Here is a 230,686-nt window from a genome sequence, read left to right on the forward strand (position 1 = left end):
CGCCTCGCCGCCCACACCGCCACGCAGGCGGTGCCCGCGTAACGCACTCCGCGCGGAGCGCGGCCCGGGCCCGGTGGGCTCAGGCCACGCGCGGCGGCGCTCAGCCCAGGCGCCGCACCAGGGCGCGGTACTCGTCCCACAGAGCCTTCGGGGTGTGGTCACCGAAGGTGTTCAGGTGGTCGGGGACGAGCGCGGCCTCGTCGCGCCAGACGTCCTTGTCGACGTCGAGGACGAAGTCCAGCTCGGCCGCGGACAGCCCGAGCCCCTCGGTGTCGAGGTCCGTGCCCCGCGGGACGATGCCGACGGGGGTCTCGACCCCCTCGGCCTCCCCGTTCAGCCGCTGGACGACCCACTTGAGCACGCGGGTGTTCTCACCGAAACCGGGCCAGACGAAGGCACCGTTCTCGTCCTTCTTGAACCAGTTGACGTAGTAGATCTTCGGCAGCTTCGCCGGGTCGGCCCCTTCGCCGACCTGAAGCCAGTGGGCGAAGTAGTCGCCCATGTTGTAGCCGCAGAAGGGCAGCATCGCGAACGGGTCGCGGCGCAGCTCGCCGACCTTGCCCTCCGCGGCTGCGGTCTTCTCGCTGGCCACGTTGGCGCCGAGGAAGACGCCGTGCTGCCAGTCGAAGGACTCGGTCACCAGCGGTACGGCCGTCGCGCGCCGGCCGCCGAAGAGGATGGCGGAGATCGGCACGCCGCGCGGGTCCTCCCACTCGGGGGCGATGATCGGGCACTGCGCGGCGGGGACGGTGAAGCGTGCGTTGGGGTGGGCGGCGGGCGTCGCCGAGTCCGGCGTCCAGTCGTTGCCCTTCCAGTCGGTCAGGTGGGCCGGCTTCTCGTCGGTCATGCCCTCCCACCACACGTCGTCGTCATCGGTGAGCGCGACGTTGGTGAAGACCGCGTTGCCCCACAGCGTCTTCATGGCGTTGGCGTTGGTGTCCTCGCCGGTGCCGGGTGCGACGCCGAAGAAGCCGGCTTCCGGGTTGATGGCGTACAGCCGTCCGTCCTCGCCGAACCGCATCCAGGCGATGTCGTCGCCGATGGTCTCCACGCTCCAGCCCGGGAGCGTCGGCTGGAGCATCGCCAGGTTGGTCTTGCCGCAGGCGGAGGGGAACGCGGCCGCCACATACGTGGCCTCCCCGCGCGGCGGGGTCAGCTTCAGCACCAGCATGTGCTCGGCCAGCCAGCCCTCGTCGCGGGCCATGACGGAGGCGATGCGCAGCGCGTAGCACTTCTTGCCGAGCAGCGCGTTGCCGCCGTATCCGGAGCCGTAGGACCAGATCTCGCGGGCCTCGGGGAAGTGGGAGATGTACTTGGTCGGGTTGCAGGGCCAGGGCACGTCCGACTCGCCGGCGACGAGCGGAGCGCCGACGGTGTGCACGGCCTTCACGAAGAAGCCGTCGTCGCCGAGTTCGTCCAGGACCTGCTGTCCCATGCGCGTCATGGTGCGCATGGAGACCGCCACGTAGGCGGAGTCGGTGATCTCCACGCCGAGTGCGGAGAGCGGGGAGCCGAGCGGGCCCATGCAGAAGGGCACGACGTACATGGTCCTGCCGCGCATGGAGCCCCGGAAGACGCCCTGTTCCCCGGTGAAGATCTCGCGCATCTCGGCGGGGTTCTTCCAGTGGTTCGTCGGACCCGCGTCCTCCTTGCGCTCGGAGCAGATGAAGGTGCGGTCCTCGACCCGGGCGACGTCGGACGGGTCGGAGGCGGCGTAGTAGGAGTTGGGGCGTTTGACCGGGTCGAGTTTCCGGAAGGTTCCCCGCTCGACCAGCTCCCCGCACAGGCGGTCGTATTCGGCCTCGGAGCCGTCGCACCAGACCACGCGCTCCGGCTGGGTCAGTTCGGCGATCCCGTCGACCCAGGAGAGCAACTCCTGGTGGCGGGTGGGGGCGTCCTCCCCGGCGGGGGAGGAGAGGGTTGTGGTGGTGGGAGCCGCAGTACTGCGCGCCACGATCGCTCCAGACAGGTTGAGGGTTTTCTGCTGTCAAGCGCGCCCCTTGGGGGCCGCGACCCGGATGCATTCGTGGCAGTGGGTCTTTCTCGCTCATCCGGTGCCGCTTGTGCTCATCTGATCATGCGGGCGCGCGGGGGTGTCTGTCCAGACGGAGGGTGTGTGTTCGTCGACACCCACGGTCATCACGCCTGTTGTGCGCCCGTACGATGAGCGGTAAAGAGCCCTTCAACCTACGGTCCCGTAGGTCGTGGGTACGATGGCGCGATGACAGACTCCGCGCCCCCGACCCCGGAGCCCGCCACCTCCTCTGCCTCGGCTTCCGCCGGCAGGCTGTCCGCCTCGGCGCACCAAGCGGCACAGCTCATCAAGCCGAAGCTGCGTGGATGGCTGCACCTGGGCATGTTCCCCGCCGTCCTGATCTCCGGCATGTTCCTGACCGCTCTCGGGGACAGCATGCGCGGCCGGATCGCGTGCGCCGTCTACACGTTGACGGCGTGTCTGCTCTTCGGCATCAGCGCGCTCTACCACCGCGGCGACTGGAGCCCCCGGGTCAACGCCGTGCTCCGGCGCCTCGATCACGCCAACATCTTCCTGATCATCGCGGGCACCTACACGCCGCTGACCATCCTGCTGCTGCCCGACGGCAGCCGCGACCTGCTGCTGTGGGGCATCTGGATCGCCGCGGCCCTCGGCATCGCCTTCCGCGTCTTCTGGGTCGGCGCCCCCCGCTGGCTCTACACGCCCTGCTACATCGCCATGGGCTGGGCGGCGGTCTTCTTCCTGCCCGAGTTCATGCGCACGGGCGGCATCGCCGTCCTGGTGTGCGTGATCGTCGGCGGTGTCCTCTACAGCGCAGGCGGCCTCGTGTACGGCATCAAGCGCCCCAACCCCTCACCGCGCTGGTTCGGCTTCCACGAGGTCTTCCACTCCTTCACGCTGGCCGCCTTCGTCGTCCACTACGTGGGCATCTCCCTGGTCGCCTACCAGCACGCGTAGGGCCTGTGGCCAGGCAATCGGTCACGCATAATGGCCGCAGGAGGTGAGCCGTCGTGACGGTGATGGATGACCTGCTCGCACGCGGGGCTGTGCCGGAGGGGTACACGGTCGAGATCTTCGACGGCGAAGTGCTCATGACTCTGCGGAGTCATGAGTCCCGTACGGAGCTGATCCTCACCCCTGCCGCCGTACCGCCCGTCCGGCCAGGACGTCCGTGCGGCGTCCGTCCTCGATGACCGGGCGGCCCGCCACCAGGACGTGCGGGATGCCGGTCGGCAGGGAGCGGGGCTGCTCGAACGTGGAGGTCGCCGCGACCGTGTCCGGGTCGAAGACGACCAGGTCGGCCACGTTGCCCTCCTTGACGGTGCCCCGGTCGGGCAGGCGCAGCCGGGCCGCGGCGCGTCCCGTGAGGTGGGCGACGCACTCCTCCAGCGAGAGGATGCCCAGCTCGCGTACGTACCGGCCCAGGTACTGGGGGAACGTCCCGTAGGCGCGCGGATGCGGCTTGGCGCCCTGGAGGATGCCGTCGCTGCCGCCCGTGTGCACCGGGTGCCGCATGATCGCGCGGACGTTCTCCTCGTGGCCGACGTGCTGGAGGATCGTCGAGCCGAGCCGGTCCTCGATCAGCAGCCGGTGCGCCGTCGTCCACGGCTCCTCGCCGCGCGCCGCCGCCGACTCGGCGACGGTGCGGCCCACATGGCCGGTCAGCTCCGGGCTGCTCACCCCGGAGATCTCGATGCGGTCCCACTCGATCGGCACCCCGTGGCAGCCGTCGGCGCCCTCGACCTCCATCACGTGCCGGATGCGGGCCGTCGTCGCCGGGTCGCGCAGCCGTGCCAGGGTTGCCTCGGGGCCGCCCTCGTTGGCCCAGCTCGGCAGCATCGCGGCGAGCGTCGTGCAGCCGGGGGTGTAGGGGTAGGTGTCCAGCGTGATGTCGGCGCCGTCCGCCACCGCCGCGTCCAGCAGCGCCAGCAGTGCGGGCGCCTTGCCCTTGTTGACGCCGAAGTTCATGGTGGCGTGCGCCAGGTGCAGCGCGCAGCCCGCCTCGCGCGTGAGCGCCACCATCTCGGCGTACGCCTCCAGCGCGCCGGCGCCGTAGGAGCGGTGGTGCGGGCAGTAGTAGCCGTCGTACCGGGCGACGACGCGGCACAGTTCGGTCAGCTCGGCGTCCGAGGCGTACATGCCGGGCGTGTACGTCAGCCCCGACGACATGCCCACGGCGCCCTGTTCCATGCCCTCGGCGACCAGCCGCTTCATCGTGGCCACCTCGTCGGCGGTGGCCGGACGGTCGTCCCACCCGGTCGCCAGCATGCGCACGCTGCCCTGCGGGATCAGGTACGCCGCGTTGATGGCCACGCCCTGCCGGTCGATGCGGTCGAGGTAGCCGCCGACGGTGCGCCAGTCGAAGTCGATGTCGCTGCCGTCACCGTTCCAGCCGGTGATGGCTTCGCGGATCGCGGCGAGCGTCGTGTCGTCCGTCGGCGCGTACGACAGGCCGTCCTGGCCCAGCACCTCGAGGGTGACGCCCTGGGCCGCCTTCGCCGAGTGGTCGGGGTCGCGGAGGATCGCCAGGTCGGAGTGGGCGTGCATGTCGATGAAGCCCGGCGCCAGTGACTGGCCTTCGGCGTCGAGGGTGCGGGTGCCGCTCGGGCGCGGCTCGCCCTCCCGGGCGATGTGGGCGATGCGGCCGTTTTCGATGCCGACGTCGGCTCGGTAGGAGGGGGCGCCGGTGCCGTCGATGACGCGGGCGTCGCGGATGACCAGGTCCATGGGTGGTGCCGTCCCTTTCCGGGTGCGGGCGGGGCTGGGGCTCTTTCAGAAGAAGGTGCGGAGCAGGTCGGTGACCGTGCCATCGGCGTCGACGACCGGGATGACCTGCCACTTGTCGAAGATCGTGCAGGGGTGCGACATCCCGAAACCGATCCACTCACCGACCTCGAGACCGACCCCGTCCTCGACCCGCAGCCAGGCGTGCTGGTCGCTCAGCGAGGTGACGGAGATGCCCTTGGCCGAGCGCAGCGTCCCGTCGAGCCCGCGCACCGCGTGCGCCTCGGGCAGCTCCAGGTCGTGGGCGGCGTCCCGCTTGCCCGCGTTCACGAAGGCCTGCCCGGGCTCCGGCCGGGAGACGACCTGTGTCCACAGGGTGAAAGCGGCCTGGAGGGCGCCCTCATCGGGGTGCCGGTTGAAGGGCGTCAGGTGGCGGTAGTGGCCGTCGTCGTGGGAGACGTAGGCGCCGGAGCGCAGCAGCTTCAGCACGGGCGCCGACATCTCGGGCACCTGGGCGAAGGCCTCGGCGACGGCGTCGAACCAGGCGCTGCCGCCCGCGCTCAGCACGATCTCGTCCAGCCCCTCGAAGCGCCCGGCCTCGTCGAACGCGGTGGCGAGGGCGATCAGCCGCCGCAGCCACTCCCCTACGGCCTCCAGGGTGGCGCCCGGCACCTCGCCCTCGTAGCCGGCGACGCCGACCAGGCGCAGCGTCGCGGTGGCGGCGACCGCGTCGGCGACGGCGGCGCACTCCTCCTCGGTACGCACGCCGGTGCGTGCCCCGGCTCCGGCGCCGAGTTCCACGACGACGTCGACGGGCCGCCGCGCCCCGGCCGCGCGCAGTGCCTCGTCCATGAGGGCGACGCCCTGGACGGAGTCGACGTAGCAGACGAAGCGGAAGGACGGGTCGCCGTCGAGTTCGGCGGCGAGCCAGCGCAGCGCCGACGCGTCCACCAGCTCGTTGGCGAGGAAAATCCGGGGCACGTCGAACGCGCGCGCGACCCGCACCTGGTGGGGCACGGCCAGGGTGATGCCCCAGGCGCCCTGCTCGATCTGGCGGGCGAACAGCTGCGGGGCCATGGAGGTCTTGCCGTGCGGAGCGAAGGCGAGGCCGTGCCGGGACGTGTAGGCGGAGAGCGCGGCGAGGTTGTGGTCCAGGCGCTCCGCCGAGAGCGCGAGCACGGGGGTGGTGAAGCCGCCGGTGAACAGGGAGCGGCGTTCGGCGGCCAGCTCCCCGAGCGTGGTACCCGCGGCCGCCGCGTCCGGAGGCAGGCCCTTGAAGCGGTGGTCGGCGGGCTCGGCCGCCAGCCGGGCGGCGGCGTGGGCGACTGCGGTGTGGCGGGGGCCGGGGGCTGCCATGCGGGACTCCGTGAGAGATACCGTGAAAGGAAGTCGTTGCATATTTTGCAACGTCCATTGCGTATGACGCTTATGGCTGTCTAGCATCCCGCCGAACGGCCGGTCAATGGAACCGGTCACCCGAGCAACCGGCGCAAGACGAGGAGCGGGCCCACCGTGACCACCACCCCCGAGACCGACGTCGTCTGCCTGGGCGAGTCCATGGTCACGTTCCTGCCCTCGCGCCCAGGACCGCTCGCCGACGTGCCCTCGTTCGAGCGGACGATCGGCGGGGCCGAGTCCAACGTCGCCTGCGCGCTGGCCCGCGCCGGACACCGTGCCCGCTGGGTCAGCAGAGTGGGCACGGACGGCTTCGGCGACCACCTGGTCCGCACGATCGCCGCGCACGGGGTGGACACCACGGCCGTCGCACGCGACCCCGAGCGGCCGACCGGCGTCTACTTCCGCACGGACGGCGAACGCGCCACCGGCACCGAGCCCGGCGCCGCCACCGAGCCCGTCACCGGCACCGAGCCCGGCACCGGCACCGAGCCCGTCACCGGCACCGAACCCGGCACCGGGGCCGGGACCGAACCGGCCTCCGGCAGCGAATCCGCCTCCGGCACCGAACCCGTCACCTCGCCCGAGCCCGCGCCGTTCTCCGAAGTGGTCTACTACCGCGCGGGCTCCGCGGCCTCCGCCATGTCCCCGGCCAACGTGCCGCCGCACGCCGCGCGGGCCGGCCACATCCTGCACCTGACCGGCATCACCGCGGCCCTGTCCGCCGACTGCCTGGCCCTGCTGCGGACCCTCACCTCCGCGCGCCCCGCCGCCGCCCCGGGCAGCGAGCCGGGCCCGTTGGTCTCCTTCGACGTCAACTACCGGGTCGGCCTGTGGCGGACGGCGCCCGAGCCGGGCGGGCAGGTGCTGGGCGAGCTCGCCCGGCACAGCGACATCGTGTTCGTCGGCGAGGACGAGGCCGCCGCCGCGTGGGGCGTGACCGGCGGACCCGACGCCGTGCGCGAGGCACTGCCCGAACCCGCCGTACTCGTGGTCAAGCAGGGCAGCGTGGGGGCGACCGCGTTCGTCGGGGAGTCGGCCGGCGTGTTCGCGCCGGCCCTGCGCGTGGACGTCGTCTCGCCCGTCGGCGCGGGTGACGCCTTCGCCGCCGGCTTCCTGGCCGGCACGCTGCGCGGGCTCCCGGTGCGGGAGCGGCTGCGGCACGGGCACCTGAGCGCGGCCGCTGTGCTGACCGCCGCGGGCGACCTGGCCGCGCCGCCGGCCCGCGAGGAGGCCGACCGGCTGGTGGCCCTGGACGACGCCGCCTGGGAGGCGCTGCGGCTGGGCCCGGGCTGGAGCGCCGGGACTCGGCCGCGGACGCTGCCGGACGCGCGCGGCCCCAAGACCGCGGACGACGGAGCGCCCGGCGAGGGACAGCCCGGCGGCGGACAGTCCGACGGCACGCAGGCGGAGGTGGGCGCATGAGTCAGACCGTGGACCGGGCGCTGAGCATCCTGCCGCTGCTCGCCGAGGGCCCCGCCAACCTGGAGCAGGTCGCCTCCCGGCTCGAGGTGCACAAGTCGACGGCGCTGCGGCTGCTGCGGACGCTGCACGAGCACGGCATCGTCTACCGGCAGCCGGACCAGCGCTACCGGCTGGGCGCACGCCTGTTCGCGCTCGCGCAGGAGGCGATGGAGAACCTCGACGTCCGCGAGATCGCGCACCCGCACCTGGCCGAGCTCAACGCCGCCTGCGGGCACACCGTCCACCTCGCGGTCTACGAGGAGGACGAGGTCCTCTACATCGACAAGGTCGAGAGCCGCTACCCGGTGCGGATGTACTCGCGCATCGGCAAGCCTGTGGCGATCACCGTCGCGGCCGTGGCCAAACTGCTGCTGGCCGACCTGCCCGAGCCGGAGCGGCGCGCCGTCGCCGACCGGCTCGACTACCCCCGCTACACGTCCCGTTCGACGCCCGACGCCGCCGCGTTCCTCGCGGAGCTGGCCCGGGTGCGCGAACAGGGCTGGGCCACCGACCTGGGTGGCCACGAGGAGTCCATCAACTGCGTCGGAGCCCCCATCAGGGGCGCCGAGGGGCGCGTGGTGGCGGCCATGTCGGTCTCCGCGCCGAACGTCGTCGTCTCCGCGGACGAACTCCTCTCCCTGCTGCCCCGCGTGCGGCGTACGGCCGAGGCCATCAGCGCCGAGTACGTGGGGCAGCCGATCCTCCCGCAGCCCACGGGCGGGAGACACCCCCATCCGCGACACAAGAGAGCCGCACCATGAGCGAGAAGCTGTCCAAGACCGCACTGACCCCGGCCACCCACACGACGCCGCCTGCGAAGTTCTCGCACGGCGTGCGCAAGGGCAACGTCCTGCAGGTCGCCGGGCAGGTCGGGTTCGGCCCGGCCGTCGAGGGGCAGGCGCCGACGCCCGTCGGGCCCACCCTGCGCGAGCAGACCCTCCAGACCCTCGCCAACGTGGAGGCCATCCTCACCGAGGGCGGCGCCACGTGGGAGGACGCCGTGATGATCCGGGTGTACCTGACGGACACCTCGCACTTCGCGGAGTTCAACGAGATCTACAACGAGTACTTCGCCTCCCTCCAGGAGGCCCCGGCCGCCCGTACGACCGTCTACGTGGGCCTTCCCGCCGGTCTCCTCGTCGAGATCGACACCCTCGCCGTCCTCGGCTGAGGCTTTCTTCCCCTACCCCGCCCCTTCCCGGAATTCCTCAGCCTCCCCCAGCCTCCGGCCGGGAGGTGCCCCCAGGCGATTGAGGACCGGGGGGTCCGGGGGGCGGAGCCCCCCGAGAAACGGTGAAAGGGCGGGGTTGGGGCCTCATCTCAGCACTGAACAACGGAGTTCCCCCATGCTGTTTGCCGCCGCCGAGAAGACGCCGCCCCACACGGGCGGCCTGCTGGCGCTCATACCCGGGACCGGGGGCCTGCTCACCGTGGCGGCCCTCGGGATCATCCTGCTGCTCGTACTGATCATCAAGGTCCGCCTCCAGCCGTTCGTCGCGCTGCTCACCGTTTCCATCGCGGTGGGTCTGGCGGCGGGCCTGTCCGTCACCGAACTCTTCGGTACCGTCCAGAACTCCGACGCCGTCTCGATGATCGAGTCGGGCATGGGCGGCATCCTCGGGCACGTCGCCATCATCATCGGCCTCGGCACCATGCTGGGCGCGATCCTGGAGGTCAGCGGCGGCGCCGAGGCCCTTTCGACGCGGCTGCTGGGCCTGTTCGGGGAGAAGCGCGCCCCGCTGGCCATGGGGCTGACGGGTCTGATCTTCGGCATCCCCGTCTTCTTCGACGTCGGCATCTTCGTGCTGGCGCCCATCGTCTACGCGGCGGCCAAGCGCAGCGGCAAGTCCGTGCTGCTGTACTGCATGCCGATGCTGGCCGGCCTGTCGATGACACACGCGTTCCTGCCCCCGCACCCGGGCCCTGTGGCGGCCGCGGGGCTGCTCAACGTGGACCTGGGCTGGATCATCCTGATGGGCGTCGTCTGCGGTATCCCCGCGGTGCTCGCCGCCTGGGCGTACGCGGCGTGGATCGGCAACCGGGTCTTCGTCGACGTGCCGCAGGACATGCTGGAGGCCGTGGAGGAGTCCAAGCGTGCCGTGGCCAGGGACGTGGGGGAGCGGGGCCAGGAGAAGCCGGTCTCCGTGGGCACGGTCTTCGCCATCATCGGCACCCCGCTGGTGCTGATCCTGGCCGCGACGTTCTCCTCCATCGCCCTCGACCCCTCCACGGGGCGCTCCGTCATCGAGTTCATCGGCCACCCGTTCGTGGCGCTGACGGTGGCGCTGCTGCTGGCCTACTACCTGCTGGGGCTGCGCCGCGGCTGGAGCCGCAAGTCGCTGGAGACGGTCTCCACCGCCTCGCTCAAGCCGGTCGGCAACATCCTGCTGGTCGTCGGCGCGGGCGGCATCTTCGGCGCCGTCCTCCAGGGGTCCGGTGTCGCGCAGGCCCTCGCGGACGTGTTCGGGGACGCGGGACTGCCGGTGATCGTGCTGGCGTACCTGATCTCGCTGGTGCTGCGGGTGGCGCAGGGCTCGGCGACCGTCGCCATCGTCACCACCGCCGGGATCGTGGCGCCGCTGCTGGCGCAGAGCGACCCGTCCCAGGCCCACCTCGCGCTGGTCATCATGGCGATCTCCGCCGGGTCGATCTTCGCCTCGCACGTCAACGACGGCGGGTTCTGGATGGTGGCGAAGTACTTCGGCATCTCCGAGCGGGACACGCTCAAGTCCTGGACGGTGCTGGAGTCGGTGCTCTCGGTCGCCGGGTTCGTGGTGGCCGCGCTGGTGAGCATCTTCGTCTAGCCGCGCACCACCCTCTCCCTCGGCTCCCTCCCCGCTCTTCCTCGGGGCACCCCCGGAATCCGCTCTGCCGATTCCGGGGGTGCTCTTGTGGGGGGAGGCCAACTGGCCCAAGAATGCACGGCGTCAGACCGAACGATCCTTCGGTACCGGAGAGGACCCCCCACCATGAACAGACCTCTCGTCGGCTCTCTCGCCGCCACGTTCCTCGGCGCCGTCGCCCTCACCGGCGTGACCGCCGCACCCGCTGCCGCCGCCCCCACCGCCGGCAGCACCACCCCCGCCACCGCGCAGGCCCCCGCTGCGGCCCCCAAGGCGGCACCCTCCTTCGAGGGCACCGTCGCGCTGAGCAACTGCTCGGGCTCCGTGGTCAAGATGCCGGCCTCGCAGCCGGGCGACCCCGCGCTCGTGCTCTCCAACGGACACTGTCTGGAAGAGGGCATGCCCGAGCCTGGCCAGGTCATCACCGACCAGCCCTCCAACCGCTCCTTCACGCTCCTGAAGGCGGACGGCAGCGACGCGGGCACCGTCAACGCCACCAAGGTCTCGTACGCGACGATGACGGACACCGACGTCTCGCTCTACGAGGTCGGCTCCACCTACCAGGAGATCGAGGACGAGTTCGGCGTCAAGGCCCTCGACGTCGAGGCCTCGCACCCCACCCAGGGCAACGACATCACCGTCGTCTCCGGCTACTGGAAGGAGACGTACGGCTGCGCGATCGACGGCTTCGCCTACCGCCTCAAGGAGGCGGGCTGGACGATGAAGGACTCGATCCGCTACACGGCCGAATGCGACACCAAGGGCGGCACCTCGGGCTCACCCGTGATCGACAACGCCAGCGGCAAGGTCGTCGGCGTCAACAACACGCGGAACGAGAGCGGCGAGGAGTGCACGATGAACAACCCCTGCGAGGTGGACGAGAGCGGCAAGACCACCGTCCGCGAGGGGACCGCCTACGGCCAGCAGACCTACCTCCTCGCGCCGTGCGTGGGCGAAGGGAACAAGATCGACCTCGGCGCCGAGGGCTGCACGCTCCCCAAGCCGTGAACACGCCGTGAGCACCTGGGCGTACGGACCTTGGGGCCGCACCAGTCCTGTCTGTTCCTCTCGGAGAACGACTCGACATACGACTCGGAGAATGAGGAGTACATGAGGAAGCCCCTGGTCAGTACGCTCGCGGCGGCGCTGTTCGGCGCCGCCGCGCTCACGGGCATAGCCACGGCCCCGGCGGCCGCGGCAGCGCACGAGGACACCCCGCCCTCCTTCGAGGGCACCGTCGCACTGAGCAACTGCTCGGGCTCCGTGGTGAAGCTCAAGCACTCACGGCCCGACGACCCGGCGCTCGTCCTGTCCAACGGGCACTGTCTGGAGGAGGGCATGCCCGGCGCGGACGAGGTGATCGTCGACCAGCCCACCAGCCGGGACTTCACCCTGCTGAACGCGGACGGCAGCGACGCCGGAAAGGTCCACTCCGACAAGATCGCCTACGCGACGATGACGGACACCGACATCTCCCTGTACGAGACGGACAGCACGTACAAGGAGATCAAGCGGAAGTACGGCATCGACGCGCTGAAGCTGGACGCGAAGCACCCGCGAAAGGGCCGCGACATCACCGTGGTGTCCGGCTACTGGAAGGAGAAGTTCGGCTGCGCGGTCGACGGTTTCGCCCACCGTCTCAAGGAGGCCGACTGGACCTGGAAGGACTCCATCCGCTACACGATGGAGTGCCAGACCAAGGGCGGCACCTCAGGATCCCCGGTGATCGACGACCGCACCGGCAAGGTCGTGGGCGTCAACAACACCCACAACGAGGACGGGGAGATGTGCACCCTGAACAACCCGTGTGAGGTGAACGAACAGGGCCACGTCGTCATCCGCTACCTCAACGCGTACGGGCAGCAGACGTACCTGATCAACCCCTGCTTCGGCCGGGGCAACCAGCTCGACCTCGACGCGCGCGGCTGCCACCTGCCACAGCCCCAGTCGTAGGGCCTCCCGCACAACGGACGCCCCCGGGGCCGGCGGACCGGCTCCGGGGGCGTCGGCGTGTGCGCGACGTGCGTCGGTCACATGCCGTGCACGTGGGGGCCGACCGTGGACGACCACGCGTTGCCGGCCGCCGCGTCCCACGCCGTCGACCAGGTCATGGCGCCGCGGATGCCGGGCCACTTCTCGTCGGGCGTGAAGCTGCCGCAGCTCGTGCCCTCGGCCAGGCAGTCGAGGGCGTCGTTGACCACGCCGGGCTCCACGTAGCCCGAGCCCGCGGCCTGCGGTGAGGCGGGCGTGCCGATGCCGACCTGCGAGGGGTCGAGCCCGCCCTTGATCTGGACACAGGCCAGTGAGGTGAGGAAGTCGACGGTGCCGGAGGAGTAGACCTTGCCGTCGCAGCCGTTCATGGAACCGCTGTTGTAGTACTGCATGTTGACGACGGTCAGGAAGCTCTTGATGTTGAGCGCCGTCTTGAAGTACTCGTTCTGCGGCGACTGCATGTCGATGGTCTGCGGCGCCATGGTGACCACCACGTCGCTCTTGGCGGCGTGGACCGCCTCCAGCGCCTTGGTCATGTAGGTGGAGTTGAGGCCGTTCTCCAGGTCGATGTCGACGCCGTCGAAGCCGTACTCGTCCATGAGCGAGACGATGCTGTCGGCGAACGCGTCGGCAGAGGCGTCGTCGCTGACGGAGACGGCGCCCTTCTCGCCGCCGACGGACAGGACGACGGACTTGCCCTCGGCCTGCTTGGCGGCGAGGTCGGCCTTGAACTGCTCCTCGGAGTAGCCGAGGTCGGGGTCGAGGGTGAAGTCGACCTGTCCCGCGGTGGTGGTCGCCTCGGCGAAGGCCACGGCGATGATGTCGTACTCGTCCTGCACCTCGGCGAGGGTCTGGACGGTCGCGCCGTTGTCGAAGTTCTGCCAGTACCCGGTGACCGCGTGCGCCGGGACCTGCGAGGCGCCGACGCGGGGGCCGGGACCCGAGGTGGGGGACTCGGCGTGCGCGGCGGCGGGGCCGAGGGCGAGCAGCCCGGCGGCGGCGAGCGCCGAGGTGGTCAGCGCGGCGAGTGCGCGCAGCGACGTGAAGCGTCTGGGACGTGCCACAACTGCCTCCAGTGGGGGGTCTGTGAAGAGGTGGGGAGCGGTGGGGGTGCCCGTGCGCCGTACAACCTGGTCCAGACCAATGCGGTTGTCAAGGTTCCCGGCAACGGCGGACGCTCGCGCAACCCCTTGTGCGGCGCGTCCGCAGAGGGTTACATGCGCCTGCGACCTGCGCGGTCGTCCACCACCCGGCCCGAAGAACCTGCGTACGGCGGAGGCAACGGCATGGCAGGCCACACCACACCCCCGGCGCCCCGCGAGGGGGCCGCACCGCCGGTGCGCAAGCCGAACTGGAAGATGATCGGCCCCGGCATGGTCGTCGCGGCGACCGGCGTCGGCGCCGGAGACCTCGTCTCCACGCTCATCGCCGGCAGCAAGTTCGGCTACACGCTGCTGTGGGCGGCCGTCGTCGGCTGCGTCGTCAAGATCGCCCTCGCCGAGGCCACCGGACGCTGGCACCTGGCCACCGGGCGCACCATCTTCGACGGCTGGCGCAGCCTCGGCGCCTGGACCACCGTCTACTTCGCCGTGTACGTCGTCATCTGGGGCTTCGTCTACGGCGCGACCGCCATGTCCTCCAGCGCGCTGCCGCTCGCCGCGCTCTTCCCCGACGTCATGCCCCTCAAGGTGTGGGCCATCATCACCGGACTGATCGGCCTGGCGTTCGTGTGGACCAACCGCTACGCCGTCGTCGAGAAGATCATGATGGCCTTCGTCGGCGTCATGTTCGTGGTCGTCGTCTACGTCGCCCTGCGCGTCGCCCCCGACCTGCCACGAGCACTGGCCGGACTGGTGCCCGTCCTGCCCTCGGGCTCCATCGTCTACACGCTCGGCCTCGTCGGCGGCGTCGGCGGCACCATCACCATGGCCGCCTACGGCTACTGGATCAACGCCAAGGGCTGGACCGACAGCGGCTGGATGAAGATGATGCGGCTCGACAACCGGGTCGCCTACCTCACCACCGGCGTCTTCGTCATCGCCATGCTGATCGTCGGCGCGGAGCTGCTGCACGCCTCCCAGACCGCCCTCGCCTCAGGCGACCAGGGCCTCCTCGACCTCGACCGGGTGCTGGAGGACCGCTTCGGCGCCTTCACCGCCAACCTCTTCCTGATCGGCTTCTTCGCCGCCTCCTTCTCCTCGCTGGTGGGCGTGTGGCACGGCGTGAGCCTGATGTTCGCCGACTTCGTGGAGAGGCTGCGGGCCGCCCGCGGACAGGACGCCACCGCGGGGGTGGCGCCGCTGGCCCGCGGCGAGCAGGAGCGCTCCTGGCCCTTCCGCGGCTACCTGCTGTGGCTGACGTTCCCGCCGATGACCCTGCTGTGGCTCGACAAACCCTTCGGGCTCGTCATCGCCTACGGCGTCCTCGGCGCGTTCTTCATGCCCTTCCTCGCAGCCACCCTCCTGTGGCTCCTCAACACCGGGCGCACCCCGCGTGAGTGGCGCAACGGGCCGCTCAGCAACGTCCTGCTGGCCGCCTCCTGCGTGCTGTTCGTGGTGCTGTGCGTCCAGGAGCTGAGGGATCTGCCGTGGTGAGACCCCGCGCTGGTTACCCAGCGCCGACGTGACGGTCAGCGGCCGGGCTCCGTGGGGGGGGCTCGCTCTCGAACAGCTGGTCGGCGTCCGTGATCCTGACAGCTCGCTCCAGCCAGGTGTCGAGGACCTCCGGATCGGTGCAGGCGGCCAGGCGGGCGCGCTGGGTTTCGGTGACGGGAATACCGCGCATCTCCAGCAGACGCAGTACGGAGCGCGCCTGGCCTTCGGCTTGGCCTGCAGCCATACCTTCGGCCATACCTTGGGCCTTGCCCTTGAGGAAGGTCTCCTCGACCAGGGTGCCGCGTCCGGGGAAGTAGCTGCCGTTCTTCATGCCTGCTGCTTCCCCACGAACAACTGGTCGGCGTCCGTGATCCTGACAGCTCGCTCCAGCCAGGTGTCGAGGACCTCCGGATCGGTGCAGGCGGCCAGGCGGGCGCGCTGGGTTTCGGTGACGGGGACACCACGCATCTCCAGCAGACGCAGTACGGAGCGCGCCTGGCCCTCGGCTTTGCCTGCAGCCTTACCTTCGGCCATACCTTCAGCCTTACCTTCGGCCTGGCCCTCGGCCTTGCCTTTGAGGAAGGTTTCCTCGACCAGGGTGCCGCGTCCGGGGAAGTAGCTGCCGTTCTTCATGAGCTTTCTCCAGGTCTGCCGGGCCGGGGTGTTGCCGAGGCCGGACTCCATCAGTTCCGAGTAGTAGTTGAGGGATTCGCTGTCGGCCGTGCCGAGGGCGCGTGCCAGGGCATCCAGTATGACGGTGATGTCCGGGCTCTTGCTATGTGTCATCGCCGCGAAGGTGGCCATGGCCAGGTCTTCGGCGGCTTCTTCCGGGTCGACGATCATGGGGACGTTTCCGGGGCCGAGCACCAGCGGACGTACGGTGAGGGGCTTCCAGTCGTCGGGCCCCAGGTGGAAGGGGCCGGCGGCCCACTCGGCGGTGTCCTTGTCCTGGCAGACGACCACCAGCAGGGATGCGCAGTTGTTCTGCGCGGTGAGGAACGAGAGGTAGTAGGCCCAGCTCGCGGCCTTGTCCTGGTCGCGTCGGCTCTGGGCCTCGACGGCGAGCATCACGGGAGGGCCGCCGTCGCGCGGGGTGAGCCGCAGCACGCTGTCCAGACGCCGCTCGATCGGTTTGAGTTCGGTGGCGTCGGGGGTGAGCACCTCGACCAGGGAGTCCTCGGGGAGGGAGACACCCAGCAGTCGGAAGGTGGGGACGAGCAGCGCGGGTCGTTCCTGGAAGATGCGGTGCGCCGTCTCGTGACGGGAAGTGACCATGCGCGGAATGTATGAAGATCGGCTCGGCGTGGCGCGGGAAACGGGTCCTGGTCACCGGATCGTGTGAACGTACGCGCCCGGACTGTCTGTGCCGGTGCTGTGTGTGCGGGGGTGGGTGGTGCGGTTGGGGCCGAGGGTGGGGCGGGTAGGGGTGGGGTCTTGGGGAATGGTTCCCCAGGCGGGGGGCCGTGGCTAGTGTGTGAGGTCGGCAAGGGCCCGACAGCGCGGGTGTCCGGCCTGCGGGAAGGACGGAAGGGGCGGTCCCGAACCGGCTTTCGTGGCAGACCTGGGGGAGGCGGATGTGTCCACGGCGTTAGCGGTCACCAGCCCCGATCACCTGCTCGCGCCGCCCGACCGGCACACGCCGCGCGCGCACGTGCTGACGCCGCCCGGTGAGCAGTCCCTCCAGGCAGCGCTCGACGAGACCCACGCGCTGCTCGAACAGCACGGCTACCTCGTCACCCTCTACCCGGCCTCCCTCCCCACCCCCTTCCTGCACCGGCTGCACACCGTCAGAGCGCTGCTGGACAGCCGCCGCATCGCCCTGCTGCCCGTGCCGCTGCCGCCGCTGGCGACGGGCGTGCTGGTGCGGCAGCTGCGGCAGCTGTCCCTGTGCGACTTCTCGCCCGGGGTGCTGGGCGCTGCCGCGCGGCTGCTGACGCACTACGTGTACGCGGGGGCGGTCCTCGGCTCGGTCGCCAAGCTGGACCGCGTCCCCGTCACCGTCGGCTCGCACGCCCGCTCGTGGCTGCCCGGCAGCCAGTTCGCCGTGCTGGCCTCGCCCACGCCCGAGCTGCTGCGGATCGGCGGTGCGCAGGAGAGCGAACGGGGTCTGACGGGGCCGCAGTTCGCCACCGACATGACCGTCGCCCACGGCAGGCTCGGCTCCGACTGGGCGAGCCGCACGCTGCCGGCGCGCTGGCGGGCCGGCCAGGTCGCCCAGGCGCCGCTGCCCGCGGACTCGCCCGCGTGGTGGGGTACGGACAAGCTGACGGAGTTCGCGGCCGCCATCCCGGACGTCTCCGTGCTCTACCAGCTCGTCGCCTCGGTGCGGCGCGACACCTGCCACGGCTGCGGCCTCGAACTCATCGGCGACCGCTGCGCGTTCTGCGCCACCGCGCTGTCGCCCGCACCGCCCGCTGCGCTCTCGTCTGCGCCCGCCACCCCCTCGCCCACACACACGCCGCCCACACACACGCCGCCCACGCCCGCCACCCATGCGCCCGCGCACGAGCCGCCCGCCCCCGACGCGGCCCCCGCGTCGCCGCCCTCGGGGCCGGGGGTCGCCGGTCGCCACGCGGACGAGCGCCCCGTCGTCGCCGACCCCCGAGGTATCCGTCCATGAACTCACGCCAGCGCCGTGGCGTCCTCCTCCTCGTCCTCTCACTCGTGTGCGCCCTCGCCGCGTTCGCCGGGGTGCTGGCCGTCGTCCGGAACGTGCAGGCCAAGGTCGGTGACGAGGTGACGGCCTACAAGTTGAAGAAGGACGTGCCCGCCTACGAGGCGCTGGAGGCCTCGCAGCTGGAGCGGATATCGATGCCCGAGCGCTGGCTGCCCGTCACCGCCGTCACCGATCTGGGCGACCTCCGCCACAAGATCGCGGTCAACCCGCTCAAGAAGGGGTCGCTGCTCCAGTCGGACATGATGGCCAAGCGGCCCGAACTCGAAGAGGGCCAGCAGGAACTCGCCATCATGATCGACGCCGAGACGGGGGTCGCCGGAAAGATCAACCCGGGCGACCGCGTCAACATCTACGCGACGTTCGAGGGCGAGCAGCGCGAGGGCACAGGGCGCGGCGGTGAGCGGAGCGGGGACGCGTCCGAGTCCCGGCTCCTCGTCAGCCGCGTCAAGGTGATCGACGTGGGCGAGCTGACCCCGCTCGACGACGACGGCGACCGCGACGACCGCACCCGGCGCCGGGAACGCGAGGGCGTGCCGATCACGTTCGCGCTCTCCACCCAGAACGCCCAACGCGTCGCCTACGCCGAGTCGTTCGCCGAGCATGTCCGGCTGGCCCTCATCGCGCCCGGGGACGAGACCCAGGTCCCCGAGGAGGACCGCATCTACACGCTCCCCTCAGACGAGTGAGGCCCCATGGACATCCGCATCCAGCCGGCCGTCAGCGACCCGGACGCAGCCCGCTCGCTGGTCACGCTGGTCAGCCAGCTGCCCGGCAGCGAGCCGCTGCCGCCGGCCGTGGACTCGACCCGGCTCATGGACGTCCTGGCGCGGCAGGCCGAGGAGGCACCGGCCGAACTGCCCGAGGTCGTCCTCGTCCACGAGCTGATCGGCCCGGCCTCCGCGCTGGAGGTGATCGGCCAGGTCGCGCTCCGGTTCCCGGCCGTGGGCGTCGTCCTGGCCACCCAGGACACCAGCCCGCGGCTGTACTCGGCGGCCATGGACGCCGGAGCGCGCGGCGTGGCCGGGCTGCCGCTGGCCTATGACGAGCTGGAGGCCCGGGTCACCGCCGCCGCCACCTGGGCGCGCGGGGTGCGCCGCCACCTCGGCGGCGGCTACGAGCGGGGCCACGGCGTGGACTCGTACGGCTTCGGCGGTGGCGGCGGCACGCTGGTCACCGTCACCGGGGCCAAGGGCGGGGTCGGCACCACACTGACCGCCGTCCAGCTCGCGCTCGCCGCCCGCGCCTCCGGACGCGACACGGCACTGGTGGATCTGGACCTCCAGGCCGGTGACGTCGGCTCCTTCCTCGACGTGCGCTTCCGCCGCTCCGTCGTCGACCTCGCCGGGATCAAGGACCTGTCGCCGCGCGTTCTCCAGGACGCCGTGTACCCGCACGAGACGGGTCTTGGCCTGCTGCTGGCCCCGGCGGAGGGGGAGCGCGGCGAAGAGGTGGACGAGCGGGCCGCCGGGCAGCTGGTGGCCGCGCTGCGCGCCCGCTACGAGGTCGTCGTCGTGGACTGCGGCACCCAGATGCACGCGGGGAACGCCGCCGCGATCGAGTCGGCCGACGCGGCGCTGCTGCTGACCACCCCCGACGTGATCGCGGTACGCGGCGCCACTCGCATGGTCCGGTTGTGGGACCGGCTGCAGATCCGCAAGGCGGAGGAGACGCTGACGGTCGTCAACCGCGTCTCCCGGCACAGCGAGATCCAGCCGCAGCTCGTCGCCCGCATCACCGGCACTCCGGTGGCGCGCACGAGCGTGCCCGCCCACTTCAAGGAACTCCAGTCGGCGCTGGACGCGGGGCGGATGCAGGACCTCGACCCCAAGGGCAGCGTGCGGCAGGCGCTGTGGGGGCTCGCGGGAGAACTCGGGCTCACGGCGCAGAGCAGGGCCCGGACGCAGCCCGCGCGGCTTCCCGCCCCTTCGGGCGGCCGGGCGACGGGCGCGAACCGGCCACGGCACGCGCTGCCGCCGGGCGGCCCGCCGACCGCCGGCCCGGGGCTGGGCTCGGCCGCCGGCCCGGGGCTGGGCCAGGCCGCGGACCGGGGCCAGGATTCGGTCGGTCCGGGTTCGCCGGGCGAGAGCACCGCGCACGCCCCGTCCGATACGGGCGCCGCGGGGTTCCTGCGGCGCCGGATCGCGCCCCGTATCCGGCAGGAGGGCGAGCGGGGTGCGCTGTCCGTCGAGTTCGCCGGGATGGCACCCGTCGTGCTGTTGACACTCGTCCTGCTGTGGCAGTGCGTGCTGATCGGCTACACCTTCACCCTCGCGGGCAACTCCGCCGACGAGGCGGCCCGCGCCGCCACCGCGGCCGCCGCCTACGGCGACCCGCAGGCGGCGTGCGAGTCCGCGGCGCGCGCGCACCTGCCCGCCAAGTGGCGCGAGGGCTCCTCGGTCAGCTGTCGCAGGGGCGGCACGGTGTGGAAGGCGGATGTCGACCTGCGGACGCCGATCCTGTTTCCGGGCGCGGCGGGGCTGCCGTTCACCGTCGGCGGCGAGGCGGGCGCGGCGGAGGAGGGGTGAGGCGGCATGAGACGGCGCGAGCGGCCCCGCGCGGGCGGGGCCTTCGCCGCACCGAGGCGCCGGGGCCCCCGCGGCGTGCGGTCCGACCGGGGTTCCAGCGCCCTGGAGTTCGCCGGGATGCTGCCGCTGCTGCTGTTCGTGGCGATGGCCGCCATCCAGCTGGGCATCGTCGGCTACGCAGTGCAGCAGGCGGGTACGGGGGCCCGGGCGGCGGCCAGGGTGGCCGCGCAGGAGGAGATCGCCGACCGGTACCGGGCGAGCGGGCGTGCGGCCATGTCCGACTGGACGGCGCGCCGCGCCAGTTTCGCCCTGTCGGACGGGGGCGACGAGGTCGAGGTCACCGTCACGGTGACCATCCCGTCGCTGATCCCCGGCGTCGACAGCTTGGGCGAGGCGTCCAGGTCGGCGACGATGCCGAGCGACGGCGACGCGTGAGCGCGGACGACCGAGCCGGTGCGGCAGCCGGGCTCGGAACGAGGATTGCCGGGGTCGGAACGGGGACGGCAGGGCTCGGAACGAGGACAGCCGGGGTCGGCACGGGAACAGCTGGGCCCGGCGCGAGGACAGCCGGGGCCGGCGTGAGGACAGCCGTGGCCGCGGTGCCGGGGGTCGGACACAAGAGCGAGGGGGGACGATGAGTCTGCGGTCCCGGATCACCGCGGCCACCGCGCACCAGGGGCCCGAGGGCGCCGCGGGGGAGGGCGGGGCCTCCGCCGACCCCACCAGCCACCTGGTGGCGAGCTACCGCACCAAGCTGCTGGAGGAGATCGACCTCGCCGAGATGTCGGCGCTGACACCGGCCGAGCGCCGGGCCCGCCTGGAGAGGGTGCTCGGCCACCTCATCAGCCGGGAGGGCCCTGTCCTGGCGACCGGCGACCGCACGCTGCTCATCCGCCGCGTGGTCGACGAGGCGCTCGGTCTCGGGGTGCTGGAGCCGCTGCTGGAGGACGGCTCCATCACCGAGATCATGGTCAACGGGCCCGACCAGATCTTCGTCGAGCGCGGCGGCCGGGTCGAGCAGGTGCCCGTCCGCTTCGCCTCCGACGAGCAGTTGATGCAGACCATCGAACGCATCGTCTCCACCGTCAACCGGCGCGTGGACGAGTCGAACCCCATGGTGGACGCCCGGCTGCCCTCCGGAGAACGGGTCAACGTCATCATCCCGCCCCTGTCGCTGACCGGCGCCACCCTCACCATCCGCAGGTTCCCGCGCGCCTACACGCTCGGCGAACTCATCGGGCTCGGCACCCTGGACGCGCACCTGCTGGCGCTGCTGTCCGGCTTCATCCGGGCCCGCCTCAACGTCATCGTCTCCGGCGGCACGGGCAGCGGCAAGACGACACTCCTCAACGCCCTCTCGGCGCTCATCCCCGAGCGGGAGCGCATCATCACCGTCGAGGACGCCGCCGAACTCCAGCTCCAGCAGGGCCACGTCATCCGGCTGGAGACGCGGCCGCCCAACGTCGAGGGCAGGGGCCAGGTCACCGTCCGCGACCTGGTCCGCAACTCGCTGCGCATGCGGCCCGACCGCATCATCGTCGGCGAGGTGCGCGGCGGCGAGACCCTGGACATGCTCCAGGCCATGTCCACGGGGCACGACGGATCGCTGGCGACCGTGCACGCCAACAGCGCCGAGGACGCGCTGATGCGGTTGCAGACCCTGGCCTCCATGTCGGAGGTCGAGGTGCCGTTCGCGGCGCTGCAGGACCAGATCAACTCCGCCGTCGACGTCATCGTCCAGCTCGCCCGCCTCGCGGACGGCACCCGCAAGGTCGTCGAGATCGCCCTGCTGGCCTCCCACGGGCGCGAGACCTTCCAGCTCGCGACGGTCTCCCGGTTCGCCGCCCGGCCCATGGGCCCGGACGGCCGGGTGCACGGCGGGTTCGCGCACCTGCCGCTGCCGCGCCGCGTCGCCGAGCGGCTCCAGCTGGCGGGCGAGCCGGTGCCCGCGGCGTTCGGCGTCGCCGGCAGCGACGATCAGCTCGCCACCCGGGAGGCCGTGTGATCCCCCCGTACGCGCACGCGGCACCGTCCGCACTCACGCACACGGCACCGCCGCCGTCTCCGGGCTCCGCGCCGTCACCGCCGGGCTCGGCGACGGCGCTGGCGCTGGACGCCGCTGCCCGGTTCGCGCTCGGGGCCGCGCTGGTCGCCTGCGCGCTGGCCGTCGCCGGTGTGGTCACCTACCTCTCCGGACGCGCACGCCGCCGGGCACTGCTCGCACGGCTGGCCGACGGCGAGCACACCGCCGGGGCACTGGCGCCGGGGCCCGGCGGCAGACGGCGCCGCTTCGCCGGGGTCGACCGCCGCGTGCGCGCCACCGGGCCAGGGCGCCGCCTCCAGGCCAAGCTGACCGCCACGGGACTCGACGTGACGCCCGGTGAGTACGTCGTCGCCATGGCCGCGCTCGTCACCGTTTTGTGGATACTGGCCTCCTGGGCGCTGGCGCCGTTCTTCGGGCCGCTGGCGGGACTGATCGGTGTCCTGGCCTCCAACGCCTTCCTCGGGCACCAGCGGCAACGCCGCACCGAACAGTTCATCAACCAACTGCCCGAACTCGCGCGCATCCTCGCCAACGCCACCTCGGCGGGGCTCGCGCTGCGCACCGCCCTCGGCATGGCCGCCGAGGAACTGGAGGCGCCGGCGGGCGACGAGCTGCGGCTGGTGACCGACCAACTCGCGGTCGGCCGCTCCATCGACGACGCGCTCGGCGAACTGGCCGAACGGCTGCCCTCCAGGGAACTCGTCGTCCTCGTCACCACGCTCGTGCTCTCCAACCGCGCGGGCGGCACCATCGTCGCCTCCCTGCGCAACCTCACCACCACACTCGAAGAGCGCAAGGAGACCAGGCGCGAGGTCCGCACCATGCTCGCCGAGGTCAACGCGACCGCCTTCACCATTCCGCTGCTGGGGCTCGGCGCGATGCTGATGATGAACTCGATGATGCCCGGCGCCCTCGCCCGCGTCACCGGCAGCCCCGTGGGGCAGATCGCCATGGTCATCGCCGTCGGCCTGTTCGGGGCCGGGTTCTGGGTGATCCGGCGGCTCGGCAGGATCGAGGTGTGAGGCCGTGATCGCACTCGGACTCGCCGTCCTCGCCGCGCTCGCGGTGTACGGCGCCTTCGCCGGCTGGCGGATGTACCGCGCCGAGACGAAGCTGCCCGCCGATCTGGCCGTCGCCCTGGAGGTCGGCGCCACCCGCACCACCAAGGGCGAGGCCGCCGTCGACCGCCTCGGAATGCGGCTGGCCCCCCTGGTGCTGCGGCTGATGGGGCCCGGGCAGGTCGCCAGGAAGCGCCGCAGAATCGACCAGGCGGGCAACCCCGGCGGACTCACCCTGGAGCGGTACGCGGCGCGCCGCGCCGTCTACGGCCTCTTCGGGCTCCTCATGGCGCTGGTCGGCCTGTCGGCAGGCAGCCTCTTGTTCACCGTGCTGGTGCTGGCGTTCGGCTGGTTCGCGGCCGACCTGGTCATCCGCCAGGCCATCAAGGACCGCCGGCGCGTCATCGAACGCACCCTGCCCGACTTCCTCGACGTCCTCGCCGTCGTCGTCTCCGCCGGACTCGGCTTCCGGCAGGCGCTGGAACGCGTCGCCGACCGCTACGCGGGGCCCTGGGCCGACGAACTGCGCATCACGCTGCGCCAGATGGACATGGGCGTCAGCCGCCGCCAGGCCTTCGACGAGCTGCGCAGACGCAACGCGAGCGACCAGGTCGACCAGTTCGTCACCGCCCTCCAGCAGGGCGAGGAACTGGGCGCCCCCATCGCCGAGACGCTCATCCAGATCGCCACCGACATGCGCCGCACCGACGCGCAGAACGCCCGCCGCAAGGCCGCGAAAACCGTTCCCAAGGCGACCATGTCCACCATCGCCTTCCTGCTCCCCGGCACCCTCATCCTCATCGTGGCGACCTTCATCCTCGGTTCGGACACGGACCTCGGCTCCGTACTGGGGGGCTGAACCATCAACGGGCCCGCTCTGCCGACGTGTTGGGCCGCGCACCCCCGCGGACGGGAGGCCCCTGGCCTCCCGCGCGGCCGGAGCCGCGTGGCAGCCGCCGCTGTGCTTCGCCGCCTTCCCGCACGTCACCGCCGCCCCGCCGATGCGGAGGCCAACGGGTTTCTCGCCACCTCTTCGCCGCCGCAACGAGATGTGGCACAGTCTGCATTCGGGCAGCGACTGTTAGCTACACCGCGCGGGGGTGAGGGAGGGGGGGCGCGCGACGTGACGTCACCGAGCCGCTGCGGCCCCCACCGGGGCCGCCACACGCGGTGGGCGAGCCGGACGGACGCGGGGGCGTGTCCCTGCGGGGACAGCGAGTCGACCACCAACGGAGGAGATCCCGATGTCGAACGCCATCCGCAGGCGTATCCGGACCCGCGTCACCCGCCTGCGCGGGCCCGCCGCGGACCGGGGCGCCAACTCGATCGAGTACGCCGGCATCGTCATCCTGGTCGCCGGCATCATCCTCGCCATCCGGGCGCTGGGGCTGGACTCGATGATCTCCGGGGCGATCGCCAACGCCGTGAGCGCCGTCCTCGGAGGCTGACGGCGCCCGGCGCTGCGGACCGTGGCCAGACGGTCATCCTGTACGGCGCCGTGATCGCGGGGCTGCTCTTCCTCGCCTTCGCCTTCTTCGCCGTCGCCCAGGCCGCGACGGTCCGGAACGGCGGCCAGACCGCAGCCGACGCCGCCGCGCTGGGAGCCGCGCGGGACGACAGGGACCTCCTCTTCGACGGTTTCGTGGACGCGCTGTCCGAGGAGGGGGAGTGGCGGGACTGGCTGGACGCCCTGACCCCGTTGCCGGGTGACGGCTGCGGCGAGGCCGCCCGCTTCGCCGACCGCAACCGCTCGGACCTGGTCACCTGCGACCCCGCGACGCGCGAGGGGGACAGCGGCTACATCGTCGGGGTGGAGACGCGCTTCGACACGGGCGACACCTTCGTTCCCGGCGCCGATCACAAGAAGGCGCACGCCACCGCCACCGCGGTCGTGAAGCCCCGCTGCACGGCCGAGACCGGGACCGGGGGCGGACCCGAGGAAGACGGGGCCGAGGGCGGGCCCGAAGACGGGGCCGCGGACGGTTCCGAAGACGGGGCCGCGGGTGGGTCCGACGACGGTTCCGACGGGGCCGAGGGCGGGGAGATCGAGCTGACCTGCGACGACGAGAACCTCACGATCGACCCCGACGACGAGGACCTCGACGTGGAACCGTCGGACCTCTTCTCGGTGGTGCTGGTCGAATGACGAGCGGACGAGGAATGAGAGCCGGGCACTTGATGAATCTTCGACGCACCACGGGCCTTCGCCGGGGCCTCACCGCGGTGGTCCTGTCGGCCGGCCTGGTGCTGGCGGCGGCGGGCTGCGGCGGGGGAGGCGACGGCGGCGACGACACCAAGGAGCCGCGCCCCTCCAGGTCGGAGGAGGACGGGGGCGGCGGTGACCGTCCTGGCGGAACGGGGAACGGCGAGCCGCTCGCCGAGGTGAGGGGCGGGGACGACATCACCCTCACCATCGCCTCGGCCCGCCGCGAGTCGGGCGGGTTCGTGACGGTGACAGGCAAGGTCACCAACGGAGGCGGGAAGGTCTGGGTCGCCCCCGGGTGGGAGGGCAAGGAGTCCGAAGTCGCCCTGCGCAACAAGCTCTCCGTCGCCGGCGCGAAGCTCGTCGACAAGAAGGGCAAGAAGCGCTATCTCGTGCTCAGGGACACCGAGGGCCGGTGCCTGTGCACGTCCTTCGGGCAGCCGATCCAGGCCGGGAAGTCGAAGACCTGGTACGCCCAGTTCCCCGCGCCGCCCGAGGGCAACGACAAGGTCGAGTTCCAGATCGCCGACATGCCTCCCGCGGGCGTGACCCTCGGTGGGGAGGGGTGAGGATGGGGCTGCGCGGGCCGCGGCTGACCAGGACGCTGGCGTGTTCGTCCGCCACGGCGGCACTCGTGCTGGGTCTGCACGCCCCACAGGCCGGGGCCGACGATCCCACCCCGCACCCGACGCCCTCCATCCCGGACATCGCCACGCAGTACCCCACCGACGACCCCACCACCATCCCCACCGGCCAGGCGCCGTCTCTTCCCGGGGAGAAGGGTCCTGGGGATCCGGGGTTCAGTGAGCCGCCGGACAGCATCGGGGAGGCCGAGGCGCCGGTGGAAGTCGACCCGAAGGCGGAGGGGCTGCGGCTGGCCGACGGGGCGAAGCTGGCGGATCCCAGGGTGCTGGACATCAAGTTCGTGACCGAGGACCTGGGCGGTGAGGAACGCCGCGAGGACAGCACGGTCAAGACGAAGTTCACCCTCCAGGCCGAGGTGCTGTTCCCCAAGGACAGTGCGAAGCTGAACAGCGGAGCGAAGGACCGGATCAAGGCGATCGCCGAGGAGATCGAGAAACAGGACAGCACCGAGGTGAACGTCTTCGGCTTCACCGACGACCTCGGCTCCTACGAACACGGCAAGAAGCTGTCCAAGAAGCGGGCCACCGCCGTACAGACGGAGTTGGCGGCCCGGTTGGGATCCGATGTCAGCTTCCACGTACGCGGCTACAGCGAGGACTACCCCGTCGCCGACAACGGGACGGAGGACGGGCGGAAGAAGAACCGCCGCGTGGAGGTCTCCTTCCCGAAGAAGGACTGAAGGACCCGCCCTTGCGGCCCGGTCCGCGCGGCCTGACGATGAACGGCACCGGCAGCGACGAAGGGACGGTGCGGCGTGGGAAGCGGCAGTGCGGCGACGGACGCCGGTCCGGCGACGGACGCCGGCCCGGCAACGGATGCTGATCCGGTGGCTGACGCCGGTGCGGTGGCGGACGCCGGTCCGGTGACCGGTCGCGCGGGAGGGCGCGCCGGGGGCGTCGGCGGAGGGAGCGCACGTGCACGCCTGCGCGCCTGGTCCGCCGGCTGGACGGCGGGCGCAGCCCACACGCTCGGCGCGGCCCTGCTGATGATCACGGAGTGCGTACGTCAGGACGTGGCGGGACTCGGCGAGAAGGTGCCCCCTGGCGCCGAACTGCCGCACTATGCCGCCGACTTCCGCCACCTTGTCGATGTCTTGGGCGGCCAGTGGTGGTTCAGGGCGGCGGAGGACGTGCGCGACGCCGTCGCTTTCGGCGAACCGCGTGCCGCGCTGTGGGCGGCCGTCTGCGCGGCGCTCGTCGTCCGCGGGAACCCGCAAGGACCGCCTCGCCTCCAGGGCCTGCTGTCCCTCGTGGGCGCCTTCTACTGCGTGGTGGCGGCCGTGGCAGGCCTCCCGTACCTGGCGCTGGCCGGTCCCGCTCTCCCGTTCGCGCTGGTCATCGGCGCGGTGGCGCTGGCGGTGGCGACCCCGGCATGGTGGCGCCGCGCGCTGGGGCGCGAGGGCAGGCGCCCGGAACCGGACGCGCGCCGGTACGAGGGTCCGAAGGGCCGGTACGAGGGCCCGACGGGTCACTCCGTGGCGTCGGCGGCGCACAGCGTCCGGCTGCCGCCGTCGACCTTCCAGGACCAGTAGCGCGGGTGCGTACCGCTGTCGCCTTCCCGGCACGGGTTGGGCCGGTCGTAGACGCCGGTGATGGTCAGCAGCCGGTCGTAACGGCTTCGTCCGCCGTTTCCCCCGTTCCCGTCCTCGCCGCTCCCGGAGTCCCCGCCCGAGGGCGGCTGGGAGGAGCAGGCCGGCGCCGACATCAGCGCGGCCCGCAACCGGCCGCGGTCGGACTCGGCCAGCAGGCACTGGTCGGTGCGGAACTGCCGGGTGACGCACAGCGTCGTCCTGCCGTGCGTCCAGGCGGCGCGCCCGTTGCCGGCGGGACAGGACGTTTCCGGGTCGCCGCCGTGGCCCGCCGTGTGGACGGCGGTCACCCGGGTGAACGCCCGGTCGTCGCCGCACTCCACCCGCGTGGCCTCGGTGGGTGCCGGACGGCTCCAGCCCGACCCGTTGCCGTGCACGGTCAGGCACTGCCCGGCCCGTATCGAACGGAAGTCCGCCGCAAGGGAGTCCGAGTCGCTGCCGGGTCCCGCCGCGGGGCCGGTCGCGCCGGGCGTGCCGCGGGGCGGGGCCGGCAGCGCGCTGCCGGGCGTGGGGCCGAGCCGGGACGGTGACGGGGCGGTGGTCGCGCTGTCGTCGGGGCGCGGCGTGGGGTACGCGGGAACGCTGCTGGCACTGGGTGAGGGGCGGGCCGCGGCGCTGTCGGCGGAGCCGGGCGGGCTGACGACCTTGGGCAGGATCAGCGTCGCGAACAGCGCTGTGGCCAGCAGGAGACGGCGCCGCCCACGGCGGGCGCCCTCCCGCACCTCGGCCGACGTGCCCGGCACTTCGGCTGACGTGTCCGGCGCTTCGTCTGACGTGCCCGACATTTCCGCTGGCGTGTCCCGCGGCGCGGGTGGCCGCTCCTCGCGCCCGCCGCCTGGGTCCGTTCCGCCGTCGTCGGGCTGCTGCTGCCCCGTGCCGCTGTCGGCCCGCCGCTGTGCACCGCTCATACGCCCATGCTTGCGGATCAACGGGTGGGTGACGAGACCCCGTTGCGAACGGGGCGGGATATCGCGCGCTAGGCGGCGCGGAGTCGGAGAGAAGAGATGGCCAAGGCGGCGGCCCTCACGCCGCCTTGACCATCTCGGCGTGGACGGCGCGCTGCCACTGGCCGCGCAGCCTGTCCAGTTCGGCGAGAGCTTCCTTCGACCAGAGGGTGCGGCCGGCGACGAAGCTCCTGATCGCGTCGTTGGCCGCCGTGACGGTGAGCTCCGAGGCAGGCACCTGGCCCGCGTCGGTCTCCCGGAACCGTCCGGGCTCTCCGGGCCCGGTGGAAGTCGATGTCATGCGGACTACAGTACGGCCCCCCACTGACAACGGCAGTTGGTTAACGAGGCGCCCGGGGCGGCCGATTGGCGCTGCGTCGCAGGTGTCGGCGCTGTCCCGCTCCGAGATGCTCCGACCGGGTGTGAGATGAATCGCTCCCGGGAACCTCCGTACGGCGGATCGGCGGGCGGATCGAGCGGCGGTTCGGCAGCCTTTTCGGCGGCCGGCAGCTTTCTCGGCGGGGCCGGCGGCTTTCTCGACGACGAATGGGGCCCGGTCCGGGGGGAGCGGGAAGGGCTCGCCCCGGGGAAGGGGGCTCCGCCGCCGTCGTAAGCTCGCCGTGTGCCGCTGGAGTGGATAGCGATCGTGGCCGCCGCCGTCTACGGTGCCGCGGCCGGTGCCGTGCTGCCGCGCGCGGCCTACCGTCTCTCCGTCGAGCCCGGACAGCCCTGGCGTGACAGCTGCCCGCAAGGACACCCGCTGGGCGGCGGGGTGCGCGCGGTGCTCGGACCCGCCGTCTGCGGCGCCTGCGTGGGGGAGGGGGCACCGCACGAGCCCTACCGGGGTGGGCGCGGGGCTCTCGCGCTGGTCGGCGCCCTGGTGTGCGCCGGACTGGCGGCGGCCGTCGGTGTGCGGCCCGAGCTCGCGGTGTGGCTCCTGTGCGCGCCCCTCGCCCTGCTGCTCGCGGCGGTCGACCTGGCGGTGATGCGCCTCCCCGACCTGCTCACCCTGCCCTTGGCCGCCGGCACCGCCGCACTGCTCGGGCTCGCGGCCCTGCTGCCGGGCGCGGGCGGCAGTTGGCGGCGGGCACTGCTGGGCGGTCTGGTGCTGGCCGGCGCGTTCTTCGCGCTGTTCGTCATCAGTCCGCGCGCGGTGGCCTTCGGCGACGTCAAGCTGGCGCTGTCGGTGGGGGTCGCCCTTGGGTGGTACGGCTGGCCGGTGCTGTTCGCGGGCGCGTTCCTCGGCTTCCTGTTGGCCGCCGGATACGGCGTCGCGCTGGTGCTGACGGGCCGCGCCCGGCGCAGCAGCGCCCTGGCCTTCGGACCCTTCATGGTGCTCGGCGCGGCGGCGGGCGTCGCACTGGGCGGGCTCGCGGTCTGAACCACCGGGCCGGAACGGCAGGGGACGGCAGAGGCGACACGGGACGGCAGAGGCGACACGGGACGGCACAGGGACGACACGGCGACGACACGGAACGGTCTACTGGCCTGTGCGACACGGTCGTTGGTGTGCGGAACATCCCGCCCGAGGGGCTAAGGTGGGAACCCCCCCCTCGGGCCGGTCCGTATCCCCCCACGGACCGGCCCGCTTTTATGCCGTCCGGTGATGTCATTCGGTGATGTCATCCGGGACGGCGGTGCCGGATCAGGAGTTGCTGCTGGCCGCCCAGATGTTGGTGCCCGGCTCGGAGACCGCCAGGTCGTCGATCTCGCGCAGCTCCTCGTCGCTGAGCGGGGCTCCGCGCAGCGCGGCCACGTTGGCCTCCAGCTGGGTCACGGAGCTGGCTCCGATCAGCGCGGAGGTCATCCGCGGATCGCGCAGGACCCAGCGGAGCGCGAGCTGCGCCAGCGACTGGCCGCGGCGCTCGGCGACGGCGTTGAGGCCACGCAGCCGCCGCACGACCTCCTCGGTCAGCAGCCCCGGGTCCAGGGACTTGCCCTGGGAGGCGCGGGATCCCTCGGGAATGCCGTCGAGGTACTTGTCGGTGAGCATGCCCTGGGCGAGCGGTGCGAAGGAGATGCAGCCCATCCCCTCGGCCTCCAGGGTGTCGAGCAGCCCGTCCTCCTCCGTCCAGCGGTTGATCATCGAGTAGGACGGCTGGTGGATCAGCGCGGGCACGCCCATCTCGCGCAGCAGCCGTGCCGCCTCGCGGGTGCGGGCGGCGCTGTAGGAGGAGACGCCCGCGTAGCGGGCCTTGCCCTGCTGGACCGCGGAGGCGAGCGCCCCCATCGTCTCCTCGAGCGGGGTGTCGGGGTCGTAGCGGTGTGAGTAGAAGATGTCGACGTGGTCGAGCCCCATGCGGCCCAGTGAGGCGTCCAGGGAGGAGAGCAGGTACTTGCGCGAGCCCCACTCTCCGTACGGGCCCGGGTGCATGAGGTAGCCCGCCTTGGTGGAGATGACCAGCTCATCGCGGTAGGGGCGGAAGTCCTGGGCGAAGATGCGGCCGAAGTTCAGCTCGGCGGAGCCGGCCGGCGGGCCGTAGTTGTTCGCCAGGTCGAAATGGGTGACACCGAGGTCGAACGCACGGCGCAGAATCGCCCGCTGGGTCGCCAGCGGGCGGTCGTCGCCGAAGTTGTGCCACAGGCCGAGCGAGATCGCCGGCAGTTTCAGCCCCGAACGGCCGGTACGGCGGTACTCCATCGCGTCGTACCTGGCGGGGTCGGCCCGGTACAGGGTGTCCGAGGGGACAGCGGTGGGTGTGGGTGCGGAAAAGGAGGATGAGGTCTGGTGCGTGTGGTGCGTCATATGCCATTTCTTATCACCGCCACCTGACCGGCTCGGTTCGTACGTAAGGGCGAACGGCAGTAAGGTGCTGGAATCCCGATTCGGCACGGAGAGGCTGGCCGTTCCCATGAAGTTGCGCGACCTGGTGTACAAGCTCTATGCGCGCCGGGTGGAGGACCGTCTCGACCACGCACAGGTGCCCAAGCACATCGGCGTCATCCTGGACGGCAACCGTAGGTGGGCGCGCGCCTCCGGGGGAACGACTGAGCAGGGGCACAAGGCCGGGGCCAGCAAGATCCAGGAACTCCTCGGGTGGTGCGACGAGACCGACGTCGAGGTCGTCACCCTGTGGCTGCTGTCCACGGACAACCTCAACCGCCCCGAGGACGAACTGCTCCCGCTCGTCGGCATCATCGAGGACACCGTGCGCGACCTGGCCGCCGACGGGCGCTGGCGCGTGCACCACGTGGGACAGCTCGACCTGCTGCCCGCCAGGACCCAGCGGGTGCTCAAGGAAGCCGAGGAGCAGGCGGGCGAGGTCGACGGGATACTGGTCAACGTGGCCGTCGGATACGGCGGGCGGCAGGAGATCACCGACGCCGTCCGCTCCCTGCTGGCCGACCGCGCCGCGCGCGGGATAAGCCTCGACGCGTGCGCCGAAGAACTCACCGTCGAGGACATCTCCGAGCACCTCTACACCCGGGGCCAGCCCGACCCGGACCTCATCATCCGCACCAGCGGCGAAACCCGGCTCTCCGGCTTCATGCTCTGGCAGAGCGCCCATTCGGAGTACTACTTCGCCGAGGTCCTGTGGCCCGGCTTCCGCAAGGTCGACTTCCTCCGGGCCCTGCGCGACTACGCCGCCCGGCACCGCAGGTACGGCGGCTGAGGCCGCCCGCGCGCCGCGCAGCAAGCGGTCCGCGCGCCGCGGCTGAGAACGGCGCCCCGTCCCAGCGGCCCCGCCGTGCCGCCCGTGCCGCCTGTGCCACCGGCCCGCACCGCCCGCCCGCGCCCACCCGGCCCAACGGTGTCCCCCCCGCCGGGACTCTTCCCCGTGGCGGCTCCTCCCCTCCCTCGCACTCCTCGCCGGGGGGTCCTGCGCGGCGCTGTGCCCTCTCCCGTCCCAGGCGTGCCCCATGTCATTGCATGCTTGACCACTCGGGAGGGAATATTCCTCACGACCGTGCCCTCGCAGGGCCACGGTCGCCGGGAGGCCCGATTGGACACCACGGACGCCCCCGGGCCGCGTGAGGCTCCAGGCCGAGCGGTCGGCACGGGTGCAGGACGCGGCGGGCCGGAGGCCGGCCCGCGTGGTGCGGGCGCTCTCCGGTCTCTTCCCCCGCGACGCCGTCGCTCCCCGACCTCATCCGAGGGGGTACGTCCCACCGTGGTGATCAGCAAGAAGCGCAGCGAGTCCGACCGGCGCACGTACGTCATCGACACCAGCGTGCTGCTGGCGGACCCGGCCGCCATGGACAGGTTCGACGAGCACGAAGTGGTGCTCCCCGTGGTAGTCGTCACCGAGTTGGAGGCCAAGCGCAACCATCCAGAGCTGGGCTACTTCGCCCGGCAGGCCCTCCGCCGGCTCGACGAGTACCGGGTCAGGTACGGCCGGCTCGACGCGCCGATCCCCCTCAGCGACCTGGGCGGAACGCTCCGGGTCGAGCTGAACCACTCCGATCCGTCGGTGCTGCCGGCTGCCTTCTTGAACACGCAGGGCAGGCTCGGAGACAACGATTCGCGCATCCTCGCGGTCGCGCGGAACCTCCAGGCGGAGGGGTACGACGTGACGGTCGTCTCGAAGGACCTGCCGTTGCGCATCAAGGCGTCCTCCGTCGGGCTGCTGGCGGAGGAGTACCGCGCGGAGTTGGCCATCACCGACTCCGGCTGGACGGGCATGGCCGAACTCACCCTTCCGGGTGAAGACGTCGACGAACTGTTCGCGCAGGAAAGCGTGGCGCTGCCGTACGACGCACCGGAGCTTCCCGTCCACACCGGGCTGGTACTCCAGTCGGAGAAGGGCAAGGCGCTCGGCAGGGTGACCGCGGACGGCCGCATCCGGCTGGTGCGCGGCGACCGTGAGGCGTTCGGCATCAAGGGCCGTAGCGCCGAGCAGCGGGTGGCACTGGATCTGCTGCTCGACCCCGAGGTGGGCATCATCTCGATGGGCGGCCGCGCGGGCACGGGCAAGAGCGCGCTGGCCCTGTGCGCCGGTCTTGAGGCGGTGCTGGAGCGCAGGCAGCACAGCAAGGTGATGGTCTTCAGGCCGCTGTACGCGGTGGGGGGCCAGGAGCTGGGCTATCTGCCGGGCACCGAGGCGGAGAAGATGAGCCCGTGGGCGCAGGCCGTCTTCGACACGCTGTCGGCGGTCACCAGCCGTGAGGTCATCGAGGAGGTGGTGGCGCGCGGCATGCTGGAGGTGCTGCCGCTCACGCACATCCGCGGCAGGTCGCTGCACGACGCGTTCGTCATCGTGGACGAGGCGCAGTCGTTGGAGCGGAACGTGCTGCTGACGGTGTTGTCCCGGATCGGTACCGACTCGCGGGTGGTGCTCACCCACGACGTGGCGCAGCGGGACAACCTGCGGGTGGGGCGGTACGACGGTGTCGTCGCCGTCGTCGAGCGGCTGAAGGGGCATCCGCTCTTCTCCCACGTCACGCTGACGCGCTCGGAGCGTTCGCCGATCGCCGCGCTGGTGACCGAGATGCTGGAGGAGGGCCGCGTCTGATCCGTCCACCGGATCGTCCGATCAACCGGACTTCCCCCGGGACGATCAACCGGACATCCGCCAGGACGATCAGACCGTCATCCGTCATCCGTCATCCGTTATCCGCCGTCCGTCAGTACGGCCGACCGGACATCCCTCGTGCCGGTCGGCCGGGCGCTTCGCCGCTGACGAGGGGTCAGTACCGGGCGCTGCGGCGCCTGCCGGCTCAGGCCCTGTGCCCAAAGGGCGAAACAGCCTAGCGGCACGGGGCCTGATTGCGCGCTGTTTTCCGAGACCTCTTCGCCCCAAACACCGTGTGAGCTTTCCCACTCAACGCCGAATTGCTTCCACGCGTCCGGTTCCGGCAAGGTGTGGGTCCTGTCAGGCCCCGCATACGGCACATCCGCACCGCCAACGGTGCGACACCGCACAGCAGTACAGAACTGAACAGCAGTCGCGCCGTATGCCGCCCGAAGAACCACGCGGGCTCTCCCCGAGGGGAGGCCCACCGGGCCCGTGTCTCCCCCGCCCATACAAGGGAGGCCAGTGCCAGGGGCACGATTGCGTCCGCGAGGTCACCCGAGCGGGCATGTTGGAAGGAAACCGTGTGACTGCTCGGATTTCGGTCCGGGGATTCGCCGTGGCGTCCGCCACCGCGGTCACCACCGTCGGCGCCGTCGTCGGGGTCGCCGCAGGCGCCGACCAGGGTCAGGCGTCCGACGCCGAGGCCACCGCAGCGCAGGCGACGCTCCTAGAGGACATACCGGCCGGGTCTCAGGCCCAGGCGCAGACCGCTTCCCTCACGCAGCAGGCCGACGCCGCGTCGGTGGCCTCGGACGCGAAGGCGAAGAAGTCGGCCGAGGAAGCCGCCCGCAAGCAGGCCGCGAAGGACGCTGCGGCCAAGAGGGAGAAGGCCGAGAAGGAGGCCGCAGAGAAGAAGGCCGCCGAGAAGGCCAAGGAGCGGGACAAGATCCAGTCCGCTTCCAGCCGCTCCTCGGAACGCTCCGACTTCCCGCAGAAGTCCTCGTACTCCACGGCCGAGGTCCAGTCGATGGCCAAGCAGATCGTCGGCGGCGGCCAGTACCAGTGCTTCTCCCAGATCGTCACGCGCGAGTCGGGCTGGAACTACCAGGCGACCAACGCCTCCTCCGGCGCCTACGGCCTCGTCCAGGCGCTGCCGGGCTCGAAGATGGCCTCGGCGGGCGCCGACTGGCGGACCAACCCGGCCACCCAGATCAAGTGGGGCCTCAACTACATGAACGACCGGTACGGAAGCCCCTGCGGTGCGTGGGACTTCTGGCAGGCCAACCACTATTACTGAGCCGACCGGCCTCGCAGCTTGCCGGACCGCGTGTCCGGACGTGATGCCCCCCGCGGCGATCCGCCAGGATCGCCCCGGGGGGCATCCGTGTGTGCGCTCCGCGACCGCCGTCGCCGGGTGCGGGCTCCGCAGGGGTCCCGGCCGACCGGCGTCCGGTGCGGAAAGCAACCACCGGCCCGGGTAACGTCGTCCCTCACACGGCGAAGCCACTGGCGAGCGGGGGCGGAGGAAGCGGAATGACGAGCAGAACGGACAGGCTCAGGGCGGCCGTGGGCCGATGGGCCGCGAAGGCCGCCGAGCGGCGCGCCGAGGTGGGGGCTGACGCCGGCTCCGACCGCGGCAGGGGTGACGGGATCGACCACCGGCTGGACAACGTCCAGGCCGGCCGTGCCCAGGCCGAGGCGGAGGCGGGCGGTGATGAGGCGGGGAGCGACTACGTGCCGCCGCCTCCCCAGTACGCGCCCGCCATAGCCGCCAAACCGGAACCGGCCGCCGCCGTGCCGTGGGGAGTGCGGGTCGCCGCCGAGGCGGGGTGGCGCCTGCTGGTGCTCGCCGGTGTCATCTGGGTGCTGATGAAGGTCGTCAGCACCATCAGCCTGGTGATCATCGCGTTCTCCGCCGGTCTGCTCATCACCGCGCTGCTACAGCCCACGGTCGCCCGGCTGCGGCGGATCGGGCTCGGGCGCGGCCTGGCCACGGCCATCACCTTCATCGGCGGGTTCGTCATCATGGGCCTGGTCGGCTGGTTCGTGGTGTGGCAGGTGATGGAGAACCTGGACACCCTCACCGACAAGGTGCAGGCGGGTATCCAGGAGCTGCGCGACTGGGCGCTCAACGGTCCGTTCCACGTCTCCGAGGACCAGATCAACGACATCGCCCAGAACCTCAGCGACTGGGTGGGTGACAACAGCAAGGAGCTGACCTCGGCGGGCATCGAGGGCGTCACCGTCATCGTCGAGTTCCTCTCGGGCGCGCTGCTGACGATGTTCGTGACGCTCTTCCTGCTCTACGACGGCCGCCGCATCTGGGAGTGGACGCTCAAGTTCGTGCCCTCGGCCGCCCGCGAGGGCGTCGCCGGCGCGGGACCCCGGGCCTGGGCGACGCTCACCGGGTACGTGCGCGGCACGGTGATCGTCGCGCTGATCGACGCCATCTTCATCGGCATCGGGCTCTACTTCCTCAACGTGCCGATGGCCGTCCCGCTCGCCGTCTTCATCTTCCTGTTCGCCTTCATCCCGATCGTCGGTGCGGTGGTCTCCGGCGCGCTGGCCGTCGTCGTCGCGCTCGTCACCAACGGTCCGGTCTCCGCCGCGCTGACGCTGGCCGTGGTGCTGGCCGTCCAGCAGATCGAGAGCCACATCCTCCAGCCCTTCATCCTGGGCAGGCTGGTGCGCGTCCACCCGCTCGCCGTCGTCCTCGGCGTGACGGGCGGCAGCCTCATCGCGGGCATCCCCGGCGCGGTCGTGGCCGTGCCGCTGGTCGCCGTCAGCAACACGGTCGTCGGCTACCTGAAGGGGTACGCGCAGGAGCAGACGCTCCGCCGGCTGAGGGAGACCACGGAGCAGCCGGCCGCGGCCGGCGCCCGCGACGACGAGGGTCCTGCCCCCGGCCCCGGTCAGAAGCGGCTGCCGGGGGACGGCGGCGCCTAGCAGCGCGGCGGGCGGGGCCCCTCAGGCCGTCAGGCTGAGGAGGGGCCCCGCCCGCCGTCAGTAGGGGGCCTCCCGCCCGTCCATGAACCGGCGCAGCCGCTCGGTGTCCGTGTCCGTCCACCCCTCGGAGGGCGCGACGGCGGCCCAGGCCTCCACCGAGCCGTTGCCGTACCGGTGGCCGTGCGGTGCGCCGACGCCGTACGAGACGGCCATGTCCACCGTCGTCTGCCAGAAGGTGACCAGCGGGAACCAGTTGACCTCGTCGGTGATGTCGGGACCGAGGGGCTCGCGCAGCCAGCGCGGCGGGTTCAGCGCGAGGCCCGGTGACCACCACACGATCGCGTCCGAGGCGTTCTGCAGGTAGACGACGCGCGGCTGCTCCCAGGAGGAGGCGGGACCGGGGCGCGCGAGGTCCTCCTCGGGCCACTGCGCGAACCGGAAGTGGCGCCCGTCCTCGTACTCGGGCCGCCAGATGGGGCTGCCCGGGTCCCGGTGCGCGGTCAGTTCCCTGCGGAGCGGGGAGAAGTTGGGCGATCCCGCCAGCACCGCGCCGTCGACCTTGGAGAGCATGTCGTCGGGGCCGTCGAACGCGGCCTCGATGCCGTAGGCGCCCAGGGACTCGCCGAAGACGACGAGTTCGGGACGCCGGTCGGCGGGCTGTTGACGCAGGCGCGCGCGCACCGCGTCGACCAGGGCGCGGGTGGCGCGCCCGGCCTCCTCCTTGTCGACGAGGAAGGACGCCCAGCTGGGCAGGTAGGAGTACTGCACGGCCACGATGGCGGTGTCGCCGCCGTGGATGTACTCCAGCGGTTCGGCGTCCGTCGAGTTGACCCAGCCGCGGCCTGTCGTGCCGGCGATGGCGAGCACGCTCCGGTCGAACGCGCCGGTGCGTTCCAGCTCGCGCACCGCCAGCCGGGCGCGTGCGGTGAAGGTGGACGCCGACTCCTGGCCGACGTAGACGCGGATCGGCTGGATCGCCCACCTGCCGGTGACGGAGGTGATCTGCCGCGAGGTCAGGGAGGAGCCCGTGAAGTTGCGGCCCTCGTAGCCCAGCTCGTCCCAGTCGACGAGGGAGGCGGCGCTTCCCGAGACCAGCGGCGTGCGGGGCCGGGTGATGCCGTCCTTGGTGCTCTTGTCGGTGTTCTGCGCCAGATACGCGGCGACGTCGATGACGCCCCGGTCGAAGACGACGTCCCTGGTGCCGAAGACCACGACCATCGCGCTGACCAGGAGGCTCACCCCGATGGCCACCGGGCGCGGCACGAACCGTCCCAGCAGCCTGATCAGTACGCGGGTGCCGAGCCGCACGGTGCGGCCCAGCGCCACCAGCGCGCCGCAGATCGCCAGGGCCACCGCGGCGATCATCAGGGAATGCCAGGTGAGGGTCTCGGGCATCTCCTGGAGCCTGCGCAGCTCCCGCTGCGCGTCGGCGCTCCAGGACAGCGCGGCGATGGTCGCCACGGTGCTGAGCGCGTAGTACGTCAGCCAGGCGCGGGCTCTCAGGCGCGGACGGGGCCGCCGGTTCCCGCGCCCCCGCGAGCGCAGGCGGCGCCACAGGGGGCGCACGGTCAGCCGCACCAGCCACTCCGCGAGCGCGCCGATGCCGTATCCGATGGCGGCCGTTATTCCGCCGATCACCCCTTGCAGCAGCCAGGGCCTGGGCACGAGCGAGGGCGTCAGCGAGAGCCAGAAGAAGAGGGTGGCCCAGCAGATCGCCGGCAGCCCGGGCCAGCGCCGTACGACGAAGGAGGGGTCGGGCGGATCCCAGTAGGGGCGCCGGAGCAGCGCCCGGGCCAGCGCGCGGATCCTGCGCAGGCGCCGCCTGGCGCGCGGGGGCAGGGGGCGGCGCGGCGGGGGTATGCGACGGGGCGGTGCGAGCTGTCTGTCCGCGACCTGCCCCATCGTCCTCTTTCCCGTCTTTTCCGTCTTTCCCGTCCGGTGCGCTCACCGCAGTGCACAGCGCCGACCGTCCAGTATCGGCCGTCCCCGTCAGCGGACGCAGCGGGGGTCGAAGGGGTTGCTCAGCCGGTCGCAGGCCCGCGGGCGGCCTGCGCTTCCGCCAGGGTGCCGGGCCTGGCCGTGCCGCGTACCGGCGCGCACTGGCGGGGAGCGGATCCAGGCGCTAAAGTGATAGCACATTGATAGGGCGTGCCGTGGCGACCGTACGCGCGCCGGAGACCGGAGAGACCGGGGGAGAGCGATGACCACCGACCAGCCGACCGACGCACCCGAGATGCCCGCACCCGAAGTGCGCGAGACGAGCGCCCACAACATCCCGGGCGGGCTCGCCCTGCTCCTGGGACTGATCGGCTTCCTGATCGGCGTCGGTGCCACCGTCCTGGGCGGCGGAATGGCCTCGGACGGCCAGGGGGCCGCGGGCACCACGCTGCTCGTCGTCGGCATCCTGGTGGTGATCGGTTCCGTGTTCGGGATGGCGGGGCTGAACATGGTGGCGCCGGGCGAGGCCCGCGTCGTCCAGCTCTTCGGCCGCTACACCGGCACGATCCGCGCGGACGGTCTGCGCTGGGTCAACCCGCTCACCAGCCGCACCAAGATCTCCACCCGGGTGCGCAACCACGAGACGGCGGTCCTGAAGGTCAACGACGCCTACGGCAACCCGATCGAGCTCGCCGCGGTCGTCGTCTGGCAGGTGCGCGACACCGCGCAGGCCACCTTCTCGGTGGACGACTACGTCGAGTTCGTCTCCACGCAGACCGAGGCGGCGGTCCGCCACATCGCCATCGAGTACCCGTACGACGCACACGACGAGGCCGGGCTCTCGCTGCGCGGCAACGCCGAGGAGATCACCGAGAAGCTGGCCGCCGAACTGACCGCGCGCGTCCGCGCGGCCGGCGTGACCATCGTCGAGTCCCGCTTCACCCACCTCGCCTACGCGCCCGAGATCGCCTCGGCCATGCTCCAGCGGCAGCAGGCGGGCGCCGTCGTCGCCGCCCGGCAGAAGATCGTGGAAGGCGCCTGCGGCATGGTCGAGGACGCGCTGGCCAGGATCACGGCCCAGGACTTCGTGGAGCTGGACGAGGAGCGCAAGGCGAGCATGGTCAGCAACCTGCTGGTCGTGCTGTGCGGCGACCGCTCCCCGCAGCCCGTGATGAACACCGGGTCTCTCTACCAGTGACGGACGACGGCGAGGACACCGCCTCCGGCGGGAGCGCCGCGTCGAGCGGCCCCGCCGCCTCGGACGAGGGGGCCGAGGCGGCGGGGCCCGAGGGCCCGCAGCCCGCGAAGGGGAGGCCGCGGCAGCGCAAACAGGTGCTGCTGCGGCTCGACCCCACGATGCACGACGCACTCGCCCGCTGGGCCGCCGACGAACTGCGCTCCACCAACGCGCAGATCGACTACCTCCTGCGCCGGGCCCTCAAGGAGGCCGGCCGGCTGCCCAGCCAGGCCAGGCCGCACCCCCGCAGGGGCCGGCCGCCCCGCGAGGACTGAGCACCCGAATCCACGAAGCCGTACCGCGCCGGCGCGGTACGGCTCACGGAGGTGCGGAGCGGTCGCTCACGGCAGTGCGGAGCGGCCACTCACGGGAGTTGCGCGGGGTAGTCGGTTCACGGCAGTGCGGGGCGTACGGGAAGCGTCGCCAGCGCGGCGCGCAGGGCGTCCCCGAACGCGTGGAACTCCTCCTCCCGCGCCGCGCCCTCCCGTGTCGCCAGCGCGATGCGCCGCGAGGGCGCCGGATCGGCGAAACGGGCCGTCTGCAACGAGGCGTTGCGCCCGGTCTCCACGCGGACGGCGGTGTGCGGCAGCAGCGTGACGCCCATGCCCCCGGCCACCAGCTGCACCAGGGTGGAGAGCCCGGCCGCGCTGGTGGTCACCCCGGTCGACTCGGTGCGGCCCGCCTCGCGGCAGATGTCGAGTGCCTGATCGCGCAGGCAGTGCCCCTCGTCGAGCAGCAGCAGATCCAGCTCGCGCAGCATCGAGCGCGGCAGATCGCTGCGCCCGGCCGCCGGGTGGTCCCGCGGGGTGACAAGCACGAAGTCCTCGTCGAACAGGGGTATCTCCCGCACCCACGGCGCCGCGAGCGGCACCGCGCACAGCAGCAGGTCGAGCCGGCCCTGCCCGAGCCCCTCCAGCAGCGAGTCGGTCTGCTCCTCGTGGACCTGGAGATCCAGGTCGGGGTAGCGCTTGTGGACGAGGCCGAGCACGGTCGGCAGCAGGTACGGGGCGACCGTGGGGATCACTCCCAGGCGCAGCACGCCGGTGAAGGGAGCCTGCGCCGCCTCCGCCTCCTCCATGAGCTGGCCCATGGCGTGCAGCACGGCGCGTGCGCGCAGGGCCATCCGCTCACCGGCGGGGGAGAGCAGCACCTTTCGGGTGGTCCTTTCCAGCAGTTGCACCCCCAGCGTCTCCTCCAGCGCGGCGACAGCGCCCGAGAGCGCGGGCTGGCTCATGCCGATGGCCGCCGCGGCCTCCCGGAAGTGCAGGTGCTCGGCCACGGCGACGAAAGCCCGCAGCTGGGAGACGCTGGGCTGCCGGTGGCGGACGGTGCGCGACGGCTGCGCGGACGGGGAAGCGGGGGCCGGGTGCACGGGCTGCGCGGGCACGGACTGCGCGGTCGATGCGGTCACTGATAAGTCACTCCAATCAACCACACCAACTGTAGCTATTTCCGCGATCAATGCCGCATGTGGTTAGGTGGTTTCGACCAACCTCCAGGAATGCGCACAAACTGGGCATCCTGGCCGCAAGTGCAAGGAGTGTGTACGTGCTCACCGTCGGTGACAAGTTCCCCGAGTTCGAACTGACTGCCTGCGTCTCCCTGGAGAAGGGCAGCGAGTTCGAGACGATCCACCACAAGACCTACGAGGGCAAGTGGAAAATCGTCTTCGCGTGGCCCAAGGACTTCACCTTCGTCTGCCCGACGGAGATTTCCGCCTTCGGCAAGCTGAACGACGAGTTCGCCGACCGCGACGCCCAGATCCTCGGCTTCTCCGGTGACTCGGAGTTCGTGCACCACGCCTGGCGCAAGGACCACCCGGACCTGACCGACCTGCCCTTCCCGATGATGGCCGACTCCAAGCACGAGCTGATGCGCGCGCTCGGCATCGAGGGCGAGGACGGCTTCGCGCAGCGCGCCGTCTTCATCGTGGACCAGAACAACGAGATCCAGTTCACGATGGTGACCGCGGGCTCGGTCGGCCGTAACCCCAAGGAGGTCCTGCGGGTCCTCGACGCGCTGCAGACCGACGAGCTGTGCCCCTGCAACTGGACCCAGGGCGAGGAGACCCTCGACCCGGTCAAGCTGCTGGCGGGTGAGTGACCGACCATGGCTCTCGATGACCTGAAGCAGGCCCTTCCGGACTACGCGAAGGACCTCAAGCTCAACCTCGGCTCCGTCATAGGCAACTCCGAGCTGCCCAAGCAGCAGCTCTGGGGCACCGTGCTGGCCTGCGCCATCGCATCCCGCTCCGGCATCGTGCTGCGCGCCCTGGAGCCGGAGGCCAAGGAGAACCTGAGCGCGGAGGCCTACACCGCCGCGAAGTCGGCCGCCGCCGTCATGGCGATGAACAACGTCTTCTACCGCACCCGGCACCTGCTGTCGGACCCGGAGTACGGCACGCTCCGCGCCGGGCTGCGGATGAACGTCATCGGCAACCCCGGTGTCGAGAAGACCGACTTCGAGCTGTGGTCGCTCGCCGTCTCCGCGATCAACGGCTGCGGTCAGTGCCTCGACTCGCACGAGCAGGTGCTGCGCAAGGCCGGAGTGGACCGCGAGACGATCCAGGAGGCCTTCAAGATCGCCGCCGTCGTGCAGGCGGTCGGCGTCACCCTGGACGCCGAGGCGGACCTCAGCGCCTGACGGAACCCCGCGCATCGCGCTGTGCTCGGGCAGTCCACGTGGACTGCCCGAGCACAGCGCATGGTGGTGGAAGCGTCACGGTTCCGGTGCTGCCTCAGGCGCGGGCTCCGGGCAGGGGAGTTCGAACCAGACGACCTTGCCCGTGGACAGGCGGGTGGCACCCCAGCGCCGCGCCAGCCGGTTGACCAGGTAGAGACCGCGCCCGCCCTCGTCGGTGGCGCGCGCCTGACGGAGCCGCGGCAACTGCGGCACGTCGTCGCCGACCTCGCAGCGCAGCGTGTCCGTCCGCAGCAGCCGCAGCGTGATGGGACGCTCGGCGTACCGCACCGCGTTCGTGACGATCTCGCTGACCAGCAGCTCGACGGCGTCGGACAGCTCCTCCAGGCCCCAGCGGGCGAGCGCGCGGCGGGCGAGCCGCCTGGCCTGCCGCGCCGTCTGGGCGCGCGGGTCGAGGAACCAGTACGCCACGTCGCTGGGCGCGATCCCGTCGAACCTGGCGGCCAGCAGCGCGATGTCGTCGTCCCGGTCGCCGGGCCCGACGATGTCCAGCACCTCGTCGCACAGCGGCTCCAGCGGGGCGGCCGCGCCGGGCCGGGTCAGCCGCGCGGTGGCGGCCAGCTTCTCGCGCAGGTGCTCGATGCCGGTCCACACGTCGCGCTGCCGCGACTCGACGAGCCCGTCGGTGTAGAGCAGCAGCGTCGCGCCCGCGGGGGCGTCCAGTTCGACGGCCTCGAAGTCGACGCCGCCCACGCCGATCGGCGCCCCGGCCGGTATCCGCAGCACCTCGGCGCGCCCGCCCCGGTGCAGCATGACCGGCGGCGGATGGCCCGCGTTCGCGACGACGATGCGGTGCGCCACCGGGTCGTAGACGGCGTACAGGCAGGTGGCCATGCGGTCGCTGCCCAGCCGCTGCGCCTGCTCGTCCAGGTGGTGCAGCACCTCCTGCGGCGGCAGGTCCAGCCCCGCCAGGGTCTGCGCGGTGGTGCGCAGCTGACCCATGATCGCGGCGGAGGTCATCGAGTGGCCCATCACGTCGCCGACGACCAGTGCCACGCGGGAGCCCGGCAGCGGAATGGCGTCGTACCAGTCGCCGCCGACCCGCGCGGTCTCGGCCGCCGGAAGGTAGCGGCTGGCCAACTGCACCCCGGTGGGCTGCGGCAACTCGTCGGGGAGCATCGTGCGCTGAAGCTCGTCGGCGATGTAGGCCTCGCGCCCGTAGAGGACCGCCTTGTCGACGCCGAGGGCCGTGTGCGTGGCCAACTGCGCCGCGATCAGCAGGTCGTCCGGTTCGAACGCGGGACGGTCGGGGCGGCGGAGGAAGACCGCGGCCCCGATGACTCTGCGGCGGCCGCGCAGCGGAGCCAGGATGGCGCGGTTGCCCGCGGGCACGTCGCGGTCGGGGCCCAGGAGTTCGGGCAGCGCGGCGCTGGCCGCGGGGGAGTCGGCGAAGACGGGGCGTACGCCGCGCAGCACCTCGGCCAGCGGCCCGCCCGGGCGGACCTCGGCCAGTTGCGCCGCGGTCGTGCCGGCCACACCGGCCGCCATGCCGGAGACCATGCCGAAGGCGAGGCCCGCGCCGCCGCCCGCCTGCTGCCCGGCGTGCTCGGCGGCCTCACCCGCGGGGCTCGGCCCGGGGGCGACCGACTGGGCGGCTTGCAGCGCCTGCGCGGTCAGCGGGTCGTCGGGGATGCGGTCGCTGCGCCGCAGCCGCAGGACGAAGGGGCCCGTGGGGCGCTCGTCGCCCACCGGGAGCGGATCGCGCAGGTAGACGAGGATGGCGTCCGAGTACGCGGGCACGCTGGCGCGGCACAGCCCCAGTACCGTCTCGTCCAGGTCGACGCCGCGCGCGATGCGCCGCGTCGCCGCGCCGACGAACCGCAGCCGGTCCCCGCCCCGGCGCTCCCGCTCGGAGCGCTCACTGCCGTCCGGGGCGTCGCCAGGCGCCGGGGCCGGGGCGGTGCCTGCCCTGGCGCCGGCCGCGGGTCCCGCCCCGGCCGCGGGCTGCGGGGCGTGCGGCCGGTCATGCGGCCCCGGCTGCTGCTGGGGTGGCGAGGGGTGCGGCTGGGGCGGCGAGGGGTGCGGCTGGGGTTGCGCGGGGACGGCGTCGCGGCCGCGTGGTGCCGCCGCCTCGTCACCGGGACCCGGGCTGCTGGTGGCGCTGGTGGCGCGGGCGTCACCCGTGCCGCCGCCCGTGGGCTCGTCGGCGGCGTCCCGGCTCGGCGAGCCGGGCGGCTCGGGCGGCGTCGACTCGGCGGTGCTGCTCGCCGCAGGCTTCTCGTGCTCCGTCACGCGTTCGGTTTCCATCCATCCGGGGCTGCGCGTCGGCGCACGCCCAGCGCCAGGTGCCCGCGGTTGTGCGGGCTCGCGGTCTATGGGCGTCGTCGGCAGTGCAGGAAGAGCTGAATCTCGGGTGGTACGTCCGTGCTCGCAGGAGCGTACGCGCGTGCGTCCTCCTCCACGATGTCGAATCCCGCGTCCTGGACCACCCCGCGCAATTCGTCCCGCAGGTAGCCGGATACCCGGATCGCATTGCCCAGGAACGGAATGGCGAAATCGGTCACGTCCGCTTCCACCATTCCCAGGACCAGCGGCCCCTCGTCGCGCAGCTGTCCGTGCAGGGCCCGCAGCGCGAAAGGGATCTCCGCGCGGGGCAGCATCAGCAGCGAGAAGAAGGCGGCCACACCGTCGAACGGGCCCAGACCGGCCGACTCCAGGTCGGCGACGTCCAGTTTGCGGCACTCGCTCTCCGGCACGTTGTCGCGGCACAGCTTCAGCATCGACGACGACAGGTCGAGACCGACGACCTTGTGCCCCGCGTCGGCCAGCTGACGCGCGGTCGGCAACCCCGTGCCGCAGCCCACGTCGAGAACCCTGGAGCCGGGCGCCAGCTGCTGCGACAGCCACGCCGTGCCGGCGATCTGGCCCTCCTTGTGCGGAAACGCCTCGTCGTACCGGTCCCCAATGGCGTCGAAGGCCTCGGACTGACCCGTTCTGTCGATACTCGCGCGGTCAAAACCGTCATATGCCCCGGCACCTGACCCGGCTGTCCCGCTAGCCCCAAGACCCGCAGAGCTGCTCACGGCTGGGCTCCTTCCTGGCTGCCGGTCAAATCCCCGGGGAAGGCGGGAAGTTGTGCGGCGCATTTCGTACGGAGGTTGATCCTACGTTTGCAGTATGGGGGCGTATCAAGGGGCACCGTCAGCCCGGTGCGGGCACACGCCGGACGGCGGCCTGTCCCAGTCCTCGGGCAACGCGGGAACCGGCCATGCCGGGTCAGGACGCCAGCCCTCCCAACCGTCCGCGAACGGGGAGCCCCAGGTCTGCACCGCCTCGACGGCCCGCCGCCCCGCGTCGCGCACCCGCCCGGCCTGCGCGGCCGGCATCAGCCCCGCCCGCTGGGCCTCGGCGAACTCGTCCTCGTCCCGCCACTCCCAGCTCCCGTCCGGCCACACCTCCAGGTCCAGGAAGTGGTCCTCGGAGTCGACACCGCCCGGCCAGCGCAGCCGCGGCTCCTCCAGGTTCACGTAGAAGTTCTTGAACCGCCAGCCACGCTCCCAGAACAGCCACACCGACCACGGCTCGGCAGGCCGCGCCAGCTTGAGCACACCCATGCCGAACCAGGGGGTGAAAGCGGCCCTGCGCGGCTTGGTGTACCGGGTGGCCAGCGGTTCGCGGTGCAACGGGGTACCGTCCGCCAGCTCGGGGCGTACGCACAGCGTGCCCGGAGCCATCCACACCGCCAGCAGCTCGGCGGTGTCCTGCACGACGGTGACGGGGCGGCAGATGTGGAAGTGTGCGGCGCCGTTGGCGCGGTAGCGCCACAGGATGGGGGTCCCCGTGGGCCAGCGCTGCGTCGTCGCCGCCTGTTCCGCTGTCATGACGAGATCTTAGGTGCCCGCCGCACCGACCCGCCGTGAGCTGCGCCGCCGCCCCGCCACACGTGCCGCGGGCCGGGGCCCCTACGCCCCGCGGCACGTGTGGCGGGGCGCCCCGTCCGGGCCGTGTCGCCGTCAGGGATGCGTCATCCGCAGCACGTCCAGCGCCTCGTCCAGCTGCTCCTGCGTCAGCTCGCCCCGCTCGACGTACCCGCTGCGCAGCACGGCCTCACGGATGGTCAGCTCCTCGGCCAGCGCCTTCTTCGCGACCGCCGCCGCTTTCTCGTACCCGATGTACTTGTTCAGCGGCGTGACGACGGAGGGCGACGACTGAGCGTACGTGCGCGCCCGCTCCGCGTTCGCCGTGATCCCGTCGACCGTGCGATCGGCCAGCAGCCGCGAGGCGTTCGCCAGCAACCGCACCGACTCCAGCAGGTTCTTGGCGATGACGGGCAGCATCACGTTCAGCTCGAAGTTGCCCGCTGCACCCGCCGCGGCGACCGTCGCGTCGTTCCCGGTGACCTGCGCCGCGACCATCAGCACCGCCTCCGGGATCACCGGATTGACCTTCCCCGGCATGATCGAGGAACCCGGCTGGAGGTCGGGCAACGCGATCTCCGCCAGCCCCGTCCGGGGCCCGGAGGCCATCCAGCGCAGGTCGTTGCAGATCTTCGTGAGCCCCACCGCGACCGTACGCAGCTGTCCCGAGGTCTCCACCAGGGCGTCCCGCGCGCCCTGCGCCTCGAAGTGGTCCCGCGCCTCCGTCAGCGGCAGCCCCGTGCCGCGCGCGACCTCCTCGATGACGGCGGCCGCGAAACCGGGCGGGGTGTTGATGCCCGTACCCACCGCCGTACCGCCCAGGGGCAATTCCGCCAGCCTGGGCAGGGCGGCGCGCAGCCGCTCCACGCCGTACCGCATCTGCGCCGCGTAGCCCCCGAACTCCTGGCCGAGCGTGACGGGCGTCGCGTCCATCAGGTGCGTCCGCCCCGACTTCACGACCTGCGCGAACTCGCCCGCCTTCGCCTCCAGCGAGCCGGCCAGGTGCTCCAGCGCCGGAACCAGGTCCGCCGTCACCGCGGCCGTGGCGGCGATGTGCAGCGAGGAGGGGAACACGTCGTTGGACGACTGGCTGGCGTTGACGTGGTCGTTCGGGTGGACGGTCACCGGATCGCCGGAGGCGCCGCCTGCGCCGCCCAGGCGTTCGGTGGCCAGCGTCGCCAGCACCTCGTTCATGTTCATGTTCGAGGAGGTGCCCGAGCCGGTCTGGAAGACGTCGACCGGGAAGTGCTCGTCCCAGTCCCCCCGCGCGACCTCCTCAGCGGCCGCACGGACGGCCTCGGCCCGCTCCTCGTCCAGCACCCCGAGCCGCGCGTTCACCACGGCCGCCGCCGCCTTGATCCGGGCCAGCGCCTCGATGTGCGCACGCTCCAGCCGCTGCCCGCTGACGGGAAAGTTCTCCACGGCCCGCTGCGTCTGCGCCCGCCACTTGGCGTGCGCCGGAACCCGCACCTCACCCATCGAGTCGTGTTCGGTCCGGTACTCCGCGCTGTCGGTCATTCGTGCACCTCCCTCACGCACAGCGTTCCGCACGGGTCCCCGCATTCCCGGCACGCCATGCGGGGTCAGCCCCCCGCGGCCCCCTCGCCCCCCGCCGCCTCGAACACCTCTTCGGCGCATCCGGCCGTCACGGCACGGACGAACCAGCGGTTCAACAGCTCGCTGTCCGTACACGAGACGATGCGCTCGCGCTGGGTTTCGGTGAGAGGGATGTGCCGGGTGTCGAGGACCTGCAGCAGTTTCTCGACGTGCGTCTGCACCCGGCCCTGGTCGCGGAAACCCTCGGCGAGCCAGCTGCGGGATTCGAAGAGTCCGGTTCCCATGAGTGTCCTCCACAGAGTGTGCGGTTCGGCCTCCCGCTGTCACCGCGCACACGGCCGCGCCTGCACACGGCAGCCATACGCCCGTACGGGTGGCATCCACCCATATGAGTACCGGAGCCCTCAGCGTCCTCATAACGTCACGGCCATGGTCAACTCGCCGTACGAGGCGCACCATCGCGGGGGCGGACCCGGGGTGTCGGGCCGCCCCCTGGGGCAGGAGCCTGGCTCAGGAGCCCTGGCGTACCGGGATCGAGGTGACGAAGGGCTGTTCGGGGGCCGGGTCGGCGAAGAAGTCGTTGCCCTTGTCGTCCACGACGATGAACGCGGGGAAGTCCTCGACCTCGATCCGCCAGACGGCCTCCATGCCCAGCTCCTCGTACTCCAGGACCTCGACCTTCTTGATGCAGTCCTGGGCGAGCCGGGCCGCGGGGCCGCCGATGGAGCCGAGGTAGAAGCCGCCGTGCGACGCGCACGCGTCGGTGACCTGCTTGCTGCGGTTGCCCTTGGCGAGCATCACCTTCGAGCCGCCCGCCGCCTGGAACTGCTCGACGTAGGCGTCCATGCGTCCGGCCGTGGTCGGTCCGAAGGACCCGGAGGCGTAGCCCTCGGGGGTCTTGGCGGGACCCGCGTAGTAGACGGGGTGGTCCTTGAGGTACTGCGGGATCTCCTCGCCCGCGTCCAGCCGCTCCTTGATCTTCGCGTGCGCGATGTCGCGGGCGACGACGAGCGTGCCCGTCAGCGACAGCCGGGTCTTGACCGGGTGCTTGGTCAGCTCGGCGAGGATCTCGTCCATGGGGCGCATCAGGTCGATCCGCACCGCGTCCAGGTCGGGGCCCGCGCCCTCGGTCAGCTGGGCCGCGGTGGTGTCCGGCAGGAAGCGCGCCGGGTCGGTCTCCAGCTGCTCCAGGAAGACGCCCTCGGCGGTGATCTTCGCCTTGGCCTGCCGGTCGGCCGAGCAGGAGACGGCGATGGCGACGGGGCAGGAGGCGCCGTGCCGCGGCAGCCGCACCACGCGCACGTCGTGGCAGAAGTACTTGCCGCCGAACTGGGCGCCGATGCCGATCTTCTGCGTCAGCTCGAAGACCTTGTCCTCCAGCTCGGTGTCCCGGAAGCCGTGCCCCGAGGGGGAACCCTCGGTGGGCAGCTCGTCCAGGTAGTGCGCGGAGGCGTACTTGGCGGTCTTGAGCGCGTACTCGGCGCTGGTGCCGCCGACGACGATCGCCAGGTGGTACGGCGGGCAGGCCGCGGTGCCCAGCGACCGGATCTTCTCCTCCAGGAACCGCATCATGGAGGCCTCGTTCAGCACCGCCTTCGTCTCCTGGTAGAGGAAGGACTTGTTGGCGCTGCCGCCGCCCTTGGCCATGAACAGGAACTTGTAGGCGTCACCGTCGGTCGCGTACAGCTCGATCTGCGCGGGCAGGTTGGTGCCGGTGTTCTTCTCGTCCCACATGGTCAGCGGCGCCATCTGGGAGTAGCGCAGGTTGAGCTGGGTGTAGGCGTCGTGGATGCCGCGCGAGAGCGCCTCCTCGTCGCCGCCCGCCGTCAGCACCTGCTGGCCGCGCTTGCCCATCACGATGGCGGTGCCGGTGTCCTGGCACATGGGCAGCACGCCGGCCGCCGCGATGTTGGCGTTCTTGAGCAGGTCGAGGGCGACGAAGCGGTCGTTGGCGCTGGCCTCGGGGTCGTCGAGGATGCGGCGCAGCTGCGCGAGGTGTTCGGGTCGCAGGTAGTGCTGGATGTCGTGGACGGCCTCGGCCGCCAGCTTGCGCAGCGCCTCAGGATCCACCGTGAGGAAGGTGCGCCCGTCCGCCTCGAAGGTGCTGACGCCCTCGCTGGTGACCAGGCGGTAGGGCGTGGGGTCCGCACCGGTGGGGAGCAGGTCCGTGTAGGAGAACTCCGGGCTGGCCGGTTGGGAGCTGGCAGACATACTGGGGACTCTTCCTCTCACACTCACGGCCTCCCGCGTGATCGTCGCGGAAGAAGGCCACGGCTCTCGGCGATGGGAGCGCGTCTCACAGCGTAGAACCCGGACGCAAGGAGGCCGTCCGGGGGTAGTCGCGATCTATCGCGTTTGGGTACGCTGCCTGTGTGACTGAAGACTCCTCGCGTCCCTCGCTCGAAAAGCAGCCGGCCTCGCTCGAGAAGCAGCCGGCTGACGGACGCCCGCAGGCCTCCGCCGCTCCGGTCCACGCGCCCGCGGTACGGGACGCCGACGTGCGCGCCTCGGACGCGGACCGCGACCGCGTCGCCGACATCCTCCGCGAGGCCCTCGCCGAGGGCCGGCTGGACGCGCAGGAGCACGGCGAGCGGATCGAGTCCGTCTACGCGGCCAAGACGATGGGTGAACTGGAGCCGCTGGTCGGCGACCTGCCCGCGGGCCGCGGGGCTGCCGCGGGCGCGGCGCACGGAGCCGGCCAGGGCGCCCAGGGCGGGCAGCGCTCGCACGCCTCGGCGTTCGCCAACTACGCGGCTTCGCACACCAGCGCGCCGGGCGCCCACGGGTGGGGACCCAAGGAGAACCTCGTCGCGATCTTCAGCGGCTCCGGGCGCAAGGGGCGCTGGCGGGTCCCCCGCAAGATCAACGCGTTCGCTCTCTTCGGCGGCATCGAGATCGATCTGACCGAGGCGCTGTTCGAGCACCCGCACGTGCAGATCAACGCCACTGCGATCTTCGGTGGAATCGAGATCCGCGTCCCGGAGAACGTCACGCTCCAGCAGAAGGGCGCCGGCGTCTTCGGCGGCTTCGACGTCCATGTCACCGACTCCCCGGATCCGGGAGCCCCCACGGTCCTGGTCGAGGGTGTCGCGATTTTCGGGGGTGTGGAGGCCAAGCCGAAGCGCGGTTCGGCCATCCAGAACCTGCTGGACCGGTTCCGCAAGGAACCGTGACAGCCCCCGGCGTGCGCTGCGGACGGCGCGCGCCGGGGAGCGTGCGCCAGGGCGCGCGTGGGGGGCCACGCAATGCATACCGGCACGTACAGCGGGTAGGGCTCGGGCATCGTCTTTCGTACGGTCTGACTGCGGACCGGCTCCGATGAGCCGGTGGGGGACCCGTGGACTGCCGTGCGCTGCAAGACGGGTGAAGGAGACCGCACCTCCGTCGTCGCGTCAGGAGCAGACCGTGCTGCACACGCCGCATCAGTCCCTGCAGGCCGCCGCCGCCACCGTCCCCGTCCAGCGAACGCCTGAGCGAGATGACCAGGCAGGCCCCTGGCACGGCGACGCCGTCTGCCGCCGGGACGAGGCAGGGCTCTTCTTCGCTCCGTCCAAGGAACCCACGGCCGCCAGGCTCTCCAGGGAACAGGCCGCCAAGCGGGTCTGCGCCCGCTGCCCCGTCCTGGTCGAGTGCCGCGAGCACGCACTGGTGATGCCTGAGCCGTACGGCGTATGGGGCGGTCTGACGGCCGCTGAGCGGCGCGTCGTCCTCTCGCGCCGCCGCCGCGCCAAGACCGCCGCGGCGGCCGAGACCCCTGCCGAGGTGTCCCGCATCGCGTAACCCGCGCCCGCTCCCGCCCCTGCTCGGACCGAGACACCTCCGCCCGCGGAGCCGCCCGCCTGGCGGGCGACCCTGACCGCTGCGACGGGGGCGCCGGCCGCGCGGATGAAAGCCCGTCCTCAGCTCCGCCCCTGCTCCGCCCCTGCTCCGCCGCGACGGTGGCCGACCACGGCGGTGGCCGGCCGCGGCGGTGCGGGTCCGGCGGCCAGGGACGGCCTGCCGCTCCGGGTGTTGTTCCGGCACGCGAGGCTGATTGCGGCGGCCCCGCGCCGGCACCCGGGCGAGGCGTGACGGGGCCCCACGCTCGGAGCCCGTCAGCCCGTCAGCCCGTCAGCCCGTCAGCCCGTCAGCCCGTCAGCCCGTCAGGGCATCAGAGCGCCAGTGCTCAGCGTCCAGCGCTGAGCACTCGGCAGGCGCGGGGCACCCGTGCAGTGGACTCGGCGAGGCGCGGCGCGGCGAGAGGCCGCGCAGCGCTCAGCGGGCGCGGTCGAAGTCGATGGCGCTGTAGGCGCGCAGCTTCGAGAGCCGGTGCACGGATTCGATCTGGCGGATGGTGCCCGACTTGGACCGCATCACCAGGGACTGGGTGTAGGCGCGCTCTGCCCGGTAGTGGACGCCGCGCAGCAGATCGCCGTCGGTGATGCCGGTGGCGACGAAGAAGACGTTCTCCCCCTGCACCAGGTCCTCGGTCAGCAGCACCTTGTCGAGGTCGTGTCCGGCGTCGAGGGCGCGCTGCCTCTCGTCGTCGTCCTTGGGCCACAGCTTGCCCTGTATCGTCCCGCCGAGACACTTGATCGCGCAGGCGGCGATGATGCCCTCGGGGGTGCCGCCCACGCCGAGCAGCAGATCGACGCCGGTCTCCTCGCGCACGGTCATCACGGCGCCGGCGACGTCGCCGTCGGCGATGAACTTGATCCGCGCGCCGGCCTCGCGGATCTCCTGGACCAGGTTCTCGTGCCGGGGGCGGTCGAGCACGACGACGGTGACGTCCTCGACGCCGCAGCCCTTGGCCTTGGCGATCCGCCGGATGTTCACGGCGGGCGGCGCGGTGATGTCCACGAACTCGGCGGCCTCGGGTCCGGTCACCAGCTTGTCCATGTAGAAGACCGCGCTGGGGTCGAACATCGCGCCGCGCTCGGCCACCGCCAGCACCGAGACGGCGTTGCCCATGCCCTTGGCGGTGAGGGTCGTGCCGTCGACGGGGTCGACGGCCACATCGCACTCGGCGCCCGTTCCGTCGCCGACGCGCTCCCCGTTGTAGAGCATCGGCGCCTCGTCCTTCTCGCCTTCACCGATCACCACGACGCCGTTCATGGAGACCGTCGAGACGAGGGTGCGCATGGCCTTGACGGCGGCGCCGTCGGCGCCGTTCTTGTCGCCCTTGCCCACCCAGCGGCCCGAGGCCATGGCCCCCGCCTCGGTGACCCGTACGAGCTCCAGCGCGAGGTTGCGGTCCGGTGCCTCCGGACTGACTTCGAGCTGCGAGGGCAGGTGGTGGTGTTCGGTCATCGGAACACACCTTTCTGTACGGCGACTCTGTACGGCCACTGCGGCGACGTGAGCTGTGCCGATTCGGCGAGGGTGAACAGGATTTTACCGGTCGTCATCTAAGTGAGCAGGAGCGCCCACGGATGAGCGTGGGGGCCCGGTCCCGCCCCTGTCGCGGGCCGCCGACCGGCATAAGGGACGATGGGGGCGTGGCAGCAGACAAGAAGCGCGGAACGCAGACGGCCCGCGACATGGTGATCTCGCTGGCGGTGATCATCCTCGCCGCGTGGGTGATCTACTTGTTCATTCCCCACGACGAGTCCAAGAACCCGGCCAAGACGGTCAGCTACCGGGTGGAGCTGGCGTCCGCACGGCGTGCGGCGCCCTATCCCGTCGCCGCGCCGCAGGGGCTGCCGAAGGACTGGCGCGCGACCTCCGTACGCTACTCCGCCGACGCCCCGACGGGGGCCGCCTGGCATCTGGGCTTCATGACGCCGAACGAGGAGTACGCCGCCGTCGAGCAGAGCGGCGGCAAGAAGCTCGGGCGGTTCGTCGACGAGGTGACCCAGGGCGCGCGGAAGACCGCGAAGAAACAGCGCGTCGCGGGTGAGGAGTGGACGCGCTACTCCGGCACCAAGTACGACGCGCTGGTGCGCACGGCCCAGGACGGCAAGTCGGTGACCGTCGTCACCGGTACAGCGGACTTCCAGCAGTTGGGCCGGCTCGCCGGGGCGCTGGAGGCCAAGTCCCTGGAGGGCTGACCCCACTCGTCCCCCCCCGCAGCCCCCTCTCTGTCCGACCGGTTCCCCGTCCGCTCTCTGTCCGACCGGTTCCCCGGCCGACCGCTTCCCGCCGGGCGTGCGAAAGCCCCCGCGCGAGGGGGTACGCGCGGGGGCGGTCCGTCGACGCGGCTGCCCAGCGGGCCGACACGGCTGTACAGCGGGTCGGCGACTCAGCGGCTCGCCGACCCAGTGGCTCAGCGCTTCACAGGACGGTGACCACGTCGTCGTAGGCGAGGCGGGGCGAGCGCGGGCGGAAGGCGTCGGGGCCCGGCTTGCCGATGTTGACGACCATGAGCACGCGCTGGCGCCCGTCGCCGAAGAACTCCTTGTTGACGCCCTCGGGGTCGAAGCCGGTCATCGGACCCGCGGCCAGACCCGCGGCGCGCACGCCGACGATGAAGTAGCCGGCCTGGAGGGTCGCGTTGAGGGCGCCGGCGGTCTCGCGCGAGGTCTCCTCGGCGAAGACCGCGTCCTTGATGTGCGGGGCGTGCGGGAACAGCTCCGGCAGCCGCTCGTGGAAGTCGAGGTCGTAGGAGAGGACCGCCGTCAGCGGCGCCTTGCGGGTCTTGGGCACGTTGCCCTCGGCCATGTGGGCCAGCAGGCGCTCGCGGCCCTCGGACGAGCGCAGCAGCGTCACCCGCAGGGGCGACTGGTTGAACGCGGTGGGGCCGTACTTGACCAGGTCGTAGATCGCCTGGGTCTGCTCCTCGGTGATCGGCTCGTCCGTGAAGGTGTTGGCCGTGCGGGCCTCACGGAAGAGGAGATCCTGGGCTGCGGGGTCGAGCGCGAGAGCCATGGGGGCGGTGCCTTGCCTTTTCGTGCGGGGTAGGGGTGCACGGTTAAGTGTAACGAGCACTTGTTCAAGCTTGAATAAATGCTGGCCACGGCCCCCGCGGTCACTCCGGCCCCGGATGTAGACACCTTCTTGACGTATTCCGATATGGGAATACGATGGTTGATATGGCACGGGCTGCGACAACGACCGACACGTTCAACGCGGTGGCGGAGCCGCAGCGCCGACGGATACTCGACGTCCTGAGCGAGGGCGAACGGTCCGTCACCGCCCTGGTCGAGGAGTTGGGGTTGTCGCAGCCACAGGTCTCCAAGCACCTGCGCGTCCTGCGGGACGTCGGTGCCGTGCACGTCCGGGAGGACAGCAGGCGGCGGCTCTACCGGCTCAACGCCCAAGCACTGAAGCCGATCCACGACTGGGTCGCACGGTACGAGCGGTTCTGGTCGGAGCGGTTCGACCGGCTGGACACCGTCGTCGAGGACCTCAGACATCAAGAACCCGCCGACGAGCGAACGGAGAACACGCCATGAGCAGCGACCGCACCGCGAACCTGACCCTGCCGGCGGACGACCAGATCCTCATCACCCGGGACTTCGACGCGCCCCGGCGACTGGTCTACCGAGCGTGGACCACACCCGAACTGGTCAAGCGCTGGTGGTGTGGTGAGCGCGGCACGATGGACACGGTCGAGATGGACTTCCGGGTCGGCGGCGCATGGCGGTACGTCATGACAGCCGACGGGGGCTCCGAGGTCGCATTCCATGGCGAGTACCGCGAGATCGTCCCGGAGGAGCGCATCGCCTGGTCCGAGGTCTTCGAGGGAGCACCCGGGATGACCGCCGAGGAGGCGGAAAGGAACGCCGCGGTGAACACCGCCGTCTTCACCGAAAAGGACGGCCGTACGTCGCTGTGGATGCTCACCCAGGTACCGGACCGTGCCGTCCGTGACGCGATCATCCAATCCGGCATGGAAGTCGGCATGCAGGAGCAGATGGCGGCATTGGAGGAGTTGGCGGCGTCGCTGACCGATTAGCCCGCGTCGTCCCCCTCGGCCTCGTCCGCCCCTTCCTCGCCTTCCCCTTCTTCCTCCTCCAGCACCGCGTCCAGCCGGGCCCGCGCGCCGTCCAGCCAGGCGCGGCAGATGCCCGCGAGCTCCTCGCCGCGCTCCCACAGCGCCAGTGACTCCTCCAGCGTCGAGCCGCCCGACTCCAGGCGCTGCACGACCTCGACCAGCTCTGCCCGCGCCTGCTCGTAGCTGAGCGCGTCCGCCGTGGCCAGCTCGGCCTGGGAGGCCGACGCGTCGTCCCGGGACGCTCCGTCCTCGGCCGCCTCGGCAGCCGCGGCACCTTCCGCTTCCGTCGTCATGCAGCCAGCCTATGCGCGCCCTGTGACAGCGACGCCGAAGTCCCCCTCGGCGACCCGGGCCCGCAGCGGTTCGCCCTCGGCCACCTCGGCGGCGTCCCGCACGACCGCTCCGTCCGCGCGCTGGAGCACCGCGTACCCGCGATTGAGCGTCGCCGCGGGGGAGAGGGCCACGACACGGGCGCGGGTGTGCGCCAGCTCGTCCTCCGCACGGGCCAGCCGGTGATCAAGACAGCGGCGGGAGCGGTCGAGCAGCGCCGCCACCTCGTCCTCGCGGGACTCCACCAGCGCGTGCGGATCGGCCATCACCGGGCGGCTCATCACGTCCGCCAGGCCACGCTCCTCCCGCTCCAGCCTCCCGCTCATCACCCGCAGGCCGCGCTCACGAAGCGCCCGCACCCGCTCGTGCTCCTCGCCGACGTCCGGCACGGTGTCCTTCGCCGCGTGCGTGGGCGTCCGCGAGCGCAGGTCGGCCACCAGGTCGAGAAGCGGCGCGTCCGCCTCGTGCCCGATCGCCGAGACCACCGGCGTGCGCGCCGTCGCCACCGCGCGGACCAGGCGCTCGTCGGAGAACGGCAGCAGATCCTCCATACCGCCGCCGCCCCGCGTCACGATGATCACGTCCACGTCCTGCCGGGCGTCCAGCTCGCGCAGCGCCTCGATGATCTGCGGGACCGCGTAGGCGCCCTGCACCGCCGTGTTGCGCACCTCGAAGCGGACGGCGGGCCAGCGCTCCCGCGCCGTGTGCAGCACGTCCCGCTCGGCGTCGGAGGCCCGGCCGGTGATCAGCCCTATCCGCTGCGGCAGGAACGGCAGCCCCTTCTTGCGCTCGGCCGCGAACAGCCCCTCGGCCGCCAGCGCCTTGCGCAGCCGCTCCAGACGGGCCAGCAGCTCACCGACGCCGACCGGACGGATCTCGGCCGCGCGCAGCGACAGCCGCCCCGCCTTCTCGTACCACTCCGGCTTCGCGTGGACGACGACGCGGGTGCCCTCGCTGATGACGTCCTTGACCTGCTCGTAGACCTGACGGAAACAGGTGACGCTCAGTGAGACCTCGCGGGAGGGATCGCGCAGCGTCAGGAAGACCATGCCGGCCCCCGGTCTGGGCGAGAGCTGGATGATCTGGCCCTCCACCCACACGGCCCCCAGCCGGTCGATCCAGCCGCGGATCAGCCGGGAGACCTCGCTGACGGGGATCGGGGACTCGGCGGACGTGGTGAGAGCCATACGAGAAGGCTAGGCCCTGCCACCGACAGCCCCGCCCTGCCCGTACCGGACCGACCCGCCCGTACCGGACCGACCCGCCGGTGCCCGTGTCCGTCCCGCGCCTTCCCCCGCGCCCTGTCAGCCCCCGCCCCCACTCCGGTTCTCCCGGCCGGTCCCGTTCGTCCGGCCCTCCCGGCGGTCACGGGCGCGGAGGACGCACAGCGCGAGCAGCGCCAGGACGAACCAGCCCAGGCCCACCCAGTGGGCCTCCCGGTTGGCGGTGACGATCACGGCGACGACGATGGCGAGCCCCACCAGCGGAACCACCCAGTCCCACACGCCGCGCGCCCGCGGGTCCTCGGCGGTGGGTCCTGACCCGCTCCCGGCGCGGCGTCCGAGCCCGTAGTAGCCCACCACCGACAGGTGCAGCATGCCGAAGGCGAACAGGGCGCCGATGTCGACGATGGAGACCAGCCGGTCCAGGCCGTCGGGGGCGCGCGCCGCCCACACGGCGGCGCACATCGTCAGCACCGCGCTCACCAGCAGCGCTCGCCCCGGCACCCCGGTGCGCGGGCTGACGCTTCCCAGGACGTGCGGCAGCCTGCGGTCCCTGGCCATGGCGTACAGCAGCCGGGAGGCGGCCGCCTGCCCGGCCAGCGCCGCGAAGGCAGCGCCCAGCGCCTTGCTCGCCGCCACCGTCGTCTCCAGCCAGCCGCCGACCGCCGCCTCGGTCGCGTCGTAGAAGGCCGAACCCTGTTTCGCCGGGTCCTCGGCCAGCTGCCGGGAGGAGTCCTCGGACAGCAGCGCGGCCAGGTACGTCTGGGCGACGAAGAGCACCCCCGTGAGCAGCAGGCACCACACCAGCGCCCTGGCCACCGTCGGCGCGGTGCGGCCCTTGCCGCCGGCCGCCTCCTCGGCGAAGTTGGCGATGGCGTCGAAGCCCAGGAAGGAGAGCACCGCCACCGAGACCGCGCTCAGCAGGGCCGTCAGCGAGAACGCCCGGTCCCCGGTGAGCGGGGAGAGCCAGCCGCGCTGCGGGCCGTCCTGGACCAGCACGACGAGCGCGGCGGCCACGAACACCAGCAGCACCAGGATCTCCATGGCGAGCACCAGGAACCCCACGAGGGCCGCGCGGCGTACGCCCGAGAGGTTGAGCGCGGTGGTGATCACGACCGCGATCGCCGTCCAGATCCACTGGTCCACCTCGGGGACCAGCTGCGCCATGGCGATGCCCGAGAAGAGGTAGGCGACGGCCGGGATGAGGAGGTAGTCGAGCATCATCATCCAGCCGGTGACGAAGCCCGCGCCGTCCCCCAGGCCGACGCGCGCGTACGCGTACACCGAGCCGGCCTGCGGCGCCGTGTGGATCATCCGTGCGTACGAGTAGGCGGTGAACGACATGGCCACCGTGGCGACCACGTACACCAAAGGGACGACTCCGTGGCTGCGGGCGTCCAGCGCCCCGTAGATGCCCACCGGCGCCATCGGCGCGATGAACAGCAGCCCGTAGACGATCAGGTCGCGGAGGGTCAGACTGCGCCGCAGGGCACCGTCCGGACGGCCCCCCAGAATTCCCGCGGTGCGTGTGCGAGCTGAAGGCATGGGGCCAGCTTGCCGCAGAACGCCGGCCGCGGCAGCGGAGCGCGCCACCTGCGGCCGCGGACGCGCTCCTCGCACGCCCCCCGAGTGAATCCCCGCACGCCCCGATGTCCTTTTCTCCCCGCCCTTACGATTTTCTCCCCGCCCTTACGATGGAGCCATGACTGGAACGTCCGACCGCAGGGCCGCCGACACACCGGAAGCCACGACAGCCGAACCCGCCGCCGGGGGTCGCCGCCGCGTCCTGCTCGCCGCACCCCGCGGCTACTGCGCCGGCGTCGACCGCGCGGTGATCGCCGTGGAGAAGGCGCTGGAGCAGTACGGCGCTCCGATCTACGTGCGGCACGAGATCGTGCACAACAAGTACGTCGTCCAGACGCTGGAGAAGAAGGGCGCGATCTTCGTCGAGGAGACGGAGGAGGTGCCCGAGGGCGAGATCGTCATCTTCTCCGCACACGGCGTGGCACCGACCGTCCACGACGAGGCCCAGCGCGGCAAGCTGGCCACCATCGACGCCACCTGCCCGCTGGTGACCAAGGTGCACAAGGAAGCCGTGCGCTACGCCAAAGAGGACTACGACATCCTCCTGATCGGCCACGAGGGCCACGAAGAGGTCATCGGCACCAGCGGTGAGGCACCCGACCACATCACGCTGGTCGACGGTCCGGACGACGTGAAGAACGTCGAGGTCCGCGACCCGGAGAAGGTCGTGTGGCTCTCCCAGACCACCCTGTCGGTGGACGAGACGATGGAGACGGTCGACGCCCTCCAGGGCCGCTACCCCAACCTGCTCTCGCCGCCCAGCGACGACATCTGCTACGCCACGCAGAACCGCCAGACCGCCATCAAGCAGGTCGCGGCCGAGGCCGACCTGGTGCTGGTCGTCGGCTCGAAGAACTCCTCCAACTCCGTCCGCCTGGTCGAGACGGCGCTGACGCACGGCGCCAAGGACGGCCACCTCGTCGACAACGCCGAGGAGCTGGACGAGACCTGGCTGGAGGACGTGGAGACCATCGGCCTGTCCTCCGGAGCCTCCGTGCCCGAGGTGCTGGTCGACGGCGTGCTGGAGTGGCTGGCGCAGCGCGGCTGGGACGAGGTGGAGATCGTCAAACCGGTCGACGAACACATGCAGTTCTCGCTCCCCAAGGAGCTGCGGCGCGACCTGCGGTCCGAGGCGTCCGAGAAGCTGCGGGCCTGAGCGCACCGGGGCGGCTCCTGGCGTGCCGCCGGGGCTGTCACCGTGCTGGGGCCGCTGCCGCCGTGCCGGGCAGCGGCCCTCGCGCCGGGCGGCTGCCGTCGCGCCGGGGTCGGTCGCACTGCTGTGCGGGTGGCGTGTGCTGCCGGGTGCGCGCCCTGCGTGCCGGGGCGCTGCCGTCGATCGCACTGCTGTGCGAGGGCCGCGCCGCAGGCCGCGTAGCCCGCTCAGGCGCCCTGGGGCGCCTTGGCGCGCCGCCTCCTGCGGCGCGCCAGGGCGAGCTTCGTCTTCCGTACGAGGACGATCAGCCCGGCGAGCAGCGTGCCCGCGTACAGCCAGACGGCGTGCAGCGCCAGCCCCGTGAAGACGTCCTGGAGCAGCCCGGCGACGCCCTTCCCCGAGCCACCCACCAGGAAGAGCCCGACCGTGTAGGCGAGCGGCATCGCGACCGGTGCCGCGAACAGCTCGGCGGGCCGCACCCACAGCGCCGCGGCGACGCAGACGAGCACGAACGCGCCGCCGTACGCCACGGGTACCCCGCTCGGCAGCAGCCCGGCGAGCGCGCCGAAGGCCGCCATCAGCAGCATGGCGAACACCCCGACGCCCAGCCCCGTCAGCCGGGGTGCGGGCAGCCTGCTCCGCGTGGCGCCCCGCGCCCCGGCGGGCGCACCCTCCCCGGAGGGCGCCGGACGGTGGGCGGACGGGCGGTGCCCCTGCGTCCCACCGCGCCCCGAGGGCGGTGGGGGCGGGGGAGAGGACGACGGCGCGGCGGCCGGGCGGGGCAGGCGCGGCCTGCGCCGGATGCGGACACTTCCGGCCGCGACCTCGCCACCGCCCATGCCGGCGGCGTCGTCGGCCGGCGCGTGGCCCTGACGCGGCTCGTCGCCGTACCGGCGGGGCGGCTCGTACGGCTCGGGGTCCCCGTACAGCTCGTACGGGTCGTGCTGGGTCGGGTGCGCGCTGCGTTGCTCCACCGGGCCACGGTAGGTCGTACGTGCCCGGCCCGGCGGTCATGGACACGCGATATGCGCCACCGCCACCGGACCGGCACGCCCGCGATCCGCCGGGAGGAGGAACACCGGTCGGGGGAGGGCGTCGCGGGGCCTTCCGTAGACTGGGTGGTCGGCCTTCGAGGGCCGCCTGTCCGCCAGCAGACCCCACTATGGAGAACCCCGCGAGGGGCCACGGGAAGTAGTCGCCACGTGTCGCTCACGATCGGAATCGTCGGCCTGCCGAATGTCGGCAAGTCGACCCTGTTCAACGCCCTGACCAAGAACGAGGTGCTGGCGGCCAACTACCCGTTCGCCACCATCGAGCCGAACGTCGGCGTCGTGGGCGTCCCCGACCCCCGCCTCGGCAAGCTCGCCGAGCTCTTCCAGTCGCAGAAGGTCCTGCCCGCCACCGTCGACTTCGTCGACATCGCGGGCATCGTGCGCGGCGCCAGCGAGGGCGAGGGCCTGGGCAACAAGTTCCTGGCGAACATCCGTGAGTCCGACGCCATCTGCCAGGTCATCCGCGCCTTCAAGGACGAGAACGTCGTCCACGTCGACGGCAAGATCTCGCCCAAGAACGACATCGAGACCATCAACACCGAGCTGATCCTCGCCGACCTCCAGACCATCGAGAAGGTCCTGCCCCGCCTGGAGAAGGAAGCGCGGGTCAAGAAGGACAAGCAGCCGCAGGTCAAGGCCGTCCAGGAGGCGAAGGACATCCTGGAGGAGGGCCGCACCCTCTTCTCCGCGGGCATCGCCCAGGGCACCGACCGCGCCGAGCCTCTGCACGAGCTGCACCTGCTGACGACCAAGCCGTTCATCTACGTCTTCAACGTCGACGAGGACGAGCTGACGGACGAGTCCTTCAAGGACGAGCAGCGCGCCCTCGTGGCCCCCGCCGAGGCCGTCTTCCTCAACGCCAAGCTGGAGGCCGACCTCGCCGAGCTCGACGAGGAAGAGGCCCTCGAACTCCTCCAGACCGTCGGCCAGGAAGAGCCCGGCCTGGCCACCCTCGCCCACGTCGGCTTCCGCACCCTCGGCCTCCAGACCTACCTGACGGCCGGCCCGAAGGAAGCCCGCGCCTGGACCATCAAGAAGGGCGCCACAGCCCCCGAGGCCGCCGGCGTCATCCACACCGACTTCCAGCGCGGCTTCATCAAGGCCGAGGTCATCTCCTACGACGACCTCCTCACCACCGGCTCCCCCGCCGACGCCCGCGCCGCCGGCAAGGCCCGCATGGAGGGCAAGGACTACGTGATGCAGGACGGGGATGTGGTGGAGTTCCGCTTCAACGTGTAGGGGCTGACCTACCGCCACGTCGCTGATCTGGCGAACGTGCAGGTCAGAGAGCGCCCGACTCTTCGGGGTCGGGCCCTTTGTTCCCACCCGTGCTGGGATGGCTGGCCTCTCGTCACCTGTCGTCATCCCTGGTCATCCGTACCGTGCTGGGATGGGATTCAGGCGCCCGTGCCGGGTCGTGCACTGTCCGGTGCCTGGCAGCAGGGATGGACATTGGCATCGCCCGACGCTTTCCATGTGGAGGACGAGACAAGTCCGGTCATCGCAGGGCTCTGGAAATATCTGCTGTCCAGTCCGCTGAGGGCGGTGACAGGGATCGAGCGAGCCGACTGGCAACAGGATGCGGCAGTGGAGGTGGCCTGCGCGAGCGGCAACGGCTTCTGCGTCCGCGTGCTCCTGTCGGAACCACCCGACGAACGCCGGGCCGGAGCCGTCCAGAGGATGATCGACCGCATACGGGTCGACACCGTACCGCTCGATCGAGGAAGCGGTGGTGCCGCTTGTCACCTGCGGAGACTACGGATCCCAGCACGCGCGGTGCCGACCCGTCGAGGGCCCGGAGGGGCGGCCGACCGTGGGGGCTCCTGCGGTACTCGACGGAACGCACGTCTCTCCTCGCCAAGGCCGCATGTGACCGTGGCAGTGGCTGGAAAGGCCTCGTTGCCGGTGTAGGGCTGCTTGATGACACTTTCCGGCATGGTGTACAGGTGCCGGGCGGCGACCGAAGACGGAACCCTCTGTAAGAACCGCGTCAAGGGACCGGGCGTCCGCTGTCACCATCACCGCGGGCGCCCTGAAGGACGCGCGGGCCAGCGGACCGCGCCGCGGGCCTCGACGCCGCGACGAGCCACGGCCCCGCGACGTAAGGTTCCGGCCCAGAGACGCGCACCGGTCGTCCGTCCAACGTCCTCTCCCCGTCGTTTGCCCTCGCGCCCGGCGGCAGCCTGGACGCCTCCCGCACCGCCCCCCGAGCAACGGCAGGCGGAAGCCGCCGCAACCTATTGCCTGAGCGTCCTCGGGGACGGCAATCCTGCGGTGATCGCCAGACGAGCCGGCGCGTACGTCTCCGACGAAACCTGGAAGGCGCTGGTCAAGAAGCATCGAAGGAGCGGCTGCGATGACCTTGCCTCGCTGGCCAGAGCGATTCTTCAAGGCAAGGAGCAACTGCACGCAGCGGTTGGACGTGCGGCAGGAGGTCTGCTCGGCCTGTTTCTGCGCCCGCCGATCGCGCGGGTCTTTGCCCAGGAGCTCGCAGCGAGGATCCCATTGCCAGGGGACGCTGAACTGACCGCTGCTGCCCGGGGGTTGCAGATTGCCGGAATCTACGTCTGTCTGACCGGCGAACGTGACCTCGCAGGTTGTGCCTGCCTGAGGGACGTCCTCAGGGTTGAGGGAATGGAGCAGCTCAAGAAGCTCGCCGAGGGGGCGACGGCGGATTGGCTGGAGTTGCCGGGCAGGGTTCCCACTCTCGGTTGAGGGGGCTCAACTCTGACGGGCGTCTTCTGGACGGTGGGCGTGGTTTGAGTTACTGCGGGTTCCAACAGGCATGGAAAATGGGTGAGCTCAGTTATCGTGAGGACCTCCAAAAATGGCAGGGGTCGGGTGCTTCGCACGGCCCAGGCGCTGAAACTTCGGGGCTTTCCCTGGATCCGAACCTGCTGACGCTGGCCGCTTCGGCCGGAACGACGGTCGTGACGTTGCTGGTGACCGAAGGCTGACAGCAGACGAAAGACGGGGTTGTGAGCCTCTGGCGGCGGTTCCACCCGGAGGCCGCCGAAGATGTAGAGCAGGCCCTCGCGACGCTCGCTGCTTGCAGCAGCGGAAAGCGGTGAGGCGGACGCTGCCTTGAACCTGGAGGCCCACTGGCGTCAGCGAGTGGCGGGACTGCTCGCTGGGCACCCGCAGGCGGCGGCCGAGCTCGACGGGTTGCTGATCAGGCTGAACGAGACATCGACCGGCCGGACGATCAACGGCGGCGTACGGATGCAGGCCCGGGTGTCCGGGAACGGTCGCTCCTACCAAGCCGCCGGCGACCAGCAAATCACTGAGCGATGAGTCAACCCATGCCGGGTAGCTTCAACGGAGAGTTCCATAGACGAGCTGTGAGATCTGGGGTGGAGCGTCGGACAAAGCCCACTTGTACCAGCCCGGCGGAAACCAGCAGATCACGCATGTCCATGTGCGCGAGGCATCCTTGATCGCTGGGAAGCGGGAGGACGGGGCTGAGCCCGGTCAGGAAGTTCTTCGGATGGACAACCAGTTGAGCACGCTGGTGCAAGTCCACTCACAGCAGCCGAGTGGCAAGCCCGCTGCAGTGAACTGGCGGTAGAGGCCCGGCGCGCGCGAGCCGAGGGGCGCGCAGAGGCGCTCGCCGAGGTGCAGGAGCAACTGCGGGAGTCCGAACTCCGCGTCATCCAGGCTCAGAGGATGATGAGAAGGCGCAGGATGAGCGCAAGAAGACAGAGGCTCTGCTGATGCAGGCCCAGCAGGAGGCGGCCCGGCGACGACGCGCGGAGGAGCGTCGGCAGGCGGCGGTGCAAGGGGAGGCACTGCCGACACTGACGGGGGAAAGTCGCGCAGAGCAACTGCGCGCTGAAAGTGCTGAGTTCACCGAGATCATGGACGAAGCTGAGGCTCAGCTTGCTTCGCTGCGTGACGAACTGCGTTTCCTGGGCGAAGAAGTAGAGGGGAAGCAGCCGAAGCCAGGATCCGGCGTTGTGGTCGGTGAGGCGGTTCAGCTTCGTCGCCCAGAAGGCGAACGTGTTGTGTCCTCCTCTCGCGGGTCTGGCGCGCGCCGGACCTCAGCTCCCAGAGGAAGTCTCTGCCGAAGACCGCATCCCGGACGAGTACCGAGAAACAACATCGGATCCCGGTTCAGTCCAGGCGCTCGAACCCAGGCCCGGCGCGGCGCGGCCGCATCGTCCTGCATTTGGCGATATGTGCGATCCCAGCGTTCGTTCCGATGCTCGCCGTCACAGCGACCCGGGCTGTATACGCTGCCAAGCCGGAAGCCTGGCAGGCCGTGGCATTCACCACATCGTCTGTAGTCGTTGGAGCCGTGACCTATGCGGTCCTAGAATTCCTGGTTTTCGGGGCATCAGCGGCTAACCTGGACCGGTGCTCGGAGGACTCCGCAACGGCGTTCGGAGCTGAAGAGATCACGCTGGGGGCAATCTGTCTCTTGACCGTCGCCTTCTTTGCTCCGCTCCACTGGCCGGGCCCGGCTGGAGAGTGGGGCCAGTGGATCGCGGCACTCGCGGGGTTCGGCGGATAGGGCACGAGCACGGAGCAGCTCGCAGAGCGTGGCTCAGCGTGCGCTCCGTGGTACTCCGTCTGTCAGGCGCTTGCGGCCAACGTAACCGATACGGATCTTGCCCTCATCCGTGATCAGGCGGAGGTGGATGCGACCCGGCCTGGGGTTGAAACGGCAGTGGAGGCTGAAAAGTTGCTTGCCGCCGTCCGTGTCCGTGAAGGTGCAGAGGCCCTGCTTGATGCGAGTCTCACTCTCAGGGACGACCTTGGCGACCCAGGACGGTTCCGATTCACCGGGGCGCCAGCTTTCCGCAGCGGTGTTGAGGCGCAGCAGTTCCTGGCGGACGGAGGGCAGGGATGCGACGGCCAGGTCGCGGAGGTTCTGCTCCACGCCGGGGACGAACTGGAGGTGCGGGAAGAGGGTCTCGCGCTGGGCCCACAGCTCCGCCCCCGTGCTCACCGTCGAGGCGGCGGTGTCGCGGATCCACTCCTCGTGTTTCGTGACGTGTGTGTCCGACGCCATGTGCCTGATGTCCGCGGTGTCCTGGAGGTAGTCGTCCTCGTCGAGGATCTCGTACGCGACCTTGAGCCAGGGCGCGTCCCAGCAGGTGGCCGTGGGCACGCTGACCGCCGGGGAGTTCATGAGGTGGGCGGCGGCCAGACCGAGGACTGGCGTGCCGTCGTGACGGTACTCGGAGTCCTGGTTGTCCGGCGGCTTCGGCAGGACGCCGGCGAGCGGGGCCTTGCGCTGCAGCGTCCTGCGCATGAACTGCCAGGCATCACGGTTGCGGGGTTCGTTGCGCCACTGCTGGAGGTAGTAACCTGGAGCGATCTCTACGTCGTCCAGGCGTACTTCGCTCACCAGCGTGGTGCCCTGATAGATCTTCCATGTGCTGCGGCAGACGTTGATGAAGTCGTGCATAGCCCTGCGGGCCTCGTCCTGTGTGATCTGTGATGTGCAGGACTTCTCGTTAAAGAACAGCAGCAGCACGGATGTCCCCTCCCCTGGAACGTGACAAAGAGCGCCGGTGCCAACTCGGGTGGTCAGTCAGTCCAGGAGTTGGTCGAGCGTGTGGTCGGTCTCGTCAAAGAACCCCTCGGGCCACTCCGAGAGCATGCCGTCCTCGCCGACCGACGGGGTGACGATCTCTACTTCCGCCCCATTTCCCCGGAAGTAGTGGATGGCCGTGTCGGTAGCTGTCAGCCGGTTCTGCTTGACGGCGAGACGCGTGCCGTCGAGGACGTGGTCGCTGTGCGTCTCGACGATCAGCTGGGCGCCGGCCGACGCGGCCGCCGCGATGAGTGCGGCCATCCGGGACTGGCCGCGTGGGTGGAGATGCGCCTCCGGGTTCTCCAGGAGGATGAGGCTTCCGGGGGCGGCCGACAGGCAGGCGACGACGATCGGCAGCGCGTACGTGAGACCGAAGCCGACGTTGGTGGGCCGCCGCCGTCGCGAGGAGTCCAGGCCGGTCGTGCCGCCGAAGCCGTAGCTCAGGCGGACGGAGTCGACACCGGGGATCTCGGTCGCCTCCAGGTTGATGCCGGGGCAGAGCTCGCGCATCCAGGCACCGACGTGGTCGAGGAGCGTGTGGCCGATGGCGTGCGGGTGGCGCAGGGGGCCGTCCGGCACGACGTCCTGAGCGTGATGACGGAGGAAATTGACGGTGTGTTCGCCGCGTGCTCCGAGGAAGCCGCGGCCGATCGCCTGGTGGTGCGACCTGGGGTAGATCGTGGCGGGAACGATGCGGTCGGCTTTGAGGTACTGGAACCGCCGGGAGAAGAGCGAGGAATCCTCCAACCCGTCGGAATGCACAGGGCCGTGGCGCAGCGGAAGAACATCCAGTTCCGGGGAGTACCGGGCGGACCAGATGCAGTCTGCCTCGCCGTTCAAGAGGAATCCGACGGTGATCAGCGGGTCGGGCTCGTCGTCGTCACGCACGAAGTCCTCGTGGAGGACGTCCTGGCCGACGCCGAGCTCCACCAGCTCGCCGTTGAGGAGCAAACCGCCGTGTACGTCGCCGTCTCCGGTGGACTGCAGGATGCCGGAGTCGTAGGACTGGCGCAGCAGCGCGAGGGACTGGAGGACTGTGCTCTTGCCGGAGGAATTGAGGCCAGTGAGCAGCGTGACCGGGGTGAGCCGGATGCCAGCCGAGCGGAACGCCTTGAAGTTGGTCAGGGACAATTGGGTGATCACTACGTGCTGCTCCCAGTGCCGAACACGATGGAGTGGAAGAGATCGCGGACCCGGCCGAAGCGGAGTATCACCTTGGCCCGGTCGCCCGTGCCGACGGACACGGCCCGCTCGAAGTTTTGCTCGGTCATGAGCTCCTGGAAGCCTTCGACCACCTTCTCGCGGGACGCTACCAGCGTGTTCCGCTCGTCCGGGGTGAGCTCGGCGAGGTTCACGGCAATCGTCTCGAAGATGGCCTTGTTGACCGGCGAGCGGCGGACCTGGCCCGGGTAGAGCTTGCGGAAGGCATGGCCGTCGAAGATTCGCTCGGCCGTGACCATGGCGGCTTTGAAGTCGGCTGTGTGGGTGTCACGCTCGTCAGCGGTGAGGCGGTTGATCTGCCGCATGGTGAGCGCGAGGAATTGGTCGAAGTCCTGGGCCTTGAAGGACTCGGGCGGGGAGAGCCGGAAGGCGAGGGTGCGCAACACCATCTCGCGGTCGGCCATGCGCTCGCTGGAGACGCCGTGGCCAGTAGCCGAGGTGAACTCGTCCGAATCGGCGAGGGAGGAGAGGAGCTTTCGTGCTGGGCCCGGGATGAGCGCGTGCCGGATCTCCTGACGGGTGAGGGGGAGACCGCCGGTGTTGATACGGGCGAAGATGTTGTCCTTGACGGTCTCGGGGGTGCCGGGCCGGATGACGTGGACGACGACTTGGGTCTCATTGAGCCGGATCTGAAGGCGGCCGGTGAGGTCCTGATAGCCCTTGCCAGAGAATTCCTGGTGAAGGTACTCCAGACCGCGCAAGAGGAGCGGGCCCTTGTCGATCCCGGTCAGTTCGGTGAGCGCGGCCGGTGCGATGAAGCGCGCGATGGCCGTGAGGCGCTGGATTCCGTCGACGATGGCCCAGGAGCTGTCCTGGGCCCAGGAACTGTCGTCGAGCTCCGCCGCGTAGAAGGACGGGATGGGGATGCGCAGGAGCAGTGACTCGATCAGGCGACTCTGCTGTTCGTCCGACCAGATGCCGACACGGCGCTGGAAGTCCGGCGCGAGGTCGATCATTCCATTGCTCAGCCGGGACATGAGCAGGTTGATGGTGGGGTTGAGCGTCTGGATCTCGATCTTGGACGGGTCATACGGTGCCGTGATGCGGTCGCCCTCGCCCTCGGTGTCTGGGAGCTCCAGCTCCACACCGGTGCTGCTGCCGTCGGCACCCACCTCGACCCGAAAGCCTCCGCTCGGCTCCAACGAGTTCTCGTCCTGATAGCGGCTGTACAGCGAACCGTGCTCTCGGGCCGTGGCAGAACGGGCGCTGCCGGTGCTGTCCTCCAGCGACATGCGTCCTCGCATCCCTGTTCGTCGACGGAATGCTACTGATTCTGCCTGATGGGGGCTTCTCGGCGCTGGCGGGGCGGAGTACTCCTGTCCTGTCTGGGGGAGCCGGTTGTCGAGGGGGGCGGTCACGGTGCGTGAGGTTACGCTGCGTAGTGCGGCTCGGCGGTCAGGGATGCCTCGGTGTGTGCCGGCAAGTCCTGCAGTGCGGCCATGCGGCCCGCATCCTCCGGGCGCGACGCCCCTACCGTCCGAGGAGGCGAGCAGGAGCGGACCGGCTCGTCCGCATGGTCTGGGGTGGAACGCCCGTGCTGCGATGCCCCTTGCAAAACCCGCGTTTCCGCAGGTGGGAGCTCTGTGCTACAGATTCCGGTTCAACGTCTGATACGTCCTCATGCATCCAACGGAAGGCCGTCTGGCCTGCGGAGTGGGTTGGCGGCCATGGGCGGTCCGCGCTGAGTCCGCAGCGTGCTGACGTAGGTCAGTGTGGGGGAGTGGCTACGCTGCCGCTTCGGCCTGTGGTTCGTCCGGGTCGGTTCGGTCCGCGTACTGCTTGTCGACGGCGGCCCGCGTCCGCTCTTCGGAGTCGGGCCGCAGATGGGCGTGGGCGTTCAGCGCGGATACCGCTGCGGGCGCCCACCACCGTTACCTGAACGACGGCTCGGAGGTCTCGCTGGACGGTTGGTCGGCAGCGTGAGCAGCACGCTGCTCCATCATGCCCATGGACCCGCACTATTCGCCCGCGCCCGCTGCGAGCGTGGCCGCGCAGGCCCGGCTTCGGCAACTGGTTCCCGAGGCGCTGGGCGGTTACGACGTGTGGGACATCCCCGGTACGGCCTTCATCGATCCCGGGGAGAACTGGTGTGGTGTTCGGTGCCCCGTATGCGGCTTGGATATCGAAGACTGGTGGGGCGACGCCATGGACGTGGCAGCCCTTCCCGACGGCTATTTCGATGCACTTGCCGTGACGATGCCCTGTTGCTCTGCCCGGACGGACCTGAACGCCCTCGGCTACGTCTGGGCTGCGGGTTTCGCCAGGTACAGCCTCGTCACCACAGATCCTGAATGCGAGATGCCACTACCACCGGCCAGCATCCGGGCGCTGGAGGACCTCTTGGGAACGCGCCTGCGACAGGTCATCGCCCGGTACTGACGTCAGGCGCCGGCTTCGCTGTGCAGGGCCTCCGAGGGGATCCCGGCGATCAATGTCGGAGCCACCTGGCCAGGTGAGGGCAGCGGAAGTGTGGGCCGCGGCGGATCGAAGCGCCGCACCTGCCGGCCGGGCAGAAGCGCAGAAGCAGGCTGTCAGGGCTCGTCGACGCTGGTCGGCGGGCCCTGTTCCCGTTGTTGCGGGCCTACGTCACCCCGTCGCGGCCTCGAAAAGTGAGCGCGTCTCATCAATCCGTTCGATACTTGCGGGTACTGAATACCCATAGGTATGCAACTATGAGTGCATGGCAGATACAGAACGTCACAGTCATCCGCCGGGGCCCGTGCCCCGCCTCCCTCGTGACGAGGTGCGTCGCCGGCTGCTCGCCGCTGCGGAGCGGGTGTTCGCCGAGCGCGGGTACGCGGACAGCAAGCTGGAGGACATCGCCCGTGCCGCCGGCTTCACCAAGGGCGCCGTCTACTCCAACTTCGGCAGCAAACAGGAACTGTTCGGGGCGATCCTCAGGGAACGCTCCGAGGCGGAGCTGGCCGACGTGATGGCCGGTCTCGACGCGGGTGCGGACGTCGCCGCGCTCATCGAGCAGGCGGCCCGTACCGTCGCGCAGCGGATCATCGACGACACCGAGCGGGGCCGGCTCGGTCTCGAGATCGCCGCCCGTGCCATCCGTGACGAGGAGACGGGTGCGGTGGTCGCCCCCATGCGCCGCGCTCAGCGCGCGTCGGCCGGGCGGGCGGTCCGGGAAGTCGCCGAACGCGCCGGGATCGCCCCTCCGGTGGACCCCGAGCTCGCCGGAACGATCCTGCACTGTCTGACCAACGGCCTGGCGATGGAACACCTCGTCGATCGCGAGGGCGTCGACGCCGACACCGCGGAGCGGGCGCTGCGTGCCGTGCTCGGCTGGCTGACCGAGGGGGTACGGAAGTGAAGCGCAAGGAATACATCGACTGGCTGCGGAACCTGGCCATCCTCTTCCTGTTTCCGTTCCATACGGCCAGGATCTTCAACGACAACCCGGAGTTCTACGTCAAAGGGCCGGTGAACACCCTCTCCTCGGCCCTGGTCAACGTCTCCTCCTTCTGGTTCATGCCGTTGCTCTTCCTCCTGGCGGGAATGTCGAGCTATTACGCACTGCGGAAGCGTTCCGCGGGGAGCTATGTGAAGGAGCGGTATCTGCGGCTGTTGATACCGTTCCTCTTCGGCTGCCTCGTCATCGTGCCGCCGCAGGCGTACTACGCGATGAAGTTCCACCACGACTACGGCGGAAGCTACGTCGATTTTCTGGACACGTACTTCACGGACTTCTCCCACTGGACGGTTCTCACAGGGATCTCCCCGGCCCATCTGTGGTTCATCCTGTTCCTGTTCCTCATCTCGCTCGGCGTGCTCCCGCTCATGCTCACGGTGGTCCGGAACCGGTACACGCCCTCCTGGCTGGACAGACCCGCTCTCGCCCTCGCGCCGGCGGCAGGGCTCGCGCTGCTGTCGTTCCTCCCGGAGATCGGCGGGGAGAACATCTTCGTGTACGCCGGCTACGTGCTGCTCGGATTCCTCCTCGCCACCAGCGACTCGATCACCGAGGCGCTGGAGCGGCAGCGTCGCCTCTACCTCTGCCTCGCCGTTCCAGGGGCGATCGGGATTCTCGTCGAGCGCTTCACGATCGGCAGTCAGGACAGTCTGCTGTTCACCGCCTGGCACTATCCCGTGTACTGGGCGACCCTGCTCGCCATCCTCGGATACGGGAAACGGTATCTCGATAACAGGTCGGCCTTCATGGGCTATTTCAGCCCGGCAGCCTTTCCCGTCTACATCCTGCACCAGACCTATGTGATCGTGATCGCGTACTACGTTCTCCAGGCGGACGCGCACGGTACCGTCGCCTTCGCCGCCATCATGGTTCCGGCCTTCTGCCTCAGCCTCGCCACCTACGAGATCGTCCGCAGGACACCCGGACTGCGGATCATGTTCGGCCTCCGGGCACCTCGCCGGTCGTCGCCCCCGCTCTCGGCAGAACCCACGCAGCGGCACGGCACGCCTCCCGCCCGACCTGGAGCGACGACCCGGCCCCGTCCGTAACCGCCCGTAACATCCCGGCGGGAACAGCCCCGCGCGCGTCGGGCACACGGACCGACGTGAGTGCTGTCGACGCGGAGTTGCGGCACCCTTCCTGCGTCGATTGGGGCTCCTGCCAGCCGACCGGCTCCCGATTGCTGACGCCGCTCGTCGGCCCCGGCTGCAAGGATGTGGTGCACGAGTCGAGGGGAGAGGACCCGCTGTGTCGATCATCTACCGCACCACCATGCGTCCTACCAAGTTGGAACTGCTCGAGACGTGGCTTCCGTCCCAGCCGTGGTACGTCTCCGGCGCGGAGAGGGTCGCACTCGTCAACGCGGGCGGCTTCCGGCTGGACGATCCTGCCGGGGAGGTGGGCATCGAGTTCATGGCGGTCACCGACAAGGCCGGCGAACCGGTCACCTACCAGGTGCCGGTGACGTACCGGGCCGCGCCACTGGCCGGCGCGGACGACGGGCTCATAGGGACGTCTGACCACGGTGTCCTGGGTAAACGCTGGATCTACGACGCCACGCACGATCCCGTCGCGATCGCACAGACGTACGCGCTGGTGACAGGGCGGGCGCAACCGCAGGACCAGAACGACAGCGACACCGCCGACGGGACGGTGGGCGTGCGCGAGGCGACCGAGGCCCCGGCCAACGACGCGGGGCTCGGGGAGGTGCGGCACGGTCCACGTTCGAGCGACGTCGACCTGGCCCTGCCCCAGGACGGCCTCCTGCGGCTGCGGTTCCTGCGCGTGCCCCGGCCTGATGACGTGCCGGAGACGGAGGGCGCCCTCGGTCACGTCACCGTCTCCTGGGCGGACCTCGACGGCGGGCCGCAGCGAGGGCTGTGGTGTGCGTTGGAGGGCGGCTTGGTGGACGGCAGGGAGTGACGCCGGCGTGGCGGCCGGCGCGGCGGCTGGTGCGGCGGCCGGCGCGGGCCGGTTGATCGGCACGCCGGGCCGGGGTACCGCTGACGCCCTGTCGGGAAACCACTGACGGCCCGAGGCCACCGTGACGCGTGCTGCGCCTGCGGCACGGTGCCCTCGGCCGTGTCGCGCACCCGGAAACCGGTGCGGTCGGTCCACGCCATCCGGCCTCACCAGCCGCTGAGAACCCCGACAGCCCACCGCGGGCGAGAGCCACGAGAGCCGTGAAGCCACGAGAGCCGTGAAGCCGCGAGAGCCGCGAGAGCCGGGAAGCCGGAAAGCAGGAGACTGAGAAGATGAGCACGGACGACGACGACATGCCGCTGGCGGCACCGCGGGTCGACGTCGCCCCCGACGGGCGGCTGAGCGTACCCGCCCACGACGTCACGGCCCTCCTGCGCTCCGTCGCGCGGTCCTGGGCGCACAGCACACGCCATGGCGCTCCCGTGCGCGCCAGCGCAAGCCATGACACCGTGCGCCTCGAACCGGCTACCGTGCACGCCCTCGCCGGCACCCTGGAGCAGATCGCCGACGAGCTCGACGTCCAGTTCATCGGGGTCGCCGGTCGCACGCCCCCGCCGGCGCCTCCCTCAGCGGACCCCGACCCCGAGGACTGACCAGGTCCGGCACCGGACTGACCACGCACCGGCGCCGGACTGGCCAAGGACCGGCGCCACCACACCAGTTCGCCCGTGGGAGGCTGTCCGCTCCGCTCGTGGTAGCCCGAGCTCCGACGCACTCCCACGCGTCCCGACGTCCCGACGTCCCGAACTGGAGGCTCTGTGACCGCTGGAGGCCCCGTGACCCCACGTCGCGCCGACATGACCGGCCAAGTCGTACGTGCACCCATCCGGCAGGACACCGCCGCGTGGCGCCGCGTGGCGGGCCGGCCGCACGGGTGGGCGAGGTGAGGCGGCCCGGGGGCGGTTCCGCATCGGCCCCCGCCTCGGTCGACGGGGCGGGCAGCCGGGGCAGCCGAGACAGAGGGCGGTGGCGTCGGCGCGCGGAGCCGGCGGCCGGGAGCGGGATATCGGCCGCCGAACGGGAGCTGTTCGGCGGCCGTCTGCGCTGGGACGACGCGTTCGTCGAGCACGAGGGCGCGGTGGCGCGCCTGCGCTTCGCGCGCATGGCTGCCGCGTTGCCGCGCATGGTGGGGGTGGTCATGCGGGCAGGCTGGGAGACCGACCCCCGCGCGCTGGCCGGTGTGGTGGTCGCGCAGGCGGGCCAGGGGCTGACGACCGCGTTCGGGCTCGTGGCCGTCAACGGTGTGCTCAGCAGCCTGTTCGCGAACGGGCCGACGGACGACAAGCTCCGGCAGTCGCTTCCTGCGCTCGCGCTGCTGGCTCTCGTCTCGGTGGGGATGGCGCTGCTGACGGCCTGGTCGACGGCGATGTCGGGACGGCTGGAGCCCCAGGTCGAGCGGGCTGTCTCGCTGCGGTACTACCGGTCGGTGACCGAGGTGGAGGTCGCGGCCACGGAACGGCCCGAGGTGCAACGTCACCTGGACGCGGGCAAGTTCGGCACGGACTCGGCGCGGCGCATGCTCACCCTGTCGGTGGGGGTCGCCAACGTGGTGATCGGCATGGTGGCGGCCGCGGTCGTGCTCGCCTCGCTGCACTGGGCGCTGCTGCCGATGCTGCTGGCCATCGCGCTGCCCAAGGCCTGGGGGGCGGTGCGTTCGGCGCGCCGGGAGTACGTGTCGCGGCGGCACTGGGTCGACCACCGCCGCGCCGTCGCCACGCTGCTGCAGTATCTGACGATGCCGCACGCCGCCGGGGAGATCAGGGCGCACGCGGCGGGCTCGCTGCTGCTGCGCGGGTATGAGGAGATGTCCGGGCTGATGGAGACCGAGCAGCGGCGTCTGGCCCGGGCGCAGGCCGGGACCGACCTGGTCGCGGCGGCGTTTTCCGGCCTGGCGTCCGTGGGCTGTTACGGCGTGCTGTGGTGGCTGCTGACCAGTGGTGGTCTGCCGATGGCGGTGGGGGGCACCGCCGTCGTCGCCATCCGCACCTCGACCGCGCGGCTCACGTCGCTGGTGCAGCAGGTCAACCGGATGTACGAGGAGATGCTCCGGCTCAGCGACACCGAGGAGGCCATCCACATCGCGTCCGGGCACGCCATTCCGCGTACCGGCAGGCCGCTGCCCGCGCCGGTACGGGAGATCCAGGTGCGGGACGTCTCCTTCACCTATCCGGGGGCCACGGTGCCCGCGCTGCACCGGGTGGACGTGTCCGTGCGGCGCGGCGAGGTGACGGCGCTCGTGGGCGCGAACGGTTCGGGCAAGTCCACGCTGGCCAGGATCCTGGGCGGGCTGCTGCTGGCCGACAGCGGCGACGTGTGGTGGGTGGGCGGCACCCCCGAAGGGCAGGGGCGCGCGGGAGGAGACGGGGAAGCGGAGCGGGTGGAGGTGCGCGAGGCCGTCCGGGCCGAGGTCTTCCGGTCCGTCGGCATGCTGACGCAGGACTTTCCCACCTGGCAGATGACGGCCGCCGCGAACATCGCCGTCGGCGCCGGGGACCGTCCCCGGGACGCGGCCCGGCTCAAGGAGGCGGCGCGCGCCGCCGACGTGGACGAGCTGATCGAGGGCCTGCCGCACGGCTGGGACTCCATCGTCTTCAAGGGGTACGAACGCGGTGTCCAGCTCTCGGGCGGGCAGTGGCAGAAGCTGGGCACGGCGCGCAGCCTCTACCGGGGCGCGCCCTTCCTCCTGGTCGACGAGCCGACCTCGGCGCTGGACCCGCACGCCGAGATCGAGGCGTTCGACCGCCTGCGGACCCTGGCCGACAGCGGCGTCGCGGTCGTGCTGGTCACCCACCGGCTCGCCGCCACCGCCTCCGCCGACCACATCTACGTCCTGGACCGCGGGCACATCGCCGAACACGGCACCCACGGGGACCTGATGGGCCGGGCGGGCGGTCTGTACCGGGGCATGTTCGACGCGCAGGCCGCACAGTACGGGCTCACCGCGTCGGTGGCGGAGGACGTTCCCGCGCCGCGCGACGGCAGTGCCGCTCAGTCCCCGTAGGAACTTCTGCCGCGCGCCCACTGGGTTGCGCAAGTGGCCGCCGTGGCCGATGTGTTGACGCTCTCGTGGCGCTCCACTAGGTTCCAGGAAGCTCCGGGAAATCCGGTATTCGTCATCGCCGGATTTCTCCGGGATTCCCGTACGGGCCCCTTATCGAAGGGAACACAATGAGCGAAGACCTGCTGGAAGACGAATTCTCCCTCGACCTGCGTGTGGGTCACGCGGAGGTTTCGACCAGTTCCGCCGCCGCCACGAACAACGGCGGTTGTGCGACGTCGCGCACGTCGCTGTGCACCGACACACTCAGCGGGTGCTGCTGACACGTCACACCTGATGTGACGCACACCCGTGCCCGGAGCCACGCGGAGGGCCCCGCGGTCCCTGCACAGGGGCTTCTGAGCCCTCCGTATGGTCAGAGTTCTTCCCGCGCGTACGGTCAGGTGCTTCCCCCGCGTACGGTCGTGTGCTTCCCGTACGCATGGCCGTGCGCTTTCGTGGGCCGAAAGAGAGAACGGCGGAACCATGGAATCTCGTTCCGTGGGGAAAGTGACCGACGACGAGGTTCTGCGGCTGGCGCGCGAAGTGGCCGACCGGCTCACGGAGTCGGCCGGTGACGCCGCGGGGAAAGCGGATCTCGCCGACGGTGCCCCCGGTATCGCGCTCGCCCTCCGGTACGCCGCCGAGGTCTTCGACGACAGCCGCTACTTCACGGCGGGCCGGCTCCTCCTGCGGCGCACCGCCGAGGCGAGCGCCGCGGCTCCCTTGCAGGCGCCCGGTCTGTACCTCGGCACCGCGGGCGTCGTCTGGGCGGTGACCGAGTACGCGCGCATGGAGCCGCGCTACCTCCCCACGCTCGCCACGATGACCGACCGGCTCGCCCGGCAGACGCTGGCGATCACGCTGCACACCGCCGCGGGAAGCGTCGCCTCGCACGATTACGACGTCATCGGGGGCGCGGCGGGCTGGCTCGCCGCGCTCCTCAAGGCCGCGGACGTGCTCGGCGGGCGCGCGACGGACACGGTCGGTGAGGCCACGGACCGCCTCGTCGACTACCTGGTGGAGCTGACCCGGGATGACGGCGGCCCGCTCAGATGGTTCTGCGCGCCCTCCCACTTCCCCAGCATTCCGGGCCCCGACGGAGAGCCGACGCCCCTTCCCGGATACGTGAAGAACTTTCCCGACGGCGTCTACAACCTGGGATTCGCCCACGGGCCGCCGGGCATCCTCGCCGCCCTCTGCCGCCCCGAGCTCACCGAAGCGGCCGGCAGCACGACGGGTCGGTCAGCCGGCACCGAGGACCCCGCCGCGCGGCCCCGCCGAGTGCGGCAGGGTGTCCGTGATCTCGCCCGGACGCTCGAAGCGCTGCGCATCGACGGCCTGGACTACCCCGCGTGGGCCAACCTTCTGCTGCCCCACCCGGACTCGAAGCGCCCCGACACCGGCGCTGTGCAGGTGCCGGCCAGGAGTGCGTGGTGCTACGGCCCGCCCGGTGTCGCCGCGTCCCTGCTGCCGGCCTCGCCGGCCTGCGGCGACCCGGAGCCGACCGACCTCGCGGTGGCCACGCTCCTCGGCCTCGACCGCACCCCCGCCGAGCAGCAGCGCGTCAACTCGCCCACGCTGTGCCACGGGCTGGCGGGGCTGGTGACCATCTACGGCCGCGCCGCCGCGCAGACCGGCGTGCCGGAGCTGTGGCACATGCACGAGCGGTTCCTGGCGCGGATGTGCTCGTTCGCGGGCGAGGAGCACCCCTATCTCTTCCCTGACTACGACCCGTGGGGGCAGCAGGAGCACAACGCCGGTCTGCTGAACGGCGCGGCCGGTGTCCTGCTCGCGCTCCTGGGCACCGTGTCCGAGGCGGCGGCCGGGTGGGACGAACTGTTGTTCCTGACCCCCAGGCCCCCGCGCGCGGACGCACCGGGAGAAGAGGCGCCGGGGATCGAGGCACCGCGCGGGGACGTGCCAGGGATCGACGCACCGCGCAAGGAAGCACTGCGCAAGGAAGCACCGCGCGGGGACGCACCGCGCGGGGACGCGCCGCGCGGGAAAGCACCGCACAAAGACGCACGGCAGGGGGCCGGGGCGGAGACGAGACCGGGCCGGGGAGCGGGGGAGACGTGAGCGAAGAGGCCGACACCTACGAGGCCTGCGGATTCTTCATGCTCAGGGCGCCCGCCCTGCCCGCGCGCCCGCTGCTGGAGGTGTTCGGGTCGCTGCCGGCGGACGCCGACACGCTGCGCACGGGCGCCTGGCAGGACAACTACGCCGAGCAGCTCCGCAAGCTGTGGTGGGCCCCGGGCGTGCGGGACGCCGTGCGGGCCGCCTCGCCCGACCTGGCGGACGCCGTCGAGCGGTTCGACACCCTCACCGGCAAGAGCCGGCGCAAGGCCGTGCGCGGTCTGGGCCGCTATCTGAACCGGATGAGTTTCCGCTCGACGCCGTTCGGCCTGTTCGCGGGCGTGACCACCGGCGTGTTCGGCGACGAGCAGCGCACCCGGCTCGGGCACGGCGCCCTCGGCACGGCCCGTGCGCGCGCGGACTCCGGGTGGGTCATGCACCTGGTGAAGCGTCTCGCGTTCGGTGCGGAGCGCTCCCGCGACGACCTGCGGGTGCGGCGCAACGACCTGCTCCACGTGTCCCGCGGCCGGGTGTGGCTGTCCACCGCCGAGGGCTACGGACTCCACGAGGACGCCGGGACCGCCCGCCCCGCCGCGCACGGCGACGAGCAGCGCCCCGCGCCCAAGGGCCGGCGCTCCGTCAGCGTGCGGCTCACCGCGCCGATACGCACCGTGCTCGATCTCGCCCGTAGGCCGACGACGCTCGGCGACCTGACCACCGCGCTCACCGAGGCCTATCCGCAGGCCGGTGCGGAGCGCGTCGCGGCCCTGCTCGACGGGCTCTTCGACAGCGACATCCTCATCACCGTCGAGCGCCCCCGGCTGCTGGTCCCCCAGGCCGCGGGCACGGACCGCGGCGACTCGCTGCTGCGCTCAATGCTTCCGCCCGTCACCGAGCCCGCCGTCGCGCGGGCGATCGACGAGGTGGAGGCGGCCATCACCGCGTTCAACGAGGGCGCGATCCCGGCGCGCCGGCTGCTCGGGGCGGCGAGCGCGCCGATGCCCGACGCCGTCGGCGGCCACACCGGCCCGACGCTCCAGATCGACTCGGCGCTGAACCGCGACGGGTCCCTCGTCCTTCCACGGGCCGTGGCGGACCTGGCCGAAGAGGCCGCCCGCGTGCTGCTGCGCGTGGGCGCTCAGGACCGCTACCCGCCGCACCTGGGGGAGTACGCCGACGCCTTCGCCGAACGGTACGGCCACCGCTCCGAGGTCCCCCTGCTGGAGGCGCTGACCCCGGAGACCGGGCTCGGTCCGCCGCGCCGATACCGCTCGCCGGGGCAGGCGTATCCGCTGCCCGGCATCGTGCCGGACCCTGTCGACCTGTCGGACCGGCCCGCGGGACCGACACGGAAGGCCGTGCTGGACCGGCTGGTCACCGGGGCGCTGGCCCGCAGGGAGCGGGCCGTCCAGCTCGACGACAGGGTGCTCGACGAGCTGGCCGAGGTCTCGGCGCCCGAGGACGACCACAGGCCGCCGATGCCTCTCCTCGATCTGCATCTCACCCTTGTGGCACCGGGACCGGGCCGTGAGCGGTGGCGCGCCGTCTGCGGCACCGCCGGGGTGGTGCCGGGCGGCCGGACCTTCTCCCGCTTCCACGACCTCCTCGACGACGGTGCCCAGGCGTCGCTGCGCGAGCTGGCCGCCGCCGAGGAGGCGCGCCAGGGCGACGCCGTCTGCGCCGAGCTGTCCTCCCTCCCCCAGGACGCCCGGTCGATCAACGTCTCGATCCGCCCCACCGCGCACACGTGGGAGCTGCCGGTCAACGTCACGCCGGGCCGGGACGAGGAGCGGGTGATCCGACTGGAGGACGTCCTCGTCGGCGTGGCCGAGGGGAAGCTCTATCTGCGCAGCCGCACGCTGGGCCGGCGCCTGCACGTCACCGACCGCACCATGCTCAACTGGGCGGGCGCCCCCGACCCGTGCCGCTTTCTGCTGGAGGTCTCCCAGTCCCTCTCCCGCACGGTCTCGTGGTTCAGCTGGGACGCGCTGAGCTGGACCATGCCGTTCCTGCCCCGCGTCGAACGGGGCGATGTGGTGCTGCGCCGGGCGCGGTGGCGGCTGCGGGCTGAGGAGTTCCTGCCGGCCCCCGGGGACCACGGGGACGAGGACGGACTGGCCGCGTTCGCCGAGACCTTCGGCGCCTGGGCGCAGACGTGGATGGTGCCCCGCCTGGTCAACATCGCCAGCAGCGACAACACCCTGCTGCTCGACCTCACCAGCGCCCCCTGCCTGCGCGAGCTGCGTGACAGCCTGGAGCAGGCGCCGGAGGACGGGCTCGTCCTGGAGGAGGTACTGCCCGCACCCGAGGACGGCTTCCTGCGGGACGCCGACGGGGAACCGTACGCCTCCGAGGTCGTGGTGCCCCTCGTGCGGACCGGCGAGGACCCGGGCCGGGTGGCCCGGCACATCAGGCCCCGCCGGCTCCCGGACACCGCCGAGGAGCCCGGCGCACGGGCCAAGCGGATCGGCAGCGACTGGCTGGCCGTGAAGCTGTACGCCGAACCGGACGCGCACGACACGCTGCTGGGCGTGGGTCTGGCCCACCTCGCCGGGCGGCTGTCCGAACAGTACGGCGTGGCATCCCCGTTCTTCCTGCGCTACGGCGATCCGGCCCCCCACCTGCGGGTACGGTTCTTCGTGCCCGAGGAGGACGCGCGCGCTGACGTCCTGCGCGAGGTCACCGCCTGGGCGTACGACCTCGCGCGGGGCGGGCACCTGACGGACCACGCCTACGTCACCTACCAGCGCGAGGTCGAGCGCTACGGCGGCCCCGAAATGATCGCCGACGCCGAGGAGTTCTTCCGGCAGGACAGCGCGGCCGTCGTCCGGCTCCTCGCGGACCTGCGCGCCGCACCGGCCGGACTGCCGGGGCTGCCGCACCTGGGTCTGGACGCGTCACAGGAACGTGCCGCGCTGGTCGCTCTCACGCTCGACCGGCTGTGTGCCCTGCTGGTCCCCGAGCCCGGGGCGCGCCACGCACTCGCCCGCCTCGCGGCCTCGCGCAACGCCGGAGGCGGCCTGTACCGGACGGCCGGGCGCGGCCTGTGGGCCGCCCGTACGCAGGACGGCCCCGCCCGGGAACTGCTCGACCGGGCCGCCGACACCTGGCGCCCGGCCGCGGAGCGGCTCACCCGCCGGATGACCGAGCTGGAGCGGGACGGCGCGCTCCAGGCGGACCGCGGCGACATCGTGCTGGCCCTGCTGCACATGCACTGCAACCGCATGGGGCTGCGTCCCACCGAGGAGGCGGACTCCTACGGGGTGTGGCGACGCCTCCTCGACCGGGCCGCGCACGCGCCGCGCTGAACACGCCCGCGGGTGGGCTCACCCGCGGGCGGGCTGTCACAGGTTCCTGCGGAACAGGTCGAGGAGGGCCTCCCAGTGGCGTTCCTCCGCCGCCGGGTCGTGGGCGGCGGTGTCGGACTGGGTGAAGCCGTGCGGGGCGCCCTCGTAGACCTCGGTGCGGTGGCGGACGCCCGCGGCGGTGAGCGTGCGCTCCAGCAGCTCGACCTGCTCGGGCGGCATGCCGGGGTCCTGGTCCGCGTGCCCGAAGTAGAGCTCGGCGGTGATCCGGCCGGCCGACAGGTGCGGGCTGTCCTCGGCGTCGGTGGCCAGGTTCGCGGCGTGGAAGCCCGCGGCGGCGGCGACCCGGTCGGGGTGGGCGCCGGCCGTGCGCAGGGCCAGCGCCCCGCCCATGCAGTAGCCGGTGACCCCCACGGGCCCTTCGGCCGCCTGCGCGAGTCCGGCGAGGTACCGCAGGTACGCGTCGGCGTCCCGCGTGGCGTTCTCAGGCGTGAGCGCCTGGAAGGCGGGACCCAGGCTCTCGAAGAGGTCGGGGCGCTGCGCGAGGTCGATGAAGTCGGGCAGCTCCACGACCGGAGCGCGCCCGGTGCGGTAGAAGACGTTCGGGACCAGCACCGTGTACCCGGCCGAGGCCAGCCGTTCGGCGAACGCCCGCAGAGCCGGGCGGAGCCCGAAGGCGTCCATGTAGAGGAGGACGGCCGGATGCGGCGCTCCGCCCTCGGGGTGTACGAGGTAGGCATCGGCGGTGCCGTCCTGCGTCGGGATGTCGACGGTGCTTGTGCTCACGGTGGTCATGGTCCCTGTCTCCTCCTCGCTCACGCGCGAGCCCCGGGGACCCACGCCTCTCCGTGCGCCGCCGTCCCCGCGGCCCGGGGCCACAGCAGGCCCGCGCCGTACGGTACGCCGTGACCTGCGGCCGGTCTCGGTGGGCGGGGGCCGGCTCCTCGCCTCGGCCGAACGCCGCGCACGGCCCCGGGTTCGCGCTCAGCGGCGCGCGTCCGGTACCGGGTCGCGGCCGAAGACCCAGGGGGCGAGGACGAGCTGCCAGCCGTCCGGGTCCGTGGAGACGGTGGCGCCGCGGGTGGGCCAGTACGGGTTGGCGGCGGTGACGGGACGGTGGCCGCGGGAGGTGAGATGCGCGGTCGCGCGGTCGTGGGCCGCCTGGTTCTCCAGGTAGAGGACCAGCTGGTTCTCGGGGTGGGGCGCGGGGATGCGGGGCGGGGCACCGTGCTGGGTCAGCTCCATGTGGACGGAGGGGTCGGGGGTGCCGGGGAGGCCGAGGACGAGGCCGTCGTAGCCGGAGTGGTCGCGCCACTCGGCGAGGACGGGCAGGCCGAGATCGTCGACGTAGAAGGCGCGTACGGCGTCGAAGCGTGCCGTCGGGCGGGCGAATCGGACCGCGCCGACGGCCAGCTGGTCCGGCCAGCCGTGGTGGGCGGGTGAAGGGGTGCTCATGGGTTCACGGTGACAGGCGCGGCGGGCGCGGGCCTCCGTCCACCGGGCCGGCCCGTCTCCGTCTTGGGACCGAGGACACTGTTCCTTCCCCGTCCCCGACCTCCAAAGAAGTGTTTGACGGTAAGGGTGCGGGTGCCGCACACTCACCGCATGACTCCCGCCTCCTCCCGGCCCCGTGGTCGCGGCGCCGACAGCGCGCGGCGTCTTCCGCTGCGCGCCCTGCTGCGTCGGCGCGGTTTCCGCGGGCTCGCGTCGGGGCGCGCCCTCACCTACCTCGGCAACGCGATGGCGCCCGTCGTCCTCGCCTTCGCCGTCCTCGACCTGGGCGGTTCCACCGTCGACGTGGGCCTCGTCGTCGGGGCCCGCTCGGTCAGCAATGTCGTGCTGTTGCTGTTCGGCGGGCTGCTCGCCGACCGGCTGCCCCGGGCGCTCGTCCTCCAGGGCGCCGCCCTCGCCGCCGCGCTGGTGCAAAGCGGTGTGGGGCTGGCCCTGCTGTCGGGCCGGGCGTCGATGGGGGTGCTGCTCGTCCTCAGCGTGGTGCAGGGCGCGGTGGCGGCCGTCTCCGTCCCGGCCTCCGCTGCGCTGATTCCGCTCACCGTCCCCGCCGACGAACTGCGGCCCGCCAACGCGCTCTCCCGGATGGGGGTCAACACCGGGATGATCGCCGGGGCCTCGCTGGGCGGGCTGCTGGCCGCCGTCGCGAGCCCGGGGTGGGGAATGGTGCTGGGCGGGGCGGCCTTCGCGGGCGCGTCCCTCGCCTACCGCCTGGCCGGACGGGGGCTCGCGTCCGTGCGGGGGCGGGCCGGTGCGGTCGCCGAGCCCGCGCGCCCGTGGCGGGAGCTGCGCGAGGGGTGGCGGGAGTTCGTCGCGCGCCCCTGGGTGTGGGTGGTGGTGCTCCAGTTCTTCGTGGTGAACGCGGTGGCGGCCGGCGGCATCCAGGTCCTGGGCCCGACGGTCGCCGACGCGACGTTCGGGCGCACGGCGTGGGGCTTCGTCCTGGCCACGCAGATGGCCGGGGCGCTGGTCGGCGGGGTACTGGTGGCGCGCTCCAGGGCGCGGCACGCCCTGCGGCTCGGTGTGGCGGTGGTCGCGCTGGACGCGTTGCCGCTCGTCGCGCTCGCGCAGTCGGCGGACGTGGCCGTGCTGGTGGTGGCGATGTTCGTCAACGGCGTCGCCATCGAGCAGTTCGGCGTCGCCTGGGACCTCTCGCTCCAGGAGAACGTGCCCCAGGAGAAACTGGCCCGCGTCTACTCCTACGACGCGCTGGGCTCGACCCTCGCCCTCCCCGTGGGGGAGATGGCCGCGGGCCCCTTCGCCGAACGCTTCGGAGTGCGGCCCACGTTGCTGTGCGGGGTCGCTCTGGTCGCCCTGGCGACGGCGGGCGCCCTGTGCAGCCGCCAGGTGCGGGGGCTGACGACGGGGGAGCCGCACCCGGCGGCCGGGCCGCCCGCGGTGGAGACGCGGGCCTGAGGGAGACTGGCGCGATGTCCTCCCGTCCTCGCGGTGGTGCGCGGCCCGGTCCCGAGACCGTCCAGGCGTCCCCGGCCGCCACGCCTGCTGAGGCCCCGTCTTCCCAGGCGTCTTCCCAGGCGCCGGCGGGCGCGGCGGTCGCGGATCTGCGGGTGCTCGCCCACCCGTTGCGGCTGCGGCTGCTCTCCTTGCTGACGGGCCAGGCGTACAGCGCCGCCGAGGCGGCGCGGGTCCTCGGTCAGTCCCAGGCCAACGTCAGCTACCACCTGCGCAGGCTGCACAAGGCAGGGCTCGTCGAGGCGGCGGGCGAGGTGGAGGTCCGCGGGGGTAAGGCCAAGCGGTACCGCCACGATCCCGACAGCGGCGACCGGCTCGGCGCCGCCCGGGAGGTCGGCACCTACCTGGCTCTCTCCGGCACTCTCGGCGAGGAGTTGCGCCGGCGTACGGCGCAGCGCGACACCTCCGTGCCGGGCGAGATGACGGACGCCGAGGTCTGGCTGCCCGGACAGGTGTGGGAGGACGTGCGCGAGCGTGCCAGGGCGCTGGGCGGAGTGCTCCACGACCAGGCCCTCCCGCCGGGTACGGAGGGGGCGGTACGGGTCAGCGCGACGATGGTGCTGTTCGCGATGGAGGCGGCCGGGGAGGGGTCGTCAGGGGAGGGGCCGTCCGGGACGGGCGGTGACGACGCGGAGCCCTGACGGGCGGACGGGGCGGGCGGTCCGGTGGGCGGCGGCCGGGTGCCGGGCGTGTGCCGGGTGCGCATGCCACTCGGATGTGCCTGTGGCGTCGAATGTGGGGGCTCTGAGCAGGCTCTCATCACATCGGGTGAAACTTTGGCCGACCGTTGCGGCCAACAACCCTCTGTTGCCAAGCTGTTGCTGACCGTCAGCATCTCTCGCACGATCCAGCGTTCACGCTGGCAGGCCGGAAACGGGGAGGGCACTCGTGCCATTCGGTGAACAGCCCGCGTATCTGCGGGTGGCCTCGGATCTGCGCAAGAAAATCTCCGACGGCTCCCTGCCGCCGCACGCCCGGCTCCCCTCGCAGGCCCGCATCCGCGAGGAGTACGGCGTCTCCGACACGGTCGCGCTGGAGGCCCGGAAGGTGCTGATGGCGGAGGGGCTGGTCGAGGGCCGCTCGGGCTCGGGCACCTACGTACGGGAGGTGCCTTCGGCGCGCCGCGTCGCGCGTACGGGGCACTGGACGATGGAGGAGTGCACCCCCTTCCGTCAGGAGCAGTCCGACGAGAGGGTGCGGGGTACCTGGGAGTCGCGCAGCGAACGGGAGGAGGCCTCCCACGAGACCGCCGAGCGGCTGTTCATCGAGCCGGGCGACACGGTGATGCGCACGCGCTACGTCTTCTCTGTGGAGGGGGAGCCGGTGATGCTGTCCACCTCCTGGGAGCCGCTGGCGCTCACGGGGCGGACGCCTGTGATGCTCCCGGAGGAGGGGCCGCTGGGCGGCCGCGGAGTGGTGGAGCGGATGGCGGCGATCGACCTGGTGGTCGACAACGTCACCGAGGAGGTCGCCTCCAGGGCCGGCAGGGCCGAGGAGATGGCCGAGCTCGGCGGGGTGCCGGGGCACGCGGTGCTGGTGGTGGCGCGGACGTACTTCGCGGGGAAGCGCGCCGTGGAGACGGCGGACGTGGTGGTGCCCGCCGACCGCTTCAAGCTGGCCTACCACCTGCCCGTGAGGTGACGCGTCACCTGCTTGGGGGATGACGCCTGCGGGGGAGGGGTCCGGGGCCGGGGCGAGGGGCGAGGTTCGTCGCCCTCTGTCACCGACGGTGCTTCCGCGATCCCGCCCGTACGTCCGGCGGGACGAACTGGTGGCCGAAAATGTTGTCCCTTTGTGCAAAGTCGAATGCGGTGCGTGAGGGTCGGGCGTAGGCTCCGGCATATGCAAAGTGTGAGCGGCGACAGTGAGGCGGTGCGGCCCTGGCGGCTCATACGCCAGGACTGCCACGGCAATCGCTACCGCGTCGGCAGCTACGCCACCCGGGCGGAGGCCCTCCACCTCGCCGAGCGGCTGGGGGAACGGGGTGACGGCTATCTGGTGGAGCACCAGCGGTCCGACGGGTCGGTGCAGACGGTCAGCGGGTAGTCGTCGATGCGAGTGTGGATAATTCTCCCACCTTGACCGGTTCTGCCCGGCCCGCGAGCTGGGGAGGCCGACCGGCCGAGCCTGCCATCCGATCCCGACCAGGGACGTGGGCCGTGTGAGCACCGAACCCGCCGGCGGGGCGCGACGAGCGACCCCGCTCCTCGACACGCTGCGCATCGGGATCGTCATGCTCGACGGGCGGGGCGACGTCCTGGTGTGGAGCCCCGCGGTGCAGGAGATCCTCGGCTGGTCCGCCGAGGAGACGATCGGCCGCCCCATCGAGGAGCTCATCGTCAGCGGCGCGGAGGAACGCCGGGCCCGGGCGGAGGCGCTGCGCCGCACGCACGGCTGGCGGGGCAACCTGCGCATCCGCCACCGGGACGGTTCTCTCGTCGAGGTCGAGGGCCGCGGTTCGCTGCTGCGCGACACCGAGCACCATCCGTTCGTGCTGGCCAACATCGTGGAGACCAGCCGCCTGCGGACGGTCGAGCACGATCTGGCGGCGCTCGACGCGCTGTTCGCCTCCTCACCGCTGGGCATCGCCCTCTTCGACACGGAGCGGCGCCTGGTGCGCTACAACGACGCGCTGCTGCGGCTGGTGGACGCCGCGGACACCGACCTGGTGGGCCGTACGGTCGAGGCGCTGCTGCCGGCCGCGATGGCCGAGGAGGTCATGCAGATCCAGACGGGCGTGCTGGAGACCGGCCGCTCCGTCGTCGACGTGGTCACCCCCTCGCTCGACGGCGGCGGTGCCCGTTCCGTCTCGTACGCCAGGCTGAGCGACCGCGGCGGCGAGGTGTTCGGGGTGAGCTGCACCGTCATGGACGTCACCGAGCGGCTGGAGGCGCTCGACAAGGCGGAGGCGGCGCGCGGCCGGCTCGCGCTGCTGGACCACCTCGGGGTGGCGCTGGGCGACCGGCTCGACGTCCGGGCGATCTCGCAGGCGGTCACCGGCGCGCTCGTGCCGCGCTTCGCCGACTACGCGGGCGTCCTGCTGCGCGGCGAGGTCGCGGCGGGAGGCGAGCTGCCCGAGCCGGTCATCCCCGTGGGCACCCCGTTGCACATGCTGGGCTTCGCCGCCCGGCACGGGGGCGAGCGCGTGGAGCGGCTGCTGCGGCTCGGCAGTGAGATCGTCTACGCGCGCGACTCCCTGCTCGGACGGGCGCTGGACAGCGGCGAGCCGCAGCTGGCGACCTCGCCCGAGGAGATCCTCCGCGCCACCAGGACGGGCGACCCCACGACGGACGCCACCCTGGAGCTGGACGTGCACTCGCTGATGGCCGTCCCCCTGCGCGCCCGCGGCACCGGCCTCGGGCTGCTGGTCGTCAGCCGCGCCGAGAACCGGGAGTCCTTCGTCGACGACGACCGGGCGCTCGCCGTCGAGCTGGCCGACCGCTCCGCCACCTTCCTCGACAACGCCCGGCTCTACGCGCGCGAGCGCGAGGGCGCGCTGATGCTGCAACGGAGTCTGCTGCCGCAGCACATCCCCGAGCCGCCCGGCGTGGTCCTCGCCTACCGCTACGTGCCGGGCAGCAGCGGCACGGAGGTGGGCGGCGACTGGTTCGACGTCATTCCGCTGCCGGGCGGGCGGGTCGCCTTCGTCGTGGGGGACGTGATGGGCCACGGGCTGCACTCGGCCGTCACCATGGGCCGGCTGCGCACCGCGGTCCGCACGCTGGCCGGGCTCGACCTGCCGCCGGATGAGCTGCTCGCCCGGGTCAGCACCGTCGGCGACGACCTCTCCCACGGCCCCGACGAACCGATGATGGCCACCTGCCTGTACGCCGTCTACGAGCCGGCGCCCACCTCGGCGGGCAAGCGGTGCGGGGTGCTCACCCTGGCGAGCGCGGGCCACGTGCCGCCGCTGCTCGTCAATCCCGAGGCCGACGGGGGGTGCCGGGCGCGCCCCGTCGACGTCCCCTCGGGCACGCCCCTGGGGATCGGGTCGGCCCTGGACGGCGCCAGGGAGCTGACGGAGGTGGAGATCGAGGAGGGCAGCGTGCTCGTCCTCTACACCGACGGGCTCGTCGAGCGCCCCGGAGAGGACATCACCGAGGGCATCGACCGGGTGTGCGGTCTGCTGGCCGGGCCCTCGGGGTGCCGTGTGGAGCCCGAACCCGGCTTCTCGTGGGACGGGGCGGGCGGTTACGTCTCACCGGGGCCGGTCGAGGACACCGGGTGCGGCGGCATCGAGAACGCGTGCGACGTCCTCATCTCGTCGCTGCGCGAACAGGGCGGCGCGGGCGACGGGCGGCTGAGCACCAGGGACGACGTGGCGCTGCTGATGGCGCGGCTCGGCGGACTCCCCGGCGACACCGCCGCCTCGTGGTCGTTCACCACGGGCGACTACGCGGTGCGGCGGGCGCGGGAAGCCGTACGGCGCACCCTGAACGAGTGGGGCCTGGTGGAGCTGGAGGACACCGGCGTACTGCTGGTGAGCGAACTGGTCACCAACGCGCTGCGCTACGCGCGCGGCCCGATCGGGGTCCGGATGGTGCGCGACACCGGGCAGCAGGCCGGGGTGCAGGGACGTGTGCTGGTCGTGGAGGTCTCCGATCCGATGCCCGAGCCGCCGCGCGAGCGGGTCGTCACCGAGGAGCAGGAGGGCGGCAGGGGCATCCAGCTGGTGGCCGGACAGGCGCGCCGCTGGGGCACCCGGATCGGGCCAGAGGGCAAGACGGTCTGGTTCGAACTGCCGCTCGACTGAGTGCCCTCGACGGGTGAGGTGCGCCCCCAGGGGACGGGTGGCGCGGGGTGGCGTCGCGCCGGTGAGCGAACGGCCTGCCAACCGTGCCGCATCCCAGGGTTCGAGACCCCGCTCGCTGGTTAGGAGACAGAGGTGGCCCCCGTGGACAGCGGGGGGTGTGCGCACGTTGCCTCGTCGCGGCAAGGAGACTTGTGGCGATCGGGAAGAGCGGGCTCCGGATTCCTCTCCGGGCTGCCACACTGCTCGGACCGGAGGCGAGCACCGGCAGTGGAAGGGGCGGCATTGAGCGATATCCCGGTGGAGGCGGCCGGTAAGCAGGACGACGTACGTCGTGCCCTGGCACTGCTGAACGCCGCAGGCGCGCGGATCGGCAACTCACTGGACCTGGAGACCACGGCCCGCGAACTGCTGGACGTGGCAGTGCCGCAGTTCTGCGACCTGGCCTCCGTCGATCTGTACGAGAGCGTGCTGGCGGGCGACGAACCCCGCCCCGTCGGCCCGCCGGGCCCCGACGACGCCGACGGTTTCGGCGACACGGGACCGGCCCGTGGCATCGGCACCGCACCGGGCCACACCCCGCGCCCCGAGCTGCCCAGGCGGCGCCGTGAGCCCCTCGCGGCGCCCCGCGGCGAACTGCGCAGAGTGGCCTTCGCCAGCGCCGTCGCCGACGCGCCCTACGCCCTCGCACTGCCCGACGAGGAAGCCAGGAGGAGCGAGAACGCGGACGAGAGCGCGGCGGCGGCCCGCTGCAACGGCAGCGGGCCCGCGAGCGGCGCGCAGCCGGGACAGCCCGCCGAGGTGGGCTCCACGCACTGCTACGCCGAGCACTCGCCCTACGCCACAGCGCTGCGCACCGGGCGGGTGCAGAACATCCCCGGCCAGGACGGCAGCGTTCCCGCCCAGTTCGGCGCCGTCGTCCAGTCGACACTCGCCGTGCCCATGGTCGCCAGGGACCGGGTGCTGGGGCTCGCGCAGTTCTCCCGGGCCAAGGGCAGCGAACCCTTCGGGGAGCGGGACGGCGCGCTCGCCGCCGAACTGGCCGCCCGCGCCGCCGTGTGCATCGACAACGCGCGCCTCTACCGCAGGGAACACGAACGCGCTCTCATACTGCAGCGCAGCCTGCTGCCGCCGGGCGACCCGGAGGCGGCCGGACTGGAGATCGCCTGCCGCTACCTGCCGGGCAACCCGGCCACCGAGGTGGGCGGCGACTGGTTCGACGTCATCGAACTGCCCGGCCACCGCACCGCCATCGTCGTCGGCGACGTGATGGGCCGCGGGCTGCGCGCGGCCGTCGCCATGGGCGAACTGCGCACCGCCGTGCGCACGCTGGCGCTGACCGACATGGAGCCCGCCGAGGTCCTCGGCGCCCTCGACGAGATCGCCCGCGGCCTGGGCGACGCGCGCCGCCAGCAGCACACCCAGCGCGCCTACCGCGGGGCCGACGCCGATCTGTCCGAGGTCTACCTGGCCACCTGCATCTACGCCGTCTACGACCCCGTCTCGCGGCGCTGCACGATCGCCAACGCCGGGCACCTGCCGCCCATCCTGCTGGAGCCGGCGGACGAGTCCGCGCTGCTGCTGGAGGTGCCCAAGGGGGTGCCGCTGGGGGTGGGCGGCGAGCCCTTCGAGGAGATCGAGGTCGAACTCCCCGAGGGCGCCATGCTCGCGCTCTACACCGACGGCCTGGTCGAGTCCCGCGACCACCCGCTGGACGAGGGCCTCGACCGGTTCCGCTCCGCTCTCACGGACGCCGCCGAGCCGCTGGAGGACACCGCGGACCGGGTGCTGCGCACCCTCAACGTGCACCACGGCGAGGACGACATCGCGCTGCTGGTGGCACGGGTGCAGGGCCTGGACGGCGGCAACGTGGGCGACTGGACGCTGCCGCCCGAGCCGCGCTCGGTGGCCCGCGCCCGCGAGCTGGCCCGCGAACAGCTGACCGCCTGGGACCTGGACGCGCTCGGCGACACCACGGAGCTGCTGGTGAGCGAGCTGGTCACCAACGCACTGCGGTACGGCGAGGGCAACATCAGGCTGCGGCTGCTGCTGGAGCGCACGCTGGTGTGCGAGGTGTGGGACGCCGGGCAGGTGCAGCCGCGCCGCCGCCGCGCCCACGACACCGACGAGGGCGGCCGCGGCCTGCAACTGGTCGACCTGCTCAGCACCGGCTGGGGCAGCCGCCGGGTGCCCCTGGGCAAGGCCGTCTGGTTCCAGTTGCCCCGCCCCGAGTCGGGCGCCGCGGCGCCCGACCCGACCGAAGCGCTGCTCAACCTCTTCTGAGGCGCGTCGCCCTGACGCGTGTCAACCCCGACGAAGGGCAAAGGCCCCGCCCGACTTTCGGGCCGGGGCCCCGTGCCCGGCCCGCCCGTACGTTCCCCGCATGGTCACCGAACAACGGCACAGCCGAGCAGCACGACGTGAACGGGGCAGGGGCAGCCGAGGACGAGCGGCACCGGCCGGGCACCGGGGCCCGCGTCCGGCACAGCCGTCTCCACCCGCGCAGCGGCGCGGTGTCCCGTGGCGTCCGTGGGTGCGCGGCGCGCTCGCGGCGGTCGCGGTCCTGTCGGCCGGCGCGGGCGCGCTGTGGGCGCTGGCACCGGGCGGGCTCGGCCGGCAGGCACCCGTACGGATCACGGACGGCGTCTCCGCCTCCGCCTACCGGGAGTTGAGCGAGGCCGCCTCCGGGGGCCCAGGCTGGCTCGGCGGCCTCTTCGAACTGGCCACCGAGGGCACCCTCGTCGCGCTCGGGCTGCTCTGGCTGTGGACGGGCGTGCGGGCCTGGCGCGACAGGAACCCCGGGCTGGGGACGGGGGTCGCGCTGACGGCGCTCGGCACGGTCGTGGCGTACGCGCTGAGCGAGGGGCTGAAGCTGGTGGCCGACGAGGAGCGGCCGTGCCGGGCGCTGGCCGGGGCCGACCCGCTCGCCGCGTGCCCGCCGACGGGCGACTGGTCGTTTCCGAGCAACCACGCCACCCTGGCCGCGGCGCTCGCGGTCGGTCTCGCCCTCACGCGGCCCCGGCTGGCCGCGGCCACGCTGCCCCTGGCGGCGGCCGCCGCGCTGCTGCGCGTCCTGGTGGGGGTGCACTACCCGCACGACGTGCTGGCAGGCGCCGTCCTGGGCGGCGCGGTCGCGGCGGCGCTGCTGGTAGTGGCGCGGTCAGCGGGGCGCAGGCACCAGGCCTGACTCGTGGGCCACGACCGCGGCCGCCGCGCGGTTGTCGACGCCCAGGCCGGCGAGGATCGAGCTGACGTGCGCCTTCACCGTCCCCTCCACGACCCGCAGCCGCCGTGCGATCTGCGCGTTGGAGCGGCCCGCGCCCAGGTGGGCGAGGACCTCCCGCTCGCGGGGCGTCAGCTCACCGACCCGGGCCCGCGCGGTGGAGCGGCGCCCGGCCGCGGCACCGGCCTCGGAGGCGGCCAGATGCGCCACCACACGGGCCGCCACCTTGGGGGAGAGGTAGGCGGCACCCTCGGCCACGGCGCGCACCCCCGCGAGCAGTTCCTCCGGCTCGCCCGCCTTGACGAGGAAACCGGCGGCCCCGCCGCTCAGTGCCCGGAGGATGTAGTCGTCCTCGCCGAACGTCGTCAGCATCACGGCCCGGACACCGGGCACCGACCGGCGCACGGCGGCCAGCGCCTCGATGCCGTCCGCCTTCGGCATGCGGATGTCCAGGACCGCCACGTCGGGGCGGTGCCGCCGCGCCAGCTCGACGGCCTCGTGCCCGTCGGCCGCCTCGGCGACGACCTCGATGCCGGGGTCGGTCGCCAGGATCGCCCGCACGCCCGTACGGGCCAGGGGCTCGTCGTCCGCGAGCAGGACGCGGACCGCCGCGGGGCGCGTCACCTTAGCCGCCCCCTCAGGCGTGCAGCGCCCGCGCGGACGCCAGCGTGCCCGCACGGAAGCAGAGCCGGTAGACGTCGCCCGAGCGGTCGTCGAAGGGGTTCGCTGTCATGGCGTAGTGCTCGCATCTCGTACCGGGCTCCTGCGGCGGTGGCGGGGCGTGCGCGGGCCGGTGCGAGGTCTGCGTGCCGGGCAGCAGCGAGGCGATCCGTTCCCGCTGCTGCCCGGCGCGCAGCCGGCCGAAGTCCTCGGCCGACAGCACCGTCCGCTCGGTCCTCAGCATGTCCCACCACGTCAGCGCGCCCCCCAGCAGGGCACAGGCCAGCAGGCAGGAGGTCACGGCGGTGAGCGCCGTACGGCCCATCGCCCGCCGGGCGCTGCGCTGTTCGTCCGCGAAGGGCGCTTCGCATGAGTCCTCCGGGAGCGGCGGGTGGGGTGGGCGGTCGTGGGGGAGCACCGCCCGGAGAGCGAAGCCGCCGTCCGGGGTGGGCCCGTGCCCAAGCGAACCGCCCACCAAGCGGACTCGTTCGCCGAGCCCCGGCAGCCCGTGCCCGCCGACGGCCCGCCGTTCGGGAGCGCCACCCGGCGCGGGACCGTTCACCACCTCGACCCGCGTCACCCCCGCGGCCGCCAGACCGTGCCCGCCACCGCCACCGCCGCCGCCACCGGAGGCGCCGGTGCCCGTGTCCGCGTCCGTGTATGCGTCCGTGGCCGTGCCCGCGTCCGTGGCCGTGTCGGTACCGGTGCGCGTCACGCGGACCGTGACGGCGGCGTCCGGGGCGTGCTTGGCGACGTTCGTGAGGCCTTCCTGGACGACGCGGTGTGCGGCGTCCAGGACCGCGCGGGGCGGTGCGGCGGCCGACGCCGCGTCCCGGGCGGGCTCGTCCACGTACGCGGTGACGGCCAGCCCCGAGGCGGCGGCCTCCCTCAGCAGGTGGCTGACGCCGGTGTCCGCGGGGCGGACGGGCGCGGCCTCATCCGAGGCGCGCAGCACACCGATGACCTCGCCGAGCCGGTCGACGGCGGCCTCGGCGCGGCCGCGGATGTCCGCGGCGGCCGCACGGTGCTCCGGAGACAGGCCGGGCGCCAGCTTCAGAGCGCCCGCCGAGAGGGCGAGCAGGCCCAGTTCGTGGCCGAGGGCGTCGTGCATGTCCTGCGCGACGCGGGTCCGCTCCCGCTCCCGCGCCCGCTCGGCGACCAGCCGCCGCTCGCGCGTCAACCGCGCGGCCCGCTCCCAGCCGGCCTGCGCCAGCTGGCGGTACTGCCGCCAGAAGCGGCCCGCGCACCAGGGCAGCATGCCCGCGAGGAGCACGATGGCCACGAACCGCGTCCCGGGTGTCAGCGAGGCCGCCACCGTCAGCGCGGTCACCATGGCCACGGCGAGGGCCGTGGCGAGCAGCAGCGCGGCGACCCGGCCGCTGCCCCGCCGCAACCCGGCCAGGAAGGCGCAGCCCGCGGTCGCGGCGATCCACCACGGCCCCGCCACCACGGCGAGGACGGCGGCGCCCCCGGCGCCCACCGCCGCCAGATGCCCGACCGGCACCCGGCGGCGGGAGCGCGGCAGGAGTCCGGCTGCGCGGGGGCGCCCGTCCCCGGGGCGGCGTCGGGCCGCCGGCAGGCGTCCGGCCGCCTGCCGCGGGCCCCTGGGGGCGGAGGACTTGGTACGCACGGCTTCGTTCACGGGAGCGACGGTAGGGGGCCCGCGGTCGGCGCGGTACTGCCGAAAGTCCCATGGCTGGGCACCGGATCCGGTGCCCGGCCCGCTCGCACTAGAGTTCCCCTCCACGACCGCGACACCCAGGGGGAGAGCCCGATGACCTTCCGGCAGCACATGAGAGCGGCGGTGGCGCGCACGCTCGCGGAGTTTCCCCCGGAAGCGGACGGTGGCATCTACGCGGTCACCTTCCGGATCGACGCGGTCGACCAGGACCCCCGCTTCCCCCAGCTGGCTGTCGGCTACGTCACGGAGGGGGAGGTGGCCAGGCAGCTCGCTGTCTCCGCGGCCGCCGACCCGTGGGAAGTGCGCTGGAGCTACGCGTACTTCCCGCCCTCGGGCCTGGAAGGTGTCCGCGTCCTGGGCCACGACGAGGAGCACGACCCGCGCGGCGCCGAGCTGCACCGCGCCGAGTCCGAGGCGGCCGGGCTCTGGTACGAGGACGACGCCCCCGAAGAGGTGCGGGACGAGCGCGCTGCACGGCTGGATGGCGCGTTCCGCGCGCTCTGTGTCGACCTTGCCGGGCAGCTGCACGCGGACGGCGACCTGGTACGGGCCCTGGGGCGCCCGCTGCCCGTGATCCTCTACGACATGTCCGACCCGGAGGAGATGTTCGCGCTCAGCGGCGCGGCCAACCCGCCCGAACTGGTCGCCGACTTCCTCTCGGTGCTCTCGAAGAGCTGAGGGGGCCCGGTCCCCGGGCGTGCCGCCCGGGGACCGGGGAGCACGTCACCCCTGCCGGCGGCGGATCTTGTTGCCGAGCCAGACCAGCGGGTCGTACTTGCGGTCGGCGGCCCGCTCCTTGAGCGGGATGAGGGCGTTGTCCGTGATGCGGATGTTCTCGGGGCACACCTCGGTGCAGCACTTGGTGATGTTGCAGTAGCCGAGCCCGTGCTCGTCCTGGGCGGCGGACTTGCGATCCAGGCCCTGCCGGCCGGCGGCGTCCAGCGGGTGCATGTCCAGTTCGGCGACCCGCATCAGGAAGCGCGGCCCGGCGAACGCCGTCTTGTTCTCCTCGTGGTCGCGGACCACATGGCAGGTGTCCTGGCACAGGAAGCACTCGATGCACTTGCGGAACTCCTGCGAGCGCCCGACGTCCTCCTGCTGCATCCGGTACTCACCGGGTGCCAGCTCCTGCGGCGGCACGAACGCGGGGACCTCGCGCGCCTTCTGGTAGTTGAACCCGACGTCGGTCACCAGGTCCCGCACCACGGGGAAGGCCCGCAGCGGGGTCACGGTGATCGTCTCGGCGCGGTCGAAGACCGACATGCGGGTCATGCACAGCAGCCGCGGCCTTCCGTTGATCTCGGCGCTGCACGAGCCGCACTTGCCCGCCTTGCAGTTCCAGCGCACCGCGAGATCGGGTGCCTGGGTGGCCTGGAGGCGGTGGATGATGTCGAGGACGACCTCGCCCTCGTTGACCTCGACGGTGAAGTCTTCAAGACCGCCACCGTCCACATCGCCGCGCCAGACCTTGAAGTGCGCGTCGTAGCTCGTCGTGTCCGGTGCGGTAGTCACTCGCTCGTCAGCTCCTCGTCGGTCAGGTACTTGATCAACTCCTCCTTCTCGAACAGCTCAAGGAGGTCCTTGCGGATCGGCGGCATCTCGCGGCGGCGGAGGCTGATCCGCTCGGCGCGCTCGCCCCTGCCCTCGGCCGCCGCCTTGAGGGTGCAGACGAGGTTGGCGCGGCGCCACTCGCGGTCCATCTCCGGGTAGTCGTCGCGGGTGTGCCCGCCGCGCGACTCCGTGCGGTTGAGTGCGGCACGGGCCACGCACTCGCTGACCAGCAGCATGTTGCGCAGGTCGAGCGCCAGGTGCCAGCCCGGGTTGAACTGCCGGTGGCCCTCCACCGTGGCGTGCCCGGCGCGCTCGCGCAGGTCGCCGAGGCGCTCCAGCGCCTCGGACATCTCCTCCTCGCGCCGGATGATGCCCACCAGCTCGTTCATGGACTGCTGGAGTTCCTGGTGGACCGCGTACGGGTTCTCCGCCGGGCGGCGCTCGCCGGCGGGGCTCTCAGGGGCGCCGGCAGCCGCGGGGGCGTCCGCCTCGCCGAACGGGCGCAGCGCCTCGGCCGCCGCCGCGTCGACCTGCTCGGCGCCGACCGCCGGGCGTCCGTCCGCGCACGCGCGGGCGTACTCCGCCGCGTGCAGGCCGGCGCGCCGCCCGAAGACCAGCAGGTCGGACAGCGAGTTGCCGCCCAGCCGGTTGGATCCGTGCATCCCGCCGGCGACCTCGCCCGCCGCGAAGAGCCCCGGCACACCGCGCGCCGCCGCGGTGTCCGAGTCGACGTCCACGCCGCCCATGACGTAGTGGCAGGTGGGGCCGACCTCCATCGGCTCCGCCGTGATGTCCACGTCGGCCAGCTCGCGGAACTGGTGGTGCATCGAGGGCAGCCGCCGCTTGATCGTCTCGGCGGGCATCCGGGTGGAGACGTCCAGGAAGACGCCGCCGTGCGGGGAGCCGCGCCCGGCCTTGACCTCGGCGTTGATGGCGCGGGCCACCTCGTCGCGCGGCAGCAGCTCGGGCGGGCGGCGGTTGGCGTCGGGGTCCTCGTACCAGCCGTCGGCCTCCTGCTCGGACTCGGCGTACTTCTCCTTGAAGACGTCCGGCACGTAGTCGAACATGAACCGCTTGCCCTCGGAGTTGCGCAGCACACCGCCGTCGCCGCGCACCGACTCGGTGACCAGGATGCCCTTCACCGACGGCGGCCAGACCATCCCGGTGGGGTGGAACTGCACGAACTCCATGTTGATCAGCGAGGCCCCGGCCAGCAGCGCCAGCGCGTGCCCGTCCCCTGTGTACTCCCAGGAGTTGGAGGTCACCTTGAACGACTTGCCGATGCCGCCGGTCGCCAGCACCACGGCGGGCGCCTCCAGCACGAAGAAGCGGCCGCTCTCCCGCTCGTAGCAGAAGGCGCCGCTCACTGCCCCGGTGCCGTCCCCGCCGTCGCCGTCCTCCTTCAGGATCCGCGTGACGGTGCACTCCTGGAAGACCTTGATGCGCGCCTCGTAGTCGCCGCTCTCCTTGAAGTCCTCCTGCTGGAGGGAGACGACCTTCTGCTGGAGCGTACGGATCAGCTCAAGACCCGTACGGTCGCCGACGTGCGCGAGACGCGGGTACTCGTGGCCGCCGAAGTTGCGCTGGGAGATCCGCCCGTCCTTCGTACGGTCGAACAAAGCCCCCCAGGTTTCCAGCTCCCACACCCGGTCGGGGGCCTCGCGTGCGTGCAGCTCGGCCATCCGCCACTGGTTGAGGAACTTGCCGCCGCGCATCGTGTCGCGGAAGTGGACCTGCCAGTTGTCGCCGTCGTTGACGTTGCCCATGCTGGCGGCGATGCCGCCCTCGGCCATCACCGTGTGGGCCTTGCCGAACAGGGACTTGCAGATCACCGCCGTGCGCAGCCCCCTCTCGCGCGCCTCGATCGCGGCGCGCAGCCCGGCGCCGCCCGCGCCGATGATGACGACGTCCCACTGGTGGCGTTCGACGTGTGCCATGTCGCTGTATTCCCTCTCACATCTCTCTTCAGAAGAAGCGCGGGTCGGTGAACGCGCCGGTGGCCAGCAGGTAGACGTAGAAGTCCGCGAGCGCCACGCTGACCAACGAGGCCCAGGCGAGCAGCATGTGCCGCTCGTTGAGCTTTCCGACCCAGCCCCACATGCGGTAGCGCACCGGGTGCTTGGAGAAGTGCCGCAGCCGGCCGCCCACGATGTGACGGCAGGAGTGGCACGAGAGGGTGTACGCCCAGATCAGCACGATGTTGACGAGGAAGATCAGGGTGCCCAGACCCATGTGTCCCCACGCGTACTCCGCGTCGCGGAAGCCGAGCAGGGTGTCCCAGGTGAGGACCGCCGCGACGAGCAGCGCCGCGTAGAAGAAGTAGCGGTGGATGTTCTGCAGGATCAGCGGGAAGCGGGTCTCACCGGTGTACGTCTTGTGCGGCTCGGCCACCGCGCAGGCCGGGGGAGAGGCCCAGAACCCGCGGTAGTAGGCCTTGCGGTAGTAGTAGCAGGTCAGCCGGAAGCCCAGCGGGAAGATCAGGATGAGCAGCGCGGGGGAGAGCCCCCACCACTCGCCGAACAGGCCCCAGTTGGGTCCGCCCTTCATCGTCGCGCAGTTGTCCGCCAGACACGGCGAGTAGAACGGCGAGACGTAGGGCGCGTGGTAGTAATCGGCGCCCGCGAACGCGCGCCAGGTGGAGTAGACGACGAACGCCAGCAGCCCCAGCACGGTGACCGCGGGCGCCAGCCACCAGCGGTCCTTGCGCAGGTGCGGCGCGGCGATGGCGGCGCGCGTGCTCCCGCGTACGCCGGTGGCTTGGGGGCCCGCGGTCTGTCGGGGCCCCGTGTTCTGTTGGGGTTCGGTGCCAGTGGCCAACGGAATCTCCGGAAGAGACGACGGGGATCAAGGGCGGCAAGGGCCTGCCGTGTGAACTCGCAGTATCCATCGAGTCACGGTGCGTGCCGGTCGCGCGCCCCCAGCCCCTCGTCATCGACATCCGTCCACAGGCCGGGGTCGTAGGGCTGGTCGGAAATCGTCACCATCTCGGCGCGCGGCGCACCGGGCTGCCGCGGCGCGGTGGCTCTCAACAGGGAGAGCGACTCCCGCAGGTGCTCGGCGTCGCTGCGCATCCGCCGGATCTCCAGCCCGCTGCCGACGTGCTGTTCGAGTCGGCTGACGCAGCGTGCGAGATCGTCCAGACAGCGCTGAGCGACCGTCAGTTCATCGTGCAGAGACATGAGTTGCCCACCTCCGCTAGGTGGCGGCCGGCTTGGTCCATGCGCCTGGCGAGTGTTGCGCGTCACACTCCTTCTTGTGAAGAGTGCGGCACGTCTTTCCGCCCGTACGGGTCACCTCGCGCGGGGCGCGAAGTTGCCGCGCCCGGGTGCGGCCCCACCGAACGCCGCGGTGCGGGGCGGTGCCAGGGGGTGGCTGGCGCCCTGAGGGTGGAGTCGGGCAGGAGGGGGGTGCGGGGCGGGCGTAGGGGCGTCTCGGCTCTCTCTGAGCCCGTACGGGGCCCGTGTCGGACCCCGTGCGGGCCCCGTGTGGGGTCTTGGTTCACCCTCCCGGTGCAGCCGGGGGGTGCTCCGCACGGGTGGCGTGCGTGGCCCATGTGTCGTGTCTGCGGGACTCCGGGTTTGGGGGCGCTTCAAGTGGGGCGAAAAGATGTGATGAACCGCAAAAACCGCCAAAAGAGGACGTTGCGGGCGCGCGGTCAGCCCCGGAGGTTTCAGCATGCGAGCCGTCCCAGCCGAGTCAGCACGGCCCCCGTGGCCGCCACAGCCAGCACAGTCGCCCCGCCGCACGGCCCTGCCCCACGGCCTGGGCAACCGCCCGCACCGCGGCGGGGCCCGGCGATGGGTCGCCGTACTGGTCGCCGGAGTGCTGCTGCCGCTGCCGCTGGCCGCATGCAGCGCGGGAGACTCCCAGGACGGCGCGGCGGGCGCCGGCATCGGGCAGGGCTCGGCCGACGCGGACGGCGACATCCACGGCACCGAGCGGGCGCAGGTCACCTCCGGCGGCACCCTGCGCTGGGCGGTCGACGCGAAGCCCACCACCTTCAACGTCTTCCAGCCCGACGCCACCGAGGCCACCGAGCGGGTCGCCGGAGCCACCCTCCCCGCGCTGTTCACCCTCGACCAGCACGGGAAGGCCCAGCTGAACAAGGACTTCCTGCGCGGCGCCGAGGTCACCGCGACCGAACCGCGGCAGACCGTCGTCTACAAGCTCAACCCGAAGGCACGCTGGAGCGACGGCCGCCGCCTGTCCGCAGCCGACTTCCGCGCCCAGTGGAAGGCGCTGCGCGGCAAGGACAAGGCGTACTGGACGGCACGCAACGCCGGCTACGACCGCATCAAGAAGATCTCCGCGGGACAGCACGCGGGCGAGGTCGAGGTCGTCTTCGCCAAGCCCTACGCGGACTGGCGGTCGCTGTTCACCCCGCTCTACCCGAAGCAGGCGATGCGCAGCCCGCACGCCTTCAACGACGGCTCCCGCACCGAGCTCGCCGCCGTGGCAGGCCCCTTCAAGGTCACCAAGGCCGACAAGGACCGCGAGCACACCGTCCTGCGGCGCAACCCCCGCTGGTGGGGCGAGCGCGCGAAACTCGACCGCATCGTGCTGAGTGCCGTACCCCGCGACAAGCGCGCCAAGGCGCTGGCCAAGGGGAAGGTCGACGTCGCCGACATCAGCGGCTCCGCCGCGAAGAAGATCGGCGTCGCGAACGGTCTCGGCGGCCCCCAGCGACCCGACGCGGCGAAGAAGCGCTCCGAGAAGCAAGAGGCCAAGCTGCGCGAGAAGCGCCGGCGCGAGGCCCGTAAGAAGTTCGGCGCGGCCACCGCCGAGCAACTCGGCTCCTACGAGGTGCGCCGCGCCCTCGACCCCGCCTACACCCAGCTCGCCCTCAACGGCTCCCGCGGGCCGCTGTCCGACGAACGGGTACGCCGCGCCGTCGCCCGCGCCATCGACCGCGACGAGCTCGCCAAGCAGGCACTGGAGGGCACAGGCCTGCCCGACAAGCCGCTCGGCAGCCACCTGCGGATGACCAACCAGGACGGCTACCAGGACAACAGCGAAGCGGTCGGCGGCGAGGACATCGACTCCGCGCAGTCCCTCCTCGCGGACGCGGGCTGGAAAGCCGGCGGTCCCCTCGCCCAGGGCAAGAGCGGGGCAGGCGCCGACGAGCCCTCCCCCGGAAAACCCCCCAAGTCCGGCGAGCGGGACGGCCGGGAAAAGCCACAGGGCGGACCGGCCGAGCCGCCGGCCGCCGCGGCGTCCCCGCAGGCGGGCGCCCGCGCGCCCTACCGCGCCGAAGCCGAGGCCTCCGTGCCGCGGCTGACCGCGGCACAGATCGCACAGGTCGTCGACAAGCCGCTCGGGCTGACCGTCTCGACCACCACCCAGCGCGGCGCCGTCCTCGCCCAGGCCGCACACGCGCGCCTCGCCTCGGCCAGGGAATCGGGCTCCCAGCGGAAGCTGAGCCGGGCCGAATCGGCACTGAAGACGGCGCAGAAGGTACAGGCCACGGCCGACGAGATGCGCACCCTCGCGGTCGACCCGGCCGGCGCCGTACGCAGCAAGGGCGGCAAACCGCTGGCCCTCCGCTTCGTCCTGCCCGCCGGCAAGGGCTCCGCCCAGCTGCGGGCCACGGGCGAGCGCATCGCGCAGATGCTCGACGAGATCGGCATCCGCACGCAGATCAAGGAAGTACCCGGAGAAAGCTACTTCAAGGACCACATCGCCACAGGCGACTACGACCTGGCGCTCTACGCCTGGCCCGCGACCGCCTTCCCCGCGACCGAGGCCCGGCCGATCTTCGCCAAGCCGCAGCCCGCCTCCGACGGCTCGCTGCTCGTCGAGCAGAACTACGCACGGGTGGGCACCGACCGGATCGACCAGCTCTTCGAGCAGGCGGCAGGGGAACTGGACGACGGGGCGCGCAAGGAACTGATGGAGAAGGCGGACGCGCGGATCTGGGCAGTGGCCGGATCCCTGCCCCTCTACCAGCGCCCGCAACTGATCGCTGCCAAGCGCGACCTGGCCAACGTCGGAGCGTTCGGCTTCAGCACGCCCCGCTACGAGGACATCGGCTACCGCCGCACCTGAGCCCTCCCGAACCGTGCCGGCTCCCGGGCCCGGGAGCCGGCACGGCCGCCTCGGCACACCGGGCGCGCGCCCGGTACGCCCTCCGCCCTGCGGACGGGAACGGGGCGGCGGCGCCCCGTTCCCGCGGGGGCCCCGACCGGCGGACGGCCGGCGCCCACGCGAGGCCGCCCTCGACGGGCGGGAACACGGGGCCGGCCCGGCGGCGGCCAGACGCCCGGAGGCGGCCGCCTCCGGGCGCCGGCCCCCGCCCGGCGGCGAGTGCGCCGTGCGGCGGCCTGGACGCCTGGCGGCTCTGCGGCCGGTGGCCCTTGCGGCTCTGCGGCCCGGTGGTGGCCGGGTGCGGGTGGCGGTGGCGTATTCGGGCGGTGACCCATCCCGTGCCGGGTGCACCGTGCGGCGGTGCGTCCGGGGGCGGGTAGGCAGCCGCGGCCTGGCGGCCGGTGGCCCGGCGGCTTGGTGGCTCTGCGGTCCGGTGGTCCGGTGGCGGCCGGATGCGGGTGGCGGTGGCCTATTCGGACGGTGACCATCCCGTGCCGGGTGCACCGTGCGGCGGTGCGTTCGGGAACGGGCAGGCACGCTCGGCCCGACGGCCGGTGGCCCGGCGGCTTGGTGGCTCTGCGGCCGGTGGCCCTTGCGGCTCTGCGGCCCGGTGGCCCGGTGGTGGCCGGGTGCGGGTGGTGGCGGTCTACCGGGCGGGGCCCGCTTGGTGTCGGGCGGCGGTGGGGCGGCGCCGTCGTGGGTGAGCGCTCTGGTGTGACGATGAGCACCTGGCGGGTGAGGAGGAGGCGCGCGGCTGAGCAAACCGGTCCGGGCGCGGGTGGGTGGGGCAGGCGCCGTGACGGGGAGGCGCAGGCCAGGTGCGGCACAGCGGCCGCGCGGCCCAGCGGCCCACGCGGCACAGTGCGGGGCCGCGTGGGGTGGAGGTGCGGTCGGGTGGTCCGGCGGCAGCCGGTGGCGGGCGGCCCCGTCCGGGGCTTCGCGTGGCTGCCCGTACCATGGCGTGTGAGGCCGCGGCGAGCCGAGCCCGGCATCAGGGCCCGCGGCCCGGCCCTCACGGGCCGGGGGCGCCCCGGCCGGAGGCCGGGGGAGCGCGGCCTCATCCGTCAACCCGGGAGACACCCCTCAGTGCCCACGCGCCACGACATCCGCAACGTCGCCATCGTCGCCCACGTCGACCACGGCAAGACGACTCTCGTCGACGCCATGCTCAAGCAGGCCGGAGCCTTCGCGGCCCACCAGCTCGAATCCGTCGACGACCGGGTGATGGACTCCAACGACCTGGAGCGCGAGAAGGGCATCACCATTCTCGCCAAGAACACCGCGGTCAGGTACCACCCCAAGGACGGTGGTGACCCCGTCACCATCAACATCATCGACACTCCGGGCCACGCCGACTTCGGCGGCGAGGTCGAGCGGGGCCTGTCGATGGTGGACGCGGTCGTCCTGCTCGTCGACTCTTCCGAGGGGCCGCTGCCGCAGACCCGCTTCGTGCTGCGCAAGGCGCTGGAGGCCCGGCTTCCGGTGATCCTCTGCGTGAACAAGACGGACCGTCCCGACGCCCGGATCTCGGAGGTCGTGGACGAGACGTACGACCTGTTCCTCGACCTGGACGCGGACGAGGAGCAGATCGAGTTCCCGATCGTCTACGCCTGTGCGCGGGACGGCATCGCCTCGCTGACCCAGCCGGCCGACGGTGCGGTGCCGGCGGACAGCAGCAGTCTGGAGCCGTTCTTCACCACGCTGCTGGAGACGGTTCCCGCGCCCACCTACGAGGAGGCGGCGCCGCTCCAGGCGCACGTCACCAACCTGGACGCGGACAACTTCCTGGGCCGGATCGCGCTGCTGCGTGTGGAGGCGGGCGAGCTGAAGAAGGGCCAGACCGTGGCCTGGATGAAGCGCGACGGCTCGGTGCAGAACGTGCGCATCACCGAGTTGATGATGACCGACGCGCTGACCCGCAAGCCGGCCGAGAAGGCGGGCCCCGGCGACATCTGCGCCGTCGCCGGTATCCCGGACATCATGATCGGTGAGACGCTCGCCGACCCGGAGAACCCGGTCGCGCTCCCGCTGATCACCGTGGACGAGCCCGCGATCTCCATGACGATCGGCACGAACAACTCTCCGCTGGTGGGCAAGGGCGGCAAGGGGCACAAGGTCACCGCGCGGCTGGTCAAGGACCGGCTGGACCGGGAGCTGATCGGTAACGTCTCGCTGCGCGTCCTGCCGACCGAGCGCCCCGACACCTGGGAGGTGCAGGGCCGTGGCGAGCTGGCGCTGGCGATCCTGGTGGAGACGATGCGCCGGGAGGGCTTCGAGCTGACGGTGGGCAAGCCGGAGGTCGTCACCCGCGAGATCGACGGCAAGGTCCACGAGCCGGTGGAGCGCATGACGATCGACGCCCCCGAGGAGTACCTGGGTGCGATCACCCAGCTCATGGCGTCCCGCAAGGGCCGTATGGAGACGATGACCAACCACGGTTCCGGCTGGGTGCGGATGGAGTGGCTGGTTCCGGCGCGCGGCCTGATCGGTTTCCGTACCGAGTTCCTGACCGAGACCCGGGGCACCGGCATCGCGCACTCGCTCTTCGAGGGCCACGAGCCGTGGTTCGGGGAGCTGCGTACGCGCCGCAGCGGGTCGCTGGTCGCGGACCGGGCGGGCAAGGCGACGCCTTTCGCGATGATGAACCTGCAGGAGCGCGGTGTGATCTTCATCGAGCCCGGCACCGAGGTGTACGAGGGCATGCTGGTCGGCGAGAACTCCCGTTCCGACGACATGGATGTCAACATCACCAAGGAAAAGAAGATGACCAACATGCGCGCGGCCTCCGCCGACACGACGGAGAACCTGGTGCCGCCGCGCAAGCTGTCGCTGGAGCAGTCCCTGGAGTTCTGCCGCGAGGACGAGTGCATCGAGGTGACTCCGGAGACGGTCCGTATCCGCAAGGTGAACCTCGACATGAAGGAGCGCGCGCGGGCTGCCGCGCGGGCCAAGAGGTAGCCGGAGGCCGGTTGCGCACCGTAGCGGCCGGTGGGGAAGCGGAGAGGGCCACACCCTGCGGGTGTGGCCCTCTCCGCATTCCGGTGTCCGGATAACGGTTCGGCAACCCGAGTCGCTGTCCCTTTTGAGGCGATTCGCGGAGCTGTTCTTGTCGCTTAACGGACAACCGGATGTAGGTGTAATCAAACCGAGACTCTTCACATCTGGTCCACACGGGGGGTGAGGGCAGATAGTGAGTGCATCGAGCTCGGGTTAATGGGTCACGCACCGTCAGGTGGGCGGCGACTCCGCGAGCGTGGGGGCGTGTAGCACGGACCGGCAGGCTGCCGGCCATGGCACCGCCCCTTCTTCCTTGGTGAACGACTCTAGGAGGTCGCTCCATGCGTGGTGCGAAGATGATGCAGTGGTCCGCTCTTGCGGCGGCCGTGGCGCTGGCCGCCACGGCGTGCGGTGGCGGTTCCGGCGACGACGGCAACGCGTCGGGCAAGCCCGCCGGGTACGTCTCGATGTTCAACGGCGAACCCCAGCACCCGCTGATGCCGTCCAACACGAACGAGAAGTTCGGCGGCTACGTCATCGACGCGCTGTTCACCGGCCTCGTCGGCTACGACGGCAAGGGTGAGCTGAAGAACGAGAACGCCGAGTCGGTGAAGTCCAAGGACAACAAGACCTGGACCGTCAAGCTCAAGAAGGGCTGGAAGTTCCACGACGGCACGGACGTGACCGCCGAGTCGTACGTCAAGGCGTGGAACTGGATGGCCAACGTCGAGAACAAGCAGGCCAACAGCTACTGGTTCGGCGACATCAAGGGCTACGAGGACGTCCACCCGGAGAAGGGCAAGCCGAAGAAGGACGAGATGGAGGGGCTGAAGGTCGTCGACGACCACACCTTCACCATCGAGCTGGCCAAGCCGGTCCCGTACTTCGAGTACAAGCTGGGCTACAAGACCTTCACGCCGCTGCCCGAGTCCTTCTACAAGGACCCCAAGGCGTTCGGCCAGAAGCCGGTCGGCAACGGCCCGTACAAGTTCCAGAAGTGGACCCACAACAAGCTGATCCAGGTCAAGGCCGTGGACAGCTACAAGGGCTCCAACAAGGCCAAGAACAAGGGCGTCCAGTTCAAGACCTACTCCAAGCTGGAGTCGGCCTACCAGGACGCGCTGTCCGGCAACCTGGACCTGGTCGACGGCGTCGGCCCGAAGGACCTGCCCAAGCGCAAGTCCGACTTCGGCGACCGTGCGCTCGACGTCCCGTACGCGGGCACCCAGAGCATCGTCCCGGCCGTCTACTCCAAGCCGTTCAAGGACGTCGACCCGAAGGTCATCCAGGGCCTGTCGATGGCGATCGACCGCGAGACGATCACCAAGACGGTGCTCCAGGGCACCCGCATCCCCTCCAAGGCGTTCACCCCGCCGCAGGTCAAGGGCTACCAGAAGCTGGACACCGACGTCCTGAGCTACAACCCGAAGAAGGCCAAGAAGTACATCAAGGACGGCGGCGGCATTCCGGGCAACAAGATCTGGATCCAGTACAACGCCGACGGCGGCCACAAGGAATGGGTGACGGCTGTCTGCAACAGCATCACCAAGGCCACCGGCGTGCAGTGCGTGGGTGACTCCAAGCCGGACTTCCAGACCGACCTCGAGGCCCGCCAGGCCAACAAGGTCAAGGGCACCTACCGGGGCGGCTGGCTCGCGGACTACCCGCTGAACGTGAACTTCATGCAGGACCTGTACAAGACCGGCGCCTCCACCAACTACGGCCGGTTCTCCGACAAGAAGGTCGACGAGCTCTTCGAGAAGGGCGACCACGCCGACTCCCTCGACGCGGCCGTGAAGGACTACCAGGCGGCGGAGAAGGAACTGCTCAAGAAGATGCCGGCCATCCCGCTGTGGGACTACGCGGCCAACATCGTGCACGGCGAGGGCATCGACGACGTCAAGGTCGGCTTCGACGGCAACGTCCTCCTGACCGACATCACCGTCAAGTAGCAGCACCCGGGAAGACGCCGGGGCCGCTCCGCCACGAGCGGCGGCCCCGGCCGTTCCCGAGCTCCCTTTCCGTTACGGAGGCACTATGGGGCGCTATGTCGCACGGCGACTGCTCCAGATGATCCCGGTCTTCATCGGGTCGACTCTGCTGATCTTCTGCATGATGTTCGCGCTGCCCGGCGACCCCGTGGCGGCGCTCTTCGGCGAGAAGAAGCCCGACCCGGCGCAGATCGCCACGATCAAGCATCAGCTCGGTCTCGATCTGCCGTTGTGGCACCAGTACTGGAACTACCTCTCCGGTCTTTTCCAGGGTGACTTCGGCACTCAGATAGCCACTCAGAGACCGGTCGCCGAGGTGATCTCGCAGGCGTTCCCCGTGACCGTCCGGCTCACGCTGTTCGCCTTCTTCTTCACCGTTCTCATCGGTGTGCTGCTCGGCCTGGTCTCCGGCCTGTTCGCCGAAAAGGCGTTCGACCGGATCGTGCTGGTCTTCACGCTGCTGCTGATCTCGGTGCCCAGCTTCGTCCTCGGCTACCTCTTCCAGTACTTCTTCGCCTTCCAGCTCGGCTGGCTGACCCCCACGGTGCAGGACTCCCGAGATATGGGGCAGTTGCTGCTGCCCGCGCTCGTCCTGGCCGCGCTCTCCTTGGCGTATGTCACACGGCTGACCCGCACCTCGGTGGCGGAGAACAAACGGGCCGACTACATCCGCACCGCCGTCGCCAAGGGGCTGCCCCGGCGCCGGGTGGTCGGTGTCCACCTGCTGCGCAACTCGCTGATCCCCGTCGTCACCTTCCTCGGTACCGACATCGGCGCGTTGATGACCGGGGCGATCGTCACCGAAGGCATCTTCAACGTGCACGGCGTCGGTAACACCATCTTCGAGGCGCTCAACCGCCGCGAGGGATCCACGGTCGTCGGCATCGCCACGCTGATCGTCATCGTCTACCTCGTCGCAAGCCTGCTCGTCGACCTGCTTTACGCGGTCCTGGACCCGAGGATCCGTTATGACTGAGACCCTGAACGTGTCCGCCTCGGCGTCCACCGACCCCAAGCCCGCTCCGCCGGGCAACGACGCCAAGCCGGCCAAGGGGCGCAGTCTGTGGTCGGACGCCTGGCACGATCTGCGCCGCAACCCGCTCTTCGTCATCTCGGCCGTGCTGATCGTGGTGCTGCTGGTGATGGTGGCCTTCCCCAGCCTGTTCACCTCGGCCTCCCCGACGGTGGGCGACCTGACGCACCACTACCAGGGCAAGCCCAGCTACAGCCACTTCTTCGCGGAGGACTGGTTCGGGTACGACACCCAGGGCCGCTCCGTGTGGGCCCGCATGGTCTACGGCGCGCGTGCGACCGTCCTCGTCGGCGTCCTGGTGACGCTGTTCGTGACGATCCTCGGCGGCATCGTCGGCCTCGTCGCCGGCTACTTCGGCGGCTGGATCGACAGCGTGCTCTCCCGGATCACCGACATCTTCCAGGGCATCCCCTTCCTGCTGGGCGCCATGGTGGTGCTGACCACCTTCACCCAGGGCAACGTCTGGGTGGTGATCACCGCGCTGCTCTTCCTCGGCTGGACGCAGATCGCCCGTGTCGCCCGCGGCTCGGTGATCACCGTCAAGCAGAGCGACTACGTGCACGCCGCGAAGTCGCTGGGCGCGAGCACGGCGCGGATCATGTTCCGGCACATCGTGCCCAACGCGGTCGCTCCCGTCATCGTCGTCGCCACGACGGCGCTCGGCGGTTACATCGCGGCCGAGGCGACCCTCTCCTACCTGGGCATCGGCCTGGCCGAGCCCACGGTCTCCTGGGGTGTCGACGTCTCCGCCGGCAAGGACGGCCTGCGTACCGCGCCCCACATGCTCATTTCCCCCGCCGTGATGGTCTCCCTGACCGTCCTGGCGTTCATCATGCTCGGCGATGCGGTCCGCAACGCCCTCGATCCCAAGAGCCGTTGAGGGAGGCGCGCCTCATATGACCCTGCTCGAAGTGCGGGACCTGCACGTCGATTTCCACACCCGGGACGGCATCGTCAAGGCCGTCAACGGCGTGAACTACCAGGTCGAGGCCGGCGAGACGCTCGCGGTGCTCGGCGAGTCCGGCTCCGGCAAGTCGGTGACCGCCCAGGCGATCATGGGCATCCTGGACATGCCGCCCGGGCGCATCCCCCAGGGGGAGATCCTCTTCCACGGCGAGGACATGCTCACCATGTCCAAGGAGGAGCGCCGCAAGATCCGCGGTGCCCGCATCGCCATGATCTTCCAGGACGCGCTCTCCTCCCTGAACCCGGTGCTGACCGTCGGCTACCAGCTGGCGGAGATGTTCCGCGTCCACCAGGGCGCCTCCCGCAAGGAGGCGAAGGCCAAGGCCATCGAGCTGATGGACCGGGTGAAGATCCCGGCCGCCAAGGCCCGGGTGAGCGACTACCCGCACCAGTTCAGCGGCGGCATGCGGCAGCGCATCATGATCGCGATGGCGTTGGCGCTGGAGCCCGATCTGATCATCGCGGACGAGCCGACCACCGCGCTGGACGTGACGGTGCAGGCCCAGGTGATGGAGCTGCTGGCGGATCTCCAGCGTGAGTTCAACATGGGGCTCATCCTGATCACCCATGACCTGGGTGTGGTGGCGGACGTCGCGGACAAGATCGCGGTGATGTACGCGGGCCGGATCGTGGAGACGGCGCCGGTCAAGGAGCTGTACAAGGCTCCGGCGCACCCGTACACCAAGGGTTTGCTGGAGTCCATCCCCCGCCTCGACCAGAAGGGCAAGGAGCTCTACGCGATCCAGGGCCTGCCGCCCAACATGGCCAAGGTTCCCGACGGCTGCGCCTTCCACCCGCGCTGCCCCGTCGCACGGGACGTCTGCCGCAGTGAACTGCCCCCGCTCGCCGAGGTCGGCGAAGGACGCGGCAGCGCGTGCCACTTTTGGAAGGAGACTCTCGGTGAGTGAAGAGTCCAAGCGGACCGAGCAGGCCGAGCGCCGTGAGCCGATCCTCGAGGTGCGGGACCTGGTCAAGCACTTCCCGCTGACGCAGGGTGTCCTCTTCAAGCGGCAGGTCGGCGCGGTCAAGGCCGTCGACGGCATCTCCTTCGACCTCTACCCGGGCGAGACGCTGGGCATCGTCGGCGAGTCGGGCTGCGGCAAGTCGACCGTGGCCAAGCTGCTGATGAACCTGGAGGCGCCGACCTCCGGGACCATCCGCTACAAGGGCGAGGACATCACCAAGCTGTCGGGGCGCGCGTTGAAGGCGGTGCGGCGGAACATCCAGATGGTGTTCCAGGACCCGTACACGTCGTTGAATCCGCGGATGACGGTCGGTGACATCATCGGGGAGCCGTTCGACATCCATCCGGAGGTGGCGCCGAAGGGGGACCGGCGGGCCAAGGTGCAGGAGCTGCTGGATGTGGTGGGGCTGAACCCGGAGTATGTGAACCGGTATCCGCACCAGTTCAGTGGGGGGCAGCGGCAGCGGATCGGGATCGCGCGGGGTCTGGCGCTGCGTCCGGAGATCATCGTGGCGGACGAGCCGGTCTCGGCGCTGGACGTCTCGGTGCAGGCGCAGGTCGTCAACCTGATGGAGAGCCTCCAGGACGAGTTCGGCCTCTCGTACATGTTCATCGCGCACGACCTGTCGATTGTGCGGCACATCTCCGACCGCGTCGGCGTGATGTACCTGGGCAAGATGGCGGAGATCGGCAGCGACGAGGAGATCTACGAGCACCCGACGCACCCGTACACGCAGGCGCTGCTGTCGGCCGTGCCGGTGCCCGATCCCGAGGCGGAGGGGCGCAGGGAGCGGATCGTGCTGGAGGGCGACGTGCCCTCACCGGCCAACCCGCCGTCAGGGTGCCGGTTCCGCACGCGCTGCTGGAAGGCGGAGGCGCGCTGCGCCGAAGAGGTGCCTCTGCTGGCGGTTCCCGCGCCGTTCGAGGAGGCGGAGTCGGGGGCCGCGCACCCGTCGGCCTGCCACTTCGCCGAGGAGCGGGCGGCCGTGGTCGCGGCCTGAGTCCGCTCGGGGGAGCTGTCGTGCCCGCCCGTGTGGTCCATACGGGTTCCGGCCCTCCGGGGCCCGGGCACGGCATCCGGGCATATGGTGTCAAAAGGTGTTAAGTGGGTCCGAGTCGAACTCGGACCCACAGCGCTTCCAGGAGGCACCCATGCGTGGAGCCACCCGCGTGACCATGACCAGGAGGGCGCTCGCCGCCGTGGGAGTGCTCGCGCTCACGGCGACCGCCTGCGGTGGCGGTTCCAGCTCGGGGGGCGCAGGGGGCGGGGCCCAGGACGGTGTGATCCGCGCCTTCTGGACCGACCCGCAGCATCCGGTCGAGCCGGCGAACACCAACGAGGTGCAGGGCGGCAAGGTCCTCGACATGATCATGCGGGGGCTCAAGAAGTACGACCCGAGCACGGGTGAGGCGAAGAACGCCGTCGCCGAGTCCATCACGACCGACGACCAGCGCACCTTCCGCATCAAGCTGGAGAAGGGCTGGAAGTTCTCCGACGGCACGCCGGTGACGGCGAAGTCGTTCGTGGACGCGTGGAACTACGGCGCGCTGGTCACCAACAAGCAGGTCAACTCCTACTTTTTCCAGTACATCGACGGCTACGACGAGGTGCACCCCGAGAAGGGGAAGCCCAAGGCGAAGAAGATGTCGGGGCTGAAGGTCACCGGCGACCGCGCCTTCACGGTGAAGCTCAACCAGAAGTTCTCCATGTGGCCGCAGACGCTCGGCTACAGCGCCTACGCGCCCCTGCCCAAGTCCTTCTTCACCGACCACGAAGGCTGGCTGAAGAAACCGGTGGGCAACGGCCCGTACAAGGTGGACTCCTACACCCGCGGCCAGTCGATGAAGCTGTCGCGCAACAAGCACTACAACGGTGCGGACAAGCCGCGGAACAAGGGCGTCGAGCTGCGGGTCTACACCGACCAGAACACCGGCTACACCGACCTGCAGGCCGGAAACCTCGACGTCGTCGACGAACTGCCGGCCGGGCAGCTCAAGAACGCCAAGCGGGATCTGAACGGGCGCTACATCAACCAGCCCGCGGGCATCACCCAGACCCTCTCCTTCCCGATGTACGACAAGCGCTGGAAAGGCGAGAAGGCCGCGCTGGTGCGGCGCGGCCTCTCCCGGGCGATCAACAGGAAGGAGGTGACCGAGGAGATCTACCACGGCACGCGGGAGCCCGCGACCGACCTGACCTCCCCCGTGCTGGGGGCGGGCGGCGGATACGAGCCCGGCCTGTGCGGCAGCGCGTGCGAGTACGACCCGAAAGCGGCCAAGAAGCTCATCAAGCAGGGCGGCGGACTTCCCGGCGGGAAGATCACGCTCACCTCGAACGTGGACACCGGCTCCCACCGGCAGTGGATGGAAGCCGTCTGCAACAGCATCAACCGCACCCTGGACAAGAACAGCGCCTGCACGGTGAATCCGGTGCCGACCTTCAGCGAGTTCCGCTCCGACATCAGCGGCAAGAAGATGAAGGGCATGTTCAGGACCGGGTGGCAGATGGACTATCCCCTGATCCAGAACTTCATCCAGCCCATCTACTACACCGACGCCTCCTCCAACGACTCCGGATTCTCCGACCCGAAGGTCGACAAGCTCATCGACCAGGCGAACGCGGCCGGCGACCAGAAGAGCGCGATCGGCCTCTTCCAGCAGGCCGAGAAACGCATCCTGGAGACGTTCCCCGCCATTCCGCTGTGGTATCAGAACGGGAACGCCGGATACTCCGAGCGGGTCAGCGACGTGAAGCTCAACCCCTTCTCCGTGCCGGTCTTCACCGACATCAAGGTCAAGTGAGCCGTCGTGGGGCGCTACGTCGTACGACGACTGCTCCAGATGGTCCCGGTCTTCATCGGGACGACGTTCCTCATCTTCGTGATGGTCTACGCCGTCGGCGACCCGGTGAACGCCATGTTCGGCGACCGGGCGCCCGACCCGGCGACGGCCGCACAGCTGCGCGCGGAGTTCAACCTCGACAAGCCCCTCTGGCAGCAGTACGGGCTCTACATGGGCAAGATCTTCTCCGGTGACTTCGGCAACGCCTTCAACGGGCAGCCGGTGACCGAGCTGATGGCGACCGCGTTCCCGCTGACCATCCGGCTGGCGCTCGTCGCCGTCGTCATCGAGATCATCATCGGCCTGGTGCTCGGCGTGCTGACCGGCCTGCGCCGCGGGCGGCCCATCGACAGCGGGGTGCTGATGCTGACCCTCGTCGTCATCTCCGTGCCGACGTTCGTGACCGGCACCGTCTTCCAGTACCTGCTCGGCGTCCGGTGGGGGCTGATCGCCCCCGCCGTCTCGCCCGCCGCGCCGCTGGGCCAACTACTGCTCCCCGGGCTGGTGCTCGCACTGGTCTCGCTCGCCTACGTCACCCGGCTGACCCGCACCTCCATCGCCGAGAACTCCCGCGCCGACTACGTGCGCACCGCCGTCGCCAAGGGGCTGCCGCGGCGCCGGGTGACCGTACGGCACCTGCTGCGCAACTCGCTGATCCCCGTCGTCACCTTCCTGGGCACCGACGTCGGCACCCTGATGGCGGGGGCCCTGGTGACCGAGCGGATCTTCAACATCCACGGCGTCGGCTTCCAGCTGTGGCAGGGCATCGTGCGGCAGAACTCGCCGACAGTCGTCGGCTTCGTGACCGTCCTCGTCATCGTCTTCCTCCTCGCGAACCTGCTCGTCGACCTGTTGTACGCCGTGCTCGACCCGAGGATCCGCTATGTGTGACCCAGGCCCGCGAGCGCGCAACGCGCCCACCGCCACCCGCAGGGGGAGCCCATGACGGGGACACCCGCCCTCGAGGGCCCCGACGAGACGGAAACGCTCACCGGAGTCGAGAGCCAGGCCGAGCGGGCCGGCGGCAAGGGCCCCTCCTCACCGGGTCGCGAGCCGCGGGAGCGGGAGCGGAGCCTGTGGTCCGACGCGTGGCACGACCTGCGCCGCAACCCGGTGTTCTGGATCGCGGGCCTGCTCATCGCGTTCCTGGTGCTCATCTCCGTGTGGCCGGGCCTCATCGCCTCCCGGGACCCGCTCTCCTGCCGGCTGGGCCGCTCGCTGGACGCCTCCTCGGCGGGGCACTGGTTCGGTTTCGACACCCAGGGGTGCGACGTGTACACGCGGGTGGTCTACGGCGCCCGAACGTCCGTGACGGTCGGCGTCTGCGCCACACTGGGGGTGGCCGTGCTGGGCAGCGTGCTCGGCGGACTCGCCGGGTTCTTCGGCGGCGTGTGGGACGCCGTCCTCTCCCGCCTCACCGACATCTTCTTCGGCATCCCCATGATCCTGGGCGGCCTGGTCTTCCTCTCCATGACCGGAAGCCGCTCGGTGTGGACGGTGGTCGCCTTCATCGTGCTGCTCGGCTGGCCGCAGGTCGCCCGTATCGCGCGCGGCTCCGTCATCACGGCCAAACAGAACGACTACGTACTGGCCGCCCGCGCGCTGGGTGCGGGCAACGCCCGGATGATGACCCGGCACATCCTGCCGAACGCCATCGCCCCCGTGATCGTGACGGCGACCATCGCGCTGGGCACCTACATCTCGCTGGAGGCCACGCTCAGCTTCCTGGGCGTCGGCCTCCAGCCGCCGACCGTCTCCTGGGGCGCCGACATCTCCGCGGCCTCCCAGGGCATGCAGTTCCGCAACGCGCCGCACATCCTGCTGTACCCGGCCGCCGCGCTCAGCCTCACCGTGCTGGCGTTCATCATGCTGGGCGACGCGGTGCGCGACGCCCTCGACCCGAAACTGAGGTGAGCGCGTGAGCCTCCTTCAGGTGCGCGACCTGCACGTGGAGTTCCACACCCGGGACGGCGTGGCCCAGGCCGTCAACGGGGTCGACCTCGGCGTCGAGGCCGGCGAGACGCTCGCGGTGCTCGGCGAGTCCGGTTCAGGCAAGTCGGTGACCGCCCAGGCGATCATGGGCATCCTGGACATGCCGCCCGGGCGCATCACGGGTGGCGAGATCGTCTTCCAGGACAGGGACCTGCTGGCCCTTCCGCGCGAGGAGCGGCGCAGAATCCGCGGCGCGAGAATGGCGATGATCTTCCAGGACGCGCTCTCCGCTCTGAACCCGGTGCTGACCGTCGGCTACCAGCTGGCGGAGATGTTCCGGGTCCACCAGGGCGCCTCCCGCAAGGAGGCCAGAGCCAAGGCCGTCGAGCTGATGGAGCGGGTCCGCATCCCGGCAGCGCGCCAGCGGGTGGGGGACTTCCCGCACCAGTTCAGTGGGGGGATGCGGCAGCGCATCATGATCGCGATGGCGTTGGCGCTGGAGCCCGATCTGATCATCGCGGACGAGCCGACCACCGCCCTGGACGTGACGGTGCAGGCCCAGGTGATGGACCTGCTGGCGGATCTCCAGCGTGAGTTCAACATGGGGCTCATCCTGATCACGCACGACCTGGGTGTGGTGGCCGACGTCGCGGACAAGATCGCGGTGATGTACGCGGGCCGGATCGTGGAGACGGCGCCGGTCAAGGAGCTGTACAAGGCTCCGGCGCACCCCTACACCAAGGGGCTGCTCGACTCCATCCCCCGCCTCGACCAGAAGGGCGGGCAGCTCAACGTCATCCGGGGCATGCCGCCCAACCTGCAGCAGATCCCCCCGGGCTGCGCCTACAACCCCCGCTGCCCGATGGCGCGTGCGGTCTGCCGCAGGGACGAACCTCCGCTGTACGAGGTCTCGGCGCTGCGGGCCAGCGCCTGCCACTTCTGGGAGGAGATGTTCGATGCACGGTGAGGGATCGAGCCGCAAGGTGGCCAGGGAGGAGCTGATCCAGGCACGGAAGCTGCTGGCGAAGTCGCACGCCGAGCGCAGTTACGCGGCGGGCGAGCCGATCCTTCAGGTGCGGGACCTGGTCAAGCACTTCCCGCTGACGCAGGGTGTCCTCTTCAAGCGGCAGGTCGGCGCGGTCAAGGCCGTCGACGGCGTCTCCTTCGACCTGCGGAAGGGGGAGACGCTGGGCATCGTCGGCGAGTCGGGCTGCGGCAAGTCGACCGTGGCCAAGCTCATCACCCACCTGGAGAGGCCGACTGCGGGCACGATCCGCTACAAGGGCAACGACATCACCCGCGCCTCGGGGCGCGCTTTGAAGGCGGTGCGGCGGAACATCCAGATGGTGTTCCAGGACCCGTACACGTCGTTGAATCCGCGGATGACGGTCGGTGACATCATCGGGGAGCCGTTCGACATCCATCCGGAGGTGGCGCCGAAGGGGGACCGGCGGGCCAAGGTGCAGGAGCTGCTGGATGTGGTGGGGCTGAACCCGGAGTACGTGAACCGGTATCCGCACCAGTTCAGTGGGGGTCAGCGGCAGCGGATCGGGATCGCGCGGGGTCTGGCGCTGCGTCCGGAGATCATCGTGGCGGACGAGCCGGTCTCGGCGCTGGACGTCTCGGTGCAGGCGCAGGTCGTCAACCTGATGGAGAGCCTCCAGGACGAGTTCGGCCTCTCCTACGTCTTCATCGCGCACGACCTGTCCATCGTGCGGCACATCTCCGACCGCGTCGGCGTGATGTACCTCGGCAAGCTCGTCGAGGTGGGTACGGAGACCGAGATCTACGAGCACCCGACGCACCCGTACACGCAGGCGCTGCTGTCGGCCGTGCCGGTGCCCGATCCCGAGGCGGAGGGGCGCAGGGAGCGGATCGTGCTGGAGGGCGACGTGCCCTCACCGGCCAACCCGCCGTCGGGCTGCCACTTCCGCACCCGCTGCTGGAAGGCGCAGCAGCGCTGCGCCGAGGAGGAGCCGCCGCTCGCCGTGCCGGAGAACTTCGCCGGCACCCTGCCAGGCGAGGCCGTCCATCACCCCTCGGCCTGCCATTTCGCGGCCGAGCGCGCCGCGGTGGTGGGGCCCGTCGAGACGTGAGGGGCTGACCTACCAGGCCCGCGGCGGGGGCCCGTACGGTGCGGGGCCGCCTGCCGGGTACGAGGGGCTCGGGTGCGGGGAGCGCTGCTGCCCCCGGGAGAGCGCCAGCAGGACGGCCGCGCCCGCGACGACCTCGAACACGTAGGTCAGCACGTGCAGCTGGTTCTCGATGCCGAGGTCGCCGAAGTGCGCGAACAGGTCCGTCTTGATGCCGAAGGCGACGGCGAACAGGCCGGTGGCGAGCAGCGGTCCGGCGATGACGAGGCCGAGGGGGCGGGAGAAGGGCGCGCCCGCCAGCGCGGCGACGCCGGCGACCAGGGCGAGGAGCACGACGGTCCACAGGGACCAGCCGGGCGGGGCGTCGAGCAGCCGGACGATGGTGCGTTCGCCGGTCAGCGTCTTCTCGTAGCGGTCCCAGCCGAACTGCTGCATGGTGCGTATCTCCCACGCGACCAGTACCGCGGCCGAGGCGCCCAGCAGCAGGAAGGCGGCCACGGCGCCGCCCCTGGTCGGCCCGGCGGGGGCCGAGTGGGCCACGTCGTGCGGGGCGGGGGCGCCGTAGCCGTAACCGCCGGGGGCGGGCTGCGCGGGGCGGCGGCCCGCGATGGCGGTGACGATGAGGACACCGCCGAGAACGACGGTGGCGATGGTGCTGAAGAGGACCTTGCTCAGCAGCCCGTCGGGGACGCCCTGCATCCAGTCGGCGTTCAGGTTCCACAGGCCCGGGGTGCGCAGCGCGACGGTCAGCGTTCCGGCGCCGGCGAGTATCGCGGCGGACGAGGAGGAGCGGTAGGCAGTCACGGCCGCGACCGCGTACACCAGCATCAGCGTGGGCTCGAGGAAGGAAGTGACCCACACCCCGTCCTCGGCGCGGGCCGGCAGGCCGGCCCAGTTCCACCACACGTCGACGACGTCGTCGGCCTTGGTGAAGTCCCGGATGATCCAGGCGAGGCTGACCAGCGCGAGCGCGGCCAGCAGCAGCGATCCGAAGACGCGCGCTCCGCGCGCGAGTGTCCTGTCCTGGCCCATGGCTCGGCCCCCCGTGTGTACGTGTGTCGCGACGTGCTGGACCTGACGTGTCTACCCGCGCGCACCGCCCGGCAACAAGGCCCTGGCCGGCGGTGAGCGCGGCGGTGTGCACGGCGGTGAGCGCGGTGGTGAAGCCGCACTCATGTTCGCACGACGTCCACCGGGTGTGCAGGAGAACGCCACGAGCCCCTGCACGCACGGGAGTTGACGGGGCTCCGTAGTTCAGAGTGACTGCTTCGGATATCGGTGAGACGGCGACCACGTTGCGAGATTGTTAAGGCGGTTACTCCCTCTTTTTGCCGTCATGTCCGCCTGTGCTCTGTGATGTCAAGCACGTTGCGACCTCGATCTGCGCAACGTTCGCTCAAGAAAGCCGTTGACGGCGTTCAGCCTGGCCAACACCCCTTGACTGGCACATAACCCGCTTGCCAAAGTCCGGCTCAACCCACCCGCATCACGCCTCAACGATTCGGGTTCCGGCGAGAATTGAGCGCGGGAGCACACACGCGATGACGAGTCCTTCCCAGGCCGCTGCGGTCGGGGCCGACACCCCTGGCCCCGAGCGGGAAGCGGGCCCGAGTTCTACGCGAGTCGCCAAGGACGGTGACCTCGCGGGCCGGTCACCAGGACGGCTCATGTGGATGCGCTTCAAGCGCGACCGCACGGGTGTCGTCTCGGCGTGCATCGTGATCGCCTTCTTCCTGATCGCGGCCCTCGCCCCGGTGATCTCCTGGCTCTACGGCAAGGATCCCTACACCCGCTACGGGCAGCTGACGCCCGGCCTGCTCAACGACAACGGCTACCCGGTGCAGCCCAACGGCGGCATCAGCGGCGAGTTCTGGTTCGGCCTCGAACCGAACCTGGGCCGGGACGTCTTCATGCAGCTGGTCTACGGAATCCGCACCTCGCTCTCGCTCGCGGTGATCGTCACCCTGCTCTCGGTGGTCACGGCCATCGTGATCGGTGTCGCCGGCGGCTACTTCGGCGGGAAGGTCGACTACTTCCTCGGCCGGTTCACCGACCTGATGATGTCCTTCCCCAACCAGCTCTTCTTCGTCGCCTTCACCCCGGTCGTCGGCGCGCTGCTCGTCGACCCGCAGGACGAGATGCCCACCTGGCTCAGGTCCTGCGTGATCATCTACGTGATGTGGCTGCTCGGCTGGATGACGCTGGCGCGGCTGCTGCGAGGCCAGACCCTGTCGCTGCGGGAGCGGGAGTTCATCGAGGCGGCGAAGGTCGCGGGGACGCCGCCGGGCCGGATCGTCCGCAAGGAACTGCTGCCGAACCTGGTCACACCCATGCTGGTGCAGGCCACCTACATGCTGCCGAACAACGTCACCGCCATCGCGGGGCTCTCCTTCCTCGGCGTCGGGCTGCTGGAGCCCACCCCCGACTGGGGCCGGATGTTCGCCACGGGCGCCGAGGTCTACCAGAGCGACATCACCTACATGTTCTTCCCGGGCGGCGCGATGGTGATCTTCATCCTCGCCTTCAACCTGCTCGGAGACTCGGTCAGGGACGCGTTCGACCCGAAGTCGGGCCGATGAGGGCCAGGCGCGACCGAGTGGTGGGGGGTGCTGCCACCCCGTACGGCATCAGTCAGGCAGCGACGGACAACCGACAGGCAGGTGCAGACACCACCATGAGCAGAGTGAGCATACGCACAGCGCGTGCGTCCCTCGCGGCGGTCGCCGCCGGCGCGCTGTTCCTCACCGGCTGCAGCAGCGGCGGGGGCGGCGGTGAGGACACCAAGGACACGAAGGCCAAGAAGCAGGGCTCCGACGTCTCCTACACGTTCGCCGACGAGGCCGCCTCCAAGGGCCCGGCCGCCGAGGTCAAGGGCGGCCGCAAGGGCGGCACCATCAAGGTCCTCCAGCGCGACAGCTTCGCGCACCTGGACCCCGCGCAGATCTACGTCAGCGACGAGGGCGCCCTCGCCACGCTGATCCACCGCGGTCTGACCAGCTACAAGCGCACCAGCGGCGACAAGTACGAGGTCGTCGGCGACCTGGCCACCGACAGCGGCAAGAAGTCGGACGGCGGCAAGACCTGGACGTACAAGCTCAAGGACGGCATCAAGTTCGAGGACGGCTCGGCCATCACCTCGAAGGACATCCGGCACAGCATCGAGCGGATGTTCGCGCCCTTCGTCACCGAGGGCCCCACCTTCATCCAGCAGTGGCTGGCCAACACCGGCGGCACCGACTACCGCAAGATGCTCAAGGACGGCCCCTACAAGGGCAAGCACCTGCCGGACGACGTCCTGGAGACGCCGGACGACAAGACGGTCATCTTCCACTTCGAGGAGCCGCAGGCCGAGCTGCCCTACGCGCTGGCCATGCCGGGCTACTCGGTGGTGTCCGAGAAGAAGGACACCAAGGAGAAGTACGACAAGGACCCGCTGTCGACCGGTCCCTACAAGATCGCGTCCTTCAAGTCGGGCAAGAGCATGAAGCTCGTGCGCAACCCCGAGTGGGACCCGAAGACCGACCCGAAGCGGCACCAGTTCCCGGACGCCTTCAACATCCAGTTCGGTGTCTCCTTCGAGGACTCCACCAAGCGGCTGATGTCGGACGCGGGTGAGAACCAGTACGCCACCAGCTTCACCAACAGCGTCGACGCCTCCAGCATGCAGAAGGTGCGCAGCGACGCCGAGGTCAAGAAGCGCTCCGTCTCCGGCTACCAGAGCTACGTCAGCTACATGAACATCAACACGGACCGGATCAAGAACAAGAAGGTCCGCCAGGCCATCGCCTACGCGATGCCCAACCAGTCCATCGTCTCCGCGTTCGGTGGCGCCGGCGGCGGCGAGATGGCCGGCAACTACATCAGCCCGACGCTGGTGGGCCAGAAGCCGACCGACCCGTTCAACAAGCTGAAGAAGCCGCAGGGCGACGTGAAGAAGGCCGCCAAGCTCCTCAAGGAGTCCGGCAAGAAGGGCATGAAGCTCACCTTCGCCTTCCAGAACGCGCCCGAGTGGCAGGACTTCTCCGTGGCCGCGACGCAGAACCTGGAGAAGGCCGGGTTCAACGTCCAGAAGAAGGACATCATCGCGGACACGTACTACGACCAGATCGGCAAGATCAAGAACAACTACGACATCTACCACAACTCGTGGGGTGCCGACTGGCCGAGCGCCTCGACCGTCGTCCCCAACCTCTTCGACGGACGTCAGGTCCAAGACGGTGCGGCGAACTACTCGCACCACAAGAACCCGAAGTTCGAGAAGGAGATGGACCGGATTCGCAAGATCGAGAATCCGAACAAGGCCGCCGACGAGTGGATGAAGCTCGCGGACAAGATCCTCGTCGAGGACGTGCCCGCGGTGCCCATGCACTACTACAAGACGATCCAGCTGACCGGATCGAAGATCGGCGGCGCCTACTTCGACGAGCAGCTGCACGACATCCAGCCCACCTCGCTGTACGTCAAGAAGTAACGCACCCGGGCACCGGCTCCGCCGCCCGGCCCTCGCGGCCGGGCGGCGGAGCCCCACGGTGCCGTCCCGCTCCTCCTTCCGCACGTCGATTCCGCTGTCGCACGAGAGCTGCGTTCCGTCATGCTGCGATTCCTCATCCGCCGGTCGCTCGGCGCCGTGGTGATCCTGCTGATCATCAGCGCCGTCACCTTCTTCCTCTTCTACGCCGTCCCCAGGGACCCGGCGATGCTGGCCTGCGGCAAGAACTGCACGCCGGACGCGCTCGAGGTCATCCGCAAGAACATGGGGATCGACGAACCCGTGCCCGTCCAGTACTGGCACTTCATGGTCGGCATCTTCGCCGGCCGCGACTTCGCCGCGGGCGCGTGTCCCGCGCCGTGCTTCGGCTACTCCTTCGCCAACCAGGACCCCGTCTGGGAGACCATCCTGGACCGCTTCCCGACCACCGTCTCGCTGACCATCGGCGGCGCCGTGGTCTTCCTGCTCATCGGCCTGGGCGCCGGCATGATCGCCGCCTGGAAGAAGGGCACCCTGATCGACAAGGCGTTCAGCTCGCTGTCGCTGGTGCTCTCCTCGATGCAGATCTACTTCATCGGCCCGCTCGTCCTGGCGCTGGTGGTCTACAACCTGCAACTCCTCGACCAGCCCAAGTACGTGCCGCTGACTGAGGATCCGGCCGGCTGGTTCATGGGACTGCTGATCCCCTGGCTGGTCGTCCAGATCATCTTCACCGCGAACTACACCCGTCTGTCGCGCTCGTCGATGATCGAACAGTTGCAGGAGGACCACGTCAGGGCCGCCCGTGCGAAGGGCATGTCGGGGCGGTACGTCTTCTTCCGCTACGCCTGGCGCGGCTCGCTCATCCCCATCGTCACCATCTTCGGCGTCGACCTCGGCTCCCTCTTCGGCGGCGCGATGATCACCGAGTGGACGTTCTCGCTCCCCGGCCTGGGCACCCTCGCGGTCAACTCGGTGCAGAACACCGACCTTCCCATGGTGATGGGCGTGATGCTCTTCGCGGCGACCTTCATCATCCTGTTCAACATCATCGTGGACGCCGCCTACGCGTTCATCGACCCGCGCGTGCGGCTGTCCTAGGAGAACCTCCGCCATGAACTCCCTGACCAAGGAAGCGGACGTCCCCGCGCCGCGCGACGCGGACGAGACGGGCGCCTTCCTCTCGGTGCGCGACCTGTACGTGCACTTCGACACCGAGGACGGCACCGTCAAGGCCGTCGACGGGCTCTCCTTCGACGTGGAGCGCGGCCGCACCCTCGGCATCGTCGGCGAGTCCGGCTCCGGAAAGTCGGTCACCAACCTGTCCGTCCTGGGCCTGCACAACCCGCGCACCACCGACGTCTCCGGCAAGATCCTGCTGGACGGCCAGGAGCTGACGGGCGCGCGCGAGAAGACGCTGGAGTCGCTGCGCGGCAACAAGATGGCGATGATCTTCCAGGACGCGCTGACCGCGTTGTCGCCGTACTACACGATCGGGCGGCAGATCGCCGAGCCGTACCGCAAGCACATGGGGGTCTCCAAGCGGGAGGCGCACCTGCGGGCCGTCGAGATGCTCGACAAGGTCGGCATCCCCAACCCCAGGACGCGGGTCCACGACTATCCGCACCAGTTCTCCGGCGGTATGCGGCAGCGCGCGATGATCGCCATGGCGCTGGTGTGCAACCCCGACCTGCTGATCGCCGACGAGCCCACCACGGCCCTCGACGTCACCGTCCAGGCGCAGATCCTCGACCTGCTCAAGGACCTCCAGCAGGAGTTCGGCTCCGCGATCGTCTTCATCACCCACGACCTCGGCGTCATCGCCAACGTCGCCGACGACATCCTGGTGATGTACGGCGGCCGCGCCGTCGAGCGGGGCACGGTCGGCGAGGTGCTGCGCAGCCCCGAGCACCCCTACACCTGGGGCCTGCTGACCTCCATGCCGCGGCTGACAGGCGACGTGAACGAGGAGCTGTCGCCCATCCACGGCACGCCGCCGAGCCTGCTGTCCCCGCCGTCCGGCTGCCCCTTCCACCCGCGCTGCGGCTACCAGGACGAGGTCGCGGGCAGGTCCTGCACCGGCGACCGGCCGCTGCTGCCGCACGGGCGCGGCTCCGCCTGCCACCTGACGGCCGAGCAGAAGCGCACGTTCTTCATCGAGCAGATCAAGCCCAGGCTGAGCTAGGACAGGCAGAGGGAGACCCAGACCAATGAGCGATGACCTCACCCTGACCAAGCCGGGCGCGGGCGGAGCGAAGGACGCGACACCCGCCCGCACGGGCGAACCGCTGCTGAAGGCGGAGGGCCTGGCCAAACACTTTCCGATCATGGGGGGCTTCCCCTTCAAGCGGAAGGTGGGCGAGGTCCAGGCCGTCTCCGGTATCGACCTCGGCGTCCACGCGGGCGAGAGCTTCGGCCTCGTCGGCGAGTCGGGCTGCGGCAAGTCGACCACAGGACGGCTGCTGACCCGGCTGCTGGAGCCCACCGGCGGCACGATCACCTACGCGGGGCAGGAGATCACCCACGCCACGCGCAAGCAGATGGCGCCGATCCGCTCCGAGATCCAGATGATCTTCCAGGACCCGTACTCGTCGCTCAACCCGCGGCACACGGTCGGCTCCATCATCGGCGGCCCGATGGAGGTCAACGGCATCGACCCGCCCGGCGGGCGCGAAAAGCGGATCCGCGAACTGCTGGAGACCGTCGGGCTCAACCCCGAGCACTACAACCGCTTCCCGCACGAGTTCTCCGGCGGCCAGCGCCAGCGCATCGGCGTCGCCCGCGCGCTGGCGCTGGAGCCGAAGCTGATCGTGGCGGACGAGCCGGTCTCCGCGCTGGACGTCTCCATCCAGGCGCAGGTCGTCAACCTGCTCCAGCAGGTGCAGCGGGACCTGGGCATCGCCTTCGTCTTCATCGCCCACGACCTGGCGATCGTGCGCCACTTCTCGGAGCGGGTCGCGGTGATGTACCTGGGCAAGATCGTCGAGGTGGGGGAGCGGGAGGCGATCTACAACCGCCCCCGGCACCCCTACACCCACGCGCTGCTCTCCGCGGTCCCCGAGGCCGTGCTCCACGAGGAGGACGGGGAGTCCGGCAGCGGCGCCCGCGAGCGCATCCGGCTGGCGGGCGACGTGCCCTCGCCGATCAACCCGCCCTCGGGGTGCCGCTTCCGCACCCGCTGCTGGAAGGCGCGGGACAAGTGCGCCACCCAGGAGCCTCCGCTCGTCCAGATCCCGGGGAACACCCAGGGCCACCTGACGGCCTGCCACTTCCCCGAGGAGCCGACGACCGCGGCCCGCGGGGAGGACATCGTGCTGGACAAGGCGCTGCGGGAGCACGAGGGCGGGGCGGGCGAGACCTCGGCAGGGACGGCCAAGACGCGCTGAGCCGCTCGCCGGCCGGTTCCGGCGCGCCGCCGCGGAGGCTGTCGCGGCGGCGCCCCGGGCGGGCTCAGCCTGCCAGGCCCAACGACCGCTTCAGGAAGGCGACCTGCAACAGGAGCAGGTTCTCCGCCACGGTGGCGTCGCTCGCCATGTGGGTCACCCCGGACAGCGGCAGCACCTCGTGCTGCCGCCCCGCCGCCAGCAGCGCCGAGGACAGCCGCAGCGCGTGCGCGACGACCACGTTGTCGTCGGCGAGCCCGTGAATGATCATCATGGGTCTGTGCGGCCCTTCCCCGGACACCAGGGACAGTCCCGCGTCGGTGATCAGTGAGGACTCCGCGTACACCTCGGGGTTCTCCTGCGGGGTGCCGCAGTAGCGCTCGGTGTAGTGCGTGTCGTACAGCCGCCAGTCGGTCACCGGGGCGCCGGCGACGGCGGCGTGGAAGACGTCGGGCCGCCGCAGCACGGCCAGCGCCGCGAGGTAACCGCCGTAGGACCAGCCCCTGATGCCCACCCGTGTCAGGTCGAGGGGGAACTCGGCGGCGAGCGCGTGCAGGGCCTCGACCTGGTCGTCGAGGGTGACCGGGGCGAGCCGGTGCGCGATCGCCTTCTCCCAGGCGGGGCTGTGCCCGGGGGTGCCGCGCCCGTCGGCCGTGACCACGGCGAAGCCCTGGTCGGCGAACCACTGTGCGGTCAGGTGCGCGTTGTGCGCGGCCACGACGCGCTGGCCGTGCGGACCGCCGTAGGGGTCCATCAGCACGGGCAGCGGTCCGTCGGCGTCCTGGTAGCCGGTGGGCAGGACCACGGCGGCGGGGATGCGGCGTGCGCCGGCGAGCAGCAGGCGGGGCGCGGTGGTCAGCACGGGCCGTTCGGCGTGCGAGTCGAGGGTGCCCAGCCGCTTTCCGTCCTCCTGGCGCAGCAGCACGATCCGCGATCCGGCCCGCGACAGGTCCGCCGTCGAGAGCACGAGGGTTCCGCCGCCGCGCACGGCGGAGGACAGCCGCGGGCCGCGGCCGTCGTCTTCGGGGTCGGTGATCCGTACGGCCTCGCCGCCGGCCAGCGGCACCCGGTAGACCCCCACGTCGCCCGGTGCCGAGCGGCGCAGGGGATCGCCGCCGTCCCCCTCGGAGGCGGTCAGCAGGACGTCCTCGGCGCCGACGTCCAGCACGGCCCGCACATGCAGCCGCGCGTCCGTGAGCCGTCGTGCGCCCGCCATGAGCACCCGTGCGCTCTCCCCGTCCGCACCGTCGGCGCTCTCGTCCACGACCCGCACCACAGAGCCGTCCGGCGCCCACGCGGGTACGCCGCCGAAGAGTTCCAGCCAGATTCGATCTTCCTCGGTGAGTGTGACCGACGTCTCACCCGTCTCGACGTCCACGCTCAGGTACGCGGCGGCGCGCTGGTCCCTGCTGTGCACGAGCAACAGCGGCGAACCGGCCGCGGACCAGTGGACCCTGGCCAGGTACGGGTAGCGCTCGCGGTCCCAGCCGACCTGGCGGCGCGTCCCGTCGAGCCCCAGCAGATGCAGGGTGACCTCGGCGTTCGCCGTTCCGGCCGCGGGGTAGGCGACGCGCGCCGGCTCGCCCTGCGGGTTGGCCGGGTCGGCGATGGACCAGCGGGCCACCGGTGCGTCGTCGGCGCGCGCGACCAGCAGCCGGTCCGAGTCGGGCGACCACCAGTGGCCGCGGGTGCGGGACATCTCCTCCGCCGCGACGAACTCCGCCAGGCCCCAGGTGACCGTCTCCGCCTCGGGATCGGCCAGCGCCCTGTCGTTCTCCCCGGACGCGGCGACCACCCGCAGGGCGCCCCGCGCCACGTAGGCGACGTACCGGCCGTCGGGGGAGGGGCGGGGATCCACGACCGGGGTCGGTGTGGAGAGTTCGCGCGCCTGCCCCGTGGTCAGGTCCGCGGTGAAGAGCCGGCCCGAGAGGGCGAAGGCCGCCGTCTCCACGCACGTGTCGGTGGCATATCCGACCACACCGGCCGTGCCTTCCCTGCTCCGCTCGCGCCGCGCGCGCTCCTCGGCCGAGAGCTCTTCCGCCGCCCCGCCCAGGAGAGCCGCGGGATCGGCGGCGATACGCTCCTCGCCGCTCGCCGCCTCCCGCACCCAGAGGAGATGGGCCAGGTCGAAGCCGTCGCGGGAGCGAAGAAAAGCAACTCGTGAGCCGTCCGGGGCGACAGTGAAGGACCTCGGGGCACCAAGTGTGAATCTGTGGGTACGGGCGTGCTGCTGCGGGAAAGTCGTAGCCATGCGGCTGACCGTACTGCGCACGCGCCCGGGAGCACCGTGCCCGCGCCAGGCCGTGATCCGTTCCGGATGCCCGCCCGGGCGAGGGTCAGCTCGTCGGAGGGTGGCTGGATATGAATATGCGCCCCTCCTCTGCACCCGTGCACCGAGCCGTGCGGTCGCCCGGATAATTATGATCCGTTGCGCATGGTGGGTGCTGGGTATGAAGCCGGTGGCTCCTCCGTGCCGGAGGCGCGCCGCCGTGTCCGTGTGACCCGTGAAGATCCCGAACCGACCGTGCGTACTTGGAGGTGAGCCGCCGTGGCACTCTCGATTTCGGCGGTGGTGCTGCTGGCGATCATCGTCATCCTGCTCGTCAGGAAGTCCGGGCTCAAAGCCGGACACGCGGTGATCTGCATGCTGTTGGGCTTCTACCTCGCCAGCTCCTCGGTCGCCCCCACGATCACCGACCTGACCTCCAACGTCGCCGGGATGATCGGCCAGCTCAAGTTCTGAGGACGCCGCGCCCCCGCCCCACCCGCGTCCCGGCCCCCTCTTCCCGGCCCCCGACTCCCCTCGACGCCCTCCGCCCCCGCACCCTTCCTCCCCCTCGCCTCACCGGGCGGCGGCGTGCCCGTCGTAGGCTCGGGGCATGACCGCTGCGTTTCCCCCAGGGACGGCCCCCGGCTCACCGGCCGCCCCCCGGCGCCGTGTGCTGCTGGTGCACGCGCACCCGGACGACGAGTCGATCACCACAGGCGCCACCATGGCCAAGTACGCGGCTCAGGGCGCGCACGTCACCCTCGTCACCTGCACGCTGGGTGAGGAGGGCGAGGTCATCCCGGACGGGCTCGCCCACCTGGCGCCCGGCCAGGACGACACCCTCGGCCCGCACCGCTTCGGCGAACTCGCCGCGGCCATGCGCGCGTTGGGCGTCACCGACCACCGCTTCCTCGGCGGCCGGGGACGCTACCGGGACTCCGGCATGATGGGCGCGCCGACCAACGACCGCCCCGGCTGCTTCTGGCAGGCCGACCTCGACGAGGCCGCCCGCCTGCTCGCCACCGTGCTGCGCGAGGTACGCCCCCAGGTGGTCGTCACCTACGGCCCCGACGGCGGCTACGGCCACCCCGACCACATCAAGGCCCACCGCGTGGCCATGCGCGCCGTCCAGCTCGCCGCCGCCGAGAGCGGCCGCGGCGGCGGCGCGCCGCACCGGGTAGGGCGCGTCTACTGGAACGTCGTCCCCCGCCCCGTCCTCGACGAGGGCTTCGCCCGGCTGCACGCGGCCGCGGGCGACGGAGAGGTCTTCCCCTTCCCCGGCTTCCTGGGCGACACGGGCTTCGCGCTCCCCGACGACGTCCCCGGCGTGGTCGAGGGCGCCGACGAGGTCGACGTCACGATCGACGCCCGCGCCCACCTCGCCGACAAGGCGGCGGCCATGGCGGCCCACGAGACGCAGGTCTCCGTACGTGAGACCTCGCGCGGCCCCTTCTTCGCGCTCTCCAACGGGCTCGGCCAGCCCCTCATCGGCACCGAGTACTTCCAGCGCGCCGACCGCGCCGGCCGCGAATCCGCGCCCGCGGGGCTCGACGACCTCTTCGCAGGGGTGGAGGCATGAGCGGGGCGTCCGTGGCCACCCAGGCAGCGGGTGCCTACCCGCGCGGGCGCAACGCCCGCATCGCCGTGTACGCGGCGTTGGCCGTACTCGGCCTGCTGACCGGCGCCGCCGGAGCCCTCGTCCAGGGCGCCTGGTTCCCCCTCGGCCTGCTGCTCGCGCTGGCCGCCGCCGTCGGACTCTTCTGGGGCGGCGCGAAACTGTGCCGCACCAAGCCGGGAGCGGCCGTGCCGGGCGCAGGCTGGGTGGTCGCCGTCCTGCTGATGACGACCTCGCGGGCCGAGGGCGACTTCCTGTTCGCCGCGGGCCTCGCCGGCTACGTCTACCTGTTCGGCGGCATGCTCGCGGCTGTGATGTGTACCACCATCACCCTGCCCGCGCCCCCCGTTCCGGTGCACAAGAACCGCTGAGAGGGGCGCCGGCGGGCCGATTCGGCGGTCGCGGGGCCCCTGCCCCGTGCCCCCAGTACAGTGGTGCGCGCCGGCGAGCCGCCTTCGGGCCAACGGGAAGACGGCGAATCCATCCGGGAGTACCTGCTTTGAGTCGTGAAACTGACAGTTCGTCCTCCGGGCCCAAGCGGCGCGGCGGTTCGTCGTACCCCTCGGGGACGGAGCCGTACGGCACCTCGGGCTCCGGCGCGGACCAGGAGGGCCGGGGAACCGATCCGGCAGCCGGGTCGAAGCCGGACGAGCCGAAGACCGAGACGACGCTCACCACCCGCATCCGCATCAACATCCCCGGGTCGCGGCCCATCCCGCCCGTGGTGATGCGCACCCCGGTCGGCGACGAGAACGAGGGCGGCAAGCCCGGCGGCGCCGACAAGGGCAGCACCAAGGGCGGCGCGTCAGCGCCCGACCTGGGCGCGGGCAAGCGCGCGACGGGCGGCGGACCGCCCCCTCCCGGGCCCGCGGGACCGCCACCGTCCGGGCCCGCCGCGCCGGGTGGCGCGGCCGCCGCCTCGGCCGGGCCGGGTGCGTCCGGCCAGGAGAGAGGACCCGCGGGTGCCGAGGGCCGTCCCTCAGCAGGTGCGAACTCCGGTTCCCCGCAGGGCGACGGGCCCGCCGAGCCCGAGGGGAGCTTCACCCAGCAGACCAGCGACTGGTTCTCTCCGCGCAAGCCCCCGCGCAGCGCGCCGCCCGGCCCCGCCTCCGGCGGCGGCCCCGGCGGTCCCGCGCCCGAGACGACCGGCACGCACCGGCTGCCCGGCCCGGCGGACACGCCCCCCGAGGGTGTCCCGCAGGTGGGCTCCGGCGCACCCGCGGGGCCGACGACCGGCCCGGTCACCGGCGACATGACAGGCCCCGGGCCTTCCGGCACGGGCGCGGGACCGCTCGCCGCGCCGGACACGGACCCCGGCATGGGAACCGGCCCGGCATACGGGGCGGGCCGGCCCCCGGGCCCCGGCCAGACCCCAGGAACCGGCCAGACCCCAGGAACCGGCCAGACCCCAGGAACCGGCCAGACCCCAGGAACCGGCCAGGACTTCGGTGCGGACGGGTTCTTCGGCGCCGGCAGCGGCCCCGCGGCCGGGCGGCCGCCGGGTGCGAACGGGCCCTTCGGGTCCGGCCAGGGCGGCGCCCCGGAGCGTGGCGCCTCCGGGCTGGACGCCTTCGGCCAGGGGACGCAGCCGGACGGTGCCTCGAAGCCGGACCCGTTCGGTGAGCGCGGCCCGGCTACGAGCGCGGGGCACGGGCACGGGCACGAGGACACCGGCGCCCACCGCGCCCCCTCAGGGCCGGGCGCCGACTCCGGTCCCGGAGCCCCCGGTTCCGGCCCCTCGGGCACACCGCCGTCCGGTATCCCGGCCGTTCCCGGCGCCGGCGCGCCCTCGGGACCCGGGGGCCCGGGCGGCCCCGGTGCCCCCGCCGGCGAGTCGCCGGTCAGTTCGACGCTCGGTCTGGGCACGGGCCCTGGCACGTTCGCCCCGGGCGGCGCGGACGAGACCGCCCCCGGCGCCGCGGCAGGTGGCGACGGCGAGCGGCGCTCGAGCGACACCATGGTCAGCGGCGTCCCGCAGGCCGGGCCCGAGGGCGGCCCGGCGGCCCCGGGCCAGGGGGCGTCGTCCCCGTCGCCCGTGCCCACCGGTGGCGCGGCGGCCCCGCAGGCGAACAGGGCCGCGAAACCGGCGCGCAAGGGCGGCCGTTCGAAGCTCGTCCTGGCGGGGGTCGCGGTCGTCGGCGTGCTCGGCGTCGCCTACGGCACGGGGCTGCTGCTGGACCACGCGGACGTGCCCAAGGGCACGACGGTCCTCGGGGTGGAGATCGGCGGCCTGAGCAAGCACGAGGCCGTCAACAAGCTGGACTCCGCGCTCGGTGAGCGGACGAGGAAACCGTTCACGATCAAGACGAGCGGCGGCAGCGAGAAGCTCAAGCCGAGCGTGGCGGGCGTGACGCTGGACAACGAGGCGACCGTGCGCGCCGCCGCGGGCCGCGACTACAACCCGGTCTCCGTCATCGGCTCCCTGTTCGGCCAGTCCCGCGAGGCGGAGCCGGCCGTCAAGGTGGACGATGCGAAGGTGCGGTCGGCGCTGGGGCCCCTCGTGAAGAAGGCCGAGGCGACGTCGCCCTCCGAGGGCATGGTGAAGTTCACCGGCGGCAAGGCCGTCGCGGTCAAGGGCACCGCACACAAGGTCGTCGACATCGCCAAGGCGCCCGACGCGCTTGAGCAGGCGTTCGAGGAGCGGGCCGTCTCCGGCGAGAACGAGCCGGTGGAGCTGCCGGGTTCGGTACGCAAGCCCAAGGTGACCCAGGCCGATCTGGACAAGGCGGTCAAGGGGTTCGGGCGGACCGCGATGTCCGGCTGGGTCTGGCTGGAGGCGGGCGATGTGAAGGTGCCCTTCAGCCAGAAGACGCTCGGTACCTTCCTGACGATGCGCCCCGGTGGCAGCGGAACACTCCAGCCGGTCATCGACACCGACAAGCTGGCGGCGACCTACGGGTCGGCCTTCGACAACGTGGTGATAAAGGCGGGCGCCGGCACGGTCAAGATGACGCCGAAGCACGCGGCCGTCGCCATGGTGAAGGCCCTGAGCGAGAAGGCGCCGCCCGAGCCCGGGCAGCGGGTGGCCAAGGTGCCGGGCTCCGTCTCCCAGTGAGGCCGTCGCCCCAGGCCGCGCCGCCCCGTCCCTGAGGCGGCACCCGAGCGCGCCGAGGCGCCCCGCCGTACCGGCGGGGCGCTTTGCCGTGTGCCGGGGACCGCGTGTCACCCGCGGGAAGTGACATCTGTCAGCCGAAGGACGCGACCGTCGGCACTGCCGCTTGCCCCTCCCCGCCGCGAGGCTGGGAACATGACATCGACGCAGGCCACCACACCCGCCGTGGAGTTCTCCGCAGCCGGCAAGACCTACGGGAGCGTCCGCGCCCTCGACGGGCTGACCGTCAGCCTCCAGGCCGGGCAGACCGTCGCCCTCCTCGGCCCGAACGGGGCGGGCAAGTCCACCACCCTCGACCTGCTCCTCGGACTGCGCACCCCCGACCAGGGCGGCCGGGTACGGCTGTTCGGCACCACGCCGCGGCAGGCGGTCACCGGCGGACGGGTGGGCGCGATGCTCCAGTCCGGCGGGCTGATGGACGGCGTACGCGTCCGTGAACTCGTCGCGCTCGCCTGCGGGCTGCACCCGCGCGGCCGCCCCGTCGGACAGGTGCTCGCCGACGCGGGACTGACCGGCATCGCCGAGCGGATGGTCGGCAAGCTGTCCGGCGGCCAGGAGCAGCGGGTGCGGTTCGCGCTCGCGACCGCGGGGGACAGCGACCTGCTCGTCCTGGACGAGCCCACCACCGGCATGGACGTCACGGCACGGCGCTCCTTCTGGTCCGAGATGCGCGCCCAGGCGGCGCAGGGCCGCACCGTGCTGTTCGCCACCCACTACCTCGAGGAGGCCGACGAGGTCGCCGACCGGGTGCTGGTGCTGCACCGGGGGCGGCTGCTGGCCGACGGCAGCGCGGCCGAGATCAAGGCCATGGCGGGCGTGCGCAGGGTCGGCTTCACGCTGGACGCGGTGCCCGACGGCGTCCTGGAGGCGCAGCTGCGAGCCCTGCCAGGGGTCACCGAACTGGAGCTGTCCGGCGCCGTGGTGAGGCTGCGTTCGGCCGACGCGGACGCCACCGTGCACGCCGCCTACGCGCTCGGCCTCTACCCGCGCGACCTGGAGGTCACCGCCCTCGGCCTCGAGCAGGCGTTCGTGGCCCTCACCGCCCGCGCCGACGCGCCCCACCCCCCGGGCGCGGAGCCCGCACCCGCGACCACCCCCCTCTCCTCCCCGCACCGGAAGGCGGACGCCAAGTGAAGACCCTCATCCGGCTGGAGATCACCCGGGCGCTGCGCAACAAGAAGTTCATGTTCTTCTCGGTGATCTACCCGCCCGCCCTCTACGTGCTGATCGCCGGCAGCAACTCGAACGCCAGGATGCCCGGACTCGACATCGACCTGAGCCTCTACTACATGGTCGCGATGGCCGCCTTCGGGGCGATGACCGCCGTCCTGATGGGCAACAGCGAGCGCATCGCCAGGGAGAGGGAGGCAGGGTGGGTACGGCAGTTGCGGCTGACGGCGCTGCCGGGCCGCGGCTACGTGGCGGCGAAGATCGCCTCGGCCGCCACGGTCAGCCTGCCGTCCATCGTCCTGGTCCTGCTCACCGGAGCCGTCGCGATGGGCGTGCGGCTCGACGCCTGGCAGTGGGTGGCCGTCGGCCTGAGCTCCTGGGCGGGCAGCTTCGTCTTCGCCGCGCTGGGCGTGGCCATCGGCTACCTGGCGACGGGGGACGCCGTACGGCCGCTGACCATGCTCTTCTACTTCGGGCTCGCGTTCCTCGGCGGGCTGTGGCTGCCCAGCTCCAGCCTCCCCGGCTGGGTGCGGGACATCGGCGCATGGGTGCCCACCCACGCCTACACGGCGCTGGGCCAGGCGGTCGAGGCGGGCCATGCGCCCCACCTGGGGGACGTGGGGCTGCTGGCCGGCTATCTCGTACTCTTCGCCTCAGCGGCGGCCTGGCTCTACCGCAGGGACACCCGCAAGGCGTGAGCCGCACCCGCACGCAACCGGCCGGCCGCGCGTGCGCCGCCCGTAGCCCCCGCACTCGAAGGAGGAGCCGCGTCATGGCCCGGACCGCCGAAGGGGCCCACGCCGTGAGCGGCGCCGCCGCGGGGGAGGGGGGCGGCGCGCCGTCCGAGGGGGGAGGGCGCCTGGTGGCCGTCGCGGAGCCGCCGGCCACCAGGCGCCAGCAGCTGCGCAAGGCCCTCATGATCCTGGTGTGGATGGTCTTCCTCGGCGGACCGCTGACGGACCTGTGCTCGGGCCGGCTCGGCACGGGCGCCACCGTGTGGGGGAGCGCGATGCTCGCCGTGTTCGTCGCCGTCTACGCGGGGCTCGTCTTCCGCCACACCAGCTCCCCGCTGCCCAGCCGGACCGTGCACGCCCTCGTGGCGCTCCTGTTCGCGCTCGCCTGCGCGCTGTCCCTGACCGTCGGCCAGGGCTGGCTGGTCCTGTTCGTCTACGTCGCGGTCGCCTCCGGCGCGGTGCTGCCGGTGGCGCGGGCCGCCTGGAGCGTGGGCGCGTGCGTGCTGGCGCTGGCGGTGATCGGCACCGGCTTCGGGGCGCGGCCGTGGTGGGGGCCGTGGACCGCGTTCGTGGTCCCCGCCGTACTGGGCGGCTTCGCGCTGATGTCCGCTCGCAAGACCGTGCGCACGCTGCGCGAGCTGCGCAGGGCCCGGGCCGCCGTCGCCGAACTGGCGGCCAGCGAGGAGCGCCTGCGGCTCGCCCGCGACCTGCACGACCTGCTCGGGCACTCGCTGTCCCTGGTGACCCTCAAGAGCGAGCTCGCGGGGCGGATGCTGCCCGCTCACCCCGAGCGCGCCGCCGAACAGATCGCCGACATCGAACGGGTCAGCAGACAGGCGCTCGTCGACGTACGCGAGGCGGTCAGCGGCTACCGGCGCCCCACCCTCGCCGTCGAACTCGCCGGCGCCCGTACCGCGCTCGACACGGCGGGCATCACCGCCGAACTGCCCCACGGCGCACCGTCTCTCCCGCTGGCCTCCGCGACCGAGGGGGCGCTGGCGTGGGCGCTGCGCGAGGCCGTCACCAACGTCGTGCGGCACAGCGGCGCGCGGCGCTGCACGGTCGCGTTCGGCACCGGCGAGGCGGCCACGCTGCACCTCACCGTCAGCGACGACGGCAAGGGACCCTCCGGCGCCGGGGCGGGCAACGGGCTGAACGGACTGCGCGAGCGGCTGGCACTCGTCGACGGGTCCCTTTCGACCTCGGCCGGGCCCGGCGGGGGCTTCACGCTGCGGGCCACGGTGCCCTCGCTACCCTGATGCGCGTGATCAGACTGCTGCTCGCCGAGGATCAGGTCATGGTCCGCGAGGCGCTCGCGGCGCTGCTCGGCCTGGAGCCGGACATCGAGATCGCCGCCCAGGTCGGGCGCGGTGACGAGGTGCCGGACGCGGTCGCCGAGCACCGCCCCGACGTCGCCCTCCTCGACATCGAGATGCCGGGCCTCAGCGGCCTGGACGCGCTGGAGGGACTGCGCTTCGACCATCCGGACCTGAAGGTCGTCATCCTCACCACGTTCGGCAGGCCCGGATACCTGCGCAGAGCCATGGAGGCGGGCGCCGACGCCTTCCTGGTCAAGGACGCCCCCGCCGCCCAACTCGCCGACGCCGTACGCCGGGTGCTGGCGGGGGAGCGCGTCATCGACCCCGGGCTGGCCGCCGCGGCGCTCGCACAGGGCGCCAGCCCGCTGACCGAACGGGAGTGCGACGTGCTCGGCGCGGCACGCGAGGGCGCGGGCAACGCCGAGATCGCGGCCAGGCTGCACCTCTCGCACGGCACCGTCCGCAACTACCTGTCCACGGCCATCCACAAGACCGGCGCGCGCAACCGCACGGAGGCCGCCCGCATCGCCCGCGACCGGGGCTGGCTGTAGCGGCACGCCGAGCACGCCGAGCACGCCGAGCACACCGAGCACACCGAGCACGCCGAGCACGCCGAGGCCGGCGCGCCCGGCCGTTGGGGACGTCCGCCCGCCGGCGTACGCCCTCGAGTGGAACGTCAGTTCAACCGGGCCCGTGCCGCTCGGGCCGCGCGGCGGATGTTCTCCGCCGCGTTCGGCTCCATCGCCGCGACGACATCGGCGTAACCCTCCATCTCCCGGGCGCCCCGCGCGAACTCCCCCCGCTCCACCAGCAGCTGCGCCCGCTCGAAGCGGAGCCTGCCCGGATGGTGCGGCAGCAGCAGGGACAGCTCGACCGCCCACAGCCGCACCCCCGTCTGCTCGGGGCGGCGGGCGGCCCACGCACGGATGTTGTTCAAAACCCGCAGCACCGTCTCCAGCGCCCCCGCGGGCTGGAAGGAGGCGGCCGACAGCGGGGCCCCGCCCGTGGCCCCGGCGACCATCACGGACAGCTCCGCTTCGCCCAGCTGTGCCCCGCCCGCGAACGGGTCGGCCAGCACGTGGTGCCCGCGCGGGTCCCCGAAGCCGACGACGAAGTGCCCCGGCAGCGCCACCCCGTACACCGGGGCACCGGCACGCCGCGCCACCTCCGTCCAGACCACCGACAGCAGGATCGGCAGCCCGCGCCGCCGCCGCAGCACCTCGGGCAGCAGCGAGGAGGCCAGCCGCTGGTAGTCGGGGGCGGCGCCGCGGAACCCGAGCTCTTCGCCCAGCAGCCGGCGCAGGGCGCTCGCCCACGCCGCCGGGGCGCGGCCGCGCTCGTACGGAAGCAGCCCGGCCAGCCGGTCGAGCTCCGCCTGCCCCTGGTCCACGACCCGCTCGAGGGCGGACACGTCCTGCGCGGCGCCCTTTCCGCGCAGCGCCGCCTCGGCACCGACCAGCAGGCACAGCGTCGCCAGGTCGGGCCCTTCCTCCCGCGCCGCCTCGGCGAACCGCTGCCTGACCACGTCGGGCACCTCTGGCACGCCCTCACCCGCACCCTGGGTTCCGTCTCCGGCCGCCATGTCAGTCCCGCGGGGTGCGCAGGTAGTGGTACGCGTGGTGGTCGGCGAAGCCCAGCGTGTCGTAGAGCGCACGGGCGGGCGCGTTGTCCCGCTCCACCTGGAGGTAGGCGGCCGAGGCGCCCTCGGCCAGCGCGGCCCGCGCCAGCTCGGCCATGACCGCCCGCGCCAGCCCCTGGCGGCGGTGCGCCGAGGCGACCTCGACGCCCGCGAACCCCGCCCAGCGGCCGTCCACCACGCACCGCCCGATCGCGGCCGGTGTGCCGCTCGGCTCCCGCTCGTCGGGCACCGTCGCGAACCACACGGACGGGCCGCCCGCCAGCACCTCGCGCGCCGCTGGAGTCAGCCCGCCGTCGTCCGCCCGGCGGTAGAGCGAGACCCACCGCTCGTCCGGTTCGCGGTGCAGCAGCACCCGGGCGTCGGGCTCCCGGTCGGCGAGCGGCGCGAGCGCGCCCACCCGGACGAGCGCGTGCCGCTCGGCCGTCCAGCCGCGCTCGCGCAACTCCCGCTCCAGCAGCGCGTGCTCCTCGGCCGCCACCTGGATCCGGACCGGCAGCCCCCGCTCGGCGTACCAGGCGGTGGCCTCGGCCAGCGCGTCGTCCAGCGGCAGCCCGGGATCGCCGGAGGGCAGCACCGAGTTCGCCCGCGTGGTGAACCCGCCGGCGGCACGGAGCGTCCAGCCGCCCAGCCGCCGCGACTCGGCCGGTGGCCAGCCGCGGGCCGCCACAGCGACGACTTCCGCCACGTCGGCCGCGGGTATCCCCCGGCGGCGCGCGGGCGTGCGGGGTACCACCTTTCCGGCGACCATGGACGCTTCCTCGATCTCCACGTGCTTACCATCGCGCCGCGTGATACCGAGCACGCCGCCCTTCCACGATGTGAGAATGCCGAGGGTGTCCGTGAACCGCCCGCGGCGCTCGCCGGCGCCCGTCAACGACCGCACCGACACACGTTCTCCCACGTCGGAAGGGGTGATGCGGACCTCCAAGCGTCCGCCAGTGGTGAATTCCACAGCTCTATCCGCCCCTCCTGTTCGTCTTGTGTCCGGGAACGGAGATACTAGGTGTGGGCATCGCCGCCGTCCGAAGCGAAACAGCGCTCCCGCGCGCCCGCGGCGGAGCCGGTGCACCGGCCCGCCAGCCCTAACGAGGAGGAACGACAGCGTGACGTACGTCATCGCGGAGCCTTGCGTCGACCTGAAGGACAAGGCCTGCATCGAGGAGTGCCCCGTCGACTGCATCTACGAGGGCCAGCGGTCCTTGTACATCCATCCGGACGAGTGCGTCGACTGCGGTGCCTGCGAGCCTGTCTGCCCGGTCGAGGCCATCTTCTACGAGGATGACACTCCCGAGGAGTGGAAGGACTACTACAAGGCGAACGTCGAGTTCTTCGACGACCTCGGCTCGCCCGGCGGCGCCAGCAAGCTCGGTCTGATCGAGAAGGACCACCCGCTCATCGCCGCGCTCCCGCCGCAGGAACACGACGAGTGAGCCACGTCGCCTGAACGACGAGCGAGCCGCTCCACGGCGGCTCCTCGACCCCCGGTCCCGTACGTCGGTCCCACGCGTCCGCTCGTGCGGGACCGCGGCGTTGCTGCGGCTGTTGCCCCAGGCGGCTGCCCTCCCCAGGCGGCCGTCTCCCCAGGCGGCCGTCTCCCCAGAAAGTGAGCCCCATGCCCTCCGTCTCCGACCGCCTCCCCACCTTCCCCTGGGACCGGCTAGAGCCGTACAAGACCACAGCCGCCCAGCACCCCGACGGCATCGTCGACCTGTCCGTCGGCACCCCCGTCGACCCGGTGCCGCCGCTGATCCGGCAAGCGCTCACCGAAGCCGCCGACACCCCCGGCTACCCCACCGTGTGGGGCACGCGTCAGCTGCGGGACGCGCTCACCGGATGGTGCGAGCGCCGCCTGGGGGCGCGCGGAATGACGGAACGCAACGTCCTGCCCGTCGTCGGTTCCAAGGAACTCGTGGCCTGGCTGCCCACCCAGCTCGGCCTCGGCCCCGGTGACCGGGTCGCCTTCCCCCGGCTCGCCTACCCCACCTACGAGGTCGGGGCACGGCTCGCCCGCGCCGAGTACGTCGCCTACGACGACCCGCTGGAACTCGACCCCGCCGGGCTCAAGCTGCTGTGGCTCAACTCCCCGTCCAACCCCACGGGCCAGGTGCTGCCCGCCGAGAAGCTCCGCGCCGTCGTCGCCTGGGCCCGCGAGAGGGGCATCCTCGTCCTCAGCGACGAGTGCTACCTGGAGCTCGGCTGGGAGGCGGAACCCGTCTCCGTCCTCCACCCCGACGTGTGCGGCGGCAGCCACGAGGGCATCGTGGCCGTCCACTCCCTCTCCAAGCGCTCCAACCTCGCCGGATACCGCGCCGCGTTCATCGCGGGCGACGCCGCCGTCCTCGGCGAACTGCTCCAGATCCGCAAGCACGGCGGGATGATGACGCCCGCACCCGTGCAGGCGGCGACCGTCGCCGCCCTCGGCGACGACACCCACGTCGCCGCGCAGCGCGACCGCTACCGTGCGCGCCGCACCGCGCTGCGCGGGGCGCTCGAGGCCGCCGGATTCCGCATCGAGCACAGCGAGGCGTCGCTGTACCTGTGGGCGACGCGCGAGGAGTCCTGCTGGGACACGGTGGGCAGCCTCGCGGACCAGGGCATCCTCGTCGCCCCGGGTGACTTCTACGGGCCCGCGGGGGAGAGCCACGTCCGCGTCGCCCTCACGGCGACGGACGAGCGCGTGAACGCGGCGGTCAGCCGGCTGAAGGGCTGAGCCGGCCACCGGTCCCACCGCGCGAGCACGCGCGAGGGCTGAGCATGCGCGGGGTGCGGGCTGAGCACGCGCGAGCGCTGAACACACGAAAGGGCCGCCCGGCCATGGAGGTTCGGGCGGCCCTTGTCGTGTGCCGAGCGTGCGGGCGCGGGTTCGTGGAGCGCGGGGGCCGGGGCCCGGCGGGGTTCCGGAGCCCCGGAACCCACGCGTCCGAGCGGTGAGCAGCCGGCGTGGCGAGGGCCGCGCCGCGCGTCCTCGCGGATCAACCGAGGGGGAGGCCCCCCAGGTTGCCGGTGGAGGGCAGGCCCTTGCCCGTCGCCGAGGACGCGGTGTCGCCGAGCAGGTCACCGGCCTCGCCGGCGGTGTTCCCCGCGAGGGACTGCGCGGCGGGCGCGACGGTCTTGCCCGTGCTGCCGACGGCCTTCCCCGCGGCGGGGACGGCCTTCTCGACGGCGCTGCCGCCGGCCTCGCCGGCCAGCTCGGTGGTGTCGCGGGCCGTCTTGTCCAGCGTGTTGCCGACGCCCTCGCCGTCCAGGTTGCTGAGACCGCCGACAGGGGCGGCCGGCAGCTCCACGGCGCTCGCGGCACCGGCAGCACCGACGACGGTGGCAGCGCCGGCTGCCGTCAGCAGCGCGGTGCGGGCGATCCGGCGCGTGAGGGGGAGGGACATGGTGCTCCTTTGACGGAGAGGGGTTCTTGGCGTGTCAGCCGGGGTCGCCCGGTCAGACGCTGTGCCTATCGGCCGGAGCGCCACGGAGGTTGCGGGAAGCGAGGGTAAAGGCTTGGCAAACCAGGTTTGCCGCGTGAGCCCTCAAACTGGGCATTTACCACCGGCGGTTGACCTGTACCGGAGAAGACGAAACGGCCCGCGGCCAGCGCCGTTCGCCCGCTCGGTTTCACCCCTCGCGGTGACCGTCACCCGAGCGACCGCGCGCCCGCGCGGTGGACCGGCTTCCCTCCCAGGAGTGAGCGTGGGTACTAGTGACCGGCGGCCAGCAGCAGCCGCACAGGCCCCCGCGAGGCACCGCCCTTGGCGTCACCCTCCCCCGTGGAGCGCCAGCCCTCCCCGGAGCGGTCGGCGCTCCACTCGCGTCCCCCGAACGAGATCCGCGTGATGTGCAGCCCCTCGGCGTTGGCGACCGCCCAGTGCGCCAGCTCCCAGCCCTGGCGCCGCCCCTCGGCCGGAACCGACACCGCCGGCTGCGCCTCGGCGTGCCCGGCCGGACGGACGCCGTGCGCGCTGCCCCCGCCCGCGGCGGACGTACCGACGCTGCCGGCGCCGTCGGCGAGCACGTCACGCCCGAACTCCCTGGTCAGCCGCTCCCGCACCTGTGCGGGATCACCGCTTACGCCCTTCTCGCGGGCCCCCGCCGTGCAGTTGAGCGTGGCGGCCTCCCGGCCGGTGAGCGCGGCCGTGAGCAAGGCGGCGTTCGTCTCGTGCTTGGCGTACGCCCGCGGGTAGCCGCTGCGCTGCACCCGCTGGGCCGCCACGGTCAGCGGCAGCCGCGCATACCCGGGGATGTCGACCAGATGGTCGTAGAACTTCCCCACCGCGTAGACGGGATCGCTGATCTGCGTGACCGTGCCCCAGCCCTGCGAGGGGCGCTGCTGGAAGAGGCCGACCGAATCCCGGTCCCCGTGGGTGATGTTGCGCAGCTGGGACTCCTGCATGGCGGTGGCCAGGGCTATCGTCACGGCCCTGCCCGGCAGACCGCGCCGGGAGGCCACCGCGGCGATCGTCGCCGCGTTGGCGGCCTGCACCGGCTTGAGCCGGTAGGACGGCGCGTCCTGTGTGCCGTCGGCACCACCGGCACCGCCGCCGGCGGAACGGGCCGTGCACACCGAGGCGTCCTCGCCCGTCATCCCGCGCACTGCCACGTAGGCGACCACGGTGAGCAACACGACGCAGGCCACACAGATCCGCAGCAGCACGCCGCGGCCCGTCGCACGGCTGCCGCGTGCGGGCGCGCGCGAGGAGGGATCAGATCCGAAGAGGGGCACGCGCACCAAGGTAGCCGCTGGAACAGACAGGACGTTTCGCCCGGGGCTCACCGCGCGGCGCGGCGCGCCCACCGTAGGGTGGCCCCATGAGCGACAGCGCACTCGACCTCCAGCAGGACGCCGCCCGGCTCACCGCGCGGCTCGTGGACTTCCCCTCGGAGAGCGGAACCGAGAAAGCGCTGGCGGACGCCGTCGAAGAGGCGTTGCGCGCGCTGCCGCACCTGCGGGTGACGCGGCACGGCAACAACGTCGTGGCCCGCACCGACCTCGGCCGCGCCGAACGCGTCATCCTCGCCGGGCACATCGACACCGTCCCCATCGCCGACAACCTGCCCTCGCGGCTGGACGACGAGGGCATGCTGTGGGGCTGCGGCACCAGCGACATGAAGTCCGGCGTCGCCGTGCAGCTGCGCATCGCCGCGACCGTGCCCGAACCCAACCGCGACCTCACGTTCGTCTTCTACGACAACGAGGAGGTCGCCGCCCACCTCAACGGCCTCGGCCACATCGCCGACGCCCACCCCGACTGGCTGGCCGGCGACTTCGCCGTCCTGCTGGAGGGCTCGGAGGCCGAGGTCGAGGGCGGCTGCCAGGGCACCCTGAGGGTCCACCTGCGCACCCGCGGCGTCCGTGCGCACTCGGCACGCGGCTGGATGGGCGCCAACGCCATCCACGCCGCGAGCCCGATCCTCCAGCGGCTGGCGGCCTACGAGCCGCGGCGGCCCCTGATCGACGGACTGGAGTACCACGAAGGCCTCAACGCCGTACGCGTGGAAGGCGGCGTGGCCGGCAACGTCATCCCGGACCTGTGCACCGTCACCGTCAACTACCGCTACGCGCCCGACCGCGACGAGCAGCAGGCGCTCGACCACGTGCGCGAGGTCTTCGCCGGATGCGGCGTGGACGAGTTCGAGGTCGACGACAGCTCCCCCGGCGCCCTGCCGGGCCTCTCCCACCCGGCCGCCCGCGCCTTCCTCGACGCCGTCGGCGGCCGCCCGCGCCCCAAGTACGGCTGGACCGACGTGTCCCGCTTCAGCGCGCTGGGCGTGCCCGCCGTCAACTACGGTCCCGGCGACCCGAAACTCGCCCACAAGAGGGACGAACGGGTGGACACCGCGCTCATCACCCGATGCGAGGAGCGGCTGCGCCGCTGGCTCACCGACTGACAGCGCCGGCGGCCCCGCGGGCGCGCTGCCGCGGGTGGCCCGGCCCGTCACCTCGCCGTCCTTCGCCTCGCCGCCTCACCTCGCCGCCCTTCACCTCGCGGTCAGCCGGCCGTCGTCTCGCGGCCGCGCGATTTCCCGACGGCCTTCCCCGCCGTCCGCCTACCCTGAACGGGAAAGATCGCAGACGGAAAGAGAGCCGTACATGACCGACAAGAGCGGCAGGGAGCCGAAGGAACAGCGCCTGGGCCCCGTCGTGCGCCGCCGCGAACAGGTACAGCCGGGGACCACCGATCAGCGGCTGCTGGACACCGCGGGCCCCTCCGACTTCATCCACCAGGACCCCTGGCGGGTGATGCGCATCCAGTCCGAGTTCGTGGAGGGCTTCGGCGCCCTGGCCGAACTCGGCCCCGCCATCAGCGTCTTCGGCTCAGCCCGCACCCCCAAGGACGCGCCCGAGTACGACAAGGGCATCCGGATCGGCAAGGCGCTGGCCGAGGCCGGGTTCGCGGTCATCACCGGCGGCGGCCCGGGAGCCATGGAGGCCGCCAACAAGGGCGCCCTGGAGGCGGGCGGGACCTCGGTGGGGCTGGGCATCGAGCTCCCCTTCGAGCAGGGCATGAACCCGTACGTCGACATCGGCATCAACTTCCGGTACTTCTTCGTCCGCAAGACGATGTTCGTCAAGTACGCCAGCGGATTCGTCGTCCTGCCGGGCGGCCTGGGCACCCTGGACGAACTGTTCGAGGCGCTGACCCTCGTCCAGACGCAGAAGGTCACCCGCTTCCCGATCGTGCTGTACGGCACCGAGTACTGGAAGGGCCTGGTCGACTGGGTCCGCGGCTCGGTCGTCTCCACCGGCAAGGCGTCCGAACGCGACCTGGAACTCTTCCACGTCACGGACGACATCGAGGAGGCCGTCACCCTGGTCACCAAGGAGGTCGGCGGCTGAGGGCCGCCCCCCGCCGGGCCGACTGGAGCCCGGCCCCCGCACGCGCGGATGGTCAGGCCAGGCCCCGGCGGGCCACCGCCGGGGGGCGGTGGCCCGCGATGGAGGCGACCATCTCCAGGACCTGCCTCGTCTCGGCGACCTCGTGCACGCGGTAGACCCGTGCGCCCAGCCACGCGGAGACGGCGGTGGTGGCCAGCGTGCCGAGCAGCCGCTCCTTGACCGGGCGGTCCAGGGTCTCGCCCACGAAGTCCTTGTTGGACAGCGAGACCAGCACCGGCCAGCCCGTCTCCGTCATCCGGCCCAGCTCGCGGGTCGCCTGGAGCGAGTGGCGGGTGGACTTGCCGAAGTCGTGCCCCGGGTCGATGAGGATGCCGTCCCGCCGCACCCCGAGCCCGGCGGCGCGTTCGGCCAGGCCGAGCGTCACCCGCAGGATGTCGTCCACGACCCCGCTGGGGCCCGAGTCCCGGGCTCGTTCCGGCGGCGCGTACACCGTGCGGTGCGGGCGGGTGCGCGGCTCGGCGCCGCCCGCGTGGGTGCACACCAGGCCGGTGCCGTACCGTGCCGCGACCTCGGCCAGCCGCGGGTCCACCCCGCCCCACGCGTCGTTGAGCAGGTCGGCGCCCGCCTCGCAGACGGCCTCGCCCACCTCGTGCCGCCAGGTGTCGACGCTGATGACCACATCGGGCCAGCGCCGCCGTACCTCGGCGACGAAGCCGACGGTGCGGCGCACCTCCTCCTCGGCTGTGACCTCGTCACCAGGCCCGGCCTTCACGCCGCCTATGTCGATGATCGCGGCGCCCTCGGCGACGGCCTGTTCCACCCGGTCGAGTGCCGGCTCGTCGCGGAAGGTGGCGCCGCGGTCGTAGAAGGAATCCGGCGTGCGGTTCACGATCGCCATGATCACCGGCTCGTGCTCACCGAACTCGCGCGTGCCCAGGCGCAGCATCACCCGTCCACTTCCTCTCCGCGGTGCCGTCCCGGCCCGCACCCGCGTGGCCTGCGCACCGATACCCGCCGCCGACCATAGCTGTCGGTGGGCCGTGGCACGATCGGGGTCTGCTCATCATCAGGCGATCGCTCGGGGAGTCGTGCCGTGTTCGTGTTCCTGTTGCTCTCGCTCGTCGTGGTCGTCGCCGCGGTCACGCTCGCCATCGTGGCCGGTGCCGAGCGGTCCGGGGCGTCCCCGCGCGGCGCGCCGGGTGGCCTGGCCGACGCCCCGCCGGATCTGCTGGACGAGCCGCTGCCGCCCGAGCGTCCCGCCACGCACGCGGACGTGGCGGGGCTGCGCCTCGCCGTGGGCGTGCGGGGCTACCGGATGGACCAGGTCGACGACGTCCTCGACCGCCTCGGCGCCGAGCTCGCGGAGCGGGACGCCCGCATCGCCGAGCTGGAGTCGGCGCTGGCCGGGGCCCAGGCCGTGGCGATGGGCCGGGGCGAGGGCCACCGCCTGACGAAGGAAGAGCCGCGGGAGGGTCCCGCCCAGGGCGGCCAGGAGGCGGGGGAGCGATGAGCGCCGACACGGACACCGGCACCGACGCGCGTACGGGAGCCGGTCCCCGTAGCGGTACCGGCGGGGACACCGGCGCAGAGGGCGGGGCCGTTGCGGGCCCCGACGGCCGCCTGCGCTGCCCCTGGGGCAGCACGACGGAGGACTACGCGGTGTACCACGACACCGAGTGGGGCCGGCCGGTGCACGGTGACGACGCGCTGTACGAACGGCTGTGCCTGGAGGGCTTCCAGTCGGGCCTGTCCTGGCTGACGATCCTGCGGAAGCGGGAGGCGTTCCGTGCCGCGTTCGCGGGGTTCCACATCCAGGACGTCGCGCGGTTCACCGAGGAGGACGAGCGGCGGCTGCTCGCCGACCCCGGCATCGTGCGCAACCGCGCCAAGATCCGCGCCGCCCTCGGCAACGCCCGGGTGGCGGCGGCGTGGGAGCCCGGCGAGCTGGATCGCCTGGTGTGGTCGTACGCCCCCGACCCGGCCGGGCGCCCGGTGCCGCGGACGACGGCCCAGGTGCCCGGAAGCACGCCCGAGTCGACGGCGCTCGCCAAGGAGCTGAAGAAGCGCGGTTTCCGGTTCGTGGGCCCGACGACCGTCTACGCGCTGATGCAGGCGTGCGGGCTGGTCGACGACCACCTGGCGGACTGCTGGGTCACAGGACGCACGTGAGCGAGGGGAACGAGCACTGAGTGGCGCGGGCACCGTGGGGTGCGGGCGGGCACCGTGGGGTGTGCGCCCGGTGCCGGGGCGGCCCGGGCGCGGAGGCGGCCGCAGGCTCTCAGCGTCCGGTGAAGCGGGGCTCCTCCTTCTTCACGAAGGCCTCGACGGCGATCCGGTGGTCGGCCGAATCCCCTACCTGAATCTGGAGTTCGCACTCCTTGGCGAGGGTCTCGGCCAGCGAATGGGAGGACCCGTAGGCCAGCGACTCCTTGAGCGCCGCGTACGCGGCGGTCGGGCCCTGCGCGAGCCGGCGGGCGACGGCCTCGGCCTCGGCGGCGAGTTCGGCGGCGGGCACGACCCGGTTGACGAGTCCCAGCTGGAGCGCCTCGTCGGCCTTGACGTTGCGCGGGAAGAGCAGCAGATCGGCGGCGCGTGAGGGGCCGACCAGCCGCGGCAGGGTCCAGGAGACGCCCGAGTCCGCGGTCAGGGCGACCCCGGCGAAGGAGGTGTTGAACGCGGCGGTGTCCGCCATCACGCGGTGGTCGCAGGCGAAGGCGAAGCCCGCGCCCGCGCCGGCGGCGACGCCGTTGACGCCCGCCACCACGGGTTTGGGCATGCCGGCGAGCGCGAGGGTGATCGGGTTGTAGTGCTCCTCGACCGTGGTCAGGGCGCTTCCGCCGCTGCGTTCCAGGAACCCCGTGTGCTCCTTGAGGTCCTGGCCGACGCAGAAGGCCCGTCCGTTGCCGGTGAGCAGTACGGCCCGCACCTGGTGGTCGGCGGCGGCCTGCTGGAGGGCGTCGCGCAGGGCGTTCTTGATCTCGTTGTCGAGGGCGTTCATCGCGTCGGGGCGGTTGAGGGTGACCGTCGCGAGGCCCTCGTTCACTTCGTAGCGCACGGTGTCGGACATGCGCTCAGCATCCCCCAGATCGCCGGTACCGGACAGGGGCCCCACCGGGGCCGGCGGGGCGGCCGGATGTGACCTGCGTCAAACCGGTGGGCGTCGAGCGGAGAGCGGGAGCGGGGCAGTATCGCAGGCAGATCGCCGCATTGGGCGGTTTTGTGCGTGATCGAGCCGGAAGAGATGCGGACTGATGTTGGTCATCGGGTCCTGCGATGCGGGATAATGGTCGGGAAGCAATGTGTTCGATGCCGGTGAGGCTGCGCCTGTTCACGTGCCCACGGCGCGATCGGCTGGTTCAGGAAGGGGAACGAGCATGGCGGCCATGAAGCCGCGGACGGGTGACGGCCCGCTCGAGGTGACCAAAGAGGGGCGGGGCATCGTCATGCGCGTTCCGCTCGAAGGCGGTGGGCGACTCGTCGTCGAGCTGACACCGGACGAGGCGACGGCTCTCGGCGAGGAACTGAAGAAGGTCTGCGGCTGACGACCAGCCGGTCAGGACCACCACAGAACGACCGCTGCCCCGGGGCGCACGCGCGCACGCGTACGCCCCGGGGCGCTGTCGTCCCACGCGGTCGCCGGCCGCGCCCCGCGCGGCGCGGGGACAGATCCCGCCCCGCGCGGCACAAGGGCAGATCCAGCCCCGCGCCGCACAAGGGCAGATCCAGCCCCGCGCCGCACAAGCGGACGGTCACTCACCGCGTTTGACCGCACACAGCAAGCCGTCGCCGACCGGCAGCAGCGAGGGCACCAGAACGGTGCTCTCGTGCACCGTGCGCAACAGCTCCCGCAGTCGCAGGACTTCGGCGGGCGGGACCGCGGAGTCGCCGGTACGGCCCTCCGTGAAGACCCCGGCGAAGCAGATCAGTCCGCCCTCGCGCAGCAGCCGCAACGATTCGGCGAGGTAGTCGAGGCACTCCGCGCGGTCTCCGTCGCAGAAGACGAGGTCGTATCCGCCGTCCGCGAGACGGGGCAGCACGTCCAGGGCGCGGCCGGGGATGAAGCGGACCCGGTTCCCGCCGTTGCCCACGAACCCCGCGGCCCGGAAGGCCTCGCGCGCGAACTGCTGGCGCTCCGGCTCGATGTCCACCGTGGTGAGCACTCCGTCGGGGCGCATCCCGTGCAGCAGGTGCAGGCCCGAGACGCCCGTACCGGTACCGATCTCGGCGACCGCCTTGGCTCCGGCGGTCGCAGCCAGCAGCCGCAGCGTCGCCCCGGTGGCAGGCGAGACCGAGCGCAGACCGACGTCCTGGGCCCTGGCGCGGGCCCAGCGCAGCGCTTCGCTCTCGGCGCTCTCGACCAGCTCGGCGCCGTACGCGTCGGCGAGCGCCCAGCTCGTCTGCCGGTTGCCGGTAATGGCCCTCTCCTGTCCCCGTCCTCCACGCAATCGTGACTGTATCCGTTGGCCCGGGAACCTGCTGATGGGACTGGGCGTTGAGGAGGGAGAGACCGGCATGCGGCGGTCGCCAAAGCCGGGCAAAGACGCTTATCCGGAGCTAACGGGAGATGTGGCTATGGTAGGGGCTCCAGTGGACACCACCAGAGCCGACAGGGGAGGTGCGGCTGCGAGCCGGGACCGCGGCGTCTTCGCCAGAATCCGCCGGTCCGCGGGGCAGCCGAAATCCGTGACCAACACTGCTGACCAGGCCCGCTCCGCCGATTCCGCGACGACGGCGACCTTCGAGACCGCCGCGGACGCCCAGGCGTGGACCCCTCCCTCCTGGGAGGAGATCGTCAGCACCCACAGCGCCCGCGTCTACCGGCTCGCCTACCGCCTGACGGGCAACCAGCACGACGCCGAGGACCTCACCCAGGAGGTCTTCGTCCGCGTCTTCCGCTCGCTGTCCACCTACACGCCGGGCACCTTCGAGGGCTGGCTGCACCGCATCACCACCAACCTGTTCCTGGACATGGTCAGGCGCAAGCAGCGCATCCGCTTCGACGCGCTCGCCGACGACGCCGCCGAGCGGCTGCCCAGCCGCGAGCCCACGCCGCAGCAGCACTTCAACGACACCCACTTCGACGCGGACGTCCAGCAGGCGCTGGACACCCTCGCTCCCGAGTTCCGCGCCGCCGTGGTCCTCTGCGACATCGAGGGCCTCTCCTACGAGGAGATCGCCGCCACCCTCGGCGTGAAGCTGGGCACGGTCCGCAGCCGTATCCACCGCGGCCGCTCCCACCTGCGCAAGGCACTCAAGCACCGGTCGCCCGAGGCCAGGGCCGAGCAGCAGCGCGCGCTGAGCGCGGCGGTGCCGGCCGCCCGGGCCGGGGAGGTGAGTGCCGGGTGACTCCCGCGGAACACCACCTCGGGGACCGTCTCGCCGCCCTCGTCGACGGCGAGCTCGGCCATGACGCGCGCGAGCGGGTGCTCGCCCACCTGGCGACGTGCGAGGGCTGCAAGGCCGAGGCCGACGCCCAGCGCCGGTTGAAGAACGTCTTCTCGGCCGCCGCACCACCACCGCCTTCCGAAGGCTTCCTCGCCCGGCTCCAGGGGCTGCCCGCGACCGATGCGCTGGGCCCGCAGGGGCCGGACGACTTCGGCCCGGGCCCCGGCGGCCCGGGCGCCTCCCCGGCCGAGCGCGGCGAGCTGGGGGCTCTCGCCGTCGCCGGGCTGTCCGGCGGTTCCGAGCGTTCGCCCTGGGCGTTCGAGTATCTGCCGGTCAGCGGAGCGGGGCGCGGCCCCCTGACGCCGCAGCGGGGCTTCCGGATACACGAGACGCCCCGGGTGGACCGCCCGGAGCGACTCGGGACCACCGAGCGGGAGCGTGCCGAAAGAGAGCGCTCCGCCTCCCGCGGGCGCCGCTTCGCGTTCGCCGCGGCGGGGGCGTTCTCCCTCGCTGCCCTCGCCTTCGGCGGCACCCTCGCCGCGGGGGCCACGGGCGGCGGCACCGGTGCGGGGGGCGACAGCCCGTCGGCGAACTCGGTGCGCTCCACCGGCTCCACCGGCTCGGGCGGGGGCCTGCGCGACACCAGGCGCCGCGGTGGTGAGCCGCGCAACGGCGCCCTGAGCGCCCGCACGGCCCCGGGCCCGACCTTCGCACCCGCCACCGCACGCGGGGCGGCCGCTCCCCGCGCGCGGCTGACGGCGCCGGTGAGTCTCTTGCAGCGTTCCGCGTCCGCACAGCTCTCCCCGCTGTCCGCGCTGCACCCCCGCCGGCTGTCGCCTTCGATGGATCTGGCGGGATGGTCGAAGCAGGACAGCCCGGCGGAGGCCCTGCGGGCGCTGAGCGGGGAAGGGAAGTCCTCCTCGAAGGCGCCGGAGGGCAGCCCGCCCGCTCCCGGTGCGGGGCAGGCCCAGCGCGCCGCGGGGCAGGACGATCCGACGGTGCTGCGTTCCCTCCCCGGCCGCGCGCCGCTGGCCACGGGCGCTGACCCGGCTCCTGCGACAGCCGCGGCCACCCCGGCGGGACGCTGAACCTGGCGCCGCACCCGCTGCTTCCCCGGCCCTCACCTTCGGTGAGGGCCGGATGCCGTGTGCCGGGCGCGCGGCGTCCCGGCTCGGCCGGGGTCGCCCCCTGAGGTGGTCCGGGTCGCGCCGTGTTGACGCCCGCTGTGCGGGACAGGGCGCACCTGGTTGAATCCTCCTGACCCCCTCGTACCCTGCGACGCGCCCCGCCACGGACGCACCGTGTGAGGTGCTGTCCCGGCTGGCGGCGGCGTCCGAGCCGGGAGGCTGGATGAAGCGGGGAAGAGGGAGCAGTGCGGGCGACCAGCTGGAGAGAGCATGGATGAGCCGAAGGCCACCAGGCAGCCGCCGACGTGGTGTAACCGCTCGCGCCGGCCCGACGCCGGGCAGCAGGCCACCGGGGCCGGCACGCCGAGCCCCGCCGAGCCGCCGCGCGGCGCCGCCGAGTCGTCGCCCTCCGCCGGGCCGCCGCGTGGCCCCGTCGAGCCGTGGCCCTCCGACGAGTCGTCCCGCGCCGCCGAGCCGTCGCCCTCCGCCGGGCCGCCGCGCGGCGCCTCCGAGTCGTCGCCCTCCGTCGAGCTGTCGCACGCCGCCGAGCCGCCGCCCTCCGCCGTGCCGTCGCGCGCCGACGAGTCGTCCCGCGAACGCACCGGGTCCGAGGGCCAGGCGCCGTCCGCACCGGACTCGTCGGGGAGGGGAGCGGCGGCCACCCTGCCGGGCCCGGGCCCGGAGCTTCCGGCGGCGCGGACGGAGCCGGAGCTCCCCGCGGCTCGACCGCAACCGCTGCATGGCGTGGATCCGTACGCGACACCGCCGTATGGAGGGCCGGGCCCGTGGGCTCCCGCACCGCCCGTCCAGCGCCCTGCCGCCTCCACGCCCCCGCAGGGCGTCCCCGTGCCGCCTGCCGGCACCACGCCACCCCACGGCGTCCACGTACCGCCCGTCGCCACGACGCCCCCGCAGGGCGTCCCCGTGCCGCCGCCCGCCACGACCCCGCCCCACGGCGTCCACGTGCCGCCTACCGGGCCCACCCCACCCCACGGCGTCCACTTCCCACCCCCCGCCACGCCACCGCCCCACGGCGGGCCGTCGGGCGGTGGCGGTCTCCCGGAGTCCGGGTCGCTGGCAACAGGGACGGGGACGGCGACGGGGAGGGCGACGGCGGTGTTGCCGCTGCCGTCACCGCCGGCCGGTACGCCGCCGCGGCGCGCTCCCCGCCGCCGTTCCCGGCTGGCGGTGGGCGCCCTCGTGCTGACGCTGGTCGCGGGTGGGGCAGGGGGCCTGATCGGCGCGTACGTCGAGCGCAACGGCGGTGTGGGCGACGTGGAGCTGCCGCAGACGGCGGCCGGGGCGGGCGGTGCGGGCGGCGAGCGGCCCGAGGGCAGCATCGCCGGCATCGCGCGGCAGACGCTGCCCGGCGTCGTCACGCTGCACGCACGCGGCGGCGGGGCGGAGGCGACGGGGACGGGGTTCGTGCTGGACCGGCGGGGTCACATTCTCACCAACGACCATGTGGTCGCCTCGGCGCACGGGGGTGACTCGGTGCGGGTCACCTTCAACAGCGGACAGACCGCCACCGGGCAGGTCGTCGGCGGTGACAGCGGCTACGACCTGGCGGTCGTCAAGGTGTCAGGCGTGTCGGGGCTCAGCCCGCTGCCGCTGGGGAATTCGGACGCGGTCCGGGTGGGCGACCCGGTGGTCGCCGTCGGAGCGCCGTACGACCTGGACGGGACGGTCACCACCGGCATCATCAGCGCCAAGGAGCGGGCGATCACGGCCGGGGGCGAGGATCCGGGCGATGAGATGAGCTACGTGAACGCGCTCCAGACGGACGCCCCGATGAATCCGGGCAACTCCGGGGGCCCGCTCGTGGATCGCCGGGGCCGGGTGATCGGGGTGAACAGCGCGATCAAGGGCGCGGGCGGTGATGCCGCGCTGCCCGAGGGGGAGGGCGGCGGGAGTGTCGGGCTCGGTTTCGCGATCCCCGTCAATCAGGTCCGCCGGGTCGCCGAGGAGCTGATCAACGAGGGCCGGGCCACTCATCCGGTCATCGGCGTCACTCTCGACATGGAGTACGGCGGTGAGGGTGCGCGGATCGGTGGCCCTGGCGGGCGCGGCCCCGCGGTGGTGCGCGGTGGCCCGGCGGACTCGGCGGGGCTGCGGGAGGGCGATGTGATCACCGAGGTGGGCGGCACGGCGGTGGCCGGCGGTGAGGAGCTGATCGTGCGGGTGCGCAGCCATCGTCCTGGCGACAAGTTGGAGCTGAAAGTGCGGCCCGGCGGCGCGGGAGAGGAACGGACCGTGACCGTCACGCTCGGTTCGGCGACGGGGTGAGGTCGTCGGGGGGTGGGACGAGGTCGTCGGGGGCGGGACGGGGCCGTCCGGACGGCGCGCGGTCAAGTCGGTTGCGAGGGCGGGGTCCCGTGTTCGGGCCGAGGGCGGGTACCGTGACTGATGGCCGTGAGAGCCATGGACGGAGTGAGGGAGCTGCGCGGTGTTCTTCGACATAGGACCACTGGAGCTGGTCACGCTCATCGTGCTCGCCGTGCTGGTGTTCGGCCCGGAGAAGCTCCCGAAGGTGATCCAGGATGTCGCCGCCTTCATCCGCAAGGTGCGGCAGTTCTCCGACAGTGCGAAGGAGGACATCAGGGAGGAGCTCGGTCCCGAGTTCAAGGACTTCGAGTTCGAGGACCTGAATCCGAAGACGTTCGCGCGCAAACATCTGCTGGAGAACGAGGACCTGGGCCTCAAGGAGATCAGCAACAGCTTCGACTTCCGCAAGGATCTGGACGAAGTCACCGACGCGGTCAACGGCAGCGACCGTGCGGCCGACGGTGCCGGGTCGAACGGTTCGAGCGCGGGGAAGACCGGTTCGAGCGCGGGGAAGAACGGTTCCGGCGCGATCGACATGGTCAAGAAGGGTGCCTCCTCGCCCACGCGCGGTACCCCTGACCTGGCCAAGCATGGCTCCGACGGGGTGAACGGCCGGCCGGTGGGCGGCGACGGCCCTCGCCGGGGTGATCCGCCCCCGTTCGACGCGGACGCCACGTGACACGCGGCAGGCAACGATCGCGTCACCGTTGCTCTTTCGGCACTGGGACATCTGCGGCGTTTGCCGTCCATCTCGCCACCCGCACCGCGTCCTGATCCCCTGGGCATGCCCGACACGACGGACCGGTGTGGCTATCCTCCCAGTGTCGGGGGTCGCCGGGCTCGGCTGCCCATTGGCACAGGGCAATGAGGAGGCGTCGCGCAGATGGAGACGACGAGTCGGCTGGCCGGGGAATCCGAGCCCGCCGCGCAGGGTGTGCCCGGCGCGCGGCGGGCGGTGGACGACTACCTGATGGCCGCCTTTCCGTGGTACGGCCTGGACGAAGCCTTCACGGGGCCGCGCTGGCTGATGCGGGTCGGCACCGCGGCCGACGGCACGGTGGAGCACGGCTCCACCGGCCACGGCGAGGAGCCCTCTCTGCACGCGGACAACTCGCCGCAGGAGCAGAGCTTCACGGTCGTCGTCACCCTCGCCAGCCGCCCGGTGCGGCGCAGCGGTGACGGTACGGGCACGCTGGAGGCCACCTCCGTCTCCACCGCCGCCTGGCTGGCCGGCTCCGGGCTGCTCTCGTGCAGCTACCCCATGGAGATGGACCGCAGCCTGCGCCAGGACTGGCTCGACCAGCAGACCGGCGTCGCCTGGGAGCTCGCCGACGATCTGGAGGGGGCGGGATGGAACACCCTCTCCCTGCCGGTCGACGGGGTGCCGACCGACTTCCACTACCGCGAGTCCGAGTACGGGTGGGTGCTGGCCGGCTCGGCCCAGGAGGGCGTCCACCTGGGCGCCTACGGCCGCGGCATGAGCGCCTACGGACTCGGCTTCCGCGTCGTGAAGGACATCACCGGCTACGAGCCGCGCTGACCCCGCCCCTCGTATGCCGCGGGCCCCACACGGAACCTTCCGTGCGGGGCCCGCGGCATAGGGCGGTCCCGGACCGTTTCGGGCCTCGTTCAGAACTTGTTGCTGGGGGTCAGGCCCAGGGACATGCCCGCCAGACCGCGCTCGCGCGCGCCGAGCTTGCCCGCGACGTCGCGCAGCGCCGCGCCTGCGGGCGAGTCCGGGTCGCTGAGGACGACGGGCTTGCCCGCGTCGCCGCCCTCGCGCAGCCGCAGGTCGATGGGGATGCCGCCCAGGACGGGGACGTCGGCCCCGGTGGTGCGGGTGAGCCCCTCGGCGACCTGCTTGCCGCCGCCGGTGCCGAAGACGTCGACCATCTCGTCACAGTGCGGGCACGGCATGCCGGACATGTTCTCGATCACACCGGCGATCTTCTGGTGGGTCTGCACCGCGATGGAGCCGGCGCGCTCGGCGACCTCGGCCGCCGCCTGCTGCGGCGTCGTGACGACCAGGATCTCCGCGTTCGGGATCAGCTGGGCCACCGAGATGGCGATGTCACCCGTGCCGGGCGGCAGGTCGAGCAGCAGCACGTCCAGGTCGCCCCAGTACACGTCCGCGAGGAACTGCTGGAGTGCCCGGTGCAGCATGGGGCCGCGCCAGACGACGGGGGCGTTACCGGGCGTGAACATGCCGATCGAGATGACCTTCACGCCTTGCGCCGACGGCGGCATGATCATGTCCTCGACCTGGGTGGGCTGCCCGTCGGCGCCCAGCATGCGGGGGACCGAGTGGCCGTAGATGTCGGCGTCCACCACGCCGACCTTGAGCCCGTCGGCCGCCATGGCGGCGGCCAGGTTGACCGTCACGGACGACTTGCCCACGCCGCCCTTGCCCGAGGCCACGCAGTAGACCCGGGTGAGGGAGCCGGGCTGGGCGAAGGGGATCTCCCGTTCGGCCTTGCCGCCGCGCAGGGAGGTGGCCAGCTCGCGGCGCTGCTCGTCGCTCATCACGTCCAGCTCGACGCGCACGCTCGCGACGCCGGGGACGCGCTGGACGGCCTCGGTCACGTTGGCGGTGATCGTCTCGCGCAGCGGGCATCCCGAGACCGTCAGATAGATGCCGACGTCGACGGTGCCGTCGGGCGCGATGGCGATGGATTTCACCATGCCCAGGTCGGTGATCGGCCGGTGGATCTCCGGGTCGTTCACCGTCGCGAGCGCCGCGCGGACGGCGTCTTCGGTGGGGGTGGTCGCCTGGGTCTCGGTAGCCATAACTGAATAGTAAGGCCGTGTGGGCCGTGTCCGATAAGGGGCGGGGGTCGTGTGGCGGTGCCCGGCGCGCGCGGTACGGCGTGCGGGGCCCCGGGCGCCCGGTCAGCGGTCCTGGTCGCTCTCCCGGGCGGCTGCGCCGCCCTGCTCCCGCTCGCCGAGCTCCTTGAGGAGTTCGGCCAGTTCCGAGCGGATCCAGTCGCGGGTGGCGACCTCGCCCAGGCCCATGCGCAGCGCGGCGATCTCGCGGGTCAGGAACTCGGTGTCGGCGATGCTGCGCTCGTTGCGGCTGCGGTCCTGCTCCAGGTTGACGCGGTCCCGGTCGTCCTGCCGGTTCTGCGCCAGCAGGATCAGCGGCGCCGCGTAGGAGGCCTGGAGGGAGAGGGCCAGGGTGAGGAAGATGAACGGGTACTCGTCGAACTTCCACCCCTGCGGCGCGATGATGTTCCAGCCGATCCACACGACGATCACGATCGTCATCCACAGCAGGAAGCGGCCGGTGCCCAGGAAGCGGGCGATCCGTTCGGAGAAGCGTCCGAACATCTCCGGGTCGTAGGACGGCAGCAGTGCGCGCCGTGGTGCGCGCGGTACGTCGAGCCGGGGCCCTTCCCGTTCAGCCATCGCGCTCTGCTCCCCCCTCGTGTGCGCGTCCTTCGAGCACGCCGTCCCAGAAGCCGGGCAGCCCGCCGCCGGCCGCGGCGTGCCGCCAGTCCTCGGGCAGCAGGTCGTCCAGCACGTCGTCGACGGTGACGGCGCCCAGCAGGTGGCTGCCCTCGTCCACCACGGGCGCGGAGACGATGTTGTAGGCCGCCATGTAGCTGGTCAGCGCGGGCAGCGTCGTGCCGGGCGGCAGGGGCCGCAGGTCCGCGTCCAGGATCGAGCCGACGAGCGCGAAGGGTGGCTCGCGCAGCAGCCGTTGGAAGTGGACGACGCCCAGGTACTGGCCTGTGGGTGTCTCGTCCGGGGGGCGGCAGACGTAGACCTGCGAGGCCAGTGGTGCCGGCAGGTCCTCCTCGCGGACCCGGGCCAGCGCCTCGGCGACGCTCGCGTCGGGGCGCAGCACGATGGGTTCGGTCGTCATGAGGCTGCCGGCCGTGCCCTCCTCGTAGGTCAGCAGCCGGCGCACCGGTGCGGCCTCCTGGGGCTGCATCAGGTCCAGCAGCCGGTTCTTGTCGGCCTCGGGGAGTTCGCCGAGGAGGTCGGCGGCGTCGTCGGGGTCCATGGCCTCCAGGACGACGGCGGCCCGCTCGTCGGCGAGCTTGCCGATGATCTCGACCTGGTCGTCGTCGGGGAGTTCTTCCAGTACGTCGGCGAGCCGGTCGTCGTGCAGGGCTGCGGCGACCTCGGCGCGGCGCTTCTCGGAGAGGTGGTGCAGGACGTTGGCCAGGTCGGCGGGGCGCAGCTGCTCGAAGGTGGCCAGCAGGTTGGCGGTGCCCTGCTCGCGCTCCTCCAGGGCGAAGCCGGTCACCGCGTCCCACTCCACCGTCAGCGTCTCACCGCGACGGCCCCGCAGTCCGCCGCCCTTGCGGCCCTTGCGGACGAAGAGCCGGTCGATCTCCCAGTCGCGGCGGGCCGGCAGCCGTTGCAGGCCCACGTCGAGCACCGTGACCTCCTCGTCCGTCTCCAGGAGGGTCACCCGGCGGTCGAGCAGTTCGCCGAGGATCAGGCGTTCGTTGGGGCGCTGTTCGAAGCGGCGGATGTTGAGCACCCCGGTGGTGATGACCTGTCCCGACTCCACACCGGTCACCCGGGTCATGGGCAGGAACACGCGCCGTCTGCTGACCACCTCGACGACCAGGCCCAGCACGCTGGGCAGCCGGCGGCGCCCGCCCAGCATCGTCACCACGTCGCGGACCCGGCCGACCTGGTCGCCGTTGGGGTCGAAGACGGCGACGCCCGCCAGATGGGAGACGAAGACCCGGGGAGCTCCCGCTGCCATGACTCGTCCACCCTCCTCGCCCGCGCCGGCCGATCGCTCCCGCACGGAAACCTTCGCGGCTTTCCGGTTGATTGCCCGGTTATGACGGATTCAGGCTAGCGTGACCGGCGCCACAGGCGTCGTAGCGGTGTGGTCCGGACGGCTGGCTTCCGGAGGGGCCCCTTCCTACGGGTAGGGTGCCGTCCTGCCGCCGACCACAGGAGGACCCCCTCGTGCCTGGACGCGCCCGCGCACCCCGGAGTGCAGCGCTGCTCGCTCTCGTCAGCGCCGGAACGGTCACCGCTTTGAGCGGGTGCGCGGACGAGGATCCGGACGCGGGCACCAACGGGGTGGGCAAGCTCTCGGCCACCAGGATCGAGAAGAAGGCCAGGTCGGCCGCCGAGGGCGCCGAGGCCGTACGCGTCGACGGCAGTGTCGTCAGCAAGGGCCAGACCTACCGGCTCAAGATGCGCCTGAAGAAGAGCGGCGGCGTCGGGGAGGTCTCCGCCGAGGGCGGGTCCACCTTCGAACTGCTGCGCACCGACCGCGACCTCTACCTCAAGGCGGGCACCGACTTCTGGGCCCAGCAGGAGGGCGGCAAAAAGCCCGACAAGAGTGACGTCACCGCCGCACAGAAGCTCAAGGGCAAGTACGTGAAGGTGCCCCGCAAGGACCCCGCCTACAAGCAGTTGAGCGTCTTCACCGACATGAGCACCCTCCTCGACGGGCTGCTGGCCATGGAGGGCAAGCGCACGACGGGGGAGCGCGGCGAGGTGGACGGGACCAAGACCATCCGGGTCACCGCGGGCGAGGGGAGCGGCGGCACCATCGACGTCTCCTTGAAGGGCCGCCCCTACCCGCTGCGGCTCCAGCGCCCGGGCGGGGCCGGCACCGTGCGGCTCACCGACTGGAACGACGGGTTCGCGCTCCAGGCGCCGAAGAAGGACCAGACCGTCGACTACGGCAAACGGATCTCCCCGGAGCAGAAGGGCTGACCCCCGCCCGGCCGGACGCGCTGAGTACTGTGGCGCCCGTTACGGTGAAGGATCAACAGACGAAGAAAAAAGACGAATTGCTGAGCGAGGGGGACGGAACGGGTGGCCGGGACGCAAGGGGAGTACGTAGGCCGCTACCGACTGCGGGAGCGCCTCGGGGCCGGCGGCATGGGCAGCGTGTGGCTGGCCGACGACGAGACCCTGGGCGCGCAGGTCGCCATCAAGCAGATCGAGATGCCCGCGGGGACCGGCGGCAGCGCCGGTAGCGAGTCCGGTGGCGAAGGGAGCGAAGGATCCGGCGACCTGTCGCCCATCCGCCGCGCCCGCCGTGAGGCGCTGCACGCCACCAAGCTGCGCGGGCACCCGCACGTGGCGACGGTCCTCGACGTGGTGCAGCACGAGGGCCTGCCGTGGATCGTCATGGAGTACGTCTCGGGCGCCACCGACCTCGCCAAGGTCATCCGTGACGAGCCCCGCCTCCCGGACGCGGAGATCTGCCGGATCGGCGTTGCCGTACTGAAGGCGCTCGAAGCCGGGCACGCGCACGGCATCCTGCACCGCGACGTGAAACCGGCGAACATCCTCCTCGCCTCCGACCACGCCGGGAACCGGCACGGACGGGTGATGCTGACCGACTACGGCATCTCGCTCGAAGCCGACTCCGGGCAGACGCGGATGACGCAGACCGGCGTCATCGGCACCCCCGGCTTCACGGCGCCCGAGCGGATGCGCGACCAGGAGCGGCGCGAGTCCGACCTCTTCTCGCTGGGCGCCGCGCTGTACTGCGCGTCCGAGGGGCACGGGCCCTTCGACCGGGGCTCGGCCATGGCCTCGTTCTCCGCTTCCCTCCTCGAACCGGCGCAGACGCCCGCCAACGCGGGCCCCGAGCTGCGCGCCCTGCTGCTCGGGCTGCTGGAGAAGGACCCCGACCAGCGCACCGACACCGGCTCCGCGATGACGCGGCTCACCCGGGTCGCGGACGGCTCGGCGGTGGACGACGCCACCTTCGCCATCCGGGGCTCGGGGACGTCCGGCGGAGGCGGGGGCGGCCGTGCGGTGCCCGGCTACGGCCCGGCCCGGACGCCGGTCCCGGGGCAGGGCTTCGGCCCGGCCCCCGGCAGCCAGGACCCCTCGTCCGGCCCCTCGTCCGCGCCGGGCGCCCACGGGCCCTCGTCCGTTCCGGGCGCCCACGGACCCTCGTCCGTGCCGGACACGCCCGGTGCGCCGGGAGCGCCGGTTCCGGCGGGCGCGCCCGCCGCGGCGGCACACGGCCCGGCGGTCATGGACGCCGTCCCCTCCGGCGGTTCCGCCGTACGGGAGGACAAGCCGGCCTACAAAGTCGCCTTGAGTGTGACGGGCAAAGGCCTGTGGAAGGCGTGGCGCTGGCTGTGCGACCTGAGCCTGATGGGGAAGCTTCTGTTGCTCCTCGCGATGGTCGCGCTCGCCTTCCTCGCGTCGTTCCTCGACCACCTGGATTCCGGCGGCGGCCCGCTCGGCGCCGGACTCGAACCACAGGTGACCAGCTCCGTCCACCCGGACGCCGGCGCCGACGCCGCGCCTGCCGACGCCGGATCGATGACGCCCTGGGCGGCGGCCTCCGCGCGTTGACCCGCAGGCATGCGGGCACGGACGCCGCCGGAGGTCAGCCGGTCCGGCGCTTGCCGCGGCGGGCCAGCAGCCGCGGCAGCCCCGCGGGCTGCGGGCTGCGGGTGGTGGCCGGGGTCGCAGGCGGCGGCGCCGCCTGCGCGTCGTGGGGCATCGATCCTGGCTGCTCCAGCGGCTCGCCCGTCGGCTCCAGGCACAGGACACGGCTCTCGTCGGCCCACCTGCGCAGCATGGTGTCCGCGTCCGGTGCGTTGAGCCGCTTGCCCTTCAACTCGTCGACGGCCGCCTGCCACCGCTCGCTGTGCGGCGCCAGCTCGCGCACCCGTGCGGACCAGACGACGAGGCGGGCGCCCTTGTCCTTGCCGCGCACGGTCACGGTCGCGGTGGCGCCGTCTGACAGCCCCATGTCCGCCAGCGGCTGTTCCAGCGAGCCGTCTCCGACCAGGTAGACGCCGCCCTCGCGCCACACGTGCCACAGCCCGCGTGCGGGGCCGACGGGGCCCCTGACCCAGACCATTCCCGACTTCTTGGCCGTCTCCTCGATCAGGGCACGGCCGAGGTGTCCGTCGGCGGGGCGCGGTGCGGCGGGTGTGGCGGTCATGGCCGCAGGTTACAACCAGCCGTTGCGCTTGAAGCCGCGGTGCATGCCGTAGCAGATCGCCACGATGAGCAGCAGCACCAGCGGATAGCCGAACTTCCAGCGCAGCTCAGGCATGTACTCGAAGTTCATGCCGTAGATCCCGGCGATCATCGTCGGTACCGCGAAGATGGCGGCCCAGGCGGTGATCTTCCGCATGTCCTCGTTCTGCGCGACCGTCGCCTGCGCCAGGTTCGCCTGGAGGATCGAGTTGAGCAGGTCGTCGAAGCCCAGCACCTGCTCGTTGACGCGGGTCAGGTGGTCGGCCACGTCGCGGAAGTACTTCTGGATGTCCGGATCGACCAGCCGTACGGGCCGCTCGCTCAGCGTCTGCATCGGCCGCATCAGCGGCGAGACGGCGCGCTTGAACTCCAGTACCTCGCGCTTGAGTTGGTAGATGCGGCTCGCGTCGCCGCCGCGCTTGCCGCCGCCCGTGCGGTCGGAGAAGACCTCGATCTCGACCTCGTCGATGTCGTCCTGCACCGCGTCGGCGACCGCGAGGTAGCCGTCCACGGTCTGGTCCGCGATCGCGTGCAGCACGGCCGAGGGGCCCTTGCTCAGCAGTTCGGGGTCGTCCTCCAGGCGGTGCCGCAGCGCCCGCAGGGAACCCTGACCGCCGTGCCGTACGGTGATGATGTAGTCCCGTCCGGTGAAGCACATCACCTCGCCGGTCTCCACGACCTCGCTGGTGGCGGTCAGTTCGGCGTGCTCGACGTAGTGGATCGTCTTGAAGACGGTGAACAGGCTCTCGTCGTAACGCTCCAGCTTCGGGCGCTGGTGCGCGTGCACGGCGTCCTCGACGGCCAGCGGGTGCAGACCGTACTCCTGTGCGATCCCCGAGAACTCCTCCTCCGTGGGCTCGTGCAGTCCGATCCACACGAACCCGTCCCGGCTCTGCCCCTCGGCGGAGCGGACCCGGCACAGCGCGTCGGCGGGGGAGCGCGTCTCGGTCTCGCGGCGCCCGTCCAGATACGCCGCGCAGTCCACCACCGCGCTGCTCATCGACGGGCCGCCGCTCTCGTGCACACCGGTGCCGTACCCGGAACGGTTGTCCTTGCGCAGTGCCGGGCGCACAGCTGCGCGCAGCTCTCGGATCATCGACATGAGGCCCTCCACGGTGCCGTGCCATGCCGCCGTGCACACGGGCCGGGGCGTCGTGCTGCCCGGAACGGGGGCCTACGGGTACCTACCCGGAGGTCCGCAAAGCGGGCACCACACGCGGGCCGCGGCGACGACATTCGCTGACGAACGAAACAGTGCGTGACTGCGGAACGCGGGCGCTCTCCCGCCATGCGTGCGCCGGGAAGAAGGAATTCCCAGACCCTGCGGACGGTGTCACCGCGTGGTGGCGCGGGAGCCTCAGGGCCGGTGCGGCGCGACCAGCGCGGGGACGGAAGAGCGGCTGGTACTGCACGGTCGACTCGGATCCATGTCAGTCCCACCTCCTCCGGCCGGGCCCCTGTGGGGGACGATGTGTACACGCCTTGACCGGCAGCCAACGGTAGCACTGGTACGCGGGTTCCCGTGCCGCCGCCGCCCGTCGCGGGTGCCCCTTTGCCGCCGTCTTACGCGACCATGCCGCGCTCTTGGGCGAGGGCGCCGGGATCTATGCTCGCCGGATGAACGACGTCCTCACACTGGTCGACACCCACGTGCGCAGGGCCTTCGGTGAGCCGGACGCCCGCGCCGCCGTCACCTTCCTGGGTACGGAACGCATCGAGGTGCTGCGCTTCGTGGACGCGGAGGACGGGATCGTGCGATACGCCACGCGCGGCATGTCGGCGGCCCCCATGGCCGATCCGGCCGAGGCGCTCGCCGACCCCGAGCGCGGTCCGCGCGCCGAACTCCTGCTGACGGTAAGGGCCGGGCTCGCCGACACGGACAAGGTGCTGCGGCCACTCGCCGTGCTCGCGGCGGCACCGCAGGTCGAGGGGGTCGTCGTCGCTCCGGGCGCCTCGCTGGACACCGGCGAGCCCCTGTGGCCCGGGGCGCCCTTCACCTCCGTCCTGGTGGCCGAGGCCGGCGGCCTGGTCGAGGACCTGTCCCTGGAGCCGCCCCACGAGCCCGTCCGCTTCTTCCCCCTGCTGCCCATGACGCCGACGGAGGCGGCCTGGAAGCGGGTCCACGGCGCGGACGCGCTCCACGAGCGCTGGCTCCGCTACGAGACCGATCTCCGCGATCCGCTGCGCGGCGCCGTACCGCTCGCCTGAGGTGCCGCTCGCCTGAGGTGCCGCTCGCCTGAGGCGCCGCTCCTGCCTGGGCGAGGGCGAAGCCTCGTACAGGCTTACTGATGCGGTGCACACCGGTGTGATCACCCGCTTGTCATGTCGCCACCTGCGGGTCTCACCGAGGGTCGTGCACAGGCCAGGGCTCCACCCGGGTGATCGTCCTTGACGGGAACGCGACCCGGTAGGACTGTTGGAGCTCATGAGGGGCGAACCCAGTTGCCCGAAGTGCGGTAGCCGGGTCAGGGCGCCCGGCCTCTTCGCCGACACCTGGCAGTGCGGCGTGCACGGCGCCGTGCACCCGCTCCAGCCTGTCCTCCCGCCCAGCGTCGACGCCCTCGCCGTCGTCGTCGGCCGCACCCAGGTGCCCGTGTGGATGCCCTGGCCGCTCCCCGTGGGCTGGCTGTTCACCGGCGTGGCCTGCGCCGGAGACGACCGCAGCGGGGGCCGCGCCACCGCCGTCGCCTGCTCGGGCCCCGCACCGCTGGGCGGGCCCGGAGAACTCCTGCTGATCGCCGAGGAGTTGGGCGTCGGACTCGGCGCGCGCCACGCCGGGATCGAGGGTCCCGACCCCGGCCCCGCGATCTGCGGCGGCAAACCACCGCAGGCCAAGGTCCTGGCCGCGGGCCACCCCACGCACCTGTGGCACGTGGACGGTGCGCCCGCCGACCGTGCGGTCTTCGCCGGTGAGGCGTGCGGCCTGTGGCTGTGGGCGATCGTGTGGCCCCAGGAGTCCGGACTGATGCTCTACGACGAGCTGGTCCTCACCGACCTGCGCGACGCCGGGGCCGAGGTCGATCTGGTGCCCTGCGGAGCGCTCTCCCCACGGCTCATCCCCTGAACGCCCGAGCCCGCGGGCCTTGGGCGCTCACGGGCTCGCGTTCCTGGCCGCAGGGGTGCCAACCGGTGCGGCTATCCTGGAGGACGCTCGCCATGAGCCCGTCATCCGCCCCCCCACCACCGCTCGGAGCCCGTCGCAGTGCGCATCGACCTGCACACCCACTCCACCGCCTCCGACGGCACCGATACCCCCGCCGAACTGGTACGCAACGCGTCGGCCGCGGGGCTCGACGTCGTCGCGCTCACCGACCACGACACGGTCGGCGGCCACGCGGAAGCCCTCGCCGCACTGCCCACGGGACTCACCCTGGTCACCGGGGCCGAGATCTCGTGCCGGCTGGACGGCATCAGCCTCCACATGCTCGCCTACCTCTTCGACCCGGACGAGCCCGCGTTCGCCCGGGAACGCGAACTCGTCCGCGATGACCGCGTACCCCGCGCCCGGGCGATGGTCGCCGCGCTGCGCGAGCTGGGCGTGCCGATCACCTGGGAGCAGGTCAGGCGCATCGCGGGCGACGGCTCGGTGGGGCGGCCCCACATCGCGACGGCCATGGTCGAGGAAGGTGTCGTCGAGACGGTCTCCGACGCCTTCACCGAGGAGTGGATCGCGAACGACGGGCGCGCCTACGTCGGAAAGCACGAGCTGGACCCCTTCGACGCGCTGCGCCTGATCAAGGGCGCGGGCGGCGTCGCCGTCTTCGCCCACCCGCTGGCCGCCAAGCGTGGACAGTGTGTCCCCGAGAGCGCGCTCGCCAAGCTCGCAGGTGCCGGGCTCGACGGCATCGAGGCGGACCACGCCGACCACACGCCCGCAACCCGTACCCGGCTGCACGCCCTCGCCGGCGAGCTGGGTCTGCTGGCCACCGGCTCCAGCGACTACCACGGCACCCGCAAGCCCCTCGCCCTCGGCGACTTCACCACCGCGCCCGACGTCTACGCCGAGATCGCGGCACGCGGCTCAGGCGCCGCTCCCGTCACGGGCTGACCCCGGCGGGCGGACACCGGATGCCGCGTACGGCACCCGGTGTCGCATACGGCGCGTCCGGTGCCGCTCAGGGCACGCCCGGGGCGGCACCCGGGCACCCCGACACCGCTGCGCCGCCCTTGAGGTACGCGGCGACGCGGAGGTGCCCGGTCACTCCGGTGACGGTCGGGCGCCCCCCCCGGCGCCGGCCGCGTGCCGCGCCCCTCTCCGCGCGCCCGGGCGCCCTGCGCCCTGCCGTGCCGGGCACGCCCGTGTCCGGCACGCCCCGGGCCCGGCCCACCCCGCCGGAGCGCCCGCACATGTCCACTCCCACCCCTCTCCCCTCCAAGGCACAGGCACCTCGTGTTCGACTTCGCGCTCTTCGGCTCCGTCTTCCTCACCCTGTTCGTGATCATGGATCCGCCCGGTATCACGCCCATCTTCCTCGGCCTCACCTCCGGACGTCCCGTGAAGGTGCAGCGCAGAATGGCCTGGCAGGCCGCCGTCGTCGCGTTCGGGGTGATCACCCTGTTCGGGATCTGCGGCAAACAGATCCTCGACTACGTGCACGTCTCCATCCCCGCCCTGATGGTCGCGGGAGGCCTGCTGCTCCTGCTCGTCGCGCTCGACCTGCTGACGGGCAAGTCCGACGAGCCGACCCAGACCAAGGACGTCAACGTCGCCCTCGTCCCCCTGGGCATGCCGCTGCTGGCCGGGCCCGGCGCCATCGTGTCCGTCATCCTCGCCGTCCAGCGCGCCCACGGCTGGGCCGGACAGCTGTCGGTATGGGTGGCGATCGTGGCGATGCACCTGGTGCTGTGGCTCGTGATGCGCTACTCGCTGCTGATCATCCGCGTCATCAAGGACGGCGGTGTCGTCCTCGTCACCCGGCTGTCGGGCATGCTGCTGTCGGCCATCGCCGTGCAGCAGATCGCCGGTGGCATCACCCAGTTCATCCAGGGCAAGGGCTGAACCCGCTCAGCCGGGGCAAGGGCTGAGCGGGTTCAGCCGGGGCCGAGGCTGAGCCAGAAGTCCACCACGGCGCGCGCCGTCTCCCTGGGCCGCTCGGCGTTGGGGGAGTGCCCGGTGCCCGGAACGACGGTGCGCCGGGCGCCCAGCCGTGCGGCCATACCGTCCAGCCACTCCACCGGCCAGGCGTCGTCCTCGGCGCCGGAGACCACGTGGACCGGCGGCGCCAGCGCCGCGAGCCGCGCCACCCGGTCCGGCTCGGTCAGCAGTTGCCGGCCCGTCGCCGCCAGCTGTGCGGGCACGTTGCTCAGCCAGCGGCGCCGCAGGAACTCCTCCATCGCCCCGGAGGACTCCTCGTCCTCCCGCCGGGAGTACGGGGCCTCACCGGCCGAGCCGACCGACTGGTCCAGCTCCCGCATGACCTCCCAGATGGCCGCCATGCTCATCGTCTCCAGCGCGCCCAGCAGCATCCGTACGCGCTCTTGCTGGGAAGGCGAGACGGCACCGGGACCGCTGCTCATCAGCGTCAACGACGCGAAGGGAGCGGCGTCCTCCAGCACCGCGGCGCGGGCGATCAGACCGCCCAGCGAGTGGCCCAGCAGGTGAACGCCACCGGAGTCACGGCCGGCCACGGCCGCCACCACCGCGTGCACGTCACGGGCGAGCTCGTGCTGGGCGTAGGCGCTCTCGTCGGCCGGGCCGCCCGTTTCGAACTGTCCGCGCCCGTCGACCGCCACCGCCCGGAACCCGGCCTGTGCCAGCGGCTCCAGCAGGCCGACGAAGTCCTCCTTGCTGCCGGTGAACCCGGGCAGCAGCAACGCGACGGCCCCGGACCCGTCCGCGTCGGGGCCGCCCGTGTCGTGCACCGCGAAATCCCCGCGCGCGGTGCCCAGACGATACGTGCGCACACCGGCGGGCAGCGCGAGAAAAGGCGGCTTGCTCATGCCCAGACGCTACCCGCGCCCCCTCCATCCGCTTCCCCGGCCTGTGGCGGACTCCTCCGGGGACGTACGGACGGGTCGCGACCGTAGGGGCAGCGCGGCGCGGCGCACACGCGAACGGCGCAGCGCACACGCGAACGGCTCGGCACCCCGTGGGGGTACCGAGCCGTGGTGTCCCGGTCAGGGACGGGGGTCAGCTCTCCGACGCGGGCTGCTCGGCGGAGCGGGTGGCCGCTGCGCGCGAGCGGGTGCGACGGCGGCGGGGCTTGCGGGCCTCGCCCTCACCGGCGGCCTCGGTCTCCTTGGCGGCGGGTGCCTCCGAGGCGGCGGCGGGGGCTCCGGAGCGGGTGCGGCGGCGCCGGCGCGGCTTGCGCGCCGCTGCGGCGCCCTCGCCCGTCTCCGTGGCGGCCGAGGCGCCCTCGGCCGTGGCGGCGGCCTGTTCCGCCGAGGCGGCCGGGGAGTCCGTGCGCAGCGCCCCGCGGGTGCGCCGGCGCTCGCGCGGCTTGCGCGCCGGGCGGGCGCGTTCGGCGGGTGCGCCGGAACCGCCGGACCCCGCGGACTTGGCGCGCGAGCGGCCGCCGCCGCCCGTCTCGCCGAGGTCCTCGATCTCCTCGGCCGCGAGCCCGGCACGCGTGCGCTCGGCGCGCGGCAGGATGCCCTTGGCCTCCTTGGGGATGCCCAGGGCCTCGTACAGGTGCGGCGAGGTGGAGTAGGTCTCCTCCGGGTCGTTGAAGGCGAGCTCCAGCGCCTTGTTGATCAGCTGCCAGCGCGGGATGTCGTCCCAGTCGACCAGCGTGACGGCGGTACCCGAGGCGCCCGCGCGGCCGGTGCGGCCGATGCGGTGCAGGTAGGTCTTCTCGTCCTCGGGCGTCTGGTAGTTGATCACGTGGGTGACGTTGTCGACGTCGATGCCGCGGGCGGCGACGTCCGTGCACACCAGGACGTCGACCTTGCCGTTGCGGAAGGCGCGCAGCGCCTGCTCGCGCGCCCCCTGGCCCAGGTCGCCGTGGACGGCGCCGGCCGCGAAGCCGCGCCGGGTCAGCTGCTCGGCGACGTCGGCCGCCGTGCGCTTCGTACGGCAGAAGATCATCGCGAGGGCGCGGCCCTCGGCCTGCAGTATCCGGGCGACCATCTCCGGCTTGTCCATGGAGTGCGCGCGGAAGACGTGCTGGGTGGTGTTGGCCACCGTCTGGCCCTCGTCGTCCGGCGCGGTGGCGCGGATGTGCGTGGGCTGGCTCATGTAGCGGCGGGCGAGCGAGATGACCTGGCCCGGCATCGTCGCGGAGAAGAGCATCGTCTGGCGCCGGGTCGGCAGCATTTCGATGATCTTCTCGACGTCGGGCAGGAAGCCCAGGTCGAGCATCTCGTCGGCCTCGTCCAGGACGAGGGCCCTGATCTGCGAGAGCCGCAGCTTCTTCTGGCCCGCCAGGTCCAGCAGCCGGCCCGGCGTGCCGACGACGACGTCGACGCCCTTGTTGAGGGCCTCGAACTGCGGCTCGTAGGCGCGGCCGCCGTAGATCGGCACGACCCGCACGTTGCGGACCTTGCCCGCGGTGAGCAGATCGTTGGTGACCTGCTGGCACAGCTCACGGGTGGGGACGACGACGAGGGCCTGCGGCGCGTCGGACAGCTCCTCGGGCTTGGCGCGGCCCGTCTCGACGTCGGCGGGGACGGTCACCGACTCCAGCAGCGGAAGTCCGAACCCCAGCGTCTTGCCGGTGCCGGTCTTCGCCTGGCCGATGACGTCGGTGCCCGCGAGGGCGACCGGGAGCGTCATCTCCTGGATCGGGAAGGGTGAGGTGATGCCGACGGCTTCGAGGGCCTCGGCTGTCTCGGGAAGGATCCCCAGATCTCTGAACGTGGTGGACAGGGTGCTTGCCTCTTCTGTGTGACGCGCGGGTGGGGCTGCGGCGTCCGGCCGTCCCCGCATGTGGGGCGGTCCGGCGGAGCGAGGAGAGGATCTACCGCATCCGGGCGGCCGTCGTATCGGCCCGCCCTGTGGGTGCGGGACCACTGGCTCCCGCTCAAGCGCCTCACTCGCGCGAGCGGTCCCTCTCAGCGCGACCCGTGCGGGGAGCACGGACCGGCGGAAGGCTGTCGGGTCGGAGCCGATCGGGCCACCGACCGGGCATCCGCATTTCCTGCATGCAGCGAGTCCACGTCATCTGGTGGACCCATATCACTGTACCCCGAATCCGCGCATGTGTACCGGGGCAATCGTTGTGTACGAGTTCACCGCAGGTCCGCGCGGGCCTGCCGGTACCGGGCAGGGCCCCCGCGAGCTGGGGGCCTCGGGCTATCGTGCGCAGTATGGAGACGCCTGACAAGACCGCCGACGACGGTTCCGAGCACGCCCCCGCCACCCCGACCGCCTCCCAGAACTGGGAGCAGGCCGCGGCGGATCCGACCTACCGTGCCGCGGTCGTCGACCTGCTGGGGGCCCTCGCCTACGGGGAGCTGGCGGCCTTCGAGCGGCTCGCCGAGGACGCCAAGCTGGCACCCTCGCTCGCCGACAAGGCGGAGCTGGCCTCGATGGCGTCGGCCGAGTTCGGCCACTTCGAAAAACTGCGCGAGCGGCTGGCCCGGATCGACGAGGACCCCACGGCGGCGATGGAGCCGTTCGCCGCGCCCCTGGAGGAGTTCCACCGGCTGACCGCGCCCTCCGACTGGCTGGAGGGCCTGATCAAGGCGTACGTCGGGGACTCGATCGCCTCCGACTTCTACCGCGAGGTGGCGACCAGGCTGGACACCGACACCCGCGCGCTGGTGCTCAGCGTGCTGGCGGACACCGGGCACTCCAGCTTCGCCGTGGAGAAGGTGCGGGCCGCCATCGAGGCAGAACCCCGCGTGGGCGGGCGCCTCGCACTGTGGGCGCGGCGGCTGATGGGCGAGGCGCTGTCCCAGGCGCAGCGGGTGGTAGCCGAGCGGGACGCGCTCTCCACGATGCTGGTCGGCGGGCTGGCCGACGGCTTCGACCTCGCCGAGGTCGGCAAGATGTTCTCCCGGATCACCGAGGCCCATACGAAGCGGATGGCCGCGCTGGGGCTCGCCGCCTGATCCCCGACTCCACGAGCCCGGACTCGGCGAACCCGGCCTCCGCGAACCCCGGCTCCCACCACCCGGACTCGGCGGACCGCGGCGCCGGGGTGGTGCGCAGGGTGTCCCTGCGCCACTGCCTGCGCCCGGGCGCGTCCCGCAGCAGCAGCGAGAGCAGCGCCGCGCTGACCCCCAGGGCCACGCACAGGGCCACCGGGACGTGTCCCGCGCCGAAGACGGTGTGGCTGATGAGGCCGCCGACGAGGGCGGCGACCGGGCCCGTGGCCAGCACGAGCCGCCGGTCGGGAAGCCGCTCGGGGAACCGCCTGCTCGCGATGAGGGCGAGGGCGAGTCCAAGGCTTGCGGAGCCGAGAGCCTCCCAGATCATGAGGACCTCCACGGGGTGGCGGTGAGCTGACCGCTGGTCGCGGTCGTTCCCGGTCTCCCCCTGGGTACGGACGCTGAAACGGCGGCCGCAGAAGCAAAATCCGCGGCCGCCGCCGTGTGCGTGACCCCGCCGTTTCCCGGGCGGTGCCGAGGCCCGTCTCAGATGGCTCCGAAGCCCACCTTGCGGCCCGACGGCTGGCCGATCTCGATGTAGGCGACACGGTCCGCCGGGATCAGGATCTTCCGGCCGTGCTCGTCCTCGAGGCTGAGCAGCCCGGAGCCCTTCTCCAATGCCGCCGCCACCGTGCTCTCGAGCTCGTCAGGAGTCTGCTTGCTCTCCATGACGATCTCGCGAGGCGCGTACTGCACGCCGATCTTGACCTCCACGGCTATGTCCCTCCGACGGTCTGGTGTCCCCGTGCCGATGCCCGGGATGCGGTGCGCGGCCAGCCGCGCCGTACGGGAGTAACCCTAGCTCTCGGCGGGGGACACCGAGGGGGCGCGGTCGCACGCCGGCAGCGAACAACCGCGCCCCCTCGGCCCTGGGCACACCTGGCCTCCGACCGGTCAGGACGCCGGACTGCCGCATCACTGACGCCGGACTGCCGCATCACTACTGCATCGGGAACCCGGCGATACCGCGCCAGGAGAGCGACGAGATCAACTTGGCCGCCGCGTCGCGCGGGATCCGCTGCCCCGACCCCAGCCAGTAGCGCGCGGTGATCTGCGCCATGCCGCACAGGCCGACGGCCAGCAGCATGGACTGCTCCTGGGAGAGCTTGGTGTCCTCGGCGATGACCTCGCTGACGGCCTCCGCGCAGTCCAGGCTCACCCTGTCCACGCGCTCGCGCACCGCGGGCTCGTTCGTCAGGTCCGACTCGAACACCAGGCGGAAAGCGCCGCCCTCGTCCTCCACGAAACCGAAGTAGGCGTCCATGGTGGCCGCCACGCGCTGCTTGTTGTCCGTCGTGGACTCCAGCGCCCTGCGCACCGCCTGGAGCAGCGCCTCGCAGTGCTGGTCGAGAAGCGCGAGGTACAGCTCCAGCTTCCCCGGGAAGTGCTGGTAGAGCACCGGTTTGCTGACGCCGGCACGTTCGGCGATGTCGTCCATCGCCGCCGCGTGGTAACCCTGCGCGACGAAGACCTCCTGAGCTGCGCCCAGCAGTTGGTTGCGTCGGGCCCGGCGGGGCAGACGCGTGCCACGCGGGCGCGCTTCGGTCTGCTCGATGGCTGTCACGCCGCCTCCCTGTGTGTTTCTGAGCGCGAGCTGCGCTGTGCCGCCATCGTACTTTTCAGTAACGGGAGTGGGGGCTCCACGGGCCCCGAATTTTCCGCCGCCACCCGGGCAGAGCGGGTGCTTTATCGGTACTCGTCCTCATTCAGCTCCACCACGCGCGCCTGCTCCGCCGCGTCGGCGGGGTCGGCCTCGTGCGAGCCGGACGGGGCGAGCGGCTCGTCACGCTGCCGCAGCAGATCGGTGTGCTGTTCGGCCGCGTCCGCCTCCGTGGCCTCGGGACTCTCCGTTCCCTCCGGCTCTTGGTCGCGCGTGCCGTCGGTGTACGTGTCGTCGAAGGTTTCGGGTTCTGTCGGGTCGAGCGGCATGCCTGCTCCCCTTTCCAGGGTGCTGCCCGCCTGCGCGGGTCTACTTCCGAGACTAGGAGCGGGTCACCAGGGGCGCACGCCCGCATGCACGCTTCCTGCGGAGCGGGTGCACACGAACGGAGGCGGACGCCGTGTGCCTCTGTCATCCCCTGTGCACCGGTGTGTTTCTTCTGTGACGGTGGACACGTGAGGGTGTGTGTGATCGTCTCGTAACATTGCCCTATGTCCTCCACCGAGCAGCCGGGAACCTCCGCTGCCGCGGCCCGCACCGCCGCGCCGTCCACCACGCCGCCGGGCTCCCGCGTCGGCGACGGGGAGACGCTTCGGAAGGTCTCGCTGCCGGGCCTGACGCTGGCCGTGCGCGCACTGCGCGACGAGACCACCAACTCCGCCCCGGCCGGGGCGGACACCCCCTCGCCCCAGCGGCCCGCACGGGCCGGAGCCGGCACCCGTACGGGCGCGCTGTACGTGCACGGGCTGGGAGGCTCCTCCCTTAACTGGACGGCTCTGATGGGCGAGCTCGCCCCCGACGTGGCAGGCGAGGCACTCGACCTGCCCGGCTTCGGTGACTCCCCGCCGCCCGACGACGGCGACTACTCGGTCTCCGGCCACGCCCGCGCGGTCATCCGCTACCTGGACTCCAGCGGACGAGGCCCCGTACACCTGCTGGGCAACTCCCTCGGCGGCGCCGTGACGACCCGGGTGGCCGCCGTGCGACCCGACCTGGTGCGCACCCTGACGCTGATCTCCCCCGCGCTGCCGGAGATACCGCCGCAGCGCACCGCATGGCCGACCGCGCTGATGGCGGTGCCCGGCATCGCCGCGCTGTTCGACAGGCTCACCCGCGACTGGCCGGCCGAACGCCGCACCGGCGGGATCCTCGGGCTGTGCTACGGCGACCCGGCGCGGGTCAGCCCGGAGGACTTCGCGGCCGCCGCCGAGGAGTACGACCGCAGGATGCGGCTGCCCTACTTCTGGGACGCCATGGTCCGCTCGACACGGGGCATCGTGGACGCCTATACCCTGGGAGGTCAGCACGCGCTCTGGCGGCAGGCCGAGCGGGTACTGGCGCCCACGCTGCTGATCTACGGAGGGCGCGACCAACTGGTCGCCTTCCGGATGGCCCGGCGCGCCTCGGCGGCGTTCCGCGACTCCCGGCTGCTCGCTCTGCCGGACGCGGGACACGTCGCCATGATGGAGTACCCCGAGATCGTCGCGAGTGCCGTCCGCGAGCTGATCGACGACGCGGCCACGGCCGCACGGCGGTCGAACACCCCCGCAGCCGGGACCGCCGCACAAGGAACCGGCAACCTCGAAAGGTGACCAGTGGGACGCCACAGCCGTAAGGGCAAGGCCGGTACCGCACGCGGCCAGCAGCGCTCCGGTATACCGGAGCGCCAGGCGGACGCCGCCCGTGCCGCCGCCCGGTCCCGCGACGCAGGCGCCCCCGGACGTGCCGATGCCGCCGGGTGGGAGCGGGATGTCACCGCGCCGTACCCCGCCGAGGGTGCTCCCCCGGCGGGTCCGGGACCGCACGGCACCCCCGCGCACGGCGTCCCCGGACACGTCGACGAGCCCACGCGTGGCGGACACCCGCAGTTCGGCGAGCCGTACCGCCACGGCCCCGGCGGCGGGGCCCACGGGTACGGCTTGCCGCACGGCCCGGGTCAGGGGCGGAGCCAGGGCCGCGGCCAGGCGCAGAACCCGTGGCGCTCGCAGGGGCCCGAGCAGCAGCGCGGCGGCCCGCACGGGCCGCGCCAGGACTACCTCGACGCCTTCGACGACGCGGTCTTCACCCACAGGGCAGCAGGGGCGCCCGGCGCCGCCCCTGCCGACGCGCGCCGGCACCCCGCGGGCGCCTCCGGCCCGCCGCGGGCTCCCTACCGCGCCGCCGGGCCCGCCGCCCCCGGGCCGCCGGCGCCGGAGGCCACCGCAGCCGGCGCGCCCCCCGCGGACGACGAGCCGCGCGGCGACCGTACGGCGGCGCCCGCGCAGTCGCGTCCACGGCGGCAGCGCACCGGCGGCAGGGCCCGCACGTACACGGGTATCGCGGCCGCGGCCATCACGACCGTGCTGGCGATCGTCATCGCGGCCCAGGTGGCCGGCGGCGAGCACAGCTCGGGGCAGTCCGACGACGGGGCCAACACGGGCGAGCGGGCGCCGGGCGGAACCGCCGCGCAAGACGAGCGCGCCGACCGCGGGACGCGCCCCACCCCGGGCGCTCCCGGCGACGGATCTTCCTCGTACGACGCGAAGATGGCGCATGTCTACCCGCTGGCCGACGACCTGGAGGGAACGAACAAGTTCACCGCCGTGCCCGGCCACGAGAAGGGCAGCGGCAAGGGCGAGGTGATCCGCTACCGCGTGGACGTGGAGAAGAAACTGCCGCTGGACGGCGAGCTGTTCGCCGAGGCGGTCCACAAGACGCTCAACGACGAGCGCAGTTGGGCGCACGACGGCAAGCGCAGCTTCGAGCGGGTCTCCTCGGGGAAGGCGAAGTTCGTCATCACCCTGGCCACGCCGAAGACCACCGACCTGTGGTGCGCCAAGTCGGGCCTGGACACCAGCGAGCAGAAGGTGTCCTGCGACTCGGCGGCCACCGAGCGGGTCATGATCAACGGTTACCGGTGGGCGCGCGGGGCCAAGACGTTCGGACCGGAACAGATGCACGCCTACCGCCAGATGCTGATCAACCACGAGGTCGGCCACCGGCTCGGCCACGACCACGTCGGCTGCCCCGGTGACGGCGAGCCCGCCCCGGTGATGATGCAGCAGACCAAGTACCTGACCACGCAGGGCAAGACCTGCCGCCCCAACGCCTGGCCCCACCCGCGCGGCTGACCCCCGGCCGCGAACCGCCCGCACGGTTCCCGTAGAGCGGGCGGTTCCCGTGCTGCGGGAAAACGCGCGACGCGCGGGAAAGTCACGGGTCTTCACCCCTTCCGGTGGTGTGACGGACAACCGTCCATCGTGCGACGGGGGGCGCGCATAGCGTCGTCCGCGTCCCGCCACCGAGCCGTTCGCGGCCGGTGGCACGCCGCGACGAGGGTTGGGGGTGCGCACATGCGCATCGCACTGCTTACGGAAGGTGGTTACCCCTATCTGCGGGGTGAGTCCGCGCTGTGGTGCGACCGCCTGCTGCGCGGCCTGGACGGCCACGAGTTCGCCGTTCACGCCCTCAGCCGCAGCGCACGGCAGGAGCGGGCCGGGTGGTGTGAGCTGCCGGCCAATGTGACCCGGGTGCGTACGGCGCCGCTGTGGGGCCCGGGGGAGCCGGCCGGTGAGTCCGCGCGCGGGCTCGGGCACGGTTTCCACGGACGGCGCGCAAGGCGTCGCTTCCGCGAGTACTTCTCCCTGCTCGCCGAGGCCGTGTGCACCGCACAGTACGGAGCGCGGGCGGACGCGCTCCGGGGCGCGGGTTCCGCCGCCGGGGCAGCCGCCGTGACGTCGCAGGCGGACCGTTTCGCCGCAGGCCTGTACGGGCTGGCCGAACTGGCGGCCGAACGCGACGGACTGAGCGCTGCCCTCCGCTCCGAGCAGGCGGTGCGCATCCTGCAGGCCGCCTGCCGCGCGCCGGGCGCGCCGCGCGCCGCGCACGCCGCCCAGGTCGAGGATCTCCTCACGGTGGCGGAGCGGCTGGAGCGCGCACTGCGTCCGCTCTCGCTGGACTGGTACGGACTGCGCGGCGGGGAAGCGGGGCTGGCGGCGGCCGACCTGTGTCACGCGGTCGGCGCAGGACCCGCAGCACTGCCCGGGCTGCTGGCCCACCGTGCCTGCGGCGTCCCCCTGCTCGTCACGGAGTACGGCGTGCGGCTGCGCGCGCACTACCTGGCGAGCGCTGCGAGCGCCGCGAGCGCTGCGAGCGCCGCGGGCGCCACGGGAGCCTTCGCACGCGGGGTGGCGGGCGCCCCGGTGCGCGCCCTGCTCGGCTCCTTCCAGCGGCTGCTGACCCAGGAAACGTACGCACGGGCCCACGTCATCACGCCGGGCAACGCGCACGACCGGACGTGGCAAGAGCGGTGCGGCGCGGATCGCGCCCGGCTGCGTACCGTCTATCCGGGCATGGATCCTGCGCCGTTCGACGCGGTGGGGGAGCGGGCCGCCGACCTGCCGCCTCGTGACGGGTGCCGCGCGGGTGGCGCGCCGACGCTGGTGTGGGCAGGGCGGATCGGTCCGGCCAAGGACGTCAGCACCCTGCTGCACGCCTTCGCCCGGGTGCGGGAGACGCTGCCGGGAGCGCGGCTGCGGATCGTCGAGACGGGCGGTCCCGACGGCCGTCCCAGGCCCTCGGCGGCGGGCGGCGACGGGGACGACGCCTATCTGCCGCTGTGCCGGGCGCTGGCCGCGCGGCTGTTCCCCGCGGATGCCGAGGGCGCCTGCCCCGTCGCCTTCGACGCCGTGGGCAGCCGCACCGTGCCCACTCTCGCCGACGCCTACGCCGCCGGGGACGTCGTGGTGCTCTCCAGCACGGTGGAGGGCTTCCCCGTCTCGCTGGTGGAGGCCATGTTCTGCGGGCGGGCGACCGTCTCGACGGAGGTCGGCGCGGTCCGCGAGGTGATCGGCGGCACCGGCCTGGTCGTCCCGCCGCGCGACCCGCGCGCACTCGCCGAGGCGTGCGCGGCGCTGTTGGGCGATGGGGCGCGCGCCGCACGCCTGGGCGCCGCCGCGCGTGCGCGGGCGCTCGAACTGTTCACCGTCCGGCAGAACGTGGAGGCCTTCCGCGCCCTCTACCTGGAGGTGCTGGCCCGTCACCCGGCCGGTGCGCACGTGAGCGACCTGGCACAGGCGCCGGACGGTGACGTCGCCCACCCGGCGCGTCTGTTCGCGCGGCCCGCCGAGTCCCACCTGCCCGGCCGCTGGACGGGCGCGGCCCGGCGCGGCGCCGGCACCGCCCCCGCGGGCCCGGACGGACGCCGTTCGACGGCCGCGGCCGGCCGCGCGGCCCGTCGCACCAACACCACCCGTCTCCCGGCGGGCGGCGCCGCGCACACCCCGAGCTGGGCCGGGCAGGACCGCCCGGCTGACGGGCCCCCCGCACGGAACGCGCCGTCGTGGCGTGCGGCACCGGAGCGCGCCGCCGTCGGCGCCGAACCGGAGGAGGCGACGGCCCCGTGAACACCCACCCCGCTCCCGCCGGCCCAGGGTCAGGTTCCGGCACCTCGGCCGACCCCGTCCGTGCGCTGTTGAGCCGGCACAGCACGCTGTGCGCCCGGGCGGTCGATCCCTTGGAGATCGCCGCGGGGCTGGAGGCCGGCGGTGTCACGGACCGTACGGTCGCCTCGTGCCGGCACCGCGACGTCTTCTCCCTCGCCGAGGAGCTGTACGCCCGCGCCCCCCGGCGGGAGGACGACGCGCAGGCCCGTACGCCACTCCCGTCCTCCTCGCCCGCTCCCGGCAGCGGTACCGGGACCGGCGCCGCCCCCCTCGCCGGTTCCGGACACCCGGACGGCGGGGCGGGTGCCACCCGGCCCGCACGCGGCCCGGTGGCGGCGCGGCTGCTCGCCGTCGCCGTCGCGCTCGGACTGCCCCTTCTGCCGGGACTCCTGTGCGCGGGCACCCTGGCCTGGCTCGTCCTGCTGGGGAGCGCACCGCCCGCCGTGCGCGCCGTCGTCTGCGCCGTGGGCGCGGGCGCGGTGCTCGGCAGCGGTGTCGTGGCCGTGCGTGCCGTCCCGGCCACACCGCGCGCGGCCGGGGTGAGACCGCGGCCGTTCCCCGTGCTGCCGTTCCTGTGCGTCTGCTGGCTGATCGGATACGCGCTCTACGGTGACTGGCTGCTGCGGCAACTCCTCGGCGGCGGGCCCGAGTTGTCCGGCAGCGCCCCGACGCCGCCCCCGCCCGGTGTTCCTCTGGGCCTCGCGCTGGCCCTCGCCCCCGCCGTGTGGTGTGCGCGCGGGTTCGCACGGGGAGCGCGGCGCAAGCTCGCCGGGTGCCGCAGCCTGGAGGAGTTCTCCGCCCGCGTGCGGCCCGTGCTGGCGCTGGCCGTGTGCGCCTTCGCGGTCAGTTGCCCGGCGCTCCAATGGGGGGCGCACACCCTCGCCGACGGAGCCTACGCGGGAGCAGGCGGGGCCTACCCGGGAGCCGGCGGGGCCTACGCGGGAGCGGAAGCGGTCGACGTCCCGGCCGGGCCCGTCTTCTGGGCCACCGCAGCGGTGCTGCTGTTGCTGTTCGCCGCGCTGCTGCTGGGCGCGCACGGCTTCCGGCAGGCCACCCGTGCCGGGCTCCTGACCGCCTGCGCGCTGGAGGCCGCCGTCCTGCTGTCCGTTCCGGTCGCACGGCTGCCCCGGCTGCAGGTGCTGAGCCGGCCCGTGGAGGCGCTGGCGGCGCACCAGGGCACGGCGTCCGTCCCGTTGGCGGCCTGCGGCTGCGCCGCCCTCGTTCTGCTGGCGTACGCGTTCGTCACGCTGCCCCGCGCCTCCGCACACCACCGGGAGACGGCGCCCGCGTGAGCAGCGCGCCGCCCTCCCGCCCCCGTACCGGCACGGGCTTACGAGCCCGTTGCCTGACATCGACAAGGAGCACGACCCCATGACCCACGCGCAGTCGGCACACCGAGGCATCGCAGGGCGGATGGCCCGCCCAGCCGTGCGCCCGCTTCAGAACGGCCTCTCGTACGGCCTCTCGCACGAGGAGGTCGCACGATGAGGGTGCTGCTGCTGGGCGCCGGCGGATACCTGGGCCGGTTCGTCGCCGACCGGCTGCTCGCGGACCCCGCCGTGCAGCTCACCGCGCTCGGCAGGGGTGACGACGCGGACGTGCGGTTCGACCTGTCCACCGGCAGCCCCGGGGCGCTCACCCGTTTCCTGGACGCGGTCCACCCGGGCGTCGTCATCAACTGCGCCGGTACCACCAGGGGCAACGGGCGCGAGCTGATCCGGCACAACGTGGTGGCCACCGCCGCCGTCTGCGAGGCGCTGCGCCGCAGCGGCTGCGGCGCCCGTCTCGTGCACGTGGGATGCGCCGCCGAGTACGGGCCTTCACAGCCGGGTTCGTCCACCGGAGAGGACGCGGTGCCGCGCCCCGGCGGTCCCTACGGTGTCAGCAAACTGGCCGGCACCGAACTGGTGCTCGCCTCCGGGCTGGACGCCGTCGTGCTGCGGGTCTTCTCGCCGATCGGGCCCGGCACCCCCGCGGGTTCGCCCCTCGGGCGCGTCGCCGAAGCCATGCGGCGCGCGATGCAGCAGGGGGACAGCGAACTGAAACTGGGCGGGCTCGGGGTGCAGCGCGACTTCGTCGACGTGCGCGACGTCGCGCGCGCCGTGCACGCCGCCTCGCTGTCGGCGGCCCAGGGCATCGTCAACATCGGCACCGGCCGGGCCGTGCGGCTGCGGGACGCCGCCTCGCTGCTGGCCCGTGTCGCCGGGTACGCGGGGTCCGTGCACGAGCAGGGCGGTGGTCCGGCACCCGGCGACGGACAGCCGGGGGCCGCGGCGGGCAGCCAGGGCGGCACCGGACCCGGCGGCCCGGGCGCTCCCGGTGGACACGGAGGCCCCGGCGGACACGGAGGCCCCGGCGGACCCGCGGGGTCCGGCGGACCCGCGGGGTCCGGCGGACAGCTGCCGGTGATCCCCGCACAGGCTCACGCCGCCCACGCCCTCCAGGGGGCGCACCAGGCGGCGCACGCGCAGCACGGCGCACACGGGCACCACCCGGGACAGCACCCCGCGGCCTCGCAGCACGCTCCGCACGCGGCGCACTCGGGGCAGTCGGCGCCCGTGGCCCCGTCCGGCCCGCCCGCCTCGTATCCGTACCCGGACGGGTGCGGCGCCTGGCAGCAGGCGGACGTCCGCACGGCCAGGGACCGGCTCGGCTGGCGGCCGCGCATCGGGATGGAGGAGTCGCTGGCCGACATCTGGATGGAGGCCGCATGCCGTATCTGACGACCCCGCCGGGACGGGCCCGCCCGGCGGGCGACGGCAGCGGGGTGCGTCGGCTGGGTCTGGGGGTCCCCGGCTGTGCCCATCCCATGCTGGCGCCAGCGGAGTGGGCGGAGCTCTCCCGGCCCGGGGTCGGCGCCTTCCCCGGGGCCGAGCGGGAAGCGGGGCCGCTGCACTGGGTGGTGCTGGACATCGCCGACGGGCCCGGCGCGCGCCCCGACCCGTACTGCGCCCCCGCGGCGGCCGCGCTGCGGTCCGCCGGTGTCGCCCTCCTCGGCCGTCTCGACATGCGAGACGGTACGCGGACATTCGGCGAGCTGGTCTCCGAGGCCCACAGGTTCCTCGACTGGTACCGGGTGGACGGCTTCCACCTCGTGCACGCGCCGGGCGGCGCGGACCGGCTGGGGCACGTCCAGCGCCTGGCGGCCACCCTGCGCGCGCTGCTGGGCGGCGAGCGCGACGGCGGGCACCTCGTCCTGGCGCCCGGCGGCCCCTCGCACCCGGCCTACCTGGAGTGCGTCGACCAGCTCGTCACCTATGCCGGGAACTGGGCGGACTACCGCTGGTCGCAGGCCGAGGAGTGGACGGCGGCGCACCCCGCCGAGCGCTTCTGCCACCAGGTGCACTCGCTGCCGCGACTGCACCTGGAGGAGGCGCTGCGCATCGCCCGCTGGCAGGGCGCGGGCACCGTCTGCTTCACGGACCGCACCCGCGGCGCCGGCCGGGACCCCTGGGAGACGCTGCCCGGGTACTGGGACGAGATCGTCTCGTGTCTTGGACCTGGTGTCTCGGAATGAGATAGCGCGTGGCAGTGTTACGAGAGGAACGGCCCGCCTCCGGGCGGGTGACTTCCCGCACGTCCCACCGACCATCGGAGTCTCCGTGTCACTGCCACCCCTGGTCGAGCCAGCTGATGAGCTCACCGTCGACGAGGTCCGCAGGTACTCACGTCACCTGATCATCCCGGATGTCGGGATGGAGGGTCAGAAGCGGCTCAAGAACGCGAAGGTGCTGTGTGTGGGCGCGGGGGGTCTCGGCTCTCCCACCCTGATGTACCTCGCCGCCGCCGGTGTCGGGACGCTCGGCATCATCGAGTTCGACGAGGTCGACGAGTCGAACCTCCAGCGCCAGGTCATCCACAGCCAGGCGGACATCGGCCGCTCGAAGGCGGAGTCGGCGAAGGACACGGTGCTGGGGATCAACCCCTACACCCAGGTCAATCTGCACGAGGAGCGGCTCGACTCCTCGAACGTGATGGACATCTTCGCGCCGTACGACCTGATCGTGGACGGCACGGACAACTTCGCCACCCGCTACCTGGTCAACGACGCCTGCGTGCTGCTGAACAAGCCGTACGTGTGGGGCTCCATCTACCGCTTCGACGGCCAGGCGAGCGTTTTTTGGAGCGAGCACGGCCCCTGCTACCGCTGCCTGTACCCGGAGCCCCCGCCGCCCGGCATGGTGCCGAGCTGCGCGGAGGGCGGCGTGCTGGGCGTGCTGTGCGCCTCCGTCGGCTCGATCCAGGTCAACGAGGCCATCAAGCTGCTGGCCGGCATCGGTGAGCCGCTGGTCGGCCGCCTGATGATCTACGACGCGCTGGAGATGACCTACCGCCAGGTCAAGGTCCGCAAGGATCCCGACTGCGCGATCTGCGGCCCCAACGCGACGGTCACCGAGCTGATCGACTACGAGGCGTTCTGCGGCGTCGTCTCCGACGAGGCACAGGAGGCCGCAGCCGGCTCCACCATCACTCCCAAGCAGCTCAAGGAGTGGATGGACGACGGCGAGCAGATCGACGTCATCGACGTGCGCGAGCAGAACGAGTACGAGATCGTCTCGATCCCCGGTGCCCGGCTGATCCCCAAGAACGAGTTCCTGATGGGCAACGCGCTCCAGGACCTCTCACAGGACAAGAAGATCGTCTTGCACTGCAAGACGGGTGTCCGCTCGGCCGAGGTGCTGGCCGTCCTCAAGAACGCCGGATTCGCCGACGCCGTGCACGTGGGCGGCGGGGTGATCGGCTGGGTCAACCAGATCGAGCCCGAGAAGCCGGTCTACTGAGCCGACTCGCACGACAGGGCGGTGCTCCCCGGACGACGGGGACACCGCCCTTCGCCGTGCCGGGCTATCACCGGATCACCGGCAGTTCGTGCCGTCCTCGGGAACCTTCCCGCGCAGCAGGTAGCCGTCGACCGCGCGCCGCACGCACGTGTTGTCGCTGTCGTACGCGCCGTGGCCCTCGCCCCGGTAGGTGACCTCCACCCCGACGCCCTCGCCCAGCTCCTTCTTCATGGCGCGCGTGCCCCCGTACGGCGTCGCGGGGTCCCCTGTCGTGCCGACGAGCAGGATCGGAGCGGCGCCGTCGGCCCCCACCGGAGGGGACGTCCACTGCCCCCGGACCGGCCAGTCGTGGCAGGAGGAGAGCCCCCAGGCCGACATCGGCCCGAAGACGGGCGACGCCTCGGTGAAGCCGGGCAGCTCGGACTTGATCTCCCGCGCGCCGTAGCGCTGCCGGTTGTCGGCGCAGCTGATGGCTGTCAGGGAGGACTGGAGCGTGCTGTAGGTGCCGTCCTGGTTGCGTCCGTTGAGCGCGTCCGCAAGCAGCAGCAGGGTGCTCCCGTCGCCGTCCACCAGCGCTTCCTGAAGCCCCCGTGCGAGCAGCTGCCAGGTGTCCTTGGCGTACAGCGCCTGCGCGATGCCGCCCTCGGCCAGTGACTCGGTCAGCTTGCGTCCGCTGTCGGTGGGCATCGGCTCGGCATCGAGCTCGGCGAGCAGGTCGGTGATCCGCTGTTTCCCCTCGTCGGGGTCCTCGCCCACCGGGCAGTCCTCGCCGCGCGCCGCGCAGGCCTTGAGAAAGTTGTCGAGCGCCAGCTGGAAGCCGCTGGTCTGGCTGAGCGAGCCGGCGACCGGAGTGGAGCGGGGGTCGACGACGGCGTCGAAGACGGCGCGCCCCACTTTTCGCGGGTACAGGTGCGCGTAGACACCGCCCAGCTCGGTGCCGTAGGAGATGCCGAAGTAGTGCAGCTTCTCGTCGCCGAGCACCTGGCGCATCACGTCCATGTCGCGTGCGGTGTTCTCCGTCGTCAGGTGCGGCAGGAGCGTCCCGGCCCGTTTTTCGCATCCGTCCGCGAAGTTCTCCTGGCGGTCGAAGAGGCGTGTCTGCTCGCTGTCGGTGTCCGGTGTCCAGTCGGCGGCGAAGTAGCCGTCCAGTTTCTTGTTGCTCAGACACTTCACCCCCTCGCTGCGGCCCACCCCGCGAGGGTCGAAGCTCACCAGGTCGTAGCGGCCGCGCAGCTTCTCGTAGTCCCGGGCGAAGGCGGGCAGGGTGGCCACCCCTGAGCCGCCGGGACCGCCGAAGTTGAACAGCAGGGAGCCGATACGTTTTCCGCCTCCCTTGCGCTCGGTGGCACGGATCATCGCGATGCCGATCGTCCTGCCCTTGGGCTCGTCGTAGTCGAGCGGCACCTTCAGCTCGGCGCACTCCCAGCGCGTCCCGCCCGGCAGCGGGGAGGGCGAGCCGGCGTCGGTGCCCTGTGCCGCGTTCGGCTCGGGACAGCGCGACCAGGACAGCTTCTGCCGGGTGACGGAGTCGGGCAGTGCTGGAGAAGGGGGCCCGGTGGGTGTGCCGGAGCGCGGGGCCGAGGAGGCGGGAGGGGAGTCTGCGGCGCTGCCCGACGCGGAGGAGCCGCGGACGTCGGGATGGGCCGCCTGCTTCCCCGTGCCGTCCGATTCTTCGCCGCCGCAGCCGCTCGCGACGGCCGCGGCCGCTATGAGCGCCGCCACGAGGGCGGCACCGGGCCGCAGGGAGCGGGTATGGCGCATGGGACGTCCTCCCGTGCAGAGGGTGGGACGTTCATCGTGCGTACGGCGGGGCGGCCGGGGCGCGCTGTGAGGGGCGTTAGGGTGTACGGCTCGCTACGACGCCCCTGCGTCACGGCGCTGTACGGCTCGCTATTGCGCTGTCGCGTTTACAGCGCTCCCTTGCGGGTCAGCTGGGTGAAGGACAGCCAGCCGGGCAGCACCGGCAGCCACAGCGTCATCAGCCGGAAGAGCAGCACAGCCGGGGTCGCCACCTCCTTGGGCACCCCGAAGGCGATGAGCGCGGCGATCAGCGCCGCCTCGACGGCGCCGAGGCCGCCCGGTGTGGGGGCGGCGGACCCGAGCGCGTTCGCCGTCAGGAAGACGACGGCCAGGTTGGCGTAGCTCGTCTCGTGGCCGAAGGCCCGCACGCACGCGTCCAGGCACATCACGAACGCCAGGGTCAGCAGCAGCATCCCCAGCACGCCCGTGAGGAGCTTCTGCGGCCGCTGCACCACGTCCAGCATCCGCGGCACCACCCCCGCGAACAGCGAGCGCACGCGGTTGGAGACGAACCTGCGCAGCGCGGGAACCGCCGTGACGATCAGCACCAGCACGGCCGCCGTCAGCAGGCCCGCGATGACCGCGCGGGACGGCGAGAGGGTGGGCGTGTGCTCGGTGCCGGTGATGTAGCCGAACAGCAGCAGCAGGGTGATGTGGCTGCCCAGTCCGAAGAGCTGGGAGGCACCGACGCTCGCCACCGCGTGTCCGGGCCTGACCCCCGCACGCTGGAGGAAGCGCGCGTTCAGGGCGACGCCGCCGACCGCCGCCGGGGCGACGAGCTTCACGAAGGAGCCGGCGATCTGCGCCTGCACCGTCCGCCACCACGACACCTTCTCCGGGACGAAACCCAGCAGCGACATCGCGGCGCACGCGTAGGTGAGCGCGGAGAAGGCCACGGCCCCGCCGACCCACGCCCAGTTGGCGTCCAGCACCACGTCCACCGGCACCTGCGAGAGCTGCGTGAGCAGGAAGTAGGCGGCCAGGGTGCCGGCGATGAAGCTGACCAGGGTGCGCGGCCTGATGCGCTCGAGACGGGCGGGCTCTATGGGGGCCTGCGGCCTGATGCGCAGCACCTGGTGGCGGATCTGGGCCAGCAGATCCTCCTCGCGTGCCTCTTCCAGCGCCTCGTCTATGGCCTTCTTCTCGGCGTTCTTCTCGGCCCGCAGCGACTTGCGGTGCGCGCGGCCCCCCGCCGCCTCGGCCGCGTGTGCGCCCTCACCGCGGGCTCCGGCCTCCCTCGCCTTGGTCTCCTTGTTGGCGCGGGAGGCCTCGATGACCGCCTCGCGTTCCCGTTCGGCGCGCTCCTTGGCGAGGTGGCGCAGGGTGGTGCGGGTGCTGCGGCTGAGCGCGATGGGCTGGAGGAGCGGGAGGCTGTCGGCGATGGCGTCGGGACCCAGCACGTCCACCGCGGCGGCCACCGCGCGTTCCGCCCCCACGCGCAGCCCCAGCGTCGTCAGCAGCTGGGCGACGTCCATGCGCAGGATCAGGTCGCCCGCCGCGATCTCGCCGCCGCGCAGGTCCGTCAGGTAGACGGCGCCGGAGCCATCCACCAGCAGCGCGTCGCCGACCAGCCTGCGGTGGGCGATCCGCCGGGACTGCAACGCCTCGACCTGCTGCCATGCCGTGCGCATCAGCGCGTCGCTGATCTCCTCGTCCGCCAGCGCGTCCAGGCTGCGTCCCGGCAGGTGTTCGTAGACGAGCATCACGGCGTCGGGGCCGAGCTCGGAGGTGGCGATCAGCCGGGGCGCGTTGGCGCCGGCGGAGATCGCCGCGTAGGCCAGCAGGGCCTCCTGCTCCAGTGCCTGGCGCAGCGACTGCAGACTGCGGCGCTGGGTGATCCCGCGCAGCGCCAGCCTGCGCCAGACCCGGTAGAAGAACCCCTGTGCCTGCTGCTCGCGGTCGACCACGGTCACATCGAGCGGCCCGCCGTCCTCCAGGGTCACCCGGTAGCGGCGTCCGCGGTCGTTGTGGTCGCGCTTGTCCGCGTCGCCCGCCTCCTCCACGCGCAGTGCGCCGACCGGCTTGAACCCCACCCGGCGCAGCCCCGCCAGCAGCGTCTGCCCGGTCGGCCTGACGTTCGGGGTGCCGACCGCGTACAGCGTCCCGTAGGCGATCGACCATCCGATGAGGATCGTCACGGCGATGGAGAAGGCGGTGGTGTACCCGGGCACCAGAACGGCGAAGGCGTTCAGCAGCAGGACTCCCCACAACACCACCCGCCAGCGGGGGCGGCGCGCCATGCCGACCGCCGTCATGTAGGCGATGACCGGCGCCAGGTAACTGTGCACCGGTGTGGTGGCGTCCTGCGGGGTGATGGCCTTGGTCAGGGCGTCCCTGATCGAGTCGGGTGCCGCCTGCGCCACCCACAGGTCCACGGCCAGCGAGGCGCCGTGTGCGAGCACGGCGGCCAGGACCCCGTCGGCGATGCGCAGCCCGTCCCGTTTGATCAGTCTCTCGATCGCGAACGCGACGGGTACGAGCAGGACGGCGATGCTGGAGGCCAGCCCGGTCAGGCTGATGAGCAGGTCGGGCGCTTCCGCGGTGCCTTTGTCGATGTCCTGTTCGAGTCCCGCGGTGGTGCCGTGCGCGAAGTTGGCGATGGTGAGGACCACCGCGATGCCCAGCAGCCCCAGCACCAGCCGCAGCAGGTCGGAGGGCCGGTGCACCCGGGCGGAGAGCAGCGGCTCGTCGCTCTCGATCTCGATCCGGTCCCCCTTGGCGACGGCCTCCAGCGTCTCGCCGGGTGCCAGCGGCGCGGTTTTCGCGGCCTTCGCAGCCATCTCCGCGTGCGCGGCCTTCTCCGCGTCCGGGGTCTCGCCGGCCTCGCCCCCGCCCGCGGCGCCTTCGGGCTCCCTCACGCCTTCGGTGTCCTCCAGCTTCCCCGCGGCCTCGGCTTTCCTTGCGGTCTCAGTCGTCCCTGCGGCCTCGGGTGTCCCTGCGGCCTCGGTCGTCTCCGCAGCCCCGGTCGTCTCCGTGCCTGGGGTCGTCTCCTCGCCGGGTTCCGGCGCGTCGTCCTGGTTGCCGATGGTTCCGCCGTCCCCGTGGGCAGCACTGCCGGCGGCGGGTGCGCCCCCTGACTGGGGGCCGTCACCGTGCCGCTGTCCGGATTCCGTCTCGTCCTGGTCCCGTATCACTCGTCACCGCCCGGAAGATGGTGGCACGAGGGGAGACTCACCGGGAGCACGAGGGTGCATTCCGGGGTCCCCGGGGACGAATCGACGGGCGGCGCAGGGCGGCTGCGGGCGATCCGGCACGGCTGTCGGTGGCATGAGGCAGCATGGCCCGTATGCCTGGAGAACCCGGAGACGGGCGACCGTCGGCCGGTCGCACCGCACCGCCCGTGGTGGTCTCGTCCGCGCCGTCCGACGCGGACGAGACCGCCCTGCCCGAGCTGCCCGATTACGCGGAGCGCGTACTGGAGGTGGCCGACCTCATCCCCGCGGGCCGCGTGCTGACCTACGGGGACATCGCCGAGTGGCTCGAAGAGGGCGGCCCCCGACAGGTGGGCCGGGTCATGGCGCTGTACGGCGGCGCGGTGTGCTGGTGGCGTGTGGTGCGCGCCGACGGCGTGCCGCTCCCCGGCAAGGAGCGCGAGGCGCTGACGCACTACCACGCGGAGGGCACTCCGCTGCGGTCCGGCTCCGCCGCCTCCCGCACCCCGGGCCACATCCCGCGCATCGACATGCCCCGGGCCCGGTGGGACGGGAAGCCCGGGTGATCCCGCGCTGCGGCTGCTCACGGTTTCCAGCTTCCGTCATGGCCCCCGGCTCCACGCACCCCTGAGTGCGTACGGAGTACCGCGGCCCCACGGGGTACAGGAGCGATGCGCTGCGGCACATGTGCCCGCTGGCGTAGCGTCTGTACCACCCCGCACAGACCTCCCCCTAGGCGATCCACGTGAGTCCCTCCCTTACTGCCGAGGCGCATCAGCGATCCCGCGGGCCCGGCGCGTACCGGCTGGTGCGCACCCCGGCGGGACCTGTCGATCTCCCTGCTTCTGACGCGGCGCAACGCGCCGTGGTTGACCACCGGGGCGGCCCCCTCCTCGTCCTGGCGGGTCCCGGAACCGGCAAGACCACCACGCTGGTCGAGGCGGTCGCCCGCCGTGTGTGCGAGGGCGCCGATCCCGAGCGCGTCCTGGTGCTCACCTTCAGCCGCAAGGCCGCGGTGGAGCTGCGCGACCGGATGACGGCCCGGCTGGCCCGCGCGGCGGACGCCGGTGCCCTGACCGCGCCACAGGCCACCACCTTCCACTCCTACTGCTACGCGCTGGTCCGCGCCCACCAGGACGCCGACCTGTTCGCCGAGCCGCTGCGCCTGCTGACGGGCCCGGAGCAGGATCTGCACATCCGCGAGCTGCTGGAGGGCCAGATCGCGCTGGAGCGGCGGGGGCGGGCGACGGTGCGCTGGCCGGACGAGCTGCGTGCCTGCCTGACCACGCGCGGTTTCGCCGACGAGGTGCGGGCTGTGCTGGCCCGCAGCAGGGAGCTGGGGCTGGGCCCGGCGGCGCTGGAGGCCTTCGCGCGGCGGGCCGGGCGCCCCGACTGGCGGGCCGCGGCCGGCTTCTTCGCCGAGTACCTGGACGTGCTCGACGCGCAGGGCGTCCTCGACTACGCGGAGCTGGTACACCGGGCCGCGCTGCTCACCGAGCGTGACGAGGTCGCCTCCTGGCTCGACGGCGCCTACGACGCGGTCTACGTCGACGAGTACCAGGACACCGACCCCGCCCAGGCGCGTCTGCTGCGCGCGCTGGCGGGCGGCGGGGCCCGCACGCTGGTGGCGTTCGGCGACCCCGACCAGTCGATCTACGCGTTCCGCGGCGCGGACGTGAACGGCATCCTGGACTTCCCCGATGTTTTCCGGCAGCCCTCCGGCGCCCCCGCGCCCGTACGGGTGCTGCGCACGGCGCACCGTTTCGCGCCCCCGCTGTCGGCCGCCACCCGCCGGCTGACCGAGCGCATGCCGTTGACCCGGCTGCCCGCCGAAGCGGTCCGCGCCCACCGCGCACTCGTCCCGGCGCCCGCCCCCGGCGTCCCTTCCCCCCGAGTCGCGGACCGGCGGCCCGGCAGCACCGAGGCGCAGTCGTCCCTTCCCGAGCGGGAATCTTCCGCTGGTCGGCAGTCTCTTCCCGAGGGCGGGCCGCCCTCCGGGCGTGGCCACGAGCGGGCCGCGCATGAGCGGCCCGTCCACGAGGGGGCCCTGCCCGAGCGGGCGGGAGCGCGGCCGGCCGCCGCCGGCCGGGTCGAGGTGTTCACCTACCCCACGGCCGGCGCCGAGCTGGAGAACATCGCCGATGTGCTGCGCCGTGCGCACCTGGAGGAGGGCGTGCCCTGGGCCGAGATGGCCGTGCTGGTGCGCGCGGGCGGACGTTCCCTGCCCGTGGTGCGGCGCGCCCTGGTCTCGGCCGGGGTGCCCGTCGACGTGGACGGCGACGACGTGCCGCTGCGCCACGAGCCGGCCATCGCCCCGCTGCTGACCGCGCTGCGGGTCGCGGCCGAGGGAGCGCTGGAAGAGCGCGCCTCGCTCCCCACCGACACCGCGCTGACCCTGCTGTCCTCTCCACTGGGCGGGATGGACGCGGCCGACCTGCGCCGCCTGGGCCGGGCGCTGCGTGAGGAGGAGCGCGCGGTGGGCGCCAGGGTGCCGCGCCCCTCTGACGTGCTGCTGGCCGAAGCGCTCGCCGAGCCCGAACGGCTGGTCGCCCACACGCCGCAGTCCCTGGCGACCTCGGCGGCGCCCGGGGGCCGCTCCGTCGAAGGCGCACACGGCCTGGGGCTGCTGCTGCGCAAGACCCGCGAACTGCTCGCCGGGGGCGGCACGGCCGAGGAGGCGCTGTGGACGCTGTGGACCGGCACCGGGTGGCCCGACCGGCTGGAGCGCGCCGCGCGCCGGGGCGGCACCGGCGGGCGCAACGCGGACCGCGATCTGGACGCCGTCTGCACCCTGTTCGCGGTGGCGGCCCGTGCGGAGGAGCGCGGCGGCGGCCGGGGCGCCCTCAACTTCCTCGCGGAGCTGGAGGCCCAGGACATCGCCGCCGACACCCTCGTCCAGCGCGCGGTACGCCCGGACGCCGTGCGACTGCTGACGGCGCACCGGGCCAAGGGACGGGAGTGGCCGCTGGTGGTCGTCGCCGGGGTGCAGGAGGGGCTGTGGCCCGATCTGCGGCGGCGCGGCTCCCTGCTGGAGGCCGACCGTATCGGCCGCGACGGTCTCGCCGAACCGCTCTCCGCCGGGGCGCTGCTGGCCGAGGAGCGCAGGCTCTTCTACGTCGCTGCCACCCGTGCCTCGCGGCGCCTGGTGGTGACGGCCGTCCGCGCCCAGGCGGAGGACGGCGACCAGCCCTCGCGGTTCCTCGCCGAGCTGGGGGTCGAGCCCCGGCAGGTGGCGGGACGCCCGCGGCGGCCGCTGTCGGTGCCCGCGCTGGTCGCGGAGCTGCGCGCCACCACCGTCGACCCGCAGGCCTCGCCGGCGCTGCGGGACGCGGCGGCGCGCAGGCTGGCCCGGCTCGCGGGGGAGCGTGACGAGGAGGGTTACGCGCTGGTCCCCGCGGCCCACCCGCAGCGCTGGTGGGGGCTGGCCGAGCCGACCCGCTCCGCTATGCCGCTGCGCGACCGCGACCAGCCGGTGGCGCTGTCGGGCAGCGCGCTGGAGCAGCTGGCGCGCACCTGTTCGCTGCAGTGGTTCCTCACCCGTGAGGTGAAGGCCGACGAGCCGGCGACGGCCGCCCAGGGCTTCGGCAACGTGGTGCACGTCCTGGCGGACGAGGTCGCCTCGGGCAGCAGTCCCGCCGACCTGTCGGTGCTGATGGAGCGGTTGGACGCGGTGTGGGACGGGCTCGCCTTCGAGGCACCGTGGAAGTCGCGGCAGGAGAAGGAGAGCGCGCGGGCCGCGCTGGAGCGGTTCCTGCGCTGGCATGTCATGGAGCGCGGCGAGGGCCGCGAGCCCGCCGGAAGCGAACACGGTTTCGAGGTGACGTTGCGGGCGGGTGAACACGCTGTCCGCATCCGCGGCAGCATGGACCGGGTCGAGCGGGACGCCCAGGGCCGCGCCTACGTCGTCGATTTCAAGACAGGCCGTGCCCGCCCCACAGGTCCCGAGGTCGAGCGCCATCCCCAGCTCGCCGTCTACCAGCTCGCCGTACGGGAAGGCGCGGCGGACGCGCTGTTCGACGGGCGGCGCCCCGAACCCGGCGGAGCCGAACTGGTGCACCTGCGCATCGGAGCCGCCAAGCGTGACGGCGGCGACGCCCTGCCCGTCGTGCAGCGCCAGGAGCCGGAGGGCGGCCCCTCCGGCGCCCCGGACGGACCCGACGGTGCCCCGGACGGACCCGACGGTGCCCCGGCCCCCGACGGCGCTCCTGAGCGGTTCGGCACTGACGCCTCACACGGCGGCTCCGGTGACTCCGGCGTCCCCGGCGTCTCCGGTGGCTCCGGTGGCGACTGGGTGGGGGACCTGCTGGCCACGGCCGCCGCCCGGGTGCTGGACGAACGCTTCACCCCGACCCCGGGGCAGCACTGCGCCCACTGCGCGTTCCGCTCCGCGTGTTCGGCCCGCCCGGAGGGCCGCCAGATCGTGGAGTGATCCGGCCGGTCGTGCACCGGACGTCCGGCCGCCCGCAGCGGTCCGCCGGGTCGCAGGCGCCCCCGGCCGGGCAGGCGGACGCGGTCGGACAAGCGGTCGCGGTCGGGCAAGCGGTCGCGGTCGGACAAGCGGTCGCGGCCAGGCCGGGGACGGGGCCATGACCCCGCCCCGGCCCGGCTGTCAGCCGCGCCCGCTAGCGTCTGAGGAGTGCCCGCACCACTCAACGACCCCGGACAGCTCGCCGAGCTGCTGGGGATCCCGTTCACCCCGGAGCAGACGGCCTGCATCACCGCACCGCCCGCCCCGCAGGTCATCGTCGCCGGTGCGGGCTCGGGCAAGACGACCGTCATGGCCGCCCGCGTCGTCTGGCTGGTGGGCACGGGCCAGGTCGCCCCCGACCGCGTACTCGGCCTGACCTTCACCAACAAGGCGGCCGGTGAGCTGGCCGACCGCGTCCGCAAGGCCCTGCACAGGGCGGGCGTCACCGATCCCGACCCGGCCGTCCCCGGCAGCGCGGAGGCCGGGGAGCCGCAGATCTCCACCTACCACGCCTTCGCCGGGCGGCTGCTGAGCGAGCACGGGCTGCGCCTGGGCATCGAGCCGTCCGTGCGGCTGCTGGCCGACGCCACCCGCTTTCAGCTCGCGGCAGGCGTGCTGCGCGCCGCCGAGGGCCCCTACGAGGCGCTCACCAAGTCCGTCCCCGCTCTCGTCGAGGACGTGCTGGCGCTCGACGCCGAACTGAGCGAACACCTGGTCACCCCCGAGCGGGCCCGCGACCACGACGCGGAACTCCTCGCCTCGCTCGAGGGCGCCCGGCTGACCAACGACAAGCTCCGCAAGGTCCCGCAGGCCACCCGCGCCCGCGAGGAACTGCTGGACCTGGTGGAGACCTACCGCGCCCGCAAGCGGGAACGCGAGCGCATCGACTTCGGTGACCAGATCGCCCTCGCCGCCCGCCTCGCCGGGCTCCCGGACGTCGGGCGGGCACTGCGCGAGCAGTATTCCGTCGTCCTGCTGGACGAGTACCAGGACACCTCCGTCGCGCAGCGCGTCATGCTGGCAGGGCTGTTCGGGCAGGGCACCGGCCACCCCGTCACGGCCGTCGGCGACCCGTGCCAGGCCATCTACGGCTGGCGCGGGGCCTCCGTCGCCAATCTGGACGACTTCCCCCACCACTTCCCGCACGCCGACGGCAGCCCGGCCCGGCGCCAGTCGCTGAGCGAGAACCGCCGCAGCGGCGGCCGCCTGCTCACCCTCGCCAACGGCCTGGCCGCGCCGCTGCGGGAGCGGCACGAAGGGGTGGAGGCGCTGCGCCCCGCCCCCGACGCAGCCGGGGCGGGCCGAGTACGGGCGGCGCTGCTGGACACCCAGGCCCAGGAGATCGACTGGCTGGCCGACTCCCTGGCCCACCTGGTGCGCACCGGCACCCCGCCGGGCGAGATCGCCGTGCTGTGCCGTGGCGCGGGCGACTTCGCGCAGATCCAAAGCGCGCTGGCCGAGCGGGAGCTCCCCGTCGAGGTGGTGGGCCTCTCAGGGCTGCTGCACCTGCCCGAGATCGCCGACCTGGTGGCCGTCTGCGAGGTCCTCCAGGACCCCACCTCCAACGCGGCGCTCGTCCGGCTGCTGACCGGCCCGCGCTGGCGCATAGGCCCCCGCGATCTGGCGCTGCTCGGCCGCCGTGCCGCGCTGCTGGTCGCCCACCAGCGCGGCGGTACCGACGCCGATCCCGACGAGCGGCTCGCCGCCGCTGTGGAGGGCGCCGACCCCGCCGAGGTGCGCTCACTGGCCGACGCCCTCGACACCTTCCTGGAGAGCGAGGGGCACGACGACGAGCTGCCGTTCTCCGCCGAGGCCCGGGTGCGCTTCGCCAGGCTGGCCGCCGAGCTGCGCGAGCTGCGCCGCTCCCTGGCCGACCCGCTCATGGACGTTCTCCACCGGGTGCTGGCCGCCACCGGGCTCGAGGTGGAGTTGGCCGCCTCCCCGCAGGCGGTCGCCGCGCGGCGGCGCGAGACCCTCGGCCAGTTCCTCGACATCGCCGCCGGGTTCGCCTCCCTGGACGGCGAGGCGACCCTGCTGGCCTTTCTGGCCTTCCTGCGCACCGCTGTGCAGTACGAGAAGGGTCTCGACAGTTCCCTGCCGGGCGGCGAGAACACGGTCAAGGTGCTGACCGCGCACAAGTCCAAGGGTCTGGAGTGGGACGTGGTGGCCGTGCCGGGGCTGGTCGCCAAGCAGTTCCCCAGCGAGCAGGCCCGCGAGACCTGGCTCAGCCAGCCCAAGGTGCTGCCGTACGCGCTGCGCGGCGACGCGGCCACCCTGCCGACGGGCCCCGAGTGGAACGCCAAGAGCCTCAAGGAGCACGAGAACGCGCTACGGGCCCACCAGGCCACCGAGGAGCTCCGTCTCGGCTACGTCACCTTCACCCGTCCCCGCAGCCTGCTGCTCGGTTCGGGACACTGGTGGGGGCCGGCACAGAAGCGTCCCCGCGGTCCGTCCGCCTTTTTGGAGGCCCTGCGCGCCCACTGCGAGGCCGACCCCGCACACGGTGAGGTCGAGCACTGGGCGGACCCGCCGGAGGAGGACGCGGTCAACCCCGCGCTGGAGGAGTCAGCGGAGGAGCGTGCCTGGCCTCTGCCGCTGGACCCGACCGCCCTGGCCCGCCGCCGAGCGGCCGCCGACGCGGTCCTGTCCTACCTTCAGGGCGCCCCTGCCGACGGGGCAGCGACGGACGCCCGGAGGGCGAGCGGAACGGAAGCCGAGGCGGAAGAACTCGGCGTCGAAAGGGAGCGCGAAAGGGACTCTGAGGGGGAGCGCGAGAGGGACACCGCAAGGGAGACCGGGCGTGAGCCGGGGGCGGAAGACGTGGCCGGCGGCAGCGGCGCTGACGGCAGCGGCGCCGACGGCAGCGGTGTCCGGGGCCTCACCCCGGAAGAGGCCCGCCTGGCCGCGGCATGGGACCGCGATCTGGAAGCTCTCACAGGCGAGCTGCGCCGCTCACGGGCGGCGGTACGGGACGTGCCGCTGCCGCGCACGCTGAGCGCCACACAGCTGCTGCGTGTGGCCGCCGACCCGGAGGGCTTCGCACGGGAACTCGCCCGCCCCATGCCGCGCCCGCCGCGGCCTGCCGCCGCCCGCCGCGGTACCCGGTTCCACGCCTGGGTGGAGTCCCGCTTCGAGGAGCTGACCCTGCCCATGCTCGGTCCCGACGAGCTGCCGGGCGCGGAGGGTGAGGGCCCGGACGGCGGCGAGCCCCCGTCCATCGCGGACGAGCGGGACCTGGCAGCGCTGAAGGAGGCCTTCGAACGCTCCCCCTACGCCCACCGCACCCCCTACCGCGTCGAGGCACCGTTCCAGCTGATGCTGGCCGGACGCGTCATCCGCGGCCGTATCGACGCCGTTTACCGCGACCGTGCGGCCGACGGCGGTGTGATGTTCGACATCGTCGACTGGAAGACCGGGCGCGGTCAGGACGCCGACCCCCTCCAGCTGGCCGTCTACCGGCTGGCATGGGCCGAGCAGCACGGTGTCCCGCTGTCCTCCGTCAGCGCGGGCTTCTTGTACGTGCGCAGCGGTGACCTCGTCCGCCCCGAGGGGCTGCCCGACCGGGCCGGTCTGGAAAGACTCCTGACCGGGAGCACGAACGGCACGGACAGCACGGGCAGCACGGACGGCGCCGGCAGTACGGGCGGCACGAACGGCACGGGCAGCACGGACGGCGCCGGCAGTACGAGCAGCGAAGGTGGCACGGGCGGCACAGGCGGCACGGGTGGCACGGGCGGCACCGGCGCACAGGGCGAGGCGGGCTCTTCCTGGCAGACAGGCAGGCAGGCGGGTAGCGGCAGCGGCGGCGGCACCGCGGAGCCGGGCGGCGGACACCGTTCGGCCGACGAGTAATCTCCCGACGACCGTTAGGCTCGATGGCATGAGCACCACCCCGGCTCCTCCGGACAACGCCGTCCGGGCCTTCATCGACGACCAGCGTTCCGCCTTCCTCGCCGACCTGTCGGCGTGGCTGCGCATCCCCTCCGTTTCGGCCGATCCGGGGCGTGCGGACGAGGTGCGGCGCAGCGCCGACTGGCTCGCTGCCGCACTGCGCGCCACCGGCTTCCCCGTCGTGGAGGTGTGGGAGACCGACGGGGCGCCCGCCGTCTTCGCCGAGTGGCCCGCCGCCGGCCCGGCCGCACCGACGGTGCTGGTCTACGGCCACCACGACGTGCAGCCCGCCGCCGTCGCCGACGGCTGGCACAGCGAACCGTTCGAACCGCAGGAGCGGCAGGGACGCCTCTACGGGCGCGGCGCCGCCGACGACAAGGGGCAGGTGTTCTTCCACACCCTGGGCGTCCGCGCGCACCTGGCCGCCACGGGACGCACCGCTCCGGCGGTCGGCCTCAAACTGCTGATCGAGGGCGAGGAGGAGTCGGGATCCCCGCACTTCCCCGCTCTGCTGCGCGACCACGCCGCACGCCTGGCCTGCGACGCCGTCGTCGTCTCCGACACCGGCATGTGGGACGAGAACACCCCTACCGTCTGCACCGGAATGCGCGGCCTCACCGACTGCCAGATCGACCTGCGCGGCCCCGACCAGGACATCCACTCGGGCTCCTTCGGCGGCGCCGTCCCCAACCCGGCCACCGAAGCGGCCCGGCTCGCGGCAGCGCTGCACGATGAGGACCGCAGGGTGACACTGCCCGGGTTCTACGACGGCGTCATCCCGCTCACCGACGAGGAGCGCACCCTCTTCGCCGAACTGCCCTTCGACGAGGACGCCTGGGTCCGCACCGCCCACTCCCACGCGACACTGGGCGAAGCCGGCTACAGCACCCTGGAGAGGGTCTGGGCCCGCCCCACCGCCGAGGTCAATGGCATCGGCGGCGGCTACCAGGGCCCCGGCGGCAAGACCATCGTGCCCGCCCACGCACAACTGAAGCTCTCCTTCCGCACGGTCGCGGGACAGGACGAGGAGAAGATCCAGCAGACGCTGCGCCAGTGGGTCGCCGACCGGCTGCCCGCCGGCATCGAGCACGAGATCACCTTCTTCGGCGCCACCCGCCCCTGCCTCACCCCGCTCGACCATCCCGCGCTGCGCTCCCTCACCCGCGCCATGAGCCGCGCCTTCGGGCAGCGGGTCCGCTTCACCAGAGAGGGCGGTTCGGGGCCGGCAGCCGACCTGCAGGACGCCCTCGGAGTCCCGGTGCTCTTCCTCGGCATCTCCGTCCCCTCGGACGGCTGGCACGCGCCCAACGAGAAGGTCGAACTCGACCTCCTGTTCAAGGGCGCGGAGACGGCCGCCTACCTGTGGGACGACCTCGCGGCACACTGGAGCGCGGGCTGAGACCGGGCCGGCCGCCCCTCCCGTGAGCCACCGGGCACCCCGCGCGGGCACGCCCGGGCCGCCTCACCACCACGCACCGACCGCCCCCTGACCCGCCACCGGGCAGGGAGGCCCCGACACCTGGGGGAGTAGGAAACACACAGTGACCACCTCGACCTCGATCGACCGCCCGGACCGCCCCGAAGGCTCCACCGGCGATGCCACCGCACGCCCCGCGGACCACGCCACTGGCTCGGGGCCCGCCGCGCCCGACGCCCAGCGGCCGATCAGCCTCACCGCCACCGGCGGCATCGACCGCGCCTCCCACCACCGCCTGGACGAGGCCTGGCTCGCAGCGGCCTGGAGCCACCCCACCACCCGCGTTTTCGTGGTCTCCGGCGGTCAGGCCCTGATCGAGGACAAGGAGGACGGCACCACGGAACTCGTCACGATGCCCTCCTTCGACGCGCCCTTCACCGAGGCCCACCGCTACTTCCTGGGCACGGACGAGGACGGGGTGCGCTACTTCGCGCTCCAGAAGGACACCCTGCCCGGACGCATGGACGACATCGCGCGGCCCGCCGGCCTCCGCGAGGCGGGCGTGCTGCTCTCCGACCGCGACAGCGAACTGCTGACCCACGCCGTCGGCCTGGAGAACTGGCAGCGCACCCACCGCTTCTGCTCCCGCTGCGGCGAGCGCACCGGCATCGCCGCCGCAGGACACATCCGCCGCTGCTCCGCCTGCGGTGCCGAACACTATCCGCGCACCGACCCGGCCGTGATCATGCTCGTCACCGATGAGCAGGACCGCGCCCTGCTGGGCCGCCAGGTCCACTGGCCGGAAGGCAGGTTCTCCACCCTGGCGGGCTTCGTCGAACCGGGGGAGTCCCTCGAAGCCGCCGTACGCCGGGAGGTCGCCGAGGAGGCGGGCGTGGACGTCGGCCCCGTCGCCTACGTCGGAAGCCAGCCCTGGCCCTTCCCCTCCAGCCTGATGCTCGGCTTCATGGCGCGCGCCACCCGCGCCGACATCCAGGTGGACGGCGACGAGATCGAAGAGGCGCGCTGGTTCTCCCGCGACGACCTGCGGGCCGCCATCGAGTCCGGCGAGGTGCTTCCCCCCTCGGGCATCTCCATCGCGGCCCGCCTGGTCGAACGCTGGTACGGCCAGCCCCTGCCGCAGCCCCGCCACCACAGCTGAAGGCGACGCCCCGCCCCACCCTCCCGGTATCGCGACGGCCCCGCCGGGCGGCCTCGGTCCTGCCGGACCGGCCGCCCTGCGGGGCCGCGAAGATCGGGACTCCAACCGTCCCACCAGGCCGCGAAGAACCGGGACTCGGAACGTCCCGCGGCCGTGAAGAACCGGGACCCGAAACGTCCCGGGGCCGTGAAGAACCGGGACTCAGGCCCCGACCTTCTCCTTCACCTGCGCCAGCGACGGGTTGGTCAGCGTCGAACCGTCAGGGAACAGCACAGTGGGAACGGTCTGGTTGCCGCCGTTCGCCTTTTCCACGAAGGCCGCCGACTCCGGGTCCTGCTCGATGTTGACCTCCGTGTACGCGATCCCCTCGCGCTCCATCTGGCCCTTCAGCCGGCGGCAGTAGCCGCACCAGGTGGTGCTGTACATCGTCACAGTGCCCGCCATTGTCCAGTGCTCCTTCGTCTCGTTCGGTGCCTTGGGTGAACGCGCGACGGTACCCGGCCATTCCCCGGACCCCCGAACCCCATTCGTACGACTAACACCCCCACCCTGTGGACAGCCGCCCCCTCCCCACCCCGGGCCCTGGCAGCATGGCGGGGTGACAGCAGCAACGGACTCCCCGCTCTTCCCGCAGGCACCCGACTCTCCCGACGCGGTGCTCGAGGACCTCGACCCCGAGCAGCGCGAGGTGGCGACCGCCCTGCACGGTCCGGTGTGCGTGCTGGCCGGTGCGGGCACGGGCAAGACCCGCGCCATCACCCACCGCATCGCCTACGGCGTGCGCGCCGGCATCCTGCCCCCCGCGAGCGTCCTGGCCGTCACCTTCACCCAGCGCGCCGCCGGAGAGATGCGCGGACGGCTGCGCACTCTGGGCGCCCACGGCGTGCAGGCCCGCACCTTCCACTCCGCGGCGCTGCGCCAGCTGCAGTTCTTCTGGCCCCGCGCGGTGGGCGGCGAGCTGCCGCAGCTTCTCGAACGGAAGGCCGCCCTCGTCGCCGAGGCCGCCACCCGCTGCCGCCTGCGGCTCGACCGCAACGAGCTGCGGGATGTCACCAGCGAGATCGAGTGGTCCAAGGTCACCCAGACCGTCCCCGAGGACTATCCGGCCGCCGCCGCCAAGGCAGGCCGCCAGGCCCCCCGCGACCCTGCCGAGACCGGCCGCATCTACGCCCTGTACGAACAGCTCAAGCGCGAGCGCTCCGTGATCGACTTCGAGGACGTCCTGCTGCTGACCGTCGCCGTACTCGAAGACCGTGCGGACATCGCCGAAACCGTCCGCGGGCAGTACCAGCACTTCGTGGTCGACGAGTACCAGGACGTCAGCCCCCTCCAGCAGCGCCTCTTGGAGCTGTGGGTCGGCGAGCGGGAGAGTCTGTGTGTCGTCGGTGATGCCAGCCAGACGATCTACTCCTTCACCGGCGCCACCGCCGACCACCTGCTCGACTTCCGCACCCGCCGTCCGAACGCCACCGTGGTCAAGCTCGTCCGCGACTACCGCTCCACCCCCCAGGTGGTGCACCTCGCCAACGGCTTGCTGACCCAGGCCTCAGGGCGGGCGGCCGAACACCGTCTCGAACTCGTCTCCCAGCGCGAGGCGGGCCCAGAACCGGTCCACGCCGAGTACGCCGACGAGCCCGGCGAGGCCGAGGGCACCGCCCGCCGCATCCGCGACCTGATCGCCTCGGGCGTACCGGCCAGCGAGATCGCCGTCCTCTACCGCATCAACGCCCAGTCCGAGGTCTACGAGCAGGCCCTCGCCGACGTCGGGGTCCCCTGCCAGCTGCGCGGCGCCGAACGCTTCTTCGAGCGCCCCGAGGTCCGCGAAGCCTTCGTGGTGCTGCGCGGTGCCGCCCGCGCGGGCGGGAACGACGCACTGCTGGACGACGCGGTCGACCTCCCCTCCCAGGTGCGCGCCGTCCTCGGTACCAAGGGCTGGTCGCCGCAGGCCCCGGCAGGCTCCGGCGCCGTGCGGGACCGCTGGGAGTCGCTGGCGGCCCTGGTGCGCCTGGCGACGGATTTCGCCGCCGCCCGCCCGCAGGCGACGCTCTCCGACCTCGTCACCGAGCTGGACGAACGGGCCAGGGCCCAGCACGCCCCCACGGTCGAGGGCGTCACCCTCGCCTCCCTCCATGCGGCCAAGGGCCTGGAGTGGGACGCGGTCTTCCTCGTCGGCCTCACCGACGGCATGCTCCCCCTCACCTACGCCAAGACCGACGAGCAGATAGAAGAGGAACGCCGCCTGCTCTACGTCGGGATCACCCGCGCCCGCCGCATCCTCACCCTCTCCTGGGCCCTGGCCCGCTCCCCGGGCGGCCGGCCCGGCAGACAGCCGAGCCGCTTTTTGAAGGGGCTCCGCCGCGGCGGAGCGGGAGCGGCCCCACGCCCGGGCACCGCGACCGGCAGCGTGGAGGGCGGCTCCGGCCCGTACCGGGTCCCCGGCGCGCGCTCGCGGGTGCGCCGTGCTCCGGCGCGGTGCCGGGTGTGCGGACGCTCCCTCACCGACCCGGGCGAGGTGAAGCTGATGCGCTGCGAGGACTGCCCCTCGGAGCTCGACGAGGTGCTCTACGAACGCCTGCACCAGTGGCGTGCTGACCAGGCCGCGCTGCTGGGCCAGCCCGACTACTGCGTCTTCACCGACAAGACGTTGCTGGCCATCGCCGAGACCGTCCCCGGCGACGAGGCGGCCCTCGCCCGGATCTCCGGCGTCCGCGCGCGCAAGCTCCAGCAGTACGGCGCCGACGTCCTGGCCCTGTGCGCGGGCGAGGAGCTCCCGACAACGGAGGAGAAGGAGACGTAGGCAGCTGTCACGCAAGGAGGCGGCGGTGGCGGGTGGGCAAGGGGGAGGGGGAGAGGGAGAAGGCCAAGCGAAGCTGAACGGGCCGAGGAGCCCCCGCGCAGTGGGCCTGTTTCTCTGTCACAGAAGCTGTGACAGAAAGCCGCGAAAAATAGTTTGCGCCCGCCGTGCGGAGCCTCATAGCCTTCCGGACATGGAGAGGGCGGGCCTTTTCGTCTCGTCCCTTCCATGCTGTACTCAGTCCTGAACATCTACGGATCGGCCTCGCGGCCGGTCCCCGAGACGCCGAGAGGAGGCGAGACCAGTGGCCACGACGAAGACGCAGATCAAACTGACTGATCACTCGGTCGTTCGCGCCTGCCTGCTCGGCTCCCGCCTCCACGGCACCGGTGTGTCCGGTGTCGCGCTGGGCGGCAATGAGCGACCGACCCAGGCACCCGAGGCAGCAGCACAGGCACGGGCAGCAGTGTCCTTTGCCAGTGGCTTCGTGGCCGACGGTGCCGGCGAGGGACGCCAGAAGACGCAGCGCTACACGATGTGGGCCTTCCGTGGGCTCGATCCCTGGAGAGATCCAGCCTGATCGGCGAGATCAGGTCGGCACCTTCCAGGGCCGCGGAACCCACACCGGGATCCGCGGCCCTTCTGTTTGCCCCGACCGGCCACCAGCCGGACCGACCGACAACAGACACACGACAGACAGGAAGAACCGACAGTGCACACCGAGACGCACCCCAACCCGTTGCGCCCCGCGCCTTCTCTGCCGCCTGATGCCACCACGGAGGACTCCTTGAACGCCCCGCTGTTCACCCTCACCGAGCTCGACGACGCGATCGACCGTCTCGGCGTCGACGTGCCCTGCCGCGCCTACGACCCGGAGGTCTTCTTCGCCGAGTCGCCGGCCGACGTCGAGTACGCGAAGTCCCTCTGCCAGACCTGCCCGCTGCGCGAGGCCTGCCTCGCCGGCGCCAAGGACCGCCGCGAGCCCTGGGGTGTCTGGGGCGGCGAGCTGTTCGTCCAGGGCGTTGTCGTTCCGCGCAAGCGGCCGCGGGGGCGTCCGCGTAAGAACCCGGTGACGGCATGAGCTCCCACCGCCACGGCTCGGCCGCCCGCCGCACGGCGGCTGCCGGAACGATCGACAACCCGTCGGCGCTGGACCCCCGTATGCGCCACCTCACGAAGCAGGATCCGACGATGACATCCACCCGCGAGATCACCGCCCACTCCCACTCCGATGCGACGCTCGTCCGTCAGAACAGGAACCGCGACATGCAACTCATGCCAGAAAGCCTGGCGAGGGTGCACATACACGACAGGCTGAGGGAGGCGGATTCGGAGCGGCGGGCGCTCCGGCTGCGGACCGCCCGCCGCCTCCAGCGCCGGGCCGAACGGGCCACCCTCAAGGCGCGGCGTGCGCTGGCCATGGCCGTCATGCAGTGACCACGCGCCGACCCCTTCATGGGAAGAGCCGGGGCTTTCGCCCCGGCTCTTCGCCGTTTCGGGCACGCCGCACGCGAGAGGGGTGCACCTGTGCGATGAGCTTGCCTGTGCGGTGGGCGCACCCGTGCGAGGGGTGCGTCTGCGCGGTGAGTGCGTGCGCGTGACCGGCGTGGCTGTGCGGCGGCTCGGCCCTACGAGAGGCGGCCTCCGAGCAGCCGGTTCCTGGAGTGGAACCCGTCGCTGGTGTTCACGATGTGGCTCCGGACGGCTCCGCTTCTTCGGGCTCGTCGGGCTTGGTGGTCCCCGTCGCCTTCGCGGTGTCCAGCGCCTTCGCCGCGCCCGTGGAAGCCGCGGTCTCCGCGGTCTCCGCATGCTCGGCGATCTTTGGGGTCTCCGTGGTCTCCGCGTTCTCCGCGTTCTCCGCGTGCTCGGCGGTTTCGGTGGGGCGTGTGGGCAGGGGTGGCTCCTCGGTGGGGGCGAAGCCGGGGACCCAGGTCGCCATGTCGTCGCGCATCCGCACCGTGGCGCCGAGTTGGCACAGGACGCCGATGGTGCTCAGCGTCACCCGGTGGATGAGCAGATAGGAGGGGGGCAGATTGAGTTGCCGGCCCAACTGATGGGCGGGTGAGCGCGGGTCGGCTATCCGGGCCGCCTGCCCCCGCATCCACTCCCTGTCGAAGGTGAACTCGGGGGCGCTGGCGGGCTCGATGATCGGCAGCAAATAGTCCCGTACTGCTTCGGGATCCAGTTCGATCCGCTCTTTGACGAACCCTTCCTCGCGCAGCAGCTCGTAGGCGGTCTCGGCGTCGCCGTCGAGTATCAGCCGCAGCACGGTGCCGATGGTCGGCGGGAGACCTTCGGGCAGCCGGTCCACGGTGCCGAAGTCCATCACTCCGAGCCGCCACTCCTCGGGCGCGGTGCTGCCACCGGTCACCAGCCGGAAGTTGCCCGGATGCGGGTCGGCGTGCAGCAGCCCGGTACGCATGGTCCCGGAGAAGAGGAAGCGGCTCAGCAGTTGTCCGGCACGGTCGCGCTCTTCCCGGCTGCCGCCGGATATCACCTCGGAGAGCGGTGTGCCCGACAGCCACTCGGTCACCAGGACCTGCTCGCCCTGGTGGACGACGTCGGGTATGAGCACGTCCGGATCGTCCGCGAACTCCTGGGCGTAGGCGTGCTGGGCCTCCGCCTCGAGGCCGTAGTCCAGCTCCTCGGTCACCCGCTCGTGCATCTCGGTGATGAGCGGTTTGATGTCCATGCCGGGGATGAGGGGGCCCAGTAGGCGGGCGAAGCGTCCGAGTTGGGCGAGGTCGGAGGCCAGGGCCTCGCCCGCGCCCGGGTACTGCACCTTCACCGCGACGTCGCGCCCGTCGTGCCAGACGGCGCGGTGCACCTGGCCTATGGAGGCGGCTGCCGCGGGTTTGTCGTCGAACTCGGCGAACTGCTCCCGCCACTGTTCTCCCAGCCGCTCCGCCAGGATCGTGTGCACCGTGGCGGCCGGCATGGGCGGGGCGGCTTCTTGGAGGCGGGTCAGCGTGGCGCGGTAGGGGCCGGCCAGCTCGTCGGGGAGCGCGGACTCGAAGACCGAGAGCGCTTGGCCGAACTTCATCGCGCCCCCCTTCAGCTCGCCGAGCACCTTGAACAGTTGCTCGGCGGTGCGCTGTTGCAGCTCTTGGCCGACCAGGTCGGCGGAGAGGCCGCCGAGGCGCTTGCCCAGCCCCCAGGCGGAGCGGCCCGCGAAACCCAACGGCAGGGCGGCCAGTTTGGCCGTACGTGTCACCGCCTTGCGGGGAAGATCAGTCATGCGCCCCTCCAACTCCACTGACAGCTCGATCGAGACGGCACCGAGGACGATGGCTACCTCGCCATTGTCGCGTGCGGGTGGCCGTTCGCGGAGCCCGCGGGTGGGGCGCTCACGGAAGCGGCACCGCATGGACACTCGGGATGCGCGGCGAACTCTTCCGTGGCCGGCAACAGGTGGGGCAGAGCGAAACGCAGGCGATATCCCACCGCGCACGCGCCGTCGCCGTCGAGATAGCTGAGGGCGTAGGAGGCCGTGGCCCCGGCGACCATCGTGGCCAGCGCGGTGTCGCAGGCGGGGACCCCCGTGCGCCGCCTGCTCGCCGTCCGCCACTGGCCCACCAGCATCGGCCAGCTCGGCTCCCGCTCGGCCCTGGCGCGCGTCATGCAGTCCGAGCACGGCGAGGATCCTGGCAGTACCAGCGGCCCGACCACGCCGGTGGCCTCCACCACTCCGCCGTACAGATGCGGGGTCCGTGCGGACAGGAACCGCTCGGCGACCTCCGGGCTCGGGGCGTAGGCGTCCAGCCCGTCGCGGGGCGCGATCACCACCAGGTCGATGCCTCCTCGCGCCGTACTCTTCCAGGCGCGCGACTCGCGCACCGCGCCGCGTGCTGCCACATCGCGACGCGTTCCCACCTGGTCCGCCGGGAGCCCGCCCGGTGCCGTGTCCCACTCCTCGACCACTCCGCCGTCCACGACGTCGACCTGTCCCACTCCGGCCGCCGCCAGTGTGGCCGCCACGGCGGCACCCACGCGGCCCGCTCCCCGTACCTGGACCCGGGCCTCGCGGCGGGCAGCGAGACGGCGGACCGCACCGCCGGGCTCGCGGTGCACCACGGACAGGGAGGCGAGGTCGGGCCGTAACCGGTCGGTGACGCTCGCGGAGGCGGCGCGGTCGGCTGTCGCGTCGTCCAGCACCCCCGCCGAGGCGAGTCGTTCGGTCAGCTTGCCGGGGGTCTGGGGCGCGAGCCCGAGCCTGTGGGCCTCCTGCTGGAGGCGCTCCATGCTGCGGGTGCCGTCCATCAACTCCATGAAGGCGGCTGTGGCGTCGCCCATCGGTCCCAGGAGTACGGCGTGCGCGGGTGCCACGCCGTACTGCACCGTCTCCCTGTCGCGCCAGCCGCGACGCAGTGCGGGTTTGATCATCGGATGCATGCTGACCCCTCGGAGTCGGAACGAATTGGAAAAAAAGAGAGCCGGGTGGGACGAAAGTCAACGGGTTGAACGAGCTGGGGCGAGGCGGGCGGGCAGCCCCGGCCCCGTCGTCGTTCGGCGGTGTCGATCACTTTCGTTGACCGACGCCGACAGCATGCAGCCGGCCGCCGGATCGGTGCGTTGAGTTATCCACAGGCATCCGTGTTAGTCGTACAAATACGGGGCGCTGACTTCCTCCGTCGTCAGCGGGTAACGTCGAGGCGTGCCCGTCGACCCGCTGAACAGCACCAGCCGTACCAGCCCGAGCGCGGTCGAGGTGCGCCGCAGCGCGCGCCGTCGCCGTACGGTCTCCGCCTACCGGGAGGGAGACCGCACGGTCGTGCTCCTTCCGGCCCGTATGACGGCCGACGAGGAGAAACGCTGGGTCGGCGTGATGCTCGACAAACTCGCGGCGCAGGAGAGCCGGCGGATGCTGGACGACGGCGATCTGGCCCGGCGCGCGGCGCACCTGTCCGCGCAGTATCTGGACGGGCACGCCTGCCCCTCCACGGTGCGCTGGGTGACCAATCAGAACACCCGCTGGGGGTCGTGCACCCCGGCTGAGGGAAGCATCCGCCTCTCCCACCGACTCCAGGGCATGCCCGAGTACGTCATCGACTACGTACTCCTCCACGAGCTGTCACATCTGCTCGTCCCCGGGCACGGCCCGCGCTTCTGGCGGCTGTTGGAGGCGTATCCGCGCACCGAGCGGGCGCGCGGATACCTGGAGGGTGTCGCGGCGGCGGAGCGACTGCCGCATCTGCCCGTCGCCGGGGGCGAGGAAGAGGACGACACCTGACCCTCCCGCCGCAGCGGCAGGGGAGGGGCGGTGTCTGACTTCGGCTCCGGCAGCCGGCCCGTCACCCGGCTGCTCTCCGTCTCACACGTGCGGGTTCGGATGGTGCGCGGAACGGAGGGCCGCGGCCGTCTGCCGGGCGAGCCGCACCACGGACTCGTCCGCCACCTCGGCGACCTCGTCGAGGCCGACCCAGCGAAGCTCCAGTGACTCGTCGCTGATCGACTCCACAGCTCCCGCGGGGGCCAGGGCCGCGTACTGGACATCCAGGTGCCAGGCGCACGGGGTGCGGTGTCTGTCGAGTCTGACGGGGCCGCCGGGCAGCAGCGTCAGACCCGTGATTCCGGACTCCTCCGTGGCCTCCCGCAGTGCGGCGTCGGCCACCGTGGCGTCCTCGGGTTCGCAGTGGCCGCCCATCTGGAGCCACATGCGCAGCTTGCGGTGCAGTGTCAGCAGCACCCTGCCGCCGTCCGGCTCGACGACCAGGGCGCTGGCCGTCAGGTGCCCGGCGGAGCACGCCTTCCACATGCCGTCCGGGTGCGTGGCCAGGTGACGGAGGTAGTCCTCGCGCAGCTGCTCCTGCTCGCTGTCACCGTCAGGACCGCGCCACCTGGTCAGCACCTGCTCCGCGTCGGCGCGGAGAGCGTCAGGCGCCGCGCTCACCGCTTGCCCTCGTCCTCTCCACCCTCGGGGCCGCTTTCCGAGCCGCCCTCGGAGCGGCCTTCGGAACCGCCCTCGGAACCGCGCCCCGAGTCGCCCTGGGAGTCGCCCTCGTCCTTGCCGTCCGCCTCGCCACGGCCCGGGCCCTTGCCCTCTTCGGCCGTGCCGGTGCCCTCTTCGGCCGTGCCGGTGCCGTCTTCCGCCGTGCCGGTGCTCTCCGTGCCGGTCCCCGCGGCCGCGGCGCCGAGGATGCGGTCGAGCTCGGAGAAGTCCGGCTGCTCGCGGTGCACGAAGGCGTCCGGGTCGTCCAGGTCGGCCGCGGTGGGCAGCATGTCCGGGTGCTCCCACAGGGCGTCGCGCCCCTCGGAACCGCGCGCGTCGGCCAGCGAGGCCCACAGCCGGGAGGCGTCGCGCAGCCGTCGGGGCCGCAGCTCCAGGCCGATCAGCGTGGCGAACGTCTGCTCGGCGGGCCCACCGGAGGCGCGCCGCCTGCGCAGCGTCTCGCGCAGAGCCGAGGCCGACGGAAGGTGTGGTTCGGCGGCCGCGTGCACGACCGCGTCCACCCAGCCCTCCACGAGCGCCAGCGCGGTCTCCAGCCGGGCGAGCGCGGCCTTCTGCTCCGGGCTGTCCTCGGGCTGGAACATGCCCTGCTGCAGTGCCTCCTGCAGCTCCTCGGGGCGCTGCGGGTCGAGCTGGCCGACGACGTCCTCGAGCTTGGCCGTGTCCACCTTGATGCCCCGCGCGTACCCCTCCACGGCGCCGAAGAGGTGCGAGCGCAGCCACGGCACGTGGGCGAACAGCCGCTGGTGGGCCGCCTCCCGCAGCGCGAGGTAGAGCCGCACCTCCTCCTGCGGGATGCCCAGGCCCTTGCCGAGGGCCTCGATGTTGACCGGCAGCAGGGCGGCCTTGCCCGCCGGGCCCAGAGGCAGGCCGACGTCACTGGAGCCGACGACCTCGCCCGCGAGCACGCCCAGGGCCTGCCCGATCTGGGTGCCGAACATGGCGCCGCCCATGGAGCGCATCATGCCGAGCAGCGGCCCGGCCATGGCCTGCATCTCCTCGGGCAGCACGCTGCCCATGGCGGCGCCGACGCGCTCGGCGACCGGGTCGACCAGGTCCTTCCACACCGGGAGGGTGGATTCGACCCACTCGGCGCGGCTCCAGGCGACCGCCGATCCGGAGCCGGACGGCAGCGAGGTGACGCCGTCCAGCCACAGGTCGGCCAGGCGTACCGCCTCCTCGACGGCCGCGCGGTCCTGCGGACCGACGGAGGAGTCCTTCGAGCCGTCCTGCGCGCCCGCGGCGACGGTCTGGCGGGCGATGTCCTTGGCCATGTCCCAGTTCACCGGGCCGCCCTCGTAGGAGAGCATCTGGCCCAGCTTCTGGAAGGCCGCTCCCAGGTCGCTCGGGTCGAACTGGCCCTGCTGGCCACCGCCCAGCGAGCCGAACATCGCAGCGAGCGGGTTGTCGGCTCCGCCGGAGCCGGGGCCGCCGCCGAAACCGAACGGGTTGGGCGTGCCGCCGCCCGGCTGCTGGCCGCCCTCCGGCTTCTTCTTGCCGTCGTCCCCGTCCTCGGGCTCCTCGGGAGGTACGCCGAATCCGAATGGGGTGTCACTCACGGGTTTCCTCGGCTCTGTCTCGTCTGTCTCGTCGGACGGTGTTGTGGTTCCGGGACGGTCTGCGTGTCGCGCAAGTCCTGGGTGCGATCTGCGAGCTCTGCCCCCAGCCTAGACACCAGTCAGGCAGGATGGAGCCTGCGCACCTCGTACCAGAAACAACCACTGGAGACGCCCGGTGAGTTCCTCCGAGTCCCACGTTCGCGCAGCGCGAACCCCGACCGTCGCCGTCACCGGCGCTGCCGCGGGGGTCGGCGCGCTGCTCACCGAGCGGCTCGCGGCCTCCGAGGAGATCAAGCAGGTTATCGCCCTGGACGAGCGCCGGGGCGAGGTGAGCGAGGCCCAGTGGCACACGCTGGACGTGCGCGATCCGGCGATCGCCGACCGGCTGCGCGGGGACGGAGACCCGGTGGACGTCGTCGTCCACCTCGCGCTCGATCTCGACTTGGAGACGGACCCGGCCGCCCGTACCGCCTACAACGTGCGCGGCACCCAGACGGTGCTGACCGCGGCCGCGGCGGCGGGCGTCCGTCGCGTCGTCCTGTGCACCTCGGCGATGGTCTACGGAGCGCTCCAGGACAACGACGTACCGCTGTCGGAAGAGGCGGAGCTGAGGGCGACAGCCGACGCCACCGGCGTGGGTGACCTGCTGGAGATCGAACGGCTGGCCAAGAGAGCTCCCCGTGCCCACCCGGGGCTGAACGTCACCGTGGTGCGCCCTGCGGTCCTGGTGGGCGCGGGTACGGACACCACGCTGACCCGGCATTTCGAGTCGCCGCGGCTGCTGGTGGTCGCCGGATCGCGGCCCTGCTGGCAGTTCTGCCACGTCGACGACCTGGTCACCGCGCTCGAGTACGCGGCGCTGGAGAGGGTCGAGGGTGAGGTCGCGGTCGGCTGTGACGGCTGGCTGGAGCAGGAGGAGATCGAGCAGCTGACGGGCATGCGCCGCATGGAGCTGCCTTCCAGCGTCGCCCTGGGGGCCGCGTCCCGGCTGCACCGGCTCGGCCTGACCCCCTCCCCGGCGGCAGACCTCGCCTACACCATGTATCCCTGGGTCGTCAGCGGCAGCAGGCTCCACGACGCGGGCTGGCGGCCCCGGTGGACGAACGAGGACGTGCTCGCCGAGCTCCTGGAGGAGGTGGCGGGCAGGCACACGGTGGCGGGACGGCGCCTCGGCCGCACGGAGGCGGCGACGGCGGCCGGCGCGGCCGGCGCCACGGTGGCCCTGATCGGCACGGCGGCCCTGGTCCGGAGGGCGCGCAAGCGCCGTGGGCTGTGAGCGGAGCGGCGGTACGTCCACCTCGCCGCCAGGTGTGCTTCCGTGCGTCTCACGGGCGGGCGCCGTGGCCTGCGCGCTTCCGTACGTACCACCGGCGGGTGCCGCGGGCTGTGCTCGTTGTGTGCCCGTCGGCCCGTCGGCCCGTCGGCCCGTCGGGACGTCCCTCGCGTCGGCGCGGCGCTCCGTGCGCGACGGCGGCCGCCGAACGGAGCACCGCGCGCGGCAGGTCGGGTGTTCCGGATCGACGGCGGGTAGGGCAGCATGACCGGCATGGCACAGACGTACGACGCGGCCGGCAGCGGCGACCGGGGGAAGTACCCAGACCACCCCGGCGAGCAGGGCGCTGAGGACCCCATCCGGCTGCTGGGGGTCCGCGAGACACCACTGTCCGTGGACGAGGTCTTCGCCGCGGTCGGCGACCACGCGGCGGGCGGGACGGCGCTCTTCGTCGGCACCGTCCGCGACCACGACGGCGGGAGCGACGTCGCCCGTCTGGGCTACTCCTCGCACCCCAGCGCCGAGGCCGAGCTGCGCCGTGTCGCCGAGAAGGTCGTGGCCGACCACCCGGTGCGCGCCCTGGCAGCCGTGCACCGGGTCGGCGACCTGGTGGTGGGGGACCTGGCCGTGGTAGTGGCGGTCTCCTGTCCGCACCGCGCCGAGGCGTTCGACGCCTGCCGGAAGCTCATCGACGATCTCAAGCACGAGGTGCCGATCTGGAAGCACCAGACGTTCTCCGACGGCACGGAGGAGTGGGTCGGCGCCTGACCCCCTGCGGCACCTCTCCCCCCGTCGGGTGCCTTGCCGGGTCCGTTCGGTGGACCCGGGCGCTCCGATGGCCCGCAGGCGGCTCCGGTTGCGTAACCGGTCCCGGGGCCGGACCGTTGAGGAACCGACGGTTAATCTGCTCATCGGCCGGTCTGCCGGTCGCCGGGTCGCGTGCCCGGAAGGCGCGTAACGAGGGGTCGGGAGGTTTCGATGGCGGCTCTCGCCTGGTTGCTGATTCCGGTCGTCGCCGCTGTCGCCGCCAGCCTGTGGGGAAGCTGGGCCGGACGGCGCCGCGCCAAGACACCCGACGCCGTGGGAGTCGCCGGGTACGAGCGCTTCCGCGCCGCCATGGAGCGGTCCGGAACGGACGGTGCCCCCTGCTGGCGGCCTGAGAGCCGGGACGGGCAGGTCTGTGGAGCCGAGGACGCGCACCACGGGCGCGGCGGCGCTGGATCACAGGCCGGGGAGCGGGCCTCGCGGGGCCCGGCGGCGGCCGAGTTGGCCTCCGCGGGGGCGGTCGGCCACGCGTCCCCGGACGGACCGGCCCGGGGCGCCGGGTGACAGACCCGTCCCGTACTGTCGTGCCATGCCTCGCCGCACCGCGACCCTGCTCGCCTCCACGCTGCTGCTCATAGCGATGCTCTGCGCCGGAGTGCTCATCCAGGTGCCGTACGCGGAGATGTCCCCCGGCCCGACGGTGAACACGCTGGGTGAGCACGACGGCGATCCCGTGCTCAACATCAAGGACAAGCCCGGTGACAAGGGCGAGCCGAAGCAGTACGACACCTCCGGCCATCTGAACATGACGACCGTCCGTGTCACCGGCTCCGAGTACCGCATGACGCTGCTGGGCGCCCTCTCAGGGTGGCTGAGCGACGACAGCCTGGTCGTACCGCACAAGACGCTCTATCCGGAGGACAAGTCGGCCGAGGAGGTCGATCAGCAGAACGCCGAGGAGTTCACCGCGTCCCAGGAGAGCGCCAAGGTCGCGGCCCTCAAGGAGCTCGACATCCCGGTCAGCTCCTATGTCGCCGTCGGCTCCGTCGAGAAGGGCGCCCCCGCCCACAAGCGGCTGCACGCGGGGGACGTCATCACGGCGGTCGACGGCAAGCCGGTCTCCGAGCCGGAGCAGGTCGGGATCGTGGTGCGCGGGCACGAGCCCCGGGAGAACGTCTCCTTCACCGTGATTCCGGCTGCCAAGGTGAAGGCCGCCCAGAAGAAGGGCAAGAAGCCGTCGTCGAAGGACGCGGAGAAGGTCACGGTGCGTACCGGCAAGACGAAGGGCGCAAGCAGCGCCCGGGTCGGTATCACCACCATGCTGTCGCACAGCTTCCCGTTCGAGATCGACATCAAGCTCGCCGACATCGGCGGCCCCAGCGCGGGGCTGATGTTCGGCCTGGGCATCGTCGACAAGCTCACGCCCACCGACCTCACCGGGGGGAAGTTCGTGGCCGGCACCGGCACGATCGACGACTCCGGGAAGGTCGGCGAGATCGGCGGGATCCAGATGAAGACGCTGGCCGCCCGCAAGAAGGGCGCCCGGTTCTTCCTCACCCCAGCGGGCAACTGCGCCACCGCCGCCAAGGCCAGGCCGGACGGGCTGACCCTGGTGAAGACGTCGACCATGGACGACGCCCTCAGCTCTCTGCAGAAGATCCGCAAGGGTGAGACGGACGAGCTCACCCAGTGCGCGGCGCACTAGGTCAGCTTCGCCCGGTCACGGCCGACTGAGCACCGGGGAGCTTGTTCCCCCAGGGGTGCTCCTCCCTCGGGACAGGTCTCTCGGGACAGGTCTCTCGGGACAGGTCTCTCGGGCCGGGTCACCACGGGCAGCCCCCTGGGGACAGGTCCCTCGGCGCGGTCACTCCTCGAACGTCGCCGCCAGCGCTTCCGCGAGCCCGGGCACCAGGCCGGAGCCGGTGAGCACCTCCGTGGTGGCGTCCTTCTCGCGCAGCCGCAGCGCCGATTCCCGCTCGCCGTCGCGCAGCACGGCCACCGTCATCCGCACCTCCTGACGCTCGGGGTGCTCGGCGACCCAGCGGGTGAGCGCCTCGTCGTCCAGGTCCTCGGGGACGGCGGACTCCGCGGACGGCGGCAGCATCAGCCGCTCGACCGTGAGCGCGCACCCGGCGACGGCGTCGGGCCAGGCGATGGTGGCCAGGAACTCGTCCAGCGGCACGTCAGCGGGGATCTCGTCCTGTTCGATGGGGGTCAGCGCGTCGGCCGGCGCGTCCTTGTCCTGTTCGTCCATGCCGAGCTGCTGGGCCAGCCCGGGTTCCTCGGTGCGCAGGCGTTCCGTGTCGACCAGGGCGAAGAGCCGTGCGGGCTGGTCCCAGCCGAGCCCTGCCGCGTACTCGTCGAGCTCCAGCACCGCGCGGGTCAGGGGGCGGGAGGCGAGGGGCGTGCCCTCGTGGGGGAGGTTGTTCATCCCCATATCGTGCCGCCTCCGGGAAGGAAAGGTTGACTTGGACCCCGGAGACGGGAACTGGGTAAAGCCTCGGTAAGTTGCTTAGGTGGGCCGTACGATGCGGGCCCAGCTTCTGAAGCTTCACACACTGCCGAACTTCGAGGTGCGCACCTTGGCTTTCCAGATGCCGGACCGGGGCTCCGGTGGGGGTCCCTCCGGGCCACGGATCAGAGTGGGCCGGCCATCACGGCGTGCCCGGACGCTGTTGATGACAGCGGGCGTGCTGGTCGTTCTGGCGATGCTTTTCGTCATGTTCTCCGGGTTCTGGACGGACTGGCTGTGGTATCGCTCGGTCGACTACAGCTCGGTCTTCACCAAGACCCTGTGGACGAAGATCGGCATGTTCGCCGTCTTCGGTCTGCTGATGGCGCTCGCTGTGGGATTCAACATCTGGTTGGCCCACCGGCTGCGCCCACCGCTCAGCGCGATGTCGATGGAGCAGCAGAGCCTCGACCGCTACCGCATGGGCCTGGCGCCCTACAAGAAGTGGGTGCTGCTGGGCATCACGGCCCTCGTCGGGCTGATCTCCGGCGCCTCGGCGGCGGGCCAGTGGCGTACGTGGCTGATGTGGGTGAACGGCGTCGCCTTCGGGACGAAGGATCCGCAGTTCCACAAGGACGTCTCGTTCTACGCGTTCGATCTGCCGTTCTACCGCTTCCTGCTCAGCTTCGGTTTCGCCGCGGCGATCCTCTCGCTGATCGCGGCCGCGCTGGTGCACTACCTCTACGGCGGGCTGCGGGTGACCACTCCCGGGGCCCGGGCGACGGCGCAGGCCACCGGGCACCTGTCGGTGCTGCTGGGTGTCTTCGTCGCGCTGAAGGCGGTGGCCTACTGGCTGGACAGGTACGGGCTGGCCGTCAAGTCGGGCGACTTCAAGGCGACGGACAACTGGACGGGCCTCAAGTACGTCGACGCGAACGCCTACCTGCCCGCGAAGACGATCCTGTTCATCATCGCGATCATCTGCGCGCTGCTGTTCTTCGCCACCATCTGGCGCCGCACCTGGCAGCTGCCGGTGATCGGTTTCGGGCTGATGGTGCTCTCGGCCATCCTGATCGGCGGCCTCTACCCGGCGCTGGTGCAGAAGTTCCAGGTCTCGCCGAACGAGCAGGCCAAGGAAGCGCCGTACATCAAGAAGAACATCGAGGCGACGCGCGACGCGTACGACATCGACGACGCCGAGGTGCGCCAGTACGACGGCAAGAGCAAGGCGGACGACGACAAGCTGCGGGACGCGGCGGACAGCACCGCGAGCATCCGCCTGCTGGACCCGAACGTGGTCTCGCCGACGTTCCAGCAGAAGCAGCAGGTGCGCGGGTACTACCAGTTCCCGCAGACCCTGGATGTGGACCGCTACGAGAAGGACGGCAAGGAGCAGGACACCGTCGTCGGCGTCCGGGAGATCAACACCAAGGGGATCCCGGAGAAGAACTGGATCAACGAGCACTTCAAGTACACCCACGGCTACGGCATGGTCGCGGCCAAGGGCACCTCGGTGGACAAGGACGGCGCGCCGGACTTCACGGAGAAGGACCTGCCGCCCAAGGGCGACAAGGGCAAGTACGAGGGCCGGATCTACTACGGCGAGAAGACGAGCCAGTACGCGATCGTCGGTGGTCCGCAGAAGGAGCTGGACTACGCCGACAACAAGGGCGAGAAGACCTACACCTACAAGGGTGACAGCGGGGTCGACCTGTCGAACCCGGTCAACCGCGCCGCCTACGCGGTGAACTTCAACGAGCCGCAGATCCTCTACTCGGGCGCGATCGGTGAGGGCTCACGGGTTCTGTACAACCGCACGCCCAAGGAGCGCGTCGAGGCGGTCGCCCCCTGGCTGACCATCGACGGCGATCCCTATCCCTCGGTGGTCGACGGCCGTATCCAGTGGATCGTCGACGCCTACACGACCTCCAACGGCTACCCCTACTCGTCGCGTACGACGCTGGGGGACACGACGGAGGACTCGCTCACCGACGGGCAGCGTTCGGTGGTCGCCCAGCAGAACCGGGTGAACTACATCCGCAACTCCGTCAAGGCGACCGTGGACGCCTACTCCGGCAAGGTGAAGCTGTACGAGTGGGACAAGAAGGACCCGGTCCTCAAGACGTGGATGAAGGCCTTCCCCGGCACGGTCGAGTCCAAGGCGTCCATCAGCGACGACCTGATGGATCACCTGCGCTATCCGCAGGACCTGTTCAAGGTGCAGCGTGAACTGCTGCAGACCTACCACGTGACGTCGCCGTCGCAGTTCTACAGCGGCTCGGAGCGCTGGCAGGTGCCGGACGACCCCACGCACAAGGGCAACGCGGTTCCGCCGTACTACCTGAGCTTGAAGATGCCGGGTCAAAAGGACCAGCAGTTCCAGCTGACGACGACGTTCAACCCGAACAAGCGGGAGACGCTCGGCGCGTTCATGGCGGTGGACGCCGACGCGCGCAGCGATGAGTACGGCAAGATCAGACTGCTGAGACTTCCGCCGAACACGACGGTCGCAGGGCCTTCGCAGGTGCAGAGCAAGTTCAACTCCGAACCTGAGATCGCCGAGATCATCAACCGCATCAGACGAGGCGACTCCGAGGTCGAGTACGGCAATCTGATGACCGTGCCCCTGGAGGGCGGACTGCTGTACGTGGAGCCCGTCTACGTCCGCGGTGCCGGCGTCAACTACCCCCGTATGCAGAAGGTTCTGGTCACCTACGGGGAGCGGGTCGCCTTCGAGGACAGTCTCGACCAGGCGCTGAACAAGGTCTTCAACACGCCTGACAGAGACGAGGGCGGGGAGCGGACCGGCCCCGGTGACCAGGAGAAGGAGAAGGAGAAGGGCGAGAATCCGCCGAACGCCTCCGTGGACGAGGCGCTCGAGGACGCTCAGAGCGCGTACGACGCCGGTCAGAAGGCCCTGGAGAAGGGCGACTGGGAGGAGTACGGCAAGCAGCAGAAGGCGCTGGAGGAGGCGTTGAAGGACGCCTCCGAGGCCGAGCAGTCCGGCGGCGGCAAGAACGGCTCCGGCTCGGGTTCGGGCGGGGACTCGGGTTCGGGCTCCGGCGGCGGATAGCCGGGTGAGACCACCCCGCGCCATGGTGTAGAGTTATGAACACAACGGCGCGGGGTGGAGCAGCTCGGTAGCTCGCTGGGCTCATAACCCAGAGGTCGCAGGTTCAAATCCTGTCCCCGCTACTTGGAAGAAAAGGCCCGGAGTCAACAGACTCCGGGCCTTTTCGCTTGTGCGGGGGATGGTGGGTGCGCTGTAGTTTGAGGTATCTCTTCGTCGGGAAGTCGACAAACCGCCGAAGTGACCTCACTGGCTGCGGTATACGAGGTGTACGCGGGTTGCGGGTGGTGCGACGATGGAGCTTATGGGGGAGAAGGCAAGGCCGACGGACCCGGCACGTCCCGGTCCGGGCCCGAGCGTGGAGGAGTACACCGAAAAGACCGCAGCCGCAGTGGCGAACGCAGCCGGACACTCCGCGGGGGACACGACCGCCGCGGACAGTGTGCTGGGGGCCCAGCTGCTGCGCCGGGGGGATCTGGACGGCGCCGAGCCGCATCTGCGCGCCGCCACGGCCGCGGGTGACCGCGCGGCCGCCAACAACCTCGGAGTGCTGCTGCACCAGAGGGGGTATACGGAAGAGGCCGCCGAGTGGTGGCGTACGGCCGCCGTCGCCGGATCGGCCGCGGCGGCACACGCGCTCGGCCGCCACCGGCGGGAGCGCGGTGACGAGCCCGCGGCCCATTACTGGCTTCGGCAGTCCGCCGAATCCGGCCACGCGCTCGGCGCCTACGCGCTGGCGGACCTGCTGGAGCACCGCGGCGAGGACGGTGCGGAGGAGTGGTTCCGCGCCGCCGCCGAGCGCGGTCACCGGGAGGCGGCCTACCGCGTCGCGCGGCTGGCCTCAGCCAGGGCCGAACAGCTGGCGGCCGACGAGGAGTCCGACGCGACGACCGTACGCGAGGCCGAGGAGGAGGCCGAGGGCTGGTACCGCCAGGCGGCGGCCCGCGGCCACCGCAGGGCGGCGCTGCGGCTGGGTGCGGCCCTGGAGCGGCGTGGCGAGCTCAAGGAGGCCGGTCGCTGGTACCTGACCTCCGCCAAGGACGGCGAGGCACGGGCCGCCTGCGCTCTCGGCTTCCTGCTGCGGGACGCGGGTGACGAGGAGAGCGCCGCCGTGTGGTGGCGCCGTGCGGCCGAGGACGGCGACGGAAACGCCGCCAACGCCCTGGGCGCGCTGCACGCCGACCGCGGCGAGCGGCAGGCCGCCGAGCGCTGGTACCGCGTCGCGCTGGAAGCCGGCAGCGACAACGGGGCGTTCAACCTCGGGCTCCTGTGCGCCGCGCAGGGCCGTACGGCGCAGGCTGAACAGTGGTACCGCCGGGCCGCCTACGCCGGGCACCGCGAGGCCGCCAACGCGCTCGCCGTCCTGCTGTTGCAGCGTGGGGACGCGCAGGGGGCCGAGCCGTGGTTCTCCAAGGCGGCCGAGGCCGGAAGCGTCGACGCCGCCTTCAACCTCGGCATCCTGCACGCCGGCCGCGGCAACGAGCGTGCCGCGCGCGCGTGGTACGAGCGGGCGGCCGCCTCCGGGCACGCGGAGGCCGCGCTCCAGGTCGCCCTCGCCCTGCTGCGCGAAGGCGAGCTGCACACCGCCGAGAGGCACCTGCGGTGCGCCGCGGGCGGCGGCAGCGTCGAGGGCGCCTTCCGGCTCGGCGCGCTGCTGGAACGGGTCACCCGGCCCGACACCGGCGAGCTCGGTTCCGCGCACGCTCTCGGGCGCGTCGAGGGCGCCAGACCCGAGTACGAGGAGTGGTACCAGCGCGCCGCCGAGCACGGCCACCGCCGGGCACAGGTACGGCTGGGCATGTGCGCGGCCGCGCGGGGCGAGGTCGTCGACGCCGCACGCTGGTACCGCGCCGCGGCCGAGGCGGGCAGCCCCAACGGCGCCTTCAACCTGGGCCTGCTGCTGGCCCGCGAGGGCAGCGAAGCGGAAGCCGTGCTGTGGTGGACCCGCGCGGCCGAGGCCGGGCACGGCAGGGCAGCGCTGCGGCTGGCGCTGCTCAGCGCACGCCAGGGCGAGCTGGCCGAGGGCCAGTTCTGGTGCGCGCGCGCCGTCGAGCTGGGCCCGGCCGAGGTGGCCGAGCGGGCCGCACGCCTGCGGGATGCGCTGCGCGCGGAGCTCACGGCGTAGGAGCGGGCCTCCCTCGCCGGGGGGTGCCGGAGGGCGTCGGGGAGGCCAGGGCGGCCGACCGACGCCCTCCGGCACCCCGCCGCTCCCGCCGTGATCGCTCCCGCCGTGATCGCTTCCGCTGTGATCGCTGCCGCCATGAGTGCTGCCGCCGTGAGTGCTGCCGCCGTGAGTGCTCCCTCACGAGCGCCGCGCCCTGAGCACCCCACCGCAGGACCGGAACCGGAGTGCGCGGGGGGCTTCACCGTGGGCGCTCGGAGCGCGGTTCGGAGGGGGGCTCGCAAGGTCTGCCACAGCGGGCTCACGCGGCTCGCGGGTCTCGGTTTGCACTGGTCGTCGGCGTGGGTTAAAGTTGTACACACAACGGCGCGGGGTGGAGCAGCTCGGTAGCTCGCTGGGCTCATAACCCAGAGGTCGCAGGTTCAAATCCTGTCCCCGCTACTGGAAGACGAAGGCCCGGATCCTCGGATCCGGGCCTTCGTCATGTTCGCGCACTCTCCGGGTCGGGCTGTCCGCTGGCCGGCTGCCGGGTCACCGGGCCCCGGCGCGTGGGCGTCACGGCTCGTGTCCGACCGCTTCCGCGTAGAGCCCGCGGTCCACCAGACGCGCTTCGGGGACGGGTTTGCCCTCGGTGACCCCGGCGTCGCGGTAGGCCTTCTGGAGCCTGTCGGTGGTGCCCTTGCGGATCTCCCAGTCCATCCGGAGCGCGGGTACGGCCGTGATCACCTTCGGATCCTGTTTGAGGATCTTGGCGAGTTCGGCCACGAAGGCGGGGTCCTTCTTGTAGTCGTCGGCGAAGTAGGTGTTGACCGTGCGGATGTAGGCGCGCAGCAGGGCGACCCCCGCGTCGACGTCGGCACTCAGCAGGCCGGGTCCGAACAGGGCGCCGCCCAGGGGTTCGCCGGGTGGCTGGCCGCCGAGGAAGGCGTACTTCTCGTCCTCCTCCACGCGGCGCCACACCGGGTCGAGCAACCAGGCCGCGTCCACTCCGCCGCTGGTGAAGGCCGTCAGGACGTCGGAGGAGCCGAGCTGCTGGAAGGACATGGACGCCATGTCGGCGCCGTGTGCGGAAAGGAGGGTGTCCATCGGGTAGGAGATCACCGACCCCTTGCCGATCAGGGTTCCGATCTTCCGGTTTGCGAGAGAGACGGAGGACGGCTTCTCGCCCTCGCGCAGGCGGACCCACAGGCCGCTCTTGGACTTCGGGTCGGGGGAGAAGTTGCCGGCGACCCAGCGGATGTCGAAGCCGGAGTTGATGCCGTTGACGACGGCGGCTTCGGGGGCGGCCCACAGCGCGTCGATCTCGCCCTTGGCCAGCAGCGGGAGGGCTTCTGGGGTGGGCAGCACCCTCAGTTCGACATCGAGCCCTTCCTTGGCGAACTCGCCCTTGGCTATGGCGATCTGGAGGGGTGCGACGTACTCGGCGGTCAGTGTGCTGGTCGCGATGGTGAGCTTGCGGGTCTTCTTGAGCTTGCGGGGCGCGGGGGCTCCGGCTTCGCAGCGTGCGGGGGAGCGGTTCTCACCCGTCTGGGCGGGGTCGGTCCAGGAGTGTTCGCCGCAGCCGGGGACGGGTTCGATGTCGCGGTCGGCGGTCTTCAGGCCGCTGTCCCGCTGTGCTGAGCAGCCGGTCAGGGCGAGGGCGCAGCTGAGGACGAGGGTGAGGGCGGGGGCGAGGGGATGGCGCACGGCGGCCCTTTCGAAAGAGGTCGGGCGGGGGACCTGTGCGGGTGTCAGGACTGGCCGCGGCCCCGGTCGCGCGGCGCCCACGGGGTGAGGAGGCGTCCGGCGAGCCGGACGAGTTCGGAGAAGAGCACGCCCAGGACGGCGACGCAGACGACGCCGACGAACATCACGTCGTTCTGGAACAGGGCCCGGGAGTCGAAGATCAGGTGTCCGAGGCCGTCGGAGGCGGCGATGGACTCCGAGGCGACGATCACCAGCACGGCGACACCCGCGGCGATCCGGGCGCCGACCAGGACGGAGGGCAGGGACGCCGGCAGCAGCACGTGCCGGAACATCTGCCAGTGTCTGGCGCCGAAGACGCGCCCGGCGTCCCGGTGCCCCTCCGGGACGGCCAGCACGGCGGCCATGGTCGAGATCCAGACGAAGAAGAAGACCGTCGCGGCCACCAGCGCCACCTGCGGCCCCTCACCCAGTCCGAACATGTTGAGGAAGATGGGCAGCAGCGCCAGCTTCGGTACCACGTACAGGGCGTCCATCATGGGTTCCAGCGCGGCCCGCACCAGCGGCAGCGCTCCCATCAGCAGCCCGAGCAGGTAGCCGGCCACCGTGCCGAGCAGGTATCCGGCGAGGACCCGTTTGAGGGTGGCCCACACGTCGGGCCACAGGTCGCCCTCCGCGGCGCGCTCCCATCCGTCGGCGACGATGGCGCTCGGTGCGGGGTAGACGCGCGCGTCGATCCACTGCTGCGTGGCGGCGAGCTGCCACAGCAGGACGAGGACGAGGGGTGCGGCGACGGCCAGCGACAGTTCCAGTGCGCGCCGCCGCCTGTGGGTGCTCTCCGGGGCTCTCTCGTGCGGCCCCGGGCGCCGTACGAGGCGCCCCTCGCTGCTGTGCGGCGTCCGCAGGGTGCTCATGCGGCGGCCCCCTCGCCGCTCGCCGTGGCCGGTCCCGCGCCGGGTGCCCGGCGGCCGACCTCGCCGCGCAGCAGTCCCCACAGTTCGTCCTTGAGGGCGGTGAAGCGCGGGTCGGAGCGGACGTCGCCGGTGCGGGGCCGGGCGAAGGGCGTGCGGCGTTCGGCGATGACGCGGCCGGGGCGCGCGGACATCACCAGGACCCGGTCGCCGAGGACGAGGGCCTCTTCGAGGCTGTGGGTGATGAAGAGGGTGGTGGCGCTGGTGGCCTGCGTGAGGGCGAGGAGTTCGTCCTGGAGGATGGTGCGCAGCTGCGCGTCGAGTGCGGCGAAGGGCTCGTCCATGAGCAGGATCTCCGGTTCGACGGCGAGCGCGCGGGCGATGGCCACCCGTTGCCGCATGCCGCCGGAGAGGGCGGCGGGGTAGGAGTCGGCGAAGTCGGCCAGCCCCAGCCTGGCGAGCCACGCGGCGGCACGGGCGTCGGCCTCCTTGCGGGGTGCGCGCTGGACGTCGAGGCCGAAGCGGACGTTGGCCAGCACGGTCTTCCAGTCGTAGATGCCGTAGTCCTGGAAGATCATGGCGGCGGGGTGGGTGGCGTCGGTGCGCAGTTCGAGTGCGCCGGAGGTGGGGCGCAGCAGTCCTGCGGCGATGCGCAGCAGAGTGGACTTGCCGCAGCCGGAGGGGCCCACGACGCAGACGAACTCGCCCGGGTCGACGTCCAGATCGAGCGGACCGAGTGCGGCGATTGCGCGGGGGCCGCGGCCGAAGCTGCGGGTGACGGCACTGGCGCGGATTTTCGGCATGGTCACTCCCCGTTCCGGGTGGGGAAGAGTGCGTCAGTCCGCGACGATATGACGGCCCGTCAGATACCGGCAAGGGTCATGCGGCAACGCGCTGCGGCGACACGAGCGGGCCCGCACCCTCGGGGTGCGGGCCCGCTCGGCCGGGAAACGGGCGCTGTCGGCGCCTTCGGATGAAGGTCAGGCGTCCGCGCAGTGGGGGCAGACGCCGCGGTAGGTGACCGTGGCCTCCGCGACGGCGAAGCCGTACCGCTCCCGCTCGGGCAGGGCGGTCAGCGGGTCACCCGTCGGGTGGACGTCGCGGATGGTGCCGCAGCGGGAACAGACCAGGTGCTGGTGGCTGTGGCGCGCGTTGGGGTCGTAGCGTTTCGCGCGTCCGTCGGTGCTCACCTCGAGCACTTCACCGAGGGCGACGAGTTCGCTGAGCGTGTTGTAGACCGTCGCGCGGGCGATCTCCGGCAGGCGGTCCGTCGCGCGGGCGTGGACCTCGTCGGCCGTGTAGTGGACATGGTCGCCGTCGAGCACCTCGGCGACGACGCGCCGCTGCGCGGTGAGGCGCCAGCCGCGGTCGCGGAGCCGTTCCAGCAGGTCACTCATGTGTCCAGCCTAGCAGCGCCATGTCCATGGGCAGAACCCGTACGGGTTTCGTTTTCTTCTTGACTTAGACAATGTCCAATGTAGGGTGACGAGTGGTTGGCCCACAGGACAGATGTGAAGCACAGGAGGCGCACGTGACCGTGCAGGACGAGACGTCCGGACCGATGACGACGGAAGCCGGTGCTCCGGTCGCGGACAACCAGAACAGCCAGACCGCCGGCGTCGGCGGCCCGGTGCTCGTTCAGGACCAGCACCTGCTCGAGAAGCTCGCACACTTCAACCGCGAGCGGATCCCCGAGCGGATCGTGCACGCCCGGGGCGCGGGTGCGTACGGCAAGTTCACCGTCACCGCCGACGTGACGCAGTACACGCGGGCGAAGTTCCTCTCCGAGGTCGGCAAGGAGACCGAGGTCTTCGCGCGGTTCTCGACGGTGGCCGGCAACCTCGGCGCGGCGGACGCGGTGCGTGACCCGCGCGGCTTCGCGCTGAAGTTCTACACCGAAGAGGGCAACTACGACCTGGTCGGTAACAACACCCCGGTGTTCTTCGTCAAGGACGCCATCAAGTTCCCCGACTTCATCCACACCCAGAAGCGCGACCCCTACACCGGCTCGCAGGAGCCGGACAACGTCTGGGACTTCTGGAGCCTCTCGCCCGAGTCGACGCACCAGGTGACCTGGCTGCACGGCGACCGCGGTATCCCCGCCTCCTACCGTCACATGGACGGTTTCAGCTCCCACACCTTCCAGTGGAGCAACGAGGCGGGCGAGGTCTTCTGGGTCAAGTACCACTTCAAGACCGACCAGGGCATCAAGAACCTGACGGCCGCCGAGGCGGACGTGCTGGCCGGCAAGGACCCCGACAGCCACCAGCGCGACCTGCGCGAGTCCATCGAGCGCGGCGAGTACCCGAGCTGGACCGTCGGCGTGCAGATCATGCCCGCGGCGGAGGCGGCGAACTACCGCTTCAACCCGTTCGACCTCACCAAGGTGTGGCCGCACGCGGACTACCCGGTCCACTGGTTCGGCAAGATGGAGCTCAACCGCAACCCGCGCAACATCTTCGCCGAGACCGAGCAGTCGATCTTCTCCCCGCACCACTTCGTGCCGGGCATCGGCCCCTCGCCGGACAAGATGCTCCAGGGCCGCCTGTTCGCCTACGGTGACGCGCACCGCTACCGGGTCGGCATCAACGCCGACCTGCTGCCGGTGAACGAGCCGAAGGCGGCGCAGGCCCGCTCCTACGGCCGCGATGGCTTCATGTACGACGGCCGCCACGGCGGTACGAAGAACTACGAGCCGAACAGCTTCGGCGGCCCGGCCGAGACCGGCCGTGCCATGTGGGAGCCGCAGAGCGTCAGCGGGACGACCGAGGACCACGAGGCGCCCTCGCACGCCGAGGACGACGACTTCGTCCAGGCCGGGAACCTCTACCGCCTCATGTCGGAAGACGAGAAGCAGCGGCTGGTCGACAACCTCGCGGGCGGCATCGCCGCCGTCTCCCGCGACGAGATCGCCCAGCGCGCGATCGAGAACTTCCGCAAGGCGGACCCCGACTACGGCAAGCGGCTCGAGGCCGCGGTCCAGGCCCTGCGCGGCTGATCGATCGCTCGCCGTACGAGCCCGGAGGGATCGGACGCCATGGGGCTCCGGTCCCTCCGGTGCGTTTCCCGCGCCGTCCCCGCAGGTGCTCGCGGGGGCGGCGCGGGACCGCGTTCGGTGCCGTCTCCTTCCCCCGCGGGAAGGAGGCGGCACCCTCTCGGGATCAGGTGGCCCTCGCTCACGGAATCAGACGGCCACCTCTCCGGCGGGAGGGGCGCCCGCGGACCGGGTGTCCGCGGGCGGCGCGTCGGCGTCGGCCCAGCTGCGCACGATGTCGCGGACCGAGACGATCCCCACGGGTTCGCGCCCGTCCAGCACGATCAGGTGGCGGAAGCCGCCTTGGACCATCGCCTCCGCTGCCGCCGCCAGTGTCCAGTCGGGTCCGGCGAAGACGACGTCGGCGGTCGTATGGGCGTGGGCCGTCTCCCGGTCGGGGTCCTGGCCGGCGCCGAGGGAGTCGAGGATGTCGCGTTCGGTGAGGATGCCGAGGCCGCTGGTGTCGGGGTCGAGGACGACGGCGGCGCCCACCCGTCTGGCCGACATCAGCTGCGCTGCCTGGCGCAGGGTGTGGGTGGGGCCGATGGTGAGGACGACGGTGCTCATGGCGTGCTGGACGTGACCTGGCATGCGGGGCTACCTCCTTGGCGGAACGGCTTCTGCGGGGCCCCGGGCGCGGAGCGCGGGACCTCGAGAAGGGGTTCACAAGGTCACAAGCGAGCTCACGCTCATGCTGACATGTGTCACAGGCCACAACAAGGAAGTGTGTACGAGCCACCCGGTCAGGGCGGCCCCGTCCTCACGCCGTCAGATAGCTCAGCAGCGTCTCGTGCAGCAGGCCGTTGGAGGCCGCCGCGCTGCCGCTCTGCGGGCCCGGATTGCCGTCCAGACCGGTGAAGCTGCCGCCCGCCTCCTCGACGATGACCGCGCTGGCCGCCATGTCCCACAGCGACAGCTCCGGCTCGGCACACATGTCCACCGAGCCCTCGGCGACCATCATGTACGGCCAGAAGTCGCCGTAGCCCCGGGTGCGCCAGCAGTCGCGCGTCAGATCCATGAAGCCGCCCAGCATGCCGCGCTCCTCCCAGCCGTGCAGCGAGGAGTAGGCGAACGACGCGTCCCGCACCTCGGCGACCTTGGAGACCTGAAGGCGGGTCGCCTTGGAGAGGCTGCGCCCGGTGTACGCGCCCGCGCCGAGCGCCGCCCACCAGCGCCGGTTGAGCGCGGGGGCCGAGACGACGCCGACCACGGGGCGGTCGCCGCCCTCGCCCATCTCCATCAGGGAGATCAGCGTCGCCCAGACGGGGACGCCGCGCACGTAGTTCTTCGTCCCGTCGATGGGGTCGATCACCCAGCGGCGCGGTCCGTGTCCTTCGGTGCCGAACTCCTCGCCCAGCACCGCGTCCCGGGGGCGGGTGCGCTGGAGTGAGCTGCGGATCAGTTCCTCGGCCGCCTTGTCGGCCTCGCTCACCGGCGTCATGTCCGGCTTGGTCTCCACCTTCAGGTCGAGAGCCTTGAACCGCTCCATGGTCGTGGCGTCGGCGGCGTCGGCCAGCACGTGGGCGAGACGCAGATCATCGTGATAGTCCAGCATGTCCGCACAGTATCCGGCGGGGTGACCCCCGGCCACAGGGCCATGCGCGTGCGGCGCGTATTGACACCTCATGGCGGTGCGTCAATTCTGTGCCGCACGCCGGGCTGTGGGGCGAGTCGGTCCGGCGTTCGATCAGTGGAGGGTGCGGGCTGGGGGAGGCGACGATGCCTGCTGCGCGCGAGACCCTGCTGGACGCCGCCCACGCGGCGGTGGGGACACGGCCCTGGAGTGTCGTGCGGATGGTCGATGTCGCCGCGGCGGCCGACGTCTCACGGCAGACGCTCTACAACGAGTTCGGCAGCAAGGAGGGGCTGGGCGCGGCACTGGTCAGCCGACTGGTCGAGAACTTCCTCGACGGAACGGGCCGCGCCGTGACCGAGGCCTGCCGCGGCGGCGCCGACCCCGCGGCCTGCTGCGCCGCCGCCGCGCACTGGGTGCTGCGCACGGCACGCGCCGAGCCCATCGTGCACGCGGCCCTCACCGGGTGCTGGGGACCCAGGATCCCGCTGCCGTCCCGTCCGCCTCCGCCGGCCGCGTGGGACCCGACCGTCCGTGAGGCGCATCCGGCGGAGCCGGGGAGGCTCGCCCACGTGCTGTGCGACCGGGCCGTGGCGGGGCTCGACCGGGGCACCCGCCTGCCGGTCGGCGGTCCCGGAGCACGTCCGCGCGGGGGACCGGCCGCGCTGGTCGAGACCGCCCGCGGCGACCTGCTGCGCGCGTACGAGGCGGGGCTGCGGGTCGCGCTCAGCTACGTCGTCGCGCCCCAGCCGGGCCCCGACGACGAACCCTGCGGCCGGGTCGACGCGGTGGTACGGGCGCTGCTGGCGTGCTGAGCGCCGGCGCGGGGCGGCGCCACCGGGAGGAAGGCACGCTGTCAGTGGGCGCTGCCGGAGAGCTGGAGCCCCATCACGCCGATGATCACCAGCGTGATGGAGACGAGTTTGAGGACCGAGACCACGTCACCCATGAAGACCATGCCGTAGATCGCCGTGCCGGCGGCCCCGATACCGGTCCAGACCGCGTAGGCGGGGCCGACGTCCAGCCGCTTCAGGGAGAGGGTCAGCAGGCCGAAGCTGCCCAGCGCGAAGGCGCAGAAGGCGACGGTCGGCCAGAGCTTGGTGAAGCCGTGCGAGAGTTTCAGACACACGGCGAAGCCCGTCTCCAGCAGCCCAGCGACTATCACCAACAGCCACGCCATGTGCTCTTCCTCCCGTGACGCTCCGTGCGGTCCAGGTCAAGCGCAGGCGAACCAGTATGCCGCCGCGGGCGCCCGGAAGCGATCAGTCCCCTTCACGGCGTCCCCGCGTGCCCGGATCAGTCCCCTTCGCGGCGTTCCCGCGTGCCCAGCAGGCGGCGCAGCGAGTGCAGCCTGGCGGCGTCCGCGTGTCCGTCCGCCACCCACGCGTCCAGCGCACAGCCGGGCTCGTTGTGGCTGCACCCGCGCGGGCACAGGGCGGCGCCCTCCTCCAGGTCGGGGAACGCGTGAATGACGCGCGAGAGTTGAATGTGGTTCAGCCCGAAGGAGCGCACCCCCGGGGTGTCGATGACCCAGCCGTCCTCGCCGGTGGTCGACGGCGGCAGCGGCAGCGCCAGCGCGGACGTCGTGGTGTGCCTGCCGCGCCCTGTCACCGCGTTGACGTCGCCCGTCGCGCGCTGCCTGCGCGGCACCAGCGCGTTGACGAGTGTGGTCTTGCCGACGCCGCTGTGGCCCACGCACACCGTGACCTGACCGCGCATCAGCTCGCGCACGCTCTCCGCGCCCGTGCCCTCGGCCAGCCCCTCCCTGCTGGTGACCACGTGGCGCACCCCCAGCGGCGCGTAGGTCTCCAGCAGCGGCCGCGCCGGCGCGAGATCCGACTTGGTGAGCACCAGCAGCGGTTCGAGACCCGCGTCGAAGGCCGCGACCAGGCAGCGGTCGATCAGCCGCGGCCGCGGCTCCGGGTCGGCCAGCGCGGTGACGATGGCGAGCTGGTCGGCGTTGGCGACGATGACGCGCTCGTAGGGGTCGTTGTCGTCCGCCGTCCTGCGCAGCACCGAGGTGCGCTCCTCGACGCGGACGATGCGCGCCAGGGTGTCCTTCGCCCCGGACAGATCACCCACCACGGCCACCCGGTCGCCCACCACCACGCCCTTGCGGCCCAGCTCGCGGGCCTTCATCGCGGTGACCGTGCGGCCCTCCACCAGGCACGTCAGACGGCCGCGGTCGACCGTGAGCACCAGCCCCTCGGCCGCGTCCTCGTGCTTGGGCCTGGTGTGGGTGCGCGGCCTGGTGCCGCGGCGGGAGGGGCGGACGCGGATGTCGTCCTCGTCGGTGTGCTTGCCGTAGCGGCGCATCGCGGGCGCCCCTTCAGGCTCTCACTCCGGCCGGCGCCCCGAGCATGTCCGCCCACATCGCCGGGAAGTCGGGCAGGGTCTTGCCCGTCGTCGCGACGTTCTCCACCTCGACGCCCTCGACCGCCAGCCCGAGCACCGCGCCCGCCGTGGCCAGCCGGTGGTCGTCGTAGGTGTGGAAGACGCCGCCGTGCAGCGGCCGCGGGCGGATCCGCAGCCCGTCCTCGGTCTCGGTGACGTCGCCGCCCAGCCCGTTGATCTCCTTGGCCAGCGCCGCCAGCCGGTCCGTCTCGTGCAGCCGCAGGTGGCCCACGCCGCGCAGCACCGACTCGCCGTCCGCGAGCGCCGCGAGTGCGGCGATGCCGGGGGTCAGCTCGCCCACCTCGCCCAGGTCGATGTCGATGCCCAGGACGCGGTCGCCGCCGGTCAGGGTCAGACCCCGCTCGTCCAGCTCGCAGCTGCCGCCCATGGCCGTGAAGATCTCCCGCAGCGCGTCACCCGGCTGGGTCGTGCGCCGCGGCCAGTCCGCGACGGTGACCCGGCCGCCGGTGACCAGTGCCGCCGCCAGGAACGGCTGGGCGTTGGACAGGTCGGGCTCGATCGTCACGTCGCGGCCCAGCAGGGCGCCGGGCGCGACCCGCCACACGTGCGCCGCTCCGCCGTCCTCGGGCGCGTCCACCTGCGCCCCGGCGGCGCGCAGCATCTCCACCGTCATGCGGATGTGCGGCATCGAGGGCAGGGTGCCGCCCGTGTGACGCACCTCCACGCCCTGGTCGAAGCCCGCACCCGACAGCAGCAGGGCGCTGACGAACTGGCTGGAGGAGGACGCGTCCACCTCGACGGTGCCGCCGGCCAGCGCCCCCGCGCCCCGCACCGTCAGCGGAAGCGCGCCGCGCCCCTCGTCCTCCACCAGGGCGCCGAGCGCGCGCAGCGCGTCGATGACCCCGTGCAGCGGACGCTCGTAGGAGCGCGGATCGCCGTCGAACCTGACCGGCCCCTCGGCCAGCGCCGCCAGCGGCGGCAGGAAGCGCATCACGGTGCCGGCGTTGCCCACGTCCACCGTCGCCGGGCCGCGCAGCGGCCCCGGCAGCACCCGCCAGGCCTCGCCCGTGGTGTGCGCGCCGCCGGGCTCGGTGGCGGCACAGGCCGAGGAGTCCGCCTCCTCGATCCCGACGCCCATGGCCCGCAGCGCCCCGGCCATCAGCACGGTGTCGCGCGAGCGCAGCGGGCGGCGCAGCATGCTCGGCTCCGCGGCCAGCGCCGCCAGCACCAGCGCCCGGTTGGTGACCGACTTCGACCCGGGCACGGTGACGGTCGCCTCGACGCGGGCCGGCGCGGTGGGAGCGGGCCAGAGGGCGGTGTCTGCGGCGGGCGCGTACTGGTCGGTCATGGGGCAACTCTAATGGCTGGGGCCCGGCGCGCCCCGAGCCCGCCGCCGGTCATCAGCCCAGGAGAGGGTGGCGCCGCGAGCAGCGGGCTCACAGCTGGTCCAGCACAGGGCCGAGCAGCCAGCGGCCCCCGCCGATCAGGCAGCACAGCGAGACGGCGTGGAAGAGGAAGAGCCACATCGCCGCGGGGACGTGGGTGAGCCGCGAGAGCTGGTCGGCGTCCGAGTCCCCTGCTTGCCCGTACCGCCGCTTGCGCTGGAGTTCGAACGCCGGCCTGACGCCGCCCAGCAGCAGGAACCACACCACCACGTACGCGAAGCCGGCCTGCACCTCGGGGTCCGTCAGCCAGGAGACGAGGACGAAGGCGCCGCCCGCCACCACGACGGTCAGTACCCCGTAGGCGTTGCGGATCATCACCAGCATCGCGAGCAGCAGCACCGTCGCCCCCCACAGCAGCGCCGTGATGTGGTTGGCGGCCAGCAGCCAGGCGCCGCCGAGGCCCAGCAGCGGGGGAGCGGTGTAGCCCGCCGCGGCGGTCAGCACCATGCCGATGCCGGTGGGCTTGCCCCGCGAGACGGTCAGCCCCGAGGTGTCCGAGTGCAGCCGTATCCCGTCCAGCTGCCGCCCCGTGAGCAGGGCTATCAGGCCGTGCCCGCCCTCGTGCGCGATCGTGATGGCGTTGCGGGAGATCCGCCACACGCCGTACGGGGCCACCGCGAGCAGCGCCAGCACGCCGGTGGCGATCACCAGCCACTGCTCGGGGTCCGGCTGGCTGCCCACGACGCGGTCCCAGACATCCGTGATGCTCGCGTTGTCCATGTTCGCGGCGTTCTCCTCGTGTGGTCGGTGTGCGGCCGCGCGTGCCGTCTCCCGTCAACGCACGGCGGTGTTTCCGCGTGCCGTGGCAGTCTTGCAGGCATGTGCGGACGGTATGCAGCGAGCCGGGGGGCCGAGGATCTGGCCCGGCTGTTCGAGGTGGCGAAGTGGGAGCCGGAGGAGGCGCTCGCGGCCGACTGGAACGTCGCGCCCACCAAGCGGGTGCACGCGGTACTCGACCGCCCCCTCAAGGGCAGTGCGGAACCGCGTCCTGTGCGGCAGCTGCGCCCCCTCAAGTGGGGTCTGGTGCCCGGCTGGGCGAAGACGCCCGACATGGGCGTCAAGATGATCAACGCCCGCGCCGAGACCGTGCACGAGAAGCCCGCCTACCGGCGCCCCTTCGTCGCCCGCCGCTGCCTGCTGCCCGCCGACGGCTACTACGAGTGGGTCACGGCCGAGGGCGAGCTCAAGCTGGAACAGGAGGGCAGGCGCAAGCGCCCCCGCAAGCAGCCCTACTTCATCTCTCCCGCCCCGCGGGACGGCTCGGACGAGGCGCCGGTGATGGCGATGGCCGGGCTCTACGAGTTCTGGCGGGACAAGACACTGCCCGACGACCATCCGCAGGCGTGGTGGGCCACCTGCACCGTCCTCACCACCGCCGCCGAGACCACCCCGCTGGCCAACGCGGGCGAGCTGAGCGAGGGCGGTCCGGGCTCGCTGGCCGACATCCACCCGCGCATGCCGCTGATGCTCACCCCCGACCGCTGGGACGCCTGGCTCGACCCCTCCCACACCGACTCCGAGCAGCTCCGCGCCTTGCTGGCTCCGCCACCCGGCGGCCTCATGCGGGCCCACCCCGTCTCCACGGACGTCAGCAACGTCCGCAACAACGGCCCCCACCTGGTGAAGGAGC

At 72.1% G+C, this 230,686-nt stretch carries 198 protein-coding genes and 2 tRNA genes (2 of these 200 running past the window's edge); 128 read left to right on the forward strand and 72 right to left on the reverse strand.

The features are described from left to right. Positions 1-42: the final stretch of an SCO4983 family protein gene (locus tag MMF93_RS21120; RefSeq protein WP_242753859.1), read on the forward strand. The gene continues 372 nt to the left of window position 1, outside the view; 42 of the gene's 414 nt are visible here — the last part of the coding sequence; its start codon lies beyond the left edge, outside the window; its stop codon occupies positions 40-42. Positions 43-100: 58 nt separating this feature from the next. Here MMF93_RS21120 and MMF93_RS21125 read toward each other — a convergent pair whose 3' ends face one another. Next, positions 101-1,954 (reverse strand): phosphoenolpyruvate carboxykinase (GTP), encoded by a 1,854-nt coding sequence (locus MMF93_RS21125; protein WP_242753862.1) that lies wholly within the window; start codon positions 1,952-1,954, stop codon positions 101-103. Positions 1,955-2,221: 267 nt separating this feature from the next. Here MMF93_RS21125 and trhA point away from each other — a divergent pair, with 267 nt between their 5' ends. After that, positions 2,222-2,953, forward strand: coding sequence for a PAQR family membrane homeostasis protein TrhA (gene trhA, locus MMF93_RS21130; protein WP_242753864.1), 732 nt, complete (start codon positions 2,222-2,224; stop codon positions 2,951-2,953). Between the two features lie 174 nt (positions 2,954-3,127). On the opposite strand, the gene MMF93_RS21135 is transcribed toward trhA, so the two are convergent. Both MMF93_RS21135 and MMF93_RS21140 read right to left on the reverse strand, forming a co-directional pair. Beyond that, positions 3,128-4,723, reverse strand: a complete 1,596-nt coding sequence (locus MMF93_RS21135) for an N-acyl-D-amino-acid deacylase family protein (protein WP_242753867.1) — start codon at positions 4,721-4,723, stop codon at positions 3,128-3,130. A 45-nt stretch (positions 4,724-4,768) separates the two neighbouring features. Continuing rightward, positions 4,769-6,076 (reverse strand): alanine racemase, encoded by a 1,308-nt coding sequence (locus tag MMF93_RS21140; protein WP_242753869.1) that lies wholly within the window; start codon positions 6,074-6,076, stop codon positions 4,769-4,771. A 201-nt stretch (positions 6,077-6,277) separates the two neighbouring features. Here MMF93_RS21140 and MMF93_RS21145 point away from each other — a divergent pair, with 201 nt between their 5' ends. From MMF93_RS21145 to MMF93_RS21170, 6 genes are all read left to right on the forward strand, one after another. After that, positions 6,278-7,540, forward strand: coding sequence for a sugar kinase (locus MMF93_RS21145; protein ID WP_242757687.1), 1,263 nt, complete (start codon positions 6,278-6,280; stop codon positions 7,538-7,540). Further along, entirely contained in the window at positions 7,537-8,340 is an 804-nt protein-coding gene (locus MMF93_RS21150; RefSeq protein ID WP_242753872.1) for an IclR family transcriptional regulator, read from the forward strand. The genes MMF93_RS21145 and MMF93_RS21150 overlap by 4 nt, the downstream gene beginning before the upstream one ends. Next, the gene (locus tag MMF93_RS21155; RefSeq protein WP_242753874.1) at positions 8,337-8,750 is read left to right on the forward strand and encodes a RidA family protein; all 414 of its coding nucleotides are present in this window, start codon (positions 8,337-8,339) and stop codon (positions 8,748-8,750) included. Before MMF93_RS21150 ends, MMF93_RS21155 begins: the two co-directional genes overlap by 4 nt. Before the next feature lie 175 nt (positions 8,751-8,925). Then, complete coding sequence (locus MMF93_RS21160; protein WP_242753877.1) at positions 8,926-10,383, forward strand: GntP family permease; 1,458 nt, start codon at positions 8,926-8,928, stop codon at positions 10,381-10,383. Positions 10,384-10,548: 165 nt separating this feature from the next. Then, positions 10,549-11,430: a S1 family peptidase gene (locus MMF93_RS21165; protein WP_242753879.1), complete on the forward strand. Its 882-nt coding sequence runs from the start codon at positions 10,549-10,551 to the stop codon at positions 11,428-11,430. Positions 11,431-11,532: 102 nt separating this feature from the next. After that, positions 11,533-12,375, forward strand: coding sequence for a S1 family peptidase (locus tag MMF93_RS21170; protein WP_242753882.1), 843 nt, complete (start codon positions 11,533-11,535; stop codon positions 12,373-12,375). Positions 12,376-12,452: 77 nt separating this feature from the next. On the opposite strand, the gene MMF93_RS21175 is transcribed toward MMF93_RS21170, so the two are convergent. Continuing rightward, positions 12,453-13,478 carry a chitinase gene (locus tag MMF93_RS21175; RefSeq protein WP_242753884.1) on the reverse strand — a complete coding sequence of 342 codons (1,026 nt, stop codon included), beginning with the start codon at positions 13,476-13,478 and terminating at the stop codon, positions 12,453-12,455. A gap of 222 nt (positions 13,479-13,700) precedes the next feature. On the opposite strand from MMF93_RS21175, the gene MMF93_RS21180 reads away from it, so the two are divergent. Continuing rightward, positions 13,701-15,008 carry an Nramp family divalent metal transporter gene (locus MMF93_RS21180; RefSeq protein ID WP_242753887.1) on the forward strand — a complete coding sequence of 436 codons (1,308 nt, stop codon included), beginning with the start codon at positions 13,701-13,703 and terminating at the stop codon, positions 15,006-15,008. Positions 15,009-15,021: 13 nt separating this feature from the next. Here MMF93_RS21180 and MMF93_RS21185 read toward each other — a convergent pair whose 3' ends face one another. Both MMF93_RS21185 and MMF93_RS21190 read right to left on the reverse strand, forming a co-directional pair. Further along, positions 15,022-15,339, reverse strand: a complete 318-nt coding sequence (locus MMF93_RS21185) for an RpnC/YadD family protein (protein WP_242753889.1) — start codon at positions 15,337-15,339, stop codon at positions 15,022-15,024. Beyond that, the gene (locus MMF93_RS21190; RefSeq protein WP_242753893.1) at positions 15,336-16,283 is read right to left on the reverse strand and encodes an RpnC/YadD family protein; all 948 of its coding nucleotides are present in this window, start codon (positions 16,281-16,283) and stop codon (positions 15,336-15,338) included. Before MMF93_RS21190 ends, MMF93_RS21185 begins: the two co-directional genes overlap by 4 nt. Positions 16,284-16,584: 301 nt before the next feature. On the opposite strand from MMF93_RS21190, the gene MMF93_RS21195 reads away from it, so the two are divergent. From MMF93_RS21195 to MMF93_RS21250, 12 genes are all read left to right on the forward strand, one after another. Beyond that, positions 16,585-17,628, forward strand: coding sequence for a hypothetical protein (locus MMF93_RS21195; RefSeq protein WP_242753896.1), 1,044 nt, complete (start codon positions 16,585-16,587; stop codon positions 17,626-17,628). Beyond that, positions 17,625-18,371 (forward strand): Flp pilus assembly protein CpaB, encoded by a 747-nt coding sequence (gene cpaB, locus MMF93_RS21200; RefSeq protein ID WP_242753898.1) that lies wholly within the window; start codon positions 17,625-17,627, stop codon positions 18,369-18,371. Before MMF93_RS21195 ends, cpaB begins: the two co-directional genes overlap by 4 nt. A gap of 6 nt (positions 18,372-18,377) precedes the next feature. Then, a complete protein-coding gene (locus MMF93_RS21205; RefSeq protein ID WP_242753900.1) occupies positions 18,378-20,210 on the forward strand; it encodes a CpaE/TadZ family protein in 1,833 nt (610 codons plus the stop codon). 6 nt (positions 20,211-20,216) lie between these two features. Beyond that, positions 20,217-20,645, forward strand: coding sequence for a TadE family protein (locus MMF93_RS21210; protein WP_242753902.1), 429 nt, complete (start codon positions 20,217-20,219; stop codon positions 20,643-20,645). Positions 20,646-20,844: 199 nt separating this feature from the next. Beyond that, the gene (locus tag MMF93_RS21215) at positions 20,845-22,215 is read left to right on the forward strand and encodes a TadA family conjugal transfer-associated ATPase (protein WP_242753905.1); all 1,371 of its coding nucleotides are present in this window, start codon (positions 20,845-20,847) and stop codon (positions 22,213-22,215) included. A gap of 104 nt (positions 22,216-22,319) precedes the next feature. After that, on the forward strand, positions 22,320-23,276 hold the full coding sequence (locus MMF93_RS21220) for a type II secretion system F family protein (protein ID WP_242757688.1): 957 nt from the start codon (positions 22,320-22,322) through the stop codon (positions 23,274-23,276). 4 nt (positions 23,277-23,280) lie between these two features. Then, positions 23,281-24,171: a DUF5936 domain-containing protein gene (locus MMF93_RS21225; RefSeq protein ID WP_242753908.1), complete on the forward strand. Its 891-nt coding sequence runs from the start codon at positions 23,281-23,283 to the stop codon at positions 24,169-24,171. Positions 24,172-24,556: 385 nt separating this feature from the next. After that, positions 24,557-24,760, forward strand: a complete 204-nt coding sequence (locus MMF93_RS21230) for a hypothetical protein (RefSeq protein ID WP_242753910.1) — start codon at positions 24,557-24,559, stop codon at positions 24,758-24,760. 50 nt (positions 24,761-24,810) lie between these two features. Further along, on the forward strand, positions 24,811-25,458 hold the full coding sequence (locus tag MMF93_RS21235; protein ID WP_242753913.1) for a hypothetical protein: 648 nt from the start codon (positions 24,811-24,813) through the stop codon (positions 25,456-25,458). A gap of 32 nt (positions 25,459-25,490) precedes the next feature. Then, complete coding sequence (locus MMF93_RS21240) at positions 25,491-26,084, forward strand: hypothetical protein (RefSeq protein ID WP_242753915.1); 594 nt, start codon at positions 25,491-25,493, stop codon at positions 26,082-26,084. Positions 26,085-26,086: 2 nt separating this feature from the next. Next, on the forward strand, positions 26,087-26,839 hold the full coding sequence (locus tag MMF93_RS21245) for an OmpA family protein (RefSeq protein WP_242753917.1): 753 nt from the start codon (positions 26,087-26,089) through the stop codon (positions 26,837-26,839). A gap of 147 nt (positions 26,840-26,986) precedes the next feature. Further along, complete coding sequence (locus MMF93_RS21250) at positions 26,987-27,691, forward strand: hypothetical protein (protein WP_242753918.1); 705 nt, start codon at positions 26,987-26,989, stop codon at positions 27,689-27,691. Here the strand turns inward: MMF93_RS21250 and MMF93_RS21255 are convergent. Both MMF93_RS21255 and MMF93_RS21260 read right to left on the reverse strand, forming a co-directional pair. Next, on the reverse strand, positions 27,628-28,656 hold the full coding sequence (locus MMF93_RS21255) for a hypothetical protein (RefSeq protein ID WP_242753920.1): 1,029 nt from the start codon (positions 28,654-28,656) through the stop codon (positions 27,628-27,630). The genes MMF93_RS21250 and MMF93_RS21255 overlap by 64 nt on opposite strands. Positions 28,657-28,771: 115 nt before the next feature. Further along, entirely contained in the window at positions 28,772-28,993 is a 222-nt protein-coding gene (locus MMF93_RS21260; RefSeq protein WP_242753921.1) for a hypothetical protein, read from the reverse strand. 321 nt (positions 28,994-29,314) lie between these two features. Between MMF93_RS21260 and MMF93_RS21265 the strand changes: the two genes are divergently transcribed. Further along, the gene (locus MMF93_RS21265; RefSeq protein WP_242753924.1) at positions 29,315-30,073 is read left to right on the forward strand and encodes a prepilin peptidase; all 759 of its coding nucleotides are present in this window, start codon (positions 29,315-29,317) and stop codon (positions 30,071-30,073) included. A gap of 264 nt (positions 30,074-30,337) precedes the next feature. Here the strand turns inward: MMF93_RS21265 and mgrA are convergent, their stop codons facing one another. Further along, positions 30,338-31,438 (reverse strand): L-glyceraldehyde 3-phosphate reductase, encoded by a 1,101-nt coding sequence (mgrA, locus tag MMF93_RS21270; RefSeq protein ID WP_274709487.1) that lies wholly within the window; start codon positions 31,436-31,438, stop codon positions 30,338-30,340. 106 nt (positions 31,439-31,544) lie between these two features. Here mgrA and MMF93_RS21275 point away from each other — a divergent pair, with 106 nt between their 5' ends. The 4 genes from MMF93_RS21275 to MMF93_RS21290 all read left to right on the forward strand — a co-directional run bounded on the left by MMF93_RS21275 (position 31,545) and on the right by MMF93_RS21290 (position 37,094). Beyond that, positions 31,545-32,306, forward strand: a complete 762-nt coding sequence (locus MMF93_RS21275; RefSeq protein ID WP_242753926.1) for an isoprenyl transferase — start codon at positions 31,545-31,547, stop codon at positions 32,304-32,306. 498 nt (positions 32,307-32,804) lie between these two features. Then, positions 32,805-34,145 carry an RNA 5'-3' helicase PhoH2 gene (locus tag MMF93_RS21280; protein WP_242753928.1) on the forward strand — a complete coding sequence of 447 codons (1,341 nt, stop codon included), beginning with the start codon at positions 32,805-32,807 and terminating at the stop codon, positions 34,143-34,145. A 568-nt stretch (positions 34,146-34,713) separates the two neighbouring features. After that, positions 34,714-35,445, forward strand: a complete 732-nt coding sequence (locus MMF93_RS21285) for an aggregation-promoting factor C-terminal-like domain-containing protein (RefSeq protein WP_242753929.1) — start codon at positions 34,714-34,716, stop codon at positions 35,443-35,445. 236 nt (positions 35,446-35,681) lie between these two features. Then, positions 35,682-37,094 (forward strand): AI-2E family transporter, encoded by a 1,413-nt coding sequence (locus MMF93_RS21290; RefSeq protein ID WP_242753931.1) that lies wholly within the window; start codon positions 35,682-35,684, stop codon positions 37,092-37,094. A 57-nt stretch (positions 37,095-37,151) separates the two neighbouring features. Here the strand turns inward: MMF93_RS21290 and MMF93_RS21295 are convergent, their stop codons facing one another. After that, positions 37,152-38,996 carry an alpha/beta hydrolase gene (locus MMF93_RS21295; protein ID WP_242753933.1) on the reverse strand — a complete coding sequence of 615 codons (1,845 nt, stop codon included), beginning with the start codon at positions 38,994-38,996 and terminating at the stop codon, positions 37,152-37,154. Positions 38,997-39,294: 298 nt separating this feature from the next. Between MMF93_RS21295 and MMF93_RS21300 the strand changes: the two genes are divergently transcribed. Together MMF93_RS21300 and MMF93_RS21305 are read left to right on the forward strand one after the other, a co-directional pair. Next, the gene (locus MMF93_RS21300; protein WP_242753935.1) at positions 39,295-40,230 is read left to right on the forward strand and encodes an SPFH domain-containing protein; all 936 of its coding nucleotides are present in this window, start codon (positions 39,295-39,297) and stop codon (positions 40,228-40,230) included. 134 nt (positions 40,231-40,364) lie between these two features. Then, positions 40,365-40,544: a type II toxin-antitoxin system antitoxin gene (locus tag MMF93_RS21305; RefSeq protein WP_242757690.1), complete on the forward strand. Its 180-nt coding sequence runs from the start codon at positions 40,365-40,367 to the stop codon at positions 40,542-40,544. 116 nt (positions 40,545-40,660) lie between these two features. On the opposite strand, the gene MMF93_RS21310 is transcribed toward MMF93_RS21305, so the two are convergent. Further along, the gene (locus MMF93_RS21310) at positions 40,661-41,641 is read right to left on the reverse strand and encodes a hydrogen peroxide-inducible genes activator (RefSeq protein ID WP_242757691.1); all 981 of its coding nucleotides are present in this window, start codon (positions 41,639-41,641) and stop codon (positions 40,661-40,663) included. A gap of 176 nt (positions 41,642-41,817) precedes the next feature. Here MMF93_RS21310 and MMF93_RS21315 point away from each other — a divergent pair, with 176 nt between their 5' ends. Beyond that, positions 41,818-42,372, forward strand: a complete 555-nt coding sequence (locus tag MMF93_RS21315; RefSeq protein WP_242753937.1) for a peroxiredoxin — start codon at positions 41,818-41,820, stop codon at positions 42,370-42,372. Positions 42,373-42,378: 6 nt separating this feature from the next. Continuing rightward, the gene (locus MMF93_RS21320) at positions 42,379-42,912 is read left to right on the forward strand and encodes an alkyl hydroperoxide reductase (protein WP_242753941.1); all 534 of its coding nucleotides are present in this window, start codon (positions 42,379-42,381) and stop codon (positions 42,910-42,912) included. A 75-nt stretch (positions 42,913-42,987) separates the two neighbouring features. Here the strand turns inward: MMF93_RS21320 and MMF93_RS21325 are convergent, their stop codons facing one another. From MMF93_RS21325 to MMF93_RS21350, 6 genes are all read right to left on the reverse strand, one after another. Next, entirely contained in the window at positions 42,988-45,216 is a 2,229-nt protein-coding gene (locus MMF93_RS21325; RefSeq protein ID WP_242753944.1) for a SpoIIE family protein phosphatase, read from the reverse strand. A 65-nt stretch (positions 45,217-45,281) separates the two neighbouring features. Beyond that, positions 45,282-45,992, reverse strand: coding sequence for a class I SAM-dependent methyltransferase (locus tag MMF93_RS21330; protein WP_242753946.1), 711 nt, complete (start codon positions 45,990-45,992; stop codon positions 45,282-45,284). Positions 45,993-46,097: 105 nt separating this feature from the next. Further along, complete coding sequence (gene fomD, locus MMF93_RS21335; RefSeq protein ID WP_242753950.1) at positions 46,098-46,790, reverse strand: cytidylyl-2-hydroxypropylphosphonate hydrolase; 693 nt, start codon at positions 46,788-46,790, stop codon at positions 46,098-46,100. A gap of 132 nt (positions 46,791-46,922) precedes the next feature. Next, the gene (locus MMF93_RS21340; RefSeq protein ID WP_242753952.1) at positions 46,923-48,344 is read right to left on the reverse strand and encodes a class II fumarate hydratase; all 1,422 of its coding nucleotides are present in this window, start codon (positions 48,342-48,344) and stop codon (positions 46,923-46,925) included. 65 nt (positions 48,345-48,409) lie between these two features. Beyond that, a complete protein-coding gene (locus MMF93_RS21345; protein WP_242753953.1) occupies positions 48,410-48,667 on the reverse strand; it encodes a hypothetical protein in 258 nt (85 codons plus the stop codon). 226 nt (positions 48,668-48,893) lie between these two features. Then, positions 48,894-50,594, reverse strand: coding sequence for a fumarate hydratase (locus MMF93_RS21350; protein ID WP_242753955.1), 1,701 nt, complete (start codon positions 50,592-50,594; stop codon positions 48,894-48,896). Between the two features lie 161 nt (positions 50,595-50,755). Here MMF93_RS21350 and MMF93_RS21355 point away from each other — a divergent pair, with 161 nt between their 5' ends. Next, on the forward strand, positions 50,756-51,556 hold the full coding sequence (locus MMF93_RS21355) for a DUF1707 SHOCT-like domain-containing protein (RefSeq protein WP_242753957.1): 801 nt from the start codon (positions 50,756-50,758) through the stop codon (positions 51,554-51,556). A 232-nt stretch (positions 51,557-51,788) separates the two neighbouring features. Beyond that, positions 51,789-52,163: a WhiB family transcriptional regulator gene (locus MMF93_RS21360; RefSeq protein ID WP_242753959.1), complete on the forward strand. Its 375-nt coding sequence runs from the start codon at positions 51,789-51,791 to the stop codon at positions 52,161-52,163. Positions 52,164-52,637: 474 nt separating this feature from the next. On the opposite strand, the gene glpX is transcribed toward MMF93_RS21360, so the two are convergent. After that, the gene (gene glpX, locus MMF93_RS21365; RefSeq protein WP_242753961.1) at positions 52,638-53,672 is read right to left on the reverse strand and encodes a class II fructose-bisphosphatase; all 1,035 of its coding nucleotides are present in this window, start codon (positions 53,670-53,672) and stop codon (positions 52,638-52,640) included. 230 nt (positions 53,673-53,902) lie between these two features. Between glpX and MMF93_RS21370 the strand changes: the two genes are divergently transcribed. Further along, complete coding sequence (locus MMF93_RS21370; protein WP_242757692.1) at positions 53,903-54,412, forward strand: DUF4245 domain-containing protein; 510 nt, start codon at positions 53,903-53,905, stop codon at positions 54,410-54,412. A 223-nt stretch (positions 54,413-54,635) separates the two neighbouring features. On the opposite strand, the gene MMF93_RS21375 is transcribed toward MMF93_RS21370, so the two are convergent. After that, positions 54,636-55,229 (reverse strand): malonic semialdehyde reductase, encoded by a 594-nt coding sequence (locus tag MMF93_RS21375; RefSeq protein WP_242753962.1) that lies wholly within the window; start codon positions 55,227-55,229, stop codon positions 54,636-54,638. A 164-nt stretch (positions 55,230-55,393) separates the two neighbouring features. Between MMF93_RS21375 and MMF93_RS21380 the strand changes: the two genes are divergently transcribed. Together MMF93_RS21380 and MMF93_RS21385 are read left to right on the forward strand one after the other, a co-directional pair. Continuing rightward, positions 55,394-55,756: an ArsR/SmtB family transcription factor gene (locus MMF93_RS21380; RefSeq protein WP_242753965.1), complete on the forward strand. Its 363-nt coding sequence runs from the start codon at positions 55,394-55,396 to the stop codon at positions 55,754-55,756. Then, on the forward strand, positions 55,753-56,259 hold the full coding sequence (locus tag MMF93_RS21385; RefSeq protein WP_242753967.1) for an SRPBCC family protein: 507 nt from the start codon (positions 55,753-55,755) through the stop codon (positions 56,257-56,259). The genes MMF93_RS21380 and MMF93_RS21385 overlap by 4 nt, the downstream gene beginning before the upstream one ends. On the opposite strand, the gene MMF93_RS21390 is transcribed toward MMF93_RS21385, so the two are convergent. From MMF93_RS21390 to MMF93_RS21400, 3 genes are all read right to left on the reverse strand, one after another. Further along, positions 56,256-56,591 carry an exodeoxyribonuclease VII small subunit gene (locus MMF93_RS21390; RefSeq protein ID WP_242753970.1) on the reverse strand — a complete coding sequence of 112 codons (336 nt, stop codon included), beginning with the start codon at positions 56,589-56,591 and terminating at the stop codon, positions 56,256-56,258. The genes MMF93_RS21385 and MMF93_RS21390 overlap by 4 nt on opposite strands. Positions 56,592-56,600: 9 nt before the next feature. Next, complete coding sequence (xseA, locus tag MMF93_RS21395; RefSeq protein WP_242753972.1) at positions 56,601-57,815, reverse strand: exodeoxyribonuclease VII large subunit; 1,215 nt, start codon at positions 57,813-57,815, stop codon at positions 56,601-56,603. A gap of 117 nt (positions 57,816-57,932) precedes the next feature. Continuing rightward, a complete protein-coding gene (locus tag MMF93_RS21400; RefSeq protein WP_242753973.1) occupies positions 57,933-59,396 on the reverse strand; it encodes an APC family permease in 1,464 nt (487 codons plus the stop codon). 157 nt (positions 59,397-59,553) lie between these two features. Between MMF93_RS21400 and MMF93_RS21405 the strand changes: the two genes are divergently transcribed. After that, positions 59,554-60,591 carry a 4-hydroxy-3-methylbut-2-enyl diphosphate reductase gene (locus MMF93_RS21405; RefSeq protein ID WP_242753975.1) on the forward strand — a complete coding sequence of 346 codons (1,038 nt, stop codon included), beginning with the start codon at positions 59,554-59,556 and terminating at the stop codon, positions 60,589-60,591. A 224-nt stretch (positions 60,592-60,815) separates the two neighbouring features. Here MMF93_RS21405 and MMF93_RS21410 read toward each other — a convergent pair whose 3' ends face one another. Continuing rightward, positions 60,816-61,562, reverse strand: coding sequence for a DUF6542 domain-containing protein (locus MMF93_RS21410; RefSeq protein WP_242753977.1), 747 nt, complete (start codon positions 61,560-61,562; stop codon positions 60,816-60,818). Positions 61,563-61,790: 228 nt separating this feature from the next. On the opposite strand from MMF93_RS21410, the gene ychF reads away from it, so the two are divergent. The 3 genes from ychF (at position 61,791) to MMF93_RS21425 (ending at position 64,597) form a co-directional block, all read left to right on the forward strand. Further along, entirely contained in the window at positions 61,791-62,879 is a 1,089-nt protein-coding gene (gene ychF, locus MMF93_RS21415) for a redox-regulated ATPase YchF (protein ID WP_242753980.1), read from the forward strand. A gap of 1,035 nt (positions 62,880-63,914) precedes the next feature. Beyond that, positions 63,915-64,355: a hypothetical protein gene (locus MMF93_RS21420; RefSeq protein ID WP_242753983.1), complete on the forward strand. Its 441-nt coding sequence runs from the start codon at positions 63,915-63,917 to the stop codon at positions 64,353-64,355. Between the two features lie 77 nt (positions 64,356-64,432). Further along, positions 64,433-64,597, forward strand: coding sequence for a hypothetical protein (locus MMF93_RS21425; protein ID WP_242753985.1), 165 nt, complete (start codon positions 64,433-64,435; stop codon positions 64,595-64,597). Between the two features lie 1,589 nt (positions 64,598-66,186). Here the strand turns inward: MMF93_RS21425 and MMF93_RS21430 are convergent. From MMF93_RS21430 to MMF93_RS21440, 3 genes are read right to left on the reverse strand one after another with little or no spacing between them, the layout of a single operon-like run. Continuing rightward, on the reverse strand, positions 66,187-67,122 hold the full coding sequence (locus tag MMF93_RS21430; protein WP_242753988.1) for a hypothetical protein: 936 nt from the start codon (positions 67,120-67,122) through the stop codon (positions 66,187-66,189). 57 nt (positions 67,123-67,179) lie between these two features. Continuing rightward, on the reverse strand, positions 67,180-68,325 hold the full coding sequence (locus MMF93_RS21435; protein WP_242753990.1) for an AAA family ATPase: 1,146 nt from the start codon (positions 68,323-68,325) through the stop codon (positions 67,180-67,182). Then, a complete protein-coding gene (locus MMF93_RS21440; protein ID WP_242753994.1) occupies positions 68,325-69,635 on the reverse strand; it encodes a DUF262 domain-containing protein in 1,311 nt (436 codons plus the stop codon). The genes MMF93_RS21435 and MMF93_RS21440 overlap by 1 nt, the downstream gene beginning before the upstream one ends. A gap of 709 nt (positions 69,636-70,344) precedes the next feature. Here MMF93_RS21440 and MMF93_RS21445 point away from each other — a divergent pair. The 9 genes from MMF93_RS21445 to MMF93_RS21485 all read left to right on the forward strand — a co-directional run bounded on the left by MMF93_RS21445 (position 70,345) and on the right by MMF93_RS21485 (position 82,231). After that, positions 70,345-70,782: a hypothetical protein gene (locus tag MMF93_RS21445; protein WP_242753997.1), complete on the forward strand. Its 438-nt coding sequence runs from the start codon at positions 70,345-70,347 to the stop codon at positions 70,780-70,782. A gap of 301 nt (positions 70,783-71,083) precedes the next feature. Next, the gene (locus MMF93_RS21450; protein WP_242754000.1) at positions 71,084-71,725 is read left to right on the forward strand and encodes a TetR/AcrR family transcriptional regulator; all 642 of its coding nucleotides are present in this window, start codon (positions 71,084-71,086) and stop codon (positions 71,723-71,725) included. Continuing rightward, positions 71,722-72,873, forward strand: coding sequence for an acyltransferase family protein (locus tag MMF93_RS21455; RefSeq protein ID WP_242754003.1), 1,152 nt, complete (start codon positions 71,722-71,724; stop codon positions 72,871-72,873). The genes MMF93_RS21450 and MMF93_RS21455 overlap by 4 nt, the downstream gene beginning before the upstream one ends. A 199-nt stretch (positions 72,874-73,072) precedes the next feature. After that, the gene (locus tag MMF93_RS21460) at positions 73,073-73,747 is read left to right on the forward strand and encodes a maltokinase N-terminal cap-like domain-containing protein (RefSeq protein WP_242754006.1); all 675 of its coding nucleotides are present in this window, start codon (positions 73,073-73,075) and stop codon (positions 73,745-73,747) included. 332 nt (positions 73,748-74,079) lie between these two features. Further along, positions 74,080-74,400, forward strand: coding sequence for a hypothetical protein (locus tag MMF93_RS21465; protein WP_242754009.1), 321 nt, complete (start codon positions 74,080-74,082; stop codon positions 74,398-74,400). Between the two features lie 410 nt (positions 74,401-74,810). Further along, on the forward strand, positions 74,811-76,808 hold the full coding sequence (locus tag MMF93_RS21470) for an ATP-binding cassette domain-containing protein (RefSeq protein ID WP_423835631.1): 1,998 nt from the start codon (positions 74,811-74,813) through the stop codon (positions 76,806-76,808). 167 nt (positions 76,809-76,975) lie between these two features. After that, positions 76,976-77,128 carry a hypothetical protein gene (locus MMF93_RS21475; RefSeq protein ID WP_181856300.1) on the forward strand — a complete coding sequence of 51 codons (153 nt, stop codon included), beginning with the start codon at positions 76,976-76,978 and terminating at the stop codon, positions 77,126-77,128. 226 nt (positions 77,129-77,354) lie between these two features. Continuing rightward, on the forward strand, positions 77,355-78,926 hold the full coding sequence (locus MMF93_RS21480; RefSeq protein ID WP_242754011.1) for a lanthionine synthetase C family protein: 1,572 nt from the start codon (positions 77,355-77,357) through the stop codon (positions 78,924-78,926). After that, positions 78,923-82,231, forward strand: a complete 3,309-nt coding sequence (locus tag MMF93_RS21485) for a lantibiotic dehydratase (RefSeq protein WP_242754014.1) — start codon at positions 78,923-78,925, stop codon at positions 82,229-82,231. Before MMF93_RS21480 ends, MMF93_RS21485 begins: the two co-directional genes overlap by 4 nt. A 36-nt stretch (positions 82,232-82,267) precedes the next feature. Here MMF93_RS21485 and MMF93_RS21490 read toward each other — a convergent pair whose 3' ends face one another. Further along, positions 82,268-83,023 carry a dienelactone hydrolase family protein gene (locus MMF93_RS21490; protein WP_242754017.1) on the reverse strand — a complete coding sequence of 252 codons (756 nt, stop codon included), beginning with the start codon at positions 83,021-83,023 and terminating at the stop codon, positions 82,268-82,270. A 189-nt stretch (positions 83,024-83,212) separates the two neighbouring features. Next, complete coding sequence (locus MMF93_RS21495; protein ID WP_242754020.1) at positions 83,213-83,683, reverse strand: VOC family protein; 471 nt, start codon at positions 83,681-83,683, stop codon at positions 83,213-83,215. Between the two features lie 150 nt (positions 83,684-83,833). On the opposite strand from MMF93_RS21495, the gene MMF93_RS21500 reads away from it, so the two are divergent. The 7 genes from MMF93_RS21500 to MMF93_RS21530 all read left to right on the forward strand — a co-directional run bounded on the left by MMF93_RS21500 (position 83,834) and on the right by MMF93_RS21530 (position 93,147). Continuing rightward, positions 83,834-85,153, forward strand: coding sequence for an MFS transporter (locus tag MMF93_RS21500; protein ID WP_242754023.1), 1,320 nt, complete (start codon positions 83,834-83,836; stop codon positions 85,151-85,153). A 14-nt stretch (positions 85,154-85,167) separates the two neighbouring features. Continuing rightward, positions 85,168-85,851, forward strand: coding sequence for an ArsR/SmtB family transcription factor (locus MMF93_RS21505; RefSeq protein WP_242754025.1), 684 nt, complete (start codon positions 85,168-85,170; stop codon positions 85,849-85,851). A gap of 247 nt (positions 85,852-86,098) precedes the next feature. Continuing rightward, positions 86,099-86,851 (forward strand): GntR family transcriptional regulator, encoded by a 753-nt coding sequence (locus MMF93_RS21510; protein ID WP_242754028.1) that lies wholly within the window; start codon positions 86,099-86,101, stop codon positions 86,849-86,851. A 201-nt stretch (positions 86,852-87,052) separates the two neighbouring features. Further along, the gene (locus MMF93_RS21515; RefSeq protein ID WP_242754029.1) at positions 87,053-87,256 is read left to right on the forward strand and encodes a DUF2188 domain-containing protein; all 204 of its coding nucleotides are present in this window, start codon (positions 87,053-87,055) and stop codon (positions 87,254-87,256) included. Between the two features lie 115 nt (positions 87,257-87,371). Next, a complete protein-coding gene (locus tag MMF93_RS21520; protein ID WP_242754032.1) occupies positions 87,372-89,963 on the forward strand; it encodes a SpoIIE family protein phosphatase in 2,592 nt (863 codons plus the stop codon). A gap of 282 nt (positions 89,964-90,245) precedes the next feature. Continuing rightward, on the forward strand, positions 90,246-92,243 hold the full coding sequence (locus MMF93_RS21525; protein ID WP_242754035.1) for a SpoIIE family protein phosphatase: 1,998 nt from the start codon (positions 90,246-90,248) through the stop codon (positions 92,241-92,243). 250 nt (positions 92,244-92,493) lie between these two features. After that, on the forward strand, positions 92,494-93,147 hold the full coding sequence (locus MMF93_RS21530; protein ID WP_242754037.1) for a phosphatase PAP2 family protein: 654 nt from the start codon (positions 92,494-92,496) through the stop codon (positions 93,145-93,147). On the opposite strand, the gene MMF93_RS21535 is transcribed toward MMF93_RS21530, so the two are convergent. Further along, positions 93,121-93,807 carry a response regulator gene (locus MMF93_RS21535; protein WP_242754040.1) on the reverse strand — a complete coding sequence of 229 codons (687 nt, stop codon included), beginning with the start codon at positions 93,805-93,807 and terminating at the stop codon, positions 93,121-93,123. The genes MMF93_RS21530 and MMF93_RS21535 overlap by 27 nt on opposite strands. A 13-nt stretch (positions 93,808-93,820) precedes the next feature. Continuing rightward, positions 93,821-95,485, reverse strand: a complete 1,665-nt coding sequence (locus tag MMF93_RS21540) for a sensor histidine kinase (RefSeq protein ID WP_242754043.1) — start codon at positions 95,483-95,485, stop codon at positions 93,821-93,823. Positions 95,486-95,617: 132 nt separating this feature from the next. Here MMF93_RS21540 and MMF93_RS21545 point away from each other — a divergent pair, with 132 nt between their 5' ends. Continuing rightward, complete coding sequence (locus MMF93_RS21545; protein WP_242754046.1) at positions 95,618-96,202, forward strand: hypothetical protein; 585 nt, start codon at positions 95,618-95,620, stop codon at positions 96,200-96,202. Positions 96,203-96,247: 45 nt separating this feature from the next. Here the strand turns inward: MMF93_RS21545 and MMF93_RS21550 are convergent, their stop codons facing one another. The 4 genes from MMF93_RS21550 to MMF93_RS21565 form a co-directional block, all read right to left on the reverse strand. Further along, complete coding sequence (locus MMF93_RS21550; protein ID WP_242754049.1) at positions 96,248-97,036, reverse strand: succinate dehydrogenase/fumarate reductase iron-sulfur subunit; 789 nt, start codon at positions 97,034-97,036, stop codon at positions 96,248-96,250. Then, complete coding sequence (locus MMF93_RS21555) at positions 97,033-99,012, reverse strand: fumarate reductase/succinate dehydrogenase flavoprotein subunit (protein ID WP_242754052.1); 1,980 nt, start codon at positions 99,010-99,012, stop codon at positions 97,033-97,035. Before MMF93_RS21555 ends, MMF93_RS21550 begins: the two co-directional genes overlap by 4 nt. Before the next feature lie 28 nt (positions 99,013-99,040). Continuing rightward, positions 99,041-99,892, reverse strand: coding sequence for a hypothetical protein (locus tag MMF93_RS21560; RefSeq protein ID WP_423835488.1), 852 nt, complete (start codon positions 99,890-99,892; stop codon positions 99,041-99,043). 74 nt (positions 99,893-99,966) lie between these two features. Further along, positions 99,967-100,254 (reverse strand): hypothetical protein, encoded by a 288-nt coding sequence (locus MMF93_RS21565; RefSeq protein WP_242754053.1) that lies wholly within the window; start codon positions 100,252-100,254, stop codon positions 99,967-99,969. Positions 100,255-100,750: 496 nt separating this feature from the next. On the opposite strand from MMF93_RS21565, the gene MMF93_RS21570 reads away from it, so the two are divergent. The 12 genes from MMF93_RS21570 (at position 100,751) to MMF93_RS21625 (ending at position 117,979) form a co-directional block, all read left to right on the forward strand. Further along, positions 100,751-103,120, forward strand: coding sequence for an ABC transporter family substrate-binding protein (locus MMF93_RS21570; RefSeq protein WP_242754055.1), 2,370 nt, complete (start codon positions 100,751-100,753; stop codon positions 103,118-103,120). A gap of 1,125 nt (positions 103,121-104,245) precedes the next feature. Then, the gene (typA, locus tag MMF93_RS21575) at positions 104,246-106,117 is read left to right on the forward strand and encodes a translational GTPase TypA (protein WP_242754056.1); all 1,872 of its coding nucleotides are present in this window, start codon (positions 104,246-104,248) and stop codon (positions 106,115-106,117) included. 380 nt (positions 106,118-106,497) lie between these two features. Continuing rightward, entirely contained in the window at positions 106,498-108,108 is a 1,611-nt protein-coding gene (locus MMF93_RS21580) for a peptide ABC transporter substrate-binding protein (RefSeq protein WP_242754057.1), read from the forward strand. 85 nt (positions 108,109-108,193) lie between these two features. Beyond that, on the forward strand, positions 108,194-109,123 hold the full coding sequence (locus tag MMF93_RS21585; RefSeq protein WP_242754058.1) for an ABC transporter permease: 930 nt from the start codon (positions 108,194-108,196) through the stop codon (positions 109,121-109,123). Beyond that, positions 109,116-110,060, forward strand: a complete 945-nt coding sequence (locus MMF93_RS21590) for an ABC transporter permease (protein WP_242754059.1) — start codon at positions 109,116-109,118, stop codon at positions 110,058-110,060. Before MMF93_RS21585 ends, MMF93_RS21590 begins: the two co-directional genes overlap by 8 nt. After that, positions 110,023-111,054 carry an ABC transporter ATP-binding protein gene (locus MMF93_RS21595; RefSeq protein ID WP_242754061.1) on the forward strand — a complete coding sequence of 344 codons (1,032 nt, stop codon included), beginning with the start codon at positions 110,023-110,025 and terminating at the stop codon, positions 111,052-111,054. The genes MMF93_RS21590 and MMF93_RS21595 overlap by 38 nt, the downstream gene beginning before the upstream one ends. Further along, on the forward strand, positions 111,047-112,111 hold the full coding sequence (locus tag MMF93_RS21600; protein ID WP_274709490.1) for an ABC transporter ATP-binding protein: 1,065 nt from the start codon (positions 111,047-111,049) through the stop codon (positions 112,109-112,111). Before MMF93_RS21595 ends, MMF93_RS21600 begins: the two co-directional genes overlap by 8 nt. A gap of 151 nt (positions 112,112-112,262) precedes the next feature. Then, positions 112,263-113,912, forward strand: a complete 1,650-nt coding sequence (locus MMF93_RS21605) for a peptide ABC transporter substrate-binding protein (protein WP_242754062.1) — start codon at positions 112,263-112,265, stop codon at positions 113,910-113,912. Between the two features lie 6 nt (positions 113,913-113,918). Further along, a complete protein-coding gene (locus tag MMF93_RS21610; RefSeq protein ID WP_242754063.1) occupies positions 113,919-114,842 on the forward strand; it encodes an ABC transporter permease in 924 nt (307 codons plus the stop codon). A gap of 51 nt (positions 114,843-114,893) precedes the next feature. Further along, positions 114,894-115,865 (forward strand): ABC transporter permease, encoded by a 972-nt coding sequence (locus MMF93_RS21615; RefSeq protein WP_242754064.1) that lies wholly within the window; start codon positions 114,894-114,896, stop codon positions 115,863-115,865. A 4-nt stretch (positions 115,866-115,869) separates the two neighbouring features. After that, a complete protein-coding gene (locus tag MMF93_RS21620; RefSeq protein WP_242754065.1) occupies positions 115,870-116,850 on the forward strand; it encodes an ABC transporter ATP-binding protein in 981 nt (326 codons plus the stop codon). Then, the gene (locus MMF93_RS21625; RefSeq protein ID WP_242754066.1) at positions 116,840-117,979 is read left to right on the forward strand and encodes an ABC transporter ATP-binding protein; all 1,140 of its coding nucleotides are present in this window, start codon (positions 116,840-116,842) and stop codon (positions 117,977-117,979) included. The genes MMF93_RS21620 and MMF93_RS21625 overlap by 11 nt, the downstream gene beginning before the upstream one ends. Positions 117,980-117,988: 9 nt before the next feature. On the opposite strand, the gene MMF93_RS21630 is transcribed toward MMF93_RS21625, so the two are convergent. Beyond that, complete coding sequence (locus tag MMF93_RS21630) at positions 117,989-119,008, reverse strand: hypothetical protein (RefSeq protein ID WP_242754068.1); 1,020 nt, start codon at positions 119,006-119,008, stop codon at positions 117,989-117,991. A 509-nt stretch (positions 119,009-119,517) separates the two neighbouring features. Between MMF93_RS21630 and MMF93_RS21635 the strand changes: the two genes are divergently transcribed. The 5 genes from MMF93_RS21635 (at position 119,518) to MMF93_RS21655 (ending at position 125,830) form a co-directional block, all read left to right on the forward strand. Then, entirely contained in the window at positions 119,518-120,555 is a 1,038-nt protein-coding gene (locus MMF93_RS21635) for an ABC transporter permease (RefSeq protein ID WP_242754069.1), read from the forward strand. A gap of 95 nt (positions 120,556-120,650) precedes the next feature. Further along, positions 120,651-122,447, forward strand: a complete 1,797-nt coding sequence (locus MMF93_RS21640) for an ABC transporter substrate-binding protein (RefSeq protein WP_242754070.1) — start codon at positions 120,651-120,653, stop codon at positions 122,445-122,447. A 120-nt stretch (positions 122,448-122,567) separates the two neighbouring features. Continuing rightward, complete coding sequence (locus MMF93_RS21645; RefSeq protein ID WP_242754071.1) at positions 122,568-123,545, forward strand: ABC transporter permease; 978 nt, start codon at positions 122,568-122,570, stop codon at positions 123,543-123,545. Between the two features lie 13 nt (positions 123,546-123,558). Next, positions 123,559-124,629 (forward strand): ABC transporter ATP-binding protein, encoded by a 1,071-nt coding sequence (locus tag MMF93_RS21650; RefSeq protein ID WP_242754072.1) that lies wholly within the window; start codon positions 123,559-123,561, stop codon positions 124,627-124,629. Positions 124,630-124,654: 25 nt separating this feature from the next. Beyond that, a complete protein-coding gene (locus tag MMF93_RS21655; protein WP_242754073.1) occupies positions 124,655-125,830 on the forward strand; it encodes an ABC transporter ATP-binding protein in 1,176 nt (391 codons plus the stop codon). A 64-nt stretch (positions 125,831-125,894) separates the two neighbouring features. On the opposite strand, the gene MMF93_RS21660 is transcribed toward MMF93_RS21655, so the two are convergent. Then, positions 125,895-128,078 (reverse strand): S9 family peptidase, encoded by a 2,184-nt coding sequence (locus tag MMF93_RS21660; RefSeq protein WP_242754074.1) that lies wholly within the window; start codon positions 128,076-128,078, stop codon positions 125,895-125,897. A gap of 297 nt (positions 128,079-128,375) precedes the next feature. On the opposite strand from MMF93_RS21660, the gene MMF93_RS21665 reads away from it, so the two are divergent. The 8 genes from MMF93_RS21665 to MMF93_RS21700 all read left to right on the forward strand — a co-directional run bounded on the left by MMF93_RS21665 (position 128,376) and on the right by MMF93_RS21700 (position 136,597). Then, complete coding sequence (locus MMF93_RS21665; protein WP_114014462.1) at positions 128,376-128,570, forward strand: DUF2304 family protein; 195 nt, start codon at positions 128,376-128,378, stop codon at positions 128,568-128,570. A 136-nt stretch (positions 128,571-128,706) separates the two neighbouring features. Continuing rightward, on the forward strand, positions 128,707-129,675 hold the full coding sequence (mshB, locus tag MMF93_RS21670) for an N-acetyl-1-D-myo-inositol-2-amino-2-deoxy-alpha-D-glucopyranoside deacetylase (RefSeq protein ID WP_242754076.1): 969 nt from the start codon (positions 128,707-128,709) through the stop codon (positions 129,673-129,675). Continuing rightward, entirely contained in the window at positions 129,672-130,082 is a 411-nt protein-coding gene (locus MMF93_RS21675) for a DUF6113 family protein (RefSeq protein ID WP_242754077.1), read from the forward strand. Before mshB ends, MMF93_RS21675 begins: the two co-directional genes overlap by 4 nt. Before the next feature lie 128 nt (positions 130,083-130,210). After that, on the forward strand, positions 130,211-132,766 hold the full coding sequence (locus MMF93_RS21680) for a hypothetical protein (RefSeq protein WP_242754078.1): 2,556 nt from the start codon (positions 130,211-130,213) through the stop codon (positions 132,764-132,766). Positions 132,767-132,958: 192 nt separating this feature from the next. After that, positions 132,959-133,957 (forward strand): ABC transporter ATP-binding protein, encoded by a 999-nt coding sequence (locus MMF93_RS21685; protein ID WP_242754079.1) that lies wholly within the window; start codon positions 132,959-132,961, stop codon positions 133,955-133,957. Then, a complete protein-coding gene (locus tag MMF93_RS21690) occupies positions 133,954-134,691 on the forward strand; it encodes an ABC transporter permease (protein ID WP_242754080.1) in 738 nt (245 codons plus the stop codon). Before MMF93_RS21685 ends, MMF93_RS21690 begins: the two co-directional genes overlap by 4 nt. A gap of 74 nt (positions 134,692-134,765) precedes the next feature. Then, complete coding sequence (locus tag MMF93_RS21695) at positions 134,766-135,986, forward strand: sensor histidine kinase (protein ID WP_242754081.1); 1,221 nt, start codon at positions 134,766-134,768, stop codon at positions 135,984-135,986. Next, positions 135,986-136,597, forward strand: coding sequence for a response regulator transcription factor (locus MMF93_RS21700; RefSeq protein WP_242754082.1), 612 nt, complete (start codon positions 135,986-135,988; stop codon positions 136,595-136,597). The genes MMF93_RS21695 and MMF93_RS21700 overlap by 1 nt, the downstream gene beginning before the upstream one ends. 125 nt (positions 136,598-136,722) lie before the next feature. On the opposite strand, the gene MMF93_RS21705 is transcribed toward MMF93_RS21700, so the two are convergent. Together MMF93_RS21705 and MMF93_RS21710 are read right to left on the reverse strand one after the other, a co-directional pair. Then, on the reverse strand, positions 136,723-137,628 hold the full coding sequence (locus MMF93_RS21705; RefSeq protein WP_423835489.1) for a transglutaminase-like and tetratricopeptide repeat-containing protein: 906 nt from the start codon (positions 137,626-137,628) through the stop codon (positions 136,723-136,725). Position 137,629: 1 nt separating this feature from the next. Further along, positions 137,630-138,637, reverse strand: a complete 1,008-nt coding sequence (locus tag MMF93_RS21710; RefSeq protein ID WP_242754083.1) for a GNAT family N-acetyltransferase — start codon at positions 138,635-138,637, stop codon at positions 137,630-137,632. A 151-nt stretch (positions 138,638-138,788) separates the two neighbouring features. Between MMF93_RS21710 and fdxA the strand changes: the two genes are divergently transcribed. After that, positions 138,789-139,115, forward strand: coding sequence for a ferredoxin (fdxA, locus tag MMF93_RS21715; protein ID WP_016469573.1), 327 nt, complete (start codon positions 138,789-138,791; stop codon positions 139,113-139,115). A 182-nt stretch (positions 139,116-139,297) separates the two neighbouring features. Then, entirely contained in the window at positions 139,298-140,395 is a 1,098-nt protein-coding gene (gene dapC / locus MMF93_RS21720) for a succinyldiaminopimelate transaminase (RefSeq protein WP_242754085.1), read from the forward strand. A gap of 262 nt (positions 140,396-140,657) precedes the next feature. On the opposite strand, the gene MMF93_RS21725 is transcribed toward dapC, so the two are convergent. After that, the gene (locus tag MMF93_RS21725; protein WP_242754087.1) at positions 140,658-141,065 is read right to left on the reverse strand and encodes an ATP-binding protein; all 408 of its coding nucleotides are present in this window, start codon (positions 141,063-141,065) and stop codon (positions 140,658-140,660) included. A gap of 308 nt (positions 141,066-141,373) precedes the next feature. After that, positions 141,374-142,309: a VldE C-terminal domain-containing protein gene (locus tag MMF93_RS21730; RefSeq protein WP_242757697.1), complete on the reverse strand. Its 936-nt coding sequence runs from the start codon at positions 142,307-142,309 to the stop codon at positions 141,374-141,376. A gap of 173 nt (positions 142,310-142,482) precedes the next feature. Here MMF93_RS21730 and dapE point away from each other — a divergent pair, with 173 nt between their 5' ends. Then, on the forward strand, positions 142,483-143,562 hold the full coding sequence (gene dapE / locus MMF93_RS21735) for a succinyl-diaminopimelate desuccinylase (protein WP_242754089.1): 1,080 nt from the start codon (positions 142,483-142,485) through the stop codon (positions 143,560-143,562). A gap of 202 nt (positions 143,563-143,764) precedes the next feature. Then, a complete protein-coding gene (locus MMF93_RS21740) occupies positions 143,765-144,511 on the forward strand; it encodes an LOG family protein (RefSeq protein ID WP_242754091.1) in 747 nt (248 codons plus the stop codon). A 52-nt stretch (positions 144,512-144,563) separates the two neighbouring features. Here MMF93_RS21740 and folP read toward each other — a convergent pair whose 3' ends face one another. Further along, positions 144,564-145,457 (reverse strand): dihydropteroate synthase, encoded by an 894-nt coding sequence (gene folP, locus MMF93_RS21745; RefSeq protein WP_242754093.1) that lies wholly within the window; start codon positions 145,455-145,457, stop codon positions 144,564-144,566. A gap of 147 nt (positions 145,458-145,604) precedes the next feature. On the opposite strand from folP, the gene MMF93_RS21750 reads away from it, so the two are divergent. Together MMF93_RS21750 and MMF93_RS21755 are read left to right on the forward strand one after the other, a co-directional pair. After that, positions 145,605-146,021 (forward strand): DivIVA domain-containing protein, encoded by a 417-nt coding sequence (locus MMF93_RS21750; RefSeq protein ID WP_242754095.1) that lies wholly within the window; start codon positions 145,605-145,607, stop codon positions 146,019-146,021. Beyond that, on the forward strand, positions 146,018-146,680 hold the full coding sequence (locus tag MMF93_RS21755; RefSeq protein WP_242754096.1) for a DNA-3-methyladenine glycosylase I: 663 nt from the start codon (positions 146,018-146,020) through the stop codon (positions 146,678-146,680). Before MMF93_RS21750 ends, MMF93_RS21755 begins: the two co-directional genes overlap by 4 nt. A gap of 109 nt (positions 146,681-146,789) precedes the next feature. Here the strand turns inward: MMF93_RS21755 and MMF93_RS21760 are convergent, their stop codons facing one another. Next, positions 146,790-147,578 carry an enoyl-CoA hydratase/isomerase family protein gene (locus MMF93_RS21760; RefSeq protein ID WP_242754097.1) on the reverse strand — a complete coding sequence of 263 codons (789 nt, stop codon included), beginning with the start codon at positions 147,576-147,578 and terminating at the stop codon, positions 146,790-146,792. A gap of 307 nt (positions 147,579-147,885) precedes the next feature. Between MMF93_RS21760 and MMF93_RS21765 the strand changes: the two genes are divergently transcribed. Beyond that, complete coding sequence (locus tag MMF93_RS21765; RefSeq protein ID WP_016469583.1) at positions 147,886-148,053, forward strand: DUF3117 domain-containing protein; 168 nt, start codon at positions 147,886-147,888, stop codon at positions 148,051-148,053. Positions 148,054-148,260: 207 nt separating this feature from the next. Here the strand turns inward: MMF93_RS21765 and MMF93_RS21770 are convergent, their stop codons facing one another. Further along, positions 148,261-148,956: an O-methyltransferase gene (locus tag MMF93_RS21770; RefSeq protein WP_114023765.1), complete on the reverse strand. Its 696-nt coding sequence runs from the start codon at positions 148,954-148,956 to the stop codon at positions 148,261-148,263. A 127-nt stretch (positions 148,957-149,083) separates the two neighbouring features. Here MMF93_RS21770 and sigE point away from each other — a divergent pair, with 127 nt between their 5' ends. The 5 genes from sigE to MMF93_RS21795 all read left to right on the forward strand — a co-directional run bounded on the left by sigE (position 149,084) and on the right by MMF93_RS21795 (position 154,888). Beyond that, positions 149,084-149,857 carry an RNA polymerase sigma factor SigE gene (sigE, locus tag MMF93_RS21775; RefSeq protein ID WP_242754098.1) on the forward strand — a complete coding sequence of 258 codons (774 nt, stop codon included), beginning with the start codon at positions 149,084-149,086 and terminating at the stop codon, positions 149,855-149,857. Then, on the forward strand, positions 149,854-150,984 hold the full coding sequence (locus MMF93_RS21780) for an anti-sigma factor family protein (RefSeq protein ID WP_242754099.1): 1,131 nt from the start codon (positions 149,854-149,856) through the stop codon (positions 150,982-150,984). The genes sigE and MMF93_RS21780 overlap by 4 nt, the downstream gene beginning before the upstream one ends. A gap of 309 nt (positions 150,985-151,293) precedes the next feature. After that, entirely contained in the window at positions 151,294-153,309 is a 2,016-nt protein-coding gene (locus MMF93_RS21785) for a trypsin-like peptidase domain-containing protein (RefSeq protein WP_242754100.1), read from the forward strand. Positions 153,310-153,469: 160 nt separating this feature from the next. Further along, complete coding sequence (locus tag MMF93_RS21790) at positions 153,470-154,027, forward strand: sec-independent translocase (protein ID WP_242754101.1); 558 nt, start codon at positions 153,470-153,472, stop codon at positions 154,025-154,027. A 204-nt stretch (positions 154,028-154,231) separates the two neighbouring features. Beyond that, complete coding sequence (locus MMF93_RS21795; RefSeq protein WP_114023770.1) at positions 154,232-154,888, forward strand: hypothetical protein; 657 nt, start codon at positions 154,232-154,234, stop codon at positions 154,886-154,888. An 89-nt stretch (positions 154,889-154,977) separates the two neighbouring features. Here MMF93_RS21795 and MMF93_RS21800 read toward each other — a convergent pair whose 3' ends face one another. The 3 genes from MMF93_RS21800 to MMF93_RS21810 form a co-directional block, all read right to left on the reverse strand. Next, positions 154,978-156,135: an Mrp/NBP35 family ATP-binding protein gene (locus MMF93_RS21800; RefSeq protein ID WP_242754103.1), complete on the reverse strand. Its 1,158-nt coding sequence runs from the start codon at positions 156,133-156,135 to the stop codon at positions 154,978-154,980. A gap of 102 nt (positions 156,136-156,237) precedes the next feature. Next, entirely contained in the window at positions 156,238-156,753 is a 516-nt protein-coding gene (locus tag MMF93_RS21805) for a DUF1003 domain-containing protein (RefSeq protein ID WP_242754105.1), read from the reverse strand. Beyond that, positions 156,746-158,071, reverse strand: coding sequence for a magnesium transporter MgtE N-terminal domain-containing protein (locus MMF93_RS21810; protein WP_242754108.1), 1,326 nt, complete (start codon positions 158,069-158,071; stop codon positions 156,746-156,748). The genes MMF93_RS21805 and MMF93_RS21810 overlap by 8 nt, the downstream gene beginning before the upstream one ends. 212 nt (positions 158,072-158,283) lie before the next feature. Between MMF93_RS21810 and MMF93_RS21815 the strand changes: the two genes are divergently transcribed. Both MMF93_RS21815 and MMF93_RS21820 read left to right on the forward strand, forming a co-directional pair. Beyond that, a complete protein-coding gene (locus MMF93_RS21815; protein WP_242754110.1) occupies positions 158,284-159,045 on the forward strand; it encodes a hypothetical protein in 762 nt (253 codons plus the stop codon). 102 nt (positions 159,046-159,147) lie between these two features. Beyond that, a complete protein-coding gene (locus MMF93_RS21820; RefSeq protein WP_242754112.1) occupies positions 159,148-160,653 on the forward strand; it encodes a serine/threonine-protein kinase in 1,506 nt (501 codons plus the stop codon). 34 nt (positions 160,654-160,687) lie between these two features. Here MMF93_RS21820 and MMF93_RS21825 read toward each other — a convergent pair whose 3' ends face one another. Beyond that, entirely contained in the window at positions 160,688-161,251 is a 564-nt protein-coding gene (locus MMF93_RS21825; RefSeq protein ID WP_242754115.1) for a hypothetical protein, read from the reverse strand. 9 nt (positions 161,252-161,260) lie between these two features. Then, the gene (locus MMF93_RS21830) at positions 161,261-162,391 is read right to left on the reverse strand and encodes a magnesium and cobalt transport protein CorA (protein WP_114023775.1); all 1,131 of its coding nucleotides are present in this window, start codon (positions 162,389-162,391) and stop codon (positions 161,261-161,263) included. A 515-nt stretch (positions 162,392-162,906) separates the two neighbouring features. Here MMF93_RS21830 and MMF93_RS21835 point away from each other — a divergent pair. From MMF93_RS21835 to MMF93_RS21850, 4 genes are all read left to right on the forward strand, one after another. Further along, on the forward strand, positions 162,907-163,497 hold the full coding sequence (locus MMF93_RS21835) for a suppressor of fused domain protein (protein WP_242754117.1): 591 nt from the start codon (positions 162,907-162,909) through the stop codon (positions 163,495-163,497). Positions 163,498-163,714: 217 nt separating this feature from the next. After that, entirely contained in the window at positions 163,715-164,353 is a 639-nt protein-coding gene (locus MMF93_RS21840) for a DUF6758 family protein (RefSeq protein WP_114014436.1), read from the forward strand. 138 nt (positions 164,354-164,491) lie between these two features. Continuing rightward, positions 164,492-165,337, forward strand: a complete 846-nt coding sequence (locus MMF93_RS21845) for a PHP domain-containing protein (protein WP_242754119.1) — start codon at positions 164,492-164,494, stop codon at positions 165,335-165,337. 342 nt (positions 165,338-165,679) lie between these two features. Further along, entirely contained in the window at positions 165,680-166,288 is a 609-nt protein-coding gene (locus MMF93_RS21850) for a MarC family protein (RefSeq protein WP_242754121.1), read from the forward strand. 32 nt (positions 166,289-166,320) lie between these two features. Here MMF93_RS21850 and MMF93_RS21855 read toward each other — a convergent pair whose 3' ends face one another. Together MMF93_RS21855 and MMF93_RS21860 are read right to left on the reverse strand one after the other, a co-directional pair. Beyond that, positions 166,321-167,229 carry an alpha/beta fold hydrolase gene (locus MMF93_RS21855; protein ID WP_242754123.1) on the reverse strand — a complete coding sequence of 303 codons (909 nt, stop codon included), beginning with the start codon at positions 167,227-167,229 and terminating at the stop codon, positions 166,321-166,323. Between the two features lie 190 nt (positions 167,230-167,419). Further along, a complete protein-coding gene (locus tag MMF93_RS21860; protein WP_242754125.1) occupies positions 167,420-169,156 on the reverse strand; it encodes a DEAD/DEAH box helicase in 1,737 nt (578 codons plus the stop codon). Positions 169,157-169,536: 380 nt separating this feature from the next. On the opposite strand from MMF93_RS21860, the gene MMF93_RS21865 reads away from it, so the two are divergent. Beyond that, a complete protein-coding gene (locus tag MMF93_RS21865) occupies positions 169,537-170,283 on the forward strand; it encodes a ferritin-like fold-containing protein (protein WP_242754127.1) in 747 nt (248 codons plus the stop codon). Here the strand turns inward: MMF93_RS21865 and MMF93_RS21870 are convergent. The 4 genes from MMF93_RS21870 to MMF93_RS21885 all read right to left on the reverse strand — a co-directional run bounded on the left by MMF93_RS21870 (position 170,234) and on the right by MMF93_RS21885 (position 172,251). Beyond that, positions 170,234-170,650, reverse strand: a complete 417-nt coding sequence (locus tag MMF93_RS21870) for a hypothetical protein (RefSeq protein WP_242754129.1) — start codon at positions 170,648-170,650, stop codon at positions 170,234-170,236. The two genes, MMF93_RS21865 and MMF93_RS21870, sit on opposite strands and share 50 nt — an antisense overlap. Positions 170,651-170,808: 158 nt before the next feature. Continuing rightward, entirely contained in the window at positions 170,809-171,036 is a 228-nt protein-coding gene (locus MMF93_RS21875) for a DUF3107 domain-containing protein (RefSeq protein WP_114014431.1), read from the reverse strand. Positions 171,037-171,262: 226 nt separating this feature from the next. Beyond that, positions 171,263-171,886 carry a TetR/AcrR family transcriptional regulator gene (locus MMF93_RS21880; protein ID WP_242754131.1) on the reverse strand — a complete coding sequence of 208 codons (624 nt, stop codon included), beginning with the start codon at positions 171,884-171,886 and terminating at the stop codon, positions 171,263-171,265. Between the two features lie 122 nt (positions 171,887-172,008). Further along, positions 172,009-172,251 (reverse strand): hypothetical protein, encoded by a 243-nt coding sequence (locus tag MMF93_RS21885; protein ID WP_242754133.1) that lies wholly within the window; start codon positions 172,249-172,251, stop codon positions 172,009-172,011. A gap of 222 nt (positions 172,252-172,473) precedes the next feature. Between MMF93_RS21885 and MMF93_RS21890 the strand changes: the two genes are divergently transcribed. The 7 genes from MMF93_RS21890 (at position 172,474) to moeZ (ending at position 182,186) form a co-directional block, all read left to right on the forward strand. Beyond that, positions 172,474-173,574: an alpha/beta fold hydrolase gene (locus MMF93_RS21890; RefSeq protein ID WP_242754135.1), complete on the forward strand. Its 1,101-nt coding sequence runs from the start codon at positions 172,474-172,476 to the stop codon at positions 173,572-173,574. Positions 173,575-173,577: 3 nt separating this feature from the next. Beyond that, positions 173,578-175,092, forward strand: a complete 1,515-nt coding sequence (locus MMF93_RS21895) for a DUF3152 domain-containing protein (protein ID WP_242754137.1) — start codon at positions 173,578-173,580, stop codon at positions 175,090-175,092. A 222-nt stretch (positions 175,093-175,314) separates the two neighbouring features. Beyond that, positions 175,315-177,366, forward strand: a complete 2,052-nt coding sequence (locus tag MMF93_RS21900) for a DUF3492 domain-containing protein (protein WP_242754139.1) — start codon at positions 175,315-175,317, stop codon at positions 177,364-177,366. Further along, entirely contained in the window at positions 177,363-178,697 is a 1,335-nt protein-coding gene (locus MMF93_RS21905) for a hypothetical protein (RefSeq protein WP_242754140.1), read from the forward strand. Before MMF93_RS21900 ends, MMF93_RS21905 begins: the two co-directional genes overlap by 4 nt. 192 nt (positions 178,698-178,889) lie before the next feature. After that, positions 178,890-180,128, forward strand: coding sequence for an SDR family oxidoreductase (locus tag MMF93_RS21910; protein WP_242754141.1), 1,239 nt, complete (start codon positions 178,890-178,892; stop codon positions 180,126-180,128). Then, complete coding sequence (locus MMF93_RS21915) at positions 180,116-180,922, forward strand: spherulation-specific family 4 protein (protein ID WP_242754142.1); 807 nt, start codon at positions 180,116-180,118, stop codon at positions 180,920-180,922. Before MMF93_RS21910 ends, MMF93_RS21915 begins: the two co-directional genes overlap by 13 nt. Before the next feature lie 85 nt (positions 180,923-181,007). Then, the gene (moeZ, locus tag MMF93_RS21920) at positions 181,008-182,186 is read left to right on the forward strand and encodes an adenylyltransferase/sulfurtransferase MoeZ (protein WP_114014423.1); all 1,179 of its coding nucleotides are present in this window, start codon (positions 181,008-181,010) and stop codon (positions 182,184-182,186) included. Between the two features lie 75 nt (positions 182,187-182,261). Here the strand turns inward: moeZ and MMF93_RS21925 are convergent, their stop codons facing one another. Continuing rightward, positions 182,262-183,947 carry an alpha/beta hydrolase gene (locus tag MMF93_RS21925; RefSeq protein ID WP_242754143.1) on the reverse strand — a complete coding sequence of 562 codons (1,686 nt, stop codon included), beginning with the start codon at positions 183,945-183,947 and terminating at the stop codon, positions 182,262-182,264. Between the two features lie 146 nt (positions 183,948-184,093). Beyond that, positions 184,094-187,120, reverse strand: a complete 3,027-nt coding sequence (locus MMF93_RS21930; protein ID WP_242754144.1) for a lysylphosphatidylglycerol synthase transmembrane domain-containing protein — start codon at positions 187,118-187,120, stop codon at positions 184,094-184,096. A gap of 152 nt (positions 187,121-187,272) precedes the next feature. Here MMF93_RS21930 and MMF93_RS21935 point away from each other — a divergent pair, with 152 nt between their 5' ends. The 5 genes from MMF93_RS21935 to nudC all read left to right on the forward strand — a co-directional run bounded on the left by MMF93_RS21935 (position 187,273) and on the right by nudC (position 198,073). Beyond that, on the forward strand, positions 187,273-187,704 hold the full coding sequence (locus MMF93_RS21935) for an MGMT family protein (protein WP_341483299.1): 432 nt from the start codon (positions 187,273-187,275) through the stop codon (positions 187,702-187,704). 179 nt (positions 187,705-187,883) lie between these two features. Then, positions 187,884-191,567, forward strand: coding sequence for an ATP-dependent helicase (locus MMF93_RS21940; protein WP_423835490.1), 3,684 nt, complete (start codon positions 187,884-187,886; stop codon positions 191,565-191,567). 207 nt (positions 191,568-191,774) lie between these two features. After that, positions 191,775-195,458, forward strand: coding sequence for an ATP-dependent helicase (locus MMF93_RS21945; protein WP_242754145.1), 3,684 nt, complete (start codon positions 191,775-191,777; stop codon positions 195,456-195,458). 28 nt (positions 195,459-195,486) lie between these two features. Beyond that, positions 195,487-196,896, forward strand: coding sequence for a dipeptidase (locus MMF93_RS21950; protein ID WP_242754147.1), 1,410 nt, complete (start codon positions 195,487-195,489; stop codon positions 196,894-196,896). Between the two features lie 265 nt (positions 196,897-197,161). Beyond that, entirely contained in the window at positions 197,162-198,073 is a 912-nt protein-coding gene (gene nudC, locus MMF93_RS21955; protein ID WP_242757700.1) for an NAD(+) diphosphatase, read from the forward strand. 201 nt (positions 198,074-198,274) lie between these two features. On the opposite strand, the gene MMF93_RS21960 is transcribed toward nudC, so the two are convergent. After that, positions 198,275-198,517 (reverse strand): mycoredoxin, encoded by a 243-nt coding sequence (locus MMF93_RS21960; protein WP_114014418.1) that lies wholly within the window; start codon positions 198,515-198,517, stop codon positions 198,275-198,277. Positions 198,518-198,671: 154 nt separating this feature from the next. On the opposite strand from MMF93_RS21960, the gene MMF93_RS21965 reads away from it, so the two are divergent. The 4 genes from MMF93_RS21965 (at position 198,672) to MMF93_RS21980 (ending at position 202,304) form a co-directional block, all read left to right on the forward strand. Next, positions 198,672-200,870 carry an ATP-dependent DNA helicase UvrD2 gene (locus tag MMF93_RS21965; RefSeq protein WP_242754148.1) on the forward strand — a complete coding sequence of 733 codons (2,199 nt, stop codon included), beginning with the start codon at positions 198,672-198,674 and terminating at the stop codon, positions 200,868-200,870. Positions 200,871-201,171: 301 nt separating this feature from the next. Further along, entirely contained in the window at positions 201,172-201,447 is a 276-nt protein-coding gene (locus MMF93_RS21970) for a hypothetical protein (RefSeq protein WP_242754149.1), read from the forward strand. A 132-nt stretch (positions 201,448-201,579) separates the two neighbouring features. Next, positions 201,580-201,948 carry a WhiB family transcriptional regulator gene (locus MMF93_RS21975; RefSeq protein WP_274709491.1) on the forward strand — a complete coding sequence of 123 codons (369 nt, stop codon included), beginning with the start codon at positions 201,580-201,582 and terminating at the stop codon, positions 201,946-201,948. After that, complete coding sequence (locus MMF93_RS21980; protein WP_242754150.1) at positions 201,945-202,304, forward strand: hypothetical protein; 360 nt, start codon at positions 201,945-201,947, stop codon at positions 202,302-202,304. The genes MMF93_RS21975 and MMF93_RS21980 overlap by 4 nt, the downstream gene beginning before the upstream one ends. 247 nt (positions 202,305-202,551) lie before the next feature. Here MMF93_RS21980 and MMF93_RS21985 read toward each other — a convergent pair whose 3' ends face one another. Beyond that, entirely contained in the window at positions 202,552-204,105 is a 1,554-nt protein-coding gene (locus MMF93_RS21985; RefSeq protein WP_242754151.1) for an ABC1 kinase family protein, read from the reverse strand. A gap of 53 nt (positions 204,106-204,158) precedes the next feature. Next, positions 204,159-205,250 (reverse strand): ThiF family adenylyltransferase, encoded by a 1,092-nt coding sequence (locus MMF93_RS21990; protein ID WP_423835491.1) that lies wholly within the window; start codon positions 205,248-205,250, stop codon positions 204,159-204,161. Between the two features lie 271 nt (positions 205,251-205,521). On the opposite strand from MMF93_RS21990, the gene MMF93_RS21995 reads away from it, so the two are divergent. Further along, entirely contained in the window at positions 205,522-206,097 is a 576-nt protein-coding gene (locus MMF93_RS21995; protein ID WP_242754153.1) for a M48 metallopeptidase family protein, read from the forward strand. An 81-nt stretch (positions 206,098-206,178) separates the two neighbouring features. Here MMF93_RS21995 and MMF93_RS22000 read toward each other — a convergent pair whose 3' ends face one another. Together MMF93_RS22000 and MMF93_RS22005 are read right to left on the reverse strand one after the other, a co-directional pair. Then, positions 206,179-206,757, reverse strand: coding sequence for an NUDIX hydrolase (locus tag MMF93_RS22000; RefSeq protein ID WP_423835492.1), 579 nt, complete (start codon positions 206,755-206,757; stop codon positions 206,179-206,181). Continuing rightward, complete coding sequence (locus MMF93_RS22005) at positions 206,754-208,373, reverse strand: zinc-dependent metalloprotease (RefSeq protein WP_242754154.1); 1,620 nt, start codon at positions 208,371-208,373, stop codon at positions 206,754-206,756. Before MMF93_RS22005 ends, MMF93_RS22000 begins: the two co-directional genes overlap by 4 nt. A gap of 175 nt (positions 208,374-208,548) precedes the next feature. On the opposite strand from MMF93_RS22005, the gene MMF93_RS22010 reads away from it, so the two are divergent. From MMF93_RS22010 to MMF93_RS22025, 4 genes are all read left to right on the forward strand, one after another. Further along, complete coding sequence (locus tag MMF93_RS22010) at positions 208,549-209,649, forward strand: SDR family oxidoreductase (RefSeq protein ID WP_242754155.1); 1,101 nt, start codon at positions 208,549-208,551, stop codon at positions 209,647-209,649. Positions 209,650-209,910: 261 nt separating this feature from the next. Then, entirely contained in the window at positions 209,911-210,414 is a 504-nt protein-coding gene (locus MMF93_RS22015; RefSeq protein ID WP_423835493.1) for a molybdenum cofactor biosynthesis protein MoaE, read from the forward strand. Positions 210,415-210,624: 210 nt separating this feature from the next. Then, positions 210,625-210,975 carry a hypothetical protein gene (locus tag MMF93_RS22020; RefSeq protein ID WP_242754159.1) on the forward strand — a complete coding sequence of 117 codons (351 nt, stop codon included), beginning with the start codon at positions 210,625-210,627 and terminating at the stop codon, positions 210,973-210,975. 25 nt (positions 210,976-211,000) lie between these two features. Beyond that, positions 211,001-212,116 (forward strand): YlbL family protein, encoded by a 1,116-nt coding sequence (locus tag MMF93_RS22025; RefSeq protein ID WP_242754161.1) that lies wholly within the window; start codon positions 211,001-211,003, stop codon positions 212,114-212,116. A 159-nt stretch (positions 212,117-212,275) separates the two neighbouring features. Here MMF93_RS22025 and MMF93_RS22030 read toward each other — a convergent pair whose 3' ends face one another. Further along, positions 212,276-212,842 carry a PPA1309 family protein gene (locus MMF93_RS22030; RefSeq protein ID WP_242754163.1) on the reverse strand — a complete coding sequence of 189 codons (567 nt, stop codon included), beginning with the start codon at positions 212,840-212,842 and terminating at the stop codon, positions 212,276-212,278. Between the two features lie 163 nt (positions 212,843-213,005). On the opposite strand from MMF93_RS22030, the gene MMF93_RS22035 reads away from it, so the two are divergent. The 4 genes from MMF93_RS22035 to MMF93_RS22050 all read left to right on the forward strand — a co-directional run bounded on the left by MMF93_RS22035 (position 213,006) and on the right by MMF93_RS22050 (position 218,496). Further along, the gene (locus MMF93_RS22035; RefSeq protein WP_242757703.1) at positions 213,006-215,936 is read left to right on the forward strand and encodes a UPF0182 family membrane protein; all 2,931 of its coding nucleotides are present in this window, start codon (positions 213,006-213,008) and stop codon (positions 215,934-215,936) included. Between the two features lie 48 nt (positions 215,937-215,984). Then, positions 215,985-216,058 (forward strand) — tRNA-Met (locus MMF93_RS22040). Positions 216,059-216,237: 179 nt separating this feature from the next. Beyond that, complete coding sequence (locus tag MMF93_RS22045; RefSeq protein ID WP_423835494.1) at positions 216,238-218,058, forward strand: tetratricopeptide repeat protein; 1,821 nt, start codon at positions 216,238-216,240, stop codon at positions 218,056-218,058. Between the two features lie 364 nt (positions 218,059-218,422). Then, positions 218,423-218,496 (forward strand) — tRNA-Met (locus MMF93_RS22050). 114 nt (positions 218,497-218,610) lie between these two features. On the opposite strand, the gene MMF93_RS22055 is transcribed toward MMF93_RS22050, so the two are convergent. The 4 genes from MMF93_RS22055 to MMF93_RS22070 form a co-directional block, all read right to left on the reverse strand. After that, positions 218,611-219,741 carry an ABC transporter substrate-binding protein gene (locus MMF93_RS22055; RefSeq protein WP_423835495.1) on the reverse strand — a complete coding sequence of 377 codons (1,131 nt, stop codon included), beginning with the start codon at positions 219,739-219,741 and terminating at the stop codon, positions 218,611-218,613. A 44-nt stretch (positions 219,742-219,785) separates the two neighbouring features. Next, the gene (locus tag MMF93_RS22060; protein ID WP_242754167.1) at positions 219,786-220,652 is read right to left on the reverse strand and encodes an ABC transporter permease; all 867 of its coding nucleotides are present in this window, start codon (positions 220,650-220,652) and stop codon (positions 219,786-219,788) included. After that, positions 220,649-221,452, reverse strand: coding sequence for an ABC transporter ATP-binding protein (locus tag MMF93_RS22065; RefSeq protein ID WP_242754169.1), 804 nt, complete (start codon positions 221,450-221,452; stop codon positions 220,649-220,651). Before MMF93_RS22065 ends, MMF93_RS22060 begins: the two co-directional genes overlap by 4 nt. Before the next feature lie 177 nt (positions 221,453-221,629). Further along, positions 221,630-222,046, reverse strand: coding sequence for a Fur family transcriptional regulator (locus MMF93_RS22070; protein ID WP_242754171.1), 417 nt, complete (start codon positions 222,044-222,046; stop codon positions 221,630-221,632). Positions 222,047-222,210: 164 nt separating this feature from the next. On the opposite strand from MMF93_RS22070, the gene MMF93_RS22075 reads away from it, so the two are divergent. After that, positions 222,211-223,647: a catalase gene (locus MMF93_RS22075; protein ID WP_242757705.1), complete on the forward strand. Its 1,437-nt coding sequence runs from the start codon at positions 222,211-222,213 to the stop codon at positions 223,645-223,647. A gap of 186 nt (positions 223,648-223,833) precedes the next feature. On the opposite strand, the gene MMF93_RS22080 is transcribed toward MMF93_RS22075, so the two are convergent. After that, positions 223,834-224,274 carry a CBS domain-containing protein gene (locus MMF93_RS22080; protein ID WP_242754174.1) on the reverse strand — a complete coding sequence of 147 codons (441 nt, stop codon included), beginning with the start codon at positions 224,272-224,274 and terminating at the stop codon, positions 223,834-223,836. A 169-nt stretch (positions 224,275-224,443) separates the two neighbouring features. Then, complete coding sequence (gene hisN, locus MMF93_RS22085) at positions 224,444-225,238, reverse strand: histidinol-phosphatase (RefSeq protein WP_242754176.1); 795 nt, start codon at positions 225,236-225,238, stop codon at positions 224,444-224,446. Between the two features lie 164 nt (positions 225,239-225,402). On the opposite strand from hisN, the gene MMF93_RS22090 reads away from it, so the two are divergent. Further along, positions 225,403-226,071, forward strand: a complete 669-nt coding sequence (locus MMF93_RS22090; RefSeq protein ID WP_242754178.1) for a TetR/AcrR family transcriptional regulator — start codon at positions 225,403-225,405, stop codon at positions 226,069-226,071. Between the two features lie 41 nt (positions 226,072-226,112). Here the strand turns inward: MMF93_RS22090 and MMF93_RS22095 are convergent, their stop codons facing one another. The 4 genes from MMF93_RS22095 to MMF93_RS22110 all read right to left on the reverse strand — a co-directional run bounded on the left by MMF93_RS22095 (position 226,113) and on the right by MMF93_RS22110 (position 229,776). After that, the gene (locus MMF93_RS22095) at positions 226,113-226,436 is read right to left on the reverse strand and encodes a DMT family transporter (RefSeq protein ID WP_242754180.1); all 324 of its coding nucleotides are present in this window, start codon (positions 226,434-226,436) and stop codon (positions 226,113-226,115) included. A gap of 116 nt (positions 226,437-226,552) precedes the next feature. Next, positions 226,553-227,572 (reverse strand): ribosome small subunit-dependent GTPase A, encoded by a 1,020-nt coding sequence (gene rsgA, locus MMF93_RS22100; protein WP_242754182.1) that lies wholly within the window; start codon positions 227,570-227,572, stop codon positions 226,553-226,555. Between the two features lie 13 nt (positions 227,573-227,585). Continuing rightward, entirely contained in the window at positions 227,586-228,959 is a 1,374-nt protein-coding gene (gene aroA / locus MMF93_RS22105; protein WP_242754184.1) for a 3-phosphoshikimate 1-carboxyvinyltransferase, read from the reverse strand. A gap of 88 nt (positions 228,960-229,047) precedes the next feature. Then, positions 229,048-229,776 carry a M50 family metallopeptidase gene (locus MMF93_RS22110; protein WP_242754186.1) on the reverse strand — a complete coding sequence of 243 codons (729 nt, stop codon included), beginning with the start codon at positions 229,774-229,776 and terminating at the stop codon, positions 229,048-229,050. A gap of 99 nt (positions 229,777-229,875) precedes the next feature. Between MMF93_RS22110 and MMF93_RS22115 the strand changes: the two genes are divergently transcribed. Then, positions 229,876-230,686 carry the 5' portion of an SOS response-associated peptidase gene (locus MMF93_RS22115; RefSeq protein ID WP_242754188.1) on the forward strand. Its footprint extends 32 nt past the window's final position, so only the first 811 of its 843 coding nucleotides appear in the window; it begins with the start codon at positions 229,876-229,878; the stop codon falls past the right edge of the window.

It is taken from the genome of Streptomyces tubbatahanensis (genome assembly GCF_022699385.1).
Lineage (GTDB): Bacteria > Actinomycetota > Actinomycetes > Streptomycetales > Streptomycetaceae > Streptomyces > Streptomyces diacarni.

Coding starts and splice junctions, on each gene's coding strand:
- MMF93_RS21585 (WP_242754058.1), top strand. CDS start 108,194: ATGGGGCGCTATGTCGCACGGCGACTGCTCCAGATGATCCCGGTCTTC.
- MMF93_RS21840 (WP_114014436.1), top strand. CDS start 163,715: ATGAGGGGCGAACCCAGTTGCCCGAAGTGCGGTAGCCGGGTCAGGGCG.
- MMF93_RS21215 (WP_242753905.1), top strand. CDS start 20,845: ATGAGTCTGCGGTCCCGGATCACCGCGGCCACCGCGCACCAGGGGCCC.
- MMF93_RS21190 (WP_242753893.1), bottom strand. CDS start 16,283: ATGGTCACTTCCCGTCACGAGACGGCGCACCGCATCTTCCAGGAACGA.
- MMF93_RS21980 (WP_242754150.1), top strand. CDS start 201,945: ATGAGCTCCCACCGCCACGGCTCGGCCGCCCGCCGCACGGCGGCTGCC.
- MMF93_RS21505 (WP_242754025.1), top strand. CDS start 85,168: ATGTCCTCCCGTCCTCGCGGTGGTGCGCGGCCCGGTCCCGAGACCGTC.
- rsgA (WP_242754182.1), bottom strand. CDS start 227,572: ATGCGCCGCTACGGCAAGCACACCGACGAGGACGACATCCGCGTCCGC.
- MMF93_RS21885 (WP_242754133.1), bottom strand. CDS start 172,251: ATGCCGCTCGACCCGACAGAACCCGAAACCTTCGACGACACGTACACC.
- MMF93_RS21555 (WP_242754052.1), bottom strand. CDS start 99,012: ATGGCACACGTCGAACGCCACCAGTGGGACGTCGTCATCATCGGCGCG.
- MMF93_RS21285 (WP_242753929.1), top strand. CDS start 34,714: ATGTTGGAAGGAAACCGTGTGACTGCTCGGATTTCGGTCCGGGGATTC.
- MMF93_RS21275 (WP_242753926.1), top strand. CDS start 31,545: ATGAAGTTGCGCGACCTGGTGTACAAGCTCTATGCGCGCCGGGTGGAG.
- MMF93_RS21210 (WP_242753902.1), top strand. CDS start 20,217: ATGAGACGGCGCGAGCGGCCCCGCGCGGGCGGGGCCTTCGCCGCACCG.
- MMF93_RS21755 (WP_242754096.1), top strand. CDS start 146,018: ATGAGCGCCGACACGGACACCGGCACCGACGCGCGTACGGGAGCCGGT.
- MMF93_RS21765 (WP_016469583.1), top strand. CDS start 147,886: ATGGCGGCCATGAAGCCGCGGACGGGTGACGGCCCGCTCGAGGTGACC.
- sigE (WP_242754098.1), top strand. CDS start 149,084: ATGGTAGGGGCTCCAGTGGACACCACCAGAGCCGACAGGGGAGGTGCG.
- MMF93_RS21615 (WP_242754064.1), top strand. CDS start 114,894: ATGACGGGGACACCCGCCCTCGAGGGCCCCGACGAGACGGAAACGCTC.
- MMF93_RS22065 (WP_242754169.1), bottom strand. CDS start 221,452: ATGCCGAAAATCCGCGCCAGTGCCGTCACCCGCAGCTTCGGCCGCGGC.
- MMF93_RS21380 (WP_242753965.1), top strand. CDS start 55,394: ATGGCACGGGCTGCGACAACGACCGACACGTTCAACGCGGTGGCGGAG.
- MMF93_RS21165 (WP_242753879.1), top strand. CDS start 10,549: ATGAACAGACCTCTCGTCGGCTCTCTCGCCGCCACGTTCCTCGGCGCC.
- MMF93_RS21830 (WP_114023775.1), bottom strand. CDS start 162,391: ATGTCGATGATCCGAGAGCTGCGCGCAGCTGTGCGCCCGGCACTGCGC.
- MMF93_RS21695 (WP_242754081.1), top strand. CDS start 134,766: ATGGCCCGGACCGCCGAAGGGGCCCACGCCGTGAGCGGCGCCGCCGCG.
- dapC (WP_242754085.1), top strand. CDS start 139,298: ATGCCCTCCGTCTCCGACCGCCTCCCCACCTTCCCCTGGGACCGGCTA.
- MMF93_RS21500 (WP_242754023.1), top strand. CDS start 83,834: ATGACTCCCGCCTCCTCCCGGCCCCGTGGTCGCGGCGCCGACAGCGCG.
- MMF93_RS21935 (WP_341483299.1), top strand. CDS start 187,273: ATGCCTGGAGAACCCGGAGACGGGCGACCGTCGGCCGGTCGCACCGCA.
- MMF93_RS21230 (WP_242753910.1), top strand. CDS start 24,557: ATGTCGAACGCCATCCGCAGGCGTATCCGGACCCGCGTCACCCGCCTG.
- MMF93_RS21375 (WP_242753962.1), bottom strand. CDS start 55,229: ATGGCTCTCGCGCTCGACCCCGCAGCCCAGGATCTCCTCTTCCGTGAG.
- MMF93_RS21150 (WP_242753872.1), top strand. CDS start 7,537: ATGAGTCAGACCGTGGACCGGGCGCTGAGCATCCTGCCGCTGCTCGCC.
- MMF93_RS21155 (WP_242753874.1), top strand. CDS start 8,337: ATGAGCGAGAAGCTGTCCAAGACCGCACTGACCCCGGCCACCCACACG.
- MMF93_RS21635 (WP_242754069.1), top strand. CDS start 119,518: ATGACGAGTCCTTCCCAGGCCGCTGCGGTCGGGGCCGACACCCCTGGC.
- mgrA (WP_274709487.1), bottom strand. CDS start 31,438: ATGACGCACCACACGCACCAGACCTCATCCTCCTTTTCCGCACCCACA.
- MMF93_RS21630 (WP_242754068.1), bottom strand. CDS start 119,008: ATGGGCCAGGACAGGACACTCGCGCGCGGAGCGCGCGTCTTCGGATCG.
- xseA (WP_242753972.1), bottom strand. CDS start 57,815: ATGGCTCTCACCACGTCCGCCGAGTCCCCGATCCCCGTCAGCGAGGTC.
- MMF93_RS21785 (WP_242754100.1), top strand. CDS start 151,294: ATGGATGAGCCGAAGGCCACCAGGCAGCCGCCGACGTGGTGTAACCGC.
- MMF93_RS21290 (WP_242753931.1), top strand. CDS start 35,682: ATGACGAGCAGAACGGACAGGCTCAGGGCGGCCGTGGGCCGATGGGCC.
- MMF93_RS21180 (WP_242753887.1), top strand. CDS start 13,701: ATGGCAGGCCACACCACACCCCCGGCGCCCCGCGAGGGGGCCGCACCG.
- MMF93_RS21650 (WP_242754072.1), top strand. CDS start 123,559: ATGAACTCCCTGACCAAGGAAGCGGACGTCCCCGCGCCGCGCGACGCG.
- MMF93_RS21465 (WP_242754009.1), top strand. CDS start 74,080: ATGAGCACGGACGACGACGACATGCCGCTGGCGGCACCGCGGGTCGAC.
- mshB (WP_242754076.1), top strand. CDS start 128,707: ATGACCGCTGCGTTTCCCCCAGGGACGGCCCCCGGCTCACCGGCCGCC.
- MMF93_RS21370 (WP_242757692.1), top strand. CDS start 53,903: ATGGTGATCTCGCTGGCGGTGATCATCCTCGCCGCGTGGGTGATCTAC.
- cpaB (WP_242753898.1), top strand. CDS start 17,625: ATGAACTCACGCCAGCGCCGTGGCGTCCTCCTCCTCGTCCTCTCACTC.
- MMF93_RS21515 (WP_242754029.1), top strand. CDS start 87,053: ATGCAAAGTGTGAGCGGCGACAGTGAGGCGGTGCGGCCCTGGCGGCTC.
- MMF93_RS22080 (WP_242754174.1), bottom strand. CDS start 224,274: ATGCCAGGTCACGTCCAGCACGCCATGAGCACCGTCGTCCTCACCATC.
- MMF93_RS21240 (WP_242753915.1), top strand. CDS start 25,491: ATGAATCTTCGACGCACCACGGGCCTTCGCCGGGGCCTCACCGCGGTG.
- MMF93_RS21590 (WP_242754059.1), top strand. CDS start 109,116: ATGACTGAGACCCTGAACGTGTCCGCCTCGGCGTCCACCGACCCCAAG.
- MMF93_RS21655 (WP_242754073.1), top strand. CDS start 124,655: ATGAGCGATGACCTCACCCTGACCAAGCCGGGCGCGGGCGGAGCGAAG.
- MMF93_RS21320 (WP_242753941.1), top strand. CDS start 42,379: ATGGCTCTCGATGACCTGAAGCAGGCCCTTCCGGACTACGCGAAGGAC.
- MMF93_RS21445 (WP_242753997.1), top strand. CDS start 70,345: ATGCCCATGGACCCGCACTATTCGCCCGCGCCCGCTGCGAGCGTGGCC.
- MMF93_RS21605 (WP_242754062.1), top strand. CDS start 112,263: ATGCGTGGAGCCACCCGCGTGACCATGACCAGGAGGGCGCTCGCCGCC.
- MMF93_RS21440 (WP_242753994.1), bottom strand. CDS start 69,635: ATGTCGCTGGAGGACAGCACCGGCAGCGCCCGTTCTGCCACGGCCCGA.
- MMF93_RS22035 (WP_242757703.1), top strand. CDS start 213,006: ATGCCGGACCGGGGCTCCGGTGGGGGTCCCTCCGGGCCACGGATCAGA.
- MMF93_RS21645 (WP_242754071.1), top strand. CDS start 122,568: ATGCTGCGATTCCTCATCCGCCGGTCGCTCGGCGCCGTGGTGATCCTG.
- MMF93_RS21675 (WP_242754077.1), top strand. CDS start 129,672: ATGAGCGGGGCGTCCGTGGCCACCCAGGCAGCGGGTGCCTACCCGCGC.
- MMF93_RS21915 (WP_242754142.1), top strand. CDS start 180,116: ATGCCGTATCTGACGACCCCGCCGGGACGGGCCCGCCCGGCGGGCGAC.
- MMF93_RS21960 (WP_114014418.1), bottom strand. CDS start 198,517: ATGGCGGGCACTGTGACGATGTACAGCACCACCTGGTGCGGCTACTGC.
- MMF93_RS21205 (WP_242753900.1), top strand. CDS start 18,378: ATGGACATCCGCATCCAGCCGGCCGTCAGCGACCCGGACGCAGCCCGC.
- MMF93_RS21740 (WP_242754091.1), top strand. CDS start 143,765: ATGACCGACAAGAGCGGCAGGGAGCCGAAGGAACAGCGCCTGGGCCCC.
- MMF93_RS22045 (WP_423835494.1), top strand. CDS start 216,238: ATGGGGGAGAAGGCAAGGCCGACGGACCCGGCACGTCCCGGTCCGGGC.
- MMF93_RS21950 (WP_242754147.1), top strand. CDS start 195,487: ATGAGCACCACCCCGGCTCCTCCGGACAACGCCGTCCGGGCCTTCATC.
- MMF93_RS22070 (WP_242754171.1), bottom strand. CDS start 222,046: ATGAGTGACCTGCTGGAACGGCTCCGCGACCGCGGCTGGCGCCTCACC.
- MMF93_RS21450 (WP_242754000.1), top strand. CDS start 71,084: ATGGCAGATACAGAACGTCACAGTCATCCGCCGGGGCCCGTGCCCCGC.
- MMF93_RS22020 (WP_242754159.1), top strand. CDS start 210,625: ATGGCGGCTCTCGCCTGGTTGCTGATTCCGGTCGTCGCCGCTGTCGCC.
- MMF93_RS21385 (WP_242753967.1), top strand. CDS start 55,753: ATGAGCAGCGACCGCACCGCGAACCTGACCCTGCCGGCGGACGACCAG.
- MMF93_RS21390 (WP_242753970.1), bottom strand. CDS start 56,591: ATGACGACGGAAGCGGAAGGTGCCGCGGCTGCCGAGGCGGCCGAGGAC.
- MMF93_RS21725 (WP_242754087.1), bottom strand. CDS start 141,065: ATGTCCCTCCCCCTCACGCGCCGGATCGCCCGCACCGCGCTGCTGACG.
- MMF93_RS21870 (WP_242754129.1), bottom strand. CDS start 170,650: ATGATCTGGGAGGCTCTCGGCTCCGCAAGCCTTGGACTCGCCCTCGCC.
- MMF93_RS21800 (WP_242754103.1), bottom strand. CDS start 156,135: ATGGCTACCGAGACCCAGGCGACCACCCCCACCGAAGACGCCGTCCGC.
- MMF93_RS21295 (WP_242753933.1), bottom strand. CDS start 38,996: ATGGGGCAGGTCGCGGACAGACAGCTCGCACCGCCCCGTCGCATACCC.
- MMF93_RS21545 (WP_242754046.1), top strand. CDS start 95,618: ATGACCTTCCGGCAGCACATGAGAGCGGCGGTGGCGCGCACGCTCGCG.
- MMF93_RS21900 (WP_242754139.1), top strand. CDS start 175,315: ATGCGCATCGCACTGCTTACGGAAGGTGGTTACCCCTATCTGCGGGGT.
- MMF93_RS21145 (WP_242757687.1), top strand. CDS start 6,278: ATGGTCACGTTCCTGCCCTCGCGCCCAGGACCGCTCGCCGACGTGCCC.
- MMF93_RS21425 (WP_242753985.1), top strand. CDS start 64,433: ATGGGTGAGCTCAGTTATCGTGAGGACCTCCAAAAATGGCAGGGGTCG.
- MMF93_RS21490 (WP_242754017.1), bottom strand. CDS start 83,023: ATGACCACCGTGAGCACAAGCACCGTCGACATCCCGACGCAGGACGGC.
- MMF93_RS21160 (WP_242753877.1), top strand. CDS start 8,926: ATGCTGTTTGCCGCCGCCGAGAAGACGCCGCCCCACACGGGCGGCCTG.
- MMF93_RS21185 (WP_242753889.1), bottom strand. CDS start 15,339: ATGAAGAACGGCAGCTACTTCCCCGGACGCGGCACCCTGGTCGAGGAG.
- MMF93_RS21400 (WP_242753973.1), bottom strand. CDS start 59,396: ATGCCTTCAGCTCGCACACGCACCGCGGGAATTCTGGGGGGCCGTCCG.
- MMF93_RS21985 (WP_242754151.1), bottom strand. CDS start 204,105: ATGACTGATCTTCCCCGCAAGGCGGTGACACGTACGGCCAAACTGGCC.
- MMF93_RS21685 (WP_242754079.1), top strand. CDS start 132,959: ATGACATCGACGCAGGCCACCACACCCGCCGTGGAGTTCTCCGCAGCC.
- MMF93_RS21170 (WP_242753882.1), top strand. CDS start 11,533: ATGAGGAAGCCCCTGGTCAGTACGCTCGCGGCGGCGCTGTTCGGCGCC.
- MMF93_RS21475 (WP_181856300.1), top strand. CDS start 76,976: ATGAGCGAAGACCTGCTGGAAGACGAATTCTCCCTCGACCTGCGTGTG.
- MMF93_RS21325 (WP_242753944.1), bottom strand. CDS start 45,216: ATGGAAACCGAACGCGTGACGGAGCACGAGAAGCCTGCGGCGAGCAGC.
- MMF93_RS21825 (WP_242754115.1), bottom strand. CDS start 161,251: ATGACCGCCACACCCGCCGCACCGCGCCCCGCCGACGGACACCTCGGC.
- MMF93_RS21855 (WP_242754123.1), bottom strand. CDS start 167,229: ATGAGCAAGCCGCCTTTTCTCGCGCTGCCCGCCGGTGTGCGCACGTAT.
- MMF93_RS21255 (WP_242753920.1), bottom strand. CDS start 28,656: ATGAGCGGTGCACAGCGGCGGGCCGACAGCGGCACGGGGCAGCAGCAG.
- MMF93_RS22015 (WP_423835493.1), top strand. CDS start 209,911: ATGACCGGCATGGCACAGACGTACGACGCGGCCGGCAGCGGCGACCGG.
- MMF93_RS21805 (WP_242754105.1), bottom strand. CDS start 156,753: ATGGCTGAACGGGAAGGGCCCCGGCTCGACGTACCGCGCGCACCACGG.
- MMF93_RS21625 (WP_242754066.1), top strand. CDS start 116,840: ATGCACGGTGAGGGATCGAGCCGCAAGGTGGCCAGGGAGGAGCTGATC.
- MMF93_RS21705 (WP_423835489.1), bottom strand. CDS start 137,628: ATGGCGGCCGGAGACGGAACCCAGGGTGCGGGTGAGGGCGTGCCAGAG.
- MMF93_RS21660 (WP_242754074.1), bottom strand. CDS start 128,078: ATGGCTACGACTTTCCCGCAGCAGCACGCCCGTACCCACAGATTCACA.
- MMF93_RS21890 (WP_242754135.1), top strand. CDS start 172,474: ATGTCCTCCACCGAGCAGCCGGGAACCTCCGCTGCCGCGGCCCGCACC.
- MMF93_RS21260 (WP_242753921.1), bottom strand. CDS start 28,993: ATGACATCGACTTCCACCGGGCCCGGAGAGCCCGGACGGTTCCGGGAG.
- MMF93_RS21925 (WP_242754143.1), bottom strand. CDS start 183,947: ATGCGCCATACCCGCTCCCTGCGGCCCGGTGCCGCCCTCGTGGCGGCG.
- MMF93_RS21795 (WP_114023770.1), top strand. CDS start 154,232: ATGGAGACGACGAGTCGGCTGGCCGGGGAATCCGAGCCCGCCGCGCAG.
- MMF93_RS21405 (WP_242753975.1), top strand. CDS start 59,554: ATGACTGGAACGTCCGACCGCAGGGCCGCCGACACACCGGAAGCCACG.
- MMF93_RS21835 (WP_242754117.1), top strand. CDS start 162,907: ATGAACGACGTCCTCACACTGGTCGACACCCACGTGCGCAGGGCCTTC.
- MMF93_RS21580 (WP_242754057.1), top strand. CDS start 106,498: ATGCGTGGTGCGAAGATGATGCAGTGGTCCGCTCTTGCGGCGGCCGTG.
- MMF93_RS22110 (WP_242754186.1), bottom strand. CDS start 229,776: ATGGACAACGCGAGCATCACGGATGTCTGGGACCGCGTCGTGGGCAGC.
- MMF93_RS22025 (WP_242754161.1), top strand. CDS start 211,001: ATGCCTCGCCGCACCGCGACCCTGCTCGCCTCCACGCTGCTGCTCATA.
- MMF93_RS21245 (WP_242753917.1), top strand. CDS start 26,087: ATGGGGCTGCGCGGGCCGCGGCTGACCAGGACGCTGGCGTGTTCGTCC.
- MMF93_RS21990 (WP_423835491.1), bottom strand. CDS start 205,250: ATGATCAAACCCGCACTGCGTCGCGGCTGGCGCGACAGGGAGACGGTG.
- MMF93_RS21340 (WP_242753952.1), bottom strand. CDS start 48,344: ATGACCGACAGCGCGGAGTACCGGACCGAACACGACTCGATGGGTGAG.
- MMF93_RS21135 (WP_242753867.1), bottom strand. CDS start 4,723: ATGGACCTGGTCATCCGCGACGCCCGCGTCATCGACGGCACCGGCGCC.
- MMF93_RS21865 (WP_242754127.1), top strand. CDS start 169,537: ATGGAGACGCCTGACAAGACCGCCGACGACGGTTCCGAGCACGCCCCC.
- MMF93_RS21565 (WP_242754053.1), bottom strand. CDS start 100,254: ATGTCTCTGCACGATGAACTGACGGTCGCTCAGCGCTGTCTGGACGAT.
- aroA (WP_242754184.1), bottom strand. CDS start 228,959: ATGACCGACCAGTACGCGCCCGCCGCAGACACCGCCCTCTGGCCCGCT.
- MMF93_RS22060 (WP_242754167.1), bottom strand. CDS start 220,652: ATGAGCACCCTGCGGACGCCGCACAGCAGCGAGGGGCGCCTCGTACGG.
- MMF93_RS21495 (WP_242754020.1), bottom strand. CDS start 83,683: ATGAGCACCCCTTCACCCGCCCACCACGGCTGGCCGGACCAGCTGGCC.
- MMF93_RS21860 (WP_242754125.1), bottom strand. CDS start 169,156: ATGCGGGGACGGCCGGACGCCGCAGCCCCACCCGCGCGTCACACAGAA.
- MMF93_RS21140 (WP_242753869.1), bottom strand. CDS start 6,076: ATGGCAGCCCCCGGCCCCCGCCACACCGCAGTCGCCCACGCCGCCGCC.
- hisN (WP_242754176.1), bottom strand. CDS start 225,238: ATGCTGGACTATCACGATGATCTGCGTCTCGCCCACGTGCTGGCCGAC.
- MMF93_RS21300 (WP_242753935.1), top strand. CDS start 39,295: ATGACCACCGACCAGCCGACCGACGCACCCGAGATGCCCGCACCCGAA.
- MMF93_RS21640 (WP_242754070.1), top strand. CDS start 120,651: ATGAGCAGAGTGAGCATACGCACAGCGCGTGCGTCCCTCGCGGCGGTC.
- fomD (WP_242753950.1), bottom strand. CDS start 46,790: ATGACAGCGGAACAGGCGGCGACGACGCAGCGCTGGCCCACGGGGACC.
- MMF93_RS21350 (WP_242753955.1), bottom strand. CDS start 50,594: ATGTCTGCCAGCTCCCAACCGGCCAGCCCGGAGTTCTCCTACACGGAC.
- MMF93_RS21570 (WP_242754055.1), top strand. CDS start 100,751: ATGCGAGCCGTCCCAGCCGAGTCAGCACGGCCCCCGTGGCCGCCACAG.
- folP (WP_242754093.1), bottom strand. CDS start 145,457: ATGCTGCGCCTGGGCACGCGCGAGTTCGGTGAGCACGAGCCGGTGATC.
- MMF93_RS22095 (WP_242754180.1), bottom strand. CDS start 226,436: ATGGCGTGGCTGTTGGTGATAGTCGCTGGGCTGCTGGAGACGGGCTTC.
- glpX (WP_242753961.1), bottom strand. CDS start 53,672: ATGACCGAACACCACCACCTGCCCTCGCAGCTCGAAGTCAGTCCGGAG.
- MMF93_RS21810 (WP_242754108.1), bottom strand. CDS start 158,071: ATGGCAGCGGGAGCTCCCCGGGTCTTCGTCTCCCATCTGGCGGGCGTC.
- MMF93_RS22030 (WP_242754163.1), bottom strand. CDS start 212,842: ATGAACAACCTCCCCCACGAGGGCACGCCCCTCGCCTCCCGCCCCCTG.
- MMF93_RS22075 (WP_242757705.1), top strand. CDS start 222,211: ATGACGACGGAAGCCGGTGCTCCGGTCGCGGACAACCAGAACAGCCAG.
- MMF93_RS21760 (WP_242754097.1), bottom strand. CDS start 147,578: ATGTCCGACACCGTGCGCTACGAAGTGAACGAGGGCCTCGCGACGGTC.
- MMF93_RS22090 (WP_242754178.1), top strand. CDS start 225,403: ATGCCTGCTGCGCGCGAGACCCTGCTGGACGCCGCCCACGCGGCGGTG.
- dapE (WP_242754089.1), top strand. CDS start 142,483: ATGAGCGACAGCGCACTCGACCTCCAGCAGGACGCCGCCCGGCTCACC.
- MMF93_RS21700 (WP_242754082.1), top strand. CDS start 135,986: ATGCGCGTGATCAGACTGCTGCTCGCCGAGGATCAGGTCATGGTCCGC.
- trhA (WP_242753864.1), top strand. CDS start 2,222: ATGACAGACTCCGCGCCCCCGACCCCGGAGCCCGCCACCTCCTCTGCC.
- MMF93_RS21345 (WP_242753953.1), bottom strand. CDS start 48,667: ATGGGAACCGGACTCTTCGAATCCCGCAGCTGGCTCGCCGAGGGTTTC.
- MMF93_RS21595 (WP_242754061.1), top strand. CDS start 110,023: ATGCGGTCCGCAACGCCCTCGATCCCAAGAGCCGTTGAGGGAGGCGCG.
- MMF93_RS21910 (WP_242754141.1), top strand. CDS start 178,890: ATGAGGGTGCTGCTGCTGGGCGCCGGCGGATACCTGGGCCGGTTCGTC.